Source organism: Neorhizobium sp. T7_12 (genome assembly GCF_002968535.1).
GTDB classification, from domain to species: Bacteria; Pseudomonadota; Alphaproteobacteria; order Rhizobiales; family Rhizobiaceae; genus Neorhizobium; species Neorhizobium tomejilense.
In genome coordinates, this window is record NZ_PVBK01000001.1 from 1 (window position 1) to 225,045 (window position 225,045).

Annotated in this window: 214 protein-coding genes and 1 pseudogene (1 of these 215 only partly in view); 133 read left to right on the top strand and 82 right to left on the bottom strand. The window is 62.4% G+C overall.

All coding sequences use genetic code 11. The features are described 5' to 3' along the window. The first annotated feature begins 130 nt into the window (after positions 1 to 130). From C5J26_RS00005 to C5J26_RS00020, 4 genes are all read left to right on the top strand, one after another. Entirely contained in the window at positions 131 to 1,501 is a 1,371-nt protein-coding gene (locus C5J26_RS00005; protein WP_105399992.1) for a sigma-54 dependent transcriptional regulator, read from the top strand. 209 nt (positions 1,502 to 1,710) lie between these two features. Next, a complete protein-coding gene (locus tag C5J26_RS00010) occupies positions 1,711 to 2,694 on the top strand; it encodes a tripartite tricarboxylate transporter substrate-binding protein (protein WP_105399993.1) in 984 nt (327 codons plus the stop codon). Between the two features lie 118 nt (positions 2,695 to 2,812). Next, positions 2,813 to 3,274: a tripartite tricarboxylate transporter TctB family protein gene (locus C5J26_RS00015; RefSeq protein WP_105399994.1), complete on the top strand. Its 462-nt coding sequence runs from the start codon at positions 2,813 to 2,815 to the stop codon at positions 3,272 to 3,274. Between the two features lie 10 nt (positions 3,275 to 3,284). After that, positions 3,285 to 4,790, top strand: a complete 1,506-nt coding sequence (locus C5J26_RS00020) for a tripartite tricarboxylate transporter permease (RefSeq protein ID WP_046666458.1) — start codon at positions 3,285 to 3,287, stop codon at positions 4,788 to 4,790. A gap of 26 nt (positions 4,791 to 4,816) precedes the next feature. Here C5J26_RS00020 and C5J26_RS00025 read toward each other — a convergent pair whose 3' ends face one another. Then, the gene (locus tag C5J26_RS00025; RefSeq protein WP_105399995.1) at positions 4,817 to 5,869 is read right to left on the bottom strand and encodes a LacI family transcriptional regulator; all 1,053 of its coding nucleotides are present in this window, start codon (positions 5,867 to 5,869) and stop codon (positions 4,817 to 4,819) included. 266 nt (positions 5,870 to 6,135) lie between these two features. Between C5J26_RS00025 and C5J26_RS00030 the strand changes: the two genes are divergently transcribed. The 8 genes from C5J26_RS00030 (at position 6,136) to C5J26_RS00065 (ending at position 14,800) form a co-directional block, all read left to right on the top strand. Beyond that, positions 6,136 to 7,386, top strand: coding sequence for an ABC transporter substrate-binding protein (locus tag C5J26_RS00030; RefSeq protein ID WP_206051158.1), 1,251 nt, complete (start codon positions 6,136 to 6,138; stop codon positions 7,384 to 7,386). Between the two features lie 107 nt (positions 7,387 to 7,493). Further along, positions 7,494 to 8,423 (top strand): carbohydrate ABC transporter permease, encoded by a 930-nt coding sequence (locus C5J26_RS00035; RefSeq protein ID WP_371412647.1) that lies wholly within the window; start codon positions 7,494 to 7,496, stop codon positions 8,421 to 8,423. After that, positions 8,420 to 9,301, top strand: a complete 882-nt coding sequence (locus C5J26_RS00040) for a carbohydrate ABC transporter permease (protein ID WP_105399997.1) — start codon at positions 8,420 to 8,422, stop codon at positions 9,299 to 9,301. The genes C5J26_RS00035 and C5J26_RS00040 overlap by 4 nt, the downstream gene beginning before the upstream one ends. Positions 9,302 to 9,307: 6 nt before the next feature. After that, positions 9,308 to 10,414, top strand: a complete 1,107-nt coding sequence (locus C5J26_RS00045) for an ABC transporter ATP-binding protein (RefSeq protein WP_105399998.1) — start codon at positions 9,308 to 9,310, stop codon at positions 10,412 to 10,414. A 329-nt stretch (positions 10,415 to 10,743) separates the two neighbouring features. Next, on the top strand, positions 10,744 to 11,544 hold the full coding sequence (locus C5J26_RS00050; protein WP_245441010.1) for a BON domain-containing protein: 801 nt from the start codon (positions 10,744 to 10,746) through the stop codon (positions 11,542 to 11,544). A gap of 64 nt (positions 11,545 to 11,608) precedes the next feature. Next, positions 11,609 to 11,830: a hypothetical protein gene (locus tag C5J26_RS00055; protein ID WP_105400000.1), complete on the top strand. Its 222-nt coding sequence runs from the start codon at positions 11,609 to 11,611 to the stop codon at positions 11,828 to 11,830. 170 nt (positions 11,831 to 12,000) lie between these two features. Further along, positions 12,001 to 13,701 (top strand): sensor histidine kinase, encoded by a 1,701-nt coding sequence (locus C5J26_RS00060; RefSeq protein ID WP_105400001.1) that lies wholly within the window; start codon positions 12,001 to 12,003, stop codon positions 13,699 to 13,701. Between the two features lie 82 nt (positions 13,702 to 13,783). Beyond that, a complete protein-coding gene (locus tag C5J26_RS00065) occupies positions 13,784 to 14,800 on the top strand; it encodes a DNA topoisomerase IB (RefSeq protein WP_172745756.1) in 1,017 nt (338 codons plus the stop codon). Between the two features lie 59 nt (positions 14,801 to 14,859). Here C5J26_RS00065 and C5J26_RS00070 read toward each other — a convergent pair whose 3' ends face one another. Both C5J26_RS00070 and C5J26_RS00075 read right to left on the bottom strand, forming a co-directional pair. Beyond that, positions 14,860 to 15,420 carry a type 1 glutamine amidotransferase domain-containing protein gene (locus tag C5J26_RS00070; RefSeq protein ID WP_046634345.1) on the bottom strand — a complete coding sequence of 187 codons (561 nt, stop codon included), beginning with the start codon at positions 15,418 to 15,420 and terminating at the stop codon, positions 14,860 to 14,862. Between the two features lie 50 nt (positions 15,421 to 15,470). Next, on the bottom strand, positions 15,471 to 15,668 hold the full coding sequence (locus tag C5J26_RS00075; RefSeq protein WP_105419837.1) for a hypothetical protein: 198 nt from the start codon (positions 15,666 to 15,668) through the stop codon (positions 15,471 to 15,473). A 339-nt stretch (positions 15,669 to 16,007) separates the two neighbouring features. Here C5J26_RS00075 and C5J26_RS00080 point away from each other — a divergent pair, with 339 nt between their 5' ends. Next, positions 16,008 to 17,072: a c-type cytochrome gene (locus tag C5J26_RS00080; protein WP_105400002.1), complete on the top strand. Its 1,065-nt coding sequence runs from the start codon at positions 16,008 to 16,010 to the stop codon at positions 17,070 to 17,072. Between the two features lie 34 nt (positions 17,073 to 17,106). Here C5J26_RS00080 and C5J26_RS33500 read toward each other — a convergent pair whose 3' ends face one another. Together C5J26_RS33500 and C5J26_RS00085 are read right to left on the bottom strand one after the other, a co-directional pair. Beyond that, a complete protein-coding gene (locus tag C5J26_RS33500; RefSeq protein ID WP_007751416.1) occupies positions 17,107 to 17,229 on the bottom strand; it encodes a hypothetical protein in 123 nt (40 codons plus the stop codon). A 71-nt stretch (positions 17,230 to 17,300) separates the two neighbouring features. Then, a complete protein-coding gene (locus C5J26_RS00085; protein ID WP_105400003.1) occupies positions 17,301 to 17,567 on the bottom strand; it encodes a hypothetical protein in 267 nt (88 codons plus the stop codon). A 114-nt stretch (positions 17,568 to 17,681) separates the two neighbouring features. On the opposite strand from C5J26_RS00085, the gene C5J26_RS00090 reads away from it, so the two are divergent. From C5J26_RS00090 to glgX (C5J26_RS00100), 3 genes are all read left to right on the top strand, one after another. After that, complete coding sequence (locus C5J26_RS00090; protein WP_105400004.1) at positions 17,682 to 17,969, top strand: hypothetical protein; 288 nt, start codon at positions 17,682 to 17,684, stop codon at positions 17,967 to 17,969. Next, a complete protein-coding gene (locus tag C5J26_RS00095) occupies positions 17,966 to 18,208 on the top strand; it encodes a hypothetical protein (protein WP_105400005.1) in 243 nt (80 codons plus the stop codon). Before C5J26_RS00090 ends, C5J26_RS00095 begins: the two co-directional genes overlap by 4 nt. Before the next feature lie 72 nt (positions 18,209 to 18,280). Further along, positions 18,281 to 20,359 (top strand): glycogen debranching protein GlgX, encoded by a 2,079-nt coding sequence (gene glgX, locus C5J26_RS00100; RefSeq protein WP_105400006.1) that lies wholly within the window; start codon positions 18,281 to 18,283, stop codon positions 20,357 to 20,359. Between the two features lie 78 nt (positions 20,360 to 20,437). On the opposite strand, the gene glgA (C5J26_RS00105) is transcribed toward glgX (C5J26_RS00100), so the two are convergent. After that, the gene (gene glgA / locus C5J26_RS00105; RefSeq protein WP_172745724.1) at positions 20,438 to 21,922 is read right to left on the bottom strand and encodes a glycogen synthase GlgA; all 1,485 of its coding nucleotides are present in this window, start codon (positions 21,920 to 21,922) and stop codon (positions 20,438 to 20,440) included. A 299-nt stretch (positions 21,923 to 22,221) separates the two neighbouring features. Beyond that, positions 22,222 to 22,572 (bottom strand): DUF2934 domain-containing protein, encoded by a 351-nt coding sequence (locus C5J26_RS00110; RefSeq protein ID WP_105400007.1) that lies wholly within the window; start codon positions 22,570 to 22,572, stop codon positions 22,222 to 22,224. A 176-nt stretch (positions 22,573 to 22,748) separates the two neighbouring features. On the opposite strand from C5J26_RS00110, the gene C5J26_RS00115 reads away from it, so the two are divergent. Further along, complete coding sequence (locus C5J26_RS00115; protein ID WP_105419827.1) at positions 22,749 to 22,997, top strand: hypothetical protein; 249 nt, start codon at positions 22,749 to 22,751, stop codon at positions 22,995 to 22,997. A gap of 108 nt (positions 22,998 to 23,105) precedes the next feature. Here the strand turns inward: C5J26_RS00115 and C5J26_RS00120 are convergent, their stop codons facing one another. Further along, entirely contained in the window at positions 23,106 to 23,603 is a 498-nt protein-coding gene (locus C5J26_RS00120) for a ferritin-like domain-containing protein (RefSeq protein WP_105400009.1), read from the bottom strand. An 85-nt stretch (positions 23,604 to 23,688) separates the two neighbouring features. Further along, entirely contained in the window at positions 23,689 to 24,081 is a 393-nt protein-coding gene (locus C5J26_RS00125) for a BON domain-containing protein (RefSeq protein WP_172745725.1), read from the bottom strand. Between the two features lie 144 nt (positions 24,082 to 24,225). Here C5J26_RS00125 and C5J26_RS00130 point away from each other — a divergent pair, with 144 nt between their 5' ends. After that, positions 24,226 to 24,555, top strand: coding sequence for a hypothetical protein (locus C5J26_RS00130; RefSeq protein ID WP_046666476.1), 330 nt, complete (start codon positions 24,226 to 24,228; stop codon positions 24,553 to 24,555). A gap of 34 nt (positions 24,556 to 24,589) precedes the next feature. On the opposite strand, the gene C5J26_RS32475 is transcribed toward C5J26_RS00130, so the two are convergent. Next, positions 24,590 to 24,727, bottom strand: a complete 138-nt coding sequence (locus C5J26_RS32475; protein ID WP_172745726.1) for a hypothetical protein — start codon at positions 24,725 to 24,727, stop codon at positions 24,590 to 24,592. Positions 24,728 to 24,960: 233 nt separating this feature from the next. Further along, positions 24,961 to 25,161: a hypothetical protein gene (locus C5J26_RS00140; RefSeq protein ID WP_105400012.1), complete on the bottom strand. Its 201-nt coding sequence runs from the start codon at positions 25,159 to 25,161 to the stop codon at positions 24,961 to 24,963. Positions 25,162 to 25,267: 106 nt separating this feature from the next. Here C5J26_RS00140 and C5J26_RS00145 point away from each other — a divergent pair, with 106 nt between their 5' ends. Next, a complete protein-coding gene (locus C5J26_RS00145) occupies positions 25,268 to 26,074 on the top strand; it encodes a Ku protein (protein WP_105400869.1) in 807 nt (268 codons plus the stop codon). 15 nt (positions 26,075 to 26,089) lie between these two features. Here C5J26_RS00145 and ligD read toward each other — a convergent pair whose 3' ends face one another. After that, positions 26,090 to 28,618: a DNA ligase D gene (gene ligD, locus C5J26_RS00150; RefSeq protein WP_105400013.1), complete on the bottom strand. Its 2,529-nt coding sequence runs from the start codon at positions 28,616 to 28,618 to the stop codon at positions 26,090 to 26,092. Between the two features lie 2 nt (positions 28,619 to 28,620). Continuing rightward, a complete protein-coding gene (locus C5J26_RS00155; protein ID WP_105400014.1) occupies positions 28,621 to 29,472 on the bottom strand; it encodes a Ku protein in 852 nt (283 codons plus the stop codon). A 203-nt stretch (positions 29,473 to 29,675) separates the two neighbouring features. Between C5J26_RS00155 and C5J26_RS00160 the strand changes: the two genes are divergently transcribed. After that, complete coding sequence (locus C5J26_RS00160; protein ID WP_245440483.1) at positions 29,676 to 30,167, top strand: sigma-70 family RNA polymerase sigma factor; 492 nt, start codon at positions 29,676 to 29,678, stop codon at positions 30,165 to 30,167. A gap of 111 nt (positions 30,168 to 30,278) precedes the next feature. Here C5J26_RS00160 and C5J26_RS00165 read toward each other — a convergent pair whose 3' ends face one another. Together C5J26_RS00165 and C5J26_RS00170 are read right to left on the bottom strand one after the other, a co-directional pair. Next, entirely contained in the window at positions 30,279 to 31,004 is a 726-nt protein-coding gene (locus tag C5J26_RS00165) for a glutathione S-transferase (protein ID WP_105400870.1), read from the bottom strand. 2 nt (positions 31,005 to 31,006) lie between these two features. Then, positions 31,007 to 31,642 (bottom strand): UdgX family uracil-DNA binding protein, encoded by a 636-nt coding sequence (locus C5J26_RS00170; RefSeq protein ID WP_105400016.1) that lies wholly within the window; start codon positions 31,640 to 31,642, stop codon positions 31,007 to 31,009. Positions 31,643 to 31,814: 172 nt separating this feature from the next. Here C5J26_RS00170 and C5J26_RS00175 point away from each other — a divergent pair, with 172 nt between their 5' ends. Next, on the top strand, positions 31,815 to 34,157 hold the full coding sequence (locus tag C5J26_RS00175) for a glucose/quinate/shikimate family membrane-bound PQQ-dependent dehydrogenase (RefSeq protein WP_105400017.1): 2,343 nt from the start codon (positions 31,815 to 31,817) through the stop codon (positions 34,155 to 34,157). Between the two features lie 65 nt (positions 34,158 to 34,222). Here C5J26_RS00175 and C5J26_RS00180 read toward each other — a convergent pair whose 3' ends face one another. Continuing rightward, positions 34,223 to 34,498 carry a BON domain-containing protein gene (locus tag C5J26_RS00180; RefSeq protein WP_105400018.1) on the bottom strand — a complete coding sequence of 92 codons (276 nt, stop codon included), beginning with the start codon at positions 34,496 to 34,498 and terminating at the stop codon, positions 34,223 to 34,225. 52 nt (positions 34,499 to 34,550) lie between these two features. Beyond that, entirely contained in the window at positions 34,551 to 36,494 is a 1,944-nt protein-coding gene (locus C5J26_RS00185; RefSeq protein WP_105400019.1) for a PAS domain-containing sensor histidine kinase, read from the bottom strand. A 274-nt stretch (positions 36,495 to 36,768) separates the two neighbouring features. On the opposite strand from C5J26_RS00185, the gene C5J26_RS00190 reads away from it, so the two are divergent. From C5J26_RS00190 to C5J26_RS00200, 3 genes are all read left to right on the top strand, one after another. Next, the gene (locus tag C5J26_RS00190) at positions 36,769 to 37,371 is read left to right on the top strand and encodes a TetR family transcriptional regulator (RefSeq protein ID WP_105400020.1); all 603 of its coding nucleotides are present in this window, start codon (positions 36,769 to 36,771) and stop codon (positions 37,369 to 37,371) included. 71 nt (positions 37,372 to 37,442) lie between these two features. Further along, a complete protein-coding gene (locus C5J26_RS00195) occupies positions 37,443 to 38,600 on the top strand; it encodes an efflux RND transporter periplasmic adaptor subunit (RefSeq protein ID WP_105400021.1) in 1,158 nt (385 codons plus the stop codon). A 26-nt stretch (positions 38,601 to 38,626) separates the two neighbouring features. Continuing rightward, on the top strand, positions 38,627 to 41,782 hold the full coding sequence (locus tag C5J26_RS00200) for an efflux RND transporter permease subunit (protein ID WP_105400022.1): 3,156 nt from the start codon (positions 38,627 to 38,629) through the stop codon (positions 41,780 to 41,782). On the opposite strand, the gene C5J26_RS00205 is transcribed toward C5J26_RS00200, so the two are convergent. Further along, positions 41,731 to 42,717, bottom strand: a complete 987-nt coding sequence (locus C5J26_RS00205; protein WP_105400023.1) for a LysR family transcriptional regulator — start codon at positions 42,715 to 42,717, stop codon at positions 41,731 to 41,733. The two genes, C5J26_RS00200 and C5J26_RS00205, sit on opposite strands and share 52 nt — an antisense overlap. Before the next feature lie 196 nt (positions 42,718 to 42,913). On the opposite strand from C5J26_RS00205, the gene C5J26_RS00210 reads away from it, so the two are divergent. From C5J26_RS00210 to C5J26_RS00270, 13 genes are all read left to right on the top strand, one after another. Further along, positions 42,914 to 44,113 carry an ABC transporter substrate-binding protein gene (locus C5J26_RS00210; protein WP_371681889.1) on the top strand — a complete coding sequence of 400 codons (1,200 nt, stop codon included), beginning with the start codon at positions 42,914 to 42,916 and terminating at the stop codon, positions 44,111 to 44,113. Further along, positions 44,113 to 44,895, top strand: coding sequence for an ABC transporter ATP-binding protein (locus C5J26_RS00215; RefSeq protein ID WP_105400025.1), 783 nt, complete (start codon positions 44,113 to 44,115; stop codon positions 44,893 to 44,895). The genes C5J26_RS00210 and C5J26_RS00215 overlap by 1 nt, the downstream gene beginning before the upstream one ends. Next, on the top strand, positions 44,895 to 45,596 hold the full coding sequence (locus C5J26_RS00220) for an ABC transporter ATP-binding protein (protein WP_105400026.1): 702 nt from the start codon (positions 44,895 to 44,897) through the stop codon (positions 45,594 to 45,596). The genes C5J26_RS00215 and C5J26_RS00220 overlap by 1 nt, the downstream gene beginning before the upstream one ends. 4 nt (positions 45,597 to 45,600) lie before the next feature. Next, a complete protein-coding gene (locus C5J26_RS00225) occupies positions 45,601 to 46,488 on the top strand; it encodes a branched-chain amino acid ABC transporter permease (protein ID WP_105400027.1) in 888 nt (295 codons plus the stop codon). A gap of 1 nt (position 46,489) precedes the next feature. Further along, complete coding sequence (locus C5J26_RS00230; RefSeq protein ID WP_046666493.1) at positions 46,490 to 47,488, top strand: branched-chain amino acid ABC transporter permease; 999 nt, start codon at positions 46,490 to 46,492, stop codon at positions 47,486 to 47,488. A 69-nt stretch (positions 47,489 to 47,557) separates the two neighbouring features. Then, a complete protein-coding gene (locus C5J26_RS00235) occupies positions 47,558 to 49,153 on the top strand; it encodes a GMC family oxidoreductase (protein ID WP_105400028.1) in 1,596 nt (531 codons plus the stop codon). Positions 49,154 to 49,166: 13 nt separating this feature from the next. After that, complete coding sequence (locus C5J26_RS00240; protein WP_105400029.1) at positions 49,167 to 50,246, top strand: enoyl-CoA hydratase/isomerase family protein; 1,080 nt, start codon at positions 49,167 to 49,169, stop codon at positions 50,244 to 50,246. Between the two features lie 26 nt (positions 50,247 to 50,272). Then, on the top strand, positions 50,273 to 51,166 hold the full coding sequence (gene mmsB, locus C5J26_RS00245) for a 3-hydroxyisobutyrate dehydrogenase (protein ID WP_105400030.1): 894 nt from the start codon (positions 50,273 to 50,275) through the stop codon (positions 51,164 to 51,166). Between the two features lie 98 nt (positions 51,167 to 51,264). Next, positions 51,265 to 51,468, top strand: a complete 204-nt coding sequence (locus C5J26_RS00250) for a DUF1059 domain-containing protein (RefSeq protein ID WP_105400031.1) — start codon at positions 51,265 to 51,267, stop codon at positions 51,466 to 51,468. Positions 51,469 to 51,678: 210 nt separating this feature from the next. Further along, a complete protein-coding gene (cysP, locus tag C5J26_RS00255) occupies positions 51,679 to 52,677 on the top strand; it encodes a thiosulfate ABC transporter substrate-binding protein CysP (protein WP_105400032.1) in 999 nt (332 codons plus the stop codon). A gap of 80 nt (positions 52,678 to 52,757) precedes the next feature. Further along, positions 52,758 to 53,579: a sulfate ABC transporter permease subunit CysT gene (cysT, locus tag C5J26_RS00260; RefSeq protein WP_046666499.1), complete on the top strand. Its 822-nt coding sequence runs from the start codon at positions 52,758 to 52,760 to the stop codon at positions 53,577 to 53,579. 2 nt (positions 53,580 to 53,581) lie between these two features. Further along, entirely contained in the window at positions 53,582 to 54,469 is an 888-nt protein-coding gene (gene cysW / locus C5J26_RS00265; protein WP_105400033.1) for a sulfate ABC transporter permease subunit CysW, read from the top strand. Continuing rightward, positions 54,466 to 55,485 (top strand): sulfate/molybdate ABC transporter ATP-binding protein, encoded by a 1,020-nt coding sequence (locus tag C5J26_RS00270; RefSeq protein WP_105400034.1) that lies wholly within the window; start codon positions 54,466 to 54,468, stop codon positions 55,483 to 55,485. The genes cysW and C5J26_RS00270 overlap by 4 nt, the downstream gene beginning before the upstream one ends. A 246-nt stretch (positions 55,486 to 55,731) precedes the next feature. Here C5J26_RS00270 and C5J26_RS00275 read toward each other — a convergent pair whose 3' ends face one another. The 3 genes from C5J26_RS00275 to C5J26_RS00285 all read right to left on the bottom strand — a co-directional run bounded on the left by C5J26_RS00275 (position 55,732) and on the right by C5J26_RS00285 (position 59,095). Next, the gene (locus C5J26_RS00275) at positions 55,732 to 56,832 is read right to left on the bottom strand and encodes a DNA alkylation repair protein (RefSeq protein WP_105400035.1); all 1,101 of its coding nucleotides are present in this window, start codon (positions 56,830 to 56,832) and stop codon (positions 55,732 to 55,734) included. Positions 56,833 to 56,962: 130 nt separating this feature from the next. Beyond that, positions 56,963 to 58,399 (bottom strand): NAD-dependent succinate-semialdehyde dehydrogenase, encoded by a 1,437-nt coding sequence (locus C5J26_RS00280; protein ID WP_038549634.1) that lies wholly within the window; start codon positions 58,397 to 58,399, stop codon positions 56,963 to 56,965. A gap of 114 nt (positions 58,400 to 58,513) precedes the next feature. Then, positions 58,514 to 59,095 (bottom strand): cupin domain-containing protein, encoded by a 582-nt coding sequence (locus tag C5J26_RS00285; RefSeq protein ID WP_105400036.1) that lies wholly within the window; start codon positions 59,093 to 59,095, stop codon positions 58,514 to 58,516. Positions 59,096 to 59,313: 218 nt separating this feature from the next. Here C5J26_RS00285 and C5J26_RS00290 point away from each other — a divergent pair, with 218 nt between their 5' ends. Together C5J26_RS00290 and C5J26_RS00295 are read left to right on the top strand one after the other, a co-directional pair. Then, positions 59,314 to 59,787: a VOC family protein gene (locus C5J26_RS00290; protein WP_105400037.1), complete on the top strand. Its 474-nt coding sequence runs from the start codon at positions 59,314 to 59,316 to the stop codon at positions 59,785 to 59,787. A gap of 15 nt (positions 59,788 to 59,802) precedes the next feature. After that, positions 59,803 to 60,285, top strand: a complete 483-nt coding sequence (locus tag C5J26_RS00295) for an SRPBCC family protein (protein ID WP_105400038.1) — start codon at positions 59,803 to 59,805, stop codon at positions 60,283 to 60,285. Between the two features lie 95 nt (positions 60,286 to 60,380). On the opposite strand, the gene C5J26_RS00300 is transcribed toward C5J26_RS00295, so the two are convergent. Continuing rightward, positions 60,381 to 61,556, bottom strand: coding sequence for an acyl-CoA dehydrogenase (locus C5J26_RS00300; RefSeq protein WP_105400039.1), 1,176 nt, complete (start codon positions 61,554 to 61,556; stop codon positions 60,381 to 60,383). Positions 61,557 to 61,670: 114 nt separating this feature from the next. On the opposite strand from C5J26_RS00300, the gene C5J26_RS00305 reads away from it, so the two are divergent. After that, complete coding sequence (locus C5J26_RS00305; RefSeq protein ID WP_105400040.1) at positions 61,671 to 62,603, top strand: LysR family transcriptional regulator; 933 nt, start codon at positions 61,671 to 61,673, stop codon at positions 62,601 to 62,603. A gap of 259 nt (positions 62,604 to 62,862) precedes the next feature. Then, the gene (locus C5J26_RS00310) at positions 62,863 to 63,804 is read left to right on the top strand and encodes an IS110 family transposase (RefSeq protein WP_105400041.1); all 942 of its coding nucleotides are present in this window, start codon (positions 62,863 to 62,865) and stop codon (positions 63,802 to 63,804) included. Positions 63,805 to 63,879: 75 nt separating this feature from the next. Here C5J26_RS00310 and C5J26_RS00315 read toward each other — a convergent pair whose 3' ends face one another. Further along, on the bottom strand, positions 63,880 to 65,307 hold the full coding sequence (locus tag C5J26_RS00315) for an amidase (RefSeq protein ID WP_105400042.1): 1,428 nt from the start codon (positions 65,305 to 65,307) through the stop codon (positions 63,880 to 63,882). Between the two features lie 152 nt (positions 65,308 to 65,459). Between C5J26_RS00315 and C5J26_RS00320 the strand changes: the two genes are divergently transcribed. From C5J26_RS00320 to C5J26_RS00430, 22 genes are all read left to right on the top strand, one after another. Beyond that, positions 65,460 to 66,557 (top strand): LacI family DNA-binding transcriptional regulator, encoded by a 1,098-nt coding sequence (locus C5J26_RS00320; RefSeq protein ID WP_105400043.1) that lies wholly within the window; start codon positions 65,460 to 65,462, stop codon positions 66,555 to 66,557. After that, positions 66,554 to 67,588: a PotD/PotF family extracellular solute-binding protein gene (locus C5J26_RS00325; protein WP_105400044.1), complete on the top strand. Its 1,035-nt coding sequence runs from the start codon at positions 66,554 to 66,556 to the stop codon at positions 67,586 to 67,588. The genes C5J26_RS00320 and C5J26_RS00325 overlap by 4 nt, the downstream gene beginning before the upstream one ends. Positions 67,589 to 67,688: 100 nt before the next feature. Then, the gene (locus C5J26_RS00330; protein ID WP_105400045.1) at positions 67,689 to 68,531 is read left to right on the top strand and encodes an ABC transporter permease; all 843 of its coding nucleotides are present in this window, start codon (positions 67,689 to 67,691) and stop codon (positions 68,529 to 68,531) included. Continuing rightward, complete coding sequence (locus C5J26_RS00335; RefSeq protein ID WP_105400046.1) at positions 68,528 to 69,310, top strand: ABC transporter permease; 783 nt, start codon at positions 68,528 to 68,530, stop codon at positions 69,308 to 69,310. The genes C5J26_RS00330 and C5J26_RS00335 overlap by 4 nt, the downstream gene beginning before the upstream one ends. Beyond that, on the top strand, positions 69,303 to 70,340 hold the full coding sequence (locus C5J26_RS00340) for an ABC transporter ATP-binding protein (RefSeq protein ID WP_105400047.1): 1,038 nt from the start codon (positions 69,303 to 69,305) through the stop codon (positions 70,338 to 70,340). Before C5J26_RS00335 ends, C5J26_RS00340 begins: the two co-directional genes overlap by 8 nt. Before the next feature lie 11 nt (positions 70,341 to 70,351). Continuing rightward, a complete protein-coding gene (locus C5J26_RS00345; protein WP_105400048.1) occupies positions 70,352 to 71,293 on the top strand; it encodes a nucleoside hydrolase in 942 nt (313 codons plus the stop codon). Next, positions 71,290 to 73,077 (top strand): adenine deaminase, encoded by a 1,788-nt coding sequence (locus C5J26_RS00350; RefSeq protein ID WP_245441011.1) that lies wholly within the window; start codon positions 71,290 to 71,292, stop codon positions 73,075 to 73,077. The genes C5J26_RS00345 and C5J26_RS00350 overlap by 4 nt, the downstream gene beginning before the upstream one ends. A gap of 9 nt (positions 73,078 to 73,086) precedes the next feature. After that, on the top strand, positions 73,087 to 73,764 hold the full coding sequence (locus C5J26_RS00355; protein ID WP_105400049.1) for a phosphoribosyltransferase: 678 nt from the start codon (positions 73,087 to 73,089) through the stop codon (positions 73,762 to 73,764). A gap of 92 nt (positions 73,765 to 73,856) precedes the next feature. Beyond that, positions 73,857 to 74,906 (top strand): dipeptidase, encoded by a 1,050-nt coding sequence (locus C5J26_RS00360; RefSeq protein ID WP_105400050.1) that lies wholly within the window; start codon positions 73,857 to 73,859, stop codon positions 74,904 to 74,906. A gap of 46 nt (positions 74,907 to 74,952) precedes the next feature. After that, entirely contained in the window at positions 74,953 to 76,596 is a 1,644-nt protein-coding gene (locus C5J26_RS00365) for an ABC transporter substrate-binding protein (protein WP_105400051.1), read from the top strand. Positions 76,597 to 76,676: 80 nt separating this feature from the next. Beyond that, positions 76,677 to 77,681 (top strand): ABC transporter permease, encoded by a 1,005-nt coding sequence (locus C5J26_RS00370; protein WP_371681890.1) that lies wholly within the window; start codon positions 76,677 to 76,679, stop codon positions 77,679 to 77,681. Next, the gene (locus C5J26_RS00375) at positions 77,678 to 78,622 is read left to right on the top strand and encodes an ABC transporter permease (RefSeq protein ID WP_046634445.1); all 945 of its coding nucleotides are present in this window, start codon (positions 77,678 to 77,680) and stop codon (positions 78,620 to 78,622) included. Before C5J26_RS00370 ends, C5J26_RS00375 begins: the two co-directional genes overlap by 4 nt. Continuing rightward, positions 78,619 to 79,464, top strand: a complete 846-nt coding sequence (locus C5J26_RS00380) for an ABC transporter ATP-binding protein (protein ID WP_046668352.1) — start codon at positions 78,619 to 78,621, stop codon at positions 79,462 to 79,464. Before C5J26_RS00375 ends, C5J26_RS00380 begins: the two co-directional genes overlap by 4 nt. Further along, a complete protein-coding gene (locus C5J26_RS00385) occupies positions 79,461 to 80,210 on the top strand; it encodes an ABC transporter ATP-binding protein (RefSeq protein ID WP_105400053.1) in 750 nt (249 codons plus the stop codon). The genes C5J26_RS00380 and C5J26_RS00385 overlap by 4 nt, the downstream gene beginning before the upstream one ends. A gap of 81 nt (positions 80,211 to 80,291) precedes the next feature. After that, the gene (locus C5J26_RS00390) at positions 80,292 to 81,221 is read left to right on the top strand and encodes a LysR family transcriptional regulator (protein WP_046634449.1); all 930 of its coding nucleotides are present in this window, start codon (positions 80,292 to 80,294) and stop codon (positions 81,219 to 81,221) included. Between the two features lie 144 nt (positions 81,222 to 81,365). Continuing rightward, a complete protein-coding gene (locus tag C5J26_RS00395) occupies positions 81,366 to 82,895 on the top strand; it encodes an ABC transporter substrate-binding protein (RefSeq protein ID WP_105400054.1) in 1,530 nt (509 codons plus the stop codon). A 232-nt stretch (positions 82,896 to 83,127) separates the two neighbouring features. After that, on the top strand, positions 83,128 to 84,078 hold the full coding sequence (locus tag C5J26_RS00400) for an ABC transporter permease (protein WP_105400055.1): 951 nt from the start codon (positions 83,128 to 83,130) through the stop codon (positions 84,076 to 84,078). Continuing rightward, positions 84,075 to 84,893: an ABC transporter permease gene (locus C5J26_RS00405; protein WP_105400056.1), complete on the top strand. Its 819-nt coding sequence runs from the start codon at positions 84,075 to 84,077 to the stop codon at positions 84,891 to 84,893. Before C5J26_RS00400 ends, C5J26_RS00405 begins: the two co-directional genes overlap by 4 nt. 23 nt (positions 84,894 to 84,916) lie before the next feature. Beyond that, complete coding sequence (locus C5J26_RS00410; RefSeq protein WP_105400057.1) at positions 84,917 to 86,311, top strand: amidase; 1,395 nt, start codon at positions 84,917 to 84,919, stop codon at positions 86,309 to 86,311. A 222-nt stretch (positions 86,312 to 86,533) separates the two neighbouring features. Continuing rightward, entirely contained in the window at positions 86,534 to 86,881 is a 348-nt protein-coding gene (locus tag C5J26_RS00420) for a YqjD family protein (RefSeq protein WP_105400059.1), read from the top strand. Continuing rightward, complete coding sequence (locus C5J26_RS00425) at positions 86,881 to 87,336, top strand: hypothetical protein (protein WP_172745728.1); 456 nt, start codon at positions 86,881 to 86,883, stop codon at positions 87,334 to 87,336. The genes C5J26_RS00420 and C5J26_RS00425 overlap by 1 nt, the downstream gene beginning before the upstream one ends. A 211-nt stretch (positions 87,337 to 87,547) precedes the next feature. Then, positions 87,548 to 87,892 (top strand): hypothetical protein, encoded by a 345-nt coding sequence (locus C5J26_RS00430; RefSeq protein ID WP_172745729.1) that lies wholly within the window; start codon positions 87,548 to 87,550, stop codon positions 87,890 to 87,892. A 25-nt stretch (positions 87,893 to 87,917) separates the two neighbouring features. Here C5J26_RS00430 and C5J26_RS00435 read toward each other — a convergent pair whose 3' ends face one another. Next, positions 87,918 to 88,484, bottom strand: a complete 567-nt coding sequence (locus C5J26_RS00435; protein WP_037077490.1) for an RNA polymerase sigma factor — start codon at positions 88,482 to 88,484, stop codon at positions 87,918 to 87,920. Further along, complete coding sequence (locus tag C5J26_RS00440; RefSeq protein WP_105400872.1) at positions 88,481 to 88,663, bottom strand: NepR family anti-sigma factor; 183 nt, start codon at positions 88,661 to 88,663, stop codon at positions 88,481 to 88,483. Before C5J26_RS00440 ends, C5J26_RS00435 begins: the two co-directional genes overlap by 4 nt. A gap of 171 nt (positions 88,664 to 88,834) precedes the next feature. On the opposite strand from C5J26_RS00440, the gene C5J26_RS00445 reads away from it, so the two are divergent. The 3 genes from C5J26_RS00445 to C5J26_RS00455 all read left to right on the top strand — a co-directional run bounded on the left by C5J26_RS00445 (position 88,835) and on the right by C5J26_RS00455 (position 90,980). Continuing rightward, on the top strand, positions 88,835 to 89,629 hold the full coding sequence (locus tag C5J26_RS00445; protein ID WP_105400062.1) for a response regulator: 795 nt from the start codon (positions 88,835 to 88,837) through the stop codon (positions 89,627 to 89,629). Positions 89,630 to 89,710: 81 nt separating this feature from the next. Continuing rightward, complete coding sequence (locus C5J26_RS00450; protein ID WP_105400063.1) at positions 89,711 to 89,875, top strand: DUF1328 domain-containing protein; 165 nt, start codon at positions 89,711 to 89,713, stop codon at positions 89,873 to 89,875. 163 nt (positions 89,876 to 90,038) lie between these two features. After that, positions 90,039 to 90,980, top strand: coding sequence for a sensor histidine kinase (locus C5J26_RS00455; RefSeq protein WP_245437366.1), 942 nt, complete (start codon positions 90,039 to 90,041; stop codon positions 90,978 to 90,980). A 378-nt stretch (positions 90,981 to 91,358) separates the two neighbouring features. Here C5J26_RS00455 and C5J26_RS00460 read toward each other — a convergent pair whose 3' ends face one another. The 3 genes from C5J26_RS00460 to C5J26_RS00470 form a co-directional block, all read right to left on the bottom strand. Beyond that, positions 91,359 to 92,285, bottom strand: coding sequence for an ABC transporter permease (locus C5J26_RS00460; RefSeq protein ID WP_046628988.1), 927 nt, complete (start codon positions 92,283 to 92,285; stop codon positions 91,359 to 91,361). After that, entirely contained in the window at positions 92,278 to 93,288 is a 1,011-nt protein-coding gene (locus C5J26_RS00465; protein WP_046604447.1) for an ABC transporter permease, read from the bottom strand. Before C5J26_RS00465 ends, C5J26_RS00460 begins: the two co-directional genes overlap by 8 nt. A gap of 77 nt (positions 93,289 to 93,365) precedes the next feature. Further along, the gene (locus C5J26_RS00470; RefSeq protein WP_105400065.1) at positions 93,366 to 95,075 is read right to left on the bottom strand and encodes a peptide ABC transporter substrate-binding protein; all 1,710 of its coding nucleotides are present in this window, start codon (positions 95,073 to 95,075) and stop codon (positions 93,366 to 93,368) included. A 325-nt stretch (positions 95,076 to 95,400) separates the two neighbouring features. Here C5J26_RS00470 and C5J26_RS00475 point away from each other — a divergent pair, with 325 nt between their 5' ends. The 12 genes from C5J26_RS00475 to C5J26_RS00530 all read left to right on the top strand — a co-directional run bounded on the left by C5J26_RS00475 (position 95,401) and on the right by C5J26_RS00530 (position 108,664). Beyond that, positions 95,401 to 96,564, top strand: coding sequence for a M20 aminoacylase family protein (locus C5J26_RS00475; RefSeq protein WP_105400066.1), 1,164 nt, complete (start codon positions 95,401 to 95,403; stop codon positions 96,562 to 96,564). A gap of 16 nt (positions 96,565 to 96,580) precedes the next feature. Continuing rightward, positions 96,581 to 98,428, top strand: a complete 1,848-nt coding sequence (locus C5J26_RS00480; RefSeq protein ID WP_105400067.1) for an ABC transporter ATP-binding protein — start codon at positions 96,581 to 96,583, stop codon at positions 98,426 to 98,428. Between the two features lie 115 nt (positions 98,429 to 98,543). Next, positions 98,544 to 98,738 (top strand): hypothetical protein, encoded by a 195-nt coding sequence (locus C5J26_RS00485; protein WP_105400068.1) that lies wholly within the window; start codon positions 98,544 to 98,546, stop codon positions 98,736 to 98,738. Next, entirely contained in the window at positions 98,735 to 99,304 is a 570-nt protein-coding gene (locus tag C5J26_RS00490) for a Fic family protein (protein ID WP_105400069.1), read from the top strand. The genes C5J26_RS00485 and C5J26_RS00490 overlap by 4 nt, the downstream gene beginning before the upstream one ends. Before the next feature lie 127 nt (positions 99,305 to 99,431). Continuing rightward, a complete protein-coding gene (locus tag C5J26_RS00495; protein WP_105400070.1) occupies positions 99,432 to 100,385 on the top strand; it encodes a sugar-binding transcriptional regulator in 954 nt (317 codons plus the stop codon). Between the two features lie 146 nt (positions 100,386 to 100,531). Beyond that, on the top strand, positions 100,532 to 101,857 hold the full coding sequence (locus C5J26_RS00500) for a sugar ABC transporter substrate-binding protein (RefSeq protein ID WP_046634479.1): 1,326 nt from the start codon (positions 100,532 to 100,534) through the stop codon (positions 101,855 to 101,857). A gap of 215 nt (positions 101,858 to 102,072) precedes the next feature. After that, positions 102,073 to 102,945 (top strand): carbohydrate ABC transporter permease, encoded by an 873-nt coding sequence (locus tag C5J26_RS00505; protein WP_105400071.1) that lies wholly within the window; start codon positions 102,073 to 102,075, stop codon positions 102,943 to 102,945. Between the two features lie 9 nt (positions 102,946 to 102,954). Further along, positions 102,955 to 103,779 carry a carbohydrate ABC transporter permease gene (locus tag C5J26_RS00510; RefSeq protein WP_105400072.1) on the top strand — a complete coding sequence of 275 codons (825 nt, stop codon included), beginning with the start codon at positions 102,955 to 102,957 and terminating at the stop codon, positions 103,777 to 103,779. Positions 103,780 to 103,790: 11 nt separating this feature from the next. Continuing rightward, positions 103,791 to 104,795: an ABC transporter ATP-binding protein gene (locus tag C5J26_RS00515; protein WP_046634483.1), complete on the top strand. Its 1,005-nt coding sequence runs from the start codon at positions 103,791 to 103,793 to the stop codon at positions 104,793 to 104,795. Between the two features lie 23 nt (positions 104,796 to 104,818). Beyond that, a complete protein-coding gene (locus C5J26_RS00520) occupies positions 104,819 to 106,300 on the top strand; it encodes a mannitol dehydrogenase family protein (protein WP_105400073.1) in 1,482 nt (493 codons plus the stop codon). Positions 106,301 to 106,312: 12 nt separating this feature from the next. Next, the gene (locus C5J26_RS00525; RefSeq protein ID WP_371681875.1) at positions 106,313 to 107,023 is read left to right on the top strand and encodes an HAD family hydrolase; all 711 of its coding nucleotides are present in this window, start codon (positions 106,313 to 106,315) and stop codon (positions 107,021 to 107,023) included. A 48-nt stretch (positions 107,024 to 107,071) separates the two neighbouring features. Beyond that, a complete protein-coding gene (locus C5J26_RS00530) occupies positions 107,072 to 108,664 on the top strand; it encodes an FGGY-family carbohydrate kinase (RefSeq protein WP_105400075.1) in 1,593 nt (530 codons plus the stop codon). 72 nt (positions 108,665 to 108,736) lie between these two features. Here C5J26_RS00530 and C5J26_RS00535 read toward each other — a convergent pair whose 3' ends face one another. The 3 genes from C5J26_RS00535 to C5J26_RS00545 form a co-directional block, all read right to left on the bottom strand. Then, positions 108,737 to 110,491 (bottom strand): penicillin-binding protein 2, encoded by a 1,755-nt coding sequence (locus C5J26_RS00535; protein ID WP_105400873.1) that lies wholly within the window; start codon positions 110,489 to 110,491, stop codon positions 108,737 to 108,739. Positions 110,492 to 110,838: 347 nt separating this feature from the next. Continuing rightward, on the bottom strand, positions 110,839 to 111,696 hold the full coding sequence (locus C5J26_RS00540) for a sigma-70 family RNA polymerase sigma factor (protein WP_105400076.1): 858 nt from the start codon (positions 111,694 to 111,696) through the stop codon (positions 110,839 to 110,841). Further along, positions 111,696 to 112,163 (bottom strand): carboxymuconolactone decarboxylase family protein, encoded by a 468-nt coding sequence (locus tag C5J26_RS00545; protein ID WP_046668331.1) that lies wholly within the window; start codon positions 112,161 to 112,163, stop codon positions 111,696 to 111,698. Before C5J26_RS00545 ends, C5J26_RS00540 begins: the two co-directional genes overlap by 1 nt. A gap of 192 nt (positions 112,164 to 112,355) precedes the next feature. Between C5J26_RS00545 and C5J26_RS00550 the strand changes: the two genes are divergently transcribed. Continuing rightward, positions 112,356 to 113,069 carry a sulfate transporter family protein gene (locus tag C5J26_RS00550; RefSeq protein WP_105400077.1) on the top strand — a complete coding sequence of 238 codons (714 nt, stop codon included), beginning with the start codon at positions 112,356 to 112,358 and terminating at the stop codon, positions 113,067 to 113,069. Positions 113,070 to 113,103: 34 nt separating this feature from the next. Here the strand turns inward: C5J26_RS00550 and nth are convergent, their stop codons facing one another. Continuing rightward, on the bottom strand, positions 113,104 to 113,895 hold the full coding sequence (nth, locus tag C5J26_RS00555; RefSeq protein ID WP_105400078.1) for an endonuclease III: 792 nt from the start codon (positions 113,893 to 113,895) through the stop codon (positions 113,104 to 113,106). Between the two features lie 36 nt (positions 113,896 to 113,931). Between nth and C5J26_RS00560 the strand changes: the two genes are divergently transcribed. The 3 genes from C5J26_RS00560 to C5J26_RS00570 all read left to right on the top strand — a co-directional run bounded on the left by C5J26_RS00560 (position 113,932) and on the right by C5J26_RS00570 (position 115,855). Next, complete coding sequence (locus C5J26_RS00560) at positions 113,932 to 114,414, top strand: DUF2244 domain-containing protein (RefSeq protein WP_105400079.1); 483 nt, start codon at positions 113,932 to 113,934, stop codon at positions 114,412 to 114,414. A 148-nt stretch (positions 114,415 to 114,562) separates the two neighbouring features. Then, the gene (locus C5J26_RS00565) at positions 114,563 to 115,444 is read left to right on the top strand and encodes a bifunctional helix-turn-helix domain-containing protein/methylated-DNA--[protein]-cysteine S-methyltransferase (protein ID WP_105400080.1); all 882 of its coding nucleotides are present in this window, start codon (positions 114,563 to 114,565) and stop codon (positions 115,442 to 115,444) included. 162 nt (positions 115,445 to 115,606) lie between these two features. Beyond that, a complete protein-coding gene (locus tag C5J26_RS00570) occupies positions 115,607 to 115,855 on the top strand; it encodes a PilZ domain-containing protein (RefSeq protein WP_105400081.1) in 249 nt (82 codons plus the stop codon). A 41-nt stretch (positions 115,856 to 115,896) separates the two neighbouring features. On the opposite strand, the gene C5J26_RS00575 is transcribed toward C5J26_RS00570, so the two are convergent. Continuing rightward, positions 115,897 to 116,850 (bottom strand): sugar-binding transcriptional regulator, encoded by a 954-nt coding sequence (locus tag C5J26_RS00575; RefSeq protein ID WP_371681891.1) that lies wholly within the window; start codon positions 116,848 to 116,850, stop codon positions 115,897 to 115,899. Positions 116,851 to 117,084: 234 nt separating this feature from the next. Here C5J26_RS00575 and tal point away from each other — a divergent pair, with 234 nt between their 5' ends. Further along, the gene (gene tal, locus C5J26_RS00580; RefSeq protein WP_105400083.1) at positions 117,085 to 118,050 is read left to right on the top strand and encodes a transaldolase; all 966 of its coding nucleotides are present in this window, start codon (positions 117,085 to 117,087) and stop codon (positions 118,048 to 118,050) included. 86 nt (positions 118,051 to 118,136) lie between these two features. Here tal and C5J26_RS00585 read toward each other — a convergent pair whose 3' ends face one another. From C5J26_RS00585 to C5J26_RS00595, 3 genes are all read right to left on the bottom strand, one after another. Next, the gene (locus tag C5J26_RS00585; protein WP_105400084.1) at positions 118,137 to 118,934 is read right to left on the bottom strand and encodes a class I SAM-dependent methyltransferase; all 798 of its coding nucleotides are present in this window, start codon (positions 118,932 to 118,934) and stop codon (positions 118,137 to 118,139) included. A 123-nt stretch (positions 118,935 to 119,057) separates the two neighbouring features. Further along, entirely contained in the window at positions 119,058 to 120,353 is a 1,296-nt protein-coding gene (locus C5J26_RS00590) for an MFS transporter (RefSeq protein WP_105400085.1), read from the bottom strand. Positions 120,354 to 120,427: 74 nt separating this feature from the next. Then, positions 120,428 to 120,829, bottom strand: a complete 402-nt coding sequence (locus C5J26_RS00595) for a MarR family winged helix-turn-helix transcriptional regulator (RefSeq protein ID WP_105400086.1) — start codon at positions 120,827 to 120,829, stop codon at positions 120,428 to 120,430. Positions 120,830 to 121,047: 218 nt separating this feature from the next. Here C5J26_RS00595 and C5J26_RS33070 point away from each other — a divergent pair, with 218 nt between their 5' ends. Further along, positions 121,048 to 122,427 carry a hypothetical protein gene (locus C5J26_RS33070; RefSeq protein ID WP_206051144.1) on the top strand — a complete coding sequence of 460 codons (1,380 nt, stop codon included), beginning with the start codon at positions 121,048 to 121,050 and terminating at the stop codon, positions 122,425 to 122,427. A gap of 140 nt (positions 122,428 to 122,567) precedes the next feature. Here the strand turns inward: C5J26_RS33070 and lysS are convergent, their stop codons facing one another. The 3 genes from lysS to C5J26_RS00615 all read right to left on the bottom strand — a co-directional run bounded on the left by lysS (position 122,568) and on the right by C5J26_RS00615 (position 127,527). Continuing rightward, positions 122,568 to 124,067, bottom strand: a complete 1,500-nt coding sequence (lysS, locus tag C5J26_RS00605; RefSeq protein WP_105400087.1) for a lysine--tRNA ligase — start codon at positions 124,065 to 124,067, stop codon at positions 122,568 to 122,570. Positions 124,068 to 124,167: 100 nt separating this feature from the next. Then, positions 124,168 to 125,625 (bottom strand): glutamate--tRNA ligase, encoded by a 1,458-nt coding sequence (gene gltX / locus C5J26_RS00610; RefSeq protein WP_105400088.1) that lies wholly within the window; start codon positions 125,623 to 125,625, stop codon positions 124,168 to 124,170. 129 nt (positions 125,626 to 125,754) lie between these two features. Further along, positions 125,755 to 127,527, bottom strand: a complete 1,773-nt coding sequence (locus C5J26_RS00615; protein ID WP_105400089.1) for an SLC13 family permease — start codon at positions 127,525 to 127,527, stop codon at positions 125,755 to 125,757. 205 nt (positions 127,528 to 127,732) lie between these two features. On the opposite strand from C5J26_RS00615, the gene C5J26_RS00620 reads away from it, so the two are divergent. Next, positions 127,733 to 128,275 (top strand): glutathione peroxidase, encoded by a 543-nt coding sequence (locus C5J26_RS00620; RefSeq protein WP_105400090.1) that lies wholly within the window; start codon positions 127,733 to 127,735, stop codon positions 128,273 to 128,275. Positions 128,276 to 128,313: 38 nt separating this feature from the next. On the opposite strand, the gene C5J26_RS00625 is transcribed toward C5J26_RS00620, so the two are convergent. The 5 genes and pseudogenes from C5J26_RS00625 to C5J26_RS00640 form a co-directional block, all read right to left on the bottom strand. Beyond that, positions 128,314 to 128,676 carry a hypothetical protein gene (locus C5J26_RS00625; protein ID WP_105400091.1) on the bottom strand — a complete coding sequence of 121 codons (363 nt, stop codon included), beginning with the start codon at positions 128,674 to 128,676 and terminating at the stop codon, positions 128,314 to 128,316. After that, positions 128,673 to 128,807, bottom strand: coding sequence for a hypothetical protein (locus C5J26_RS33505; protein WP_256386070.1), 135 nt, complete (start codon positions 128,805 to 128,807; stop codon positions 128,673 to 128,675). The genes C5J26_RS00625 and C5J26_RS33505 overlap by 4 nt, the downstream gene beginning before the upstream one ends. Continuing rightward, a pseudogene (locus C5J26_RS33620) lies at positions 128,797 to 129,036 on the bottom strand (DUF6516 family protein); the annotation flags it as partial. The pseudogene C5J26_RS33620 and the gene C5J26_RS33505, both read right to left, overlap by 11 nt. Continuing rightward, complete coding sequence (locus C5J26_RS00635; protein ID WP_046608509.1) at positions 129,036 to 129,800, bottom strand: TerC family protein; 765 nt, start codon at positions 129,798 to 129,800, stop codon at positions 129,036 to 129,038. The gene C5J26_RS00635 and the pseudogene C5J26_RS33620, both read right to left, overlap by 1 nt. 98 nt (positions 129,801 to 129,898) lie before the next feature. Beyond that, the gene (locus tag C5J26_RS00640) at positions 129,899 to 130,600 is read right to left on the bottom strand and encodes a TetR/AcrR family transcriptional regulator (protein WP_105400092.1); all 702 of its coding nucleotides are present in this window, start codon (positions 130,598 to 130,600) and stop codon (positions 129,899 to 129,901) included. A 135-nt stretch (positions 130,601 to 130,735) separates the two neighbouring features. On the opposite strand from C5J26_RS00640, the gene C5J26_RS00645 reads away from it, so the two are divergent. The 18 genes from C5J26_RS00645 to C5J26_RS33075 all read left to right on the top strand — a co-directional run bounded on the left by C5J26_RS00645 (position 130,736) and on the right by C5J26_RS33075 (position 152,295). After that, positions 130,736 to 131,950, top strand: a complete 1,215-nt coding sequence (locus C5J26_RS00645) for an HlyD family secretion protein (RefSeq protein ID WP_105400093.1) — start codon at positions 130,736 to 130,738, stop codon at positions 131,948 to 131,950. A gap of 21 nt (positions 131,951 to 131,971) precedes the next feature. Further along, a complete protein-coding gene (locus C5J26_RS00650) occupies positions 131,972 to 133,564 on the top strand; it encodes a DHA2 family efflux MFS transporter permease subunit (protein WP_172745730.1) in 1,593 nt (530 codons plus the stop codon). Between the two features lie 144 nt (positions 133,565 to 133,708). Next, a complete protein-coding gene (locus C5J26_RS00655; protein ID WP_105400095.1) occupies positions 133,709 to 134,749 on the top strand; it encodes a LacI family DNA-binding transcriptional regulator in 1,041 nt (346 codons plus the stop codon). Between the two features lie 25 nt (positions 134,750 to 134,774). Beyond that, positions 134,775 to 136,229, top strand: coding sequence for a xylulokinase (gene xylB, locus C5J26_RS00660; protein ID WP_105400096.1), 1,455 nt, complete (start codon positions 134,775 to 134,777; stop codon positions 136,227 to 136,229). 170 nt (positions 136,230 to 136,399) lie between these two features. Then, complete coding sequence (gene xylA / locus C5J26_RS00665) at positions 136,400 to 137,710, top strand: xylose isomerase (RefSeq protein WP_105400097.1); 1,311 nt, start codon at positions 136,400 to 136,402, stop codon at positions 137,708 to 137,710. Positions 137,711 to 137,971: 261 nt separating this feature from the next. Continuing rightward, positions 137,972 to 139,495: a sugar ABC transporter ATP-binding protein gene (locus C5J26_RS00670; protein ID WP_105400098.1), complete on the top strand. Its 1,524-nt coding sequence runs from the start codon at positions 137,972 to 137,974 to the stop codon at positions 139,493 to 139,495. Further along, entirely contained in the window at positions 139,495 to 140,496 is a 1,002-nt protein-coding gene (locus C5J26_RS00675) for an ABC transporter permease (protein WP_105400099.1), read from the top strand. The genes C5J26_RS00670 and C5J26_RS00675 overlap by 1 nt, the downstream gene beginning before the upstream one ends. A gap of 112 nt (positions 140,497 to 140,608) precedes the next feature. Further along, the gene (locus C5J26_RS00680; protein WP_105400100.1) at positions 140,609 to 141,559 is read left to right on the top strand and encodes a substrate-binding domain-containing protein; all 951 of its coding nucleotides are present in this window, start codon (positions 140,609 to 140,611) and stop codon (positions 141,557 to 141,559) included. Between the two features lie 139 nt (positions 141,560 to 141,698). After that, positions 141,699 to 142,751, top strand: a complete 1,053-nt coding sequence (locus C5J26_RS00685) for a sugar phosphate isomerase/epimerase (protein WP_105400101.1) — start codon at positions 141,699 to 141,701, stop codon at positions 142,749 to 142,751. Between the two features lie 222 nt (positions 142,752 to 142,973). Further along, entirely contained in the window at positions 142,974 to 143,201 is a 228-nt protein-coding gene (locus C5J26_RS00690; protein ID WP_105400102.1) for a DUF4160 domain-containing protein, read from the top strand. Then, positions 143,194 to 143,607 carry a DUF2442 domain-containing protein gene (locus C5J26_RS00695; protein WP_105400103.1) on the top strand — a complete coding sequence of 138 codons (414 nt, stop codon included), beginning with the start codon at positions 143,194 to 143,196 and terminating at the stop codon, positions 143,605 to 143,607. The genes C5J26_RS00690 and C5J26_RS00695 overlap by 8 nt, the downstream gene beginning before the upstream one ends. Positions 143,608 to 143,655: 48 nt before the next feature. Continuing rightward, positions 143,656 to 144,828, top strand: coding sequence for a Gfo/Idh/MocA family protein (locus tag C5J26_RS00700; RefSeq protein WP_105400104.1), 1,173 nt, complete (start codon positions 143,656 to 143,658; stop codon positions 144,826 to 144,828). A gap of 335 nt (positions 144,829 to 145,163) precedes the next feature. Beyond that, complete coding sequence (locus tag C5J26_RS00705; RefSeq protein ID WP_105400874.1) at positions 145,164 to 146,567, top strand: GH1 family beta-glucosidase; 1,404 nt, start codon at positions 145,164 to 145,166, stop codon at positions 146,565 to 146,567. A gap of 313 nt (positions 146,568 to 146,880) precedes the next feature. Beyond that, positions 146,881 to 147,921 (top strand): methionine ABC transporter ATP-binding protein, encoded by a 1,041-nt coding sequence (locus C5J26_RS00710; RefSeq protein WP_105400875.1) that lies wholly within the window; start codon positions 146,881 to 146,883, stop codon positions 147,919 to 147,921. After that, positions 147,911 to 148,579 carry a methionine ABC transporter permease gene (locus tag C5J26_RS00715; RefSeq protein WP_046634549.1) on the top strand — a complete coding sequence of 223 codons (669 nt, stop codon included), beginning with the start codon at positions 147,911 to 147,913 and terminating at the stop codon, positions 148,577 to 148,579. The genes C5J26_RS00710 and C5J26_RS00715 overlap by 11 nt, the downstream gene beginning before the upstream one ends. A 75-nt stretch (positions 148,580 to 148,654) precedes the next feature. Next, complete coding sequence (locus C5J26_RS00720; RefSeq protein ID WP_105400105.1) at positions 148,655 to 149,431, top strand: MetQ/NlpA family ABC transporter substrate-binding protein; 777 nt, start codon at positions 148,655 to 148,657, stop codon at positions 149,429 to 149,431. 119 nt (positions 149,432 to 149,550) lie between these two features. Then, positions 149,551 to 151,749: an EAL domain-containing protein gene (locus C5J26_RS00725; protein ID WP_105400106.1), complete on the top strand. Its 2,199-nt coding sequence runs from the start codon at positions 149,551 to 149,553 to the stop codon at positions 151,747 to 151,749. Between the two features lie 18 nt (positions 151,750 to 151,767). Further along, entirely contained in the window at positions 151,768 to 152,295 is a 528-nt protein-coding gene (locus C5J26_RS33075) for a hypothetical protein (protein ID WP_206051145.1), read from the top strand. A gap of 17 nt (positions 152,296 to 152,312) precedes the next feature. On the opposite strand, the gene C5J26_RS00735 is transcribed toward C5J26_RS33075, so the two are convergent. From C5J26_RS00735 to C5J26_RS00745, 3 genes are read right to left on the bottom strand one after another with little or no spacing between them, the layout of a single operon-like run. Further along, positions 152,313 to 153,254, bottom strand: a complete 942-nt coding sequence (locus C5J26_RS00735; protein ID WP_371681876.1) for a rhodanese-related sulfurtransferase — start codon at positions 153,252 to 153,254, stop codon at positions 152,313 to 152,315. 39 nt (positions 153,255 to 153,293) lie between these two features. Beyond that, entirely contained in the window at positions 153,294 to 154,280 is a 987-nt protein-coding gene (locus C5J26_RS00740) for a CHAD domain-containing protein (protein WP_105400108.1), read from the bottom strand. After that, positions 154,255 to 154,752, bottom strand: coding sequence for a CYTH domain-containing protein (locus C5J26_RS00745; protein WP_105400109.1), 498 nt, complete (start codon positions 154,750 to 154,752; stop codon positions 154,255 to 154,257). The genes C5J26_RS00740 and C5J26_RS00745 overlap by 26 nt, the downstream gene beginning before the upstream one ends. A gap of 164 nt (positions 154,753 to 154,916) precedes the next feature. Between C5J26_RS00745 and C5J26_RS00750 the strand changes: the two genes are divergently transcribed. The 5 genes from C5J26_RS00750 (at position 154,917) to C5J26_RS00770 (ending at position 157,816) form a co-directional block, all read left to right on the top strand. Beyond that, on the top strand, positions 154,917 to 155,555 hold the full coding sequence (locus C5J26_RS00750) for a 2-dehydro-3-deoxy-phosphogluconate aldolase (RefSeq protein WP_105400110.1): 639 nt from the start codon (positions 154,917 to 154,919) through the stop codon (positions 155,553 to 155,555). A gap of 76 nt (positions 155,556 to 155,631) precedes the next feature. Then, the gene (locus C5J26_RS00755; protein WP_105400111.1) at positions 155,632 to 156,348 is read left to right on the top strand and encodes a tellurite resistance TerB family protein; all 717 of its coding nucleotides are present in this window, start codon (positions 155,632 to 155,634) and stop codon (positions 156,346 to 156,348) included. Between the two features lie 11 nt (positions 156,349 to 156,359). Continuing rightward, a complete protein-coding gene (locus C5J26_RS00760; protein ID WP_105400112.1) occupies positions 156,360 to 156,788 on the top strand; it encodes a VOC family protein in 429 nt (142 codons plus the stop codon). A 135-nt stretch (positions 156,789 to 156,923) separates the two neighbouring features. Then, positions 156,924 to 157,619 (top strand): GNAT family N-acetyltransferase, encoded by a 696-nt coding sequence (locus tag C5J26_RS00765; RefSeq protein WP_105400113.1) that lies wholly within the window; start codon positions 156,924 to 156,926, stop codon positions 157,617 to 157,619. Continuing rightward, positions 157,616 to 157,816 carry a hypothetical protein gene (locus C5J26_RS00770; RefSeq protein WP_105400114.1) on the top strand — a complete coding sequence of 67 codons (201 nt, stop codon included), beginning with the start codon at positions 157,616 to 157,618 and terminating at the stop codon, positions 157,814 to 157,816. The genes C5J26_RS00765 and C5J26_RS00770 overlap by 4 nt, the downstream gene beginning before the upstream one ends. Positions 157,817 to 157,821: 5 nt before the next feature. Here C5J26_RS00770 and C5J26_RS00775 read toward each other — a convergent pair whose 3' ends face one another. Further along, the gene (locus C5J26_RS00775; RefSeq protein WP_105400115.1) at positions 157,822 to 158,721 is read right to left on the bottom strand and encodes a LysR family transcriptional regulator; all 900 of its coding nucleotides are present in this window, start codon (positions 158,719 to 158,721) and stop codon (positions 157,822 to 157,824) included. A 104-nt stretch (positions 158,722 to 158,825) separates the two neighbouring features. Between C5J26_RS00775 and C5J26_RS00780 the strand changes: the two genes are divergently transcribed. Next, the gene (locus C5J26_RS00780; RefSeq protein ID WP_105400116.1) at positions 158,826 to 159,815 is read left to right on the top strand and encodes a zinc-dependent alcohol dehydrogenase family protein; all 990 of its coding nucleotides are present in this window, start codon (positions 158,826 to 158,828) and stop codon (positions 159,813 to 159,815) included. Between the two features lie 6 nt (positions 159,816 to 159,821). On the opposite strand, the gene C5J26_RS00785 is transcribed toward C5J26_RS00780, so the two are convergent. From C5J26_RS00785 to C5J26_RS00800, 4 genes are all read right to left on the bottom strand, one after another. After that, positions 159,822 to 160,892 carry a nickel/cobalt transporter gene (locus tag C5J26_RS00785; protein ID WP_371681877.1) on the bottom strand — a complete coding sequence of 357 codons (1,071 nt, stop codon included), beginning with the start codon at positions 160,890 to 160,892 and terminating at the stop codon, positions 159,822 to 159,824. Continuing rightward, positions 160,886 to 161,530, bottom strand: a complete 645-nt coding sequence (locus tag C5J26_RS00790; protein ID WP_105400117.1) for a DUF1007 family protein — start codon at positions 161,528 to 161,530, stop codon at positions 160,886 to 160,888. Before C5J26_RS00790 ends, C5J26_RS00785 begins: the two co-directional genes overlap by 7 nt. A 92-nt stretch (positions 161,531 to 161,622) precedes the next feature. Continuing rightward, entirely contained in the window at positions 161,623 to 162,798 is a 1,176-nt protein-coding gene (locus C5J26_RS00795; RefSeq protein ID WP_105400118.1) for a glycosyltransferase, read from the bottom strand. Between the two features lie 156 nt (positions 162,799 to 162,954). Continuing rightward, positions 162,955 to 163,848 (bottom strand): LysR family transcriptional regulator, encoded by an 894-nt coding sequence (locus C5J26_RS00800; RefSeq protein ID WP_105400119.1) that lies wholly within the window; start codon positions 163,846 to 163,848, stop codon positions 162,955 to 162,957. Between the two features lie 530 nt (positions 163,849 to 164,378). Here C5J26_RS00800 and odc2 point away from each other — a divergent pair. The 3 genes from odc2 to C5J26_RS00815 all read left to right on the top strand — a co-directional run bounded on the left by odc2 (position 164,379) and on the right by C5J26_RS00815 (position 167,148). Then, on the top strand, positions 164,379 to 165,512 hold the full coding sequence (odc2, locus tag C5J26_RS00805) for an ornithine/lysine decarboxylase (RefSeq protein WP_046604509.1): 1,134 nt from the start codon (positions 164,379 to 164,381) through the stop codon (positions 165,510 to 165,512). A gap of 120 nt (positions 165,513 to 165,632) precedes the next feature. Beyond that, positions 165,633 to 166,202 (top strand): GNAT family N-acetyltransferase, encoded by a 570-nt coding sequence (locus tag C5J26_RS00810; protein WP_105400120.1) that lies wholly within the window; start codon positions 165,633 to 165,635, stop codon positions 166,200 to 166,202. Positions 166,203 to 166,458: 256 nt separating this feature from the next. Continuing rightward, positions 166,459 to 167,148: an OmpW family protein gene (locus C5J26_RS00815; RefSeq protein WP_105400121.1), complete on the top strand. Its 690-nt coding sequence runs from the start codon at positions 166,459 to 166,461 to the stop codon at positions 167,146 to 167,148. Between the two features lie 173 nt (positions 167,149 to 167,321). Here the strand turns inward: C5J26_RS00815 and C5J26_RS00820 are convergent, their stop codons facing one another. After that, entirely contained in the window at positions 167,322 to 167,540 is a 219-nt protein-coding gene (locus tag C5J26_RS00820; RefSeq protein WP_105400122.1) for a 4-oxalocrotonate tautomerase family protein, read from the bottom strand. A 25-nt stretch (positions 167,541 to 167,565) separates the two neighbouring features. Continuing rightward, complete coding sequence (locus tag C5J26_RS00825) at positions 167,566 to 168,306, bottom strand: SDR family oxidoreductase (protein ID WP_105400123.1); 741 nt, start codon at positions 168,304 to 168,306, stop codon at positions 167,566 to 167,568. Between the two features lie 100 nt (positions 168,307 to 168,406). On the opposite strand from C5J26_RS00825, the gene C5J26_RS00830 reads away from it, so the two are divergent. Continuing rightward, on the top strand, positions 168,407 to 169,300 hold the full coding sequence (locus C5J26_RS00830) for a LysR family transcriptional regulator (protein WP_105400877.1): 894 nt from the start codon (positions 168,407 to 168,409) through the stop codon (positions 169,298 to 169,300). 6 nt (positions 169,301 to 169,306) lie between these two features. Here C5J26_RS00830 and C5J26_RS00835 read toward each other — a convergent pair whose 3' ends face one another. Both C5J26_RS00835 and C5J26_RS00840 read right to left on the bottom strand, forming a co-directional pair. After that, positions 169,307 to 169,546 carry a hypothetical protein gene (locus C5J26_RS00835; protein WP_046668285.1) on the bottom strand — a complete coding sequence of 80 codons (240 nt, stop codon included), beginning with the start codon at positions 169,544 to 169,546 and terminating at the stop codon, positions 169,307 to 169,309. Next, positions 169,546 to 169,812 carry a hypothetical protein gene (locus C5J26_RS00840; protein WP_037077316.1) on the bottom strand — a complete coding sequence of 89 codons (267 nt, stop codon included), beginning with the start codon at positions 169,810 to 169,812 and terminating at the stop codon, positions 169,546 to 169,548. Before C5J26_RS00840 ends, C5J26_RS00835 begins: the two co-directional genes overlap by 1 nt. A gap of 271 nt (positions 169,813 to 170,083) precedes the next feature. Between C5J26_RS00840 and C5J26_RS00845 the strand changes: the two genes are divergently transcribed. Beyond that, complete coding sequence (locus C5J26_RS00845; RefSeq protein WP_105400124.1) at positions 170,084 to 171,115, top strand: serine hydrolase; 1,032 nt, start codon at positions 170,084 to 170,086, stop codon at positions 171,113 to 171,115. A gap of 89 nt (positions 171,116 to 171,204) precedes the next feature. Then, complete coding sequence (locus C5J26_RS00850; RefSeq protein ID WP_105400125.1) at positions 171,205 to 172,362, top strand: GGDEF domain-containing protein; 1,158 nt, start codon at positions 171,205 to 171,207, stop codon at positions 172,360 to 172,362. A gap of 401 nt (positions 172,363 to 172,763) precedes the next feature. Here the strand turns inward: C5J26_RS00850 and C5J26_RS00855 are convergent, their stop codons facing one another. From C5J26_RS00855 to C5J26_RS00875, 5 genes are all read right to left on the bottom strand, one after another. Beyond that, positions 172,764 to 173,750 carry a WD40 repeat domain-containing protein gene (locus C5J26_RS00855; RefSeq protein WP_105400126.1) on the bottom strand — a complete coding sequence of 329 codons (987 nt, stop codon included), beginning with the start codon at positions 173,748 to 173,750 and terminating at the stop codon, positions 172,764 to 172,766. A 58-nt stretch (positions 173,751 to 173,808) separates the two neighbouring features. Continuing rightward, positions 173,809 to 174,927 carry a GTP-binding protein gene (locus C5J26_RS00860; protein ID WP_105400127.1) on the bottom strand — a complete coding sequence of 373 codons (1,119 nt, stop codon included), beginning with the start codon at positions 174,925 to 174,927 and terminating at the stop codon, positions 173,809 to 173,811. Between the two features lie 142 nt (positions 174,928 to 175,069). After that, positions 175,070 to 175,468, bottom strand: a complete 399-nt coding sequence (locus tag C5J26_RS00865) for a type II toxin-antitoxin system VapC family toxin (protein WP_105400128.1) — start codon at positions 175,466 to 175,468, stop codon at positions 175,070 to 175,072. Continuing rightward, on the bottom strand, positions 175,465 to 175,722 hold the full coding sequence (locus C5J26_RS00870; protein ID WP_105400129.1) for a type II toxin-antitoxin system Phd/YefM family antitoxin: 258 nt from the start codon (positions 175,720 to 175,722) through the stop codon (positions 175,465 to 175,467). Before C5J26_RS00870 ends, C5J26_RS00865 begins: the two co-directional genes overlap by 4 nt. Before the next feature lie 56 nt (positions 175,723 to 175,778). Continuing rightward, entirely contained in the window at positions 175,779 to 176,576 is a 798-nt protein-coding gene (locus C5J26_RS00875) for a creatininase family protein (RefSeq protein WP_105400130.1), read from the bottom strand. A gap of 83 nt (positions 176,577 to 176,659) precedes the next feature. Here C5J26_RS00875 and C5J26_RS00880 point away from each other — a divergent pair, with 83 nt between their 5' ends. Continuing rightward, on the top strand, positions 176,660 to 177,160 hold the full coding sequence (locus C5J26_RS00880) for a MarR family winged helix-turn-helix transcriptional regulator (RefSeq protein WP_046668276.1): 501 nt from the start codon (positions 176,660 to 176,662) through the stop codon (positions 177,158 to 177,160). Between the two features lie 109 nt (positions 177,161 to 177,269). Then, the gene (locus tag C5J26_RS00885) at positions 177,270 to 178,292 is read left to right on the top strand and encodes a LacI family DNA-binding transcriptional regulator (protein WP_046668275.1); all 1,023 of its coding nucleotides are present in this window, start codon (positions 177,270 to 177,272) and stop codon (positions 178,290 to 178,292) included. A gap of 20 nt (positions 178,293 to 178,312) precedes the next feature. On the opposite strand, the gene C5J26_RS00890 is transcribed toward C5J26_RS00885, so the two are convergent. Continuing rightward, positions 178,313 to 179,086 carry a gamma-glutamyl-gamma-aminobutyrate hydrolase family protein gene (locus tag C5J26_RS00890; RefSeq protein WP_105400131.1) on the bottom strand — a complete coding sequence of 258 codons (774 nt, stop codon included), beginning with the start codon at positions 179,084 to 179,086 and terminating at the stop codon, positions 178,313 to 178,315. A gap of 306 nt (positions 179,087 to 179,392) precedes the next feature. On the opposite strand from C5J26_RS00890, the gene C5J26_RS00895 reads away from it, so the two are divergent. Further along, positions 179,393 to 180,499, top strand: coding sequence for a TRAP transporter substrate-binding protein (locus tag C5J26_RS00895; RefSeq protein ID WP_105400132.1), 1,107 nt, complete (start codon positions 179,393 to 179,395; stop codon positions 180,497 to 180,499). 83 nt (positions 180,500 to 180,582) lie between these two features. Here C5J26_RS00895 and C5J26_RS00900 read toward each other — a convergent pair whose 3' ends face one another. The 3 genes from C5J26_RS00900 to C5J26_RS00910 form a co-directional block, all read right to left on the bottom strand. Further along, positions 180,583 to 181,518 (bottom strand): FkbM family methyltransferase, encoded by a 936-nt coding sequence (locus C5J26_RS00900; protein WP_172745731.1) that lies wholly within the window; start codon positions 181,516 to 181,518, stop codon positions 180,583 to 180,585. Between the two features lie 320 nt (positions 181,519 to 181,838). After that, on the bottom strand, positions 181,839 to 183,341 hold the full coding sequence (locus C5J26_RS00905) for a TRAP transporter large permease subunit (protein WP_105400134.1): 1,503 nt from the start codon (positions 183,339 to 183,341) through the stop codon (positions 181,839 to 181,841). Positions 183,342 to 183,367: 26 nt separating this feature from the next. Further along, a complete protein-coding gene (locus C5J26_RS00910) occupies positions 183,368 to 183,907 on the bottom strand; it encodes a TRAP transporter small permease subunit (RefSeq protein WP_105400135.1) in 540 nt (179 codons plus the stop codon). Positions 183,908 to 184,221: 314 nt separating this feature from the next. On the opposite strand from C5J26_RS00910, the gene C5J26_RS00915 reads away from it, so the two are divergent. The 10 genes from C5J26_RS00915 (at position 184,222) to C5J26_RS00960 (ending at position 193,429) form a co-directional block, all read left to right on the top strand. Continuing rightward, positions 184,222 to 186,543, top strand: a complete 2,322-nt coding sequence (locus tag C5J26_RS00915; RefSeq protein WP_245441015.1) for a bifunctional diguanylate cyclase/phosphodiesterase — start codon at positions 184,222 to 184,224, stop codon at positions 186,541 to 186,543. Between the two features lie 169 nt (positions 186,544 to 186,712). Beyond that, positions 186,713 to 187,471 carry a hypothetical protein gene (locus C5J26_RS00920; RefSeq protein ID WP_046668270.1) on the top strand — a complete coding sequence of 253 codons (759 nt, stop codon included), beginning with the start codon at positions 186,713 to 186,715 and terminating at the stop codon, positions 187,469 to 187,471. Between the two features lie 190 nt (positions 187,472 to 187,661). Next, entirely contained in the window at positions 187,662 to 187,886 is a 225-nt protein-coding gene (locus C5J26_RS00925; protein WP_046668269.1) for an aa3-type cytochrome c oxidase subunit IV, read from the top strand. Positions 187,887 to 187,972: 86 nt separating this feature from the next. Continuing rightward, positions 187,973 to 189,256 (top strand): Re/Si-specific NAD(P)(+) transhydrogenase subunit alpha, encoded by a 1,284-nt coding sequence (locus tag C5J26_RS00930; RefSeq protein ID WP_105400137.1) that lies wholly within the window; start codon positions 187,973 to 187,975, stop codon positions 189,254 to 189,256. Beyond that, the gene (locus C5J26_RS00935) at positions 189,256 to 189,654 is read left to right on the top strand and encodes a proton-translocating transhydrogenase family protein (RefSeq protein WP_105400138.1); all 399 of its coding nucleotides are present in this window, start codon (positions 189,256 to 189,258) and stop codon (positions 189,652 to 189,654) included. Before C5J26_RS00930 ends, C5J26_RS00935 begins: the two co-directional genes overlap by 1 nt. Positions 189,655 to 189,667: 13 nt before the next feature. Continuing rightward, positions 189,668 to 191,068 (top strand): NAD(P)(+) transhydrogenase (Re/Si-specific) subunit beta, encoded by a 1,401-nt coding sequence (locus C5J26_RS00940; RefSeq protein ID WP_046604530.1) that lies wholly within the window; start codon positions 189,668 to 189,670, stop codon positions 191,066 to 191,068. Positions 191,069 to 191,087: 19 nt separating this feature from the next. After that, positions 191,088 to 191,426, top strand: a complete 339-nt coding sequence (locus C5J26_RS00945) for a type II toxin-antitoxin system ParD family antitoxin (protein ID WP_105400139.1) — start codon at positions 191,088 to 191,090, stop codon at positions 191,424 to 191,426. Further along, positions 191,419 to 191,712: a type II toxin-antitoxin system RelE/ParE family toxin gene (locus C5J26_RS00950; RefSeq protein ID WP_046668267.1), complete on the top strand. Its 294-nt coding sequence runs from the start codon at positions 191,419 to 191,421 to the stop codon at positions 191,710 to 191,712. The genes C5J26_RS00945 and C5J26_RS00950 overlap by 8 nt, the downstream gene beginning before the upstream one ends. 26 nt (positions 191,713 to 191,738) lie before the next feature. Then, positions 191,739 to 192,704 (top strand): acetylxylan esterase, encoded by a 966-nt coding sequence (locus C5J26_RS00955; protein ID WP_105400140.1) that lies wholly within the window; start codon positions 191,739 to 191,741, stop codon positions 192,702 to 192,704. Beyond that, complete coding sequence (locus tag C5J26_RS00960) at positions 192,701 to 193,429, top strand: esterase family protein (RefSeq protein ID WP_046604533.1); 729 nt, start codon at positions 192,701 to 192,703, stop codon at positions 193,427 to 193,429. The genes C5J26_RS00955 and C5J26_RS00960 overlap by 4 nt, the downstream gene beginning before the upstream one ends. 38 nt (positions 193,430 to 193,467) lie before the next feature. Here C5J26_RS00960 and C5J26_RS00965 read toward each other — a convergent pair whose 3' ends face one another. Both C5J26_RS00965 and rpsU read right to left on the bottom strand, forming a co-directional pair. Beyond that, positions 193,468 to 194,355, bottom strand: coding sequence for a tetratricopeptide repeat protein (locus C5J26_RS00965; RefSeq protein WP_245441017.1), 888 nt, complete (start codon positions 194,353 to 194,355; stop codon positions 193,468 to 193,470). A 120-nt stretch (positions 194,356 to 194,475) separates the two neighbouring features. Beyond that, positions 194,476 to 194,721 carry a 30S ribosomal protein S21 gene (rpsU, locus tag C5J26_RS00970; RefSeq protein ID WP_037077280.1) on the bottom strand — a complete coding sequence of 82 codons (246 nt, stop codon included), beginning with the start codon at positions 194,719 to 194,721 and terminating at the stop codon, positions 194,476 to 194,478. 466 nt (positions 194,722 to 195,187) lie between these two features. Here rpsU and C5J26_RS00975 point away from each other — a divergent pair, with 466 nt between their 5' ends. The 5 genes from C5J26_RS00975 (at position 195,188) to C5J26_RS00995 (ending at position 200,927) form a co-directional block, all read left to right on the top strand. Then, complete coding sequence (locus C5J26_RS00975) at positions 195,188 to 196,441, top strand: sarcosine oxidase subunit beta family protein (RefSeq protein ID WP_105400142.1); 1,254 nt, start codon at positions 195,188 to 195,190, stop codon at positions 196,439 to 196,441. A 244-nt stretch (positions 196,442 to 196,685) separates the two neighbouring features. Beyond that, positions 196,686 to 197,027: a sarcosine oxidase subunit delta gene (locus C5J26_RS00980; RefSeq protein ID WP_105400878.1), complete on the top strand. Its 342-nt coding sequence runs from the start codon at positions 196,686 to 196,688 to the stop codon at positions 197,025 to 197,027. Further along, on the top strand, positions 197,024 to 199,999 hold the full coding sequence (locus tag C5J26_RS00985) for a sarcosine oxidase subunit alpha (protein WP_105400143.1): 2,976 nt from the start codon (positions 197,024 to 197,026) through the stop codon (positions 199,997 to 199,999). Before C5J26_RS00980 ends, C5J26_RS00985 begins: the two co-directional genes overlap by 4 nt. After that, on the top strand, positions 199,992 to 200,552 hold the full coding sequence (locus C5J26_RS00990) for a sarcosine oxidase subunit gamma (protein ID WP_105400879.1): 561 nt from the start codon (positions 199,992 to 199,994) through the stop codon (positions 200,550 to 200,552). Before C5J26_RS00985 ends, C5J26_RS00990 begins: the two co-directional genes overlap by 8 nt. A gap of 66 nt (positions 200,553 to 200,618) precedes the next feature. Beyond that, on the top strand, positions 200,619 to 200,927 hold the full coding sequence (locus C5J26_RS00995; protein WP_046668262.1) for a hypothetical protein: 309 nt from the start codon (positions 200,619 to 200,621) through the stop codon (positions 200,925 to 200,927). A gap of 12 nt (positions 200,928 to 200,939) precedes the next feature. Here the strand turns inward: C5J26_RS00995 and C5J26_RS01000 are convergent, their stop codons facing one another. The 15 genes from C5J26_RS01000 to C5J26_RS01070 all read right to left on the bottom strand — a co-directional run. Continuing rightward, the gene (locus tag C5J26_RS01000) at positions 200,940 to 202,181 is read right to left on the bottom strand and encodes a cyclopropane-fatty-acyl-phospholipid synthase family protein (protein ID WP_105400880.1); all 1,242 of its coding nucleotides are present in this window, start codon (positions 202,179 to 202,181) and stop codon (positions 200,940 to 200,942) included. An 84-nt stretch (positions 202,182 to 202,265) separates the two neighbouring features. After that, complete coding sequence (locus tag C5J26_RS01005) at positions 202,266 to 203,324, bottom strand: DUF2332 domain-containing protein (RefSeq protein WP_105400144.1); 1,059 nt, start codon at positions 203,322 to 203,324, stop codon at positions 202,266 to 202,268. A gap of 5 nt (positions 203,325 to 203,329) precedes the next feature. Beyond that, entirely contained in the window at positions 203,330 to 203,815 is a 486-nt protein-coding gene (locus tag C5J26_RS01010; RefSeq protein WP_105400145.1) for a MaoC family dehydratase, read from the bottom strand. 135 nt (positions 203,816 to 203,950) lie between these two features. After that, positions 203,951 to 205,897 carry a glycogen debranching protein GlgX gene (gene glgX / locus C5J26_RS01015; RefSeq protein WP_105400146.1) on the bottom strand — a complete coding sequence of 649 codons (1,947 nt, stop codon included), beginning with the start codon at positions 205,895 to 205,897 and terminating at the stop codon, positions 203,951 to 203,953. A gap of 4 nt (positions 205,898 to 205,901) precedes the next feature. Beyond that, positions 205,902 to 207,530: an alpha-D-glucose phosphate-specific phosphoglucomutase gene (locus C5J26_RS01020; protein WP_105400881.1), complete on the bottom strand. Its 1,629-nt coding sequence runs from the start codon at positions 207,528 to 207,530 to the stop codon at positions 205,902 to 205,904. 2 nt (positions 207,531 to 207,532) lie between these two features. Then, the gene (glgA, locus tag C5J26_RS01025) at positions 207,533 to 208,990 is read right to left on the bottom strand and encodes a glycogen synthase GlgA (protein WP_105400147.1); all 1,458 of its coding nucleotides are present in this window, start codon (positions 208,988 to 208,990) and stop codon (positions 207,533 to 207,535) included. 6 nt (positions 208,991 to 208,996) lie between these two features. Continuing rightward, positions 208,997 to 210,259, bottom strand: coding sequence for a glucose-1-phosphate adenylyltransferase (gene glgC / locus C5J26_RS01030; RefSeq protein WP_105400148.1), 1,263 nt, complete (start codon positions 210,257 to 210,259; stop codon positions 208,997 to 208,999). Between the two features lie 19 nt (positions 210,260 to 210,278). Further along, on the bottom strand, positions 210,279 to 212,489 hold the full coding sequence (gene glgB / locus C5J26_RS01035; protein ID WP_105400149.1) for a 1,4-alpha-glucan branching protein GlgB: 2,211 nt from the start codon (positions 212,487 to 212,489) through the stop codon (positions 210,279 to 210,281). Further along, complete coding sequence (locus C5J26_RS01040; protein WP_105400150.1) at positions 212,489 to 214,951, bottom strand: glycogen/starch/alpha-glucan phosphorylase; 2,463 nt, start codon at positions 214,949 to 214,951, stop codon at positions 212,489 to 212,491. Before C5J26_RS01040 ends, glgB begins: the two co-directional genes overlap by 1 nt. A 200-nt stretch (positions 214,952 to 215,151) precedes the next feature. After that, positions 215,152 to 216,453: a TadE/TadG family type IV pilus assembly protein gene (locus tag C5J26_RS01045; protein WP_105400151.1), complete on the bottom strand. Its 1,302-nt coding sequence runs from the start codon at positions 216,451 to 216,453 to the stop codon at positions 215,152 to 215,154. A gap of 122 nt (positions 216,454 to 216,575) precedes the next feature. Beyond that, positions 216,576 to 217,457: a transglutaminase family protein gene (locus tag C5J26_RS01050; RefSeq protein WP_105400152.1), complete on the bottom strand. Its 882-nt coding sequence runs from the start codon at positions 217,455 to 217,457 to the stop codon at positions 216,576 to 216,578. Further along, positions 217,457 to 219,868 (bottom strand): circularly permuted type 2 ATP-grasp protein, encoded by a 2,412-nt coding sequence (locus C5J26_RS01055; protein ID WP_105400153.1) that lies wholly within the window; start codon positions 219,866 to 219,868, stop codon positions 217,457 to 217,459. The genes C5J26_RS01050 and C5J26_RS01055 overlap by 1 nt, the downstream gene beginning before the upstream one ends. 8 nt (positions 219,869 to 219,876) lie before the next feature. Continuing rightward, positions 219,877 to 223,215: a DUF2126 domain-containing protein gene (locus C5J26_RS01060; RefSeq protein WP_105400154.1), complete on the bottom strand. Its 3,339-nt coding sequence runs from the start codon at positions 223,213 to 223,215 to the stop codon at positions 219,877 to 219,879. A gap of 128 nt (positions 223,216 to 223,343) precedes the next feature. Next, complete coding sequence (locus C5J26_RS01065; protein WP_105400155.1) at positions 223,344 to 224,498, bottom strand: ABC transporter permease; 1,155 nt, start codon at positions 224,496 to 224,498, stop codon at positions 223,344 to 223,346. Then, positions 224,495 to 225,045 carry the 3' portion of an ABC transporter ATP-binding protein gene (locus tag C5J26_RS01070; protein WP_105400156.1) on the bottom strand. It continues 403 nt past the right edge of the window, so the window shows 551 of its 954 coding nt (coding positions 404–954); the start codon falls outside the window, past its right edge — the gene reads right to left on this strand; it ends in the stop codon at positions 224,495 to 224,497. The genes C5J26_RS01065 and C5J26_RS01070 overlap by 4 nt, the downstream gene beginning before the upstream one ends.

Sequence of the window (225,045 nt, forward strand, 5' to 3'; positions counted from 1 at the left end):
CCAGGTCGGTGAAGCGGGCGGCTCAGCAGCCGGAGCCATCAAGGACAGCCAGAATGACAACCATACCCGCATCACCTGCGCCCAAGCAGCTTCGCACCGCAGTAGGCACTATGAAAAGAGGTAAGGCCGAGTGAGCGAGCAAAGGGTTCTGCTGGTCGACGACGAGGAGGAACTGCGCCGTTCGACGGCGCAGGCGCTGGAGCTCTTCGGCCTGGCGGTCCTGACCTTTTCCAATGCCGACCATGTGCTGGAACTGACGGGCTTCGGGTTCGACGGCGTCGTCGTCAGCGATATCCGCATGCCGGGAACCGACGGCATGACGCTGCTCCAGAAGATCCGCGAGCTCGATGCGGAAATCCCGGTTATCCTGGTCACCGGTCATGGCGACGTGCAGCTGGCGGTCAAGGCCATGCGGGAAGGCGCCTACGATTTTCTGGAAAAGCCGTTCACGCCGCAGCATCTCGCCGGCATCATCCGGCGCGCGCTCGACCGGCGCAGCCTGGTGCTGGAAAACCGCCGCCTGAGGGCCGTTGCCGGCAAGCGCGACGATGTCGAAGCCCGGCTCCCCGGCCGCACCCAGGTCATGGTCGATCTGCGCTATCGGATCCGCGCTATCGGCGCCACGGATGCCGATACGCTGATCATCGGCGAAACCGGCGCCGGCAAGGAAGTGGTGGCGCGGGGCCTCCACGACATCAGTTCGCGCGCCAACCGGCCCTTCATCGCCATCAATTGCGCAGCTCTTCCCGACAACCTGATCGAGAGCGAGCTTTTCGGCCATGAGGCCGGCGCCTTTCCAGGCGCGCTGAGGCCCCGTTACGGCAAGTTCGAACATGGCCGCGGCGGCACGATCCTGCTCGACGAGATCGGTTCGATGCCGGTCGACCTGCAGGCGAAGTTCCTGCGCGTACTGCAGGAGCGGGTCATCACCCGGCTCGGCTCCAACGAAACCGTGCCGCTCGACGTGCGCTTCATCGCCACCAGCAAGGTGGATCTGGAAGCGGAAGTGGCGGCGGGCCGGTTCCGCGCCGACCTCCTTTACCGGCTCAACGTTGCTACCATCCATGTGCCGTCGCTGGCGCAGAGGCGATCGGATATTCCGCTTCTCTTTCTCCAGTTGGTGCGGGAGGCAGCGGCGCGCTATGGCCGCGATGACATGGAAGTGCCGGCCGACGTGATTTCGGCGATTGCCCAGCGCGACTGGCCGGGCAATGTCCGGGAACTGCGCAACGCCGCCGACCGGCTGGTGCTCGGTCTCGATCCCAAGCCGGGCGAAACCGGCGGCGCAAAGGATGGGGCAGGGCGGCTTGCAGACAAGGTTGCAGCCTTCGAGCGCAACCTGATCGCCGGCGAGATCGCAGCGCATGGCGGCGCGCTGAGACCAGTCTACGAATCCCTCGGCATCTCCCGCAAGACACTGTACGAAAAGATGCAGAAATACGGGCTCGACAAGAAGCTGCTCGGTCCGGAGCAGATGCTGCAGGATGACCGGGACGGTTGATAACGGCGACATGTGTGGATTTCCACCCATGCTTTTTGCCGATTGTTCCCGAATCCACCCATGTTGCGCCGCGGTATTTACGGAAATGCTGTTTTAAGGCCTCCGCAACGATTGCGCGTGCTGCGCGCCCTGCCACAGATGGTCCTCAGGTTGGCGCGGGAGGAAATTTGCGCGCCGGCTGTGCCACATTTCATCCTGGAGGAGCCCCGATGAAAATTCTGAACGCCCTTATCGGCGCGACCGCTCTTGCGGCGCTTTCCCTTTTCTCCGCTTCGGCGAATGCGCAGGGATATCCCGAGCGCCAGATCACAATGATCGTGCCGTTTTCGGCCGGCGGCCCGACCGACACCGTCGCGCGCCTCGTCGCTGAATCGATGTCGAAGGATCTCGGCAAGCAGATCGTCGTTGAAAACGTCGGCGGCGCCGGCGGCACGCTCGGCGCTGCCCGCGTCGCGAATGCCGAAGCGGACGGCTACACCGTTCTCCTGCACCATATCGGCATGGCGACCAGCGCTTCGCTCTATCGCAAGCTGCCCTACGACACCTTGAACGCCTTCGACTATGTCGGCCTCGTTACCGACGTCCCGATGACGCTTCTCGCCCGCAAGGACATGCCGGCGACCGACCTCAAGGGTCTCATCGAATATGCCAAGGCCAACAGCGACAAGGTGACCGTTGCAAACGCCGGCATCGGCGCCGCTTCGCATCTGTGCGGCATGCTGTTCATGAGCTCGATCAAGACGTCGCTCGTCACCGTTCCCTACAAGGGGACCGGTCCTGCCATGACCGATCTTCTCGGCGGCCAGGTCGACATCATGTGCGACCAGACCACCAACACCACCAAGCAGATCCAGGGCGGCACGGTAAAGGCCTATGCGGTCACGTCCCCGGCACGTCTCGGCGTCCTGAAGGACATCCCGACCGTCAAGGAAGCCGGTCTGCCGGACATGCAGGTCGGCATCTGGCATGGTCTTTACACGCCGAAAGGCACCCCGAAGGACGCGATCGACAAGCTCAACAAGGCCCTCAAGTCTGCCTTGAAGAACCCGAACGTGACCGCTCGCTTCGCCGAACTCGGTACCGAGCCGTCGTCGGACAGCGACGCCACCCCGGCAGCCCTGAAGGCCAAGCTCGAAGGCGAAATCGCCCGCTGGAAGCCGGTCATCAATGCCGCCGGCCAGTACGCGGACTAAGGTTTCCGCGGTCAGTCTGCCCTAACTCCGATCCTCTCCCCGCCCTGCGGGGAGGGGATGCCTGGCAAGCGGATGAAGGGTACCTCCGGCAAAGCATCTCCCACTTCACGGAGACACCATGAATTCGCTGAAATTCGACACTGCCAATCTGATCTGCGGGCTGCTGCTGATCGCGACAGGCCTGTTCTTTGCCTACCAGTCGTTCGAACTGGAGCTCGGTACGGCGTTTCGCATGGGACCTGGCTATTTTCCGTTCATCCTCGCCTGCGCGCTTATCCTGTTCGGCGCGATCATCCTCATCCAGTCGATGCGGGTGGACGGAGGGCCGATCGGGGCGCTCGCATTGCGGGGCATGGTATTCATCCTGCCGGCGCCGATCTTCTTCGGCCTCACCGTTCGCGGGCTGGGCTTCGTGCCGTCGATCTTCGTCACCGCACTGATAGCCTCCTTCGCCTCGGGCCGCATGAAACCGCTCACCGCACTCGTCCTGTCGGCGGCGCTGACGGTCTTCTCGGTCGCCGTCTTCAGCTATGGCCTCGGCCTTCCGTTCCGCCGTTTCGGGCCCTGGCTCGGTTATTGAGGTTTGAGTGATGGATCTTTTCAATAATCTCGCGCTTGGTTTTGCGACGGCGACATCGCTGGAAAACCTGTTCTTCTGCCTGATCGGGGTGCTGCTCGGCACGCTGATCGGCGTGCTGCCCGGCATCGGGGCCACGGCGACGATCGCCATGCTTTTGCCGATCACCTTCCAGCTTGAACCGGTCTCGTCGCTGATCATGCTCGCCGGCATCTATTACGGTGCACAATATGGCGGTTCAACCACGGCAATCCTGATCAACATGCCGGGCGAGTCCTCGTCTGCCGTCACCGCCATCGACGGTTACCAGATGGCCCGCAAGGGCCGGGCGGGAGCAGCTCTAGCGATCGCCGCGATCGGCTCGTTCTTTGCAGGCACCGTGTCGACCTTCCTCGTCGCGATCTTTGCGCCGCCGCTTACCCAGATCGCGCTGCAGTTCGGCGCGGCCGAATATTTCTCGCTGATGGTGGTCGGTCTCGTCTCCTCGATCGCGCTCGCCCACGGTTCGATCGTCAAGGCGCTCGCGATGGTGGCTCTCGGCCTGCTGCTCGGTCTCGTCGGCACCGATATCTACACCGGCACACCGCGCTTCACGCTCGGGATCCGCGAATATGCGGACGGGCTGAACTTTGTGGCGGTCGCGGTCGGCGTCTTCGGCATCGCGGAAATCCTGCGCAATCTCGAGAACGAAAAAACCCGCTCCGTGCTGATGGCGAAGGTCAGCGAGCTCATGCCCTCGCGGGAGGATTTCAAGGCGATGGTCGGACCGGTCCTGCGCGGCACGGCCATCGGCTCGATCCTCGGTATCCTGCCGGGCGGCGGTGCCATCCTTGCGGCGTTTGCGTCCTACACGGTCGAGAAGAAGGTTTCGAAACATCCGGAAGAATTCGGCCACGGCGCGGTTGCCGGCGTTGCCGGTCCGGAATCGGCCAACAATGCCGGTGCGCAGACCTCGTTCATCCCGCTGCTCACCCTCGGCATTCCGGCCAACCCGGTCATGGCGCTGATGATCGGTGCGATGATCATCCAGGGCATCGTTCCGGGCCCGAACGTGGCGACCGAACAGCCGGCACTTTTCTGGGGCATCATCGCCTCGATGTGGATCGGCAACCTGATGCTCGTCATCCTCAACCTGCCGCTCATCGGGCTGTGGGTGAAGCTGCTCACCATCCCCTACTACGTGCTGTTCCCGATCATCATGGCTTTCTGCTCGATCGGGGTCTACAGCGTCAACTCGAACGTCTACGACCTCTATGCCGTCGCCTTCTTCGGCCTCATCGGCTACGCGCTGTTGAAGCTGCGCTGCGAACCGGCGCCACTGCTGCTCGGCTTCGTGCTCGGTCCGCTGCTGGAGGAGAATCTCAGACGGGCGATGATCCTTTCGCGGGGCGACCCTGCGACATTCGTCACGCGTCCGATCAGCGCGGCCCTTCTCTTCCTCGCGGCCCTCGTCCTCGTCATCGTCTTCTTGCCGAGTGTGAAGAAGAAGCGCGAGCAGGTCTTCGTCGAAGAGGACTGAGAAGCCGCGGACGGCGCTCCGGGCGGTCAAACCGTCTGGAGCGCCTGCAATTCCTGGATAGGGGCGGGACCGGCGATCCGCTTCAACAGCAGCTTGCCCATCAGAAAACCTGCTTCCGTCAGGTCTTCGTAGATCGTCTCCACGCGGGGGCGGATCTGGTCGAACAGGCCCGACGTCTGCTTGGCCACCAGCCTAATATCCCTGCCGAGTTCGAGATGATGGTCGTAGGCGGATGCCATGACCGCTAGCGCCGATACCTCGCCGCCGCAGATATATCCGTCCGGGCGCTCCGGCTCGCCCATTCTCTGGAACAGATAGTCGCGGATGTCGTCCGACTTGCTGTCGAGCGTGACGCCCCTGGCGATTTCGAAGCCGATGCCTTCCTCGCGCACTGCCGTCATGAAGCCGTGCCTGAGGTGATGGGCGAAGGTGAAGCGCTCCGGCGGCAGGATGATCGAGAGCTTGCTGGCGCCTGCGGCGATCAGCTTTTTGGCGGCCTGATACGCGAAACTGTAATTGTCGTAGTCGACATAGGGATGGGCGGTGGCAAGCTCGGTCCGACCGTGACAGATGAACGGAAAATTGTTCTCCATCAATAGCTTGACGCGCTCGTCCGCCGGTTCGGTGCGGGTGAAGACAATGCCGTCGGCCATGCGGTTGCGCATGATATGGCGCACCGGTTCGATCTGCGGCGTATCGGAAAAATGCGGCGTTATGACCAGATGATAAGCCGTGCCTCGCAACGCTTCGGTTAGGCCGTTGATCATCGAGGTGGCATAGCCGAGGATTTCCTCGTGCGGATCGAGAACGAGGCTGATGACATTGGTGCGGCCAGTGCGCAGGCGCTGCGCCGCCCGGTCCGGCAGGTAGCCGATATCGGCTGCGACCTTGCGGACACGCTGCCGGGTTTCGAGCGCGATCTGCGGCGCATCGGCAAGCGCGTGCGATACGGTCGTGACCGCAAGCCCGGTCAGTTCGGCGATCGTCTTAAGGGTGGGCTTCGCGCCGACGCCGGATTTTGCGGCTGCCCGCTCCGACTTCGCCCGCCGACCCTTGTCCCCCAGGTCTTCCAGCGACATATCCTCTTCTCCTCCGCTCCCGCCCCGGAAACCGGAGCGAGCCTCATCTATATCGTTACAAATTTTTCGAAAGTCGCCAGGAATTTTCTCGATTCCTGAGTAAAAATTCGCCGATTGTCAATTTTGCCAGTTTTTTCCTCATGTTATGCAGGTTGGCCTATGATCTAAAAAATCCCCTGAGCGGGTTGACACTGACTGTAATTATATCGTTATAAATCGCCATATCCGGAGAGGAGCCCGGATACAAAGGGAGATTCTCAATGAATATTCGAATGATTGCCAAACTCGCCGCAGGTGCGGCACTGATCGCCATGACCGCCGGTGCCGCCAAGGCCGCGGAACAGGTCGAAGTCCTGCATTGGTGGACTTCGGGTGGTGAAGCCGCAGCGCTCAACGTGCTGAAGGAAAACCTCCAGAAGCAGGGCGTTGCCTGGAAGGACATGCCGGTTGCCGGTGGTGCAGGCTCTGCCGCCATGACCGCGCTTCGCGCCCGCGTCACGGCCGGCGACCCGCCGACCGCCGTTCAGCTTCTCGGCTTCGACCTGAAGGACTGGGCCGAAATGGGCGTCGCCGCAAACCTTGACGACCTCGCCAAGAAGGAAGGCTGGGACAAAGTCATCCCCGCCGCTCTCCAGAACTTCTCGAAATATGACGGCCACTGGATCGCTGCGCCGGTGAACATCCACTCCACCAACTGGCTGTGGATCAACAAAGCGGCGCTCGACAAGGCCGGCGGCAAGGTTCCGACCAATATCGCCGAACTCATCACGCTGCTCGACGCCTTCAAGGGCCAGGGCCTCACCGCTCTCGCTCATGGCGGCGTTCCGTGGCAGGACGGCACGCTCTGGGAAGCCGTCGTGCTTTCGACCGGCGGTCCGGAATTCTACAAGAAGGCCGTTCTCGATCTCGATCCGGCGGCACTTTCCGGTGACACGATGAAGAAGGTCTTCGACACCATGTCGAAGCTGCGCACCTATTTCGACCCGAACTTCTCGGGCCGCGAATGGAACCTGTCGACCGCCCTCGTCATCGAAGGCAAGGCCGGCGCCCAGGAAATGGGCGACTGGTCCAAGGGCGAATGGCTGCGCGCCAACAAGAAGCCGGGCACCGACTTCGTCTGCATCCGCTTCCCCGGCACGCAGGGCTCGGTCCTCTTCAACGCTGACCAGTTCATGATGTTCAACGTTGGCGGCGACGCCGAAAAGGCTCAGTTCAAGATGGCGTCGGCCGTCGAAGATCCGGCCTTCCAGATCGCCTTCAACACCGTCAAGGGTTCCGTTCCTGCCCGTACCGACGTCTCGAACGAAAAGTTCGACGATTGCGGCAAGAAGGGCATGGCGGATCTCACGGAAGCCTCTTCCAAGGGCACGCTGATGGGCTCGCTCGCCCACGGTTACGCTCAGCCGGCTGCCATCAAGGAAGCCATGCTGGACGTCATCACCCAGCACCTCAACGGCCAGCTCACCACCGATGCAGCGCTGAAGCGCCTGCCGGAAGCGGTGAAGGCTGCCAAGTGATCGCGCTTCCGCAAAAGTTCTGACATCGAGTGGCCGGGATAGTCTCCCGGCCACTTTTCAAATTCCGGCTCGCCGGTATCTCCTAATTCTGGTGTCTGCCGGAGGTCATGATGACGACAATCGAACCGGTTCCCGTGCTTGAGCCGCAGAGAGAGCGCCGCTCGTTTGCGGACGGATTGCGCAACGCGCTGCCGAAGATTGTGCTGGCGCCGTCGTTCGCCGTGATCCTCGTCTTCGTCTACGGCTTCATCCTCTGGACGGTCTACCTTTCGTTCACGACCTCACGCATCCTGCCGGTCTACAAATGGGGCGGTTTCGACGCCTATTTCCGCCTCTGGTCGCAGCCGAACTGGTATGTGGCGATGCAGAACCTGGCGATCTTCGGGGTCCTTTATATCGGCATCTGCATCATCCTCGGCCTGGGCATCGCGATCCTCATGGACCAGCGGATCCGCGCCGAAGGCTTGCTCAGGCCGATCTTCCTCTACCCGATGGCGCTCTCCTTCGTCGTCACGGGTACCGCGTGGAAATGGTTCCTCAATCCCGGTCTTGGGCTTGAGAACACCATGCACAATCTCGGCTGGACGAGCTTCAAGTTCGACTGGCTGGTCAATCCCAAGATGGCGATCTACACGGTCGTCATTGCCGGGGTCTGGCAGGCGTCAGGCTTCGTCATGGCGATGTTCCTGGCCGGGCTTCGCGGCATCGACGGCGAGATCATCAAGGCGGCCCAGATCGACGGTGCCTCGACGGTGTCCATCTATCGACGCATCATCATTCCGTTGCTGCGGCCCGTCTTCCTTTCCGCTTTCATCGTGCTCGCGCATATGGCGATCAAGTCCTACGACCTGGTCATCGCGCTGACCGGCGGCGGACCGGGCAATGCGACCGAGCTGCCGTCGACCTTCATGTATTCCTACACGTTCACCCGTAACCAGATGAATGTCGGATCGGCGAGCGCCGTGATGATGCTGATGGGCATTACCGCGATCATCGTGCCCTATCTCTATTCGGAACTGCGGGAGAGAAAGCAATGAGCGCGACACAAGAAACCGTCAGCGCCGGCGGAGCCCGCACCGCACGCTATTTCATCTATGCCGCGCTGGTCATCCTGGCACTCGTCTATCTGCTGCCGCTTTACGTCATGCTGTCGACGTCGCTGAAGTCGCTCGATGAAATCCGCGGCGGCGACATGCTGGCGTTGCCGCGCAATCCCTCGGTCTCCGCGTGGGTTCGTGCCTGGGGCGAGGCCTGCATCGGGGTCAGCTGCGTCGGCATCAAGGGCTATTTCTGGAATTCCATCAAGATGGTGGTTCCGGCGGTTCTGATCTCGACCCTGCTCGGCGCGCTCAACGGCTATGTGCTGACCAAGTGGCGTTTCCCGGGCCACAGGCTGGTCTTCGGCATGATGCTGTTTGCCTGCTTCATCCCGTTCCAGGCCGTCCTGATCCCGATGGCACGCGTGCTCGGCACGTTCGGGCTCTCGAATTCCACCACGGGCCTCGTCATCGTCCACGTGATCTACGGCCTCGGCTTCACGACGCTGTTCTTCCGCAACTACTACGAAGCCTTTCCGGATGAACTCGTGAAGGCCGCGATGATCGACGGCGCAGGGTTCTTCCGGATCTTCTGGCGCATCCTGCTGCCGAGTTCCGGACCGATCATCGTCGTGACGATCATCTACCAGTTCACCAACATCTGGAACGACTTCCTGTTCGGCGTGTCCTTCTCGTCCGGCACGTCCTCGCCGATGACGGTGGCGCTCAACAACCTCGTTGCCTCCTCCACCGGCGTCAAGGAATACAACGTCGATATGGCGGCTGCGGTGTTCGCAGCGCTTCCGACGCTGTTCGTCTATGTCGTCGCCGGACGCTATTTCGTGCGTGGCCTGATGGCCGGCGCAGTCAAGGGATAACCGCACATGAGCTTTCTTGAAATCAAGGATATTCGCAAGAAGATCGGCAATAACGAGATCTTGAAGGGCATCAATATCGAGCTCGAAAAGGGCGGCTTCCTGGTTCTCGTCGGCCCGTCCGGCTGCGGCAAGTCCACCCTGCTCAACGCGATCGCCGGCCTGCTGCCGCCGTCCTCGGGCGACATCGTCATCGACGGCCAGGTGGTCAACGACCTGCATCCCTCGCGGCGCGATATCGCCATGGTCTTCCAGTCCTATGCGCTCTATCCGAACATGACGGTGGAACAGAACATCGCGTTCGCGCTTGAAATGCGGGGCGTCGAGAAGGCGCAGCGCGAGGCGGCGGTCAAGCAGGTCGCCAAGACCCTGCAGATCGAGCATCTCCTGAAGCGCCGTCCGAGCCAGCTTTCCGGCGGCCAGCGCCAGCGTGTCGCCATGGGCCGGGCGCTGGTGCGCCAGCCGCGCGTCTTCCTGTTCGACGAGCCGCTCTCCAACCTCGACGCCAAGCTGCGCGTCGAAGTGCGCGCCGAAATCAAGGCGCTGCACCAGAATACCCACGCCACGATCGTCTACGTCACCCATGACCAGATCGAGGCGATGACGCTTGCCACCAAGATCGTCGTGCTGAAAGAAGGCATGGTGCAGCAGGTCGGCACGCCGGCGGAAATCTATGGCCGCCCGGCCAATCTCTTCGTTGCCGATTTCATGGGCTCGCCGGCGATGAACATGCTGAAGGGCAAGGTCTCCGGCGCCGATGGCCAGCAGGGCATCGCACTGTTCGGAAATGACGGCGTCAGGGTCGCCATGCCGCCTTCCGTGACCACCAGTCTTCCGGATGGCAAGGACGTCATTCTGGGCCTGCGTCCCGAAACGATCACCGACGCGGGCCTCGTCGATCCGCGGGCCCGCGCCACCGCCCGGATCGAGGCGGAAGTGACGATGATCGAGCCGACCGGTTCCGATACCTTCGTCACCGGCAAGCTGGACGGCGCGACCTTCACCGCCCGTACCCGCTCCGACGTGCATGTCGAGCTCGGCCAGAAGTTCCCGTTCGCCTTCAATCTCGACAAGGCCGTGGTCTTCGATCCGCAGACGACCAGCCGCATCGAATAAGCGGGCAGACGCCTTTGACCTCCGCTGCTTTGCCTTTTTCTGTAGACGGCGTGATTGCCGTCGATTGGCGGGCTGGCGGACCGCCTGCTGCAGCTTCGTGCCAATCTGACGGCGAGGGGGCAGGCGGCACCGCCCGTTTCCTGCACCGTCGTCCATGTCGAACCGGCGGAAATCGCTGCCGGTGAAACTCTTCCGGGCCTCTCCATGGTCGTGGCCGTTTCTCCCGATCGACCTCCAGCATTCCTCCCAAAGGGGGAACAATCCCGGGGAGGCGGGGTTGAGTCTGTGTCCCGTCGAAACGGGACCAAACCAGACCGAGGAGACAGACAATGGCTAGTGGAAATCATTCCCAATCGGGTGGGTATCGAAACGACCGGATGCGCGACGAGCGTGATTTCGCGCGCGAGTCGTCCAGCGAATACCGCCCGGGCGATACGGGTTATGTGCGCGGTTCCAGCGACGATCCGCGCAGCCGTGATGCAAACCGGGAGGACGGCGATCCTTCACGGTTTCCCCGCTACGGCCGCAGCGAACAATGGGCATCCGACGATGGCGGGTTCGAGGCCGGTTATGGCGATTCGGAGCGGTCGCAGGCCTGGGCCCGCGAGTCCTATCGCGGCCGACCTTCGTCTTTCAGCTACGAGCCGGGTCGCAACCGCGTCAACCAGGCCTATGGCGACCGATACGGCTCGGACTACCGTTTCGTGGGTGAAGACCGTTCCGGTTCTGACAGCCGCTTCCGCGGTGCGGACGACTATGGCCGCAGGCGCGGCTTCATGGAGCGCGCCGGTGATGAAGTCGCCTCCTGGTTCGGTGACGAAGGTGCCGAACATCGCCGGAAGATGGATGAGCATCGCGGCAAGGGTCCCAAGGGCTATCAGCGCTCCGACGCCCGTATCGAGGAGGACGTCAATGATCGCCTCAGCGACGACCCGGTGCTCGACGCATCGAACATTACCGTGACGGTCCAGGGGTCCGAAGTGACGCTCGACGGTTTCGTGTCAAGCCGCTGGGACAAGCGCAGAGCCGAGGACCTGGTCGAAGACGTTTCGGGTGTCCGGCACGTCCAGAACAACCTGCGCGTCAACAATAGTTCGACCGATACGCTGGCGGGCTCGACCACGGTCTGAAACCGGCGTGTGCCACGCGTCAGGCCGCTGTTGGTGGCCTGACCTCATTCGGGAAGGAGACGTCATGACCGAGAACAGCGAGAGCGCCAAAATTCACAAGGATGCCGAGGGGCAGTACGCCAAGTCCAAGGCCGACGGCAAGGCAAACGGCGTCGCAAGCGCCAAACCGACCGTGATCACCGGTTCCGACGACGCGACCAAACATCGTAACCCGCCCGGCGAAAAAGAGCCGGAAAAGGACTGGGACGTAAATTTCGACGTGTCGGAGCGGCCTCGGCACACCTGAGCCGTCCGTTTGGAAAACCATATCGCCGGCAATCAATCCTTGGCCCGGCCTTTAAAACCGGTTAGATAAGACCGGCTGGAATATTAGCGGATGGCGGGACACGGAAAATGAATAATGCCGGCAGGTGGCACAGGCACCTCCAGCTTTTTTCCATAAGGTAAAGACGCGGAATGTTTAGAGTTTCGCGGTTTTTTCCCACGGCACCGATCGGCGCCTATCTGGTCGCTCTGGCGGCTGGCCTCGCTTTGCCATTGCTGATTTTCGTCGGTTACCTGATGATAGAGCTGGAGGCGAACGAGCGGGAAATCCTTGCAAGCGAGACCGCGGAAGATGCTCAGCTGATCGCCCGCTCGATCGACCGTGAACTGCAGGACATGGCAACGACGCTTCGGCTGCTTGTCACTTCGCCGGAGCTTGAGGCCGGTGACCTCCGTGCCTTCCACAACCGAACCCAGAACAGCCTGCGGTCCGACTCGCTCTATATTCTCGTCGTCAATGCGGATGGGCAGCAGCGGCTCAACACCCGCGTGCCGTTCGACGCGCCGCTTGGCAAGATCTCCAGCATGCAGGCGCTCCAATCGGCTGTGAACAGCGGCGTGACAGAGGTCTCCAACGTGTTTTTCGGCGCCACCAGCGGCAAGCATGTCTTCAACGTCACGATGCCGCTGCCCAAGGAGATTTCCCATTCCGGCGCCGCGATGATCATGACGCAGAATGCCGAGGACCTGCAGACGCTGATCTCGACGGAGGGGCTTCCTACCGGCTGGTCGGTGGCGGTCGTGGACGGGGCCGGAAAGGTGGTGACCTCCCTCGGCGCCCGTGCGCTCGCTTCCGGCACGGCGTTTCCCTCCGACATGCTCAAGCTGATGACAGGCTTCAAGGGTACGATCGAGGACGTCGACGGCAACCGCCGGCAAATGTACGGCTACGCCCAGATCACCGGCTGGACGTGGAAGGCAGTCGTCTGGGGGCCGATCGATGCGGCGCAGGCGAGTATCCTGACAACGTGGCGGCAGCTGATCGCCGGCGGTGCCATCTTCCTCGCTGTCGGCATGCTGATCGCCTGGCTCGTCGGTCGCCAGCTTCGCATCCCGATCCGGCAGATCGCCGAAATGGCCGAGCGGATCGGCAAGGGCGAGATCGTCTCTCCGGTGGAGACGAAGATCCGCGAGGCCAACCAGGTGGCGATCGCCCTTTCGAATGCCTCCTTCGACCGCAGCGAGGCGGAGGATCGGATTCACCTCATCCTGCATGAGCTGGTTCACCGGACCAAGAACATCCTGACGCTGATCCAGGCGATGATGCGCCAGCTGGCACGCCAGGACACCACGATGGAGGAATTCCAGAAGGCGATCAGCACCCGGCTGCAGGGCCTCGGCAAATCCATCGAGGCGCTGGCGAAGGAACAGTGGGCCGGGGTCTCGATCCGCCGCGTCATCGAAATCCACATGAGCACGTTCGCGGACGCCGCCGACCGGGTCGAGCTGCAGGGCACGGATTTTATCCTCAAGGCCGAAGCGGTCCAGAACCTTGGCCTCATCCTCCACGAGCTTGCGACCAACTCGGTGAAATACGGCGCACTCTCCGTGCCGCAGGGTAGAGTGCGCATCGCCTGGAAGGACACGGTCGATGAAGATGACGGCGAAAGCCGGCTGGAGCTCGTCTGGGAAGAGAGGGACGGCCCTGCGGTCCACGAGCCTTCCCGCACCGGGTTCGGCACGACGATCATCAGGCGCCATGCGGCGGCGGCTTTCGCCGGCCAGGTCGAGGTCGACTTCCGCACCGAAGGGCTTCGCTGGTCCTTGAACGCGCCGCGCCTGGCCTTTGAACGAGGCGAGGGCGTCGAAACCCTCAAGGACATAGCCATCTAGCGGTAATCTCCGTCAGCGCCGGAACGAAGGTACTGTCCTCGCCGTTTGGTCGGCCATGGACGCCATGCTCACCACGATCGACATCGATCAGAATTCCCTCGAGACCATCGGCCTTACCTATGTCAACGATACGGAGCCTGGCATCCGTCGGCTCAGACGCGGCAAGGGGTTTACCTACCGCCTGCCGGACGGCACCTTGCTCTCGGATCCGGAGCATCGCCTGCGGATCGCCTCGCTCGGACTGCCGCCTGCCTATGAGAACGTCTGGATCTGCCTCGATCCGCGCGGGCATCTGCAGGCGACCGGTTACGATTCACGCGGCCGCAAGCAGTATCGTTATCATCCCGACTGGCAGAACTTTCGCAGCGAACGCAAGTTCGATCAGCTCGTCCGGTTCGGTGAGGCTCTGCCGCGGATCCGCCGCAAGGCGAAACGCGACCTGGAGCTTGGCCTCGACAAGTCTGATGCGGTGATCGCCGCATTGGTGGCCCTGATGGACGCGACCCATCTGCGGGTCGGCAACCGTCTTTACGCCAAGGAGAACAAGACTTACGGCGCGACCACACTGCTGAAGCGCCACATGACGCTGTCCGGAGAAGCCGTCACGTTGCGCTTCGTCGCCAAGGGCGGCCGGCGCGTGCAGCACACGCTGAAACACCCCCGTCTGCAGCGCATCCTGGAAGAGATCGCCGACCTGCCGGGCCGGCAGCTATTTTCCTGGCCGGACGAGCAGGGTGTGCCGCGTCCGATCGATTCGGGCCGGCTCAACACCTATCTTGCCAAGGCCGCGGGGTTTGCCGTCTCGGCCAAGACGTTCCGCACCTGGGGCGGCAGTCTTGCCGCGCTGATGGCGGCCTGGGAAGTGGTGGAGGAGGAGGGCCGGCGCCCGAAGATCAAGGCGATGTGCAAGGCGGCTGCGGAAGCCCTGCACAACACGCCGGCAGTCTGTCGCTCAAGCTATATCCACCCGAGCATTCTGGCACTCTCGGAGGACGTCTCGCCGCTGGAAAATGTCATGCAGGACAAGATGGCGCTGACACGGCCAAAGGAGTTACGCGCCAACGAACGGCGACTTCTGGCTTTTCTGAAGCAGGTCTAGACTTCCGTGTCGGCCGCCCGCGAGGAGGGTGCGGACGGCCGGAGCCGAGCTACGTCGAGTTACGCTGCCCGGCGATTGTGGCGCCCTTCCTGGACTTCCTCGACGATCTTCGCCACGAATTGCGGCAGATCTTCGGGCGAGCGCGAGGTGATAATGCCGTTGTCGACCACGACGGCCTCATCCTTCCAGGATGCGCCGGCATTGCGGATGTCGGTGCGGATCGAATGATAGGAGGTTGCCTTGCGACCGCGAAGGGCATCGGCCTCCACCAGCAACCATGGGCCATGGCAGATCGCTGCGACAGGCTTGCCGCTTTTCACGAAGTCCCGCACGACCTTCATGGCATCTTCGTTGTCACGCAGGATATCGGGGTTGATCTGGCCGCCCGGCAACACCAAAGCATCGAAGTCCTCCGCGTTGACGTTCCTGGCCTCCAGATCGACCGGGACGGTGTCGCCCCAGTCCTTCTTGTCCCAGCTTTTGATCTCGCCCGGCTTGATGGACGCGATCTTGACGCCGGCTCCACGTTTTTTCAGTTCCTCCAGCGGGACGCGCAGTTCCGATCGCTCATAGCCGTCGGCCGCGAGGATCAGGATGTTGGCGGACTCGATGGTGGTCATGCTGGTCTCCTTTTTGGAAAGCTCTGTTGTTCGCAAAGTCTCGGCCGGCCTCAAAGCCGGCCGGTGGAGAGGTCCCGGCCATTGATGGAGGCGGGGACGCTGATTTCCTCACGGGGCGACTTGGGCAATGGAAGGACCACGGCATCAGGTACGACGACCTGCAGTTCTTCCGGATGGGCCACGGCGAAAGTCTTCTTTTGGTGAGTGCCGGTGAGCCTGTTTCTGAGCATTGTTAAAAAGTGTCTCATGATTTTCTCCCGTCGCGAATGCCGGGCGATTGCCCGTTCACAGGGGAGCAAACCCATCGTCGGGGGATTCGTTCCATCTTTTTCACAGTCGGTTACACAAAGTTATCGGTCGTCTGGAACAAAATTCCCGATGGTACGTTCGGTGTCGAATTTTCCCGGCTCTCTTGCTGAAGCCCCGACCTTCGGCCTTTGGCGTGCTGCTTTCCCTTTCTCTCCATCCGCTTTACGGTGAAAGGCCGAGACACCTGCCGTCGCAGCGACGCTCCGCCGTTGGGGACTGCGGGCAGGGGGCGTTGCTTGCACAGCGCGCTAGGCCGGGGCTTTGGGAGGAGTAGCCGGATGACGATCCGCTGGAAATATCTCGCGATCCTGGTGATCGTAGCGCCGCTGCTGGGGCTCGGGTTCGCCTGGTCCGGACTGATGAGCGTCAAGGCGAGCACCGGTCATTGGGGAATGACCGACTGGTTTCTGCACTGGGTGATGCGCAATTCGATCCGGACTGCGGCTCTTTCCATCGAAGTGCCGCCGCTCGGCAACCCGGCGCTGCTGCCAGCGGCGGCCGGGCATTTCGAGACCGGCTGCGCCATCTGTCATGGCTCGCCGGCGCAAAAGGCTTCAGGCGCCGCGCTCGCCATGCTGCCGCCGCCGCCGGATCTGAAGACGGTGGTTCCGAGCTGGAGCGATGCGGAACTCTTCGAGATCGTCAAGCACGGCGTGCGTTTCACCGGCATGCCGGCCTGGCCGACGCAGGTGCGCGACGACGAGATCTGGGACATGGTGGCGTTCCTGCGAAAGCTGCCGGACATGGACGGCAATGCCTATCTGCAGGCGTCCGGGCTGCATGGTATCGGCACCGCGGGCGAAGTGTCGCCGCTGCCGATCACCTGCGAAAGCTGCCATGCGGAAAAGCGACTCAACGGCAACAGCGTCATCCCGCGGCTTGCCGGGCAGTCGGAAGCCTACCTGCTCAACAGCCTGCGTGCCTATGCGCATGGTGAGCGGGCGAGCGGCGTCATGAAAGTCGCGGTCGGGACTTTGGCGGAGGAAAGTCTGCCGGAACTTGCAGCCTATTATGCCAAGCAGGCGAGACCGCAAAGGCCTTCGGTGCCGGTTGACTTGCAGCTCGTGGAAAGGGGCCGCGAGATCGCGGAAAGGGGAAGAGCGGCAGACAAAATTCCCGCCTGCCTCAGTTGCCACGAAAAGCCCGGCGGCAATCCTGCCTATCCGCGCATCTCGGGTCAAAACGCCCCTTATCTGGAGCGCCAGCTCCGCCTCCTCCATGCAGGTGTGCGAGGCGGGTCTTCCTTCAGCCACCTGATGACCGAGGTGGCAAAAAAATTGAATGAAGAAGATTTTGCCGCTCTCGCGGCCTTCTTTGCCAGCCGCGAGAGCAGTGGGCCTTAGATCAAGGCCTCTCTCCTCCCCAGGAGCTTGAAACTCAGACGGGGATGACCATCATGTAGCAGGCGGCGATCACCAGAACAAAGCCTGCTGCTTCTACCCATTCTCTGACCATCGTCGCCTCCATCGCTTCGGTCGTGAATGAACGAGAAAGTCGCATTGTAGTTCCACGAAATGGCCATAAACGTGGCGGGATCGCCTTAAATGTGACTTGGCACGGTTAACGACACCTCAATTCTCGTCGGCTGCAGCCCTCGCACGTGCCGCGTCGAGGATCGACCGCACCTCGCGCGCCGCGGAATTCTCGATTGCGAATGCGCCTTCCGGCAACACGCCCGGATCCTCCTCGTTGTCCTTGAACGTCGCGTCGTCGCGCAGCCGTCTGAGGAGTGACGTGATGGTCACTTCGCCCCCGATCATCGCGGACAAGAGCTCGATCAGCAATTCTCGGTGGGCATTCAGGCGCCCCTCCAGTTCATGTGATGTCAGCGTCGACATGGTTTCCTCCTTGTCCCGTGCTTCGCCTCTTCAAGGAGATAGAGGAGGTTCTGGCCGAGGGAACAATCGCCGGGACCGAAAGTTGACCCTTCAGCAGGAACATGGAGGAAGACCATGGCAGAATTCGCCAGATCAAAAGGCCGTCAGGGTCAGCGCGATGCGCGCGACCGGCTGATCCTCGCCCTTTACGCCCAGTTGAAGGCCGAACGGCAGACCCGCGAGGCGCTGGAATACGTCATTCGCAACGGCGCGCTGGCGCCTGAAGTGCTGGAAGCCATCGCCAGCGACCCGATCCCGGCCGCCACCGCCGAGGATGTCGCCGCGGTCGAGAAGGTGATCGCGCTCGATGCGCATCGCCGGCAGGCCGCGTTTCGCAAGTCCCACGGAGAAGATGAGACATGAAGAGTTTTCTTGTTGCGCTGTCGACCGTCGTGCTTCTGAGCGCCTGTAGCGACAGTGGCGAAAAACAGAGCGATCCGATCAACAACACGCCGCAGCAGTCCGGCAATACGGCGCCTGCGGATCGCAACCCGTCGCCGCAGACGGGAACGGGTGGCCAAAGCCCGGCGACATCGCCATCTGGGACCACCAATACGACGCCGGGTAATCCGCCGCCGGCGACCGGATCGGGCAATCCATAGTTTTCCTCGAGGCGCAGGGAACGAAATGTTGTGCCGCACCATTATGACGCCAGTCTTTCAATTGGGTGCCGCATGGATACGAAATCAAACCACTTTGTCATCGAGCCCGGCTCCTGGCTTCAGCTTGGAGCCAATTTTGACGGCGAGGGTGTCAATTTCGCGATTTTCTCGGCCCATGCGGAACGGGTGGAGCTTTGCCTCTACGATCCGAGCGGCAAGATAGAGATCGCCAGACTCGAGCTTCCGGAATACACCCATGAAATCTGGCATGGCTATGTGCCGGGACTGAAGCCTGGCGCCCTCTATGGCTTCCGCGTCCACGGCCCATACGACCCTGAAAATGGTCATCGCTTCAACCCGAACAAGCTGCTGATCGACCCATACGCCCGAGAATTTTACGGCGAAGTCGACTGGAACGAGGCACATTTCGCCTACGATCTTCTGCACGAGGACAAGGATCTGACCTTCGACGAGCGCGATAGCGCGCCGTTCATGCCAAAATGCCGGGTCATCGATCCGAACGAATTCGACTGGCAGGACCAGAACCGGCCGAACATTCCCTGGCCGGCGACGATCGTCTACGAGACCCATGTGAAGGGTTTTACCCAGCTCAATCCGGGCATTCCGAAGGAGTTGCGCGGCACATTCGACGGCATGGGCCACAAGGCGTCGGTGGAATACATCAAGAGCCTCGGCATCACCTCCGTCGAGCTGATGCCGGTCCATTATTTCCCCGACGATCAGCACCTGCTCGACAAGGGCCTGCATAATTTCTGGGGTTACAACACGCTCGGTTTCTTCGCGCCTGCCTCCCGCTACTATGGACCACGAGGGATCCAAGGCTTTCGCGACATGGTGCGGTCGTTCCACGATGCCGGGATCGAGGTCATTCTCGATGTGGTCTACAACCACACGGCGGAGGGCAACGAGCTCGGGCCGACGTTGTCGTTCAAGGGCATCGACAACTTTTCCTACTATCGGACCATGCCCGACCAGCACCGCTATTACATCAACGACACGGGAACCGGGAACACCGTCAACACGTCGCATCCGCGCGTGCTGCAGCTGATCATGGATTCGCTGCGCTACTGGACCGAGAGCATGCATGTCGACGGGTTCCGTTTCGACCTCGGCACCATCCTCGGCCGCGAGCCGGAGGGTTTCGACCAGCGCGGCGGGTTCTTCGACGCAATCAGCCAGGATCCGGTGCTTTCGAGGGTAAAGCTGATCGGCGAGCCGTGGGATATCGGTCCCGGCGGTTACCAGGTCGGCGGTTTCCCTCCCGGTTGGGCGGAGTGGAACGACAAGTATCGCGACACGGTGCGCGAATACTGGAAGGGCACCAATGTCTCCACGGACTTCGCCGCCCGCCTGCTCGGTTCCGGCGATCTCTACGATCAGCGCGGCCGCCGCCCTTGGGCGAGCGTCAACTTCATCGCCGCCCATGATGGTTTCACCCTGAACGATCTCGTTTCCTACAACGACAAACACAACGAGGCGAATGGCGAGGACAATAACGACGGCCACAACGACAATCGCAGCTACAATTACGGCGCGGAAGGGCCAACCGAGGACGAGGGCATCAATGCGGTGCGCGATCGCCAGAAGCGCAATTTCCTCGCCACCCTGTTCTTCTCGCACGGCACGCCGATGCTGCTTGCCGGCGACGAGTTCGGCCGCAGTCAGATGGGCAACAACAACGGCTATTGCCAGGACAGCGACATTTCCTGGGTTCATTGGGAGAACCTGCCCGAGGGCTGCGAGGAGCTGCGCGAGTTCACCCGCCAGATCATCAAGCTGCGACGCGAACAGCCGCTGCTGCGTCGTGAGAACTGGCGCGACGGCCTGGAGATCAAATGGTTCAACGCCGGCGGCGGTTTTCAGACACCGGAGCAGTGGGACGAAGGCTCCACGCTCGGCCTCCATATCGGCCGGACCGATCTTCGGGAAGAGGAGGGCATCTGGCATGACGTCCTGCTGCTCTTCAACCCGTTCGAGGGCAATGTGCCGTTCCGCATCCCGCAGTTCGGCGAGGGCGGCTGGGTGCTTGAACTCACCACCTCCGACCTTTCCAAGCGCGGCCTGGTGATTACCAAGGAAAAGGATTTCGAGCTTGAAGCGCGCAGCCTGGCACTCTTCCGTAGGCCGTAAGGCCCTCGAATTTCTTCCCTTTGCTCCATAAAAAAACCGGCCTTCGAGCCGGTTTCTTTTTGTCCGCTGATGGGAAGGCTAGAGCGTCGCGCGACGGATATCCGAGCTTGTCGAGACAATATGGCCGGACTTCAGCACAAGATTGGCATAAACGGCGGCATATTGCTGGGCGCTGCGTTCCCAGGAGAATTTCGCCTTCATGCCCTGGTTCTGCAGCCGCGCCCACATTTTCGGGTCGGCATAGGCGTGCAGTGCGCGGCGAAGTGCGAGCCTCAGTCCGTCCGTGGTCACAGGATGGAACTGAAAACCGGTTGCGACGCGCGCCGACATGGCTGCGTCATTGGCATCGATGATCGTTTCCGAAAGTCCGCCGGTGCGGGAGACGACGGGGACGCAGCCGTAGCGCAGCGCGTAGAGCTGAGTCAGCCCGCAGGGTTCGAAGCGGGAGGGCTGCACGATGGCGTCAGACCCGCCATGGACCAGATGCGCCGTCGGTTCGTCGTAGCCGTAATGCACCGCCATCCGGCCCGGAAAACGCGCGGCGGTATCCGACAGAGCCCGCTCGATCTCGCGGTCGCCCTGCCCGAAGACGATCACATGGCCGCCGTGGCGGATGATCTCGTCCGCCGTATCGGCGAACATGTCGAAACCTTTCTGCCAGGTCAGCCGGCTGACGGCGGAAAACACCGGACCTTCGTTTGCCGGGTTCAGCCCGAATTTTCGAAGCAGCACGGCGCGGTTCTCGCGCTTGCGGCGCAGCGTGCCGACATCGTAATTGCGGGGCAGGTGCGGATCCGTCGACGGGTCCCAGATATCGAGATCGATGCCGTTGACGATGCCGCGCAGGACGGAGACGCGAGCATTCAGAACCCCGTCCATGCCCATGCCGAAGCGCGGGGTGAGGATTTCGCGAGCATAGGTCGGGCTGACGGTGGTGATCGCATCGACCGTCTGCAGGCCGCCCTTCAGAAAACTGATATCGCCGAAATATTCCATGCGGTTCATGGAATAGGCCTCTGGCGGCAGGCCGATGCTCATCAGCACGCCGGCAGGGTATTGGCCCTGGAAGGCGAGGTTGTGGATGGTTAGAACCACGGGCGTTTTGCAGCCGCGTTCGCGCATGTAGACCGAGGTCAGTGCAGACTGCCAGTCATGGGTGTGAACCAGGTCCGGAACCCAGCCCGGCAGCAATCCATCGGCGATTTCCGCCGCAGCGAGGGAAAGTGCGGCGAACCGCCTCCAGTTGTCGGGATGATCGATGCCCTCTTCGTCGACATAAGGGCCGCCGGGCCGGTCGTAGAGGGCGGGCGCGTCGAGGATGAAAAGGCTGAGGCCTTCGACGCGGGTATGGAGGAGTGCTGCTTTTTCGCCGAGCAGGTTTTCGAAAGTGACCAGCGGCATGGCGCTCTTCAGCTGCTGCATGACCTGGGGATAACCGGGGATCAGGGAGGTGGTCTCGATGCCGAGGGGGCTGAGCGCCTTGGGCAGAGACCCGGTCACGTCTGCAAGGCCACCCGTCTTCACAAGGGGGAAGATTTCGGAGGTGACCGAAAGAATTCTCATGCCGGGAAGCCCCCGCTTTCCATAACCAGTATTGATCCCCTGTCCGCCCGCGCTCCGCTCATCTCGACGGGGTTCGCCGATCGGGACGTAAGCGTTCATCATGCGTGCCTCCGCCATCTGCCAGTCTCACCCTCCAGAACGTTTTCGCCTTGGCCAACGTTCCTCCGTCAAGGCGGAAACGAGACCAAGTTCAGACGCAAAAGCCATTTCGATTTTCCAGGATAAACGAACCCGCGGCCGCAATGATGTCAGTCGCCGCGACCAGTAACGATGGTGATGAAGATGGGTGGCAGGCGGCGTCAGGCGCCAGCTGGAACCTTCTTGGAACGCTTCTTGGCCGGCTGGACGGCTTCCGGCATGGCAGCGGCCGGTGCCTTGGAAGTTGTCTTTGCCGGAGAAGCCTTGGCTGCAGCGGTTTTCGCTGCCGGTTTGGGAGTTGCAGCCTTCGACGCCGCCTTTGGCGGCTTCACGGCGGTCGCGGACTTGCCGCCCGATCCTGCCGCAGGCTTTTTCGAAGCGGTCGGCCCAAGCGTCGCATATTCGAGCTTGGCTCTTTCCCAATGCTCCCTATCCTTGCCCGAGGGATAGCCTTCTTCTTCCCACAACGTGTAGGCCCGCTTTCTGATCCAGATTTCTTCGGATTCCGCCATTCTTGTCTCCATTCGCCCAAGCGCCCCAAACGTGTGCGGCGCGGAAAAGTTCCCTGGTCAAAACGAAAAATCGCAACCCGGCCGAGACGCGGCCAACACTCGAAAAAAAACTTCCCCGGAGGCGGAACTTTTGGCTGTCGAATGTACTTATGGCCGCCGGGAAGGAGACACATCCAATGGGAAAGTACTGCGATATCGTTCCACACGCAACCGGCTGGGTCTATGTCATAGACGGCGTGCAGTCTGCGTCTTATTACCACACCTATGAACTCGCCATGGAGGCCGCCAAGGCCCATGTGGCGCGCGACCGAAGCGGTCGGGTGGAGATTTTCCGGCGACAGGCGCCGAACGGCGAGATGTTGCCGATTCCGACCATGCACGGACACCCCGATGCTTCGGTTCTGAGGCGATCTTTCCCGGCTTGAGGAGGCCGGAAGGGAGGAAAAACCCGGCGGAAGCCGGGTTTTTTTGTATGTACGGGTCGCGAAAAAGGCGCGGCCGAGGCCGCGCCTTTCTTCCGATCGCTCGAAATGTCACGCAGCCTTCTGGGCCGCTGTGTTGACGGCAGTCTTGGCAAGGGCCGTCAGAGCCTCGTCGGTCTTGCTTTCCTCGGCGAGCGTCTGTTCGAGAAGCGTTACCGCATCCCGGTGGCCGAGCTGCTGAGCCCAGGCGCGCAGGGTGCCATAACGGCTGATCTCGTAGTGTTCGACCGCCTGCGCCGCGGCGAGCAGGCCGGCGTCGAGGGCCGGAGTGCCCTTGAACTCGTCGAGGATTTCCTCGGCTTCCTCGATGATGCCGTCGATGGCCGGGCAAGTCTTGCCCTGGGCCCGTTTGCCGATGATCTCAAAGACCTGCTTCAGGCGATCGATCTGGCCTTCGGTTTCTTCCCTGTGCTTTTCGAATGCCGCCTTCAGCTTCGGATCCTGGGCGCCCCGCGCCATCTTCGGCAGCGCCTTCACGATCTGGCGTTCCGCGTAATAGATGTCCTTCAGGGTTTCATGGAAAAGGTCGTCGAGGGTCTTATTGGCCATGGGTGTCTCTCCTTGTTGATGAGTATTCTTGAGGCAGGGATTGCGAGGCATCTAACGACTGACCGCCTCACAGGTTCCAGGCAGATCAGTGCCTTTCGGGGGCTATTCGAAGATTGTTGCGGCAGGCGGTGATACCCTGGATGTCGAGGACGACGTCCTGGGCGCGCTCCTTGTCCGCAAGGTGGGCCACGTACCCCTCCAATGTCACTTCGCCGTTCTCCACCGAGACCGTCATGTTGGTCGGGTCGAGAAAGGCATCCTGCGTCAGTTGTTCATTCACGTCCTGTGCGATCAGATCGTCGGGGCGTTCGTAACCGTCCGGTCCCTTGCCGATCTGCTTTTCCTGCTCCGGTCCCTCGGCAAAGATATTGGCTTCGCCCTGAAGATAACCGCTTGGGCGGCTTTCCGCCGGGCCCTCCCATCGAGGCCATTGCGAGGTCTCGCCGGGACGGCCAGCTTTCGGCTGCTCATTCTTCATCGGCTTTCTCCTTATCAGGGGCATGATCGCCCGCAGCGGAGGAACCCATGGTTGCCGGAAAAGTTCCATGCGACTTGATGGAACCGGAACGCTCGGACGGCGTTTGATCGTCAACTAGAAAAATGCTTACGACGGGAGAGAGACATGCAGGACAGGCTGAAGATCTATCGGCTGGTGCCGACAGCTGCGCCAAAGGATCCGAACTGGCAGAACTCGCCACCGCATGGCGAAGTGGTGGTCCGGGCAAAGACCGCCGGCGATGCGCGGCTCGTGGCGAGCCAGGCGGAACTGGATTTCATGGAAATCGATGCTTCGCCCTGCGAGGGCAATTCGACCGAGATGGCGAGCGCCTTCCGCAGCGACAAGCTCTATACGGTGATCGAGGACAGTAGCGGCCGGTTCGCACCGAACGGGCCGCGGTGCGTGATCGGCGGGCGTGTGCGCGTCGACAACCTGATTTCGACCCAGCTCTGATGGCTTGAGGCGGGCCTATCCAGGACGGACAGCCTCAATCGGTGCGGCCGTCGCTCTTTTCGTTGAGTGCCCTCTGCAGCTCGCGCGCCAGGTCGAGCAGCCGATCAGGGACCTCTTCCTTCTCGATTTCGGTCAGAAGGACCGAGACCTTGCGGTTAACCCGCCGTCCCATTCTGACGTCCTGTTCCGCAACCGGAGTGTCTTGTTTCGTCATCCCGACCTCTGACGTAATCACCGCCGGCATATCCGTTGCCGAACAATGTCCGCCCGCCATAACCCTACATTAGCTTTCCATACATCATTACGGCTAACTTCGGATATCCCGAAAAAGTCACAGAGGACAAATGAATAAAGCGACTCCCTATCCGGGAGCCGCTGCATTTGTTCCAGAGGTTTTTGGGAAAATCAGTGCCTGGGCGGTTTCGGCGTGCCCGATGGGATGGATGTCACCGTGCTCGAGACGGGATCGCTCGCCGGAAAGGTATCTTCCAGCCCCTCGTTGAGCTGCTCGTCCAGCTCCTTCTTTTCGCCGCGCTCGCGAGCCGACTGCTCGGCTTTTTTGGGCGAACCCTTCTGCACGGAGTTGGGAGTGCTGTTGGTGCTCATCTGATTTCTCCTGGCCTGTTTCATCACGAAAACGGTTTGGATCGAACGTTTGTTCCGGAACCAAGCGGAGGCGGCGCGGGTTATCGGGCAAACGAAGGAGTTTTCCGTGGCGCCGCGCGTATTCTGGAAAGGTTATCTCAAGCTCTCGCTGGTCACCTGCCGCGTGACGATGACGCCGGCCATCTCCGAAGGTGCCAAGGTGCGGTTCCACAATATCAACCGCAAGACCAACAATCGCGTCCTCAGCCAGTATGTCGATGCCGAAACAGGTGAGGCGGTCGAGGACGACGATCAGGTCAAAGGCTATCCGAAGGGCGAGGACGACTACGTTCTTCTCGAAGACGAAGAGATCGAGGATGTCGGGCTCGAAAGCACCCGTACGATCGATATCGAGACTTTCGTGCCGGCGGACTCGATCGGCTGGATCTGGTACGACCGACCGCACTACCTGGCGCCGGACGACGAGGTGAGCGCCGAGGCGTTTGCGGTGATCCGCGAGGCCATGGCAAAGACCGGGACCGGCGGCATTGCCCGGCTCGTCATGTATCGTCGAGAGCGCGCTGTTCTGCTGCTGCCCAAGGACAAGGGGATCGTGGTCTGGACCTTGCGTTACGGCGACGAAGTACGCGACGCCGACGAATACGCTGTGGAGAAACCGAAGGAGAAGGCTGATGCCGAGCATCTGTCGATGATGAAGAAGATCATCGACGAGCGCACCGAAGCCTGGAAGCCTTCGATGGCCGACGATCCGGTCCAGGACCGGCTGCTCGAAATCATCGCCGAGCGCAAGAAGAGCCGGAAGACCAGGAAGAAGGTCGAGGAGAAGGCGCCCGAGCGCAGCAGCAACGTGATCGATATCACCGCCGCGCTGAAGAAGAGCCTGGAGGCGGAACGAAAGGCGCCGAGGAAGTGAGCCTCCCCCGGGTTTCTACCGTTTCTTCTTTCCCTTGAACTCGATCGGGGCTTCTGCCTTGCGAAAATCTCCCCAGGGATCGTTCGTCTGCTGGGCGATGCGGGCCGGGGCGTTGTTGACGGTGAAGTAGTTGGGGCCGATCGCTCCCCCGAGTTCGTCCCACGTAATCGGCATGGAGACCGGCGCGCCGGCGCGGGCACGGGTGGAGTAGGGCGCCACGGCGGTATTGCCGCGCCCGTTGCGCAGGTAGTCGATGAGGATCTTGCCACTTCGCTTCGACTTGGTGATCGTCGAGACATATTTGTCGGGATCGTCGCCGGCCATGCCGTCGGCCAGCGCCTTCATCGCCGCCTTCACCTCCGGCCATTCCGCCTTCTGCTTGACGGGGGCGACGACATGCAGGCCCTTGCCGCCCGAGGTCTTGACGAAAGCCACCAGTCCCATGTCCTCGAAACGACGCTTCACCTCGTGGGCCGCGGCGATGATCTCGGTCCACGACACACCTTCGCCGGGGTCGAGGTCGATATTGACCATGTCCGGCTTTTCCCAGTCCTCGAGGTTGGAGCCCCAGGGATGAATTTCGAGGGTCGCGCCCTGAACCAGGCCGAGCAGCCCGTCGAGGTCGCGGATGGTGATGTCCTCTTCCGCCGGATCGGTCGGGTCCTTCACGAGTACGGCATTCTTGGTCATGCCCTTCCAGCCGTGTTTCTGGAAGAAAAGCTGTTTGCCGATGCCGTCGGGTCCACGCACCAGCGCCAGCGGGCGGTTGACGACGAAGGGCGCCATCAGCCGCCAGACTTCGGTGTAATAGTCGGCAAGCCCGGCCTTGGTCACCCCGGCATCCGGCCAGTAGACCCGGTCGGGATGGGTGAGATTGACCGTCCGTTTCGGCGGCTTCGGTTGTTCCGCTGCGTTCACAGGTCCGCCCTCCCGGACGATATCCTTCGGGTCCTTGTCTTCGCGCAAGCCCCGGAAGGCCGCATGGCGGATATGCGCATCCGCCGTCCAGCCGCGGAATTCCACTTCCGCCACCAGCTCGGGCCGCACGAAAACGACATCCTTCTTTTCCACCGCCGCGAGCTTTTCGTCAAACGGGCTTTCGCCGGCCTGGATCTCCTGGAGGCTCTTGAAAAGCGATTGCGCCACGGCATTCGAATAACCGGTGCCGACGCGACCGGCATGCCGCAGCTTCCCCTTGTCGTAATATCCCATGACCAGCGATCCGATCGCCGTCCTCGAAACGGAGGAGGGGACAAATCCGGCGACCACGAATTCCTGCCGTGCCGAACATTTCGACTTCACCCAATCGCGGCCGCGGCCCGGACGGTATGGCGCGTCCGAGATCTTGGAGATGATACCTTCGAGGCTAAGCCGGCAGGCATGTTTCAGGACCAGACCGCCTTCCTCCCCGAAATGCTCGCTGTAGCGCAGGGCCGGGCCGCTGCCGGTCAGCAGGGTTTCCAGCGCCTCCTTGCGCTTCAGCAGCGTCGCGCCGGTCAGGTCGTAACCGTCCAAGTGAAGAATGTCGAAAGCGTAGAAGGTGAAGCGGTCGTCCCGGCCTTCGCTGAGGTCCTGCTGGAGCAGCGAGAAATCCGTGGCGCCGGAACCGGCCTCGACCGCCACTTCCCCGTCGATGATCGCATCGGTCGCGCTAAGCTTTGCGAATTCCGCGAGAATCTCGTCTCCGAACTTGTGCGTCCAATCCAGCCCGGTGCGCGTCAACAGCTTTACCTTGCCATTTTCGACACGGGCCTGCAGGCGATAGCCGTCGAGCTTGATTTCGTGGACCCAGCGTTTGCCGGAGGGCGCGCTCTTCACCAGCGTCGCAAGCTGCGGCTCGACGAAATCCGGAAGTTCGGCTTTCCGGGCGCCCTTGATCTTCGACGCTGCGATGTCGGATTTTTCCGGTTCTGGATCGGATTTCGCCTTTGCTTTCGGTTTGGCCGTACTCTTTGCCGCCGGTGCCTTGCGGCCCCAGATTTCATCCAGCGTCCTGCCTGATTTCACCGAAAGCGGCATTTCGTCGAGAATGTCTTTGTCGCCCTCGGCGCGGGCGAATTCGTCCTCGCCCTTGACCAGCAGCCAGTTCTCTCGCTTTTCTCCCTCTCTGGGGGCCATGCGGATCAGGTGCCAGCGGCCTTCCAGCTTCTCGCCCTTCAGCTCGAATTCCATATGGCCTTTCCTATAGGCCTTGTGGGGATCGCCGATGGGTTCCCAGGTGCCGCGATCCCAGAGCAGCACGGCGCCGGCGCCGTAATTGCCTTTCGGGATCATGCCTTCGAAACCGCCATAGTCGAGCGGATGGTCTTCCACATGCACCGCAAGCCGCTTTTCGCCCGGCACGAAGCTCGGGCCGCGGGTGACGGCCCAGCTTTTCAGCACGCCGTCCATTTCCAGCCGGAAATCGTAGTGCAGCCGGGTAGCATCATGTTTCTGGATCACGAAACTGTTGCCGGATGCCTTGGCCTTGCGGCCGGAGACTTTCCCCTGGGGCTCGGGGGAAGCCTTGAAGTTGCGCTTCTGATTGTAGGTTTCGAGCGCCATGATCAGCTCGCCTTTCTCTGCGGGGCGGCAGTCTTACGAGATACGGTTTTCTTGGCGGATTTCTTCGGCGCGGTCTTCTTGCTGCCGCCGGCGCTCTGACGCAGTGCGTCGAGCAGGCTGGAGACCTTCTTCGGTTCCGGCTTCGGCTGCTTCCTGAGCTTGCGGCCTTCGATCTTCGCCTTGATCAGCTCGGCAAGTGCTGCCTCGTAACGGTCGTCGAACTCGCTCGGGTCGAATTCGCCGCGTTTGGTGTCGATGATGTGCTGGGCGAGATCGAGCATCTCGCCCTCGATCTTGAAGTTCTTGATGTCGGAGAAGATTTCCTTGGCCGACCGGACCTCGTAGTCGTAGTTCAGCGTGTTGGCGATCAGCCCCTTCTCGCTCGGTCGGATCAGCAGCGTGCGCAGCCGCCGGAAGAGCACGGTGCGGGCGAGTGCGACGACATTCTTCTCCTTCAGCCCTTTTCGGATCAGGTCGAAGACCTCTGCGGAGGGTTTGTCGGCAGGCGCGAGATAATAGGGCCGGTCAATAAAGATGGTATCGACGCCGTTACATGGGATGAAGATCTCGAGCTCCAGTGCCTTGTCGCTCTCAGGTACCGCGGCCTTCACCTCGTCAGGTTCGAGGAAGACGTATTGACCGCTCGAAACTTCGTAACCCTTGACGATGTCCTCGCTTTCGACCGGCTTGCCGGTGTCGGCGTCGGCCATCTGGCGGTGGACGCGGTTGCCGGTCTCGCGATTGATGATGTGAAAGCTGACGCGGTCGGACGTCGATGCAGCCGTATAAAGCGCCACCGGGCAGCTCAGCTCTCCGACCTTCAGATATCCTTTCCAGTTTGCACGCGGTGCCATATCCGAACTCCCGGCAGAACTCCGTGAAAGTCCTATCAACAGGCCTGCTGACCTGTTTGTTCCCTCGAGCGAGGCGCGCTTTCCGTCACGAAGATGAACAGGGCATTCATCTTGGGGGAACCAAATACGCAAGGCGTGCGTTTGCCCCCGTCATTCCAGCCATGAAGACTTCGGAGAGGTAGGCAACGGTGTCTGAATCACAGTTGAATGGTGATCCTGCACGTGCAGACATAGTGAGGCTTATTCCGGCTCTCCGCGCATTTGCCCGTACTTTCTGCCGCAATCCCAGCGATGCAGACGACTTGGTGCAGGAGACGCTGATGAAGGCGCTCGCCAATCTCGACAAGTTCGAGCCAGGCACCAAGCTGAAAAGCTGGCTTTTCACCATCATGCGCAACACCTTTTATACGCGTGCGAAGGTGCTCGGCCGCGAGGCGCCGGGGATCGAGGAGAACATCTCCGGGGATACGCCGGTAGCGGCGAGCCAGGAGATGGCGGCAAGAGCCCAGGAGGTCCAGCGTGCGCTCCAGAAACTGCCGCCGCATTATCGTGAAGTGCTGACGCTGGTCGCGATCCTCGGGGAAAGTTACGAGGCGACGGCGGAGATCTGCGATTGCGCGGTGGGCACGGTGAAAAGCCGCCTCAACCGGGCGCGGCATCAAATTCTGCAGGAATTGGGAGAAGAAACCAACTGAGCTGCCGCATCGCGACAGCTTTTTCTTTGGAGGTCGTCATGAAGTTCATATTGATCGCGGTGGCGATCGTCCTGGTGACGATCGCCCCGGTTTTCGCGTTTATCTAGCCGGTCAGACCGGATCCTGGTCGAGGTCCGGGTAATGCCGGAATATGCCCGACTCGTTGAAGGCGAGCCGGCGCTTCGACTTGAGATAGGCTTCGATATTCGGACGTCCGGCGACCGCGTCGCGCAGCTTGGCGACGTTCGGATAATCGCTGTCGAAGTTTTTCAGGGCGCGCGGGAAGGCGTAGTGGAGGCCCTCGGCGAGCTGGAAGAGCGACAGGTCGACATAACTCAGGGCGTCACCCACCGCATGGCCGCTCTTTGTGGGGTTTGCGGTGATGACGCGATCGAAATAGCCGATAAATTTCGGCACCCGGTGCTTCAGAAAGGCTCCGGTGCGAGCCTTGGCCTCCTGCCGCTGATCCTCGTAATAATCGGCGGTGCTGATCGGGTGGTGCGTGTCGTGCACTTCCGTGATGAAATCGGTGATCGTCAGCTGCAGCCCGTGGGCGAAGAGGCGGGATTTTTCGTCTTCCGGCACCAGATCCAGCTTCGGCCCGAGATAGTGGAGAATGTTGGCGACATGCGAGACGATCAGGTCGCCATCTTTAAGGAAGGGTGGTGCGAAGGGCATATCGTAGCCGTGCTTGCCGTGGATATAGTCCATCATCTTTCCTGTGCCGCGATCGGTACGGGCGACATCCACATAGTCAGCTCCGGCCTCTTCCAGCGCCAGCCGCACAAATTCGCCGCGACCCTGAAGGCCGTCCCAATAATAAAGTTCGTAGGTCATCATCACTCCAGAAATTCTGCGATCTTTTTCAAATCTTCGACGAAACGGGCCCGGTTGAGCTCCGCATCCGGCTGATCCAGCGTCCTCAGCAGTGCCGAAGGGTGGATGGTCACCAGCACCGGCAGGCCATCCGGCGATCTCAGGACCGTACCGCGGTCGCGTGTCACTTTCGCCTGCTTTCCCAGCAAGGCATAAAGCGCCGTCGCGCCGAGCGCTACGGCGAGTTTCGGATGGACAAGGCGCAGCTCAGCCGCCAGCCACCAGGCACAGGCCCGGACTTCGCCGGCATTGGGCTTGGCGTGGATGCGGCGCTTGCCGCGCGGGGTGAACTTGAAATGTTTCACTGCATTGGTGACGTAGCAGATGTCGCGCTCGATACCGGCCTCCTCCAGACAGCGGTCGAGGAGCTTTCCCGCCGGCCCGACGAATGGCTTGCCCGCCTGATCCTCCTTGTCTCCCGGCTGCTCGCCGACAAACAGCACTTTCGCCTTCGGCGGTCCCTCGCCGAACACAAGATGCGTGGCGTTCTTGTAGAGGTCGCAACGGGTGCAGTTTTCCGCATCCTGCCTGACGTCCGGCACCCTGCCGCCATCCGCGCCCGGCGTCTCGAAGGCTGGTCCCTTGGCCGATGTCAGCATCCTTCCAACTCCTTGTAGCGATGTCAGAACCTGCTTGGTCGCGGGAGAGTTCCTTTAAATTTGCATCGCGGGAACACGAGCTGGAACTTTTGCACAGAGCTTGTGTTGATGGCTCGGGGTACCGCGAGGTTTTCGCGCCCGGGGATTTTCCAGTTCGGATAGGGTTTTGATTATGGCTATCAGGATTACGGCGGTCGTTTTCATTTTGATCGGCTTGGCTCTGGCCGTCGGCGGCGGGCAACTGCTGCTGCTTGGAGGCAGCGCCTATTACATCATCTGCGGTCTTGGCTTCGTGCTGACCGGCATCCTGCTTTTCCTGAGGAGCGCCATGGCACTCAGGGTCTATGCCGTGATCGTGCTGGCTTCGCTCGCCTGGGCGATCTGGGAAGTCGGGCTCGACTGGTGGCAGCTCGGCCCGCGCGGCGGCTTGATCATCGTGCTGGGCCTCTGGCTTCTGACCCCTTGGGTCCGCACCCCGCTCGGCTTTTCAAGCCCGACCGGCATGCGCTACGGCGCCAGTGCCCTGCCGCTCGGAATTGCGCTGATGATCGCGGTCGTCGTCGCCGTCGTCTCGATGTTCCTTGATCCGCTGGACCAGAGCGGCGAGCTTCCCGAACAGTCCGTCGCGGCCGCTCCGCCGATGGGCGCCAACGTGCCGCCCGGCGAATGGCACCAGTACGGACGAACTCCTTATGGGCAGCGTTATTCGCCGCTCGACCAGATCAAGGTCGACAACGTCGCCAGCCTCACGGAAGTGTGGCGCTACCAGACCGGGGACGTGAAGCGCCCTGACGACGTGGGCGAGACGACCTATCAGGTGACGCCGCTCAAGGTCGGCAATTCGCTCTATCTCTGCACGCCGCACAATCTTGCGATCGCGCTCGATGCGACGACCGGCAAGGAGAAATGGAAATACGACCCGAATTCCGGAATGAACCCGGATCGCCAGCACCAGACCTGCCGCGGTGTCAGCTATTACAAGGACGCAGCCGCCGCTGCCGGCAGTCCGTGTGCGGAACGGGTCTATCTGCCGACGTCGGACGCGCGGCTGATTGCGCTCGATGCCGCGAACGGCCAGGTCTGCACCTCTTTCGCTGACAACGGAACGCTGCAGCTCACCAGCGGCATGCGGTACAATCCGGCCGGTTACTACTACTCGACCTCGCCACCGGCGATCGTCGGCAACAAGATAATCATCGGCGGGGCGGTCAACGACAACTATTCCACCCAGTCGCAGTCCGGCGTCATCCGCGCGTTCGACGTCAATACCGGGCAGCTGATCTGGAACTGGGATTCGGGGAACCCGTTCCAGACGCAGCCGCTGCAGCCCGGCCAGACGTACACGACGAACTCCCCGAACAGCTGGTCGGTGTTCAGCGTCGACGAGGAACTGGGCCTCGTTTATATACCGCTCGGCAACCAGGTGCCGGACCAGCTCGGCATGGGCCGCAGCGAGAATGTCGAGAAATATTCCTCCTCGATTGTCGCGCTCGATCTCAATACCGGCGCCGATCGATGGGTGCGCCAGACGGTGCATCACGATCTATGGGACATGGACGTCCCCGCTCAGCCGGTTCTCCTCAACATCACCAAGCCGGACAATACGGTGGTGCCGGCGCTGGTCGGTCCGACCAAGCAGGGCGACATCTACGTGCTCGACCGGCGCAGCGGAGAACCGATCATCCCGATCACCGAGGAACCGGCGCCCGGAGGTGCCATCCCGGAAGATCGTACCGCGCCGACGCAGCCGACCTCGGCCTTGTCGTTCAAGCCGAGGCCGCTCGAGGAACGGGACATGTGGGGCATCACGATGTTCGACCAGATGGTTTGCCGCATCTGGTACCACCAGTACAACTATCTCGGCCGATACACCCCGCCGTCGCTGAAAGGCTCGATCATCTATCCGGGCAATTTCGGCACGTTCAACTGGGGCAGCGTCGCGGTCGATCCGGAACGGCAGGTGATGTTCGGCATGCCCACCTACCTCGCCTTCACCTCAAGGCTGGTGCCGCGTGCGGACATTCCGCCAAAAGGCCAGGGGGAGAAGGGCAGCGAGCAGGGCCTCAACCGCAACGAGGGCGCGCCCTACGGCGTCTTCATGGGTCCGTTCCTCGGACCGCTGCAGATCCCCTGCCAGGCGCCGCCATGGGGCTACGTCTCGGGCGTCGACCTCAGGACCGGCCAGATCGCCTACAAGCATCGCAACGGCACGGTCTACGACATGACGCCGCTGCCGCTGCCCTTCAAGGTCGGGGTGCCCGGCATCGGTGGGCCGATGATCACCAAGGGTGGCGTGGCGTTCCTCGGCGCTGCGGTCGACAACTACCTGCGCGCCTATAACCTCACCAACGGCCGCGAACTCTGGAAGGCGCGGCTGCCGGCCGGCGGGCAGGCGACGCCGATGACCTATGCGGTCGACGACGGGCGCCAGTTCGTGGTGATGGTGGCCGGCGGACACGGCTCGGTCGGCACCAAGCCCGGCGACTACGTGATCGCCTATGCGCTACCGCGATAGGCGGAGCCAAACGAAAGGCCCGGCCGTCCGACGCCCGAGCCTTTCCGTACACCATTTATCGGGGGTTACATCGGGCGGGTAAAACGGAGTTCGTTGCGCACGGTGGCCACTCCGCCGACGCCGAGCGCCACCTCCTCGGCTCGTGCAATCTCGCTTTCCAGCTGGACCGTGCCGCTCAACGTGACCTCGGAGCCGCGGGCGATGACGGCGACGTCGCTTGCATCGATACCGCCGGCAGACGCCAGCGCATCGGAGACCGCCCCTTCGAGCGTCGCGCCTGGCGGAAATTCCGCCTCCACCTCAGGGGGCGTCTCGTGAAAATGCTGATGCTTGAAGACCATTGTCGTACTCCGTTCTGACACGGCACGACAACGCGCGGCGAGGGCGATTGGTTCAGCGCCCGCCGGCGAGAACCGTGGCGATGATCTCCTCAAGCTGGTTCTGCGAGAAGGGTTTTGGCAATCGCGGCAGCCGATCGTCGCCGCCGGTGGGCAATTCCGCGTAGCCGGTTGCCAGCACCACCGGAAGGCCCGGTCTTTCTTCGCGGATGACGGCGGCAAGTTCCGAGCCGGTCATGCGCGGCATCGAGTGATCGGTGATGACGAGATCGATGTCATGGGCGCCGCTTCTCAGCTCCTTCAGGGCATCGGTGCCGCTATAGGCTTCGATCACGGTGTGGCCGAGATCCTCCAGCATCAGCGTGGTGTTCATCAGGACCAGCGCGTCGTCATCGACGGCGAGAATGGTCAGGCGTCCTCGGGGAGTTGCAATTGGTGAAGGCATGTTCTTCTCCGAAGACTGCGGACAATCGTTTGCATCTACCGCAGGCAGGTAGAGCGAAACAGTGGTGCCCTTGCCCTTTTGGCTTTCAATATCGAGTTTGCCGCCCGACTGCTCGGTCAGGCCCTGCACCATGGAAAGTCCGAGCCCCGTTCCCTTGCCGACACCCTTGGTCGTGAAGAAAGGCGTCGTCGCGCGGATCAGGGTCTCCTCGTCCATGCCTTCGCCGCTATCGGCGACCGAGAGCCGGACATATCGGCCGGGCTTCAGCCTACCGGTCGTCTCGTCGGCCGAATATTCCTCGGCGCTGATGACGATCGTGCCGCCGCCGGCCATCGCGTCGCGGGCATTGACGACAAGGTTCAGAAGCGCGGTCTCGAGCTGAACCGGGTCGCTCGCGACGTGCGGCAGGTTCTTGGCAAAGCGGGTTTCCACGGAGGCGGAGGCGCTGAGCGAGCGCTGAACGAAATCCATCATGCCGCCGACAAGTGCCGCCACGTCGATGGCCTGCATGTTCAATTCCTGTCGCCGGGAGAATGCCAGCATGCGCTGGGTGAGGGCAGCACCCCGCTCGGCACCCTGAATGGCATTATCCAGCAGCGGCATCAGCGCCGGATCGTCGGGTAGGCGTTTCTTCAGGATTTCCAGGCTGCCCAGCACGGCCATCAGCAGATTGTTGAAATCGTGGGCGACGCCCCCTGTCAGCTGGCCGATCGCCTCCATCTTCTGGGATTGGAAAAGTTCCTCGCGCGCCTGGGTGAGGGCCTTCTGCGCCTCGACTTTTTCAGTGATGTCGCGCGTGATCTTGGCGAAGCCGAGAAGCGTGCCTTCCTCGTTGCGGATCACGTCGATGATCACATGCGCCCAGAAGCGCGTGCCATCCTTGCGCTGCCGCCAGGCTTCCCTCTCGAATCGCCCCTCGCGCCGTGCGGTCTCCAGGCTACGGGTGGGTTCGCCGCGCTCGCGATCCTCCGGCGTGTAGAATTTTGAAAAATGCTGGCCGACGATTTCGTCCGCAGTATAGCCCTTGATGCGCGCGGCACCCGCGTTCCAGTTGCTGACGCAACCGTCCGGGTCGAGCATGTAGAGAGCATAGTCGGTGACTCCCTGGACGAGGAGCTGGAATTTCTCCTCGCTCAATCGGAGTTCCGTTTCGGCTTTTTTCCGTTCGGTCAGGTCACGGGTCACCTTGGCGAAGCCGAGAAGCTCGCCGGAACGGCCCCAGATCGGGTCGATGATGACATGGGCCCAGAAGCGGCCGCCGTCCTTGCGGACCCGCCAGCCTTCCTTTTCGAAGCGGCCTTCTGTCGCAGCGGTCCGCAAAGCGTGCTCGGGCGCCCGCGCCAACCGGTCTTCCGGGGTATAGAAGCGGGAAAAGTGCTCGCCGAGGATTTCCCATGCCTCGTATCCCTTGAAACGCTGGGCGCCGGGATTCCAGCTGACGATCTTGCCCTCAGGGTCAATCATGTAGATCGCATAGTCGGTGATGGCGTCTACGAGAAGACGATAGCGTTCCTCGTCAAGCAACGAAACGTCGTAACTTTGCGGCACACTCATCAATAGTCCCCGGCCCACGACGTTAGTGCTCTAACGCTCTGCAACAACGAAAAGTTGTGACTATGCAACAGGATCATTACTCTTCCCCGGCCCACGAAGCCCGTGGTCTAACGCGACATAATGTCCAAGTCCCATTTTGGTTCCCTGTTTCCCAAACTTTTTATCTTGCGCTCCCCACGACGACGAGCCGACACGGGTTGACGGATGACGGATTTTTCTTTACGACTGACGAAAGATGAAAATCGTCACACGTAAAACGAAAGACTTCAGCGGTATGGATACCAGCGAAAATACCCTGGACACCTCGCGGCAGGAAAATGTCAGCCGCATCCTTGATGCGGCGGAGCGGCTGTTCAAACATTACGGCTACACGAAGACGAACGTGGCGGATATCGCGCGGGATCTCGGCATGTCGCCCGCCAATATCTACCGTTTCTTCTCGTCCAAGGCCGACATCCATCAGGCCCTGGCGCACCGTATGCTCGACGGCAGCTATCAGGCGGCACTCGCCAACGCGAAGCGGCCGGTGAGCGCCGCCGAACGGCTGCGTAATCACGTCCTACAGCAGCACCGCTTCACGCTCGAGACCATGCTCGACGAGAAGAAGGTGCATGAGATGGTGGTGATCGCCATCGAGCAGCAATGGCCGGTCATCGAGCAGCATCTCGAACGCATCCGCCTCGTCATTGCTGACCTTATCAAGGACGGCATCGAAGCCGGCGAGTTCCGCGAGCAGGATCACCAGCTCGCGGCCGAATGCTTCATGTCGTCCGTGGTCATCCTCTGTCATCCGCAGCTCATTGCGGATTGCCTTCTGGAGACCCGGATCGGCAAGCCCGAGGATCTCGTGGAATTCGGCCTCAGGGCCCTCAGATAATTCGCCTGAAATAATTCCGGGGCGCCAAGGGGGCGTCTTGATCGAAAACCCGCCACCAGGAGTGCGGAACAATGTTTTTCGTAAAGACCAGACATAATGTCTCGTTTCTCATCAAAGGCCTTCTAGTCGCGACCGCGTTCGGCGCACTGACGGCCTGCTCGGAAGAGAAAAAAGCCGAAGCCCCGGAAGTCGTCCGCCCGGTCAAGGTGACTGAGGTTGCCGCCGCCGATCACGGCCGCAAACTTCAATATTCCGGCTCCGTCAAGGCGCGCACCGAGATGAACCTCGGCTTCCGCGTCGCCGGCAAGATCACCGAACGGCTCGTCGATGTCGGCCAGCGCGTTCGCCCCGGCGACGTGCTCGCAAAGCTTGACGCCGTCGATTACCAGCTCGCTGTGCGCCGTGCCGAGGCCGATCTCGCCTCCGCCCAGAAGCAGGTCGAAATCTCCGGCCTCGCCCGCCGACGGGCCGAGACGCTTGCCGAAAAGAGCATTTCCTCCCAATCACAGTTCGAACAGGCGCAACTTGCCAACGACCAGGCCATCTCGCAGAGGGAATCGGCTCAGTCGGCGCTCGACCAGGCCCGCAACCAGGTCGCCTATACGGAATTGAAGTCGGACCAGAACGGCATCGTCACGACGGTCAGCGCCGATATCGGCCAGGTGGTCGCGTCCGGTACCCCGGTCCTCTCCGTCGCGGTCGAGGGCAGCAAGGAAGTGCAGATCGCCGTCCCGGAAATGGACGTCGCTCAGTTCAAGCCGGGCAAGACGGTGAAGGCTCGCTTCTGGTCGGCTACCGATCTCGTCCTCGACGGCAAGGTCCGCGAAGTGGCCGGTAGTGCCGATGCGCAATCGCGCACTTTTGCAGTTCGCGTCAGCCTGCCGGACGACCCGCGGGTCCTGCTCGGCATGACCGCGACGATCGAGGCGGACGAAGACAATGCCATCGCCACCTATGCCGTTCCGCTTGCAGCGCTTTCCAAGAAGGACGGCCAGTCCGTCGTCTGGATCGTCGACCGCGGCAAGGGCACCGTCAGTTCGCGCGCCGTCAAGGTCGCCGACTTCTCCGACGACGGCGTTCGCGTCGCCGAAGGCATTGCCAAGGGCGACCTCGTCGTCTCGGCCGGCACCCAGTTCATGAAAGAAGACATGAAGGTCAAGCTGCCGGAAGCCATCGCCTCCCGCTTCGGCAGCGTCAGCAGCCTTACCACCGCATCGCTCGCGCCCTGATCGCCAGGCTTAAAGGACCCAAGACCATGAGCTCCTCTCATCAGGCCAATCCCCCGGAAAAGGGCGGGTTCAACCTGTCCCGCTGGGCGATCGCCCATCCGAGCATCGCCCGCTTCCTCTTCGGCCTCATCATCGTCATGGGCGCGCTTGGCGTCATGAACATGGGCCAGAAGGAAGATCCCGACTTCACCTTCCGCGTCATGGTCGTGCAGACCGTCTGGCCCGGCGCCTCCATCCAGGAGATGCAGGACCAGGTGGTCAACAAGGTCGAGCGCAAGCTGCAGGAAACCCCGCATCTCGACTGGGTCAAGTCCTATACCCGCGCCGGCGTGGCGATCACCACGGTACAGATCAAGGGCGACACCAACACCGCCGAGGTCAACGACGCCTTCTACCAGGTCCGCAAGAAGATCGGGGACATCACCCAGGATCTGCCGGCCGGCCTGCTCGGTCCTTATTTCAACGACGAGTTCGGTGATACCTACATCACCCTCAATTCGATCAGCGGCGAAGGCTACAGCTATCCTGAGCTGAAGCAGTTCGCGATCCAGGCCCGCGACATGCTGCTCGCCACGCCCGGCGTCGAAAAGGCGGTCATTCTCGGCGACCAGCCGCAGAAGATCTTCATCGACGTATCGTCCAAGGCGCTCGCCGAGCGCGGCCTCACGGTCCTCAACATCCGCGACGCGCTCTCCGGCCAGAACAATATCGATCCCGCCGGGAACATTGAGACTGCCGAGCGCTCGGTACGAATTGCGGTCGAAGGCGGCGTCACGACGCCTGAAGATATCCGCGAGCTGCGCCTTCGCGCCGGCGACCAAGTGATCCGGCTCGGCGATATCGCCACCGTCACCAACGGTCTCGAAAACCCCTATCAGCGCAAGTTTCGCTTCAATGGCCACGACAGCGTCCAGCTTGGCGTCGTCATGGCGAAGGGCTTCAAGGTAACCGACGTCGGGCACGAGGTCGAAGCCACCTATGAGCGCTTCGAACAGACGTTGCCGGTCGGCGTTTCCGTCGAGCAGGTCTCCAACCAACCGGAAGTCGTCACCGAAGCGGTCGGCGAGTTCACCCAGGCCCTGCTGGAGGCTCTCGTCATTGTCCTCATCGTCTCGCTGATCTCGATCGGCTGGCGTTCGGGCATCGTCATCGCCATCACCATTCCGCTGGTTCTGTCAGCTACGTTCGCGATCATGTTCTACATGGGCATCGAGCTGCAGCGCATCTCGCTCGGCGCGCTGATCATCGCGCTCGGCCTGCTCGTCGACGATGCGATGATCGTCGTCGAGATGATGGAACGGAAGCTGGAGGAGGGGCTCGCACGCCTCGATGCCGCCACCTTCGCCTATTCATCCACCGCCTTTCCGATGCTGACCGGCACGTTGATCACCACTGCCGGCTTCATCCCTGTCGGTTTCGCCGATTCCACCGCCGGCGAATACGTGCGCTCGCTGTTTTACGTGGTGGGCATCGCGCTCGTCGTGTCGTGGTTCGTGGCCGTCTACTTTACTCCCTGGCTCGGCTACATGATCCTGAAGCAGCGGGCGCACGCAGGCACCCATCACGATGCCTATGACACCCGGATGTATCGCGGCGTCCGGCATGCGGTCGGCTGGTCCGTGCGTCACAAGGCTATCGTGCTGCTTCTCACTCTCGGCGCCTTCGTCGGCAGCCTGTGGTCATTCCAGTTCATCCCGCAGAGCTTCTTCCCACAGTCCTCGCGGCCGGAAATCCTGGTCGACATGTGGCTGCCGGAAGGCACGGCGATCGAGGAAGTCGAACGTCAGGCGAAAGCCCTTGAAGACAAGATCCTGCCCGACGCGGACAAGACCTTCGTCGCGACCTATATCGGCGAGGGCGCGCCGCGCTTCTTCCTGCCGCTCGACCAGCAGCTCCGTAACCCCAACTACGCGCAGCTCCTGATCATGTCGAAGGACGTCGATGCCCGCGAGCGTCTGATCGTCAAGCTGCGCGCCATCCTCGCGCAGGACTTCCCGACCGTGCGCGGCAAGGTCGACCGCCTGTTCCTCGGCCCGCCGGTCGGCTGGCCTGTCCAGATGCGCGTCACCGGCCCGGACCCGGCGGAAGTGCGCCGCATCGCCGACCAGGTCAAGGAACGTTACCAGCAGCAGCCGCTGTTCGGCGCGATCCATGACGACTGGATGGAACCGGTCACAGCCATGAAACTGGTCATCGACCAGGATCGTGCCCGGGCGCTGGGGGTCACCTCGCAGCGTGTCCGCCAGATGCTGCAGACAGCAGTCTCCGGCGCTCCGGTCAGCGACTTCCGCGATGGCGAGGAAACCGTCTCGATCGTCGTCCGCGAACCGGATGCCACCCGCAACCTGCTCTCGGCGGTCCAGTCGGTCTATGTGCCGACGGATTTCGGCGGCTTCGTCCCGGTCTCGCAGATTGCCAAGGTCGTGCCTGTCCTCGAACAGGGCATCGAATGGCGCCGCGACCGCCTGCCGACGATCACCGTCAAGGCAACGCTGCCGGATGGCATCGAACCGACCCAGGTGTCGATGAACCTCTACAGCAGCATGGCCGACCTGCGTGCCAGCCTGCCTGCCGGTTATCATGTCGAGATCCAGGGCGGTGCGGAAGATGCAGCCGAAAGCCAGAACTCGATCGCTGCCAAGGCGCCGATCATGCTCCTGGTCATCCTCGTGCTGCTGATGATCCAGCTGCAGCATTTCGGCAAGGCGATGCTGGTACTGGCGACCGGTCCGCTCGGTATCATCGGCGCTGCCATGGCGCTGCTCATGACCGGTGCGCCGTTCGGCTTCGTGGCGATCCTCGGCGTCATCGCGTTGCTCGGCATCATCATCCGCAACTCGATCATCCTTGTCGACCAGATCGACCAGGACATCGCGGCGGGGATGGAGCGGATGGAGGCGATCGTCGGTGCAGCCGTACGCCGTTTCCGGCCGATCATGCTGACGGCGCTGACAGCCGTGCTGGCGCTCTACCCGATCTCGCGCGGCGTGTTCTGGGGGCCGCTCGCCTATGCGATGATGGGCGGTATCCTGGTCGCAACGGTGCTGACGATCCTCGTCCTGCCAGCCGCCTACGCCCTCTTCTTCGGCCGCGAACCCAAGAAGAACAAGGACGACCGGTCGCCCGCCAATCAGGGCGACCTCTTCGAAAGCCGTGACGACCTGCCGATGGCAGCGGAGTAACGGCGAGCGCCTTCCTCGGGAGCCTGGTAACTCCTGAGGAAGGCGTCCTGATTGGCCTTGACGGACTGGAAGATATAATCCCTCACCATCCGCACCCGGGGGATCTGGCTCAGGTCACGATGGCACATCAGCCAGTAGCCGCGTCTCAGTTCCACCTCTTCCGGCAGCACGATTTCGAGATCCGGCCGCGTGCGGGTGATGAAGTTCGGCAGCACGCAAAGACCGAGACCGTTCAGCGTCGCGGTCAGCTGCGCAAAGATGCTGGAGCTCTGGAAACGCGCCTTGATGCCCGGATGGACGTCGCCAAGATAGTCGAGCCCGGGCGCGAAGATCATATCCTCGATATAGCCGATGAAGGGATGCGACAGCAGATCCTGCCGGCAGCGGATCGGACCGGCCTTGGCGAGGTACGACTTCGCGCCGTAGACGTTGAGACTGTAGTCGGTAAGCTTTTCCGTCAGATAAGGCCCGTCCTTCGGTGGATCGAGCGAGACGGCGATATCCGCTTCCTTGCGCGACAGCGACATGATCTGCTGGATCGTCACCAGTTCCAGCGAGATGTTCGGATGGCTGTCGCAGAAGCTGCGGATCTTGTCGGCGAAGAAGAAATTCGCAAACCCTTCCGGCGTGCTTAAGCGAACCACGCCGCGCTGCGCCGTGGTGCCGGAGGCGACATCGGCCTGCAGCCGGTCGGCCTCGGTCTCGATGCGCTCCGCCGTCTCGATGAAGCGCTGGCCCATGCCGGTCAGGACATACCCACGTGGATTGCGCTCGAACAGTTTGACCTTGAGGGCGAATTCCAGCCGGTCGATGCGCCGGGACACGGTCGCGTGGCTGGTGCGCAATTGACGTGCCGCGGTGGACAGCTGTCCACTGCGCGCCACGGCCAGGAAATATTGCAGATCGTCCCAGGTGAAGTTCTGATTGTTGCTCAATTCGTTCCCGTCTGTTCAAAAATGCACAGATGCTGTTTGCAATTAATTACAGCGGCCTGCTTGCGTCAACGGCCGTTTTCCTGAACCATGCAATCCGGAGCAGCCGCTTTGAGGAGAACGGCTCACCAATTTTGAACAGACCCTTCAAATTTTCTGGGCCTATTCTCTGGGAGGAGAAATTATGCGCAAGACAATTATGACGTCACTTGTAACGTCCCTGGCCGTCGTTCTCGCAAGCAGCGCGGCATTCGCGCAGAGTGCGTCCGACAACAAGGTCAAGATCGGCATCCTGAACGACCAGTCGGGCGTCTATTCCGAGTTCGGCGGCAAGTCGTCGGTCGAGGCGGCCAAGATGGCGGTCGAGGATTTCGGCGGCAAGGTTCTCGGGGCTTCGATCGAGATCGTCGATGCCGACCATCAGAACAAGGCGGACATCGCCTCCAACATCGCCCGCCAGTGGTACGATACCCAGCAGGTCGATGCGATCATGGAGCTGACGACCTCGTCTGTGGCGCTCGCCGTGCAGGCAATCGGCAAGGAAAAGAAGAAGATCGACATCGTCACAGGCGCGGCGACCACCGATCTGACCGGCAAGGCCTGCAGCCCCTACGGCTTTCACTGGGCTTATGATACGCATGCACTGGCGGTCGGTACCGGCGGCGCGCTCGTCAAGCAGGGCGGCGACAGCTGGTTCTTCCTCACCGCCGACTATGCCTTCGGTTATTCGCTCGAGCAGCAGACCGGCGACTTCGTGAAGTCCTCCGGCGGCAAGATCGTCGGCGCGGTCCGCCATCCGCTCGCCACCACCGATTTCTCGTCCTTCCTGCTGCAGGCACAGTCCTCCGGCGCCAAGGTCGTCGGCCTTGCCAATGCCGGCCTCGACACGGCGAACGCCATCAAGCAGGCCGCGGAGTTCGGTATCACCGCCGGCGGTCAGCGCCTCGCAGCACTGCTCTTCACGCTCGCCGAAGTGCACGGCCTCGGCCTGCAGGCGGCCCAGGGCCTGACCCTGACCGAGGGGTATTACTGGAACCTCGACGACAAGAGCCGCGAGTTCGCGAAGAAGTTCTTCGCACGCACCAAAAAGATGCCGAACATGGTCCATAGCGGCACCTATTCGGCGGTTACCCAGTATCTGAAGGCAATCCAGAAGGCCGGCAGCGACGATGCGGATGCCGTCTCCAAGGCACTGCACGAAATGCCGGTAGACGATTTCTTCGCCCGCGGCGGCAAGGTCGCCAAGAATGGCCGGATGATCCACGACATGTACCTGCTGCAGGTCAAGAAGCCGGGTGAAAGCAAGGAACCCTGGGATTATTTCACCGTACTCGCCACCATCCCGGGCAAGGACGCCTACATGGATCCCGCCAAGAGCGGCTGCGATCTGGTGAAATAATGGCGGTCGCCGCGACAGCAAAACAAGAAGAGTCGCGGGTGGTATTGTCCGCCCGCGGCCTCTCGAAAAGCTTCGGCGCCTTCATGGCGGTGAAAAACGTCGATCTCGACGTCCACCATGCGCGCGTCCATGCGCTGATCGGCCCGAACGGCGCAGGCAAGACGACCGTCTTCAACCTGCTCACCAAGTTCCTGCAGCCGACGGCGGGTTCGATCACGCTTCTGGGCACGGACATCACCAAAACGCCGCCGGACAGGATCGCCCGTATGGGGCTGGTCCGCTCCTTCCAGATTTCGGCGGTCTTTCCGCATCTGACGGTGCTCGACAACGTGCGCGTCGCGCTGCAGCGGACGAACGGGCTTTCGACGCAGTTCTGGCTTCCGGTCTCCTCGCTCGATCGCCTGAATGCGCGGGCCGACGAATTGATCGAGTCGGTCGGCCTGAAGCGCGAGCGCAATGCGCTCGCAGCCGACCTTTCCTATGGCCGCAAGCGCGTGCTTGAGATCGCCACGACGCTGGCGCTCGATCCCAAGGTGCTGCTGCTCGACGAGCCGATGGCCGGCATGGGCCAGGAGGATATCGGTACCGTTTCCAACATCATTCGCGAGGTGGCAAAGACCCGTGCGGTGCTGATGGTCGAGCACAATCTCTCCGTCGTCGCCGACATCTGCCACCATGTGACGGTGCTCCAGCGCGGCGAAATCCTCGCCGAGGGCGACTATGCCACCGTCAGCCAGGACCCGCGCGTCCGCACCGCCTACATGGGCACGGAGGAGGCTTGATGGCACCCTTGTTGCAAGTTTCCAACCTCAATGCCTGGTACGGCGAAAGCCACGTCCTGCACGGCGTCGACATGACGGTCGGCGAGGGCGAGACGATCACCATTCTCGGTCGCAACGGCGTCGGCAAGACAACGACGCTCAGAACCATCGTCGGCATCATCCGTGAGCGGAAAGGCGAAATCCGTTTCGCGGGCAAGGATATGCTCGGCGTGCCGTTGCATCGCACGGCGCATAACGGCATCGGCTTCGTGCCGGAGGAGCGCGGCATCTTTTCGACGCTGACCGTCGAGGAAAACCTGCTGTTGCCGCCGGTCGTGGCCGAAGGCGGCATGTCGCTCGCTGAGATCTACGAGCTCTTCCCCAACCTTGAGGAGCGCCGCTCCAGCCCCGGCACGAAACTCTCCGGGGGCGAGCAGCAGATGCTGGCGATCGCCCGCATCCTGCGCACCGGCGTCAAGCTTTTGATATTGGACGAGCCGACCGAAGGCCTGGCGCCGGTTATCGTGCAGCGGATCGGCGAGGTGCTGAAGACGCTGAAGGAGCGTGGCATGACGGTGCTCCTGGTGGAGCAGAATTTCCGCTTCGCGAGCCGCGTCGCCGATCGGTTCTACCTGATGGACCATGGGCGGATGGTCGCGAATTTCCCGGTGGCTGAGCTGCCGGGCAAGATGGACATGCTGCATAAAGTGCTGGGAGTGTAACGTTATGACGATGATTTTCGGCATACCGCTTCAGGCCTTTCTCGGGCAGCTCCTGATCGGCCTGATCAACGGGTCCTTCTACGCGCTTCTGAGCCTCGGCCTGGCGGTCATCTTCGGCCTTCTGCGCGTCATCAACTTTGCACATGGCGCGCAGTACATGCTCGGCGCCTTTGCGGCGATGCTGATGCTGGAGTATTTCGGCATCAACTACTGGGTTGCGTTGATCCTCGGGCCGATCGTCGTCGGCCTGTTCGGAGCCATCATCGAACGGACGATGCTGTCGCGACTCTACGATCTCGATCCGCTCTATGGCCTGCTCTTCACGTTCGGCCTGGCACTGACCATCGAGGGCACGTTCCGCTATCTCTACGGCGCGGCCGGCCAACCCTATTCGGTGCCGACGCAGCTTGCCGGCGGCACCAATCTCGGTTTCATGTTCCTGCCGATCTATCGCGGCTGGGTGGTCGTCGTCTCGCTGGTCGCCTGCATCGGTACATGGCTGCTGATCGAGAAGACCAAGCTCGGCGCCTATCTTCGCGCCGCGACCGAAAATCCGGTGCTCGTGCAGGCCTTCGGCGTCAACGTGCCGGTGCTCCTGACGCTCACCTACGGGCTCGGTGCGGCGCTCGCCGCCTTTGCGGGCGTGCTGGCCGCGCCGATCTACCAGGTCTCGCCGCTGATGGGCTCGAACATCATCATCGTCGTTTTCGCGGTGGTCGTGGTCGGCGGCATGGGCTCGATCATGGGCGCCATCGTCACCGGCTACATGCTCGGTATTGCAGAGGGCCTCACCAAGGTGTTCTATCCGGAAGCATCCAACATCGTGATCTTCGTGATCATGGCAATCGTGCTTCTACTCCGGCCAGCCGGCCTTTTCGGACGGGATGCGTGAGATGAGCGAGATGACCCAAACCGCTGCCAAGCCGCGTATCGAGCGCTCGGCCACCGCTTCCAGGACCTACACGATCTTCGTGATCATCGGGCTCGCGGCTCTGATCCTCGCGCCGATGTTCTTCTACCCGATCTTCCTGATGAAGCTCCTGTGCTTCGCGCTGTTTGCATGCGCCTTCAACCTGCTGCTCGGTTATACCGGGCTGCTCTCCTTCGGCCACGCGACCTTCTTCGGCGGCGCGGCCTATTTCACCGCCCATGTGGTCAAGGAATGGGGCTTTCCGCCGGAACTCGGTATCCTGACAGGCGTCGTCGGCGCAGCATTGCTCGGCCTGGTCATGGGGTTCTTCGCGATCCGCCGGCAGGGCATCTATTTCGCGATGATCACGCTCGCGCTGTCGCAGATGTTCTTCTTCTTCTGCCTGCAGGCGGAGTTCACCCAGGGCGAGGACGGCATCCAGTCGGTGCCGCGCGGCCATCTGTTCGGTTTCATCGATCTCAACAGCTCGACCAACATGTATTATTTCGTGCTGGCCGTGTTCCTGATCGGCATGGTGATCATCTGGCGGTTCATCAACTCGCCCTTCGGCATGATCCTCAGGTCGATCCGCGAGAACGAGCCGCGGGCGATTTCGCTCGGCTACTCCGTCGCCCGCTACAAGCTCGGCGCCTTCGTGATGTCGGCGGCCTTGGCAGGCCTTGCGGGCGGGCTGAAGTCGCTGGTCTTCCAGTTCGCGACGCTGACGGATGTCGCCTGGCAGATGTCGGGCGAAGTGATCCTGATGACGCTGCTCGGCGGCATCGGCACGCTGATCGGGCCGATCTTCGGCGCTGGCCTGGTGGTCACGCTGCAAAACTATCTGGCGACCTCGCAATTCCCGGTGACGATCGTCACCGGCGTGATCTTCATGGTCTGCGTCCTCGTTTTCCGGCGCGGCATTATCGGGGAATTCTACGCCTCCCGGCTCGGCCGGAAGCTCGGTTTCGAGCACAGACGATAAGATAGAGGGAGGGCGCAGGGATGCGGCTTGCGGGCATGGCTCGCGGGCGCTTCTCCCTGGAGCATAAGCATGGAAAATTACGACTACATCGTCATCGGGGCGGGCAGCGCCGGCTGCGTATTGGCCAATCGGCTATCGAAGGACCCAGGCAACCGGGTGCTGATCCTCGAAGCGGGCGGCAATGACAATTATCATTGGGTGCATATTCCTGTCGGTTACCTCTATTGCATCAACAATCCGCGCACGGACTGGTGTTTTACCACCGAGAAGGAAGAGGGGCTGAACGGCCGTTCGCTTTCCTACCCGCGTGGCAAGATCCTCGGCGGCTGCTCGTCGATCAACGGCATGATCTACATGCGCGGCCAGGCTTACGACTACGACATGTGGCGGCAGATGGGGTGCACCGGCTGGGGCTGGGACGATGTCCTGCCGATCTTCAAGAGATCCCAGGATTTCTACAAGGGCGCCGACGAGATGCACGGCGCCGGCGGCGAATGGCGCATCGAAAAGCAGCGTCTTCGCTGGGCGGTGCTCGACAGTTTCCAGAAGGCAGCGGAAGAGGCCGGAATCCCGATCGTCGACGACTTCAATCGCGGCAGCAACGAGGGCTCCAGCTATTTCGACGTCAACCAGCGCTCCGGGATCCGCTGGAACACGTCCAAGGCCTTCCTGCGCCCGGCGATGAAGCGGCCGAACCTCACGGTGCTCACCAAGGCGCATGTTCGAAAGCTGATCATCGAAAACGGCGAGGTGAAGGGCGTAGAGTTCCAGCACGACGGGGTGGCGAAGAAGGCCTATGCGAGACGCGAAACCGTGCTCAGCGCCGGCGCGATCGGCACGCCGCATATCCTCGAACTCTCCGGCATCGGTCGCGGCGACGTCCTGCAAGAGGCGGGTGTCGAAGTGGTCAAGGAGGTCAAGGCTATCGGTGAGAACCTGCAGGACCACCTGCAGCTCCGCCTCGTCTACAAGGTGACCGGCGTTCCGACCCTCAACGAAAAGGCGTCGAGCCTGATCGGCAAGGCCTCGATCGGGCTGGAATACGCCTTCCGGCGCTCCGGGCCGATGTCGATGGCGCCGAGCCAGCTCGGCATCTTCACCAAATCCGGCCCCGACAAGGAGACGCCGGATCTCGAATATCACGTCCAACCGGTGTCGCTCGACAAGTTCGGCGAACCGGTCCACTCGTTCCCGGCAATGACCGCGAGCGTCTGCAATCTTCGTCCAGAGAGCCGCGGGTCGGTGCATCTGAAATGCCCGGATTTTGCCGCGGCACCGGGCATCCATCCGAATTACCTGTCGACCGCCGCCGACCGCGACGTCGCCGTCAAGTCGATCCGGATCACCCGCGAGATCGTCAAGAAACCAGCCTTTGCGCGCTATCACCCTGAGGAATACAGGCCCGGCCCCTCCTACGAGACCGATGCGGACCTCGAAAGGGCGGCCGGCGACATCGGCACGACGATCTTCCATCCGGTCGGCACCGCGCGTATGGGATCCGATCCGGACAGCGTCGTCGATCCCCGCCTGAAAATGCGCGCAGTCGGAAGGCTGCGTATCGCCGATGCCTCGATCATGCCCAATATAGTCTCCGGCAACACCAACTCGCCGACGATCATGATCGCCGAAAAGGCGGCCGAGATGATCCTGGCGGACAATCGGTAGACCGGAGAAACGCATGTCCGACACACCTGCCCAGAGCGACGAAGTCCTCATCGACCGTATCGGTTCGGCCGCCGTCATCCGGCTCAACCGGCCGAGGGCGCTGAACAGCCTGAACTTCGCCATGGTGCGGGCGATGAAGCAGGCGCTGGAGCAGTTTGCGCGCGATCCGGAAGTCTCCTGTGTCATCCTGAAAGGCGAGGGAGAGCGCGGCCTTTGCGCCGGAGGAGATATCCGGGTCATCTACGAAAGCGGCAAGTCGGACGATCCTGACGTCACGCGATTCTGGCGCGAGGAATTCCCGGTCAACTACATGATCTCCCGCTACGAGAAGCCGTATGTGGCGCTGATGGACGGCATCGTCATGGGCGGCGGCGTCGGCGTCGCCTCGCACGGAAAACACCGGATCGTCACGGAACGCACCCGTCTTGCCATGCCCGAGACCGGCATCGGCTACGTCCCGGATGTCGGTGCAACTTGGCTGCTCCCGCGCGCGCCCGGCGAGACCGGCACCTGGATGGGGCTGACGGGCGAGGTGATCGGCGCGGCAGACGCCATCTATACCAATCTTGCCGACGTGAACGTGCCCTCGGAGCGGCTCGGCCTGCTTGTCGAGGCGCTGGGGGAACTGAAAGGCGGTGCGTCCGACGAGCAGGTGAGGGCGGTGATCGATCGTTTCGCCGTTACGCCGGGTGAAAGCCCGCTCGAAGCCCATCGCGACCTGATCGACCGGGTTTTCCGCTTCGACACGGTCGAGGAGGTTGTGGAAGCCCTGAATAGAGAGGATGATGAATTCTCCATCAGGACGCGCGACATCATCGCCAAGCGCTCGCCGACCAGCCTCAAGCTCGCGCTTCGGCTCATCAGGCGCGGCCGCGAAAGTTCGAGCCTCGTCGAATGCCTGGAGCGGGAATTCACCGCCGGCGCCGAAATCTTGCGCAACCACGATTTCTACGAGGGCGTGCGCGCCGCGATCATCGACAAGGACCGCAATCCGAAATGGTCTCCGGCGACGCTGGAGGAGGTCGGGGATGCGGATCTCGATCGCTATTTCGCTGCGCGGCATCCGGTTCTGTTTCCGGATCACAGACTTTAAAACAACAACGACGACGGGAGGAAGACATGACCAAGATCGCTTTCGTGGGCCTTGGCAATATGGGTGGGCCGATGGCCGCCAATCTTGTGAAAGCCGGTCATGAGGTGCGCGGTTTCGACCTGTCGGAAGCGTCGGTGAAGGCGGCCGCCGAGACGGGCGTGAAGGCCGCCGGTGCGCTGGCGGAGGCGGTGCGCGATGCGGAATGCGTCATCACCATGCTTCCGAAGGGGCAGCACGTCACGGCCGTGTGGACCGATCTCTCCACGCTCATCCCCGAGGGCACTCTCGTCATCGACTGCTCGACCATCGACGTGGAAAGCGCCCGCAAGGCACATGAACTGGCGGATGTCATGAACTGCATCTCGCTCGATGCACCCGTCTCCGGCGGCACCGGCGGGGCGGCGGCCGGCACGCTCACCTTCATGGTCGGCGGTTCGGAAAAGGCGTTCGCCCTGGGCAAGCCGATCCTCGAGGCGATGGGAAAGAAGATCGTCCACTGCGGCGACGCCGGCGCCGGCCAGGCGGCAAAAATCTGCAACAACATGATATTGGGCATCTCGATGATCGGCGTCTGCGAAGCATTTGGCCTCGCGGAAAAGCTCGGCCTTTCGCATCAGGCGCTGTTCGACGTCGCCTCCACCTCGTCAGGCCAGTGCTGGTCGCTCACCACCTATTGCCCGGTGCCCGGTCCGGTGCCCACCTCGCCGGCGAATAACGACTACAGACCGGGCTTTGCCGCGGCGCTGATGCTGAAGGACCTGACGCTGTCGCAGGAGGCCGCAAGACAGTCTGGTGCCGCCACGCCGCTCGGTGCCCACGCGGCCGAGCTTTATGCCGAGTTTGAAAGGACGGGGCACGGCGCGGACGATTTCTCCGCCATCATCCAGATGCTGCGAGAGAAGGCGGGCAGGACGAGCTAGGCCGATTGATCAGGCCGGCGGCGTTTGTTTCCTCTGCGCAAAGGGAGTAAATTCCTGTCCTCTGAGCAATCGGTTCAGGGCTTGTGATGGAGGCAGACATGGGACGCCAATACATCGATTGCCGCGAATTTCCGAGCGAGATGAAATGCACCGTTGCGATCTCGGCGGACAACGCGGATGAACTCGTCAATGCAGCCGTGCAGCATGCCATTTCCGTGCATGGTCACCACGATACTCCGGAATTCCGCACGGAGATCAGGAAGGCTATCCACGAGATGGATGTCCCGCACGCCACCGCCTGACGATGCCGCGACAGGGCTTAGCCGAGACTCCCCGGTGCTGCCTCTTCCAACGAAGCAGCGCCGGTCTGGATGGCGCGCGAAAAGCTCCGCCGTTTATGGCGAATAATGGACAAAATTTCTAACCCCGTCACAAAGGAAAGTCCGCGGTTCCTCGCCGTTTGCTGGGCGTACCGGTAGTTTCACCGGCACAATCCAACACCGGAGACTTGCATGAACCGCCTCCTGATCCTCGGCACCGCGCTTATTGCTCCCTTGGCCGCGCTTTTTGTTACCCCCGCGCTGGCCCAGTCTCCGACGAAGCTGCTCAACGCCTCCTACGACGTTTCGCGCGAGCTGTTCGTCGCCGAGAACGAGGCCTTCATCAAGAGCCATCCGGGCGTCGCCATCGACCAGTCGCATGCCGGCACCTCGAAGCAGGCCCGTTCGATCGCCGAAGGCCTTGAAGCCGACGTCGTGACCTTCAACCAGTCGACCGACATCGATTTCCTCGCCAAACAGGGTTTTGTTGCCAAGGACTGGACCAAGGCATTCCCGAACAATGCCTCGCCCTTCTATTCCTTCCCGTCGTTCCTGGTGCGCGCCGGCAATCCGAAGAACATCAAGGATTGGGCCGACCTCGCTCGCGCTGACGTGCACGCCGTTTTCCCGAATCCGAAGACCTCCGGTAACGCCCGCTACACCTATCTCGCCGCTTACGCCTGGGCCAAGGAAGCCTATAAGGGCGACGAAGAGAAGATCGATGCCTATATCACCAAGATCTTCGACAACGTGCCGGTCTTCGATACCGGCGGCCGCGCCTCCACCACCACCTTCGTGGAGCGCGAAACCGGCGACGTGCTGATCACCTTCGAGGCCGAGACCCGGGGCATCGTCAAGCAGTACGGCGCCGACAAGGTGCAGAGCGTCATCCCGTCGGTCAGCCTTCTCGCCGAGTTCCCGGTCGCGGTGGTCGACAAGGTCGCCAAGAAGCACGGCACCGAAGCCCTTGCGAAATCCTATCTCGACTTCCTCTACACGGAAGAAGGCCAGCGGATAGCCGCCCAGTTCGGCCATCGCGTCCAGAACGAAAAGGTCGCGGGCGAATTCAAGGACCAGTTCCCGGCAATCCGCCTCGTCAAGGTCGATGACGTCTTCGGCGGCTGGGACAAGATCCAGAAGGACCACTTCGCCTCCGGCGGCACTCTCGACAAGCTGTACGGCAGCCGCTAAGCGCAGATTGAACTTCAACCAAGCCTCGCCCGGCGAACGAAAGTTCGCCGGGCTTTGCCGTGCAAAGAGGAAACGACCGCTTGAGACGCAATGTCCTGCCCGGGTTACGCCTGTCGCTGGGGGTGACGCTGTTCTATGTCGGGCTGATCGTGGTCCTGCCTTTGGCAGCTCTGGTCTTCAAGGCCGCGAGCCTTGGGCCCGAGGACTATTGGCGGATCGTCTCCTCGTCCCGGGCGCTCGCGAGCTACCGCGTCACCGTGCTCTCCGCGCTCGGTGCCACCGTCTTCAACCTGTTCTTCGGCCTGGCGCTCGCATGGGTGCTGACGCGCTATCGGTTCCCGGGCTGGCGGATCGTCGATGCCATGGTCGATCTGCCCTTCGCGCTGCCGACGGCGGTGGCCGGCATTGCCCTGACGGCACTTTTCACCACCAACGGCTGGTTCGGTTCCATCCTTGCCGACCTCGGCATCAAGGTCGCCTATACGCCGCTCGGCATCATGATCGCGATGTGCTTCACCTCGCTGCCGTTCATCGTGCGCACCGTGCAGCCGGTGCTGGAAGATCTCGATCCGGCGCTGGAAGAGGCGGCGCAGTCGCTTGGCGGCTCGGATTGGCAAATCTTCCGCAAGGTTATCCTGCCGCTTCTGACCCCGGCGCTGCTTGCCGGCGTGTCGCTGTCCTTCGCCCGCTCGCTCGGTGAGTTTGGTGCGATCATCTTCATCGCCGGCAACCAGCCGATGTCGACGGAGATCACCGCACTTCTCGTCTTCATCCGGCTGGAGGAATACGATTACCAGGCCGCAGCCGCCATTGCCTCGGTGCTGCTGATCGCGGCCTTCGTCATGCTCGCGCTCACCAACTGGATGCAGTCGCGGGCGCTTCGCTACACGGTGAGGGGGTGACCATGGGCGCGATCCGTACCGGCAGAAAGCCGCCGCGCGTCGGCGACCAGCCGCTCTTCCGCCGGATGCTGATCGGCATCGTTCTGGTGATCGTCGCCCTGCTGATCGTTGCGCCGCTGGTGGTCATCGGCGTCGAGGCCTTTTCAAAGGGCTGGGCTGTCTATCGAGACACGATCATTCATCCGGATACGCTGCATGCGATCGGGCTCACGGTGTTTGCGGCAATCGTCGCCGTGCCGGTCAACACAACTTTCGGTGTCGCAGCCGCCTGGTCGATTACCAAGTTCGACTTCTGGGGCAGGCGTTTCCTGCTGGTCGTCATCGAGATCCCGTTTTCGGTCTCGCCGATCGTCGCGGGTGTTGCCTATCTCTTCGTCTACGGCCTGCAGGGCGTCTTCGGTCCGACGCTGGACGAATACGGGGTCAAGATCCTGTTTGCGATCCCCGGCATCATTCTCGCCTCGATGTTCGTCACAGCCCCCTTCGTTGCCCGCGAGTTGATCCCGCTGATGCAGGCGCAGGGCCGCGATCTTGAGGAAGCTGCCACCTCACTCGGCGCGTCCGGCTGGCGGACCTTCTTCTCGGTGACGCTGCCGAACATCAAATGGGCGCTGCTTTACGGCGTCGTGCTCTGCAACGCCCGCGTCATGGGCGAGTTCGGCGCGGTCTCGGTCGTCTCGGGCAATATCCGCGGGCAGACCAATACGCTGCCGTTGCATATCGAGCTGCTCTATCACGACTACCAGGCGGCCGGCGCCTTTGCCGCGGCCTCCATCCTGGCGCTCATCGCCGTCTTCACCATCATCGCCAAGGTGGCGCTTGAGCGCCAGGGAGCCGGCCGCGTCCGTCGCCCGGCTCTGGTCGCCAATTCCGCGGAGAAAACCCAATGAAAATCCGCCTCGAAAACGTCGTCAAAACCTTCGAAACCTTTCGCGCCGTGCGGGATATCTCGCTTGAGATCGAAAGCGGCGAACTCGTCGCTCTGCTCGGTCCGTCCGGTTCCGGCAAGACGACCATCCTGCGCATGGTCGCCGGCCTCGAATATGCCGACGGCGGCCACATCTATTTCGGCGACCAGGACGCTACCGACATTCCGGTGCGCGACCGCGGCGTCGGTTTCGTCTTCCAGCATTACGCGCTGTTTCCGCATATGACGGTGGCGGAAAACATCGCCTTCGGCATGAAGGTCTCGAAGGTGAAGCGCGAGAAGGCGGCGATCGACGCGCGCGTCGTAGAACTGCTGAGATTGGTGCGCCTGGACGGTCTCGGCGACCGGTTCCCGGCGCAGATTTCCGGCGGCCAGCGGCAGCGCGTGGCGCTGGCCCGGGCGCTGTCGGTCGATCCCAAGGTTCTGCTGCTCGACGAGCCGTTCGGCGCACTCGACGCCAATGTGCGCCATGACCTGCGCCGCTGGCTGCGCGAGATCCACCGCGAGCTCGGCATCACCACGATCTTCGTCACCCACGACCAGGAAGAGGCGCTGGATCTCGCAGATCGCGTCGTCATCCTGAAAGACGGCCACATCATCCAGCAGGGCACGGCGGAAGAGGTCTGCCGCAATCCGCAGTCCGCCTTCGTGATGAAGTTCCTCGGCGACGCCAACGTGCTCGCCGCCGAAGTGCGCGACGGCAAGGCCTATGCAAGCGGTGCTGCGATCGACGTTTCCGGCATGGCGGACGGCAAGGCGGAACTTTATGCCCGTCCCGCCGATCTCGACTGGTCAGCACAGGGGCCGGGCATTCCGGCGAGCATCACCCGCGTGCTCGACCGCCCGGACGGGCGGCGGGTGCTGGCGACCACCGAGACCGGCGAACAGCTGGAATTCGACGTCGAGCCGGAACGAGCAGTCAAGGCGGGCGAGGGCGGTTTTGTGACGCTGCGGCGGGCGAAGGTGTTTGCGGTCTAGGCGGTTCTCGTTGGGTGACTTCGCCAGGAAGAGATCCTGACACTATAGGCCTGCGCCAGTGCCACCCCCTCATCCGACCCTTCGGGCCACCTTCTCCCCGCTGGGGAGAAGAGGTTATGCAGCACGGTCTTCGTTGCCTTCTTTACCGAAGAGGGAAAAGGCTATCCTCTCCCCTCGGGGAGAGGATAGCCGAGCGTAGCGGAGGCGAGGTGAGGGGGCCGCACCCGCCAGCCTGGCCGAAAAAACTTAAGTCATCAGTTCAAACGCACCCTCAGCCAGCACCTCGCCGTTGACCACCAGCTCGACCGGATGCCGGCCGGCATAATGGATCCGGGTGGTGAAGTCGCGGATGGCGCGGCTGATCGTGAGTTCGCTGCTCTCACCGGCACCCAGCGTGATCTCCTTCCACTTGAAGACCTTCTTCGAGGTGCCGCCGGCCTTCTTCACGTAGTGGACCGCGTAGTCGATGACGAGCTTCTGCGGCGCCGACGCGGTCGACACCATCCTGGCCGATATCTTCACCGCGCCGCCAAGTTTCAGCGACGACGGCGTCACCATGAAACTGTCGACCTTTACCTCCGCCTTTTCGCCGGCGCCGAGCTGGTGCAGCGCTCTCGCATCGCCCTTCTTGATCAGCGTGCGCAGCGCCTGTTTGATAATCCAAACGGTGCGCGGGTCGTCCTTTGGCCAGTCAGTGATCCTGTTGAACACCCAGGCAGGGTGGTCCTTGGTGATGTCGTTCAGATGGTTGGCGACGGATTTGCGCACGTAAAGGCTCGGGTCGCTCTTCAGGTTTTCGAGGATCGGCGCGACAGGGGAGGGGTCGGCAATCAGTTCTTTCAGCTGGAACGACCAGGGCAGGCGCGGCCGGCAGCCTTCGCTCGAAAGTCGGCGCACGTGTTCGTTGTCGTCCCGCGACCAGCGCTCCATCACTTTCAGTGTCCGGGCGAGGTCCTTCAGGAGGAAATGCCGGACGGCGAATTCCGACGAGCCGAAGCGGGTGAAGAAGGCGAGCGCATCCATCGACAGATCGAAATGCTCATGGCCGTGGAGCGCCACATATTCCGGCAGCACGATGGAGGCGAAGCCGTGGTTGATGCGGGGTGCCAGTGCCCGCAGGATGTCGATATTCTTTTCGAAGCCGCCGGGCAGGACTGCGTGGTAGGCGATGGCGATCTGACGCAGGCGCTGCATGATGCTCAGATCGTCAAGACCGGCGGAAGTCAGCGTCAGAAAGCGCTCCCCATCGAAGCCGGTATGGATGGCCTTGGTCTCCGCCGCAAAATGCCGGAGGCGATCGCGGTTGAAGATTTCCTTCAGGAGCGGTGCTGCTTCAGTCTCGGCCATGGCGCTTCATCCGGTGTTCACTGTTTGTTTTGGTATTTGACTCGAATGATGCGAGCAAGCGCAAAAGAAAACGCCGGTCGGTGCAGGGCACCGACCGGCGTCGAGAGCTCGGTTCAAAAAAACCTTCAGGTCAGCTCATCTGGCTGACGAAGCGGGTTTCGAGATAGGCTTCTGTGGCTTCCGAGCCGCCTTCCGTGCCGTAGCCAGAGTCCTTGATGCCGCCGAACGGTACTTCCGGCAAGGCCAGACCATTGTGGTTGATGGTCAGCATGCCGGCTTCCACCTGGCGGCTGAGCGCGTGAGCGGTCTTGACCGAGCCGGTAAAGGCATAGGAAGCGAGGCCGAAGGGGAGGCGGTTGGCTTCCGCGATCGCATCGTCGTAATGCGAGAAGCGGTTGATGATCGCGATCGGGCCGAAGGGCTCGTCGTTCATGATCTTTGCCGAGGTCGGCACTTCGGAGAGCACCGTCGGCTCGAAGAAGTGGCCCTTGTTGCCGATGCGGTGGCCGCCGGTCTTCAGCTCGCCGCCATGGGTGATGGCGTCCTGAATGAGCGCTTCCATGGCCGGGATGCGGCGCTCGTTGGCGAGCGGCCCCATGGTCACGCCGTCTTCCAGGCCGTTGCCGACCTTGATCGCCTGTGCCGCCTTGACGAAACCGGCGGTGAACTTGTCGGCGATACCGTCCTGCACGAGGAAGCGGGTCGGGGCGACGCAGACCTGGCCGGCATTGCGGAATTTCGACATGGCGGTCACTTCGATCGCCTTTTCGAGATCGGCATCGTCGAAGATCATCACCGGCGCATGGCCGCCGAGTTCCATGGTGGCGCGCTTCATGTGCTTGCCGGCAAGGGCGGCCAGATGCTTGCCGATCGGGGTGGAGCCCGTGAACGAGATCTTGCGGATGACCGGATGCGGGATCAGGTATTCGGAAATCTCGGCCGGAATGCCGTAGACGAGGTTGACGACGCCCGCGGGCACACCGGCATCGATGAAGGCGCGGATCAGTTCGGCCGGCGAAGCGGGCGTTTCCTCAGGCGCCTTGACGATGATCGAGCAACCGGTCGCAAGGGCTGCGGAGAGCTTGCGGACCACCTGGTTGAGCGGGAAATTCCAGGGCGTGAAGGCGGCGACAGGGCCGACCGGCAGCTTGATCGCCATCTGCGAGACGCCGCTCATGCGGGCCGGGATGATCTGGCCATAGGTGCGGCGGGCTTCTTCGGCGAACCAGTCGATCGTGTCGGCGGCGCCCATGACTTCCATCTTCGACTGGGCGAGCGGCTTGCCCTGTTCGCGGGTCATGTAATAGGCGATCTGGTCGACGCGCTGGCGCAACAGGTCGGCAGCCTTGCGCATCAGCTTTGAGCGGTCGAAGGGCGAGGTGTCGCGCCAGATCCTGAAACCCTTTTCGGCGGCTTCCAGCGCCAGGTCCAGGTCCGCCTTGCGGGCATGGGCTATTTTCCCGATCACTTCTTCCGTCGCGGGATCGGAAACATCGATGGTTTCGCCGCCGATGGCATCGCGCCATTCGCCGTTGATGAAAAGCTTGACGTCGGGATAGCTGTGCATGGTGTCCACTTTCATTTCAAGGCTGGATACGCCGTTTTAAGGCGTTGGGAGAGGGTCCGGGAATATCGGGTTCTGACCTAAAATAATTGACAGCAACAATCAACGTTGCTCTTCTTAAAGATAGGGTGGCGTGCAGGCACTTACCACCTCGCAGCGCTCGGTTCCGACGTTGCGATATCGGTGCGGCTGACGGCTGTCGAAGAGGAAAGCGTCACCCTTTTTGAGGATACGCGTCTGGCTGCCGACGGTCAGTTCCAGTTCGCCGGCGACGACCACCCCACCTTCTTCCGCCTCATGCTGCAGCATGGTCTCGCCGGTATCGGCGCCGGGCTCATAGAATTCGTGGAAAATCTGGATGCTGTGGGATTTGGCGTCGCCGACCTGCAGCAGCGTCAAAGCGCCGGTCGAAAGCGGCGTCAGTTCATCGGCGCGGTAAAATACCTGGTCGACCGGCGGCAGCGTCAGCGCGAAAAAGTCGGTCAGCGGATAGTTGATTGCTTCGAGGATCTTCTTCAGCGAGGCGACCGAAGGGCTCACCTTGTTTTTCTCGATCAATGAGACGAGGGAATGGGTGACGCCCGCCTTGACCGCCAGCGCCCGCTGCGACAGGCCGTGCTGCTTGCGCACCAGACAAAGACGCTCGCCGACATTGAAACCGCCACCGGCTCCTTCCGCCGAATTCTCCATGGCGTGCATTCTTCACAACGACCTTTGTTTCATTTCCTCGCCGCCGATCACGGCAGCGTTTCACTGATACACCGAAGGCGGGAATTTCTCCAATGACGAAAAACGGCGCGGTTGGTGAGTGGATGCAAATTTTTTCCGCGGGATGTCGGATTAGCGAAAGCCCGTGCGTCTTTAAGATATGGTCGCCATCGGCGATCGCGCAACCAGATTGAAAAGGGAGAAATGCAATGGCGAAGAACACGATCTGCTTATGGTTCGACAAGGACGCCGAGGAGGCCGCCCGCTTCTATGCTGAGACTTTTCCGGATAGCGCGGTCGGCGCCGTAATGCGCGCGCCCGGCGATTACCCGGACGGCAAGCAGGGGGATGTGCTGGTGGTGGAATTCACCGTTGCCGGAGTGGCATGCATCGGCCTGAACGGCGGCCCGACCTTCAAGCACAACGAAGCGTTTTCCTTCCAGATCTCGACCGAAGACCAGGAAGAGACCGATCGCTACTGGAACGCCATCGTCGGTAACGGCGGTCAGGAAAGCGAATGCAGCTGGTGCAAGGATAGATGGGGTATCTCCTGGCAGATCACGCCACGTGTCCTCATTGAAGCCCTGGCTGTCGGCGGCGGAGAGGCGAAACGTGCCTTCGAGGCGATGATGACCATGAAGAAGATCGACGTCGCGGCAATCGAAGCTGCCCGGCGTGGCTAGGGGAGGCAACCAAACGTGAGCAATGGCAGCACGGCGGTCGAACGGAAATCGGAGCGCGAAGTCGTCGTGACGCGCAGTTTCAACGCCCCGGTCCGCCTCGTATTCGACGCATGGACCAAGCCCGAATTGTTCAAGCTGTGGTGGGCGCCCAAGTCCAGCGGCGTCCCGCTTCTCGCCTGCGAGATGGATGCCCGCGCCGGAAGGGGCTATAGCGTCACGTTCGGACATGACGCCGCAAGCTCCATGACCTTCTTCGGAAAATATCTTGAAGTATCGCCGCCCTCGCGCCTCGTCTGGACCAATGACGAAAGCGAAAACGGCTCCGTCACCACGGTCACCTTCGAGGAGGAGGAAGGCGGCAGGACGCTGCTGGTCCTGCATGAACTTTATCCTTCCAAGGAAGCGGCCGACGAATCCTGCGCCGGCATGGAAGGTGCGATGCCCGAACAGTTCGGACAGCTGGATGAACTTCTCGTCACCCTGGGCGCGCGCGTGTGAACCCGCGACCGCCATTCGGCTGAAATGCCAAGATATAAAAGCCCGGCGCGCTGGAAGCGGCCGGGCTTTTATCGGATAAGCCTATTCGCCTGGGGTCAGAAGAATGCCTGGATACCGGTCTGAGCTCGGCCCAGGATCAGCGCGTGGACGTCATGCGTGCCTTCATAGGTGTTGACCGTCTCCAGGTTCTGCGAATGGCGCATGACGTGATACTCGATCTGGATGCCGTTGCCGCCGTGCATGTCGCGGGCTTGCCTCGCGATATCCAGCGCCTTGCCGCAATTGTTACGCTTGACGATAGAGATCATTTCAGGGGCCATCTTGTGCTGGTCCATCAACTGGCCAACGCGGAGCGAAGCCTGCAGGCCAAGGGTGATTTCGGTCTGCATGTCGGCGAGCTTCTTCTGGTAGAGCTGCATGCCGGCAAGCGGCTTGCCGAACTGTTTTCTGTCGAGACCGTACTGGCGGGCACGGAACCAGCAGTCTTCCGCCGCACCCATGACGCCCCAGGAGATGCCGTAGCGGGCGCGGTTGAGGCAGCCGAAGGGACCCTTGAGGCCAGAAACGTTCGGCAGGATCGCATCCTCGCCGACTTCGACGCCGTCCATGACGATCTCGCCGGTGATCGAGGCGCGCAGCGACAGCTTGCCGCCGATCTTCGGCGCCGAGAGGCCCTTCATGCCCTTTTCGAGCACGAAGCCGCGGATCTCGTTGTTATGGGCTTCCGATTTTGCCCAGACGACGAAGACGTCGGCGATCGGTGCGTTGGAAATCCACATCTTCGAACCGCGCAGGCGGTAACCGCCTTCGATCTTTTCGGCGCGGGTCTTCATGCCGCCCGGATCTGAGCCGGCATCCGGCTCGGTCAGGCCGAAACAGCCGATCAGTTCGCCGGAGACGAGGCCGGGCAGATACTTCTTTTTCTGCTCGTCGGAGCCGTAGGCGAAGATCGGATAGATGACCAGCGAGGACTGCACGCTCATCATCGAGCGGTAGCCGCTGTCGATACGTTCGATCTCGCGGGCGACGAGGCCGTAGGCCACGTAGGAGGCGTTGGCTGCGCCATATTCTTCCGGCAGGGTCACACCGAGCAGGCCGGTCTGGCCCATCAGCTTGAAGAGGCCCTTGTCGGTCGTCTCGTCGAGATAGGCCTCCTGGACGCGCGGCAGGAGTTCGGCCTTGGCGAAGGCGGCAGCCGCGTCACGGATCATCCGCTCCTCGTCGGTCAGCTGCTCTTCGAGAAGAAAGGGATCGTTCCAGGAAAAAGCCAAGGGTCTGCCTCCGGTTTGAAATCTGGCAAATTGAAGTTTAAAGAATTATCGCCAGCACGGCGCCCGAGAGCAAGCACCGTTTACTCATCAAGCCATGATCTATAGTAATAGGCAATGGTCAGCCTCTCGCGAAAACTGCTCCCCTCCACCTCCGCGCTCGCGGCCTTCGATTCCGTCGCCCGGCTCGGCAGTTTCTCAGGCGCGGCGGAAGAGCTGTCGCTGACGCAAGGGGCGATCAGCCGGCAGGTTTCCGGCCTGGAGGAGCAGTTGGGGATCCAGCTTTTCGACCGCACCAGCCGCGGCGTCAGCCTCACTTCGGCGGGGGCGGAATACGCCAAGGTGGTTGCGAACGCACTGTCGCAGATCCGTTCAGCTTCATTGCAGGTCATGACCAAACGGCATAGCGATCAGCTCAACCTCGCGATCCTGCCGACTTTCGGTACCCGTTGGCTGATGCCGCGCATCCCGCAATTCGTCGCAAGGCATCCGGAGATCACGCTCAATTTCGCCACCCGCATCGGGGTCTTCGATTTCGATCGCGACGGCATCGACATGGCGATCCACATAGGGCCCAGGGGTGAAAAGGGGCCGGACTGGCCGGGCGCGGAATGCACCTTCCTGATGGAGGAAATGGTGGCGCCGGTCTCATCGCCGGCATTCCTCGCTTTGCACCCGATCAAAAAGGCCGAGGACCTGATGCGCCTGCCGCTGCTTCACATGGCCTCGCGGCCGGGCGCCTGGAACCACTGGTTCGAAAGCCTCGGCATCAGCGGAACGCCGTCACAGGGCATGCGCTTCGAACAGTTCGGCAACGTCGCCCAGGCCTGCATCGCGGGCCTCGGCGTTGCGTTGATGCCGCTTTTCCTGATCGACTCGGAACTGGCGAGCGGCCAGCTCGTCGAGGCCTTTCCGCATCAGGTGACGAGCCCCAGCGCCTATTATGCGGTGGCGCCGCTCAGCAAGGTCGATTTTCGGCCGGTGGTGGCTTTTCGGGCGTGGCTGATCGAGGAGGTCGGGCGGTATCGGGAAGAGGTTGTGGGCTGGTAGAGCGGGTGCGTGAAGCCCCTCCCCCTTGTGGGGAGGGGTTGGGGAGGGGACTTCATCCAGCATTAAAACCCCTTGTAACTTTCCCTCATCCGCTTTTGACGATTTACTGCCAGATGCGGTGGCGGATGGAAGATCGTTTCCCCTCAGGGACATCAAGCCCGTGCGGGAGCCTGGGTCTCCATCCGTCGTTCCATCGAACCCAAACAGTCGCCAGGGCCGCTTGCGAAGGCAAAGCCCGTTTAGGCAAGGATGGGAAAAGATGGATATCATCGTTGGCATCGACGTTTCGAAGGAGCGACTGGACATCTCGATCGCGCCGCTCGGCACGGCATTCTTCGTCGAGAACAGCCATGCCGGCCTCGACGACCTGATCGGGCGCCTGAAGGCGACGCATGGCGCGGAGGCAAGCTGCGTGGTGGCGCTGGAGGCAACCGGCGGCTTCGAGATGCTGGCGGCGGCAGGGCTGTCGTCTGCCGGGTTTGCGGTCATCGTGGTCAATCCGGCACAGGTGCGCGCATACGCCAACGCGATCGGCCGCCGTGCCAAGACCGATCCGATCGATGCTGAAGTCATTGCGGCCTTCGTGGCTGCGACGCGGCCGGAAATCCGCCCCCTGCGGGATGCCGAAACCCAGGCGCTTTCGGCGCTTGTCGATCGCCGGCGGCAGATCGTGCAGATGATCGTGGCCGAACAAAACCGGTTGCGCATGGTTGTGGAGACGCAGGCGCAGAAGAGCATCAAGCGGCTGCTGGCGGCCCTGCGGCGCGAGCTGGACAGCCTGGATGCCGATCTCGTCGAGCATATCCGCAAGTCGCCTTTATGGCGGGTGGGCGAGAGGCTGCTGGTCTCGGTCCCGGGCGTGGGACCGGCGACGGCCCGCACGCTTCTGGCCGAGATGCCGGAACTCGGAGGCCTGGACCGACGGCAGATCGCCGCGCTGGCGGGGCTTGCGCCCTGGACGCGGCAATCGGGCCAATGGAAGGGCAAGAGCTTCATCGGCGGCGGCAGAGGCAAGGTGCGGGCGGCACTGTTCATGGCGGCTCTCGTCGCCAGCCGCCACAACCCGATACTCAAGGCATTCCGCGACCGTCTGGTCGCCGCCGGCAAACCCAGGATCGTCGCCATCGTCGCGACCATGCGAAAGCTCCTCACAATCCTCAACGCCATCATCCGGGACAATAAACCATGGCAAAACGCTTGACCGGCAAGACAGTCGCTCCCGCCTGCCGGCCACCCTCCCCACAAGGGGGAGGGTTAAAAACGCCGCGCACCCTCGTTAAAGCCTCGGCCGCATGTCCAACCAATCGGTCGCAGCCTCATAAGCCAGCGCAATCTCCAGCACCGCCTTGTCGGCGCGCGGCCGGCCGATGATCTGGATGCCGGCGGGCAGGCCGTTGGCGCCAAAGCCGGCGGGCATGGCGGCGACCGGCAGGCCGGCCATCGAGGCGGGGACCACCACTTCCATCCAGCGGTGATAGGTGTCCATCGTCCGGCCGCCGATCTCCTTCGGCCAATGGGTTTCGGCATCGAAGGGGAAGACCTGGGCGGACGGCAGGATCAGGTAGTCGTACCGGTCGAACACGGTCAGCAGGTATTGATACCAGGCGCTGCGGCGTTTCGAGGCGAAATGCACCTCGCGCGCCGTCATGTCGAGCCCGCGCTCGATTTCCCAGATGATCTCGGGCTTCATCTTGGCGCGCTTTTCCGGATCGTCGTAGTTGTCGCGCATGCCGCTTGCGGTCAGCCAGCTGCGCAGCGTCGTCCAGGAGAGCCAGAGGTCGTCCATGTCGAAGTCCGGAGCAAACCTGTCCACCGTGCAGCCGATCCGTTCGAAAACCGGAAGCGTCGCGCGGCAGAGCTCCAGCACGCCGGGTTCGAACGGCAGGTAACCGCCGAGGTCGCCGAGCCAGGCGATGCGGGCGCCTGAAAAGTCGCGGCCGTCCTGCGGCGTCAGGTCCTCGGTCGGCAGGGATAGCGGATCGCGCGGATCGTAACCGGCCTGGGTCGAAAGCAGGGCGGCAATATCGCGCACCGTGCGGCCCATCGGTCCAAGGACGGAGAGCTGGCCCATGAAGTTCTCGAGCTTCAGGGAGGAGGGGACACGGCCGAAACTCGGGCGAAAACCGACGACATTGTTGAAGGCCGCGGGGTTGCGCAGCGAGCCCATCATGTCTCCGCCATCCGCGACCGGCAGGAGGTGTGCCGAAAGGGCCGCCGCCGCGCCGCCGCTCGAACCGCCGACCGTCTTGGTCAGGTCGTAGGGGTTCCTGGTGACACCGTGCACCGGATTGTAGCTCTGCGAGCCGAGCCCCTGTTCCGGTGTGTTGGTCTTGCCGATGATGATCGCGCCGGCCGCGCGAATGCGCTCGACTATCACCTCGTCCTTCTCAGGCACGAAATCGGCAAAGATCGGCGAGCCATAGGTGCAGCGGATGCCCTTCACTTCGCAGAGATCCTTGATGGCGATCGGCATTCCCTGCATCCAGCCGTGCGATTTGCCAGAGGCAAGCTCTGCGTCGCGTTCCGTGGCTTCGGTCAGAAGCTCTTCCCGGCTGCGCAGGCTGACGATCGCGTTGATTGCGGGATTGAGCCTGTCGATCCGTTCGAGATAGGCCGTCATCACTCCGGCGCAGGAGGCCCGGCCATCGTGGATCGCTTGCGAAAGTGCTGTCGCGGAAAGGCCGGTTATCTCGTCGCCCTGCATCACTGTTTCCTCATGGATATCCGAGGATTTCCACAGGTCGGGGCGGGGAAGTCAAGCCCGCATGTGGGGATATCCGGACTGGCATTTACAAACGACTCGACAAAGGTCGTTGATCAAAGTATTCGTGCTTAAACGTTTAATCAGAGCATGATATGGCTTCACCCCGTCCCGGACCGAACATGAGCGCCATCGCTGCCGCCCTTGGCGTGTCGGCGGCGACCGTGTCGAATGCGCTTTCCGGCAAGGGACGGGTGTCTCCGGAGCTTATCGAGAAGGTTCGGGCCAAGGCAAGCGAGCTCGGTTATGTGCCGAGCCTGACCGCCCGGGCGCTGCGCACCGGCCGCACCGGCGTGCTCGGCCTTGTCCTCCCGGATATCGCCAACCCGCTCTTCCCGCAGATTGCCCAGGCGATCGAGAACGCCGCCGCGAATGCCGGCTACGGCGTGCTCATCGCCGACTCCCGCGGCGATATCGCGGCGCAGACCGAGGCGATCGGGCGGCTTCTGGAACGCGGCGTCGACGGCATGGTCATCGTTCCCCGGCGCGGCACGCGGATCGCCGATGTCGGCTGTCCCGTTGCCGTCATCGATACGCCCTCAACGCCCGGCAATACCGTTTCGGCCGACCATTGGGACGGCGGCAGCCAGATGGGCCGCCATCTTGCGGAGCTCGGCCATCGCAAGGTGCTGCTGATCGGCACCAGCGCCTCCTCGAACGTGCAGAACGACCGTATCGGCGGGCTGAAAGCCGGCCTCGGTGCGCAGGTCGAATGCGATACGATGTGGATCGAGAAAGTCGAGGCGGTTTCGGGCGAAGGCTGCCCGCTCGGTCTGGCGGACAAGGCCAGGGCGGGTTTTACGGCCTTTGCAGCCGTCTCCGACCTTTCGGCGCTTCGGGCGCTGACGGAGCTGCAGCGCGCCGGCATCGGCGTGCCGGAAACGGTCAGCGTCACCGGTTTCGACGACCTCATCTGGTCGGCGGTGGTCACGCCGGCGCTCACCACGGTACGCATGGACATGGCGACGATCGCCGATCTGGCGATTGCCGCGCTGATCCGCGCGATCGAGCCCGAGGGAGAGACCGAGAACGGAGCCGAGGAGGTTTCGACCGGCAACGTTACCTCCGAGACGGATCGCGTCCCGATGCAGCTCATCGTGCGCCAGTCGACGGCCGCCCCGCAGACCGGTCGCACTCCGAATTTGCATGCCCCAACCCCCAACAAGCCGACAGCAGGAGAAATCACATCATGAACAAGGTCATTCTTGCGTCGGGCACCGCCCTGATGCTCACCATGGGTGCCGCGCAGACCCCGGCCTTCGCCCAGGAAAAGACGCTGACGATTTCCGTCTATGCGTTGGCCCAGGACGAATACAAGCAGATCGTCTACGATCCCTTCCAGAAGATCTGCGGCTGCAAGCTGGTCGTCGAGACCGGCAACAGCGTCGAGCGCCTCGCCAAGATGGAGGCCAACAAGGCTAACCCGGTCGTCGACATGGCCGTCATCTCGATGGCGGATGCGCTCGCCGCCTCGCGCGCCGGCCTGACCGACAAGATCGATACCTCCAAGCTCTCGAACTTCAGCAAGCTCTATGACGTTGCCAAAAATCCGAACGGCGACGGCATGAGCGTCGGCTACACGTTCTATGCAACCTCGATCGCCTACCGTTCGGACAAGATGAAGATCGACAGCTGGGCCGATCTGCTGAAGCCGGAATATGCAAGCCACGTCGCATGGCCGAACGTCACCACCAACCAGGGCCCGCCGGCGCTCTACATGCTGGGCCTGGCGCTCGCCAAGGATACGCCGGACCTGAAGGCCCCGATCGAAGCGGTCGGCGCCAAGAAGGGCGAGATCGTCACCTTCTATGAGAAGTCGTCGCAGCTGGTGCAGCTGATGCAGCAGGAAGAAATCTGGGCAGCGCCGATCGGCCGCTTCACCTGGGCGCCCTTCACCAAGCTCGGCTTCCCGATCGCCTGGGCCACACCGAAGGAAGGCCAGACGGGCGGCATGAACGTCATGACGGTCACCAAGGGCTCCAAGAACCGCGACCTCGCGCTGCAGTTCATGGATTTCTGGCTCTCGACCGAAGTCCAGACCAAGCTCGCCGAAAAGCTGATCGACAGCCCGTCCAACAAGGACGTCAAGCTTCCCGAAGCGATTGCCAATAACCTCACCTATGGCGAGGAAACGGCAAAGAGCCTGAAGCTGATCCCGTCCGCCGTCGCACTCGACAACCGTGCCGGCTGGATCAAGACCTGGAACGAGAAGGTCGGCCAGTAAGGGCCAACGCAACCACGGAATAGCCTCCCAAGGCTGAGGGATGCGGGCAGCGCGCGAATGCCTGCCCGCATCCCGACTCATTGAACAGGATCGAACCACCATGTTCCAGAACAGGGCTGAAGCGCTGGCACTTGCGCTGCCGGCCGCGATCTTCGCGGCGGCGGTGTTTCTCGTGCCTGTGGTGATCCTGCTATCGGATGGATTTCGCGTGCCGACCGGCGGCTGGACGATTTCCGCCTATACGGATTTCTTCTCCAACTCGCTGAACCAGACGGTCTTCCTGCGCACGCTCCGGCTCGGTGCCCTCGTTACCATCGCCTCGGCGGTGATCGGTTATGCGGCGGCGTTCGCGATCGTCAGCCTGGAACCCGGCGCCAAAGGCAAGGTCACAGGCCTCGTGGTGCTGCCGCTGATGATCTCGCCGGTCGCCCGCACCTATGCCTGGATCGTCATCCTCGGCCGCACCGGCATCGTCAATCAGGCTTTCCAGGCGCTCGGCATCACCGAAGCGCCGCTGCGTATCCTGTTCTCGGAGACGGCTATTTTCATCGGCCTCTTACAGCTCTTCCTGCCGCTGATGATCATCTCGCTGATCTCGGCGCTCGAAAACATGCCGAAAGATGCCATTCCGGCTGCGCGCGTACTCGGCGCCAACTGGTTCCAGGTGTTCTGGAAGGTCGTGCTGCCGCTCACCAAGGAAGGCCTGGTCGTCGGCGGCACGCTGGTCTTCACCGGCTCGCTGACCGCCTATATCACCCCCGCCATCCTCGGCGGCTCAAAGGTGCTGATGCTGGAAACGCTGCTCTACCAGCAGGTCGCGGTCTCCAACAATTTCGTCGCTGCGAGCGTCATTGCCTTTATCCTGATCGTCATGAGCTTTGCCGCCAACATCCTTCTCAAGCGGGTCGCCACGGCGCGCAACAAGCAGAGGAGCCAGGCATGACGCTGCGCAGCCTCTTCATTCCGATCACGCTCCTCCTGGTGATCGCCTTCCTGATCGGGCCGTTCCTGATCATCGTCGCGGCATCCTTCTCGGCGGGCGAGACGCTTGCCTTCCCGCCGCAGGGATTTTCGCTGCGCTGGATCGCCAAGGTCTTCACGGTCGAGAGTTTCCGCGCCTCGTTCGGCATGTCGCTGTTTTTGGCGATCGGCGGCACGGCGGCGGCGCTTGTCCTCGGCATTCCGGCCTCCTATGCGCTGTCGCGCTACAAGCTGCCGGGAGCGGAGATCGTCCGCACCGTCGTCTCGGCGCCGATCATCGTGCCGGGCATCATCGTCGGCCTGGCGCTGCTGCGCTACATCGTCGTGCCGTTCCAGGTCGGCATCACGCTGGCGCTGTTCCTCGCCCATACGGCGCTGGTCCTGCCCTATGCGGTCCGGGTCGTCTCCGCCAGCCTCGACAACCTGCGCTCCGATATCGAGGAAGCGGCGGTGCTGCTCGGTTCCTCGCGGCTCGGCGCTTTCTTCCGGGTGGTGATGCCGAACATCCGCGGCGGCATCATGTCGGCCTTCATCCTCGGCTTCGTCACCAGCTTCAACCAGGTGCCGGTATCGCTGTTCCTCTCGGGGCCAGGCGTGCGCACCCTGCCGGTCGACATGATCGCCTATATGGAAATCGTCTTCGATCCCTCCGTCGCAGCGCTTTCGTCGCTGCTCGCCTTCCTCTCCATCGGCATCGTTTTTATTGCCGAACGTTTCCTGGGGTTCTCCCGCTATGTCTGATGCGTCCTATCTCTCGCTCGAAAAGCTGACGCTCGCCTATGGCGATTCCGTTGCCGTCGCGAACCTCGATCTCGATATCCGCAAGGGCGAGCTGATCGCTTTGCTCGGCCCTTCCGGCTGCGGCAAGACCACGACGATGCGGGCGATCGCCGGTCTGCTGGCGGTGAAGAGCGGCCATGTGCGCCTCGACGGCGCCGACATTACGCGGGTGCCGGCCAACAAACGCGCCGTCGGCCTGATGTTCCAGTCCTACGCGCTCTTCCCGCATCTCTCGGTCTACGAGAACGTCGCCTTCGGGCTGAAGCTCAAGGGCATGCGCGGCACCGAACTCGATACCAAGGTCCAGTCCGGCTTGAAATCCGTCGGACTGTCGGCCTTCGCCAACCGCAAGCCGGCCGAACTTTCCGGCGGCCAGCAGCAGCGCGTGGCGCTCGCCCGTTCGATGGTGATGGAACCGAAGGTGCTGCTGCTCGACGAGCCGCTGTCGAACCTCGACGCCCGCCTGCGGCTGGAAATGCGCACCGAGCTGCAGCGGGTGCAGAAGGAAACCGGCGTGACGATGATCTTCGTCACCCACGACCAGGCCGAAGCTTTGGCGCTCGCCGACCGCATTGTGGTCATGAAGAGCGGTAAGATAGAGCAGATCGGTTCGCCGGAAGACATCTACAATCGCCCGTCATCGTCCTTCGTCGCGGACTTCGTCGGGTTCGAAAACATTTTCCCGCTCGAAAACGGAAAGATGAAGACCAGTGCTGGTCTCATCGACCTTTCAGGCGACGTTTCCAGCGGGGCCCCTTCAGCGGCGGGCCTTGCCTGGCGGCCGCGTATGGTGACCCTGGGGACAGGTCCTTTCCAGGGCACCGTGCGCGGTACATCCTTTGCCGGCGATGCACGGGAATACCTGCTCGACAGCTCCTTCGGTCCGATCAAGGCCGAGGTGGAGGCGAGCCAGCCGGCGCATGCGCTGGGCGATGCTCTTGCCTTCGATCTGCCGGTCGAAAAGGCCGCGCCGCTCTCGCGATTCGTGTAGGATCCGCCGACATGGGTATCTGGATCGACACGGACATGGGTTTCGACGACATCGCTGCGATCATGGTCGCAGCGCATGCGGGGCTCGGCGTCGACGGCGTTTCGCTGGTCTTCGGCAACGCGGCTATCGAGCATGTCCGCCGCAATGCAGCCGGCGCAGCCTCCGCTTTTGTCTGGCCCTTCCCGGTCCATTCGGGACGCGCCGCACCGGTGCTCGCAAAAATGGAGACCGCGACCGGTATCCTGGGCCAGACCGGCATCCCGACCGCCGGCCGGGCCTTGCCCGAAGCACCGGATGTGTTTCATGCCGACGCCTTCGAAGCGCTCTGTTCCTGGCTCGAAAAGGGCAAAGGTGATGGTGAAGAGGGGGGTGAGCGCCGCATCATGGCGCTTGGACCGCTCACCAATATCGCGGCAGTGGCGCTCGCCCGGCCGGATCTTGCAGCCAGAATCACCGATCTCACCTGGATGGGCGGCGGGGTCACCACCGGCAATCATACCGCATCCGCGGAGTTCAACGCCTTTGCCGATCCGGAAGCGTTGGCGATCGTGCTCGCTCACAAGATCCCGTTGCGGATGGTCGATCTCGATCTCTGCCGCAAGGTGCTCTGCGCGCCGGACGACGTCGCGCCGATCCGGGCTGCCGGCGGGCGCAATGCCGAACTGGTTGCCGATCTGCTCGCCGGGTTCGTGGCGATCGCCACCAGCCGCGGCCGGCCGGCCATGGCGCTCTACGATGCGGTCGCGGCCGTCGCCTTGGCCTTTCCAGAACATGTCACCTGGCGCGAAGCGCGCATCGATGTCGAGCTGTCCGGCACGCTGACGCGCGGCCGCACCGTTGTCGAGACGCGCACCGGCAGGGGCGAATTCAATGCGGCCTATGGCGTCGATATCGACGTCGGGAAAGCGAGAGCCATCATTCTTGAAACACTGCGGGCAGAGGCAAGCTGGTGAAGAGTATCATCTCGAGCGTACAGGAATTCACCGAACCGGGCTTACGTGACCGTGCCGTCACCGCGGCACGCGGAGATGCTCCGTTCGACATCCTGATATCCGGCGGCACGCTGGTTGACATGGTGACGGGCGAGCTGCGCCCGGCCGATATCGGCCTCGTCGGGCCGGTAATCGCCAGCGTCCATGAGACCGGCTCCCGCTCGGATGCGGCCGAGATCATCGACGCGACGGGCACGTTCGTCTCGCCCGGCCTCATCGACACGCATATGCATATCGAAAGTTCGATGGTGACGCCGGCGACCTATGCAGGCGCCGTGCTGCCGCGCGGTGTGACGACCGTCGTCTGGGACCCGCATGAATTCGGCAATGTGCACGGGACCGAAGGTGTGGCCTGGGCGCTCGAAGCGGTGAAGCCGCTGCCGCTGCGTGCCGTCGTTCTGGCGCCGTCCTGCGTGCCGTCGGCGCCCGGCCTCGAAATGGCCGGCGCCGATTTCGACGCGGGGACGATCGAGGAAATGCTGTTCTGGCCGAAGATCGGTGGGCTTGCCGAAGTCATGAACATGCGCGGCGTCATCGACCGCGATCCGCGCATGAGCGGCATCGTGCAGGCCGCGCTGGTGTCCGAAAAGCTGGTCTGCGGCCATGCCCGCAGCCTCGTAGGGCCGGATCTCGCAGCCTTCATGGCGTCGGGCATCACCTCCGACCACGAGCTCGTCTCCGCCACCGACCTGATGGCCAAGCTGCGTGCGGGCCTGACCATCGAGATGCGCGGATCCCATGATCATCTGCTGCCGGAATTCGTCGAGGCACTCAATGCGCTCGGACGTTTGCCGCAGACGGTGACGCTCTGCACCGACGACGTCTTTCCGGACGATCTCGTTCAGGGCGGCGGCCTCGACGACGTGGTGCGTCGGCTGGTGCGTTATGGCATGAAACCGGAATGGGCGCTGCAGGCGGCGACGCTCAATGCTTCTGTCCGCATCGGCCGCGCCGATCTCGGCCTGATCGCCGCCGGTCGGCGAGGCGATATCGTCCTCTTCGAGGATCTCACGGATTTCCGCGCCCGCCATGTCTTTGCCAGCGGCACGCTGATCGCGCGTGACGGCGTCATGACGGTCGAACTCCATGCGACCGACCCCTGCGTTCTGCAGGATTCGGTCAAGCTCAAGCCGCTTCAGGCGGAAGATTTCAAACTGCCCGCAAAGGGCCGCAAAGTCAGGCTCGCGACGATCGACCGTCCGCGCTTCACGAACTGGGGGCAGACGGATGCGGATGTCGTTGATGGTTACGTGGTACCCCCGGAGGGCACGACGTTAATCGCCGTGACCCACCGCCACGGCCGGGCCGACAGCCGCACCCGTCTTGGGTTCTTGACCGGCTGGGGCACGTGGAAGGGCGCATTCGCCACCACGCTTGCCCATGACAGCCATAACCTCACCGTCTTCGGGTCCGACCCGGCCGACATGGCGGCTGCCGCAAATGCGGTGATCGAGGCCGGCGGCGGCATGGCGGTGGCAACCGGCGGCAAGATCGAAACCCTGTTGCCGCTGCCGCTTTCCGGCCTCGTCTCGGAGGCGCCGATGGCGGAGGTGGCCGAAGGTTTCCGGAAAATCCGCACTGCCATGGATGGTCTTGTCGACTGGCAGCCGCCTTATCTCGTGTTCAAGGCCTGTTTCGGCGCGACCCTTGCCTGCAATCCCGGCCCGCATCAGACCGATCGCGGCATTGCCGACGTTGCCACCGGCACGCTATTGGAATCGCCGATCCTCGAAATTCTCGAATAGGAAAAGCGAATGCAGCCGCATGATTTCTGGCAGGACGTCCATCCGGCAGGATCGTTCGATCGGGCGGGGCCGTTTTCCGGCTTCTTCCCGGCCACGCTCGATGACGGCAGCCAGATCAGGCTGCCGATCCGGCCGCTTGCAGGCGGGGAGCACGCGCTCGCCTCCCTGATCATCAACCAGGCAAGTTTCGATGTGCAGGACGCGCTGGCCGCCGACCTTGCGCCGAAGATCGCGGCCTTTCGCCCGGAAGTCATCGTCGGCCTGCCGACTTTGGGCCTGACGCTTGCGGCTGCCGTCGCCCGCGCGCTCGGCCACCTGCGTTATGTGCCGCTCGGGACCTCACGAAAATTCTGGTACGACGAGAGCCTGTCGGTGCCGCTCTCCTCGATCACCACGCCCGAACAGCAGAAGCGCCTCTATGCCGATCCGCGGATGCTGCCGCTGATAAAGGGCAGGCGCGTGGCGCTTATCGACGACGTGATTTCCAGCGGCACCTCGATCGTCTCTGGGTTGACGCTGATGGCTTCGCTTAGCATCGAGCCGGTGGTCATCGGTGCGGCCATGCTGCAATCGGAGCGCTGGCACGACAAGCTCGATGTGTTCGGCACCGAATGGCGGCCGCGTGTGACAGGCGTTTTCAGGACCCCGATGCTGACGAAGGCGGGCGAGGGGAACTGGACGGCCTGACGCGTTTTCCGGCTTGCGAAAGAGGAGCGGCGGGCTAGGATCGCCGCATTGCTCACCTTGGAACTTTCACACGACAATCGGGAATAAACTTCATGGAACTGGTGTTCGACGGCCATAACGACGTGCTCCTGCGGCTCTGGCGGAACATGAAGGCGGGCGGCGATCCGGTTGCGGAATTTGCCAAGGGTACGCCAGGCGGCCATATCGACGGGCCGCGCGCCAAAGCCGGCGGTCTCGCAGGCGGTCTCTGCGCCATCTATATCCCGTCCGGCGAACTGGTTCTGAAGGAACCCGATCAGAACGGCCATTACGTCACGCCGCTATCCGTCCCGCTCGATCATCTTCCGTCGCTGACGACCGCGCTCGAAATGGCGTCGATTGCGCTGCGCCTCGACCGCGCCGGCGCGTGGCAGCTCTGCCGTTCGACCGCCGACATCCGCAAGGCGATTGACGCCGGCCGTTTCGCCGCCGTCATGCACATGGAAGGCTGCGAGGCGATCGATGCGGATCTCGACAATCTCGAAGTCTTCCATGCCGCCGGCCTGCGTTCGCTTGGGCCGGTCTGGAGCCGCCACAACATCTTCGGCCACGGCGTGCCCTTCGCCTATCCGATGTCGCCCGACACCGGACCGGGCCTCACAGACCATGGCTTCGAGCTGGTCAGGGCCTGCAACACGCTCGGCATCCTGATCGATCTCGCCCACATCACCGAGAAGGGGTTCTGGGATGTCGCCAGGACTTCCGACCAGCCGCTGATCGCCAGCCATTCGAACGCGCATGCGCTGACGCCGGTCGCCCGCAACCTCACCGACCGCCAGCTCGACGCGGTCAGGGAGAGCGGCGGTCTCGTCGGTCTCAACTATGCGGTGACCATGCTGCGTCCCGACGGGCGCGACAATGTCGCCACGCCGCTTTCGGACATGGTGCGCCATATCGACCACATGGTGCAACGCATGGGCATCGATCACGTGGCGCTCGGATCGGACTTCGACGGCGCCTCGATTCCCGAAGAAATACATGATGCTGCGGGCAATCAAAATCTGGTTGCGGCGCTCAAGGGAGCGGGCTACGCTGACGCAGAGCTGAAAAAGCTATGCCGGGAAAACTGGCTCAGAGTTTTGGGGAAGGCCTGGCACGAATAGGCTTCTTTCCAAAGGTCCAACAAACAAAAACAGGGGTACGCAGACCATGATCCATTCGCTCAACAAGAGCCTTCGAGTGCTGTCCACCAGCGCCGCACTCGGGCTGCTGCTGTCGGCGGCACCGCAGGCCTTTGCCGCGACGCCGGCCGATACGCTCGTCGAAGGCTTCGCGATCGACGACATCATCACGATCGACCCGGGCGAAGCGTTCGAGCTGTCGACCGCCGAGATCACCGCCAATTGCTACAGCAAGCTCGTCATGCTGGACCCGGCCGATACATCCAAGGTAATCGGCGACCTGGCCGACAGCTGGACGACGTCCGGCGACGGCCTCACCTACACGTTCAAGCTGAAATCCGGCCTGAAATTCGCGTCCGGCAATCCGATCACTGCCGCCGATGTTGCCTACTCCTTCGAGCGCGCGGTCAAGCTCGACAAGTCGCCAGCCTTCCTGCTCACCCAGTTCGGCCTGACGGGCGACAATGTCACAGAAAAGGCGAAGGCCACCGACGATACGACCTTCGTGTTCACGGTGGACAAGCCTTATGCCCCGAGCTTCGTGCTGAACGTGCTGACCGCCACGGTCGCTTCCGTCGTCGACAAGAAGGTCGTGATGGAACATGCCAAGAAGGTAACGCCGAACGCCGACTACAAATACGACACGGATTTCGGCAATGAATGGATGAAGACCGGCTATGCCGGCTCCGGCCCTTACAAGACGATGGCCTGGCGCGCAAACGAAGCCGTCATCATGGAGGCCAACCCCAACTACTACGGCGAAAAGCCGAAGCTGAAGCGGGTTATCTACCGTCACATGAAGGAAAGCTCGGGCCAGCGTCTGGCGCTTGAAAATGGCGATATCGACGTTGCCCGCAACCTGGAGCCGGGCGATCTCGATGCGGTTCAGAAGAAGAACGGCATCCGGCTCACGTCGGCACCCAAGGGCACGGTTTATTACTTCAGCCTCAACCAAAAGAACAAGAACCTGGCCAAGCCGGAAGTGGTTGAAGCCTTCAAGTATCTTGTCGACTACGAGGCAATCGGTGCGACGCTGATCAAGGGCATCGGCGAGATTCACCAGACTTTCCTTCCCAAGGGCCAACTCGGCGCGCTCAACGAAAATCCCTACAAGCTGGACGTGGCGAAGGCCAAGGAGTTGCTGGCAAAGGCAGGCTTCAAGGACGGCTTCACAGTGAGCATGGATGTGCGCAATACGCAGCCGGTGACCGGCATTGCCGAAAGCGTGCAGCAGACGCTGGCGCAAGCCGGCATCAAGCTCGAGATCATTCCTGGCGACGGTAAGCAGACGCTGACCAAGTTCCGTGCCCGCACGCATGACATCTATATCGGCCAGTGGGGCTCGGATTATTTCGATCCGAACTCGAACGCCGAGACCTTCACGATCAACCCCGACAATTCGGACGGGGGCAAGACCAAGACGCTTGCCTGGCGCAACGCCTGGGAGGTTCCGAAGGAACTCTCGGACGCCGCCAAGGGTGCGCTGCTCGAAAAGGATGCCGGCAAGCGCGCCACCATCTACGAAGACCTGCAGCGGAAGGTTCTGGCGCAGAGCCCGTTCGTCCTCATCTTCCAGCAGACGGAAGTGGCCGGCTATTCGCCCAAGCTCAAGAACTTCAAGCTTGGCCCGAGCTTCGATACGAACTTCGTCTATACGGTGTCGAAGGAATAGCCTGAAAGGCCGCTTCCTTGACCTTGATCGATACGACAGTAGCGACACGGCGCAGACGGCGCCGTGCATCCTCTTCCACAATGGCGGTGCTGCGGTTCATCGTGACCGCGGCCACCACATTCCTCGGCCTGCTTGCCGTCACCTTCTTTATCGGCCGCGTCGTGCCGATCGATCCGGCGCTCGCTATCGTGGGCGACCGGGCGCCGGCGCATGTCGTAGAAAGGGTGCGCGAAGAGCTCGGCCTTAACCTGCCGCTCTACCAGCAGTTCTGGATCTATCTCAAGCAGGCCGTGACCGGTGATTTCGGTACCTCCGTGCTGACGACCAATCCTGTCATGGCCGATATTGCCCGGGTGTTCCCGGCGACGATCGAGCTTGCCACGATTGGCACGCTCATCGGGGCGCTGATCGGCGTGCCGCTCGGGGTGCTGGCGGCGGTCAAGCGGGGCAGCATCGCCGACCAGATCGTTCGCGTGATCGGCCTGATCGGTTATTCCGTGCCGATCTTCTGGCTGGGCCTTCTGTCGCTCGTGCTCTTTTATGCGCGTCTCAACTGGGTTGCCTATCCGGGCCGCATCGACATCGTCTACGAATACACGTTCACGCCAATTACCGGATTCTATCTTCTGGACGCCATCTGGCAGGGCCAGTGGGACGTGACCTGGGACCTGTTCCGTCACATCATCCTGCCGGGGTCGCTGCTCGGTTATTTCTCGCTCGCCTATATCAGCCGCATGACTCGTTCCTTCATGCTGAACGAACTGGCGCAGGAATATGTGGTCGCCGGGCGGGCCAAAGGGCTGTCGGAGACGCGGATCATCTGGTTCCACGCGTTGCGCAATGCGGCGGTGCCGCTGGTGACGGTCATCGCGCTGTCCTATGCGGGTCTGCTCGAGGGGTCGGTGCTGACGGAAACCATCTTCTCCTGGCCCGGGCTCGGTCTCTATATCACCAATTCGCTGCAGAATGCCGATATGAATGCCGTGCTCGGCGGAACGATCGCCATCGGCGTCGTTTTCGTCAGCATCAATCTCTTCTCCGATCTTCTGTATCGGACGCTTGATCCCAGGACACGAAACCGATGAGCCGGCCCTCAATAGCCCTGGACGAGACCCCAAAGCCCTATAGCCGCGAATGGCTGCTGTCCGACCGACCCGCCTCGCGCCGCCAGGCCCAACTTGGTCGCGCCTACGTGATCTGGCGCCGGTTCGCCGAGAACCGGCTTGCGCTGCTGGGCCTCGCCATCATCGTGCTGCTGCTGGTGGTGGCTGCGTTCGCCGACGTCCTGGCGCCGCATAACCCGGTGCAGGGCGACCTGCGCAATTCCCGCCTCCTGCCGCTCGGCTCGCCAGGTTATCTGCTCGGCACCGACGACCAGGGCCGCGATATTCTCTCGCGGCTGCTCTACGGTTCGCGGCTGACGCTGCTGGTGGTGGTGTTGGTGGCGATCATCGCCGCCCCGATCGGGCTGATCGTCGGCACTGTCTCCGGTTATGCCGGCGGCTGGGTCGATGCGGTGCTGATGCGGATCACGGACATTTTCCTCGCCTTCCCGAAACTCGTGCTGGCGCTGGCGCTGGTCGCAGCTCTCGGTCCCGGTATCGAGAACGCGATCCTCGCCATCGCCGTCACCTCCTGGCCGCCCTATGCCCGTATCGCACGGGCCGAGACGATGACCTTCCGCAATTCGGAATTCATTTCTGCGGTGAAGTTGATGGGCGCTTCGCCTTTCCGCATTGTGCTGCGCCATGTCATGCCGCTCTGTCTTTCGTCGCTGATCGTGCGCGTCACGCTCGACATGGCAGGCATCATCCTCACCGCCGCCGGCCTCGGTTTCCTCGGGCTCGGCGCCCAGCCGCCGCTTCCCGAATGGGGCGCGATGATCGCCTCGGGCCGCCGCTTCATCCTCGATCAATGGTGGGTCGCCGCCATGCCGGGTTTTGCGATCCTGATCGTCAGCCTCGGCTTCAACCTGCTCGGCGACGGCCTGCGCGATGCGCTCGATCCCAAGGAGGCAGGCCAATGACGGTGCCGGTCAAGCCGCTCCTGACGGTCGAGGATCTGCGCGTCACCTTCCCGACCCGTACCGGCGACGTGCAGGCGGTCCGCGGCGTCTCCTTCGCGCTCGGCCGCGAACGGCTCGGCATCGTCGGCGAATCCGGCTCCGGCAAGTCGCAGACCGGGCGCGCGATCATGGGCCTGACCCCTGGCCACGCCAAGATCAGCGCGCGGAAGCTGGCTTTCGGCGACCGGGATCTCCTGGCCATGCCGGCCCGCGAGCGGCGCGACCTGCGCGGCAAAAAGGTTGCGATGATCCTGCAGGACCCGAAATATTCGCTGAACCCGGTGATGACCATCGGCCGGCAGATCGTCGAGACGCTGAAGACGCACGAGAAGATCTCGACCTCGGCGGCCAAGGCGCGGGCGCTCGCCATGCTGGAGGCGGTGCAGATCAACGATCCGGAACGGGTCTTTTCGCTCTATCCGCACGAGGTTTCCGGGGGCATGGGGCAGCGGGCGATGATTGCCATGATGCTGATCTGCGGCCCGGAACTGCTGATCGCCGACGAGCCGACATCGGCGCTCGACGTCACAGTGCAGCTCGAAGTGCTGGATATCCTCGACAAGCTCGTGGCCGACCGAGGCATGGGGCTGATCTTCATCTCCCACGATCTCAGGCTCGTCTCTTCCTTCTGCGACCGCGTCATCGTCATGTATGCGGGCCGGATCGTCGAGGAACTGCCGGCTGCCAATCTAGCCGATGCGCAGCATCCCTATACGCGCGGGTTGCTCAACTGCCTGCCGACCATTGGTTCCGACCGGCATCCGCTGCCCGTGCTCGACCGCAAGCCGGAGTGGGCGCTATGACATCGGCTCTCTCCATCCGCGACATGGTCGTCACATACGATGAGTTTGCAGCACTCGATCATGTGAATTTCGATATCGGCACGGGCGAATCCTTCGGCATCGTCGGCGAATCCGGTTCCGGTAAATCGACACTCCTGCGTGCAGTCTCGGGCCTTGCCTCCTTCGACCAGGGCACGCTCAGCGTCAACGGCCGTCCCTATTCCGGCCGCAAGCGCGACAAGGAGTTCTACCGCACCGTCCAGACGGTGTTCCAGGACCCCTATGGCTCGCTGCATCCGCGCCAGACGGTCGACCGCTTGCTGCTGGAACCGCTGGTCATCCACGGTTTCACCGATATCGAGACGCGCATCAACCGTGCGCTGGACGAGGTGGGTCTCGGGTCGGGCTTCCGGTTCCGTTATTCACACCAGCTTTCCGGCGGCCAGCGGCAGCGTATCGCGATTGCCCGGGCGCTGATCCTGGAACCGAAGATCCTGCTGCTCGACGAGCCGACCTCGGCGCTGGATGCCTCGATCCAGGCGGAAATTTTGAACCTGCTCGAACAGGCGCGCCGCGACCGTAACCTCACCTTCGTGATGGTCAGCCACGATCTCGGCGTCATCAGCCATATGTGCGAGCGGCTGGCCGTGATGAAAAACGGCAAGGTGGTCGAGACGGTGCCGCGGAAAGCGCTGGAAAACCGCGAGTTTTCCGCCGATTATACCCGCCAGCTGCTCGTCGCCAGCGAGGGTTTTCGCCGCGGCTGACGGGCGTCTCGATTTTATCTATGTCGCTATCCCGAAACCGGTCCCCGCTTTCGGGCGACATGTTTCAGCCGGCAGGATCGCATGCAGCTTCGGGCGCTTATGTATTTCGACGAACTGGTCCGCACCAATTCGATGCGGGCGGCGGCCGAGAATCTCAACGTTGCTGCCACCGCCGTCTCGCGCCAGATCGAGAACCTCGAACACTATTTCGGCACGCCGCTCGTCGAGCGCAGCAATCGCGGCATCAAGCTGACCGCCGCTGGTGAGCTGCTGGCGGCGAGGGCAGGGCGGACGCTGCGCGAACTCGAACATGTCCACCAGCTGATCGACGACCTGCAGGGCCTGCAGCGCGGCAAGGTGGTGATCTATGCGAACGGCGCGACGGTCGCCAACCTGATCGCCCCGGTGCTTGCGGAATTCAGCCTGCGCTACCCGAAGCTGCGGTTCGAGGTGGCGATCACCAGTGCGCGCGAGGCGGTCGAGGCGCTCGCCGCCGCCGAGGCCGATCTGGTCGTGACGCTGTTCGCACCAAAGATTTCCGGGGTGAAGGTGCGGCTGCGCTCCGAGATCACCTATGACGTCATCATGGCCGCTGATCATCCGTCCGCCGGTGCCAGGGAACTGACACTGCGTGACCTCGTCCGGATGCCGCTCGCTCTTCCCGACAAGAATTTCGGCGCGCGACAGGCCTTCGAGGAACTGTTCGCCAAGGACGGGCTGGAACTCGATCCGGTTTTCGTCACCGGTTCCCTGGAGATGCTGAAGGAACTGGTGTTGCGCCGCGCGGCGGTTACGCTGCTGCCAGCGCTTGCGGTGCAGCGCGAAATCGATGCCGGCCAGCTTGCGGCGGTGCCGATCGCCGCCGGCAAGGCGGTGCGCACGCCGATTGATCTGTGCGTCGCGCCGGACCGCCAACTGTCGTTCGCGGCGGGCAAGCTCGTCGATTTCATCGAGCGCTTCATGCGCGGCGCCGATGCGCGCAAATCGGCGCCTAAAAGGGCAAGCGCTTAATTACATTCGGTGTAGCGTTTTCGGCTACACAGAGAACACAAAATTCTGCATTGTGTGTGCACCTGCGAAATGACACACTTTTGGCAATCGACGATCCCGCAGGTGCCGATCAGGCGGGTCTCGTTCCAAAAAAGGGGATGACGGATGGGCAGGATGACGCTTTTGGGCTCTGCGACCATATTGAAGAGTGCAGCTTTTGGCCTTGCGATCAGCGCGGGCCTGCTTTTAGGGCAAACCGGCGCGGAGGCGGCAGCAAAAACCGCGATCACCGTCGGCATGGCGATCGAGCCGGCCGGGCTCGATCCGACGGTCGCCGCACCGGTGGCGATCGGCCAGGTGACCTGGCAGAACATCTTCGAAGGCCTGACGACCATCGACAGGGACGGAAAGATCAAGCCGCAGCTTGCCGAGAGCTGGCAGATCTCGCCGGATGGCCTGACCTACACGTTCAAGCTCCGCCAGGGCGTCAAGTTCCACAACGGCGTCGCCTTCGACAGCGCGGTTGCCAAGTTCTCGATCGACCGCGCCCGCGGCGCAGACTCAGTCAATCCCCAGAAGCGCTATTTCGCCTCGATCGACACGGTCGAGACGCCGAATGCTTCGACGCTCGTTCTGAAACTCAAGCAGCCGGCTGGCAGCCTGCTTTACTGGCTCGGCTGGCCGTCCTCGACCATCGTCGAACCGAAATCGGCCGCCGACAACAAGACGACCCCGATCGGCACCGGCCCGTTCAAGTTCGTCAGCTGGTCGAAGGGCTCCAAGGTCGATCTCGCCAGGAATGCGGACTACTGGAACAAGGCCGTTTCCCTGAAGCTCGATACCGCAGCCTTCCGTTTTATCAGCGATCCGCAGGCCCAGGCCGCGGCGCTGAAGGCCGGCGACGTCGATGCCTTCCCGGAATTCGGGGCGCCCGAACTGATCAAGTCCTTCGAGGGCGACAAGCGGCTGACGACCGTTATCGGCAATACCGAACTCAAGGTCGTCGCCGGCATGAACAACACCCGCAAGCCGTTCAGCGACAAAAAGGTACGTCAGGCGCTGATGATGGCGGTCGACCGCGCTACCGTCGTGGAAGGCGCCTGGTCCGGTTTCGGCACGCCGATCGGCAGCCACTACACGCCGAACGACCGCGGCTACAAGGACCTGACCGGCGTCTATCCCTATGATGTCGCCAAGGCGAAGGCGCTGCTTGCCGAGGCCGGCTTTCCGAACGGCTTCACCTTCACCATCAAGGCGCCGCAGATGGCCTATGCGCAGCGCACCTCGCAGGTGCTGCAGGCGATGTTTGCGGAAATCGGCGTGACGATGAACATCGAGACCACCGAGTTCCCGGCGAAATGGGTGGCCGACGTGCTGAAGGCCGCCGATTACGACATGACCATCGTCGCGCATGCGGAGCCGATGGACATCGACATCTATTCCCGCGATCCCTACTACTTCAACTACAAGAACCCGGCCTTCAACGACGTGCTGAAAAAGGTCGAGATGACCTCCGATGCCGCCGGACAGGAAAAGCTCTACGGCGAGGCTCAGACCATTCTCGCCAACGACGTGCCGGCGCTCTTCCTGTTCGTCATGCCGAAACTCGGTGTATGGGACGGCAAGGTGAAGGGCCTGTGGGAAAACGAACCGATCCCTTCGAACGTCCTGACGGATGTTCATTGGGTAGAGTGAAGCAGGCTTATGAGCTGGAATAGAGTGGTAACCGCGAGCTCCCTCTTCTCCCCAGCCGGGAGAAGGTGGCCCGAAGGGTCGGATGAGGGGGGCGCGGCTAACACTTCGCCTTCCACTTCAGTTGCTGCAATCGATCCACTGGATCGATTGGCCCGGCTCCGCCGGCCCCCTCATCGCCTCGCGTCCGCTCGGCACTTCTCCCCGTGGGGGAGAAGAGGGAGGTGATGAACCCATGATCTCCATCGTCATCCGCCGAACCTTGAGCCTTGCCGTGACGCTGCTCATCGTCTCGTTGCTGATCTTCACCGTCATGGACCTGCTGCCCGGCGATCCGGCGGCGATCATGCTCGGCACCTCGGCGAGCCCGGAAACGCTCGCGGCGCTGCAGAAACAGCTGGGTCTCGACCAGCCGCTCCCCGTGCGCTATCTCGCCTGGCTCGCCGGGGTCTTTCGGGGCGATCTCGGGCAGTCCTATACCTATGGCGTGCCGGTTGCGGGGCTGATCGGCGAACGGCTTGCGGTCACTCTGCCGCTGGCGCTGATCGCCATCGTGCTCTCGGTGGCGATCGCCATTCCGCTTGGCGTTCAGGCGGCGCGCAAGCACAATGGGCTCTTTGATTTCGTCGCCGGATTGTTCTCCTATATCAGCATCGCGGTGCCGGCCTTCTGGGTCGGGCTGCTGCTGATCATCCTGTTCTCCACCATGCTCGGCTGGATGCCGGCGGGCGGGTTTCCCGGCTGGGATGCCGGGCTGTTTGAAGGCCTCAAGGCGCTCCTCCTGCCGGCCGTGGCGCTCGCCCTGCCGCAGGCCGGCGTGCTGACGCGCGTGGCGCGGGCCGCGGTTCTGGAGGTGATGAACGAGGATTTCGTGCGCACCGCCCGCGCCAAGGGCCTGAGCGAGGGTATTGCCATCTGGCGGCACGCCGTCCCGAACGCGCTGGTGCCGGTGTTCACCATGCTCGGCCTGCAATTCACCTTCCTGATCGCCGGCGCGGTGCTGGTCGAGAACGTCTTCAACCTGCCGGGCCTCGGGCGGCTTGCCTATCAGGCGCTCTCCCAGCGGGACATCATCGTCATGCAGGATGTCGTGCTGTTCTTCTCGGCCCTGGTGATCCTGATGAATTTCCTGGTCGATCTCGCCTATCTGGTTGTCGATCCGCGCCTCAGGGCCGGTGCGCAATGAGGAAACTGCTTCGCCGCCCTGTCTTCCTCATCGGGCTCGTCATCACGCTGGTGCTGTTTGCCGTGGCGCTGCTGTCGCTTGTCTGGACGCCGTTCCCGCCGACGAAAATGAACATCGTCCACAAACTCAAGGCTCCCCTCGATTTCGGCCTCCTCGGCACCGACCAGTTCGGCCGCGACGTCGCCTCGATGCTGATGGTCGGAGCCTGGAATTCGCTGTCGACCTCCATTCTCGCGGTGCTTCTCGGCGCAAGCGTCGGCACGGCCATCGGCGTCGTCGTCGCCATGCGGCGGGGCTGGCTGGAACTCGTCGTCATGCGTGGCTGCGACATCATCTTCGCCGTTCCGCCAATCCTCTCGGCGATGATGCTCGGCGCCTTCATCGGCTCGGGCCGGTTCACGGCGATCATCGCCATCGGCGTGTTCATGGTGCCGGTCTTTGCGCGGCTTGCGCTCGGCGCTGCCCTGCAGATCTGGACGCGGGATTATGTCACCGCCGCCGTCAGCATGGGCCGCCCGAAAGCCAAGATCACGCTCGTGCACGTGCTGCCGAACATCTCCAACCAGATCATCGTGCAGGTGACGATCCAGCTCGGCCTCGCGATCCTCACCGAAGCCGGCCTCTCCTTTCTCGGTCTCGGCATGCCGCCGCCGACGCCCACCTGGGGGCGGATGCTGGCCGACGCGCAGACTTTCCTCGGCCAGGCACCGTGGCTGGCGCTGATGCCGGGGCTTGCCATCGCGCTCGCCGTGCTCGGCCTCAACATGCTCGGCGACGGCCTGCGCGACCTCCTCGATCCCCGCGACAATTCCTGATTTCGAAAAACGAAGATATTGCGATGAATGACCTCTTGAAATTGACGATCCGTGAGTTGCTCGATCTCTATTCGGCCAGGAAGCTCTCGCCCTCGGAATACTGGCTGGCGGTCGAGGACCGCATCGCCGCCTTCGAGCCACATGTGCAGGCGCTCTATCTCTACGATCCGGACAGCGCCAGGGCGCAGGCCGCAGCCTCCACCGATCGCTGGATGAAGGGCACGAGGCTTGGGCCGCTCGACGGCATTCCGGTGACGCTGAAGGAACTGATCGCCACCAAGGGGCAGCCGGTGCCACTCGGGACCGCCGCGGTCGAACTGGTGCCGGCCACGGAAGACGCGCCCATTGCCGCGCGGATGAGAGAGGACGGCGCGGTGATCTTTGCCAAGACCACCTGCCCGGACTACGGCATGCTCTCCTCCGGCCTGTCGAGCTTCCATCACCTCAGCCGCAATCCTTGGGATCTCACCCAGAACCCCGGCGGATCGAGCGCCGGCGCGTCGGCCGCCGGTGCCGCCGGTTTCGGCCCTCTGCATATAGGCACGGATATCGGCGGCTCGGTGCGCCTGCCGGCCGGCTGGACAGGGCTGTTCGGCTTCAAGCCGAGCCAGGGCCGTATTCCGGTCGATCCCTATTATGTCGGCCGCTGCGCGGGGCCGATGACCCGCACCGTCGAAGATGCCGCCTTCTCCATGGCGACGCTGTCGCGTCCCGACTGGCGCGACGGCACCTCGCTGCCGCCCAACGATTTCGACTGGCTGGATTTCGACGTCGACGTCAAGGGTCTGAAGATCGGCCTGATGCTCGACGCCGGCATCGGCCTTGCCGTCGAGGACGAGGTCCGCGATGCGGTCGTGGCCGCCGCCAAACGCTTCGAAGAGGCAGGGGCGATCGTCATGCCGGTCGAACCGGTCATGAACCGCATCATGCTCGACGGGCTAGACAGTTTCTGGCGCTCGCGCTTCTGGGGCGATATCGAGAAAATGCCGGAAGAGCGCCGGGCGCTGATCCTTCCCTATATCTACCAGTGGGCGGAAGGCGGGACTTACATTTCCGGCGTCGAGGCAGTGCGCGGTTTCAACCAGACGATCGAGATGCGCAAGGCCTGCGGAAGGCTGTTCACAACCGTCGATGCGGTGATTTCGCCGACCAATCCGATCGTTTCCTATCCGGCGGAATGGGCCTCGCCGACCAACGATCCCTCGAAACCTTTCGAGCATATCGGCTTTACGGTGCCGTGGAACATGTCGGAACAGCCGGCCTCGTCGATCAACTGCGGTTTTTCGAAATCCGGCATGCCGATCGGCCTGCAGATCGTCGGCCCGCGCTACGACGACCTGCTCGTGCTGAAGCTCTCCAGGGCCTTCGAACAATGGACCGGGGGCGTTTCCGCCTGGCCCGAGCCGCCGGCCCCTTAAGTTTTCCAAACCTTCCGGGTGATTTCCGCTTCGGCGCAACCGTGCCGGGGAACAATCGCGCCTTTGCAGCGTTCAACGGCGGCGACAAGAACCGTGAAGTGAGTGGCGTGCGCCGCTCGCTTGGGGGGACCGATCCCGTTCCACGTTTCCGACGCCGTTTGATTCTGCGCAAAGCCTTCCGCGGCGCGCATCCTCTAAGGTCCGCAAAACAGGAGATCCGATATGCCCGCAGCCAACCCCACGACCGACTTCGCCCGCAACGGCACCGGCCAGAATTCGTCAGCCAGCAAGGATGTCGAAGCCCAGATTCAGCAGCTCCGTGACGATATCGCAGCGCTTACCCGCAGCGTTGCCGCGGTTGGCACCGAGAAGGCCAGCGAATACAAGGGCAAGGCTCGCCGCGTCGCCGGCGATGCCGCCGACGCCTCGATGCACATGGTGGAAGCTGCGCGCGATCAGGCACTGTCTATGGAAAGGGACCTGGAGCGTCAGATCCGCTCCAACCCTATCCAGGCCGTCGCTATCGCCGCCGGCGTCGGCTTCCTGTTCGCGCTGCTGACGCGCCGCTGATGATGGCAGGACTTGGTCCCCTGTTGGCTTCGCTCGCCGCGATGGATGTCGCGGCGTTCACGCGCAGGCTCAAAAGAAACGCGGCCCTTTACGCGCTGGTGCTGCTTTTCCTGCTGACCGCTTATGGGCTGCTGGTGGCGGCGCTCGCCGTCTATCTCGCCGGCATATGGGGGGCGCCGATAGCGTTGCTGGCAGTCGCCGGCGGCGCGCTTGTGCTGGCACTCGCCGTCTATCTGTGGGTCGTGATCGCCAACAGTGTCGAACAGCGTCGTAAACGGGAAGCCGCAACCTCCAACAGTTCCAAGGCGCTGATGATGACGGCGGCTCTGACGGCATTGCCGTTGCTCGTCAAATCCCGCCCGCTGCTGCTCGTCGCGGTGGTCGGCGGTCTAGGCTTCCTCGCAGCGAAAACCATGGGTGCTTCGAGCCGCCGAGATCCCGAGCCGGCCGAGTAGCGGATTTTTCGGCCGCCCGATCGTCTACGGCTGCCTGCCTCGCGCAGGCGGCCGTATTTCGCGTTGTGCTGGGGGGCTGCTCTCGACGAAAGAGGGCCTCCCAGAACAATAGCAGGCGGTTTGTGATCGCCCTGTGTCTTTTGTAAATGACTGGGCGTTCTTTCGGTGGTCTAGCCGATTTTCGTTGTCGAATCTCGGGCGGACTTAATTGTTGCGAATCCTCGTTGTCGATCGGGAGTTCCTGGTGGCCATGGAAGTGGAAACCGTTCTTACCGAGGCGCTTGCCTGCGAGGTTAAGATCGCTACGCCGCGCACCTATGCAATGGATCTGGAGCAAGGCCTGTTTGACGTCGTCGTCATCGACTCCGCCCTGGTTCGAGGGGAGAGCGAGGATGCCGCGCTTCGGTTGAGAGCCTGCGGGGCCGGATTGGTTTTCACGACGCTCAGTGTCGACGACATGGACGGTCTGAAGGGTTGGGACGGAATAGCCGTCGTCGCAAAACCGTTCGACGACCACCACCTCGTCGACGCCGTCAAAAACGCCGCCCGGATGTGAGCGGCGTCTTCTCAAGTGTGGAAGATCAGCTGCCGAAGGCGCGGGAGGTGATCGCCGCGTCGCCTGCGTCCGGGCCGTAATCGCCCTCGCCGGATACGCCTAGCAGCTCCTGGAGGCGAGTGCGGGCGCGGCTGACGCGGCTCTTGATCGTGCCGACGGCGCAGCCGCAGATGGCAGCCGCCTCCTCATAGGCGAAACCGGCAGCGCCCACGAGGATGATCGCTTCGCGCTGATCGTCGGGCAGTTTGTCGAGGGCCTTGCGGAAATCCTGGAGGTCGAGCCGGCCGTACTGTTCCGGATGGACCGAAAACCGCTCGCTGAACAGGCCATCGCTATCCTGCACCTCGCGTCCGCGCTTTCGCATCTGGCTGTAGAATTCGTTGCGCAGGATGGTGAACAGCCAGGCCCGCATGTTGGTGCCGGCGGTGAAGCTGGTCTGGTTCGCCCAGGCCTTCATGATCGTATCCTGCACGAGGTCGTCCGCCTTGTCGTGCCGGCCGGTCAGGGATACAGCGAAAGCGCGCAGATTGGGCAGCGACGCGAGGAGGTCGCGTTTGAAGCCGCGATCGTCGATCTCGTCTTCCTTACTCATTTTGCGTTCACCGGCTTAGCGTTCTTCTCTGCCTGTTCCAGGCGTTCGAGAAGATCGAGGAAACGATCCGGAATACCTTCTTCCTGTACTGCGTCGTAGAAGTCCCGTAACTTGCGGGATATGGATGCATTCGGCGGCACCGCTCCGGGTCGGACTTCATGGGGCTGGATTGCTGTCATCTCTTCTTTTTTTCTATTGTCGTCGTCACTCATCACGCGGGCAGCCTGTTGCGATATCGTCGGGCAGAAGAATTCCTGGCGGCAAAAAAAGTTCCACTCTTGCGGAACTTTTTTTCCAGGCCCACGTTCATAACAGGTCAATTGCCCACTGGGCACCGAGGGAGATTTTGTATGTCACTCACCACACGCGTTGCGTCTCACCTTCCATATCTGCGTCGGTATGCTCGCGCCGTCACCGGATCACAGACCTCGGGAGACGCCTATGTTGCCGCGGTCCTGGAAGCGTTGATCGCAGACGTTTCGATATTCCCCGAAACGTCCAAGGACCGTGTCTCGCTCTATAAACTCTTTGTTACAATTTTTGGTTCCACGAACATTGAGATTCGCCCCATCGAATCGCCGTTCGCCTGGGAGCAGCGCGCGGCAGCCAATCTCTCGATGCTTCCCTCTCAGTCGCGGCATGCCTTTCTGCTGGTCTCGGTCGAAGGTTTCAGCATCGAGGAAGCCGCCGAAGTCCTCGAAGTCAGCACTGCCGAGGTGAACCGCCTGCTCGAAGACGCGACCCGCGAAATCTCTCGGCAGGTGGCAACCGACATCATGATCATCGAGGACGAGCCGCTGATCGCGCTCGACATCGAGCAGATGGTGCAGGATCTCGGCCACCGCGTCACGGGTATCGCCCGCACCCACAAGGAAGCGGTATCGCTCTTCCAGTCTTCGCACCCGAAAATGGTGCTGGCCGACATCCAGCTTGCTGACGGCAGCTCCGGGATCGACGCGGTCAACGAAATCCTGAAGTCTTCGAGCGTGCCGGTGATCTTCATCACCGCCTTTCCGGAACGGCTTCTAACCGGCGAACGCCCGGAACCGGCCTTCCTGGTCACCAAGCCGTTCAATCCGGACATGGTGAAGGCCTTGATCAGCCAGGCGCTGTTCTTCAACGAAGCCGTCAGGGCCGCTGCTTGATCCCATCGGCGGCAGTCGGGCCGGCAGGCCGGAACAATATACAACAGGTGGGCGTTCTGGCGCATCCGAAGAGGAAAACCCATGTTGTATTATGCTCTTGTCTGCCTGCTCGTGGCGATTGTCACCGGTGCGCTCGGCTTCAGCGGCATAGCGGGAACGGCAACGGGTCTCGCCCAGCTCCTGTTTTTCCTCTTTCTCGCACTGCTGCTGATATCGCTGGTCGTCGGGTTGTTCCGGCGCGTTTGACGTCCTATAAAAGGCGGATAATCATGCTCATAAATGCGGGTATCCATGCGTTCGGCAGGCGCCCAGTTTTCCCAGCTAGCCCGCGGACGGAGTGAGGAATTTGGTGCATCCCCTGACATGGCAGCAGGCTGGTCAGAGTGATGACAAGTTACGTGAATTTTTCATGCCGGCGCTGGTGGATCTCGGCGCCAGCATCATGATCCAGGACGCCGGCCGGAATTACCTCTTCGTCACGCATCTTCCGGAGGTCTGGGCTGTCGAGCATGTCAGGACACCCACCGATGTCAGCCTGTTCGGCGAGGAGGTCGGGGCAAAGCTCGCGACCCTCAAGGACGGCATGACGGAAGCCGGGCGCAAGGGCCATATCGAGATTACCATAGGCACCGAGCAGATCTACGAGTTCCGGGTCCAGACAGTGGAATTCTCCAATGGCGGCCTGCATTTCGTCACCACGATCATCGACCGCTCCGAGGAGCGTCACCGCGAGCGGCTGTTGCGCGCGCTGCTGCGGGAAGTCAGCCACCGTTCCAAGAACCTGCTCGCCATCATCCAGAGCATCGCGCTGCAAACGGCCCGATATTCGGGTTCGCTGGAGCTGTTTCTGCACAAGTTCCGGGGGCGGCTCTATTCCCTTTCGCAGAGCCAGGACCTGATCACCGATTCCAGCTGGCGCGGCGCCTACTTTTTCGAGTTGGTGCAGCAGCAGACGGAAAAATACCTGCCAGAGAACAAGCATCTGGTGCGCGTCCACGGCGACAATATTCTTCTGACGCCGAACGCCTCGCTGCATATCGGACTGGCGCTGCATGAGCTGATCGTCAACGCTGTCAGCCACGGCTCGCTTTTGCGCAGCGGCAGGGTGATCAACGTCACCTGCACCCGCATGCATCTCAACGGCCATGACTCGCTCGAAATGATCTGGGACGAGGTGCTGGACGCCAGCCGCAGTCCCGAAGATACCGAGGACTCGCTGAAAGCGCATTTCGGCAGCACCGTGCTGGAACGTGTCGTTCCGGCCTCCGTCAACGGCAAGGCGCAATACGTCATCTCCAGCGACCGCATCAGCTATCGGCTGGTCTTCCCGCTGGAGAGTGGCGGGGACTGAAAGAGAGTCGGTAGTGATTGGTCGTAGTGAGTAGTTTTCGAGGTCGGCCTGACGTCTCGCGACGAAGGTATTTGCTGAAATCCCGCGCTCTGTCGTAGCGATCATCACCCACTACCCACAAAACTGAGCTGGCTCGGTTCCGATTGACGGAGCCGAGCCAGTTCGTCTCTTCGAGGGGGATTGAAGAGTATGTCCGAAGGCTTTGTAGGGCGGGGACGGGGGGTCGCCTTCGAACATTCATATAACGAGCGCCCCGGAAATAGGTTCCGGCAGTTCGAAACTTTTTTCAAAATTTTTTCAGGGCTGTTTTTGGGGCTGGGCCGAATGAAAAATGGCGGCTTTGCAGCCGCCATTCGGATCGAGCCGGTGTCCGTAAGATCAGTGCTTGAGTGCCCTTGGGTCGAGCGCGTCGCGGATAGCGTCTCCCATGTAGTTGACGCTGAGCACCGTGGCGGAGATTGCCAGTCCCGGCCACAAAACGCGCGAAGGCGTGAGTTGCAGGAAGTTTGCCCCATCGAACAACAGCCGTCCCCAGGTCGGGAAATCCGAGGGAAAGCCGAGGCCGAGGAAGCTGAGCGCTGATTCCGTGATGATCGCCGAGGCGATGCCCAATGTCGCGGAAACCATGATCGAGCTCAGCACGTTCGGCAGGATGTGCTTGAGGATGATCCGATATTCCCGCATGCCGCTCGATTTCGCTGCCAGGATGAATTCCTGGCTTTTGACGGCCAGCACGTCGCCGCGCACGATGCGGGCGGTGTGCATCCAGCTGGTGATCCCGATCACGAAGACGATCAGGATGAAGATGCCGGTTTCGGGCCCGAATGCAGCCCGCAGGGTATCGCGGAACAGCATCAGGATGACGAGCAGCAGCGGCAGCAGCGGCAAGGCCAGGAACAGGTCGGTGATGCGCATCAGCGGCCCGTCGAGCCTGCGTATATATCCGGAAACCACTCCGACCAGCGTTCCGAGGAAGAGCGCCAGCAGCATGGCCGTGATGCCGACCGCAAGCGAGATGCGGCCGCCGGCAAGCACCTGGGCAAGCATGTCCTTGCCCAGGTTGTCGGTACCGAACGGATGAGCCAGAGACGGCCATTGGTTCTTGTCGCGGATGTTGATGGCGTTCGGGGCCACGCGGTGGATATACGGGCCGACGAAGACCGCCAGGACTATGAAGGTAAAGACGATAAGCCCGACGACGCCGCCTCTATGGGCACGGAACTGGCGCCAGATGTCTGCAAGGGCCGATCGGGTGGGAGTTGCCGCCTTGGCGGGCGGCGCGGTTGCGACGGTCGCATCAGTCATAACGGATCCTCGGGTCAAGAATGCCGTAGAGCACATCGGCGATGAGGTTGAAGAGCACGATCAGCACCGCGAAGATGAAGGTCAGGGTCTGAACGAGGGGGATATCGGCACCCTGGACGGCGATGATCAGAAGTTGGCCTAGGCCATTCACGCGAAAGATCTGCTCGGTAATGATGGCGCCCGAGAAGATCGTCGGCACGCCGAGCGCGATCACGGTGACGACCGGGATCAGGCTGTTGCGCAAAACGTGGATCAGCAGAACCGACTTTTCCTTGACGCCCTTGGCCCGCGCCGTGCGCACGTAGTCCTGGTGCAGGTTGTCCAGCATCGAGGCCCGCACGAAGCGGGTGATCTGCGACGCGTTGAAGAGCGACAGCACCGCCACCGGCAAGGCCATCTGCTTGATCTGCTGGACGAAGCTCGAGAAGTCGGTGACGACAAGGTTGGTGTCATAGACCGACGGGAACCATTGCAGATAGGAGGAGAAGATCACCACCAGCAGCACGCCGGTGAAGAAGGTCGGTACCGAATAACCGACCATCGACACGAACGTGCCGATCTGGTCGAAGATCGAATACTGCTTGTAGGCGGAGATGACGCCAATCGGAACGGCGATCAACACTCCGAACACATAGGCGAGACCGACGACCCACAGCGTCTGGGGCAGGCGCTGGACGATCAGGTCGACCACCGGGCTTCTGGTCGCCCAGGAAAGCACCCGCATGCGGTTTCCATCGCCGAACTGCCAACCGGTCATGCGTTCGAGGATGTTGAGGGGTTCGTTGATGAAGAATTGCTGCAGCCAATAGAGGTAGCGGAAGAAGAACGGCTGATCGAGGCCGAGCGATGCGCGGATCTGTTCGCGGACCTCTGGCGGGATCGTCAACGGCAGGTCGCCGGTGGGATCGTTGGGTGCAAGATCAAGCAGCGCGAAAATGACGAAGCTGATGATCAGCAACGTCGGGATTGCGAAGAGCAATCGCCGCAAAGTGTATGTGAACATCCATTAGTCTCCAGACTAGCACGGAGAAGAAAATGCGGGCGCCGGGCCTGCCCCTGGGGCAGGCCCGGCGATCGGCATTACTTCGCGCGCGACCAGTCGGCGACGTTCCACAGTTCGCTGTCCCACGCATTCATCTTCACGCCGGCGAGCTTGAGAGAATGCGAGGAGACGCTGCCGCGATGGACGAGCGGGATATGCGCGCCTTCCTCGGTCAGCATGTCGTTGAGCTGTTTGGCAAGCGCGGCGCGCTTGTCGAGTTCGGCGGTCTTGGAGAGTTCGCCGACCAGCTTGTCATAGGCCGGGTTGCAGTAACGCGGGATGTTCTGGCCCTGCCAGCCGTTCGCCGGGCTAGGCACCTTGTCGCACAGCCATTCTGCGAGATACTTTTCCGGGTCGGTGCCGTCGAAGTTGTTGGTGTACATTTCGACGTCGGCATAGAACTTTTGGAAGGTGTCCGGGCTTGCCGGATCGCCGCCGAAGAAGACCGAGGCGCTGGCATTGCGCAATTCGGCACCAACGCCGATCTGTGACCACATGTCCTTCACCAGTTCCTGGGTCGCCTGGCGAACCGAGTTGGTGGAGGTCGCGTAGAGGTAGGAGAGCTTCACGCCGTTCTTGGCGCGGATGCCATCCGGACCCTTCTTCCAGCCGGCATCGTCAAGCAGCTTGTTGGCTGCCACGAGATCCTGCTTCAGGCACCAGCTGTCGTTCTTGGTGGAAGCGACTGCTGCCGGTGCGGGCACGATGTTGCAGGTCGCCTTGCCGGCTGCGCCATAACCGGCCTCGACGATGATGTCGCGGTCGATGGCAAGCGAAAGCGCGCGGCGGACTGCCGGGTCGGAGAGCGACGGATGCGGGCCAGCGTCCTTGGTTGAGCGCTTTGCGCCAAGCGACGGATCGGCATTGTAGTGGTTGAGGTTGATACGTTCGACCTGCGTGCCGAAGGACGTCACCAACTTGCCCTTGCCGGCGGCAACCATCTTGGCGAGGATTTCCGGCTCTACCTGCATGTTCCAGGCATAGTCGTATTCGCCGGTTTCGAGAACGGCGCGCGCGGCCGACGCAGCATCACCGCCACCCTTGAGGGTGACCGACGCGAAGGCCGGCTTTGCCGTATCGCGGTAGTTCGTGTTGGCGGTCAGCGTGATGACGTCGTTCGGCTTGAATTCCTTGACGACGAAAGGACCGGTGCCGATCGGGCCGAAATTGGCCGAGGTGCAGCCCGGGGCCTTGGCGCCGACGCAGTTTTCGAACTGCTTCTTCTGGATGACCGGCGACTGCGCGCCGACGAAGGCGCTGTAGGGATAGGGCTTCGGTTCGGTGAATGTGATCTTGACCGTCTGCGGATCGGGCGCCTCGACGCTCTTGACGCCCTCGTACTGGGCGGCCTGGGCGCAACCGCCGTCCGGCGCGATGCAGTATTTCCAGGTGAAGATGACGTCGTCAGCGGTAAAAGGCGTGCCGTCCGACCACTTGACCCCTGGCTTGATCTTCCAGGTCATGCTCATCAGGTCCTTGGCGACGCCGCCGTTTTCGACGGTCGGAATCTCGGTGACCAGCGTCGGCACGAGCCCGCCCTTTTCGTCGTAGCGGGCGAGCGGTTCGATCACCATCGAGGACGCGTAGACTTCCTTGGTGCCGCCGGAGAGGTAGGGGTTCATCGTTGAAACGGCCTGCCAGAACAGGATCTTCAGATCCCCGTCAGTGCCGGGGGCCGCGTAGGCGGCCGAGCCTGCGAAGGCCAGGGCGGCTACGGTGCCGGCCAGAAGAAGTTTGAGGTTTTTCATGCTGCTATTCCCCTTATCGTTCTCTTATGAGTTGTGGTTGGGCATGCCGGTCAAGCCGGCTTTTTATGCCTCGGGACTGCGAAGTCGCCTTCCTCAACTTATTGACTTCGCAGCGTATTTCTTGTCCGTTCCTCCTCCGAAACTACTTCAAGAACAAGTTTCATCCTGCCGCTTTTGGCGAGCATGATCAAATTTTGAGCCATCTAAGCATAGGCCTATTTTCCGTTCAAGCCGGAAAATTGAAGCTTGCAAAATCGTGTCTTCGCGTCGCAATATCCGCTCCGACCAGAGTGGGAAACAGCAAGAAAACAATGAGGTCTGCGTAATGCCAGTCATCAATCGCGTCGCGGAAATGCAGGATCAGGTCGCCGAATGGCGGCGCCATCTTCACGAGAATCCGGAGCTGCTCTACGACGTTCACGAGACCTCGAAATTCGTCGCCGAGAAGCTGAAGGCATTCGGTTGCGACGTCGTCGAGACCGGCATCGGCAGGACCGGCGTCGTGGCAATCATCAAGGGCAGCCAGGGCGATGGTCCGGTGATCGGTTTCCGCGCCGACATGGACGCGCTGCCGATCCTCGAAACCTCCGGCAAACCCTGGGCTTCCAAGACGCCCGGCAAGGCGCATTCCTGCGGCCATGACGGCCATACCGCCATGCTGCTCGGCGCGGCTCAATACCTTGCCGAGACCCGCAATTTCAAAGGTTCGGTCGCGGTGATTTTCCAGCCGGCGGAAGAGGGTGGCGCGGGCGCGCTGGCGATGATCAACGACGGCATGATGGAGAAGTTCGGCATCAAGGAAGTCTACGGCATGCATAACGAGCCGAAGCTTCCGGTCGGCAGTTTCGCCACCCGCAAGGGCGGTATCATGGCGGCGGCCGACACGTTCGAGATCACTGTCCACGGCCGCGGCAGCCATGCCGCGCAGCCGCACAATTCGATCGACCCGATCCTGATCTCCTCGCATATCGTGCTGGCGCTGCAGTCGATCGTCTCGCGCGAGACCGACCCCCTGAAGTCGCTCGTCGTCACCGTCGCCTCGATCCACGGCGGCGAGGCGAGCAACGTCATCCCCGGCTATGTCAAGATGGCCGGAACGGTGCGCACGCTGCTGCCGGAAACCCGCGATTTTGCCGAGAAGCGCCTGAGCGAAGTGGCTCAATCGACCGCGATCGCCCATGGTGCGACGGCCGATATCATGTATCGCCGCGGTTATCCGGTCACCTTCAACCACGATAACGAGACGGATTTCGCCGTCGAGGTCGCGGCCAAGGTTGCCGGCCCCAAGGCCGTGCAGACCGGCATGGCACCGCATATGGGCGCCGAAGATTTTTCGTACATGCTGGAGAAGCGCCCGGGCGCCTTCATCTTCATCGGCAATGGCGATACCGCCAGCCTCCACAACGCAGCCTACGATTTCAACGACGAGGCAATTCCCTTTGGCGTCAGCTACTGGGTCACGCTCGCCGAAACCGCGCTCGCCGCCTGATCCGAAGGAGATTTCCATGCTGCTTTCCGGCACTTCCATGGAACAGGGCGGCGGTTCGGTGACCCCCGTCCTGTCGGTCCGCAATCTTTCCACCTCGTTCCGGGTGAACGACGAATGGCGCACCGTGGTGCGCAATATCTCGTTTGACGTTGCACCGCGCGAGACGGTGGCGATCGTCGGCGAATCGGGCTCGGGCAAGAGCGTCACCTCGCTGTCGATCATGCGGCTGCTGCCGAAGAATTCGAGCAGGATCGAAGGCCAGGTCTTCCTCAACGGCCGCGAACTGCTGTCGCTGCAGGAAGAGCAGATGCGCCGCGTCCGCGGCAAAGACATCTCGATGATCTTCCAGGAGCCGATGACCTCGCTCAACCCGATCTTCCCGATCGGCAAGCAGATCGCCGAGGCGCTGACGGTCCATACCGACATCAGTAATGCCGATGCGAAAAAGGAAGTCATCCGCCTGCTCGAAAAGGTGCGTATCCCTAACGCCTCGTCGCGTTTTGACGAATATCCGCACCAGTTTTCCGGCGGCATGCGCCAGCGCGTTATGATCGCCATGGCACTGGCGGCGAGACCTAAGTTGCTGATCGCCGACGAGCCGACCACTGCGCTCGACGTGACGATCCAAGGCCAGATCCTCGACCTCATCAAGGTGCTGCAGGAAGAGGAGGGCATGTCGGTCCTCTTCATCACCCATGACATGGGCGTGGTGGCCGAAGTCGCCGACCGCACCATCGTCATGTATCGCGGCGATGCGGTGGAGACGGGCGAGACCGGCGACATCTTCCACCGCGGCCAGCATCCCTATACCCGCGCACTTCTGTCCGCCGTGCCGCGTCTCGGCTCGATGGGCGAGCGCAAGCTGCCGTTGCGTTTCCCGATCGTCGATATCAAGACCGGCGAACAGATGCTGCTTGCCGACGTCACCGACACGGTCGGCAAAGGCAAGACGCCGATCCTGGACGTCAAGGACCTGACCACCCGGTTCGACATCCATTCCGGCCTGTTCGGCCGCAAGTCCGGCGCGGTCCATGCGGTAGAAAAGGTCTCCTTCGATCTGTTCCCGGGCGAGACGCTGTCACTCGTCGGCGAATCAGGCTGCGGCAAGTCGACCACCGGCCGCTCCGTCACTCGCCTGATCACGCCGACCAGCGGTGAGGTCACCCTCGACGGCTATGAGGTTATGAAGCTTGACCAGCCGACGCTGCGCCAGATGCGCCGGTCGATCCAGATGGTGTTCCAGGATCCGTTCGCCTCGTTGAACCCGCGCATGAGCGTCGGTTCGGCGGTCATGGAACCCTATATCGAGCACGGCCTCGGAACCAAACAGCAGGCCCGCGACAAGGCGGCGAGCCTGATGGAGAAGGTCGGCCTTTCTGCCGACATGATGAAGCGCTTCCCGCACGAGTTTTCCGGCGGCCAGCGCCAGCGCGTCGCGATCGCTCGCGCCCTGATGCTCGACCCGAAGATCATCGTGGCGGACGAAGCGGTCTCGGCGCTCGACGTGTCCATCAAGGCGCAGGTCTGCAACCTTCTCCTTGACCTGCAGCAGAGCCTCAATCTTGCCTTCCTGTTCATCAGCCACGACATGGCGGTGGTCGAACGGGTCAGCCACCGGGTGGCGGTCATGTATCTCGGCGAGATCGTCGAGATCGGCCCTCGTGCGGCAGTGTTCGAGAACCCGCAGCATCCTTATACGCGGAAGCTGATGTCCGCCGTGCCGATTCCGGACCCGTCCCGCCGGCGGATCAAGCGCAACATGTCGACCGACGAAATCAAGAGCCCGATCCGCCCGGTCAACTACGTGCCGCCGAAGCGGGAGTACCGCGAGGTGAGTGCGGGGCATGTGGTGCAGGTGGCGTGAGGGTTTTCCGCGCCGTGATTGATCGCTGAATTTGCCGGTCACCCGGATTTCTGGTATCTTTGTGGTGTCAGAAATCCGGGCGGTTTGCCGTCTTGATATGAGGATACTTTCTCACATGAGCGACAAGGACACGATCCGGCAACGCACGCTTGAAGCGGCGCACCTCCAAATGATCGAGGGCAATCCCCTCGATGCGGAGCAGATCGCGATGTTCGAAATGTTCGACCGCGAGGGTTGGTCGCCGGAACGCCAGAGGGCTTACATTCTTGAGCGAGCCCGTGCCGCCGCTGCACAGCAAGCGGCGGAATGAGCGACGATCCTTACGTCTATCCAGGGACTGGTGTTCTCCGAAACAAGCTCGGCCTAGCCGACGCTGACAAGTTCGACTATTACGAGCGCGAAATCGCGACCATGCGAGCCCGCGAAGGTATCCCGCAAGGCGACTTCGATCTCAAGCACCTGAAGTCAATCCACCGCCATCTCTTCCAGGATATCTATGAATGGGCGGGACAGATCCGCACCGTCGAAATTTCCAAGGGCGAGAGCCAATTCCAGTTCCGGCAATATATCGAAACCGGTATGGCAGATGTTCACCGCCGCATCGTGAAGTCCGATTTTCTGCAAGACCTGGAGCGATCGGTGTTCGCGGCGGAGGTAGCCCGGATCATCGGTGATGTGAACTACGTCCATCCTTTTCGCGAGGGGAACGGCCGCACCCAGCTGCAATACTTGAAACAGCTTTCTGAGCGGGCAGGCCATTTGCTCGACCTGACCAAGATCGATGCGGCCGGATGGCTGGAGGCGTCGAAAGAGGCTCATCGCGCCCGATACGATCTCATGGGGCAGGTGATAGACAATGCGCTGCGCATGGCGTGAGGGAGTGGCCGTCACGAGGTGCCCCTCAGGCTATATTATACAGGTTGCGTTGCTCCGCCCCGTTCTTCCAACCGTTTGACAGACCATCCGAAACCATGGCAGCAACAGGTGGAGGAGAATTTCTGCCATGGCAAAACGGTCTGATACGCAAGGGCGGCTCGACGATGCGGCGCGGGCCGGCTGGCTCTACTACGTCGCGGGGCGAACCCAGGACGAGATCGCCGCGGCCATGAGCATTTCGCGGCAGTCGGCCCAGCGGCTGGTGTCGCTCGCGGTTGCCGAACGGCTGATCAAGGTGCGCCTCGACCACCCAATTGCAGCCTGCCTGGAACTCGCCGAGGCCTTGCGCAAGAAATATGACCTCAAGCATGTCGAAGTGGTGCCGAGCGATCCGGTGGGGGGCTCCAGCACCGTCGGGATCGCCGAAGCCGGTGCCGCCGAGATCGAACGCTGGCTGAAGCGCCCGGACCCGATCGTCATCGCGGTCGGCACGGGCCGGACGCTGAAGGCTGCCGTCGACCAGCTGCCGCCGATGGAGTGCCCGCAGCACCGTATCGTGTCCTTGACCGGCAATATCGGGCCGGACGGATCGGCCGCCTTCTACAACGTCATCTTCTCGATGGCGGACGCCATCAAGGCGCGGCATTTTCCTATGCCGCTGCCGGTTCTCTGTTCCTCCGCCGAGGAGCGCGAGACCCTGCACGACCAGGCGCTGGTGCGCTCGACGCTCGAACTCGGGGCGCAGGCGGACGTTACCTTCGTGGGCATCGGCGAACTTGGGGCCGACGGGCCACTCTGCGTCGACGGCTTTCTCGGCAAGGAGGAAATGCAAAAGCTCGTCCGGGAAGGCGCGGCCGGCGAGATCTGCGGCTGGGTCTATGACAATCAGGGCCGGCTTCTCGCCAATTCCATCAACGATCGCGTCGCCAGCGTGCCGATCCCCTCGCGGGAGACCTCCTCCGTCATCGGTCTGGCGCAGGGACGCAGAAAGTTCCAGGCGATTTCCGCCGCGCTCAAGGGCAATATCATCAACGGTGTGATCACCGACGAGGCGACTGCGGAGCAATTGCTCGGTCGGTGAGCAAAAATTACAGCTAGCAAAATCAATCAGATAACCGATGTCTGCTGCATTGCAGCGACGATTGGTGATTGACTTTCTCCGCCATTATGTGGGTAATTGCCCATGAGCAAAGCGAATGCTCGTTACTCATCTTCTGGGAGGAAGATATGACATTGAAGACGATTTTGCTGGGCGCCTGCTCGGCGCTGGCGCTTGCCGGCCTTTTCTCCACCGCAGCTTCGGCTGAAACCCTCACCATCGCGACGGTCAACAACGGTGATATGGTCCGCATGCAAGGCCTGACTTCCGAGTTCACCAAGGCGAACCCGGATATCCAGATCAACTGGGTCACGCTGGAAGAAAACGTGCTGCGCGAGCGTGTCACCACCGACATCGCCACCAAGGGCGGCCAGTACGACATCCTGACGATCGGCAATTACGAAGTTCCGATCTGGGCCAAGCAGGGCTGGCTGCTCGAGCTGAACAAGCTCGGCGACAAGTACGACACCAACGACATCCTGCCGGCGATCAAGGGCGGTCTGACCGTCAACGGCAAGCTCTATGCCGCGCCGTTCTACGGCGAGTCGGCGATGATCATGTATCGCAAGGACCTGTTCGAGAAGGCCGGCCTCAAGATGCCGGAAAACCCGACCTGGGAATTCATCGGCGATGCGGCTCGCAAGATCACCGACCGCAAGACCGACGTGAACGGCATCTGCCTGCGCGGCAAGGCCGGCTGGGGCGAGAACATGGCGTTCATCACGGCGCTCACCAACTCGTTTGGCGGCCGCTGGTTCGACGAAAAGTGGACCCCGCAGTTCGACCAGCCGGAATGGAAGGCAGCGCTGCAGTTCTACGTGGACCTGATGAAGGATGCCGGCCCGTCCGGCGCATCCTCGAACGGCTTCAACGAAAACCTGACGCTGTTCCAGCAGGGCAAATGCGGCATGTGGATGGACGCCACCGTGGCCGCCTCCTTCGTTTCCAACCCGAAGGATTCCAAGGTTGCCGACAAGGTGGGTTACGCGCTCTTCCCGGTGAAGGGCGAGATGAAGAACCATGGCAACTGGCTGTGGTCGTGGAACCTCGCGGTTCCGAACTCTTCGAAGAAGGCTGACTCGGCGCAGAAGTTCATCTCCTGGGCAACCAGCAAGGAATATACCCAGCTCGTCGCCGCCAAGGAAGGTTGGGCCAACGTTCCTCCGGGCACCCGCACCTCGCTCTACAACAACGCCGACTATCAGAAGGCCGCCGCCTTCGCAGCCCCGACCCTTGCTGCGATGGGCGCTGCCGATATCACCAAGCCGACCGTCAAGCCGGTGCCCTATACCGGTGGCCAGTTCGTGGCGATCCCTGAATTCCAGGCGATCGGCACGAATGTCGGCCAGTTGTTCTCGGCAGTCGTCGCCGGCCAGTCCACGGTCGCCGATGCGCTTGCCCAGGCCCAGACGGCTACGACGCGCGAAATGAAGCGCGCTGGTTATCCGAAGTAAGCTCCAGAGCCACGGCTGTCCGGCAATCCTGCGCCGGACAGCCGGATCTTGGCCGAGATCATCCGCCTTGAGATTTGAGGCGGCCGGCGATTAGGCAAGGCAATCCGGCAACAACCAGACAACAACAAAAACCTGCATCCTGCGTCGGTCTCCTTCCCCAAAAGAAAAAGGCGCGGGATAACTGGAACGACCACGTTCCATGGGAGGGCGTCGATATGGCAACGCAAAACACCAAGACGTTGGCGCGCCTGATGATGGCGCCCTCCGTTCTGCTTCTTCTCGTCTGGATGATCGTACCGCTGGCGATGACGCTGTGGTTCTCGTTCCAGAACTACAATCTGCTCGATCCGTCCAATGTCAGCTTTACGGGTCTGTTCAACTACGAGTTCTTCTATACCGACCCCGCCTTCTTCCAGTCGATCTGGAACACGCTGGTCATCGTCGGCGGGGTGCTGCTGATCACCGTCATCGGCGGTATCGCCATCGCACTCCTCCTCGACCAGCCGATCTTCGGGCAGGGTATCGTCCGCATCCTGATCATATCGCCTTTCTTCGTGATGCCGCCGGTGGCCGCGCTCGTCTGGAAGAACATGATCATGAATCCGAGCTACGGGGTATTTGCCGATATCTCGAGGTTCTTCGGGCTCCGGCCGGTCGACTGGTTCGCGCAATATCCGCTGTTTTCGATCGTCGTCATCGTCGCCTGGCAGTGGCTGCCGTTCGCAACGCTCATCCTGCTGACCGCGCTGCAGTCGCTCGACGGCGAGCAGAAGGAAGCGGCGGAGATGGACGGGGCCAATTTCCTCAACCGGTTCGTCTATCTCGTGCTGCCGCATCTCGCTCGGTCGATCACCGTCGTCATCCTCATCCAGACGATCTTCCTGCTCGGCGTCTATGCGGAAATCCTGGTCACCACCAATGGCGGCCCCGGTTACGCCTCCACCAACCTCGCCTTCCTGATCTATCGCACGGCGCTCCTCGGCTACGATGTCGGCGGTGCCTCGGCAGGCGGCATTATCGCAGTCGTGCTCGCCAACATCGTCGCCTTCTTCCTGATGCGCGCCGTCGGCAAGAACCTGGACCGGTAGGAGAAGATCATGGCACGCAACGTTACGACAAGACACAAGGTCACCGCCACCGCCGCCGCCTGGATCGTCGCGCTGATCATCTTCTTCCCGATCCTCTATACGATCATCACCAGCATCAAGACCGAGCCGGAAGCGATCGCGGGCTTCAGCCTTTGGCCGTCCGGCACGTTCGAGAACTACATCACCGTGCAGACGCAGCGTGATTACCTGAAGCCGTTCATGAACTCGGTGATCCTGTCGGTCGGCTCCACCATCCTGGCGCTGATCATCGCGATCCCATCAGCCTGGGCCATGGCCTTCTCGCCGACCAAGCGGACCAAGGACATCCTGATGTGGATGCTTTCCACCAAGATGATGCCGGCGGTCGCGGTTCTGGTGCCGATCTACCTTCTGTTTCGCGATTTCGGCCTGCTCGACAGCCGCATCGGCCTGACCGTCATGCTGACGCTGATCAACCTGCCGATCGTGGTGTGGATGCTCTACACCTACTTCCGCGAAATCCCGGGCGAAATCCTGGAAGCGGCGCGGATGGATGGGGCGGGGCTCTGGCAGGAGATCGTCTACGTGCTGACGCCGATGGCGGTGCCGGGCATTGCCTCGACGCTGCTCCTCAACATCATCCTCGCCTGGAACGAGTCGTTCTGGACGATCCGGCTGTCGACCACCAATGCGGCGCCGCTGACGGCCTTCATCGCCTCGTTCTCCAGCCCGCAAGGCCTGTTCTGGGCGAAGCTTTCGGCCGCGTCCACCATGGCGATCGCGCCGATCCTCATCCTCGGATGGTTCTCACAGAAACAACTCGTTCGCGGCCTCACGTTTGGCGCGGTTAAGTAAGGAAAACGGACATGGGCAGCATCACGCTCCAAAAAGTGTCGAAAGTGTTCGGCGAGGCCAAGGTCATTCCGTCGATCGATCTCGAAATCACTGACGGCGAATTCGTCGTCTTCGTCGGCCCATCCGGTTGCGGCAAGTCCACGCTGCTGCGCCTGATTGCAGGGCTGGAAGATGTCAGCGGCGGACATATCCTGATCGACGGCAAGGACGTCACCCAGTCTGCCCCCGCTGAACGCGGCCTGGCGATGGTGTTCCAGTCCTATGCGCTCTATCCGCATATGAGCGTGCGCAACAACATCGCCTTCCCGCTGAAGATGGCGAAGATGGAAAAATCCGCGATCGACAAGAAGGTGACGGATGCGGCCCGCGTGCTGAACCTCACCGACTATCTCGAACGGCGCCCCTCGCAGCTCTCCGGCGGCCAGCGCCAGCGCGTCGCGATCGGTCGGGCGATCGTCCGTGAACCCTCGGCCTTCCTGTTCGACGAGCCGCTTTCCAACCTCGATGCCGCATTGCGCGGAACGATGCGGCTGGAGATCAGCGACCTGCACCATCAGCTCAAGACGACGATGGTCTACGTCACCCACGACCAGGTCGAAGCGATGACCATGGCCGACAAGATCGTGGTGCTGAACCGAGGCAATATCGAGCAGGTCGGTTCGCCGCTCGATCTTTACAGGAGCCCGCGCAACCTGTTCGTTGCCGGCTTCATCGGCTCCCCGCACATGAACTTCGTCGACGGTGCCTATGCGCAGTCGAAAAATGCCAAGACCGCCGGCATCCGGCCGGAACACTTGAACCTTTCCAAGGACAGCGGCATCTGGCGCGGCACGGTGAAGGTCGCCGAACATCTCGGCGCCGACACGTTCCTGCATCTCGATGTCGAGGGCATCGGCCAGATCACCGCGCGATGCGACGGGGAGTTCGGCGCCTATCACGGTGACACGGTCTACATGACGCCCGATGAGGCCAAGCTGCATCGGTTCGACGACAAGGGCCTCGCCCTGAAGGCCTGACCGGCCATATCGGAGTAAAGACAATGACTGTGAAGCTTTCGCTGGCGAGCTTGAAGGACGCTGCGGCCACCGCCGCGGTGCCGGCCTATGATCCCAAGGGCCTGACTGCCGGCATCGTGCATTTCGGCGTCGGCAATTTCCACCGCGCCCACCAGGCGATCTATCTCGACGACCTGTTCAACACCGGCAAGGCGCATGACTGGGCAATCATCGGCGCCGGCGTCATGCCGTCCGACGGTGCCATGCGCGACAAGCTGAAGGCGCAGGATTTCCTGACCACCGTCGTCGAGCAGGACAACAACAGAACCGCCGCCCGCATCACCGCGCCGATGATCGACATCATTGCCCCCGGCGACGTCGCGACCCTGATCGAGACGCTGGCCGACCCGAAAATCCGTATCGTTTCGATGACGATCACCGAAGGCGGGTATTTCATCGACGCTTCCGGCCGGTTCAATCCCGCCCACCCGGCAATCGCCGAGGACGGCCGGAACCCTTCGAGCCCGAAGACCGTCTTCGGCCTGATCCTCGCCGGCCTGAAGGAGCGCAAGGCACGCGGCGTCACACCCTTCACCATCATGTCCTGCGACAACATTCCCGGAAACGGCGAGGTGACGGAGAACGCGATTATCGGGCTTGCCCGGCTTTCCGATCCGGACTTCGCCCATTGGATTCACGAGAACGTCGCCTTTCCCAGCTCGATGGTCGACCGCATCACGCCGGCGACCGGCCAGCGCGAGATCGACATCCTCAAGAACGATTTCGGCATCGACGACAACTGGCCGGTGTTCTGCGAGGAATTCAAGCAGTGGGTGATGGAGGACAAGTTCCCCGCCGGCCGGCCGCGGCTGGAAGAGGTCGGCGTCCAGTTCGTGCCGGACGTGGCACCCTATGAGTTGATGAAGATACGCATCCTCAACGGCGGGCATGCAGCCATTGCCTATCCGGCCGCCCTTCTCGACATCCATTTCGTGCACGAGGCGATGGAGCACAGGCTGATCCGCGGCTTTCTGGAAAAGCTGGAGAAGGACGAGATCATTCCGGTCATCCCGCCGGTGCCGGATACCAACCTCGTCGACTACTACAAGCTGATCGAGCGGCGGTTCTCCAACCCGAAGATCGGCGATACCATCCCCAGGCTGGCGCAGGACGGCTCCAACCGCCAACCGAAATTCATCCTGCCCTCGACGGCCGACCGGCTCGCCAAGGGCCAGGACATCATCGGCCTGTCGCTGGTCTCGGCACTGTGGTGCCGCTACTTCGCCGGCACCTCCGACAGCGGCAAGGAGATCGTCTTCAACGACGCCAGCGCCGACCGCCTGAACGCCGCGGCGCTGAAAGCCAAGGATAACCCGGACGCCTTCCTTGCGCTTGGCGATATCTTCGGCGACGTTGCGAAATCCGAGCTGTTCCGCACCCGCTTTGCGCATGCGCTGAAGACGCTCTGGGAGCAAGGGACGGCAAAGACGCTCGAGCTCTATCTCGACGGCAAGCTCGTCAAATAGCGGGTGATGGACGTGCAACAGGCGGCGGGACCACTGGTGATCTTCGATTGCGACGGGGTTCTCGTCGACAGCGAGCCGGTTTCCGTGCGCGTGCTGGTCGATGCGCTGCGCCGCAAGGGGGTCGAGATGGACGCGGAGGAAGCCTATCGCCGTTTTCTCGGCCGCAGCCTCGGCACCGTCACCAAGACGATGCGCGAGGAATTCGGTGTCGAGGCGGACGATACCTTTCTCGAAGACATGCGCCACGATCTTTACGCCCGCTTCCGCGCCGAACTGCAGCCGATGCCGGGCATAACCGAGGCGCTGGATGCCTTGAATTTCCGCCGTTGCGTCGCCTCGTCCAGCCAGCCGGAACGTATCCGTCTGTCGCTGACGCTGACCGGGCTGATCGACAAGCTGGAGCCGAACATATTTTCCGCCACGATGGTGGAAAAGGGCAAGCCGGCGCCGGATCTCTTCCTGCATGCGGCCAGCGAAATGAGCGCCGATCCCAAAAACTGCATCGTCATCGAGGACAGTCCCGCCGGTATTCAGGCGGGCCACAGCGCCGGCATGTCGGTCTTTGCCTTCGTCGGCGGTTCGCATGCCAGCGTTCCCGGCTACCGGGAGCAGATCGACGCGCTTTCGCCGGAAGTCGTGTTTGACGCCATGCCGGATTTGATCCACCTTGTCCAAAAACATATAGAGGGTCGCAGCGGCTCCGTTTCTTCGACCGTGCTTTAGTGCGATCCTTGGAACTGCAGGGCGACAAGGGACAGGAAACGAATCCGGATGCGTGATCATCTCGTTGCGGTCGATATCGGCACGGGCAGCGCCCGCGCCGGCGTCTTTGATCGCAGCGGGCGCCTGCTTGCCAAGGCCAAGCACCCGATCGCGATGTTCCGCCCCAGGCAAAACCACGCCGAGCACGATTCCGAGGATATCTGGGCGGCCACCTGCCGCGCCGTCAGGGAGGCTATGGCGGAGGCAGGCATCGCTGCCGACCGTATCGCCGCGATCGGCTTCGATGCCACCTGCTCGCTCGTCGCCCGCGACCGGGAGGGCAGGCCGCTCACGGTTTCCACGACCGGCAAGGCCAACCAGGACACCATCGTCTGGCTCGACCATCGGGCGATCAAACAAGCCGACCAGCTTTCCGCCACCGGCCACAAGGTGCTCGAATTTTCCGGCGGCTCGCTGTCGCCGGAGATGGAAATGCCGAAGCTGATGTGGCTGAAACAGCATCTGCCGCAAAGCTGGGCGAAGGCAGGCTATCTCTTCGATCTCGCCGATTTCCTCACCTGGAAGGCGACCGGCTCGCCCGCACGTTCCCGCTGCACGCTGACTGCCAAGTGGAACTATCTCGCCCACGAAAACCCCGGCTGGAGTGCCGATTACCTGTCGCTTGCCGGCCTCGAAGACCTGCTCGAAAAGGGCGGTCTGCCGGACGAAACGATCGGCGTCGGGACAAGTCTGGGAAGCCTGAGCAGGCAGGCGGCCGATGGGCTCGGCCTCGACACGAAGGTGCAGGTGGCCCCCGGCATGATCGACGCCTATGCCGGCGCCTTCGGCGTGCTCGGCGGGGTGTCGGGTGGTGCCTCGGGTGGCTCGACGCTCGAGACCAGCGTGGCGTTGATCGGCGGCACGTCGAGCTGCATCGTCGCCTTCACGAAAGATTCCAAGCCCGGCCGCAGCCTCTGGGGTCCCTATTACGAGGCGATCCTGCCCGGCCACTGGCTGGTCGAGGGCGGACAATCGGCCGCGGGCGCGCTGCTCGATCATATCGTGATGATGCACGCGGCCGGTGGCGAACCGACGGCGGAACTGCATGGCCGCATCATCGCCCGCGTCGGAGAGTTGCGCAGCGAGACCGAGGGCGATATCGCCCCGAACCTCCACGTCCTGCCGGATTTCCACGGCAACCGCTCGCCGCTTGCCGACCCGCACGCGACCGGCGTCATCAGCGGCCTGACGCTCGACACCTCCTTCGACGGCCTCTGCCGGCTCTACTGGCGCACCTGCGTCTCGATCGCGCTCGGCATCAGGCACATTCTTGATGCGCTTTCGGGTTACGGCTACCGCTTCGAAACCCTCCACGTCACCGGCGGCCACGTCAACAACCCGCTGCTGGTCGAACTCTACGCCGACGTCACCGGCCGCAAGGTGGTGATCCCGGAGAACCGGGACGCAGTGCTGCTCGGCACGGCGATGGCGGCCGCGGTTGCCGGGGGCGTATTCGGCTCGCTGTTCGAAGCAGGGCAGGCGATGGACGGCGGGGGGACGGAGTTGCTGCCGGACCCGGCGCGGGCCGAGCAGTACGGGCTGGATTACCGCCGGTTCCTGGCGATGGTCCGTCACCGGGAGGAATTACGGGGGATGTCGTAGGCCCTGCGCGGCTTTGCAAGACCGGGCGCTTCAGCGCATTTGCAGCCACCGCAACCGTCGAGACACCGCAGTCTAATAGTTCATCAGCAGGTTCGGAGCGCCCGAAGATCCGAAACGGGGCTGCACGCCGAGCAACGGCGCTGATCGACCGATAATCTCCTTGATCATCGGGGCGGCGGTGGATGCCGCCGTGCGTCCGCCGTGTTCGCCTGTCTGCGGAGCATCGATGATCGAAAGCACGATGTATTTGGGCCTGTCCATCGGGAAGGCTGCGACGAAGGCATTGAAATTGATGTCCTTGGCATAACGTCCGTTGATCACCTTGTCGGCCGTGCCCGTCTTGCCGCCGACCTGGAAACCTTCGACCTGGGCGCCGCGTCCGGAGCCTTTCACGCCGTTCCAGGTGAACAGGTAGCGCATATCGGCGCTGGTGCCCTGCTTTATCACCGGGCGAGAAACCTGTTCGGCCTCTTGTCGGGAGCGGGGAAGAAACGTGGGAGGAACAAGAGTACCTCCATTGATCAGAGCGGCGGCGGCAACCGCCGTCTGCAGCGGCGTGGTTGCCACACCATGGCCGAACGAGATGGTGACCGAGTTGATCTTCTTCCACGTCCTCGGCTGGGTTGGCGTTGCCACCCCCGGCATCTCGGTCTCCATCCTGGAGAGAAGCCCGAGCTTCGTGAGGAACTGCTGATGGCCGTCGATCCCGACCCTATCCGCAACCGCCGCGGTGCCGATATTCGATGAATACTGGAAGACTTCGGAGATCGTCAGCGGCCGGTTCTTTCCGCGGAAGTCCTTGATGGTGAAACCGCCCATGCGGATCGGCCGGGACGCATCAACGACGGAATTCAGGGTGATCTTGCCTTCGTCCAGCCCCATCGCCAGCGTGAAGCTCTTGAACGTCGAGCCCATCTCGAACGTGGCATTGCTTATCCGGTTGAACCAGCCCTTTTCGTAGTCCTTGTCGACACTGCCGTCAGGCAACATCCGCGACGGTTCGTTCGGGTCGTAGTCGGGCACCGATGCCATCGCCCTCACCTCGCCGGTATCGACATCAAGAACCACGGCGCCCGCAGCCTCGGCCCTATAGGCGGTCATCGCGTTGGCGACGACCTGGCGTACGATATTCTGGACGCGGAGATCGATGGAGAGCCTCACGGGTTCGAGCGGGACCCCGCCGGTGAGCCCGGCCAGGCGAAGGTCGCCAAGGCCCTGCTGATCCAGATATCGCTCCATCCCGGCGAGGCCCTGGTTGTCGACATTCACATGGCCGACGATGTGAGAGGCGGTGACGCCGCCTGGATAGAACCGACGTTTCTCCGGTCTGAATCCGATGCCTGGAATGCCGAGCGCCAGTATATCCGCCTGCTGTTTCGGGGTGAGTTGCCGCTTCAGCCACTGGAATGCGGTCTGCGATCTCAGCTTCTTGTGAGTTTCGCTCCAGTCGAGGTTGGGGATGACGAAGGCAAGCTTTTCGACGACCTCGTCCGCATCGACGATCCGGCGCGGGTCGGCGTAGAGCGAGGTCATGTTGAGGTCGGTGGCCAGCAGCGCTCCGTTGCGGTCGACGATGTCCGGCCTGGATGCGACGGGACTACTGAAAATTGCTCCCGTCGCGGCCGGTTCGGCAAGACCGTATTGGACAAGGCGCGCGCCGACGATGAAATAGATCGCAAGGAAGCCGGCGATCAGGATCCCAAGCCTCTGCCGTGCTTCTTTCTTCCGGCGCGCGCTTGCGCCCATGAAGGTCGCATTTTTCGCACCGACATTGCTCCTAACGATGAAATGTGCACGGCTTCTCAGCCGGACGACAAAAGAGATCATTCCGAACAAATCCAAAAAACATATCAGTCGAAGGCAAAAATCGAGCGGTTCGTCAGCCGCTGGATTGCAGCCTGCACGCGGTTGAACCGGAAGCCAACAGGAGAGTTCCTGGCGTGGCGGAGATGTTTAAAGTTGTATTAATATACAATTAAAGTTGTATTCGAGTGCGCGCGGAAGATTAACCGACGCTTGTCGGGATTGGACGTGCCATCGCCATCTCTCTCGTCTGCGCCGATTGTGGTGGAGTACTCGGCAACCTGTTCGAAGCAGGGAAGGCGATGGATACCGCCGGGATGAGTTGCGTGGGATGGAGCCGGGCTCGGCGCCCGGGAGCCTCCTCGCAGGGGCTAATGCAGATGCCTCAACTTGTCGGGATTGCGCACGATATAGATGGCCGTGATCTTCCCGTCCTCGATATCGAGCGCGGTTGTCTGCAACTCACCGTCGGCCTCCATCGTGACGAAGCCCGGCAATCCGTTGACGAACCCGGCGCGAACGAGTGTGGAGCCGTTCTTCTGAAACTGATCCGCGAGATAGGCGTGCACTTTCATTACCGCCTCGAAGCCGAGAACGGGCTCCGTGGCCGCAGGGCGCTTGCCGCCACCGTCGGCATGAACGCTGACGTCTGCCGCCAACATGGCACCCAGCGCTGTCATGTCACCGCTGCGCGAGGCGGCGAAGAAGGCCTCGGCAAGCTCGACGCCCCGTTTTTTGTCGACCTGGAAACGAGTTCTCGCCTCGCGAACATGGGTGCGCGCGCGGGCAGCAAGCTGGCGGCAGGCGGCCATGTCACGCTCGATGGTGGTTGCGACTTCCTCGAATCCCAGCCCGAAAACGTCGTGCAGCAGGAAGGCCGCGCGTTCCAGCGGTGAAAGGCGTTCGAGCGCCAGCATCAGCGGCAAGGTGACGTCTTCTTCCTTTTCCTCTTCCATGACCGGATCGGGAAGCCAGGGGCCGATATAGGTCTCGCGCTGTCGCCGCGCCGATTTCAGCTGATCGAGGCAGAGCCGCGTTACGGTGCGGCGCAGGAATGCCTCCGGTTCGCGTATCTCTTGGCGATCGGCCTTCATCCAGCGGATGAAGGCCTCCTGCACCATGTCCTCGGCGTCGGATACGGATCCGAGCATGCGGTAGGCGACGCGCATGAGCTTCGGACGCAGCGGGTCGAAGCTGGCTGCCGCGTCCGAATGGTCGAGACCCTGCATCAGGCCGCTGCCTGAGCGGTCTTGGCACCCGCGGCGTTGTTCCACAGGCCAAAGCCTACCGCCAGGCGGTTCCAGCCGTTGATGACATTGATCATCAAAGTCAGTTTCACCTGTTCCTCCTCCGTGAATTCGGCTTTCAGAGCCTCGTAGCTGCTTCCGGATGAATGACCTTCGGACAGCCGGGTCAGGGCTTCGGTCCAGCCTAGCGCAGCGCGCTCGCGATCGGAATAGCATGGAGCTTCACGCCAGGCGGACAGCAGGTAGATGCGCTGCTCGCTCTCGCCCCGCGCCCGCGCTTCGATCGTGTGCATATTGATGCAGTTGGCGCAGCCGTTGATCTGCGAGGAGCGGATTTTTACGAGTTCGATGAGGCTGGGCTCGAGGCTCGCATCAACATCGGTCGAGACGCCCATCCAGGCCTTCATCAGCGAGGGAGCGGCGGCGAAAGGGTTAAGTCTGGCACTCATGGTTCGTTTCCTTCTGTTGGTTACGACACCATGACGAGACAGGATCCGCCCATGTGACATGTCCGCAAGATTTTTCCTGAATATCTGAGCGGGGAGCCGGCTGCGGTCGCTTCTCCTATATCCGCCATCTCACTGCTCCTTGCTCCGCCGCTCCCTCCCACCTACATCTCACCCGCCAACCTGGAGACGCCGATGATCCTCGACGCCGCACGCCTTTCGCTCGCCAACCTTTTCGCACCCGAAACCCGTTCCGTGTTCTGGAAGACGCTGGGTCTCACCGCCCTTGTACTGATCGGTCTCTGGTTCGCCCTGCGCGAAGTCTTCATTTTTTATGCCTGGCCGTGGTTCGCGGCCTTTTTCCCGGACCTGCCGGATTGGGCGGGTTGGCTCACCTTGTTTGCGGCGATTGCTGCAGGCATCGGACTGGCGCTGGCGCTCGCTCTGCTGATCGCGCCGATCACGGCGCTGATCGCCGGCCTGTTCCTTGACGACGTCGCCGAAGTGGTCGAGAAGCGCGATTATCCGATCGATGCGCCCGGCAAGGCGATGCCGCTCGCCCAGGCGATCATCGGCTCGATCCAGTTTCTGGGCGTCGTCATCGTCGGCAATATCGTGGCCCTTTTCCTGCTGTTCATCCCCGGCATCAACCTGATCGCCTTCTTCATGGTGAACGGCTATCTGCTCGGCCGGGAATTTTTCGAGTTCGCGGCGATGCGGTTCCGCACGCCTGCGGAAGCACGGGCCTTCCGTTCGAAACATTCCTCCACCGTGTTCCTGGCTGGCCTTCTGATCGCGTGTTTCCTGGCGGTCCCGATCGTCAACCTGCTGACGCCGCTGTTTGCCGCGGGCCTGATGGTGCATCTCCACAAGGCGGTCTCAAAGCGCGATCCCGGTTTCAAGCTTTAGGCGGGGAGGGCTCAGGGAGGCCGCAATCGCCGCCTTACTCGACGGGCTCGCCGATTAGCTGCTGCGGCAATTCCACAAGCGGCGCCGGCACGTCGACGGTCTTTTCCGGCGAGCGGCAGAGATCGGCGATCACGCAGCGCTCGCATTCCGGTTTTCGCGCCTTGCAGCAGTAGCGGCCGTGCAGGATCAGCCAGTGGTGGGCGTGGAAGAGATACTGGTCTGGGATCACCTTCAGGAGGTTTTCCTCGACCTCGTCGGGCGTCTTGCCCGGCGCCATCAAGAGCCGGTTGGCGATGCGGAAGACATGCGTGTCGACCGCCAGTGTCGGCACGCCGAAGGCCATCGACATCACCACATTCGCCGTCTTGCGGCCGACGCCCGGCAGGCGGATCAGCTCTTCGCGCGTTTTCGGCACTTGCGAGCCGAACTCGTCGATCAGCATGCGACAGAGTGCGATGACGTTCTTCGCCTTGTTGCGATAGAGCCCGATCGTCTTGATATACTGGGTGACGCCCTCTTCGCCGAGCGCCAGCATCTTTTCGGGCGTATCGGCGACCTTGAACAGCGCCCGCGTCGCCTTGTTGACGCCCGCATCGGTCGCCTGGGCGGACAGTGCCACCGCCACCACCAGCGTGAACGGGTTTACGTGCTCCAGCTCGCCCTTCGGCTCCGGCCGCTGCACCGAAAAGCGGCGAAAAATCTCCTCCATCTCCGCTTTCGAATAGGCGGATTTGAAGCGCGTGGGTTTGGGTGCGGCCTTGCGCTCGGGCGCGTGATTTGACTTTTGCGGGGTGCTGGTTTTGGATTTGATCTTTGGAGTCGCCATATGCCTGTATAGGCATCCCGCAGGAGGGAAATCAACGTGGACGTTTCCGAGGAACAGCCCGTTTTTGCAGCCGAACTGACGCCCTACCGTTCGCTCGGCAGAACGGGCTTTCGTATCGTTCTGGTTCTGACGGGCGGCATCTGCCTCCTCTATGGCGGCTTTTTCCTGATTACCGGCGCCTATCCGATCGGTTTCTTCTTCGGGCTGGATTTCCTCGGCCTCTACATCGCCCTGAAGATGAGCTACCGCTCGGGCCGCGCGCGCGAGGAAGTGACTGTCTCGCGCAGCAACCTGTCGATCCGGAAATTCTCGCCGGCGGGGCGTGTGGTGGAGCACCGTTTCAATCCGTTCTGGGCGCGCTTCAATGTCCGCCGCCATGAGGAATTCGGCATCACGTCCATGTCTGTGACGGGCGAGGGGCGCGGCACCGATATCGGCTCCTTCCTCAATCCGGACGATCGGGAAAGTTTCGCCAAGGCCTTCAGAGGAGCCCTGGCAACCGTCAAGCAGCGCGTCTAAGTGGGTTGGAAAACCTGCAATAGGGGCAAGAAACGGGTGGTTTCGGTCAAGCCGAAGGCGCATCTAAGCAGCATACCAGTTGCACAGCGATTTTTGCGCGCCCAAGGTCCAGGTTGGCCGGTGCGCGGCGCTGCAGAGGAGATAGATCATGAACGCTCTCGCCCAGATCGATTCGCCGCCTATCGACGTGACGCCCGATGGTTCCGACTACGAAACCGTCCGCCGCGTCATCGAGATGATCACGCTCGATTACCGCGACCAGCCGTCGCTGGAGGCGATTGCCTCCGAGCTCGGCCAATCGCCGACCCAGCTCCAGAAAGTATTCACCCGTTGGGCCGGGCTGTCGCCCAAGGCTTTCCTTCAGGCCGTGACCCTCGATCATGCCAAGCGCCTGCTCGGCAAGGAGGAACTGCCGCTGCTCGAAGCCTCCTACGAGCTCGGCTTGTCCGGTCCCGGCCGCCTCCACGACCTGTTCGTCACCCATGAGGCGATGTCGCCCGGCGAATGGAAGGCGCGCGGCGGCGGCCTGACGATCCGCTACGGTTTCCACCCGTCGCCCTTCGGCGAGGCACTGGTCATGGCCACGGATCGCGGTCTCTCGGGCCTTGCCTTTGCCGATCTCGGCCATGAACAGGCGGCGCTCGACGACATGATGCGCCGCTGGCCGAATGCCGAATACGTTGCCGACCAGGAGATGACGGCGCCTTATGTCGGCCGCGTCTTCGACCGTGCGAACTGGTCCTGCGATCGGCCGCTGAAGGTCGTGCTGATTGGCACCGATTTCCAGGTGCGCGTCTGGCAGAGCCTCTTGAAGATCCCGTTCGGCAAGGCCGTCACCTATTCCGACGTCGCCAACGACATCGGCCAGCCGACCGCCAGCCGCGCGGTGGGTGCGGCTGTTGGAGCCAACCCGATCTCGTTCGTGGTGCCCTGCCACCGGGCACTCGGCAAGAGCGGCGCGCTGACCGGATATCACTGGGGGCTGACGCGCAAGCGGGCGATCCTGGGCTGGGAAGCGGGAAATGCGTAAGGGGCCGAACGCTTGAGTTCAGCGTTCAGGTTCCATTGCCGGCCCGCGAGCAGGCAGATACCAAGTCGCCAGCAAAAGTCATGGATGGCCTCTGAGGATTGCGGGATTGCCAATTGGGGAATATAAGCGATTACTGAAGTAATCGTCGAAGGACGCGGTCGGGTGCATGAGCGCAAATACCAGAGATCGAAAAGCTTTCTAGGCGCCAAGATCATCTTCAATGGCGATCATTCGGCCTTCGACTGCATCGTCAAGGAAATCTCGGCCGGCGGCGCGTTGATCAAGATCGAGAATGCCTTGTCCGTGCCGGAGAGCTTCGGCCTCGCCCTGTCGGATGGCCGACGTTTCGAATGCGAAGTCCGCTGGCGGCGGATCAATTCCCTCGGAGTAGAGTTCCTGACGGCTGCCTGATTGCCCGTTCGTTCACGCGCGGCCGGTGGTGCAGCCAAGGGTCAGGCCGCCCCCTGTGCGCTCTCGGAGGGTTCGTTCAGCCGCAACAATTCCCTGGCCGCAGTCTCATCGGTGATCAGCGTGTGGCACCCGATCCTGCGGATCGTTGCGCGGATCGCGACCGCCCGGTGCGCGCCACCCGATGACAGCACGATGTGCCGGGCCTTTTTCAGCGTATCGAGATCCACCGACATCACCCGCTCGTTCAGCTTGTGATCCACGGAGCGGCCTTCCTCGTCGAGAAAGTTGAACATCGTGTCGCAGACGCAGCCGGCTGCGATCAGCCGGTCGAGCTCCGCCTTGGAAATGAACCCTTCCGACAGCGAGGTGGAATGCGGGCCGATGTCGCCGCAGCTCACCACCGCGAGATCGAGATTTTCGGCAAGGTCGTAGATCGTCTTCAGCCCGCATTCCTCGATCAGCGCCCTTTTGGTCTTGACCGAGTCGACCAGAAGCGGGGCGAGGAACATGTAACATTCGGCACCGAGCTGGCCCGCGAAACGCCAGGTGTAATCGATCGGATTGGTCTGGTGTACGGCGACGATGCCGCCGAGCAGCGACACGACCTTGCAGTTCTTCCGCCGCGGCGGGCGAAAGCTGCCGAGCGAGGCGGTCATCGTGCGGCCCCAGCCGACGCCGATGGTCATGTCGTCCTGCACCACTTCGGAGAGGAATTGCCCCAGCGCCAGCCCGACCGAGCTGGCGAGCGCCGCAGCGCTGTTGTCGCGCGGGGCGGGCACGACCACGGCCTCGTCGAGGCCGTAAGCCTTTTCCAGCCGGATCGCCAGCTCGACGCAGGTATCGATGCCCTCGCTGATCCAGATCTGCACCTCGGAGCGCTTCATAGCCTCGTCGAGCAGGCGGATCACAGTCGAGCGGCTCAAGCCCAGCCGTTCGGCGACATCTTTCTGCGTCAATCCCTGGTTATAATAAAGCCATGCCGCCCGCAGCCTCATGGAGGCGGCTTCGGAATAGGCGGTGTGGGTCTCGCGTCTGAGCCTAGCCAACGGGCCTCCGGGACGATGATGGACAAGCGAGATGATACTTGTTCCAACTGACACATATGTCAATTCCGAAGGACAAATGTCTTGACTTTTTAACCGCGGGCGGGGGATAGTTCTTACCAACGCGCCGGAGGAGCCAAATCGCGCAACAGGCGTTTAGTTCTCCATATATCGAGGAATATTCGGATGACGTCTAAACTAGAGCAGCTTCGTTCCATGACCACGGTCGTTGCCGATACCGGCGACATCGAGGCGGTCGCCCGCCTGAAGCCCGTGGATTGCACCACCAACCCGACCATCGTCCTGAAGGCGCTCGGCACGCCCATCTTCGCCGACAAGGTCCGGGAAGCGATCGCCTGGGGCCGCAAGCAGTCCGGCAATCCGGACGCAGTCGTGTCCGCCGTCGCCGACCGCCTGGCGATCACCGTCGGTGCCGCCCTGTCCGAGCTGGTTCCGGGCCGCGTTTCGACCGAAGTCGATGCCGACCTTTCCTTCGACACCGAAGCGTCGATCGCCAAGGCCCGCCAGATCATCGCCTCCTACAAGGAGCGCGGCATCGAGCGTGACCGCATCCTGATCAAGCTCGCCTCCACCTGGGAAGGCATCCGCGCCGCGGAAGTGCTGCAGAAGGAAGGCATCGACTGCAACCTGACGCTTCTGTTCTCCCAGGCCCAGGCAATCGCCTGCGCCGAAGCCAAAGTGTTCTTGATCTCGCCCTTCGTCGGCCGCATTCTCGACTGGTACAAGAAGTCGACCGGCCAGGACTACACCGCCGAGACCGATCCGGGCGTCGTGTCGGTGCGTGCCATCTACAATTACTACAAGGCGAACGGCATCAAGACGATCGTCATGGGCGCCTCCTTCCGCAATGCCGGTGAAATCGAAGCGCTGGCCGGTTGCGACCGCCTGACGATCAGCCCGGCTCTGCTCGACGAGCTCGACAAGGACACCGGCAAGCTGGAGCGCAAGCTCGTGCCGGAAACCTTCAACGCGGAGCCGTTGCAGTCGCTCGACGAGAAGTCCTTCCGCTGGATGATGAACGAGGACGCCATGGCGACCGAAAAGCTCTCCGAAGGTATTCGTGCCTTCGCCAAGGACCTCACGTCGCTGCGCCAGATGGTCAAGAAGGAACTGACCCTCGCGGCCGCCTGATACCCGCTTCCACCGCCGGCATGAAGAAAGGCCCGTCTCGCGACGGGCCTTTCTGTATTTGGCGAAGGCTCAGGTCCGCGCCGCGATCAGTCCGGCTTTCTGCTGACGAACAGGCCTGTTTCCTTCTCCACCTCGAGCACGCCGTTGCCGCGCTCGAATGCGGCGGCGATTGCTTGCCGGAACGCGTCCAATTGAGCCTCGTCCGCGCCGTCGCCGGGTGGGTAGGAAGTCAATGCCAGAAACACGTCCTCCGGATCTGTAATCCGCATTCTTGCCGGGTGCTGGGAGAAGGTCACATCGCCGAACCTCGCGCGCATCAACTCCTCGGCCTTGTCGTATCCGAAAACGGCCGCGCTCGGATCGAATGGCTCGCTGCCGAACACGGTGGTGAGTTCGTAGATGCCGCGCATGTTGCCCATGCCGTTGGTGGTGACCGCCAGCGAACCACTGGGCTTCAACACGCGGAACATTTCGGCGATTCCGGCTGCCGGATCGGGCAGGTGGTAGAGCATGTGCATGGCGATGACGACATCGAAGCTATCGTCGTCGAAGGGCAGGGTGGCAGCTTCCGCCTGACGGCCCGTGACCGACCCGAAGGGCAGGGGCGTGCAGCGTGCGAGCGCCTCTTCCACCATTCCGGAAGACTGATCGGCAAGCGTGAGATCGATATTTTCAGGTATATCGTTGATGACGGAGGCCCAGAACCAGGCCGGGCCGCAGCCGATATCCAGGACGCAGTCCCCCTCCCGCAGGGGCAGTTTCCGCGCAACCCACGGAAACCAGCCGGTTTCGGCGATCGTATATTCCCTGTTGAGGCGTCCGCGAGCAGCGAGCTTGCTGCTGTCGGCATATTGAACGGCGTTGCCCGAGGTGATCGACGACATGATGCCTCCCGCGGCGGCTCGCTTTGCGCACCAAATATCATATCTGGCGAGTTTGCAATTTTGCAACGGCAGGTAATCTCCGGCGGCGAATGACGGCCGCCGGAGAGGTCTGGTGTGGCGTCATCAGGCCGGCTGCGGCACCAGCTTGGCGGTACCCGGCTTGCGCAGCAGCAGGACGGAAACCGCGGCGATCATGCACATCACGCCGGCGATCTGCAGGGCCGGCATATAGGTGTTGAAGTCGCTCTTGAGGAATCCGGCACCGAAGGCAGCGGTGGCCGCACCGATCTGATGGCCGGCAAACACCCAGCCGAAGATCAGTCCGGCCCGTTCGCGGCCGAATTCGGCGGCGGCAAGCTTTACGGTCGGCGGCACGGTCGCCACCCAGTCGAGGCCGTAGAAGATCGCGAAGACCGACAGCTCGACGAAGCTGAAGCCGGAGAGGGACAGGTAGACCAGCGACAGGCCGCGCAGGCCGTAGAACCAGAACAGCAGCCAACGATTGTCATAGCGGTCCGACAGCCAGCCGGCGAAGATGGTGCCGAAGAAGTCGAAGATGCCGATCACCGCAAGCGTGCTGGCGGCGGTGACCGCTGCCATGCCGAAGTCGCCGCAGATCGAGATCCAGTGGGTCTGGATAAGCCCGTTTGTCGAGAGGCCGCAGACGAAGAACGTGCCGAACAGGACCCAGAAGGTGCCGCTCTTCGAGGCGTGGCGAAGCGCGCCGATCGGCGAATAGAGCGTCGCCAGGAACTTGTGGTCCTGCTTCGGCGCCGGCGTCACCGCGGTCTCGCCATAGGCCGGCAGGCCGACATCGGACGGATAGTCGCGCATCAAAAGTAGCACCAGCAGCATCGCGGCGGAGATGACGACGACCGTAAAGGTGAGCGCGGTGCGCCAGCCATAGGCTTCCGTCATGGCGGCGAGCAGCGGCAGGAAGACGAGCTGGCCGGTGGCGTTGCTGGCGGTCATGAGGCCGACGACGAGACCGCGGCTCTTGGAAAACCAGCGGGTCGCGACCGTTGCGCCGAGGACCAGCGCCGTCATGCCGGTGCCGACGCCGATCACCACGCCCCAGAGCGCCACGAGCTGCCAGACCTGGGTCATGAACAACGACAGGACAATGCCGCCCATGATCAGCGCCAGGGCAAAGGTGACGACCTGGCGGACGCCGAAATGGTTCATGAAGGCGGCGGCGAACGGTCCGAGCAGGCCAAAAAGTACCAGGCGGACGGCCATGGCCGAGGAGATGTCGGCGATATCCCAGCCGAACTCCTGATGCAGCGGCTGGATCATCACACCGGCCGACCCCATGGCGCCGGCGGTCGCCAGCATGGTCAGGAATGTGGTGATGGCGACCACCCATCCATAATGCAGATTTCTGGCCGCCATCCATTGGGCGGCGCGATTGGAGATCATGGTCTGTCCCTTTCCTGGTCGTTGCCGCACCGGCAGCTGATAAAATCGGGTATATACCCGCTTCTGGTTAAAAATCAGAGGGCTGCAAGCAGTTCCTGCAGTTGTCTGGTTTTCTCGGCCCCGAGCCGGGCCTCGATATCGTCCTGGACGCCGTCCCACAGCGGCGCGCCCTGTTTCAAGATCGCATGGCCCTGCGGTGCGACGGTCAGCATCGCTTCCCGCTGATCTTCGCCATGGCCGATCGCCACCAGACCCATGCGCTCCAGCACCTTGGCATTGCGGCCGACCGTCGACCTATCCAGTTCCACCTGGACGGCGAGATCGGTCAGCGAGATCGGCGCCAGCCGGTTGATGTTGCGCAGCAGGCTGAACTGCCCGATGTTGACGCCGAGCGGTGCCAGGGCCTCGTCGTAATAGGACGAGACCTTTCGGGAGGCCTTGCGCAACAGAATGCAATGGCAGGTATCGTTCGGCATAGAGCGGGTATATACCCGCGGTTCGATTTGTGCAAGAGGGATGCATCAAAAGCAGGGCCGTTCCGGAATGAAGCACGCCGTCTGCGAGAAAGACCTCCGGAGGGCGAAAAGAACCCTGCGGCTTAAAGCTTCCTCAACAAGAATAGGCGACTATCCCGGCACTATTCCATCCTGTTGTTCTGCGTAAAAATGGAGTTGACCATGCCGGAGTTCGGCAAGTGAAGGGTCTGAAGTTCCGGTTTTCCAAGAAGCTCGTCTTCATCCTCATGGGCAGTATCGTCGTTCTCGGCGGTGGCAGCGGCGCGGCGGCTGTGCTCATCGGCGCAGACAAGATCCTCGGCCCCTCCTATCTGGAGATCAACGGGCTGGAATGTACCGCGCTCGAAACGGTCAAGATCAAGCGGGACCAGCGTTACTGGATCCGCAAATATGTGGTGAGCGACGAGGCCGGTGACGGACTGGCGCGCATCCGCACGGCCTTGCGTGTCGCCAAGGCGGTCCAGGAGAGGGAAAAGGCCGATCTCGTCCAGGTGGCGATGATCGACAAGGCAGGCCCCCGCGACCGTGCCCAGATGCGCGGCCGCGCGATCGGCGCCCAGGTCGTCTATATCCCGGACCCCAAGAAGGCGCCCGAAGGCACCGACGCCCAGCCCTATTCAGCATACTACCTCGACGGTACCGCCAATTCGAACGGCGAATATTACGGCATGCGCATCGACCTGCCGCTCGAGGATGTCGAGGCGCTTACCGCCCGGCTGACCGACCACGCCGATTGCGTCGGCCCGGTTGTCGCCACGCCGGAAGGCGAACACGGCCAGAAGCCGAAGGCTGACGGTCACGGCGCGCCGAGCGCACCCGCCGGCCATGGTGAACCGGTCGCGAACGGTCATGGCGCTCCGGCGGACGCTCACGGCGCTCCGGCCGAGGGGCATGGCGGCGAGGTCGCTGCCAAGGAGAGCGGCGACTTCTTCAGTTCCGTCACCGGCATGATCTTCGGCTCTGGGCAGGAAGCCCCTGCGCAAGACCATGCACCCGCTGGCAATCCTGCCGCTTCTGAAACCCATGCCGCTGCCCAGGCAGCCACCACCCATGCTGCTCCGGCAGCCGACGCGCATCCGGCGCCCGCAGCACCGAACAAGTCCATTGCCTATCAGGCCCCCAATCAGGGCCAGGGCAACCAGAAGCCGGCCGCGGCTGCCCAGGTCGCATCTGCCGAACCGAAAAAGGAAGAGGGAGGTTTTCTCGCCTCGATAATGGGCATGTTCTCCGGCAGCGGCGAGCAGGAGAAACCCGGCGCAGCCCCGGCCGTCGCCAAGGCATCGGAACCCGCGCCCGCGCCCCGCACGTCTGCGGAAGGCGGCAAGCGCTGGTCGAAGCAGACCGATGGCGATGCCGTTCGTTCCGACGCGAAGCCGCCGGAAACGGCGCATGCCGAACCGGCTCCGGCCAAGACCGCCGGCGCCACGGACGCGGACGCCGCCGGCGCCGAATGGCTCGCAAAGCTCAGGGGCCAACCGGCGCCAGTTGCACCCGCGAAACCCGCCCGGGCGGTGTCGGCTTCGGATGCGAAGGATCCGGCTCAGAAGGTCGTGCATTGAGGGGGGAGTAAACCGGGCTCTCCGTCGTCATCCTCGGGCTCGACCCGAGGATCGAGCATCCGCAGTGCCCAGCCGGTGGATCCTCGGGTCGAGCCCGAGGATGACGACCGTGGTGGCCGTGGTGGCGGAGGCGAACCCTATCAATCCGCCTTGGCGCGTCTCGCCGGGAACAGGATCACATCGCGGATCGACGGTGAGTCCGTCAGCAGCATGACGAGACGGTCGACGCCAATGCCGAGGCCGCCGGCGGGCGGCATGCCCTGGTCGATGGCGTCGAGGAACTCGTCATCGAGCTGCTTGTCTTTTTCGCCGCGGGCATGGGCCTGTTCGAGCTGTTCGACCATGCGCTTGCGCTGCTCTTCCGGGTCGTTGAGTTCGGAGAAGGCGTTGCCCAGTTCCCAGGCGTTGCAATAGGTCTCGAAGCGTTCGACGAGGCGCGGTTCGCCCGGGACTTCCTTGGCGAAGGGCGAGATGTCCTTCGGGAAATGCGTCACGTGGCTCGGCTGGATCAGCGTGCCCTCGACCTTTTCCTCGAAGATGAAGGCGAGGCATTCGCCCCAGGTCCAGTCCTTCTCGACCGCAAAGCCGGCGGCCTTGGCGGCGGCGCGGGCTTCCTCGTCGGTCTTCATGGCAAGGAAGTCGATACCGGTCGCTTCCTTCACCGCATCGGGCATCGGCACGCGCTTGAACGGGCCCTTGAAGGACAGTTCCTTGTCGCCGAACTTCACTTCGGTCGTGCCGTGGATGGTCATGGCGAGCGTCGAGAACATGCGCTCGACGAGGTCCATCATGTCCTCGTAGTCGGCATAGGCCCAGTAGCACTCCATCATCGTGAATTCAGGATTGTGCCGGGTGGAGACGCCTTCGTTGCGGAAGTTGCGGTTGATCTCGAACACCTTGTCGGTGAGGCCCGAGACCAGCGTGCGCTTCAGGAACAGTTCCGGCGCAATGCGCAGGTACATGTCGAGCTTCAGCGTGTTGTGGTGGGTCTTGAACGGCTCTGCGGTGGCGCCGCCGTAGATCGCCTGCAGCATCGGGGTCTCGACTTCCATGAAGCCGTCGTTTTCCATGAAGCGACGGATGCCCGAGACGATGCGGCTGCGCTGCTGGAAGCGGAGCTTGGACTCTTCGTTGGTCATGATGTCGAGATGGCGCTTGCGGTAGCGTAGCTCGATGTCCGACAGGCCGTGCCACTTTTCCGGCATGGGGAGCAGCGACTTGGTGAGCATGGTGATGTTCTGGGCGTTGATGGTCAACTCGCCGCGCTTGGTGCGGCGCACGACGCCTGTCACGCCGATGATGTCGCCGATATCGACCATCGGCAAAAGGTCACGCGCTTCCTGCGGCGTGGTGTCCTTGTGGGAGAAGATCTGAACCTTGCCGGATGCATCGTGGATGTCCATGAACATGCCGGAATTGCGCGAGGAATAGACCCGGCCGGCGACGGTGACGATATCCTGCGTCTCGACGTCCGCTTCCAGGTTCTTGTATTTCTCGGCCAGTTCCGCATTGGTCATCGTCCGGTGGAAATGCGCCGGATAGACGTCGCCGATCTTTTCGCGAAGCAAAGCGAGTTTCTGGGCGCGCACCTGGGTGGCGTCGGAGGAGAGGGCGGTTTCGGTCGTCGTGTTGTCGGTCATCGTGTTTCGCCTTCTTCGGGCAGGTTTATGTTGTTTCGCCGGTGCGGCTGGCTCGGCGTAATCCTCCCCACAATGGGGAGGGGACCCGTCGCGTATGCCTTTACTTTCCGTCGCCTACCATCGAGGCCACCACCGTCGCCGCGACCTTCAGCCGCTGGCGAACCACCGAGCGGCCGAGCAGGGCCATCGAGTCGAACAACGGCAGCGAACGGGACGAACCCGACATGGCCACGAACAGCGGCGGGGTGACGACGCGCAGTTTCTTGCCGAGACGGTCGGAAATGGCGCGCAGCTCGGCGTCGATCGTTTCGGTGTTGAACTCGAGCATCTTTTCGAAATCCGCCTGCACCGTATTGATGATCTCCAGCGTTTCCGCCGGGCTCGTCTTCAGGCCAGCAAACGAAGCAGGCGTCAGGCCGACATCGTTGGACAGGAGGAAGCCGGCAAGGTTCGGCAGCTCGCCGAGCCTGGAAATTCGGCTCTGCGACAGTTTCAACCCTTCGGTCAGGCGCTGGTTTTCCATCGCCCATTCGAGCGTCCGCGCGATGAACTCTTCCGGAGACAGCTTTTCGCGCAGCCAGCGGCCGTTCAGCCAGTCGAGCTTCTGGATGTCGAAGATCGCGCCGGCCTTGGAGAGGTTGTCCGGGTCGAACTTTTCGATGAGCTCGTCCATGGTCAGCATCTCTTCGCCTTCGGCGATCTGGATGAAGAACAGGCCCAAAAAGTTCATCAGCGCTTCCGGCAGGTACCCGAGCGCGGAATAATAGGAGATCGAGGTCGGATTCTTGCGCTTCGACAGTTTCGACTTGTCGGCGTTGCGCATCAGGGAGAGGTGCATGAACACCGGCTGTTCCCACTCGAAATAGCGGTAGAGCAGGATGTGCTTCGGCACCGAGGCCAGCCATTCCTCGCCGCGCGCCACGTGGGTGATCTTCATCAGGTGGTCGTCGATGACGTTGGCCATGTGATAGGTCGGCATGCCGTCGCCCTTGATCAGCACCTGCATGTCGACCGAATCCCACGGGATCGACACGTCGCCGTAAACGCCGTCATGGAAGTCGCAGGAGCCCTCTGTCGGGATCTTCATGCGGATGACCGAGCCTTCGCCCGCCGCCATCTTGGAGGTCACTTCCTCGGCCGTCAGGTTCAGGCAAAGACCGTCGTATTTCGGCGGCTTGCCGGCGGCGCGCTGGCCTTCGCGCATCTGCTCCAGACGTTCCGGCGTGCAGAAGCAGCGGAAGGCATGGCCCTTGTCGAGCAGCTGCTGGGCATAGGGCTGGTACATGTCCTTGCGGTCGGACTGGCGGTAAGGACCGTAGGGTCCGCCGACATCCGGGCCTTCGGCCCAGGTCAGGCCCGTCCAGCGCAGCGCGTCCAGAACCTTCTGCTCGAATTCTTGCGTCGAGCGCGTCGCGTCGGTATCCTCGATGCGCAGGATGAATTCGCCGCCATGTTTCTTGGCGAAGAGATAGTTGAAGAGCGCGATATAGGCGGTGCCGACATGCGGCTCGCCGGTCGGTGAGGGGGCGATGCGGACGCGGGGCTTCGTGGCGATCATGAAGAATGCTCTATCTGTGGCGGCCGGGAAGGCGCCAAGCCTGTTTTTGAAATGCGGATTGGCGCAGGCTTAGGCCATATTCAGCCGCGAGCGTCAAGGTTTTTGGCGTCAAGGTACTCGGCCGCAGCCCTACCTCACCGGCCAGACATAGAGTAGCGCCGGCACGCTGACGAGGATGATCAGGAAAGAAAGAGGCAGGCCGAGCCTCGGGTAGTCGGAGAACTTGTAGCCGCCGGGGCCGAAGACCAGCGTGTTGCATTGGTGGCCGACCGGGGTGAGGAAGTCGCAGCCGGCGCCGATCGCCACCGCCATCAGAAACGCCTCCGGCCGAAAGCCGAGACTGGTGGCGAAGCTCGCGGCGATCGGCCCCATGACGAGCACCGTCGCGGCATTGTTGAGGAATGGCGTCACCGCCATGGCAGTGACAAGGATCAGCCCCAGGGCACCCCAGGCCGGAAGCGTCGCGGCCACCTGGCCGAGCCAGCCCGCGATCAGTTCGCTGCCACCGGTGGTCCTCAACGAATCCGAAACCGGGATCAGCGCCGCCAGCATGACGAGGATCGGCCCGTCGACAGACTTGTAAAAGTCGTTGAGCGGGATCGCCCGGAAGACGACCATGCCGAGGGCGGCGGTGAAGAAGGCGACGGGGACCGGGGCGACGCCAACTGCGGTCGCAGCCATGGCAAGCGCCAGGATGACCAGCGGAATGAAGGCGCGCCGCTGTGTCCCGAGCAGGATTTCGCGCTGGGCGAGCGGCAGCAGGGAAAAATCCTGCAGCACGGCGGGCAGGTTCTTGCGGCTGCCCTGCAGCACCAGCACGTCGCCGGCCATCAGCGTCAGCTCGCCCAGCCGCTGCTTCAGCCGTTCGCCGCGCCGGCTGATCGCCAGAAGATTGATGCCGCGCGTATAGGAGAGCGCCAGTTCCTTGGCGGACAGGCCTTTAAGCGACGATTCCTGGGTGATGATCGCCTCGACCGAGATCACGTCCGTCTGTGCCTGGCCTTTTTCCTTCAGCGGCTTGCCGGACAGTTTCAGCCTGCCGCCGGAGACGATCCGGTCGAGCGCCTTCGAAGGGCCTTCCAGCATCACCACGTCGCCTTCGCGCAACGTCAGGTCCGGAAAGGGCGACATGCGGGACGTCCCGCGCAAAACGGCAGTGGCCAGCACTTCGCCGTCGGCATGCTTCAGAAGGTCGCTGAGCGGCTTTTCCAGCATCGTCGAGCCGGCGGTCAGGGAGACCTCTGACGTGTAATCGGTGATCTCCACCGCCTCTTCGATCGAGCTGTTCTCCCGCGTGCGGCTCGGCACCAGCCAGTGAAAGAAGAGCAGGAAGGTGATGCCGACGACGGTGAGGATCGCTCCCATCGGCGTGAAGTCGAACATCGTGAAAGACCTGCCGGTCAGCTCTTCGCGCAGCCGCGAGACGACGATATTGGGCGAAGTGCCGATCTGGGTCATCAGCCCGCCGAGCAGGGCGGCGAAAGCCATCGGCATCAGGTATTTCGATGGCGAGGCGCCCGATTTCCTGGCGAACTGGAAGGCGACCGGCATCATGATCGCCAGAGCACCAATATTCTTGATGAAGGCGGAAAGCACCGCCACGACGATCATCAGCAGCGCGAGCTGGGTGTGCAGCGTGTTGAGGTTCGGGAAGAATTTCTTGATGGCAGTATCGACGATGCCCGAGCGCGCCACGCCTGCGCTGACCACCAGGGCGCTGCCGACGATGATGACGATGTCGTCCGAGAAGCCGGAAAACGCCCTGTCGACCGGCACGACGCCGAGCGCAACGGCCAGCACCAGCGCGCAGCAGGCGACCACATCATAACGGAACCGATCCCAGATAAAGACCGCCATCATGATGGCGATGACGGAAAACGCGAGGATCTGCTGAGTGGTCATGCCGCCCTTGACGTCGAGAGGTCCAGCGGGAGAATCACCGCTGGCAGAAGGATGGAGATGGTGCGGTCGCGCAGCCGATCAATGTGGTGAGGCTTAAAGTTCCAGCGCAGTGGGCGCAAGAGGGACCTATCCACTGGACAACGCAGGTCGCTTCGCTAGGGTATGGCCGTGGGGCTATTGAATTGTTTTGAATGGAGATTTGTCGATGACTGATGTTTTGAACGTGCCGGTGAAGCTGGCCGATGGCCGCGAGACGACGCTTGCCGAATACAAGGGCAAGGTGATGCTGGTCGTCAACGTCGCCTCGAAATGCGGCCTGACCAAGCAGTACGAAGGCCTCGAAAAACTCCACGAAGACAAGCGCGGCGATGGTTTCGTGATCACCGCCTTCCCGGCCAACAACTTCAAGGGCCAGGAGCCCGGCACGGATTCCGAGATCGTCGAATTCTGCCAGCTCACCTATGACGTCAAGTTCCCGATCTTCTCGAAGATCTCCGTGAAGGGCGAAGACAAGCATCCGCTCTACCAGGGCCTCACCGGCTCCGGCGTACCGACCACCGGCGACGGCCCGATGAAGGAAAAGCTGCGGGGTTTCGGCATCGAGGTCGAAGACGGCGAGATCGTCTGGAACTTCGAAAAATTCCTGATCGGCCGCGACGGCGAGATCAAGGCCCGCTTCGCGCCCGACGTCGATGCGCAGGACAGCCGCCTAGTCGACGCGGTCGAACGGGAACTGGCGAAGAACTGAGCGGCCCCGCAAAGCCGGAGCAATTCCTTGCATTCCAACTAGGCCGCTTCAGTGATCGCCATTTCTGCCGTGATGCGATCCCAGGGAACCTTGACCAGACCCTCCGCGGTCTTTTCGATTAGACCGACCTCGGCCAGAGCGACCACGTCGGCATGGACCCCGCGATAATCCCGCTTCAGGGAATGAGCGAGCTGGCGGATCGAGGAGGTGCCAGCCGCTTTCAGGGCGCGCAGAAGCCGCCAGCGATTGGCGGTCAGCACCTTTAAGAGAAGATCCATGCTTTCGAAGGCGATCTCGCCCGGCTGCAGGCTGAAATCGCCGGCGTCGATCCGTGCTCCATCCCTTGTCGCGTTTTCGAAAAACGCGTCCATATTGGAAACGTGGATCCGAACTTCGCTCATACCTTCAACTCCCGGCGGACATCGTCTTCGAAATCCCCGATCATCCGTTCGAGGCTCTCGAAACGATAGGGCTTCCTCATGATCGCGATAATGGCGATGATCGCCTTTGCCAGCTTCGTTGTCGTAGCCAATAATTCGCTCTCCCGGGCGTCCGAAGAAAAGCGAATATTTCAATCCATGTGGACGTTCCACGTTGGGATCGGGAAGCTGCCAGACCTTCATCTGGATGATCCTTCCATCATCCAGATGAAATTTCCGATCCATAATTAGGGTCGCTCGCGCCATTTGATGCTTTATCTGGCATATGCTGAATATGGCATCAAGGTGATGCTCGACTTGATGGAAGGGAAACGCCACCATCAATGCAGCGTCGTTCCGCCGCCCTTCTTCTTGCGGGCGTTCTTGGCGAACATGTTGAGCGCTTCTACCGCCGCGGAGAAGGCCATGGCGGCGTAGATGTAGCCCTTGGGCACGTGCACGCCAAAACCTTCGACAATCAGGGTGCCGCCGATCATCAGCAGGAAGGCGAGCGCCAGCATGACGATGGTCGGGTTTTTCTCGATGAAGTTTGCAAGCGGGGTGGCGGCGATCAGCATGACGGTGACGGCGGCGAGGACGGCGACCACCATGATCGGCAGATGCGGGGTCATGCCGACGGCGGTGATGATGCTGTCGATCGAGAAGACGAGGTCGAGCAGCAGGATCTGGCCGATCGCAGACGCAAAGCTCATCTTCAGTACGTCCTTGCCGGCGCCGACCAGGTCTTCCTTGTGGTCGTCGACATCGACGGAGTGATGGATTTCCTTGGTCGCCTTCCAGACGAGGAAAAGGCCGCCGGCGATCAGGATCAGATCCTTCCACGAGAAGCCGTGGCCGAAGGCCTCGAAGATCGGGTTGGTAAGCTGGACGATCCAGGCGACGGTGCCGAGCAGGGCGAGACGCATGACGAGCGCCAGGCCGATGCCGATCTTGCGGGCACGCTCACGGTTTTCGGGCGGCAGCTTGTTGGTGAGGATGGAGATGAAGATGAGGTTGTCGATGCCGAGCACGACTTCCATGACGACGAGGGTGACAAGCGCCACCCAGGCGGCCGGATCCTGAACCAGCACGACGATATCCTGCATCAACATTCCCTTCTTTCAATCTCAAGGCGTAATTGCCTGACCGATTTAAGGATTGATGAGCGGAAGACAAGAGGAGGTTGCGCTACAACCTCCTGAAATCAGGCATGTTCTTTCGTTTTTGCGGTCACGGAATTGTCATGGACGCCATAGGCTGCCATGAAAACCCGGATCGCTCCGGTAACGACGTGGTCGATCTCGTTGAACGGCGGGACGTCGTCGAGATCGCCGAAAAGGCGAAGCTTGAAGAAGGTGCCGCTTACCATGTCGACGAATTGACGGGCTGCGAGATCGGTATCCTCTACCTTGAGATTGCCGAGCTCCACGTGGCGTCTGATGAAATCCTCGAGCACGGTGCGGACGTTCTGGGTCGGCGAATTGAAAAAATGCCGACAGAGGCTCGGCAGGCGATCGACGACGCCGATCACGGTACGCATCGCCTCGATCACCTGCGATGCGGTGATGTGCGTCGCAAAACCCATGCCGAAGCGGTAGAGGCCGTCCTCGACCTCCTCGCTGCCGGCGAGAATATCACGCATGCGCAGCGTGATCCGTTCGCGCTCACGGGCAATGATCGCGCCGAAAAGGTCTTCCTTGTTCTGGAAGTAGACGTAGATCGTCCCTTTCGAAACACCGGCCTCGCGGGTGATGTCGTTCATGCTTGCCGCGTCGAAGCCGAGCTTCATGAAGACGCTTTTTGCCCCGTCGATAATCTGCTCCCGTTTCGCCGGGTCCTCGCCCGCTGCGAAACGTCCGGCGGGAACCGGATCACACCTTTCCAGTTTCCTTGTCTGCCTGGCCATTTCGATGCCCTTTTTTAACCTTTTCGAACCGAGCGGTTCGATTGCCCTTGATATGTGTCATCGATGGGTCTATGTCAAGCTCGCTGAACCGATCGGTTCGATGGAATACGACGCTCCCAAGACGGTAGATACAAGATGACGTCCTCTCAGAATTCCGGCGCACTGCGCGCCGTGACGATGGAAAACGCTGGCCTTGCCAAGGTTGAGGCCCTTAAGGACTCGCCGGCTGCGGAACAGCCCGCGACGGCCGAGGCGATTGCGGTTCCCGCGGTCGCCAAGGCGCCTGAAAAGAAGAAACGCCGCAGTCTGCTGTTGCCTGTCATCGCGCTTGCCCTCCTCGGTGGCGCTGGCTGGTATGGTTACAACTGGTGGATCGATGGTCGGTTCCTGGTTTCCACCGACGACGCGTATGTCGAAGGCGATATCGCGGTGATCTCGCCAAAGGTGTCCGGTTATGTCGCCAAGGTCAATGTCGTCGAGAACCAGGCCGTCAAGGCGGGCGAACCGCTCGTCACGCTCGACGACGGCGATTATCAGCTTGCACTTCGCAAGGCACAGACGGCTATCCAATCCGCCAATCTCGCCGTCTCCCGCATCGACGCGCAGATCGTCGGCGGCGAAGCGGCGCTGAAGCAGGCCCAGGCCCAGCAGGGCGCTCTCGAAGCCGCGGTTCGCGGTGCCGAAATCACCCAGAAGCGCGCGACGAGCCTGCAGGCAAGTGCGGTCGGCACCGCCGCCGCGCTCGACAATGCGGAGATCGCGCTTGAACAGGCCCGCGCCAATCTCGTTGCCGGCCAGGCGGCAGTCGCGTCGGCCCAGGCCAATATCGGCCTCCTGCGTGCCCAGCGCGACGAGGCGGTCAATACGATCCATACCCAGGAACTCGCCCGGGACCAGGCCCAGCGCGACCTGAACTTCACGGTCCTGAAGGCACCCTATGACGGCGTCATCGGCAACCTCTCCGTCCAGACAGGCGATCTCGTCTCGACCGGCAAGCGGCTCGCGTCGCTGGTGCCGCTGACCGAGCTCTATATCGAGGCGAATTTCAAGGAAACCCAGCTCGGCAACCTGCAGCCGGGTTCCAAGGTCCGCGTGCACGTGGATGCTTATGAGGATCACAACATCACAGGCACTGTGGTGTCGATCGCGCCGGCTTCCGGCGCCGTCTTCTCGATGCTGCCGCCGGAAAATGCGACCGGCAACTTCACCAAGGTCGTGCAGCGCGTTCCGGTTCGCATCTCGATCCCGAAGGAAGACCTCGAACGCCAGCGCCTTCGTGCCGGCTTGAGCGTCGTCGTCGACGTCGATACCCGGACCGCGCCCGGCATCAGCGCCGTCGCTGCCAAGTAAAGAGAACCAAGGAGAGCGGCCATGGCAGGAGCAACGGCCACGGCGGGTCCGCCCCCTATGGCGATGCCGGCCGATCAGCCGATGGACAGACGCAAGCTCATCGCCTTCTTCGCGATGGTCTTCGGCATGTTCATGTCGATCCTCGACATTCAGATCGTCTCGGCCTCGCTCGCGGAAATCCAGGCCGGCCTTTCCGCCGGCTCGGATGAAATCGCCTGGGTGCAGACCTCCTACCTGATCGCCGAAGTGATCATGATCCCGCTGTCGGGCACGCTTGCCCGCATCATGTCGACGCGCATCCTGTTTTCCATGTGCGCGGCGGGTTTCACGCTGGCCAGCATCCTTTGCGCCACTGCCACGAATATCGACGAGATGATTGTCTATCGCGCCATCCAGGGCTTCATCGGCGGCGGCATGATCCCGTCCGTCTTCGCGGCGGCCTTCACCATTTTCCCGCCGTCGAAGCGCAGCATCGTGTCGCCGATCATCGGCCTCGTCGCGACGCTCGCCCCGACGATCGGCCCGACGGTCGGCGGTTACCTTTCCAATTCCTTCTCCTGGCACTGGCTGTTCCTGGTCAATGTCATCCCCGGTATCATCGTCACCGTCGTCACCTTCACGCTGATCGACTTCGACAAGCCGCAGCTTAAGCTGATGAAGAAGTTCGACTGGTGGGGGCTCGCCTCCATGGCGGTCTTCCTCGGCGCGCTGGAATACGTTCTGGAAGAAGGCAACAACAAGGACTGGTTCAGCGACGACAAGATCGTCATAGGCACAGTCTTCATCGTCAGCGGCGCAGTAGTGTTCTTCTGGCGTGCCTTCAAGGTCGAGTTCCCGATCGTCGATCTGAGGGCATTCGGCAACGCCAATTTCGCCTTCGGTTCGCTGTTCTCGTTCATCATGGGCGTCGGGCTTTATGGGCTCACTTATCTCTATCCGCTCTATCTCGGTCGCGTCCGTCACTACGATTCGCTGATGATCGGGGAGACGATGTTCGTTTCGGGCATCGCCATGTTCGTCTCGGCGCCGCTCGTCGGACGGCTGTCGAACAGTGTCGACCTGCGCATCCTGATGGCCGTCGGTTTCGGCTCGTTTGCGGCTGGTACCTGGCTGATGACCGGCATCACCGCCGATTGGGATTTCTACGAGCTGCTGCTGCCGCAGATCCTGCGCGGGTTCGGGATGATGATGTGCATGGTGCCGATCAGCAATATCGCGCTCGGGACGCTCGCGCCGCAGCGCATCCAGGGCGCGTCCGGCCTTTTCAACCTGACCCGCAACCTCGGCGGTGCGGTCGGCCTTGCGGTCATCAACACGGCGCTGACCCAGCGTTCAGACGAGCACTACGCCCGGCTTTCCGAGCACGTCAACTACGGCAATCCGGCAGCGCTCAACTGGCTGGACAGCGTCGGCGCCAACTACAATTCCTTCGGCCTCGACGGCAGCGCCGTGGCGCTCCAGAGGCTCTCCGGCATCATCACCCAGCAGGCTCTGCTGCTTTCCTTCATGGATGTCTTCTTCATCCTGACGGGGCTGTTCGGCAGCCTGATCTTCTTCGTCTTCCTGATCGCCAAGCCGGCCCGCCCCGCGGGCGCCGGTGGCGGCGGGCATTGATTGCAGCATTCCACCGCCGGGAGAGGGGCCGCCACGCGAGTGACGGCCTTTTTCTTTGGGTGTTCGAGCTTGCGTGAAACACGTACCTCAAATTTTGATTTACGTACCTCAGAATTTCCGCTAACACGGTCGGCGGAGGAATTCATGAAGCCCACAGTCCACGACATCGCGAAGATCGCCGGCGTCAGCCTTGCGACTGTCGACCGGGTTCTCAACGGCCGGCCGGGCGTGCGTTCCGTCACCCGCGGCAAGGTCGAGGATGCGATCATTTCGCTCGGGTACGTGCGCGATCTCGCCGCCGCCAATCTTGCGAAAAGCCGGACCTATTCCTTCGTCTTCATTTTGCCGGCCAACGACAACTCCTTCATGATCGGTCTCACCGAGGAAGTCCGCGGCGCCGTTGCCCGCTCCAGCTCGGAGCGCACCGACATCCGCATCGTCGACGTGCCGCCCTTCGATCCGGGCGCGCTGGTCGCATCGCTCGAGGCGGTCCTTGCCGAAAAGCCGGCCGGGGTCGCCTTCGTCGCTATCGACGCGCCGGAAGTTCGCGCGGCCGCCCGACGCCTCAGCGAGGCCGGCATCCCGATGGTGACGCTCGTGTCGGACCTGCCGGAGTCCTCCCGCGATCATTATGCGGGCATCGACAATATCGCCGCCGGGCGCACCGCAGGCAGCCTGATGGGGCGGTTCCTCAGCGGCCCGCTCATGGATGAACGGGGGGCGACCGTTGCGGTGCTTGCCGGCTCCATGCTGGTGCGCGACCACCGCGAGCGGCTGGAAGGATTTTCGACCGTCATCGCAAACGCCTATCCGAACGTCCATATCCTGCCCGTCCTTGAAGGCCGTGACGATCCGGCGCTCTCCGAGACGATGGTCGCGGAGGCGCTGCGCCGCAATGCGGACATTGCCGGCATCTACAGTCTCGGTGCCGGCAACCGCGGCCTGATCCGCGCGCTGCAGACGGCGCACGGCCCCCGCCGGCCGCTCGTCATCGCCCACGAACTCACCGCCTCGACCCGCGCAGCACTTTCAAACGGTGTCATCGACGCGGTTCTGAACCAGGACGCGGGCCACGAGGTCAGAAGCGCGATCCGCGTGCTGAAGGCCAAGGCGGACGGCCTGCCGGTGCTCGCCGCCCAGGAACGCATCCGTATCGACATATTCTTGAAAGACAATCTGCCCTGAAGGGCGGAGCATTAGGAGAACCACCATGTATCTCGGTCTCGATCTCGGCACTTCGGGCGTCAAGGCGATGCTGATCGACGGCGATCAGAAGATCATCGGTTCGGCGAGCGGATCACTCGACGTCTCGCGTCCGCATTCCGGCTGGTCGGAGCAGGATCCCGCCCACTGGATCCGCGCCACCGAAGAAGCGGTCGCCGGCCTCAAGGCAAAATTCCCGAAGGAGCTGGCGGCGGTGAAGGGTATCGGCCTTTCCGGCCAGATGCACGGCGCGACGCTGCTGGATAGCGAAGACAAGGTGCTGCGCCCCTGCATTCTCTGGAACGACACCCGTTCGCATCAGGAAGCCGCAGCCCTCGATGCCAACCCGATCTTCCGCAAGCTCACCGGCAATATCGTCTTCCCCGGTTTTACCGCCCCGAAGCTCGTCTGGGTCGCCAAAAACGAGCCTGACATCTTCGCCAAGGTCGCCAAGGTCCTGCTGCCGAAGGATTACCTGCGCCTCTTGCTGACCGGCGAGCATATGTCCGAAATGTCGGATTCGGCCGGCACGTCCTGGCTCGATACCGGCGCCCGCAAGTGGTCGTCCGAACTGCTCGCCGCGACGGGCCTTGACGAAAAGCAGATGCCGTCGCTGGTCGAGGGCACCGAACAGGCCGGCAAGCTGCGCGGCGAACTTTCCTACAAGTGGGGCATGGCGGAAGGCGTCGTGATTGCCGGCGGGGCAGGGGATAATGCGGCGTCGGCCTGCGGCATGGGCACGGTCGCGGAGGGCCATGCCTTCGTGTCGCTCGGCACGTCCGGCGTGCTGTTCGCGGCCAACGCTTCCTATCTGCCGAAGCCGGAAAGCGCGGTACATGCCTTCTGCCACGCACTGCCGAAAACCTGGCACCAGATGGGCGTCATCCTGTCGGCGACAGACGCGCTCAATTGGTATTCGCAGATCACCGGAAAAACGGCCGCCGAACTCACCCAGGAACTCGGCGATACGCTGAAGGCTCCCTCCAGCGTCACCTTCCTGCCCTATCTTTCAGGTGAACGCACCCCGCATAATGATGCGGCTATCCGCGGCGCCTTCATCGGCCTTGAACACGAAAGCAGCCGGTCGGTACTGACCCAGGCGGTCCTGGAAGGCGTGACCTTCGCGATCAGGGACAATCTCGAAGCCCTGAAATCCGCCGGCACCTCGATTTCCCGCGTTACCGCCATCGGCGGCGGTTCGCGCTCGCGCTACTGGCTGCAGTCGATCGCCACGTCTCTCGGCGTGCCGGTGGATATTCCGGCCGACGGCGATTTCGGAGCTGCCTTCGGCGCCGCACGCCTCGGCCTCATCGCCGCCACCGGCGCCGACCCGCTTTCCGTCTGCTCTGCACCGAAAACCGACGAGACCATCGAGCCGGTCTCCGGGCTGTCGGAGGCATACGACACCGCATACGCCCGCTACCGGGCGCTCTATCCGGCGATCAGATCGCTGGCGCATTGAATATGAGGCGCCCCCTCATCCACCTGCCGGCACCTTCTCCCCGAGGGGAGAAGAGGTTCGCGGCGGTGCCTCAGTTCCCCTCTCCCCTCGGGGAGAAGGTGGCCCGAAGGGTCGGATGAGGGGGCGACCCACCCGCCAGACAACAATTCGAACCCAAGGAGAAACACCCCATGAGCACAGGCTTTTTCGGAGACATCCAGAAGATCAAATACGAAGGCCCGGACAGCACCAATCCGCTCGCCTTCCGCCACTACAACCCCGAAGAGATCGTCGCCGGCAAGCGCATGGAGGATCACCTCCGCTTTGCCGTCGCCTACTGGCACACCTTCACCTGGCCGGGCGGTGACCCCTTCGGCGGCCAGACCTTCCAGCGCCCGTGGTTCTCCGACACGATGGAAGCGGCGAAGATGAAGGCCGATGTCGCCTTCGAATTCTTCCAGCTGCTCGGTTCGCCCTTCTATTGCTTCCACGATGCCGACGTGCGTCCGGAAGGCAATAACTTCGCCGAGAACACCAGGAACCTCAACGAGATCGTCGACTATTTCGAGAAGAAGCAGGCCGAAACCGGCGTCAAGCTTCTCTGGGGCACGGCCAACCTCTTCTCCAACCGCCGCTACATGTCGGGTGCCGCCACCAATCCGGATCCGGACGTCTTTGCGTTTGCCGCGGCGACTGTAAAGACCTGCCTCGACGCCACCAAGCGCCTCGGCGGTTCCAACTACGTGCTCTGGGGCGGCCGCGAAGGTTACGAAACGCTGCTGAACACGGACCTGTCGCGCGAGCTCGACCAGATGGGCCGCTTCCTCAATCTGGTGGTCGAATACAAGTACAAGATCGGCTTTAAAGGCACGATCCTGATCGAGCCGAAGCCGCAGGAGCCGACCAAGCATCAGTACGACTACGACGTCGCGACCGTCTACGCGTTCCTGCAGAAGCATGGGCTGGACAAGGAAGTGAAGGTCAATATCGAGCAGGGTCATGCGATCCTTGCCGGGCATTCCTTCGAACACGAGATCGCCATGGCCAACGCCTTCGGCATTTTCGGTTCGATCGACATGAACCGCAACGACATGCAGTCAGGCTGGGATACCGACCAGTTCCCGAACAACGTGCCGGAAATGGCGCTGGCCTATTACCATGTGCTCGCCGGCGGCGGCTTCCAGAACGGCGGCACCAATTTCGACGCAAAACTGCGCCGGCAGTCGCTCGACCCTGAGGACCTGCTGATCGGCCATATCGGCGGCATGGACTGCTGCGCCCGCGGCATCAAGGCTGCGGCGAAGATGCTCGACGATGGTGCGCTGAAGGCGCCGCTCGATGCCCGCTACGAGAAGTGGGACAGCCCCGAATACAGCAAGATGCTGCGCGGCGAATACAAGCTCGACGACATCGCCTCCTGGGTAGAAAAGCAGGACATCAACCCGGAACCGAAGTCCGGCCGCCAAGAATACCTGGAAAACGTCGTCAATCGTTACGTTTGACGAAGACAGAGGGTGAGGCGACGCCTCACCCTCACCAAGCTTGCGCCAGACGAGGTGGCGCCGCGGTCGCCAACCGGAAGATGATTTGCACGAACCTTTCCCGCTTGGTTTACGGCAAATCTGCTTTACGTACCTCAGAATCTGGGCTAGCGTTCTCATGGGAGGAGCTTGGGTGCAGATTATCATATACAGGCGTGCTGTCGGTAACGCAGCGGTTCGCTGTCGGGCCGTGCGTTGCCCTATGGTCATGGGTGCTGCGTGATGAGTTCTGTGGAGGCGAGCCCCGCCGTGACGCTCTTCGAAGCGACCGGCCTTTCCAAGACATTCGGCATTGTCGAGGTCCTCAAGGACATCAATATCAACGTCCGCGCCGGCGAGGTCCACGCGATCATCGGCGAGAACGGCGCCGGCAAGTCGACCTTGATGAAGATCATCGCCGGCAATTTGGCCCCGACCCGCGGCGAGATGAGGATAGATGGCGAGGCCGTCACCTTTTCCGGCCCGGTCGATGCGGAACATCGCGGCATCGTGCTGGTGCACCAGGAAATCCTGCTGGCGCCGGACCTGACCGTCGCCCAGAACATCTATCTCGGCCGGGAGCTGCACAAGGGCGTCTTCATCGACGACCGCGCCATGAACGAAGGTGCAGCCAAGGCTGTCCGCGGGCTCGGCAGCGATATCGATCCGAACACCATCGTCAGCCGCCTGTCGATCGCCCAGCGCCAGCTGGTACAGATAGCCCGCGTGCTGCTTGTGCCGCACCGGATCGTCATCTTTGACGAGCCGACGGCGTCGCTGACGCCGCACGAGACCGATGCGCTGCTGAAGGTCATCCGGCAGATCCGCGCCAAGGGCGTCGGCGTCCTCTACATTTCCCACCGCCTGCCGGAGGTGAAGGAGATTGCCGACCGGGTGACGGTGTTGCGCGACGGAAGGCTCGTCGCCAGCCATGACGTCAGCGAACTGCAGCCGGCCGACATGGCGCGGCTGATGGTCGGTCGCGACGTCGCAAAACTCTATCCGGACCGTCACGCGGCGGAGGCGCGCGAGACGGTGCTCGAGGTCGAGCATCTCAACGTTCCCGGATATGCGCAGGATGCCTCGTTCCAGCTGAAAAAGGGCGAGATCCTCGGTTTTGCCGGCCTCGTCGGCGCCGGCCGCACCGAACTGATGGAGGGCATGGTCGGCCTTCGTACCAGCCGCGGCGTGGTCCGCCATCTCGGCAAGCCCGTCAATTTCAAGGACGTGCATGCAAGCCTCAAGGCCGGCATCGTCTACCTGTCCGAAGACCGCAAGGGCAAGGGCCTGCTGCTCACCAAGGACCTGATCGTCAACCTGACGCTCGCCTCGCTCGGCAAGTTCATTGGCGCGCTGCAGATCGATCGCAAGCGCGAAAGCGACGCGCTCGACAAGGCGATCCGCGATTTCGACATTCGTACCGGCCGGAAGGACATCCTCGCCGGCCAGCTTTCCGGCGGCAATCAGCAGAAACTGCTGCTCGCCAAGATGATGCTGCTCGATCCGTCGATCGTCATCATCGACGAGCCGACGCGCGGCATCGATATCGGCAACAAGGAACAGATCTACAAATTTATCGCCAAACTGGCAGAGGAGGGGCGTTCGATCATCGTCGTCTCTTCCGAAATGCCGGAACTGATCGGTATCTGCGACCGCATCCTCGTCATGCGCTCCGGCCGGATCGTCGGCGAGGTGACGGGGGACCATATGAACGAAAACGAGATCGTCGTGCTGGCGACAGGCGTCAATAAAGAGGAGGCCGCGTGATGGCGAATGTCGCAACCGAACCGGCCAAGGCACCGAAGACCTCCAAGGACTGGGACATGGCGGCGGTCGCGCCGTTCATCGCGCTCGCCCTTCTCCTGGTGCTCGGCTACTTCGCCAACCCGAACTTCATGACGTCCGCCAACCTCTTGAACGTCGTGACGCGCAGTTCCTTCATCGCCGTCATCGCTCTCGGCGCGACCTATGTGATCACGTCGGGCGGGCTCGATCTTTCGGTCGGTGCGATGCTCGCCTTCGTGGCCAGCCTGATGATCCTGTTCCTGAACTCGGGAACGGTCGCCGACCCGGCGCTGGCGCTGGTTTCCGGGATGGCGCTGGCGATCGCGATCGGCGCCGTCTGCGGGCTCGCCAACGGCCTGATCACCACGGTCGGCCGGATCGAACCCTTCATCGCCACGCTCGGCACGATGGGCATCTATCGCGGCCTCACCACCTGGCTCAGCCAGGGCGGTGCCATCACCGTGCGCGACCGCGATATTCTGGCGCTCTACCGGCCGGTCTATTCCGGCTCGTTCGTCGGCGTGCCGATCCCGATCATCGTCATCTTCGTCACCGCCGCCATCGCCGCCTTCGTGCTTTACCGCACCCGTTACGGCCGGCATGTCACCGCGGTCGGCTCGAACGAGGACGTCGCGCGTTATTCCGGCATTTCGATCAACCGGGTGCGCACCGTCACCTATGTGATCCAGGGGCTCTGCGTCGCTGTCGCCGTGCTGCTCTACGTGCCGCGCCTCGGCTCGACGTCCGCCACGACCGGCAGCTTCTGGGAACTGCAGGCGATTACCGCCGTCGTCGTCGGCGGCACCGCGCTCCGCGGTGGGGTCGGCCGCATCTGGGGCACGATCTGCGGCGCCTTCATTCTGGAAATCGTCGGCAACATCATGCTGTTGTCCAACTTCGTCAGCGAATACCTGATCGGCGCCATTCAGGGAGCGATCATCATCATCGCCATGCTGGTCCAGAGGTCGCTGATGCGGAGGTAGGCCGCTGAAGCGGATTAGCCCGCAGAAGCGGGCCAACGAGAACTGACCGAGCTGATGGGTCGCGCCCGGTCCTGAAATATTAAAGACCCTGATATTGTGGGAGAGAGAAACAATGCGCAGACAAATTTTGGGACTGGCCATGGCGTCGCTGGCGCTTCTCGCCGGCACCGCCTTCGCACAGGACAAGAAGGTGACGATCGGCGTTTCCATTCCGGCCGCCGACCATGGCTGGACTGCCGGCGTCGTGTTCCATGCCGAACGCGTCGCCAAGCTCCTGATGAAGGAGCATCCGGGCCTCAACGTCATCGTCAAGACCTCGCCGGATGCGGCAAGCCAGGCGAACGCCGTGCAGGATCTCGCGGTCCAGGGTCTCGACGCGCTGGTCATCCTGCCGTCCGATCCGGATCCGCTCGTCAACGCCATCCAGCAGGTCAAGGACAAGGGTACGTTCGTCGCGCTCGTCGACCGCGCGCCCTCCGTCAACGACAGCACCATCCGTGACCTCTACGTTGCCGGCAACAACCCGGCGCTCGGCCAGGTCGCCGGCGAATACATCAAGAAGACCACGCCGGACGCCCAGGTCGTCGTCATCCGCGGCCTGCCGATCCCGATCGACCAGCAGCGCCAGGACGGTTTCGACAAGGGCATTGCCGGTTCCAAGGTGAAGGTGCTCGATCGCCAGTTCGGCAACTGGAGCCGCGACGACGCGTTCAAGGTCATGCAGGACTTCCTGACAAAGCACCCGAAGATCGACGTGGTCTGGTGTCAGGACGACGACATGGCCGTCGGCGTTCTCGAAGCCATCGCTCAGTCCAAGCGCACGGACATCAAGTATGTGGTCGGCGGCGCGGGCTCCAAGGATATGGTGAAGAAGGTCATGGACGGCGACAAGATGATCCCGGTCGACGTGCTCTATCCGCCGGCAATGGTGGCGACCGCCATGGAACTCACCGCCGGCAATTTCTATGACAAGGTCCCGGTCAGCGGCACCTACATCCTCGACGCCACGCTGGTGACGAAGGACAATGCCAAGAACTTCTATTTCCCGGATTCGCCGTTCTGATAACGGCTTCCTGACGAAGATCGGCGGCGCCTGCTCGTGTGGGCGCCGCTCCTCCCAACCCCGATTCCTGTGAGCAGCACAGGAATCGGGGATTGAGGCTGCCATTTGCAGGCCATCCAATTTCGGAAGAGGAAACATCATGAAGACGATCAAGGGCCCGGCCATCTTTCTCGGCCAGTTCGCGGGCGATGCGGCACCGTTCAATAGCTGGGACGGGATCACCAAATGGGCGGCGGACAAGGGATATGTCGGCGTGCAGGTGCCGACCTGGGCCGGCCAACTCATCGACCTCAAAAAGGCTGCCTCCTCCAAGGATTATTGCGACGAATTTGCCGGCGTGGCGCGGGCGAACGGCGTCGAGGTGACGGAGCTTTCCACCCATCTCCAGGGCCAGCTCGTCGCCGTGCATCCGGCCTATGACGAAGCCTTCGACGGGTTTGCCGCACCCGAAGTGCGCGGCAATCCGAAGGCACGCCAGGCCTGGGCAGTCGAGCAGGTGAAAATGGCGCTGACGGCGTCGAAACATCTCGGCATCAAGGCGCATGCGACCTTTTCCGGCGCGCTCGCCTGGCCGTTCATCTACCCGTGGCCGCAACGCCCGGCCGGCCTGGTCGAGACCGCCTTCGACGAACTCGCCAAGCGCTGGACGCCGATCCTCGACCATGCCGATTCCTGCGGCGTCGACGTATGTTACGAAATCCATCCCGGCGAGGACCTGCATGACGGCGTCACCTTCGAGATGTTCCTGGAGCGGGTCAAGAACCATCCGCGCGCCAACATGCTCTACGACCCGTCGCATTACGTGCTGCAATGCCTCGACTATCTCGACAACATCGACATCTACAAGGACCGAATCAAGATGTTCCACGTCAAGGACGCGGAATTCAACCCGACCGGCCGGCAGGGTGTTTACGGCGGCTACCAGGGCTGGGTCGGCCGCGCCGGCCGCTTCCGCTCGCCCGGCGACGGCCAGGTGGACTTCGGTTCGATCTTCTCGAAAATGGCCGCCAACGATTTCGACGGCTGGGCCGTGGTCGAATGGGAATGCGCGCTGAAGAACTCCGAGGACGGAGCCCGCGAAGGCGCCGAATTCGTAAAGGCGCACATCATCGGTGTCACGGAAAAGGCATTCGACGATTTTGCCAGTGGCGGCACGGACGAGGCGGCAAATAGGCGGATGCTCGGGCTTTGAGCGATAACGCGCGCCGGGGCATTGCCCCTCACCCTCACCCTCACCCTCTCCCCGTCAAAACGGGGAGAGGGGACGTGCCCCACGAGGCCGTTGAGGGACCGGGAGGCGGCGTCTTGCGTCCTTCTCCCCGCAAGCGGGGAGAAGGTGCCCGGCAGGGCGGATGAGGGGCAATCTTCTTCGGGAGGCGAACTTGAGATACCTAACAAGTTGGGTTATTGATCTATGGTCACCGTCCTGCGGCAGCACGGCCTGCGGTTCGTCATCTACACGGCGGACCACGAGCCGCCTCACGTGCATGTCTATGGTGACGGCGAAGCGCGGATCGACATTGAGACACTGAAAGTCCTGACCCAGGGCGGGATGTCCGACAGGGACGTCCGCCGAGCGGCCGAAATCATCGAGGCCAACCGGCAGTTATTCCTGGAGACGTGGAGAAAGTACCATGGTTGAGATCACGGATGCCGAACTCACCCAGGCAAAAAGACGGTGGGAAACGGAGCGGGCACAAAGGCCCATTCCAGTCTCCGTTCGGTTCGATGCTGCTTCCGGCCGGATCGTCGTGGAGTTCGCCAACGGGGCCGCTTTCATGGTCCCCGCCCGTTCTCTCGAAGGCTTGGCGGAGGCAACGGATGAACAACTGGCCGAAGTCGAGTTTCTCGGGGAAACCGGCCTGCATTGGGAAAGCCTCGATATAGATTATTCGATTTCCAGCCTCATGAACGGCGTCTTCGGCAGCCGGACCTTCATGGAGGCACAACGCCGCGGTGGACAATCCAAGTCGCCATTAAAAATCGCCGCAAGCCGCGCTAACGGCGCCAAGGGCGGCAGGCCCCGCAAGGCTGCAAAGAACTCCTGACTGCCCGGCAGTCGCCACACATTTTCAATCTTTTCGAGGAGAATCATCATGGCAATCGAAGGCAAGGACGAACAGGCGCGGGAGCCGCGCATCCGGCTTGGCATGGTCGGCGGCGGGGCGGGGGCGTTCATCGGGGCGGTGCACCGAATGGCTGCAAGGCTGGACGACCAGTTCGATCTCGTCGCCGGCGCGTTGTCGTCGACGCCGGAAAAGGCGATCGCCTCGGGCCGCGACCTCGGACTCGATCCGTCGCGCACCTACGGTTCCTACAAGGAGATGGCGATCCGCGAGGCGCGGCTGAAGGACGGCATCGAGGCGGTGTCGATCGTCACGCCGAACCACGTGCATTTCGAGGCCGCCAAGGAGTTTTTGAAGCGTGGCATCCACGTCATCTGCGACAAGCCGCTGACGTCCAATCTTGCTGACGCCAAGAAGATGAAGAAGGCGGCCGACGAGAGCGGTGCGCTGTTTATCCTCACCCACAATTACACCGGCTATCCGATGGTGCGGCAGGCCCGCGAAATGGTCGCGAACGGCGAACTCGGAAAGATCCGCGTCGTGCAGGTCGAATATCCGCAGGACTGGCTGACCGAGGCGGTCGAGCAGACGGGTGCCAAGCAGGCCGTCTGGCGCACCGATCCGGCCCAGTCGGGTGCCGGCGGTTCGACCGGCGATATCGGGACGCATGCCTATAACCTCGCCGCCTTCATCACCGGCCTGACGCTCGAAAGTCTCGCCGCCGATCTCGACAGTTTCGTCGAGGGCCGCAGGCTCGACGACAACGCCCATGTGATGCTGCGCTACGAGGGCGGCGCCAAGGGCATGCTCTGGTGCAGTCAGGTGGCACCCGGCCACGAGAACGGCCTGAAGATCCGCGTCTACGGAACCAAGGGCGGCATCGAATGGGTGCAGGCGGATCCGAACTATCTGTGGTTCACGCCGTTCGGCGAACCGAAGCGCCTGATCACCCGCAACGGCGCCGGCTCCGGTGCCGCAGCAGGACGCGTCAGCCGCATCCCGTCCGGCCACCCGGAAGGTTATCTCGAAGCCTTTGCGACCATCTACACGGAAGCCGCCCGCGCCATCAACGCGGCCAGACAAGGCGTCGCGGTCGACAAGGCGGTGGTCTACCCGACCGTCGACGACGGCGTGAAGGGCGTGGCGTTCGTCGAGGCGTGCGTGGCTTCTTCGAAGAAGAACGGGGCGTGGATGAAGCTTTAGGCGCCTAGAAATTAAACAAAGTCATGATTTGGCTGTGATAAATCACCACTCTGTAACCCTCCCGCCAAGGGAGAGGTAGCCCGAGGTGCGTGAGGCATATCTAACCCTCCCCTTGTGAGGGAGGGTGGCCTGCAGGCGGGAGGGTTTTCCTGTAGAAGATCCTCACGAAAAAGAAGATCCCTCCCCACAAGGGGGAGGGAGCAGACAGCGATCCTGCAACGTTTCAGAATTCTCATCTGTACAACTGCGCCTCCCTTGGTTAAACCGCCGCGAAAGGTGGTCCGGCAGGCCCCTCGCGCAACAGATATGGCGGCATCCTCATGACCGATCCCAAGATGAGCAATCCCCAGCCTCGCAATCTCAAAACGCCCGACGCCGAAAAATTCGCGGCCGGGTTTCCCGGTGATTTCCTCTGGGGCGTCGCGACAGCCTCCTACCAGATCGAAGGGGCCACCAAGGTGGATGGCCGCAAGCCCTCGATCTGGGATGCGTTCTCGAAGATGCCGGGCCGGGTCTATCAGGGGCACAACGGCGATATCGCCTGCGAGCATTACAATCGCTGGGAAGAGGATCTCGATCTCATCAAGGAGATGGGCGTCGAAGCCTACCGGTTCTCGATCGCCTGGCCGCGGATCATCCCGGACGGCACCGGGCGGATCAACGAGAAGGGGCTGGATTTCTACGATCGCCTCATCGACGGCTGCAAGGCGCGCGGCATCAAGACCTATGCGACGCTCTATCATTGGGACCTGCCGCTTTCGCTGATGGGCGAGGGTGGCTGGGCGGCACGTTCGACGGCCTATGCCTTCCAGCGTTACGCCAAGGTGGTGATGGCGCGGCTTGGCGACCGGCTGGATGCGGTTGCCACCTTCAACGAGCCTTGGTGCATCGTCTGGCTCAGCCACCTCTACGGCATCCATGCCCCGGGCGAAAAGAACATGCAGGCGGCGCTCGCCGCCATGCACCACGTCAACCTCGCGCACGGCCTTGGCGTCGAGGCGATCCGGCATGTGACCCCGGACGTGCCGGTCGGCACCGTCATCAACGCCGCGTCGATCATCGCCGGCTCCGAGAGCCCGGCCGATCTCGCAGCTGCCGAGCGCGCCCACCAGTTCCACAACGGCGCCTTCTTCGATCCGGTTTTCAAGGGCGAATATCCGCAGCAATTCCTGGAAGCGCTCGGAGACCGCATGCCGGTCGTCGAAGACGGCGACCTGAAGGTCATCAACCAGAAACTCGACTGGTGGGGCCTCAACTACTACAAGCCGGACCGCGTCCATGACGAGCCTACGCGCAGCGGCGATTTCCCCTGGACGATAGAGGCCAAGCCCGCCAGCGACGTCAAGACCGATATCGGCTGGGAAGTCTATGCGCCGGGGCTGAAGCTGCTGGTCGAGGATCTCTACCGCCGCTACGACCTGCCGGACTGCTACATCACCGAGAACGGCGCCTGCTACAACATGGAACCCGTCGAAGGCGAGGTGGATGACCAGCCGCGTCTGGATTATTATGTCCAGCACCTCTCGGTCGTCGCCGACCTCATCAGGGACGGCTACCCGATGAAGGGTTATTTCGCCTGGAGCCTGATGGACAATTTCGAATGGGCGGAAGGCTACCGCATGCGGTTCGGCCTCGTGCATGTAAATTACGAGACCCAGGAACGGACGATCAAGAACAGCGGCAAGTGGTATCGCGAGCTCGCGTCGTTATTCCCGAAGGGCAACCATAAACAGGGCTGATTTCGCAAATGCTGGAAGATTTTTTCTGCCTTGTGAGATAATTGAAAAAACATCCCTGTCAAACGCAGGCGCGTCCGGGCATTTATGCGGCATCGAAAAGGCCGCCGGCCTTAGATATTGCCCTCTGGGAAAACGACCAAGATGCTCCGGAAAGTCACCTGTCATCGAATGTGCCGCCTCGTCCGATAGCTGGACAGCGATAAATATCCGGTGTCGGTCGCCGGGATGATCCGACTTAAATCTGAGAGCTGAAATGACAATCCTTCATACTGCGGTCGAAACCGCGCCGTCTCCCTTGGTTGCCGAAAGGCCGATGGTGGCGTTCGAGGCGGCAACCAAGCGGTTCGGCGGTGCCGACGACAAGAGCCAGTTCACCGCGCTCGACGGCATCGACCTTTCCGTGGCGCGTGGCGCGATCACCGGCATCATCGGTCGTTCGGGCGCCGGCAAGTCGACGTTGATCCGCCTCGTCAACGGGCTGGAAAAAGCGACCTCCGGCCGCGTCGTCGTCGACGGTGTCGAGGTGGGCGGCCTGTCGGAAAACGGGCTTCGGGATCTGCGCCGCCAGGTCGGCATGATCTTCCAGCATTTCAACCTTCTCTCGTCGCGCACGGCGTTCGAGAATGTCGCGCTGCCGCTCGAGATCGCTGGGCTTTCCGCCACGGCGATCCGCGACAAGGTGGTGCCGTTGATCGATCTCGTCGGCCTTGGCGACAAATCGGACCGCTACCCGGCCGAGCTTTCCGGCGGCCAGAAGCAGCGCATCGGCATTGCCCGGGCGCTCGCCACCTCACCGAAACTGCTGCTTTCGGACGAGGCGACCTCGGCGCTCGACCCGGAAACCACGCAGTCGATCCTGGCGCTGCTGAAGCGCATTAATGCAGAGCTTGGCCTCACCGTGCTGCTGATCACCCACGAGATGGAGGTGGTGAAGACCATCGCCTCCGACGTCGCGGTGATCGATCGCGGCAAGATCGTCGAGGCGGGCCGCACCTTCGACGTCTTTACCGGCGCCAAGCACGAGACGACCCGCTCGCTCCTGTCGGCAGCGCTCGGAACCAACCTGCCGGAATGGATCCGCTCGAACCTGAAGCCGCAGCCGTCTGTCGGCGACCGGGTGCTGGTGCGGCTGATCTTCTTCGGCTCGACGGCCTTCCAGCCGCTGACCGCCCGGCTGGTCACCGAACTCGGCGCCGACGTCAACATCCTCGCCGGCACGATAGAGGAAATCGCCGGCGAACCCTACGGCTCGCTGGTCGTCGCCTATCCGGCCGATCCTGCCGTCACGGAACGCGCCGAGCGCTTCTATGCCGCAACCGGTCTTTCCACGGAGGTGCTCGGTTATGTCGCCTGACATGCTCTTCAACCTGCTCCTGAAAGCGCTCGGCCAGACGCTGCAGATGGTCGCGGTCGCCGGCCTGATCGGCGCACTGATCGGCCTGCCGATCGGCGTGTTCCTGGCAACCAGCGGCAAGGGCGAGCTTTTCCCCGCACCGGCCTTGAACCGCATCATCGGGGCGATCGTCAATGCGGCGCGCTCGACGCCGTTCATCATCCTGGTCGTGGCGATCATCCCATTCACGCGCCTCGTCACCGGTACCTCGATCGGTACCTATGCGGCGATCGTGCCGCTGACGGTCGCGACCATTCCCTTCGTCGCGCGCCTTGCCGAAGCGGCGATCCGCGAGGTCGACAAGGGCCTGATCGAGGCAGCGCGCGCCATGGGGGCGACGCCGCTGCAGATCGTCTTCAAGGTGCTGCTCGCCGAGGCGAAACCTGGCCTGACGCTGGCGCTGACGCTCACCCTCGTCAGCCTGGTCGGTTATTCGGCCATGGTCGGCGCGGTCGGGGGCGGAGGCCTTGGCGATCTCGGCATCCGCTACGGCTACCAGCGCTTCATGCCGGACGTGATGCTCGCCGTCGTCGTCGTGCTGATCGTGCTTGTCCAGGCGATCCAGAGCCTGGGCGACGCGCTGGCCCGCCGCTTCGACAAGCGCAACCGCAAGACCTGAAATTATTCCGAAAACCAGCCTCCCAAGACATACCCAAGAAGACTGGCGCGTATAAGCAAACCCAAGGAGACACTTATGAAGAAGCTCATCATCGCTGCGGCGCTCGCCGCCTTCGCTGCCGGCCCGGCGCTTGCCGAAGACATCAAGATCGGCGTCACCCCCGGCCCGCATGCCCAGATCATGGAAAAGGTGAAGGAAGTCGCGGCCACCAAGGGCCTCAACATCCAGATCCTCGAATTCTCCGACTACGTCGTGCCGAACCAGGCGCTGGCCGATGGCGAACTCAACGCCAATTCCTTCCAGCACCAGCCCTATCTTGACAACCAGGTCAGGGATCGCAAGTTCGACATCGTCGGCGTCGCGCAGACCGTCAACTTCCCGATGGGCGTTTATTCCAAGAAGGTGAAGAGCCTCGCCGACCTGAAGCAGGGCGCCACCGTTGCCATCCCGAACGATCCGACCAATGGCGGTCGCGCGTTGCTCATCCTCGCCGACCAGGGCCTGATTAAGGTCGACGCCGCCAAGGGCCTGAAGATCGGCCCCGCCGACGTCACCGAAAACGCCAAGAAGATCGAGTTCGCCGAACTCGACGCCGCCCAGCTGCCGCGTTCGCTCGACGACGTCGATGCGTCGGTGATCAACACCAACTACGCATTGGAAGCAGGCCTCAACCCGAAGACCGATCCGATCGCCAAGGAAGGCGAAAAGGCCCCTTACATCAACATCATCGCCGTCAAGTCCAAGGACAAGGATGCGGCCTGGGTCAAGACGCTCGTGGAAGCCTATCACAGCGCTCCGGTGAAGGACTTCGTCAACACCCAGTTCAAGGGCGCCGTCATCGCCGCCTGGTAATAATATAGAATTTTCGAAAATACTTGGTGGGCCGGCTCTCATGCGTGGGGGCCGGCCTTTTCCTTTAACGCTATCTGAAGGAATACCCGCGAAAGATGTAGGGCTTCACGAGGTCTTAGATGCGGCTTCTTCCGTCCCGCTTTCGCCGCTCCGCTACACTTGGCCGTCGCTCCGCCGTGACGTCGATGCTACTTGCCTTCGCCGTGGTCGTGGTGCTGGTGACGATCTTCATCCTGACCGCGCTCGACCGCATCACCGACTATGCCAATCGCCTCGACGACGAGCGCTCGCGCGAGACGACCTCCGGCGCGATCCAGACGTTCCAGGAGCAGCTGCATGCGACGCTCAATGACTACGCGGCGTGGGACGACGCTGCCCAGTTCGTCTATGCCGGCGATGATGCCTGGGTCGTCGGCAACTACGGCGACATGACCGCGAACAGCGATCTTTTCGACGTGGCGCTCATCATGGATACGGACCGCAATGTTCTGATGGCCTATCAGGACGGCGCCCCCGTCACCTGGTCGCCGCAGAATTATTTCGACACCTCGCTCTGGACGCTGTTCGACAAGGCAAGCAGTGCCGGTGCCGGAACCGTGCCGGAGGCGGTGGGTTTCGTGGGGACCAAAAACGGCGTCGCGGCCGTCGGCGTGGCGCTCATCCGCCCGAAATCCGGTGAACTCGCCCAACCCGTCGAGGGGCGCCGGTTCCTGATCTTTGGCCGCCATCTCGACGAGAAGAAGATCCTGAAGCTCTCCGAAACCTATGTCATCGGGGGGCTTCGTTTTGCCGGTGCCGGCGATACGGTTCCCAACATGGTGGAGATCCGCAATATCCACGGCAAGGCGCTGCAGCGGCTCGTCTGGAATTCGCGCATGCCCGGCAATACCGCCTATCTGCAGGTCCGGCCGCTCGTCTATTGCGCGCTGGCGATGGTCGGCCTGTTTTTCCTCCTCCTCTTCGCCAGCGGCAGCAATACGCTCAATCGCCTCAAGGCGGACGAGGCGGCGGCACGGCATCTGGCCATGAGCGACCGGCTGAGCGGGCTTCTCAATCGCGCCGGCTTTTTTGCAGCACTCGACGCGCTGGTGCTCCAGAGCCGCCGCAGCAACGAGGACGTGGCGCTGCTCTATCTCGATCTCGACGGGTTCAAGGAAGTCAACGACGCCTATGGCCATGGCACCGGAGACAAGCTGATCCGCGGCGTCGCGGCCGGCCTCAAGACGCTGGTCGGCGATACGGCGACCCTTGCCCGCGTCGGCGGCGACGAATTCGCCATCGCGCTCGCCGCCACGGATATCGGAAGGGTCGTCGATACGCTGAGCGACCGCATTCTCGGTTTCTTCGACGAACCCTTCGTGATCGGCGAAAGGGTGGCGACGATCGGCACCTGCATCGGCGTTGCCATTTCGCCGCGCGGCAAGGTCTCCGGCGAGGAACTGGTGCGGCGTTCCGACATGGCGATGTATCACGCCAAGGAAACCGGCCGCGGCCGGACCGAATATTATCGGCCGGAAATGGATGCCGAGCGCGAAGAGCGCAACATGCTGGAGATCGACCTCAGGATCGCCATCGAGCGCCGCGAGATCAACGTCGTCTACCAGCCGGTCGTCGATGCCAGGACATGGCGCATCATCGGCGTCGAGGCGCTGGCGCGCTGGCACCGTACGGGGTACGGCCCCGTATCTCCCGACGTCTTCATCCCGATCGCCGAATCGACCGGCCTCATCGACCAACTCGGCCTGTTCGTGCTGCACCGCGCCTGCGAGACGCTGACGCTGTGGCCGGAGCTCAAGCTCGCGGTCAATATCTCCCCCGGCCAGTTCCGCGATCCGGCGTTTGCCCTGCACGTCGCTTCGGTGTTCCGCAAGACCGGTGCCGATCCTTCCCGCATCACGCTCGAAATGACCGAGGGCTATTTCATCCAGAACCCCGAACGTGCTCGCGCTGCGCTTGCCAAGCTGAAGCAGCTCGGGGTGAAGATCGCCCTCGACGATTTCGGCGCCGGCTTTTCGAGCGTCGGGTACCTGCGCCAGTTCGGCTTCGACCGGATGAAGATCGACAAGTCGCTGGTGCACGCGCTGGAAGAGGGCGGCCGCGCCGTCGATCTTCTGCAGGCGACCGTGGCGCTCGCCCGCTCGCTGGAAATCCCGGTTACGGCCGAGGGCGTCGAAACCGATGCGCAGGCCATACAACTGCGCCTGACCGGCTGCGACGAGTTGCAGGGCTACCTGTTCGGCAAGCCGATGTCGTCGCAGGAGATCGACATCATCTACCGCGGCAACCGCCTGCCGGGCGGGATGAGCGGAGCGGCGTAAGCGGCGAGGGGATGCTCCATGCGTTTTTTCATCTGTTTCGTTCTTTTAATGGCGTTAAGTCCGGGCCGGGTTTTCGCTTGTGCGCTTGACGATGTTCTCAAGCTCTGTATTGCGAATGGCGGAAGCCTGGCAGCCTTGAGAAGCGGTGCAGAAAGAGGCGATTGGAAGGAGGCAAAATCTTCTTCGCAGGCCGCATCGGCACCGAGCCCGATTTATGGTCACGAGCATTATACGATGCCAAGTGGATCCAGATTTTTCGTAACGTTCCAGAATTATCACAGGCTTTTTTCTTCAACCTGCTCGCTGGACCTCGTGCATGCCTTGACCATGAAAGAAAGCCGGGAATGCTCGCCAAAGCGATTGCAAGCGTTCGAGACGGCGCTGAAAGAGGCTGCATTGGGGACGGTCAGCAAGCAGGTTACGGAGACCGGCGTTATCTATCTTGTTGAAGGCGAGAGGCAATGGCTGACCGTGGTTACCCAGAGCAATGCTGAAGGCAGCCCCACCAATGTATGGGTGGAAATGTCGGTCCTTCAGGACTACTAATCAAAAACGACGCCCTATTACCCGCCGATATGCCTCACGCCACGCTTCCTGGCGAGCGCGATCTGCAATTGGCGCTGGCGGTAACGATCGCGGTCTTCCTCGGTGCGGGTCGGGTAGCAGGTGGAGCAGGAGACGCCTTCCTCGTAATGGGGCGAGGTCACCTCTTCCGCGGTGATCGGGCTGCGGCAGGCGTGGCAGAGCTTGTGGTTGCCCTCCTTCAGGCCGTGCTCCACGGAAACGCGCTCGTCGAAGACGAAGCAGGCGCCCTCCCAGAGGCTTTCCTCTGCGGGCACCTCTTCGAGATATTTGAGGATGCCGCCCTTCAGGTGGAAAACCTCGTCGAAGCCCTGTTCCTTCATGAAGGCGGTCGCCTTCTCGCAGCGGATGCCGCCGGTGCAGTACATGGCGATCTTCGGCTTGTTGTGGAGGCCGGGATTGTTCTTCACCCAGTCCGGAAACTCGCGAAACGTCTTGGTCTGCGGATCGACCGCGCCCTTGAAGATGCCGATCGCCGTTTCGTAATCGTTGCGGGTGTCGATGACGATCGTTTCCGGATCGGAAATCAGCGCGTTCCAGTCCTTCGGCTCGACATAGGTGCCGACGATGCGCTTGGGGTCGATATCCTCGACGCCCATGGTGACGATTTCCTTCTTCGGCCGCACCTTCATGCGCAGGAAGGGCATCTTCGACGCGCGGCTTTCCTTGTGCTCGAGGCGTGCGAATTCCGGCTGGGCGCGCAGATAGGCGAGAAGGCCTGATATCGCCGCGTCGGAACCGGCAACCGTGCCGTTGATCCCCTCGCGGGCGATCAGCAGCGTGCCCTTGATGCCGTTCTCGTCGCAGAAGGCCTGCAGCGGCTCGCGGAAGCTCTCATAGCGGTCGAAACGCGCAAAATGATAGAGCGCGGCGACGAGCCAGGCGCCCGTCGCTTCCGGTTGGGCCTCCGGGCGGGTTTGCATGATGTTTTCGGTCATGGGCGCTGAAATACAGTCTCCGGACTATCCGCGCAACGCGGTTTCTTTCTCGTGCGCCGCGACGGCCCTGTGCACCTTTGCCGCACGTCGTTCCTTGCGGGGTGCGGTGGCCGCCTTTTCCCACAGCAGCGCAATCAGGCCGCTTTCCGTCTCGGCGCTGTCGGCAAACACCTCGTGAGCCGCTTCCAGCGCGGCGTGCCGCAGCGCCTGCTGGCGGGCGATGATGGCGCCGAGTACCCGGGCCAGCGTGTCGCTGTCGCCGAACAGTTCCGGGTTTTCGTTGACGAGCCCAGTCAGCACCGAAAGATCGTGTTCGTGGCCGAGCAGATCGACCAGGGCCTTCGCCTGTTGCTGCTTGGCGAGCATGGCGGAAGGCCAGATCCCGCCGAGCAGCGACAGGTGCATCCAGTAGGTCTGGCCGCATTTGCGCAACTCGTGATAGGTCTCCGCATCGCCGTGTTCCTCGCAGCCGGCGAGTGCGCCGAGCGCCTTCTCGCGCTGGTCCTTCCAGCCCTTGGCGAGCCGTTTGGCCGACTTGTGCGGATCGTCGTCGAGGTCGAGGTCGTCGAGGGCAGCGATCGCCGCGCGGCAGGTGTCGGCGGCGGCCGCCATCTTGGCCGGCAGGTCGTGTTCCTCCGAAGCGATCCGGTCGCGACGTTCGCTGAGCGCCTTGGAGGCCGCGGTGAGGGCGGCAAGCTCTTCGGGAGAACCTGCATGACCGGCGAGATAATCGACCGTCTCGACCAGCGCGGTGGCGTCGCGCACGGCCGACAGCGTCTGCGCCATGTCGCGGATACGGGTGTTTTCCTGCCGGCGGAAGGTTTTTGCATCCGGCTGGATCAGCCGGTATAGGGCGCGCACCCGCTTGAAGCGTTTTCGCGCGTCGTGCACCGCTTCGTGCGGCCCGTCCGGCTGTTCTTCCAGCAGCCGGATCGCGTGGGAAAGCTGGCTTTCCGCAACCGAACGGAACTCGTCGGTGAAGGATTTAGCGGGCCGCAGACGGTACGCCATGACACAATTCTCCGCTCAAATCTTCAGTCGCCATCACCATGTTGGAATACCGCCGGTCGCCGGTGATCTCCTCGCCGATCCAGCCCGGAATGTCGGGCAGCGCGCCCTCGTCCTCCACCTCGACCTCGGCGACGACCAGTCCCTTGTAGGCTCCGTCATAGACGTCCACCTCCCAGGTATAACCCTCGTGCCGGACCTCGTGGCGGGTCTTTTGGAGCACCACGCCGACGGCGGCGTTTGCCATCTCCTCGGCGTCGCCAAGCGGAATTTCGTATTCGAACTCGTCGCGGGCAAGCAGTTCCCTGCCGATCTTGATGGTTAGCTTGGCGCGCTTGCCGTCCATGATCCGCACCCGCACCGAACGGTCGTCGCCAGATGCGACATAGGCCTGCAGGAAATCGGAGGACGATGAGACCTCCGAGCGCCAGCCGTCGCTCTTCACCAGAAATTTCCGTTCGATTTCCTTGGCCATGCTCCACCCGCCGCCTCGGGAACTTCCACAATTGTTGCAACCCTAGTGCAAACTCCGCGTCCCGCAAACCCGTTCGACGTGGGAGGCCTGTTTTTTCTCGACAATGGCGGGCTTGAGGGGTATCTCGACCTCAAAGTTTCAATCGTTTCAGCGGAGACCTTACCATGACCGGCAAGACGGAAAAGCTGCTTTCCATCCTGAAACTGCAGCCGGTGGTACCGGTGCTGATCGTCGATGACGCGAAATCTGCTGTGGGCCTGGCGCGGGCGCTGGTCGCCGGCGGTCTGAGGGCCATCGAGATCACCATGCGCACGCCTGCCGCCCTCGACGCGGTCAAGGCGGTGGCCGCCGAGGTCGAAGGCGCCAATGTCGGCGCCGGCACCATCCTCAACGCCCGCGACTATGAAGCGGCCGTCAAGGCGGGCTCGACCTTCATCGTCTCGCCCGGCGTGACGCCCGGCGTGCTTTCGGCTGCCAAGGACTCTCCCGTGCCGCTTCTGCCGGGTGCTGCGACCGCCAGCGAAGTGATGACGCTGCGCGAAGCCGGCTACGAGGTGCTGAAATTTTTCCCCGCCGAACAGGCCGGCGGCGCCGCTTACCTGAAGGCCCTGTCTTCGCCGCTCGCCGGCACGCTGTTCTGCCCGACCGGTGGCATTTCGCTGAAGAACGCCAACGACTACCTGTCGCTGCCGAACGTCATCTGCGTCGGCGGCTCCTGGGTCGCGCCGAAAGAGCTGGTCTCGGCCGGCGACTGGGCCGGCATCACCAAGCTCGCTTTCGAAGCGGCGGCGCTGAAGGCGTAGAACCCGGCAGTCCGTCTTTGTAATTTCACAATCGCATCCCTATCTTTCCCCCGGAAACACAACAGGGAGATGTGCGATGTTCGACGCAAAGAAGCTTCTCGACCAATTTCTGGGGTCACAGATTCCGGGCATGTCGGGAGGAAGTGTGAGGGACCGGGCAGGGCAGGCGACCCAGCTTGCCAAGAACAACCCGCTCGCCACCGGCGCCATCCTCGCGGCCGTCCTCGGCACCAAGACCGGCCGCAACATTGCCGGCAATGTCGCAGCGGTCGGCGGCATCGCTGCGATCGCCGGCCTCGGTTATCTCGCCTACAAGAACTATCAGTCCGGCAAGTCTCCCGAAGCCGTGCCTCAGCCGGCGCCTCAGGCCGACAAGCCGCTCCTGACGCCGCCGGCCGATTCCCCCTTCCATCCGCAGTCTCCCGCTCTCACCAACGATTTCGCGCTGACGCTCGTGCGGGCGATGATCGCCGCCGCCAAGGCCGACGGGCATATCGATGCCGGCGAGCGCGCCAACATCATGGACAAGGTGCATGCGGTCGATCTCGGCGCCGAGGCGGAAGCCTTCATCGAGAACGAGCTCGCCAATCCGGTGGATATCGACGACCTCGTCGCCGCTGCCCGCACTGAAGAGCAGAAGGTCGAGATCTACGCCGCCTCGCGCCTGACCATCGATCCAGACACCCGCGCCGAACGCGGCTACCTCGATCTGCTCGCCGGCCGCCTCGGCTTGGACGATGCGCTGATCGCCCATATCGACGCGACGGTATCGGCCGCGAAGGTCAAGGCGTAAGGCGACCCGTCATGGCAATCCCTTTTTCTCCTGTCGGCATCGATCATGTTGTCCTTCTGATCGACGACATGGAGCGTGCGCTTGATTTCTATTGCGGCGTCCTGGGTTGCCGGCCGGGTTATTCCTACCCGGCCCTTGGGATGGAACAGGTCTGGTGCGGGTCGTCGCTGATCGTTTTGTGGGACATAACGCATCCGGGCGGCAAAAAGGCTGCTCCTCCGGTCACCGGTGGCCGCAACGTGGATCACATCTGCATCGCCACGAGCCCTTTCGATCACGACGAACTGCGCCTGCATTTGCAAAGCCACGGTATCGAGATTGCTCAGGAGGCTTTCCACGGCGGGGCTCGCGGCATGGGGCACTCGTTTTACATTCATGATCCGTTCGGCAACAAGATCGAGATCAAAGGGCCGGCGGAATATCCGGATGGGCGATCTTGACGGCGAAGACGCGGTATTCAATCTGCCTCCGTGCATCTTCGCGAAGTCTTGTCGCCTGACCGGCGTGCGGGCGTCGCCCCCGTTGCCTTTCCCCCGTCGCTGGCCTAAGCCTCAGCCACGATGCAAGAGGCTGACATGCGCGATCTGAAGAACTACAAAGTTGCCGCCCCGGCTCCGGTCACCCTCAAGGGCCGGTTCGTGACGCTCGAACCCTATGACAGGGGCACCCACCTCCAGGCGCTGTGGGACGGGCTCGGCGGCGCCGAGGGCATCAATCCGCTTCTCAAATATTTCCCCAACGACGATTTTGCCGATGTCGGCGCCTTCGGCGACTGGCTGGAAAACGCTCGCGTCCATTCGAATTTCGTGACGCTCGTGTCGCGCGACAACGCCACCGGCAAGGTGGTCGGCATGGCAAGCTACATGCGGCCGGACCCGAAGAACGGCGTCATCGAGGTCGGCTCCGTCGCGCACGGCGCCGCCATGAAGCGTTCGCCGCTATCGACCGAAGTGCACTACCTGATGGCCAGGCACGTGTTCGAAGGGCTCGACTACCGCCGCTACGAATGGAAATGCCACAACGAGAACGAGCCAAGCAAGGCATCCGCCCGTCGCTACGGCTTCACCTTCGAAGGCGTGTTCCGCCAGCATGTCATCTCCAAGGGCGCCAATCGCGATACTGCCTGGTTTTCGATGATCGATGTGGAATGGCCGCTCCTGAAGGCCGCTTTCGAAGCATGGCTTTCGCCCGAGAATTTCGAGGCGGATGGCACCCAGAAGCGGCGGCTCGAAGATATCCGCGCCGAGCTTGCCAAGGGAGTGGCGGCATGACGCCCGAGGCAAAATCGCAGGCGATCGCCGCGGCGGTGATCCTCGCAGGCGTCGGACTGGTGATCTATTTCCTGCCGACGATCGTCATGTGGATCGCCCAGTTTTCCCCGGTGCTGGCCGTGGTCGTCGGCTCGGTGCTGCTGCTCGGCTTCTTCGCGATCTTCTGGCTGCGGGCACGCTACCAGCGCCGTAGATAAACGCCTCAAGTCATCAGCCGGGGTAGCGCGGCGGCCAAGGCGTCGACCGTCAGGCGGACCTTGAGTGGCAGATGCGGCGTCTGCAGCCACAGCGCATGACAATCATACAGAAATGGTGGCTCTTCCGGCAGCAGCCGCACCAGTGCGCGCTGGCGGATACGTTCGCGCACCAGCCAGGAGGGCAGCCAGGCAAGCCCCATTCCCATCGCCGCCGCATCGGCAACCGCGTCGAGATCGTCAAGCCGAAAACGATTGGGCGGCAACACTTCGACGGGCGGGGCGCCATCGCGCGGAAACAGCCAGGGCGGAACGGGGCCGGTCCGGCGATAGACAACCGCCCGGTGGGACATCAGATCCTCAATCGCGCGCGGTTGTCCGGCTTCCGCGATATAGGCCGGCGAGGCGCAGACGATCATCTGCTGGCGGGCCACTTTGCGGGCGATCACACCGCTCCGGTCGCCGAGCTCACCGGTCCTGATCGCCAGATCATAGCCGTCTTCCGCAAGATCGACGAGGCGGTCTGCAAAGGAGAGGTCCAGCTCCAGCGCCGGATACCCGCGGGCAAATTCCATCAGCACGGGAAGCACGCAATGCCGGCCGAAATGGACGGGCATGGTGATGCGCAGCCTGCCGCGCGGTTCGGAGTGATGATCTGCGGCGAGCGCATCGGCGGCAGCAGCCTCCGACAGGATCAGCCGGCAGCGGTCGTAATAATCCCGCCCGAAATCCGTCAGGCTCTGGCGGCGCGTCGTGCGATGGAGAAGTCGCACGCCGAGCCGCTCTTCCAGAAACTGGACATGCTTGCCGACCATCGGCGCCGACATGTCGAGCGCTGCGGCAGCGGCCGCGAAGGAGCCGAGATCCACCGCCCTGACGAAGACGGCCATGCTGGTCAGCCGATCCATATTCAAAACACCTGGTTTCTTCTGAAATACCGAAAGGCTGATTTATCGCCGATCTGGAGATCGGCATAGCTCATTCCATTCGATTATTTTGGAGTCTGGAAGAAATGGCACGTGTCGTCCGCTTTCATGAACATGGTGGGCCGGAGGTTCTGCGCATCGAGACTTTCGAACCTCAGCCGCCCGGCAGGGAGGAGGTCCGCATCCGGGTCAAGGCGCTCGGTCTCAACCGCGCCGAAGCGCTGCTTCGCGCCGGCACCTATATCGAGACGCCGGTGTTTCCATCTGGCCTCGGGCTCGAAGCGGCCGGTATCGTCGATGCGCTCGGTGAAGGGGTGAGAAATTTCGTCGTGGGCGATGTCGTCAGCATCATACCGCCGATCTCGATGGTCCGCTGGCCGACCTATGGCGATCTCGTCACCTTTCCCGAATCGATGGTCGTCAAACATCCGGCAAGGCTCGACTTCGTCGGCGCCGCGGCGCTCTGGATGGCCTATCTGACCGCCTATGGCGCGCTTATCGGCATTGCGGGGCTAAAACGCGGTGATTTCATTGTCATCACCGCGGCATCCAGCAGTGTCGGACTGGCGGCGATCCAGATGGCCAAGCTCGTGGGTGCCGTCCCGATTGCCGTAACGCGCAACTCGGTCAAGAAGCAGGCACTGCTGGATGCGGGAGCGGCCGAGGTGATCGCTTCTTCGGAGGAGGACCTGCAGGCGAGGCTTGAGGAGATCGCCGGGAAGGACGGTGTCCGGGTGGTGTTCGATGCGATCGGCGGGCCGATTTTCCAGCCGCTGACCGCCGCGATGTCGCAGGGCGGAATCCTCATCGAGTACGGTGGCCTGAGTGGAGAGCCGACGCCGTTTCCCCTCTTCGAGGTGCTTGCGAAACGCCTGACCTTACGGGGCTATCTTGTCCACGAAATCACCGGCGATCCGGCTCGACTGGCGGAGGCCAGGTCCTTCATTGCCGATGGTGTGGAGAGAGGGCTGCTGAAGCCGGTCGTCGCCAGGACGTTTCCGTTCGAGGAGATCGCCGCAGCGCATCGCTTTCTGGAATCAAATGCGCAGTTCGGCAAGATCGTCGTCACGGTCTGATCGGCGTCAGCCGCCGGAGCCGGAGGCCTGCAGCGCGGCGCCGAGCAGAGACAGGCCGACCAGCAGCACGAACAAGGCGCCGCCGATCTCGATCGCATGGGTGACACGCCGCCCAGCGCGCGAGCCCGGGCCGGCAAAGCGGACGGCGAGGTCCTTGGCGGTGACCGCGAGCGTCGCAAGGATGGTGACGGTGATTGCAGTGCCGATCGACATGGCGAGAACCGAAAGCACGCCGCCGAGATAGAGGCTGTTCAAAAGCGCGAAACTCATCACCAGGATCGCGCCCGAGCAGGGGCGCAGGCCGACAGCAATGATCGCCGACCAGGCCTCGTGCAGGCTGAAATCCCTGGACTTCAGCAGGGCGGGATCGGGCATGTGGCTGACGCCGCAGGTTTCGCAATAGTCGCCGGTGCCCTGGTAGTCGTGATCGTCGATCTCGACGGCCTGGAAATTGAGCCCGGTGGAGCCGCGTCCGTTACCGGCGGGGGCTGCCATGGGCATGTTGACGACGCGCATCCGGAGCGCCCGGATCTTCTTCACCAGCAGCCAGGCGCCGAAAAGGGCGACCATGGCGAAGCTGGCGATCTCCATCGCCTGGGTCGCCGCCGTCATGGTGATGCCCGAGCCGCGCAGTACCAGATAGGCCGCGCCGACGAGCAGCACGGCCACCACGCCCTGCAGCAGCGCGGAGATGAAGGAGATGACAATGCCGCGCCGGAGTTCGATCTCGTTGGCGATCATGTAGGAGGAGATCACCGCCTTGCCGTGGCCGGGGCCGGCGGCATGAAAGACGCCATAGGCGAACGACAGCCCGATCAGGCCGGAAAGCGCCCAGGGGTCCTCGCGCATCGCCTTCAGCGAACCGGTCAGCGCCCGGTAGAAGGACTGCTGGTAAAAATTGATCCAGGCGAAAAACGGACCGAGCGGCCCGCCGACCGAGAAGGAGGGTTCGGCCGAACCGACGCCGAGAGGCGATTGCGCATGCGCCGAACCCGCCATCAGGATGCCTGCCGCCGCTACAACGAGAAGGGCAGGGATCATGGCCGAAGGGGAGAGGGCGCGGCGGATCGTCAGCATGTCAGTTCCAGTCGGGTGGCGAAGAGTTTCGACATGTCGGTGCCCGTCGGATCGTTGAAGAAGGCGTCCGTCAGCGACTTGCTGTTCTGCGAGATCACCTCATCGGGGTCGGGGCGCACCACCTTGTGCTGGCAATGCGAAAAACCGTCGCCCTTGACGTTCAGGTCGCCATCGGTCGGGAAGTCGATCGAGGTGTACATCGAGGGGTCGTAGACGCCGAAGGTCAGCCGGCCCTTGAGCGGCACCGGCTTTTCGGGCTTGACCGCAAACAGGACAAGGAGCTGGTTGCCGTCGAGCGAGACGTGGATCACGTCCGGCTTCTGCACCCCGACGGTCGCGCCGTTCAGGGTGATCGTCGTGAAATAGTGGTAGTCGCCGAGCGATTTGCGCATCACCTCGCCGAGGGCCGCAAGTTCCTTCGCGTCGAGCTTCAGGTCGGTGTTCTTGTCGAAATCCAGCAGCACGCTCGACGAGAACACCTCGTCGAACCGCCAGACATTGTGCAGTTCCGCGATATTGCCGTCGGTGCCGGCTACCACTTCGAGCCGCGCCTCGGCGAAGATGTGTGGATGGGCGATAGCGGGCAGCGGAAGACAGGCTGCCGCCAGCGCGGCAATGGTCATGACTCGATATCGCATTCGCCCTGTGGCTCCCGGTTCGTCCGCCCCTTGCAGTGCAGCGTAAATGAGACGGAATTTCGACTCGAACCGGTCACATGTCCAGCCCCGGTCTAGTGCCGGGTGAGATTTTCCAGATGCTCCATGCGCTTGCGGAACTGGCTTTCGAAATCCCAGCCCTGGGCGAACCGAAGCGCATTCTCGGCGCACTCCAGGATGGACGAGCGGTCCTTGTCGAGGGCGGTCAACCGGTCGGCCACCGCCCTGATGTCGCCAAGCGGGGCGATCCAGCCGGCTTTCGACTCGGCCATCAGCGCCGACCACATCCTGTTGTCGTAACCGACGATCGGAACGCCACAGCCCATCGTCTCTATATAGGTGCAGGAGGGATCCGACTGCCTGTGGCAGCTGAGAAAGATATCGGCCCGGTTGCGGGTCAGCGGCACGAGCTCCTGCTCGAAATCGACCGGATCCTTGAGGAAGACGCAGTCGTGCAGCCAGTGCCTGCGGATATCGGCGGCGATCGCATCGGAAAGGCTTCCCTCGCCGTAGATCGTCAGCGTGAAATCGACGCCCCGTTCGCCAAGCAGTCTGGCGATCGGAACGAGGTCCTGCACGCCCTTCATCGGTTCGAGCCGCCCGGAATGGATGAGCCGTAACGGCTCGCCGCTCAGGAGATGCCGTTTTCGGGCGGTCATCTCCTGCGGCGTCGCGAACATCGCCGGTTTCATGCGGTTGTCGAGATAGAGGAGCTGGCTGCCGCCCATGTCGCGGTAGGCCGTGTGGGCCGGGTAGCCGTTTGCCTGAATGCCGCGGGCGGCGCGGAACGCGCGCTTGCGCTTGTATTCCTGCATCACCGTCCAGGCCATGCCGTAGATTTTCCGCGGCAGGCTGCGCGTATCGTCGAGCGAGATGATCTGCAGCCGGGTCTGGTGGGTGTATTCGATCGAGTAGACCACGGCGCTCCGGGCTTTCCGAATCGCCTCGGGGGGTAAGAGGTCGAGGTAGGAATCTCCCGACAGCAGCGCGAGGTCGAAATCGGCGAGATGGTCCACCGATACCCGTTCCTCCGGCTCCAGGATACGCACCCGGAAATCGAGCTCGCCGATGTCGTAGCGGCCGCCGAACGGTATGTCGGTCGCGCCGCGCCGGATGAAACAGGTGACCGGCCCCGACCAATGCCGCACATGCAGGGCCATGCCGGAAACGAACTTCTTGTCGAGCACCAGCTTGCCGTTCGCGGCCTCGATCACCGGTGCCGACACGAACATCGCCAGGCTTTTCTGCATGGACGTCGATCCTCCGCGATGCCAGATTTTCGCACGCTGAGCCGTACTATGCTGATCGAGGCCAGACTCGAGCAAGCCGGCCAATAGGTCGACTTGCCGCGGAGGCGTTACCTCATTCGCCGTAGGGACCGGTGAGGCGCCGGGCGCCCGGATCGGTCAATGCTGGCGGCGGAACCAGGTGGAGAGGAAGTCGACGAAGCTCCTGACCTTGGCGGGCAGGTAGCGGCGATGCGGATAGACCGCGTAGATACCTCGGTCCTTGGCAATATAATCGTCGAACAGCGTCACCAGTTCGCCCGACTGGATCGAGGCGTTGGCGATGAAATCCGGGATGATCGCGACGCCGAGGCCCGCGCGGGCGGCACGCAACGTCGCCTGCGGGCTGTTGATCTCGACCGGGCCGCTGACGGCGACCGAGATGGTCGAGCCGTCCTTGTCGGTGAAGCGGACATTGTTGTGCCAGCGGGAATTGGTGTCGATGATGAAGGGGACGCGGTTCAGGTCCTGCGGGTGTTCGAGCGGACCGTATTTGGCGACGAAATCGGCGGTCGCTACCGTATAGACCCGGAAGTCGGAGAGCTTTCGGGCGATCAGCCCGGAATCCTCGAGCTTGGTGATTCGGATCGCGAGGTCGAAATTTTCCTCGATCAGGTCGACGAACCGGTCCTCGGCGACGATTTCCAGCGACACTTCCGTGTGGCTCTTGGCGAAATCGATCAGCGACTGGCCGACCTCGGCATCGATGAAGGTCCGCGGCACGGAAACCCGCAGGCGTCCCTTCAGGTCGGCATTGTTCTCGCGCACCAGGTCGGCGAGATTGTCGATCTCCTTGAGGATGTCGGCAGCGGTCCGGTAGTAGGTGTGGCCGGCCTCGGTCATCGAGAACTGGCGGGTGGTGCGATTGAGCAGCAGCGCGCCGAGATCGTCTTCCAGTTCGCGCACGTATTTGGAAAGCAGAGCCTTCGACCGACCGGTCCGCCGGGCTGCGGCTGAAAAGCCTTCTGCTTCAACCACATCGATGAAGGCCCGCATGCGCGTTAGAGTGTCCAAATGTCGCCCCTTTTGGTCTGGTCGATCGTAGTTGGGATTTAGCATGGAATTGTGCAATGCGAAATTTCGGTGATGGGCAAAAAAACTCTTGATTATGACTGCGAATATTCTTATCTCCCCGGTCAGCCCAAAGTCGCACGTGCCCGTGGGTGTCCGCCGACCCTCTATTTGGTGAGGTCATCGGTAAGGTACCTGGAACTAACCCCTCCAGTCGCTATTCCGGCCATCCGGGAAATGCGAGGACATCTGAAGCAACGACGGTGCGGGCCTTTTTGTTCTCTCCCTGCTTTCCATCAGCGGGGGTTACTGAAGAGGCACACCATCATTGCCGGAAGTGCGGTAGGGACCTCCCTCCAATCCATGGCAGACAAAGCCGGATCATTGTTCGTGGCAGAGCGTTGATCCACTTATCGCGCGTTTGAGCGTGTTCACGGTACCGGTGTCTCCACCAACCGGGCTGAACGCATTCTCATCCGTCCTTTGTCCTCCGGTTCACAGCCGGAGCTTTGAGATTTTGAAGGGACTGACCGATGACCACTGCTCGCATCCTTGACTTCATCAAGACCCAGCGTCCCGAAGGACCGTATCTTGTTGTCGATCTCGACGTCGTGCGCGACAATTTCACCGCCTTCCGTCATGCACTGCCGGACAGCGCGATCTATTACGCGGTCAAGGCCAACCCGGAACCGGCAATCCTGAAGCTGCTCGCTTCGATGGGTTCCAACTTCGACTGCGCCTCGGTCGCCGAAATCCAGATGGCGCTCGACGCCGGTGCGTCCGCCGACCGCATCTCCTTCGGCAACACGATCAAGAAGGAACGCGATATCGCTCGCGCTTTCGCGCTCGGCGTCGGCCTCTATGCCGTCGACAGCCATGAGGAAGTCGAGAAGATCTCCCGTGCGGCTCCCGGCGCAAAGGTATTTTGCCGCGTGCTGACCGATGGCGAAGGCGCCGAATGGCCGCTGTCGCGCAAGTTCGGCTGCGTGCCGCAGATGGCCGTCGACGTGCTCGTCTACGCGCACCAGATGGGCCTGGAGTCCTACGGCGTGTCCTTCCATGTCGGCTCGCAGATGACCAAGGTCGATGCCTGGGATGCGGCTCTTGCCGATGCCAAGCGCGTCTTCGGTTCGCTTGCAAAGCAGGGCATCGTTCTGCAGATGGTCAACATGGGCGGCGGTTTCCCGACCAAGTACCTGCGCGACGTGCCGAAGGCCGAGGAATACGGCAAGGCGATCTTCGCTTCGCTGCGCAAGTATTTCGGCAACAATCTGCCGAAGACGATCATCGAGCCGGGGCGCGGCATGGTCGGCAATGCGGGCGTCATCAAGGCTGAAGTCGTCCTCGTGTCGAAGAAGTCGGACAACGACAATCACCGATGGGTCTTCCTCGACATCGGCAAGTTCGGCGGTCTGGCCGAAACCATGGACGAGGCCATCCGTTACCCGATCCGCACCGAGCGGGACGGCGACGAGATGGAACCCTGCGTTCTCGCCGGCCCGACCTGCGACAGCGCCGACGTGATGTACGAGAAGAACATGTATCCGCTACCCGTCACCTTGACGATCGGCGACGAGGTTCTGATCGAAGGCACCGGCGCCTATACGACGACCTACTCGGCCGTCGCCTTCAACGGTTTCGACCCCCTGAAGGCCTACGTCATCTAAGGGGCGGCTTGCCGCTCCCCAAGACGTGTCACTTCCGCCGGCCCCGTAACCAGTCGGGGCGGCAAATTCACAATTCCTCTTCATCGCCGCTCATAACGGTATTGGGTACGGGAGGCCACGATGGCCGCTGTTCTTGATTCTGTACGCGCATTCTTTGCGCCTAACTCCACTTTCACCATCGACGCCGAAACGCCGGCCGACGTGGTCGCCCGCGAAACCCTGCTCGACCGCGCCATGGGCCCGGATCGTCGCCGGAAGTCGTCGGAAAAGATCCGCCGCAACCGCGTGCCGGCCGAAGGGCTCGCCATCGTTGCGCGCGACGGCGCCGGCCACGTGATCGGCACCGTGCGTCTTTGGAACGTAGAGGCCGGCATTTCGTCCGAAGGCCAGGCCATCGATGCGCTGCTGCTCGGCCCGCTTGCGGTCGATTGCGTTCATGAAGGCAAGGGCATCGGGGCGGCGCTGATGCGTGCAGCGATCACCGAGGCCCACAAGCGCGGCCACGGTGCTGTCCTGCTGGTCGGCGATGCGGCCTATTACGAACGGTTCGGCTTCTTCGCCGACAAGACCCGGCATCTCGTCATGCCCGGCCCCTTCGAGCGCTCTCGTTTCCTGGCGCTCGAACTCAAGGCCGGCTGGCTTGAAGGTGCCGCTGGCATGATCGTCGCCAACGGGCGCAAGCTGGCCTGACAAAGGTCGAGTTTTCGGCCCAAGGCATTCAGCACTCAAGGCCTCGCGCCCCGACGATCTGCCCAGACCCCGCCTCTCCGGTGGAGCGTTCCTGTTGGAGCGCCCGCGGGGAGGCGGGGTTTTTCGTGCGACAAATTCTCCGTTTCGGGCCGCCGCCGCGCATCCGCTGGCAGCGGTTGATCCTGATCAATCCGACTCTCGTCGCCCGCGCCTAAGCCTCTCCCTGCAAGATCAAAACGCAAGCAGGAGAGCTTACATGGACACGAGCGCGGCACGGCATCTGAGATGGATCGCGGGCGCGGGTGCGGCTTTTTTCGCATTCGGGGCAGCGGCGGCGGATCTGACGCCCGTTTCCGTTGCCCCTCCGGCGGAGGAACCCGTGGCGGCATCGAGCCCCTGGCAGATCCGCGTGCGCGGCTTGGGCGTCATCACTGAGAACCGCGGTTCGGTCAACGGCGTGCCGGGTTCGGACCTCTCCTTTTCCGACTCGGTCATCCCCGAACTCGATATCAGCTACTTCTTCACCGACAATATTGCGGCCGAACTGGTCCTCGGGACGACCTATGCAAATATCAGGGAAGACGGTGCCGTCGGCGTGCCGGTCGGCCGCGCCTGGCTTCTGCCGCCGACGCTGACGCTGCAATACCACTTCACCGATTTCGGCGCCTTCAAGCCCTATGTCGGTGCCGGCGTCAATTATTCGCTCTTCTACAACCAGTCCGAAAAGCCTGGCTTCCACAATCTGGACGTCGAGAACAATGTCGGCGCGGCCCTGCAGGTCGGTTTCGATTACATGATCGACCAGCACTGGGGCGTGAACTTCGACGTGAAGAAGATTTTTCTCGAAACCAAATGGAAAGCCGACCACGACGTGCTCGGGCCGCTGAGCGGCAAGGCGAAAATCAATCCCTGGCTGATCGGGGCAGGCGTCACCTACCGCTTCTAGAAAAACAAAAAAATCGGTGGGGGACAGGGCCGGCGCCAGACAGGTGGCGCCGGCCTTGTTTTTTCAGCTTTCAACGCATGCAGAACGGCGGTGCCGCCGTCGACGACGAATATATGCCGCCGGTCACTCCCGCCCGGTGGGAGCGCCAGGCGAGAGCGTGAGCGCCCGATCTTTCAGTCGCTGTCCTTGGCCCGATAGGCGTCCGGGGTGACGTAGATCTCGTCGGCGCGGCCGTATCCGCCGTCCTTCACCTCTTCGATCAGCACCATGGTGTGAGGCCGTGCGGCCTCGCTCAGGTATTCGACCAGCATCTCGGTGGTGCGGTGGACGATCTCCTGCTTCTGGGCCTTGCTGAGCGCGGCTTCGGGCGTCTTGATGTTCACGAATGGCATTGTTCTATCCTTTGGTTTTGGTGTTTCAGATCATGCCGCCATTGGCGCGCAGCACCTGGCCGTTGACCCAGCCGCCGTCCGGGCCGGCGAGGAAGGAGACGACGGTGGCGATCTCCTGCGGCTGGCCGAGACGGCTGAGCGGGATTGTCTTGACGATGTTCCGGACCAGTTCGTCGGACTTGCCGGTCATGAACATCTCGGTTTCGACAGGACCCGGCGCGACCGCGTTGACGGTGATCCCGCGCCGGCCGAGTTCCTTGGAGGCAACGTGGGTCATCGCTTCGACGGCCGCCTTGGTGGCGGCATAACCGCCATAGGCCGGCCCGTAGACGCCGACGACGCTCGACGAGAAATTGATGATGCGGCCGCCGTCACGCAGCCGCTTGCCTGCTTCGCGGATACCGCGGAACGTTCCCATCAGGTTCGTGGCAAGCTGGAATTCGAAAGTCTCGTCGTCCATCTCGGCGAGCGGCGCAAGCCGCATCACGCCTGCATTGTTGACGAGGATGTCGGCACCGCCGAAGCTTTGTTCGGCGGCGTCGAACAGGGTTGCGGCAGCGGTCGGGCTGCCGACATCCGCCTGCACCGCGACCGCCTTGCCGCCGCCCGCTTCGATCTGTGCAACGACCTCGTCGGCGGCCTGCCGGCTGGTCGCATAGTTGACGACGACGGCGATGCCGTCTTCAGCGAGGCGGAGCGCAATGGCTCTGCCGATGCCCTTCGAAGCGCCGGTAACGATCGCGACGCGTTGTCCGTTGGTGGTCATGGGATCTCTCCTTGGTTGGTGGGCAGGAGATATTGCTGACACGGCTCAAGAACAATTGGCGGCGAATTGACATCAGAATTCGCCTGTGGTGAACAAGGTCATGGATCGCCTCGACCGCATGCAGCTCTTTGTCCGGGTTGTCGAACGGCGCAGTTTTTCCGCTGCGGCCGCGGATCTCGGCCTTGCCCGTTCGACCGTCACCGAAGCGGTCAAACAGCTCGAGGAGGGGATCGGCACGCGACTTCTGGAGCGGACGACGCGCTACGTCACCCCGACGCTCGACGGCCGGGCCTTCTACGAGCGTTGCCTCGCGATCCTCGCGGAGGTGGACGAGGCGGAGAACATCTTTCGTGACGCGCAGCCGCGCGGCCTGCTGCGGGTCGACGCGCACGGGTTTCTGACCCGCACCGTCCTCTTGCCGCGCCTTCATGAATTCCTCGACCGTTATCCGCTCCTGGAACTGCAGATCGGCCAGGGCGACCGGCTGGTGGATCTCGTTCGTGAAGGCGTGGACTGCGTCATCCGCGCAGGCGAGATCGACGACAGCGGGCTGATCATGCGCAGGCTCGGAACCATCACCGAAATCACCTGCGCCAGCCGCACCTATGTCGAGAAACACGGGCTTCCGAAATCACCCGATGCGCTGGAAGGGCATATCGCCATCGGCTTCATCTCGTCGCGCACCGGCCAGATCATGCCGCTCGAATTCGTCGTCAGTGACGAGGTGCGCTACGTCACCCTTCCAAGCCGGCTGACGGTCAACAATTCCGATACGATGGTCGATCTCGCCCGCCGCGGCTTCGGGCTCATACAGGCGCCCCGTTATCGCCTGCAGCGGGATATCGACGAGGGCGTGCTCGTCGAAGTGCTGGCCGATTTCCCGCCGCCGCCGACACTGCTTTCGGCGCTTTATCCGCAGAACCGCCAGCTTTCGCCGCGGGTGCGCGTTTTCCTCGACTGGATCGTCAAGGTGTTCGCCGAAGCCGGGCTTTGAGGTGTCTTACGGCCGATAGATCGCCTGCAGCTTGGCAAGGTCGGCGATCTTCAGTTCCACGGGGTCCAGGTCGTCGCGGGAAGGCTTGAACCAGGAGGCCGCCTCCTGGATATGCCGGCCGTAGGGCTCCGGATACATGCTCAGACCCAACACCCACTGGCGAACGATTTCCCGGTCCATGCGCCCCGAGGCATAACGGTCGTGCATGGTCTTGGCGGATGTGGTCAGGTCTTCGACATTCTTCATCAATGCACCGCTGGATTGGGTTCGGGTTCGCCGAAGAAGGAGCGGATGCCGTCGCGCTCGACGGTCGCCAGGAACTCGTCGAAGGCTTCGCGGTCGGTCGGAAACGGCTCTTCCCAGGTGGTGACGTCATCCTCTTCGGTGATGACTTCGAGCGTCCAGTCGCCCTGGGTGCCGGCGGGGCGGTAGATATCGACCAGCACGGTAATGCCGTCGTCGGTGAATTCGCCGGCGAGTTCGGAATGTTCAGTCTTGGGTGCCTTGGCCATGTCGTATCCGATCGTATAAACGGCTGTCCCGGCGCTGCGGGTCCGGTCCAGTGAGGGAATCGGCTACGCAACGATCAAGACGGTCGGGATGGTCCAATACACTGCTTTCCGTTTTTGCTCCACCGTGGATGATCCTTGAAGGTGTTCGTTGCTGGAGGAATCGGAACGGGGCCTCGCATATGCGGGGAAGTGGCTTCACACTCCATCATCTCTGCGTGAATCCACCCTTTCCGCCATAGTCTCGGCCGCCTGGCCGTCCTAGCTTCGCTGCATGATCACACGCCGCGCAACTCTCCTGTCCCTCCCTTTCGCCTTGACTGCGGCCCGCAGCCTTGCCCAGGGCGCGCCCCAGGCACCTGTGCCGCAGCCGCCCGTGACGCTCGATACCGTGCTCGGCGGTGCGGCGGAGCTGGAGCCCTTGAAGGTCGTTCTGGTCGCCCGTAGTGGCGAGATGCTGGCCGAGCGGGCGTTCAACGGTCATTCGCTGGACGCCTCCACCAACATCAAGTCAGCCTCGAAATCGATCATCTCGGCTTTGACAGGCATCGCCATCGACCGCCGGCTGCTCGAAGGTCCGGACCAGAAGATCGCGCCGATCCTGAAGGCCGACCTGCCGGCCAATCCGGATTCGCGCATCCACACGATCACCGTCGGCAATCTGCTCTCGATGCAGGCGGGGCTCGGAAGGTTGTCCGGGCCGAACTATGGCCGCTGGATCGCGAGCCGCAACTGGGTGCGGTTCGCACTCGCCCAGCCGTTCGACGACGATCCCGGCGGTTCGATGCTCTATTCGACCGCCTCCAGTCACCTGCTTTCGGCGGTCCTCACCAAGGTCGGCGGGAAGTCGACGCTGGCGCTGGCGCGCGAATGGCTGGATCCGGTCGACGGGTTCCGGATCGGCTCCTGGGAGCGTGACCGCCAGGGCATCTATCTCGGCGGCAACCAGATGGCGATGACCGCCCGCTCGCTTCTGGCGTTCGGGGAACTCTACCGCAACGGCGGCAAGACGAAAGACGGCCGCCAGGTCGTCTCGAAGGATTGGATCGACCAGTCCTGGACGCCGCGCACCAATTCGCGTTTTTCCGGCGACGGTTACGGATACGGCTGGTTCCTGCGCAATATCGGCGGCGAAGAGGTCAAGTTCGGCTGGGGTTATGGCGGGCAGATGCTCTATATCGTCCCCTCGCTCGGCCTCACCGTGGTGATGACGTCAGACGAGAGCGGTCCCTCGGCCCGCAGCGGCTATCGCGACGACCTGCACAACCTGCTCGCCGAGATCATCGGAGCCGTCCGCATCGTTTGAAGCCAGTTCGTATAAACTTGAATGGCCGGGCACACCAAATCGTAACCGCCTGACGCTAACATGCCCCGCGTCGCCATTGGGGGTGCTTCATGCTGGATCTGCGGACGATCTATATCGTCTCGGCTATGACCTGCTCGATCCTGGGCATCGTCCAGATGATCGCCTATTCCAGCGGCCGGTTTGAACGCTGGCTGTTCTGGTGGAGCGCCAGCGGCATCGTCATCGGAGCCGGCTTGTTCAGCGTCGGCCTGCGGAACGTGTTCCCGGATGTCGTCTCGGTCCTGATCGGCAACAACCTGATCCTGGTCGGCTATCTGTTGCTGATCGTCTCTGTCCGGCTTTTCGGCGGCCGTCCGGCCCGCTGGGGCCTGAGTTGGCTGATCCTTGCCGTTCTTTCGGCGCCGCTCATCCTCTTGTGGCGGGACGATGCCAGTACCGCGCCGCGTATCGCCATCTTCTCGCTCGTCTGCGCCCTCGGCGACCTCCTGGTGATGCTGGAGGGTATTCGCCTCGCACGGCAGGAGAGGCTGCGGTCGGCATGGCTGGTCGCTGCGATCTACCTGCCGACTGCCGCCATCTTTGCAGCGCGCACCGTCCTTGCGGTGACGGGCTGGATCGGAGAGGGCGGCCTCTTTGCCGCCGGCAACGGCGCCGATGCCTGGCTGGGGCTCTGGGCGGCGCCCTTCCTGGCATTGCGAAGCATCGTCATCAATCTGATGGCGGCCGAACGGGCGGGAAACAAGCTCACCTACCTGGCGGATCGCGACGCCCTGACCGGGGTGCTCAACCGCGGCGGCCTGATGCGTTCCTATGCTGGTCTCGAGCCAGGGCCGGTCGCCCTGATGCTTATCGATGTCGACCGTTTCAAGCAGCTCAACGATACGCATGGTCATGGGGTTGGCGACGAGGTCTTGCGGCGGTTCGCCTCCTCTGCATCCCTGCACCTGCGCAGCCACGATCTCTTCGCTCGGCAGGGCGGCGACGAGTTTGTGATCGTCCTCAAGGGATGCCCGGTCGAAAAGGCAGTCGAGACGGCCCAGAAGATCCGCGCCGCCTTTGCCGCTTCCCTCGCCGAAATGGAGGGCCTTGTCGTGCAGCCGACACTCAGCATCGGCGTGGCGACCGAGATATGCGGTCCTGGCGACCTGGAAACCCTGCTGCAGCGGGCCGACCTGGCGCTTTATGCCCGCAAGCGCAATGGCCGCGACGGTATCGATACGTTCGAGGAAGACCGCCAAGCGGCGTGAAGGCGGGGACGCTTTCGCCGCGGCGAACAGAAATTCCCTTTTTCGTTTGAAGCATTTTTCCGTCGAAAGAATTCCGCGGCATCCTCGCCTGCGCCGGCGCGGTTATAGTGGTCGCGTCACAGGGCAGGGGCCGGGTCGCGAACCGGGTCGCATCCTACGGAGAGCATCCGGCGTCCGGTGATGGTCGTAAAGGTGAGGACGGTGCCGTCAGGGCGCCGACCGTCGAAAGGTTCAAGTTTCGGATCCAGACCATCCGTTACCCACCTTTCGAAAAAGCCGGAGCGATCGGGCAGGCAGCACGGCCTGACACCCATACCACTTCATACACGCTGCCTGCCCATCCCGCATGGACCAGGCCGCGGCGGAGATTTTTCCGCCGCGGTTATTCGTGCTGCAAGCTTTCAGGCTGCGATATCGATGACGCCGCAATCGCCGGCATCGGACGCGAAGGCAACGAGCTTGCCGTTGGCGCTCCAGCTCAATCCGGTAATGCCGCCCTTGCCGGGCCGGCGTAGAAGCGCTTCCTTTGCGTCGGCGAGCCTGACGCCAAGGATCATGCCGTCAATGAAACCGATGGCGAGCACTTCCTCGGCCGGATGGAAGGCCACCGATGTGACCATGATATTGGCGCGGGTGCCGAGTTCCTGCGGCGCCTTGCCCATGGGCCCGTCCTTTGCCGAAAACGGCCAGACGATCGCCGCCGGAGCACCCGACGAGGCGAGCCACTTGCCCTTTGGCGACCAGGAGAGAGATTTCACCTTGGCCGGATAACCGGTCATCCGCATATGGCGGTTTTCGCCCGGCTTGCCGTCGAGCTTCCAGCCGTGCAGGGCGTTTTCCTGCATGGTCGTCACCAGGAAACGTCCGTCGGGCGAGAAAGTGACGGCGTTATGGGCGCCCTTCCATTCGAGATCGACCGGCGGGGCATTGGTGCCGACCCAGTGCAACGACACGCCGTTGTAACGGGCAGCAGCGATCCTGAGACCCTTGCCGGCGAAGGCGAGGCCTTCGACGCTGCGCTCTTCGGGAAATTCCTTCAGCGTGCCGTCGCTCTGCTTCACGAAGCTGGACTTGCCATGCGCATAGGCAACCGCATTCTGCGGGCCGCCGGCGACGACGCTGATCCACTTGCGCGGCGCTTCGGCGATCAGGGTCGCCTCGCCATTGCTTCCGATGCGCATCACCTTGCCGTCCTCGCCGCCGGTCAGCAGCGTGGCGCTGAAGGGATCGCGGATGCAGGTCAGCAGACCCTGATGGGCCTCCGTGACTTTCTCGCCGCCATCCAGGCGGTGGATCGTGCCGGCGGCGGTAGCGAAGAATGGGACGTCGCCAAGGAAATGCGCGGCGACGACATGGCCTTCGAGATCAAGCGGTGCAACAGTCGGCATTACGCAGCATTGCTCCCGGGCATGACGTGGTCCGAAAACCGCTTCACACTTTTCGGCGTCATGCCGCTACCTCACAAGCCCTGAAGCTCTTCTCGATCTTGTCGACATCGAGATCGCGGCCGATGAAGACGAGGCGCGATTCGCGCTTCTCGCCATCCTTCCACGGACGCTGGTGATCGCCCTCGACGATCATGTGGACGCCCTGAACGACATAACGTTCCTCGTCGCCCTTGAAGGCGATGATGCCCTTTAGGCGCAGGATGCTCGGGCCGTCCGTCTGGGTGATCTTCTGGATCCAGGGGAAGAACCGTTCCGGGTTCATCTCGCCGCCGCGCAGCGAGATCGACTTCACGGTCACGTCATGGATCGGCGACATTTCGCCGTGGTGATGGTGGTGGTGATCATGGCCGTGATGATCGTGATCATGGTCATGCGCATGATGGTCGTGATCATGATGATGGTGGTCATGCCCATGGTCATGGTCGCAGTCCGGGCCACAGACGTGGTCGTCATGGCCGTGGTCGAGGAAATGCGGATCGTTTTCGAGCGCGCGTTCAAGGTTGAAGGCGCCCTGGTCGAGCACGCGGGCGAGATCGACGCCGGAACGAGTGGTCTTGTAGACGCGGGCAGTCGGGTTTATGGCGCGGACGACGTCTTCGATGATCGCCAGCTCTTCCGGGGTGACGAGATCGGTCTTGTTGATGACGACGACGTCGGCAAAGGCGATCTGATCTTCGGCCTCGCGGCTGTCCTTGAGGCGCAACGGCAGGTGTTTTGCATCGACGAGGGCGACGACCGCATCGAGCTCGGTCTTGGCGCGCACGTCGTCATCCATGAAGAAGGTCTGGGCGACAGGCACCGGATCGGCAAGGCCGGTGGTCTCGACGATGATGCCGTCGAAGCGGCCCGGGCGGCGCATCAGGCCCTCGACGACGCGGATTAGGTCGCCGCGCACGGTGCAGCAGACGCAGCCATTGTTCATTTCGTAGATCTCTTCGTCCGACTCGACGATCAGGTCGTTGTCGATGCCGATCTCGCCGAACTCGTTGACGATGACCGCGTATTTCTTGCCATGGCTTTCGGAGAGAATGCGGTTGAGGAGCGTCGTCTTGCCGGCGCCGAGATAACCGGTGAGCACGGTGACGGGAACGGGCTTGACGGGGGCTGTTTCGGTCATGGAAACCTCGAGGACTTGAGAGCGCCCGATCGGCGCGGAAGCTTTGTTCGTCTCATATAAGGGCAAGCCGGGGCGAGTTCAAAGGGTTTGTATGTTATAAGATCACATCGGAATTGCAGCTGACGCCAAGTGATCTTGTTACTCACGCTGACGGCGAAACGATTGCGGAAACCACGTCTGTTCTTGCGAAATCGTCACCAACATAGAGAAGCGGACAGTCGAATTCCTTCGCTGTCGCATAAGCGAAGCAATCGCCGAAGTTGAGCGAAGCCTTGTGAAAGCCTTTGCCGAACAGAGCGTAAGCGGCCGCAGCCCGTTCTGCTCTTACAGCATCCAGTTCGATGATGGTGATGGGAAGCCGGTCAATCAGGTTGGTAAGACCAGCCAGACATTTCTTTCCACGAGCCACAATCAGTGCTTCGGTGAGAGTAGCGGCGTTGAGGAGTACCTTCGATTCCCCTGTGAGCACCTCTTGGCAGTCAAGGGCACCAATTTCATTCTTGACGATGGCGATCAACGCTGACGTGTCGACCACAATCATGCCGGCAGGCCATCGTCACCATAGAGATAATCCTGGCTTCGCTCCGCGGGTACGTCGTTGCCATCAGGTGCAGGCGCCATTGCTCTGATCTCTTCGATCAGCGCTCTGCGTTGATCGCGCGTCAGTTCCGGCTCAATGGGTACAAGCCTTGCGATCTTATGACCTCTTCGCGTGAGAACAACATCTTCTCCAGCCTCCGCGCGATGAAGGAGTTCAGTCAGACTTGCTTTGGCCTCGCTCACTGAAATTTCCATTACGTGCTCCGTGGTCCAATTAGATGGTCCAAATATACGCTTATCATGCCGTCGATTCAACTATGCTCTAGTGTCCCGACATCAAACCGCGCCACATCCTCCAGCAGTTCGATAATCCCCTTCACAGCATGCGCGACCAGCATCTCGCCCCGTTCCGCCGTCGCCGCCGCCGCGTTTCCGGCGACGCCCTTGGGGTTGAGGTCGGACATCTTCCAGCCGAAAGCATGTGGGCCGTAGGCGCGCAGATGTCTGAAGTCGCGGGAAAAGTCCGATTGGCGGGACGGGAAGTTTTCGGCCCTGGTCATGTTGACCCTATCCGGATGGAGCGCCAGCATGACCGAAGTCTCTATGTCTCCGCCGTGGATGTCTACTGCCTTGTCCTCCGGGGCGATCCAGCCGGCGGGCTGGCCGAAGCGGGTCCAGCTTGTGGCGACCACCAGCATGCTGAACCGCACCCGCGCCTCGGTCGCCACGATGGTCGTGAGCGGCGAATTGCCGCCATGGGCGTTGAGCAGCACCAGCTTGTTGATGCCCCGGCCATGAAGGTCGCCGGCAATGCCGAGCCAGCGGTAAACGGCTTCGTCGAAGGCAAGTGTCTTCGTACCGGCGACATCCATATGTTCTATCGAATAACCGACGGGCTCCACGGCCAGAAACGTCACCGGCAGGTGGGCAGGCAGGGCAGGGATCAAGCGGGCGACGAGGCCCTCGGCGATCAGCGTATCGGTCTCGAACGGCAGGTGCGGTCCGTGCTGCTCATGGGCGCCGAGCGGCAGGACGGCGACCCAGTTTCGCCTTTCTGTGGACGCAAGTGTCGTATCATTGTCATGATAGCGTGGCGAAGGGTGCGACATCTGGCGGTGGTTTCCCGGTTTCGATATGGATAGCGCGCCACAGATATAACGGCTACTTCTTTAGGGCAAAACGGGCGGAGCGAATGAGCAAGAAGAAGGGCGATAAAAAAGCCAAGTCCGGCAAAAAGAAGGAACTGGAAGGCCTTTCGGCCACCGACCTTGCGCCGGCAATCACCCAGGCCGCCCGCTCCATGCGCACGGCGCTCAGCCGCAGCCTCGGCGAAAGCGGGCTTTATGCCGGCCAGGACGGTGTCATCCTGATCCTCGCGGAAGAAGACGGCATGACCCCCGGCCAGCTCGCCATACGGCTCGGCGTCAAGGCTCCGACCATGACCCGCACGATCGGCCGCATGGAGGCTCAGGGTTTTCTGGAACGTCGCGCTGACGGCACAGACGGGCGCCTCACCAAGGTGCATCTGACCGAAGCCGGATTGCAGACCGTCGAACAGATCGGCCGCTCGGTCTCCGAGTGCGGCTCGATCGCCGCAAAAGGCCTCTCCGACAAGGAGATCCGCACTCTCCTCAAGCTCCTCAAAACCATCGAGCAGAATCTCCAGTCCGAGCCCTCGGACGACAGAGGTTGATTTCCCTCCAGATTTTCGCGGTCACAGGATTGTCGCACGGAATTAAATTGTTTATTTAAAGTTTAATTCGAGCATCGGATAGCGATGCCGGCCATTGCGGGTGGGGGAAATGGCGCAAAAGATCAAGTTGTCGACGATTGGCGAGAGCCTTGGTCTTTCAACTGCCACGATATCGCTTGCGCTGCGCGACAGCCCGCTCGTGGCGGCCGATACCCGGGAAAAAATCAAGGAACAGGCAAGAGCGCTCGGTTATATCTACAACCGCCGGGCTGCCAGCCTGCGTACCTCGCGTTCCGGCATTATCGGCGTCGTGGTGCACGACATCATGAACCCGTTCTACGGGGAAATCCTCAAAGCGATCGAAAGCGAGCTCGACCGCAGCCGCCATACCTTCATCCTTTCCAACCATTACGATTCGGTCGAGAAACAGCGTACCTTTATCGAAACGCTGCTGCAGCTCGGTGGTGACGGGGTGATCATGTCGCCGGCGATCGGCACGCCGATCGAGGATATGAGGCTGGCCGAAGAGAACGGCATGCCGGCCATCCTCGTTGCCCGTTCGATGGAAGGCGTCGAACTGCCGACCTATCGCGGAGACGACAGCTACGGCATTTCACTTGCCACCAACCATCTGATCGGCCTCGGTCATCGGGTGATCGCCATGATCGGCGGTACGGACCAGACATCGACCGGCCGCGACCGTTACCAGGGTTATGTCAACGCGCTGCGCAAGGCGGGCATCGAGGTCGATCCGAACCTCCGCCTGCCCGGTCCGCGTTCGAAGCAGGGCGGGTTCGAGGCGGCGGTGCATTTTCTCTCCCTGCCGCAGAAGCCGACAGCAGCGGTCTGCTGGAACGATCTGGTGGCGATCGGCCTGATGAACGGCATTGCCCGTGCCGGGCTGATGCCCGGCCATGACATCTCCGTCACCGGTTACGACGATCTCGAGGAAGCTTCGATCGCGACACCGGCGCTGACGACCGTGTGGAATGGGCAGACAGAAGTCGGCCGGCTTGCGGCGCGCGCCCTGCTCGACCGCCTCGCCGGCAGTCACGAGCCGGACGGCATCCATCTGATCAAGCCGGAAATGCGCATCCGCCAATCGACCGGCGTGCACCGGCCGAGGGCCTGAGGTTCAACACACTAGTCGCGTCAGGCCGCCACGTTGGTCAGCGTCTTGCGGGCCGCATAGGCGCGGACAGCCTCGCCGAAGGCTTGGAACAGCGCCCGTGACGGCGCATCGGTTTCCGCCCAGTATTCCGGGTGCCATTGCACCCCGACGGCGAAGTTTTTCGCGTCGATGACCGAAACCGCCTCGATCGTGCCGTCTTCGGCCGTCGCTTCGACCTTCAGCCGAGGAGCGGTTTCGGCGATCGCCTGGCGGTGCAGCGAGTTAACCTGGACTTCGCCTGTCAGCCCGAGATAGTTGGCGATGCAGGAGCCTTCCTCGATGAAGACCGGCTGGCGGATCGCATACATGCTGTCGCGCTCCTTCACATCGGGTTTGCGGTGGTCCCAGATGCCCGGCTGGTTTTGGATTTCGCTTGCCAGCGTGCCGCCCAGTGCCACGTTCAGTTCCTGGATGCCGCGGCAGATGGCGAGCAGCGGAATGCCGCGGTCGATCGCCCGGCGGATGAGGGGCAGGGAGGTCGCGTCGCGGGCCGGGTCGAAGGGACCGTCGCCGGCCGTTGCTTCTCTGCCATAGAGCGACGGGTGAACATTGGTCGCCGAACCGGAAACCAGCACGCCATCGACCCGGTCGAGGATGGCGTCGGTCTCGTTACCTTCTTCGAAAGCCGGAATGATGAAGGTCATCACATCCGCCACTTTCAATGCCGCCTGGACATACTGGTTCGGCGAGGCATGCCAGATCGCTCCATCCAGTTGGCGGATATCGGCAGGCAGGGCGACGATCGGTTTCGGCATCAGGCTCTCCAACGAGGCTCGCTATCGCGTCTCCTTTCGTTGTGCCGCGTCACCGCGCTTCAAGTCAAGATCGAGGGCCGCTTCGGGGGAGAGCGCTGCCCAAAGAATAAGCATTGGCGCTTTGAAATATCTTGTGAATCCAGTTTCGGCGGGACGCTACGAAAGTCTAAGGACAAAAGGCGTTCCCGCATTAAGGAATATTAGCTCCGGCGCTTGCAACCCATAGGCCAAAATGTTTACCTCGCCGCAGGATCGGGGGAGTGGGAACAGATAATCCCTCCGGTTTGTCTTACTGGGAGGTATTTCATGGATCGTCGTTCATTCTTTAAAAAGGCCGCCGTCACCGGCGCCGGCGCAGCTGCCGCTACGGTGCTCGCCGCACCGGCCATCGCGCAGTCGAGCCCGAAAATCACCTGGCGTCTGACGTCTTCATTTCCGAAGTCGCTGGACACCATCTATGGCGGCGCGGAAGACATCGCCAAGCATGTCGCCGCAGCAACCGACGGCAATTTCACCATTCAGCCGTTTGCGGCCGGTGAAGTCGTGCCCGCCGGTCAGGCTTTGGATGCCGTCAGTAACGCGACGGTCGAAATGTGTCATACTTGCTCCTACTATTTCGTAGGCAAGGACCCAACGTTTGCCATCGGCACTGCAATTCCTTTCGGCCTCAACGCACGACTGAGCAATGCATGGTTCTACGAAGGCAACGGCAACAAGTTCCTGAACGAATTTTACGCCAAGCACAATGTCTACGGGCTTCCCGCGGGTAATACGGGCGCCCAGATGGGTGGTTGGTTCCGGAAGGAAATCAATACCGTAGACGATTTCAAGGGCGTCAAGATGCGCATCGCCGGGCTTGCCGGCCGGGTGGTCGAGAAGCTCGGTGTCGTGCCGCAGCAGATACCTGGCGGCGACATCTATCCGGCGCTCGAAAAAGGCACGATCGATGCGGCGGAATGGGTCGGCCCCTATGACGACCACAAGCTCGGCTTCTACAAGGTGACCAAATACTACTACTATCCGGCCTTCTGGGAAGGTGGCCCGGTCATCCACGCCTTTATGAATTTGGACAAGTGGAACGCCCTGCCGAAGAGTTACCAGGCGGCACTGACCGACGCCTGCGCGTTTGCCAATACCAGCATGATGGCGAAATACGACACGAAGAACCCGACGGCGATCAAGCAGATCGTCTCGCAGGGCACCACCCTTCGCCCGTTCAGCCAGGAAATCCTCGAAGCCTGCTACAAGGCGTCTCTTGAGGTCTACAAGGAAATCTCGGCTTCGAACGAGACGTTCAAGAAGATCTACGAAGACCAGGTCGCCTTCAAGAAGGAAGCCTATCTCTGGATGCAGCTGTCGGAATATACCTACGACACGTTCATGATGATCCAGCAGCGCAGCGGCAAGCTCTGATCCCAGATCAGGCAAGTGTCATTTCAGGAACCCCGGATCGAAAGGTCCGGGGTTTTTGTCTGTGCTGATGCCGCCGGGACGCATCAAGCCGAGGAACGGGAGGCCGAAGGGCGGTTCGTGAAGCGGCTGAAGACTTCCGGGGAAGGAAAGGCCAGTATGTTTTCATAGGTCCGCGCCTCGGGGCGATCGAACCGTTTGAGAACCGGCGCACCGCCATGGCGGAAATTCCATCTCAGCTTTTCCAGCGTTGAAGCCGATGCCGGCGCATATTCCAGGTCGTAGAGTTGATAATCCGGCAGGCAGGCGGTGAGCTTGCCGAAGTCGTCAGGCCCTGCGAGATGGCCGTGGAACTCGAAGGACACGATAGGCCGGTTGAAGGCGATGGTTTCGCGCAGTCCTTTCAGAACCCGCTGCTCGAACCCCTCGACATCGATCTTGATGAAATCGACCCTGGTTATTCCGAGCTGCCTGACGAGTTTGTCGGCTTGGAAAACCGGCAGGCGCAGGATGCGGCTATGCCCCGATGGCCGGTCATCGTGCACAAAGCCGCTGGCGCCCAGGTTGCCTTCGAGATTTTCGCGGAACATGAGCGTGTCGTCGCAATCGCCGAGAGCCGCTTGATGCAGTCGGATGTTGGTGAGCCGGTTCGAGCGAATGTTGTCGGTCAACCGCCTGAAGACTTCGGGGTTCGGCTCGAAGCAATGGATCTCGGTGAAGTCTCGATTGAGGTGAATGGCGTGGTTGCCGATATTGGCGCCGACATCGAGTGCCACGGCGCCGGGCTCGAATCGGCCCTGCAGGAATTCCAGAAACCGTCCTTCAAAGCAGCCTTCGACGAAGATGGCCTCGTCGATGCTTTGCGCGGGATCGAGTTTGAAGATGTATCCCCGGTTGGTGCAGTGAATGAAGACGTCGCTCTCTTTCGCAAACCGCCTGCGCCGCAACGGCTCGACGATGGTGCGACCGATCGACCTTCGCACAACGTACATAGCATTCGGCAATACGTGGCTTATCTGCATGTCAGGCCCCGAGCGCTTCAGCCAAACTGATTTGGGGACGACCGACTTCAGCATCATGCCGTCTGTCAAACTTTATAGGCTCGACGGGCCGGTTAGTATGGCTACCTAAGTGTTAGCTGCGCCGGGATCTGGCACCGGACCTCGATCGGCATACGACTATTGCGGTAGAGGAACGGCCAAAAGACGAGTTTGACGTAGGGGCTCCGGGCTGGCCGGACTTCGCTGGGCTCCGTTGCTTGGCGGGAATAGCGATGGAGGACAGAGCGTCAACTCTGTCCTCCTAAGATATGGTCCCTGTCCAGGGTGGACGGGTGCTGCCCTTACGGGTTGATCTTCGGTGGCTCGCCGAAGTTCGGCATGCCGGGCAGGCCCTGCTGGCCCGGCTGAGCCGGGGCGCCGTCCATCGGGGGCAGGCCGAAATTCGGCATCTGGTTGCCGCCGCCGTTGCCGAAGCCGGGGATCTCGATCTTGATCGTGTTGAGATCGACGTCAGGCGCCTTGTCCAGCCAGTAGGTGACGGACTCGGGCCAGAAGATCACGATGGCGACGAGAACCAGCTGCATGCAGAGCCACGGGATGGCGCCGAGATAGATATCCTTCGTCTTCACCGATTTCGGCGCGATCGAGCGCAGGTAAAAGAGCGCAAAGCCGAAGGGCGGGTGCATGAAGCTGGTCTGCATGTTGATGCAGAGCAGCACGCCGAACCAGATCAGGTCGATGCCGAGAGCGCTCGCGACCGGCGCCAGCATCGGGATGACGATGAAGGCGATCTCGAAGAAATCGAGGAAGAAGGCGAGGAAGAAGATGAAGATGTTGACGAAGATCAGGAAGCCGAGCGCTCCGCCGGGAACGTGCGACAGAAGATGCTCGATCCACAGGCCGCCATCCATGCCCTGGAAGACGAGGCTGAAGCAGGTGGCGCCGACCAGGATGAAGACGACCATGGAGGTGATCGTCATCGTCGAATGCATGCCCTGACGCAGCAGATCCCAGGTGAGGCGGCGATGCATCGCGGCGATCACCATGGCGCCGACGACACCGAGTGCGCCTGCTTCCGTCGGGGTCGCGAGGCCCATGAAAATGGTGCCGAGTACCAGGAAGATCAGCACGATCGACGGGACCATGCCCCAGAGGACCTTGATGACCAGGGCCATGTTCATCTCGCCCCGCGCTTCCGGCGGCAGCGGCGGAACGTCCTTCGGCCGGAAGATCGACAGGCCGAGGATGAACAGCATAAAGATCGTCACCTGCAGGATCGAGGGTCCGATCGCGCCGAGATACATGTCGCCGACGGAACGGCCAAGCTGGTCGGCCAGAACGATCAGCACGAGCGAGGGCGGGATGACCTGGGTGATCGTGCCCGAGGCGGCGATGACGCCGGTCGCAAGCCGCGGATTGTAGCCGTATTTCAGCATGATCGGCAGCGAGATCACGCCCATGGTGATGACTGACGCGGCGACCGTGCCGGTGATCGCGCCGAGGATGGCGCCGACGATGATAACCGCATAGGCGAGGCCGCCGGGAACGGCGCCGAACAGCTTGCCGGTTCCTTCGAGCAGATCTTCGGCCAGGCCGCAGCGCTCGAGGATCGCTCCCATGAAGGTGAAGAAGGGAATGGCAAGCAACAGGTCGTTGGAGACGATGCCGAAGATGCGGAACGGCAGCGCCTGCATGAAGGCGAATTCGAAATGGCCGGTGGCGATGCCGAGAAGACCGAAGAAGAGGCCGACGGCCGAGAGCGAAAAGGCGACCGGGAAGCCGTAAAGCATGAAGATGATCATGCCGATGAACATTGCCGGCGGCATTATACCGTATTGGAACATGAGCGGTTATCCCCCCGAAAATGGTGTTATTGCAGCGGCTTTTCGTAGGTCGTATCGACCCGGAGGACGCCCAAAAGACCGGCGATGCGCTTCACCAGTTCGGAAAACCCCTGCAGCGCCAGGAGGCTGAAACCCGCGACGATGATGAGTTTCACCGGCCAGCGGATGAGGCCGCCGGCGTTCGAGGACACTTCGCCCTGCGCGTAGGAGAGCGCGAAGAACGGCCAGGCAAGCCATGCGAGATAGATGCAGGCCGGAATGAGGAAGACGATCAGGCCGATCGTATCGATCCACAGGCGGGCACGGTCGGAAACGGCGCCGTAGATGAGATCGACGCGCACATGCTCATTCAGCCTCAGAGTGTGGGAAGCGCCCAGAAGCACGACGAAGCCGAAGAGATACCACTGGATTTCAAGCCAGCCGTTGGAGCTGTAGTTGAAGAGGTAGCGGATGAGCGCATTGCCGGCGCTGATGAGGGTGCAGGCGAGAACGAGATAGCCGGAAAATTTGCCAATAATTTCGCTGAGGCGGTCGATGAGACCGCTGATCTTCAACAATGCAGCCATGGTTTCCCCAATTCAACGGGTCTCTCTTATCCCGCCCGCCCTGGCATGGCGATGTAAACCAAGGTCTAATAAAAGGAAAGTCCTAAAAGCCTGGGTTTTCGTCTACAAAAAGCAGGGATCGAAAGGCGTTGCGCAAGCCGGGAAGAGGTTGCGTCTCTGCCGAAGGTTGCGTGGTCGAAATTTTAGCTATCCTGTTGTCAATTTATTCAGCAAACTCTCAAGAACCCCCCAATGAAAGGGGGGCTGCGGCCCGCGGACAAGCAATTTTTAAAGGGTTTCCCGCAGTGTCGACCGGAAGACAAGGGATGAACCCGATGAAAGAGACAGAAGCGAAGACGCTGTCGACGGATGTGTATCTGTCGTTCGTCACGTCGCTATTTGGAAATCGCGGCACACTATGGACCGGCGTGGTTGTTCACGTCCTGTGGTGCCTGCTCGTTTTCCATTACAGTGGTGCGCAATTCTATCTCCTGTTCGCCTGCGGCTTCGCGGCGGTCTTTGCCTATCGCATGTACTGGTTCCAGCGGTTCGACAAGGTGGACAAGGGGGCGCTGACCTATGACGGCATCGCCGCCTGGGAGCAGCAATATGTGATCGGCGCGTTCCTCGCGGCCTTCCTGCTCGGCATCGCCAGCGGCTATGCCCTGCTGGTGCTGGAAAACCCGTTCGTCGGCTTCACCTGCATCGCCATGACGCTCGGCTCGATGATGTCGATCGTCGGCCGCAACTATGGCTCGCGCATCGCCGTCGATCTCCAGACGCTCGGCTGCTGCGGTCCGATCCTGATCGCCTGCCTCTTTACCGAGGATCTGCATCTGGCGCTGATGTCGCTGCTGCTCATCCCCTTCGGCCTTACCACCAGGTCGATGGCCAACGGGGTGCGCGAATTCCTTTATGAAAACGTCATCGCGTCGCGGAAGATGGCGATCATCGCCGGCCGCTTCGATATCGCCTTGAAGACCATTTCCCACGGCCTGGTGATGCTCGACGGCGAAGGCAAGATTCAGGTGATCAACCGCCGCGCCCGCGATCTGCTCGGCCTCGACAAGAAGAGCGATCTCAAGGACCGCGATTTCGCCGCCGTGCTCTGCGAGGATGCGGAGAATGCGCCCGAGACCATCCTGCGCCAGCTTTCCAAACTTGCCGACGGCTCGCTCGAACGCGCGCTCTTCAAGTTCAAGGACGACCGTCATCTCGAATTCTCGGTCAGCCCGCGCACCGACGGCGGTGTCGTGCTGATCTTCGAAGATGTCACCGCCCGTCTCGCAGCCGAGGAAAAGGTGCTGCACATGGTGCGGTTCGACGCCTTGACCGGCCTGCCGAACCGCGGCCACTTCGCGGATCTTGCCACAAAGAAGCTGAAACGGCGGGGCGAAGCCCTGGCGGCGCTCGCGATGTTCGACGTGGACGGGTTCAAGCATGTCAACGACCTGCGCGGCCACGTGGTCGGCGACCGATTGCTTGCGGCGATCGCGGCAAGGCTTGCAGCACTGAAGAGCGACGGACTGCTGGCGGGCCGCCTGGTCGGTGACGAGTTCGTCGTGTTGCTGACCGGCGGCGACGACGATTGCGAGCTGGAGCGTCAGATCCGCCGCATCCACGCCGAGATCCAGGGCGACTATTACGTCGACGGGCTTCGTCTTCCCGTTTCGATGAACAGCGGCTGCGTCATCCTGCCGTCGCAGGACTTCGACATGGAAAACTGGCAGATCAAGGCGGACCTTGCACTCAACCACGCGAAATCCACCGGCAACGGCACGCTGACAGTGTTCCTTTCGGAAATGGACGCCCAGTATATCGACGAGCAGAAGCTCCGCGTCGACCTTCGCCAGGCGATCGAGAACCACGGCCTGCATGTCGTCTATCAGCCGATGTATCGTCCCGACGGTTCCGGCATCGAATGCAGCGAGGCGCTGGTGCGCTGGCGCCACCCGGAGCGCGGCATGGTGGGGCCGAACGTCTTCATCCCCATGGCCGAGGACATGGGGCTCGTCTCGCACATCACTCACCTCGTGCTCGACCAGGCCTGCCGCGACTGCGCGACCTGGCCGGAGCCAATGGCCGTTTCCGTCAACCTCTCGATCCAGGACCTGCGCAACGACGACATCGTCGGTTATGTGGCGGACGTGCTGAAGCGCTATTCGCTCGATCCGTCGCGGCTGCATCTCGAGGTCACCGAAAGCTGCTTCATGGACGAGCCGGTGGCGGTCAGCGCCATTCTCAACCAGTTCCGGGTGACCGGGGTGACGATCGCGATCGACGATTTCGGCACCGGCTTCTCGAGCCTCAGCTATCTCGACTCCCTGCCGCTCGACGTGGTCAAGATCGACCGGGCGTTCATCCGCAATATCGCCGAGGACCAGCGCAAGCTGAAGCTCCTGCGCGGCATCGTGCATTTGTCTCGCGAACTCGGTCTCAAGATCGTCGTCGAAGGCGTGGAGACCAAGGAACAGCTCGCGCTGATCAACCGCCATCGGTTCTCCGATCTGGTCCAGGGTTACGTGTTTTCCGTGCCGGTCGCTTCCGAAAAGATCATCGAACTGGCGGCCGAGGCTGCTCCTGGCCCCAAGCTTTCGTCCATCCGGCGTGGTGCCAAAAATGCACAGACCTCGCCTCTTCGGGCCGCCGCGCGCTAAATCCCGCCTGAAACTGGAACAGTGTTAACGGTTTTGGGACGCCGGCGAGCGGTCGTTAACAGTTTGTTAACCATAACATTTAGAATTTTATTCAATTCGATGCCCATTCATTGCGGGCTATGGGTCTTTTAGGGTTAATCCATGGTTAAAGCTCATGGAACAAATCCCAATGCCCTTAGGCCAATCATTTTCTGACGGAAACTTTTCAGCAAAACTTCTCTCCACGCTCGACCATGTCGAATATCGGCGTATCGAGAGCAACGAAGATTTCGAGGATATCGCCCGGCTGCGATACAGGGCCTACAAGACCCACAACGTGCTGCCGGTCGCTGCGACCAAGCTCATCGATGAGATCGACTTCGACAAGAATGCGCATGTCTTCGGCGTCTATTACGACGAGGAACTGGTCAGCACGATCCGCCTCCACCACGTCACGCCGGAACACAGGGTCTGCCAGTCGATCAGCATTTTCCCCGAGGCCGTGAATGGCCTTCTGGACGCCGGGATGACATTGATCGACTCGGCGCGTTTCGCCATTGCTCCGGAATATGCCAGCGAACTTTCGGCCATGCCTTACCTGACGGTGCGGCTGACGCCGGTCGCGGCGATCTATTTCGACGCGGACCGCGTGCTGCAGCCGATCCGTCCGGCGCATGCGGCATTTTATCGCCGGTTCTTCTATGCCCAGCCGGTGGTGCCGCCGCGGCGGATCCCGCAATACGATTTCGATCTGATGCTGCTCGCATCGCAGACCCGCGAATTGCGCTCCAAGATGATGAAGCGCTTCCCGGCGTTTCAGTCGGAGGCCTATGAACGCCGCCTGCTGTTTGCGCGCTCCTCGAATTTCGACACCGCGCCGCTCACCATCCTGCCGACGGCCCGCATCGCCGGCCGGCCGAACTCCCCCGAAATGTCCTACCTGACCTGAAGCGCCGACGCCTGGGCGTACCGGAAGCCATTGTGGCGGCATTGCGCTTTCCCATGGCTTTGTGTAAGGCCTGAAGTGACCTCCATCGTGCCGAACGAGGCATGATTCCGGATGTCGACAAGGGTTTTCCCCGCAGGCGCCGACGCTTCGATCGAGCGGGCGCGTGCGGCTGATGAAGGAGACGGGACTGATGGACAATCACCATAGCGGGCCGGTGGAAACGGGTGCTTCGATGGATTATGCGGAACACGACAGGACCTACAACGCCTTCATCGCGGGTGCGAAATGGGGCACGATGGTCATCGTCGTTCTGATGATCGCCATGGCTGCCGGTTTCTTCGGCGGAGCGGGCTTCATCGGCAGCCTTCTCGTCTTCATCATTCTCAATATAGCCGGCGTTTTCCTGCTGCGTTGATCCGGTTCGGCCAGCCCGGCCACCGGCTTTGAGGAAGGGCGAAGCTTTTCGCCCGCCTTGCGATATCGACTGGGAGGAGACAGTCTTTGCCGAAGATCGTATTTGTATGCCGTGAAGGTTCCGACGAACCGCGCGTCGCCGCCTCGCCCGAGAGCGTCAAGCGGCTGACAGGGCTAGGGCTCTCGGTCGTGATCGAGAGCGGCGCCGGCCTTGCCTCCGGTGTTCGCGATGCGGATTTCGAAGCCACCGGTGCCCGCATTGCCGGTGCCGGGGAGGTCGGCTCGGCCGATATCATCCTGAGGGTCAATCGGCCGACGGCGGCGGAGATGACGTCCTACAAGCCGGGCGCCGTGGTGTTTGCTGTCATGGACCCCTACGGCAACGAGGCCGCCCTTGCCGGGATGGCGAAAGCCGGGCTCACCACGTTTGCCATGGAACTGATGCCGCGCATCACCCGCGCCCAGTCGATGGACGTGCTGTCCTCCCAGGCGAACCTTGCCGGATATCGCGCCGTCATCGACGCATCCCATGAATACGGCCGCGCCATGCCGATGATGATGACTGCCGCCGGCACCGTGCCCGCCGCAAAAGTCTTCGTCATGGGCGCCGGTGTTGCCGGCCTGCAGGCGATCGCCACGGCCCGCCGTCTCGGCGCCGTGGTATCGGCAACCGACGTACGCCCCGCGGCCAAGGAACAGGTCGCCTCGCTCGGCGCGAAGTTCATCGCGGTCGAGGACGAGGAATTCAAGGCGGCCGAAACCGCCGCCGGTTACGCCAAGCCGATGTCGGAAGCCTATCAGGCAAAGCAGGCGGCATTGGTTGCCGAGCATATCGCCAAGCAGGACATCGTCATCACCACGGCTCTCATTCCCGGCCGTCCGGCCCCGAGGCTGGTGACGCGCGCCATGCTGGCGTCGATGAAGCCGGGTTCGGTGGCGGTCGACCTCGCCGTCGAACGCGGCGGCAATATCGAAGGATCGGAAAAGGGCAAGGTCGCCGATGTCGAGGGTGTCGCCGTGATCGGCTACGCCAATGTCGCCGGCCGCATCGCCGCCTCCGCTTCGGCGCTTTATGCCCGCAACCTGTTCGCCTTCATCGAGACCATGGTTGACAAGGGCACCAAGGAATTTGCCGTCAATCTTGAGGACGAGCTCGTCAAGGCGACCATGCTGACCCATGGCGGCCAAGTCGTGCATCCGAATTTTGCGGCGGCCGCGGCTGCGCTTGCCGGTGGCGAGACGCCGGTTGCTGCCTCAGCCGCGACATCCGCTCCAGCCGTAATCTCCATAGAGGAGCCGGCGGCTGCCAAGCCGGTGCGCGCCCGCAAAAAGCCGGTCGCAGATGAAGCCGCAAGCAATGGAGATCTGTGATGGCCGGTGAAGCAATGAACAAGGCGCTGGAGCAGCTCGACCAGGCCGTGACCGCCGTGATGAGCGCCGCCGCCCAGGCACCGGAAGCGGCGAGCGCCGCAACCGGCGGGGCGATCGATCCCTTCGTGTTTCGGCTGGCGATCTTCGTGCTGTCGATCTTCGTCGGTTATTATGTCGTCTGGTCGGTGACGCCGGCGCTGCACACGCCGTTGATGGCGGTTACCAACGCGATCTCCTCGGTCATCGTCGTCGGCGCGCTGCTTGCGGTCGGCGTATCGGCGAGCGGCTTTGCGACTGGCTTCGGTTTTATCGCGCTGGTGCTCGTTTCGGTGAACATCTTCGGCGGCTTCCTGGTGACCAGCCGAATGCTCGCCATGTACAAGAAAAAAGATCGCTGAGGGTTCGGATACCATGTCGCAGAGCCTCGCAGCTTTCCTTTACCTCGTCTCCGGTGTGCTGTTCATCATGGCCCTCCGGGGCCTTTCCCACCCGACGACCAGCCGCAAGGGCAATGTCTACGGCATGGTCGGCATGGGTATCGCCATCGTCACCACCCTGTTGCTCGCCACGCCCACCTTCGGCGGCTTTATCCTGATCGTGCTGGCGCTCAGCCTCGGCGGCGGGGCAGGGGCCTATATCGCCCGCACCATTCCGATGACGGCGATGCCGCAGCTCGTCGCCGGCTTCCATTCGCTGGTCGGTTTTGCCGCGGTGATGGTTGCGGCGGCGGCACTTTACGCGCCCGATTCCTTCGGCATCGGCGCGGTCGGCCATATCCACGGTCAGGCGCTGATCGAACTGGCGCTCGGCGCGGCGATCGGAGCGATCACCTTTACCGGCTCGGTCATCGCTTTCCTGAAGCTCGACGGGCGGATGTCCGGCAAGCCGATCATGCTGCCCTACCGGCACTTCATCAATATCGGCCTGCTGGTGCTGGTCGTCGTCTTCGTCTTCGGCCTGGTGCAGACCGAAAGCCATTTCGACTTCTGGCTGGTCGTGGTGCTGGCCTTGGCACTCGGCGTGCTGCTGATCGTGCCGATCGGCGGCGCCGACATGCCGGTCGTCGTGTCGATGCTGAACTCCTATTCCGGCTGGGCGGCCGCCGGCATCGGGTTCACGCTCGGCAACCTCGCGCTGATCATCACCGGCGCGCTGGTCGGCTCCTCGGGTGCGATCCTCTCCTACATCATGTGCAAGGGGATGAACCGGTCCTTCATCTCGGTCATCCTGGGCGGCTTTGGCGGCGAGACGGCATCTGCTGCCGGCGACGACGGCGTGCAGCGGACGGTGAAACAGGGCTCGGCCGACGACGCGGCCTTCCTGATGCAGAACGCCGAGAAGGTGATCATCGTGCCGGGTTACGGCATGGCCGTCGCCCAGGCCCAGCATGCGCTGCGAGAACTCGCCGATACGCTGAAAAGCCACGGCGTCGAGGTCAAGTACGCGATCCATCCGGTCGCCGGCCGCATGCCCGGCCATATGAACGTGCTGCTCGCCGAAGCCAACGTGCCCTATGACGAGGTATTCGAGCTGGAAGACATCAATGCGGAGTTCGCGCAAGCCGACGTCGCTTACGTCATCGGCGCCAACGACGTCACCAACCCGGCGGCCCGCGACGACAAGACCTCGCCGATCTACGGCATGCCGATCCTCGACGTCGACAAGGCGAAGACCTGCCTGTTCGTCAAGCGCTCGCTCGGTTCTGGCTATGCCGGCATCGACAACACGCTGTTCTATAAGGACGGGACGATGATGCTGCTCGGCGACGCCAAGAAGATGACCGAGGACATCGTCAAGGCGATGAAGCACTGAGGCCAGTTGAACGGTGAACATGAAGCCCGGCATCGCCGGGCTTTTTTGTGAAGACGGATCGTGCGACATTGGAAGTGAGCAGGAGGCTAAGATGGCGAGCATAACTATATCACTTCCGGACGCTGCCAAGGATTGGATCGATGAACAAGTCCGCAGCGGCGGATATGCTAATGCCGCTGAGTATGTGAGCGAACTGGTTACACAGGAGCGAGTTCGGCAATGCGAAGAGCTTTCGCTTGAAGAGGTGCGCCACCTGATCAAAGCCTCTAAGGCGAGCGGCATTGGGACGAGGAGTATGGACGAGTTGTTTGCCGAGGCAGAGCGGCTCGTAGAGGCGAAGAAGGCTAGACGTGCCTGAGTATCGGCTTACGCCCAGAGCCGAATCAGAAATTGTCGATATCATTCGCTACGGGATTGAGACATTTGGAGTGTTGCAGGCGCAGCACTACGTTGATGAACTGACGCATTGCTTCGAACTCCTTGCAGAGAATCCGCGCATGGGGAAGGCCGTTCCCGATTTTGGCGAATCAGTGCGCCGCCACATTCACGCGCGTCATATCGTTCTCTATGAAATTAACGCTCCTGGCATCCTGATCCTTGCAGTGGTTCACGTTCGCAGCGTGGTTCGACTCATCAAGTCGTAACAATATTCGGATCTTACAGACGCCCCATGACCATCCCCACCAGTCACCCTTTCGATTTCGATCCCACCTACGGCATGGGGCTGAAGCAGCTTCAGGCCGTGGTGCCGCCGCAAGCGCCGGAGGGTTTCGATACGTTCTGGAGGGATCGGTACCGGCGGGCGATGACAATCGATCCGGAGCCGGGCCTGCGCAAGAGCGGGCTCGACCATCCGAAATGGCATGTCTTCGACATCGCCTATATGTCGACCGGTCGGTTTCCGATCGGCGGCTGGCTTCTTTTGCCGCGGCAGGGAGAGATCAGGCGCGGGCTTGTCGTCGGCCACGGATATGGCGGGCGCGACGCGCCGGATCTCGATATTCCGGTGGAGGAGACCGCCGTCCTGTTTCCCTGCTTCCGCGGCATGTCGCGCAGTACCCGGCCGCCGATCTCGCCGGACTCCCACTGGCATGTGCTGCACGATATCGACAAGCCGGACCGCTACATCATCGGAGGCTGCGTCGACGACCTTTGGGTCGCGGCGAGCATGCTGATCGCCCTTTACCCCTGGCTTTCCGGCCATATCGGCTATAGCGGCATCAGCTTCGGCGGGGGCATTGGCGGGCTTGCCATCCCCTTCGACAACCGGATCGATAGAGGGCATCTGTCGCTGCCGACCTTCGGGCATCAGGAGCTGCGGCTGAAGCTGAAAAGCATCGGCAGTGCTGCCTCCGTCCAGGCCTATCAGGCGAAATACGGCAACGCGTTGAAGACGCTGCGCCTGCATGATTCGGCGGTGGCGGCGAGCCGCATCACGGTGCCGATGCTGACGAGCGTCGCGCTGTTCGATCCGGCGGTTGCGCCGCCCTGCCAGTTCGCCGTCGCCAACGCAATTCCGAAATCAAAATTTAATGAAATCTTCATCCTGGACGCCGGACATTTCGACTATCCTGGTAGCATGTTGCAAGAGGCGGCCCTTCGCGAGAGGGTCGGACAGTTTTTCAAGGTGTCATGAACCGCGAATATCTGCGCTGGTACAGCCAGCGGCTCCATCGAGACATGGAACTCCTGGTGTTCGGTCATGCCGGCGCCAAGGTGCTGATGTTCCCGACCCGCGAGGGGCGTTTCTGGGAATATGAAGAGCTCGGCATCGTCGGAAGCCTCGCCGACAAGGTGCGCGCCGGCCAGTTGCAGCTCTATTGCGTCGACGGGCTGGCGGCTGAGACCTTTTACGACGCACACCAGCATCCCTCGGTGCGGATCCGCAGGCATGCGGCATTCGAGGATTACATCCTCAACGAGGTTCTGCCGCTGATGGCGACCCGAAACGGACATGACTGCACGATCGTGCAGGGCTGCAGCCTTGGTGCCTTCCAGGCGGCCAGCATCGCCTTTCGCCATCCGCACCTGTTCCGCAAGCTCGTCGCGTTTTCGGGGCGGTACGACCTGACGCTGAAGGTCGAAGCGTTCGGCGACCTGCTGGACGGCTATTACGACGATACCGTCTATTTCCACACCCCGTCGCATTTCCTGCCCGGCATCAGCAGCGGATGGCAGCTCGAAAGGCTGCGGCAGGTGGAGATCGTGCTGACGATCGGTGACGCCGATCCTTTCCTCGACAACAACCAGCATCTCAGCCAGGTTCTGTCCGAAAAGGGTGTCGGGCATCGCATGCATGTCTGGGATGGCCGCGCGCACCGGGCCGGTGCCTGGCGCAAGATGGCGGCACTTTATATCTGAGGCAGGACGGAAATCAGCTCGGCCGAAAGGCGGGGATATCAGGTGCTGGCGCGGGTGCGAGTCGCGCCGTCCTGGGCCGGCTTGTAGTTCGGATCGAGACGCATGGCGTGCGAATAGGACTTGTAGGCGCGCGCCTTGTCGCCGCGGCGCTCATAGACCAGTGCCTGGTTCGCCCAGGATTCGGCGAGCTTGTCGTTGAGCTCGATCGCGCGGTTGAAGTCGGCAAACGCGTTGTCGTCGTCGTTCAGGGCGACATAGGAAATGCCGCGGCCGTTATAGGGCTCCGGCGAATTCGCCGACAGCGAGATGGCTTTGGAGAAATCGTCGATCGCCTGGGCGTGCTGGCCGCGCCCCTGGTAGATCAGGCCGCGATTGTGCCAGGCGCGGCCATCGGTGGTTTCCAGCTGGATCGCCTTGTTGAAGTCGTTGAAGGCTTCGTTGGTACGGCCGGCCTGGCGATAGATATTGCCGCGGCCGATATAGGCGACGTCGTAGTTCGGGTTGATCTGCAGCGAGCGGTTGTAGTCGTTGGCCGCTTCGACGGGCTTGCCCATGTTGCGATAGACCAGCGCCCGGTTGGCATAGGCCTGGTAGAACTGCGGATTGAGCTGGATGGCGCGGTTGAAGTCCTCCAGCGCCTTCGAAAACTCGCCGGCGCGTCCATAGGCCGTACCACGGACATTGTAGGCTTCCGGATCCTGCGGACTGGAACTGATGACGGAAGAGAGCGAGGCGATGTTCTCTTGGGACCCCTGGGCGCGATCGACGGTGATCATGTCGGTCGAGGTCGTGGTCGAGCAGCCGGCGAGTGCCAGAAGGGCGATCAGCGCGGCAGGCAATGCTGTCTTGCGGCGGACGGGAGAAACATGGTTCAAGAGGCCGGAAATTTCGGTTCCACGAGAGAGAACGGGATTTTTGGCGGCCATCAGGCGCATTTCCTCATGTCGGGGCAAAGGCATTGTAAGTCTCGGACCAAATCAAAAGAGCGGCGGCGCCCATGTCGCCACCGCCCTGAAAGCACATGAAAACGTCCAAAAAACGGCCGATCAACGAGCCGGGCGTGCTGGAACCGTGCGAGCCGGAGCTGCAATCAGGCCTTCGCGCTGCATGCGCTTACGGGCCAGCTTGCGAACGCGACGAACAGCCTCTGCCTTTTCACGGGCGCGCTTCTGCGACGGCTTCTCGTAATAATCGCGCATCTTCATTTCACGGAAAATGCCTTCGCGCTGCATCTTCTTCTTGAGAGCGCGGAGCGCCTGGTCGACGTTGTTGTCGCGGACTAGTACCTGCACGTGAATCCCGTTCCTTTGGTTTGTTGCTCGCCTGGATCGGTACGATTCGAGGCGAAAGAATAACGTCCGCTCGGCCTGGAGCCGTGCGATTGATGACGGCAGATAGCAGAAGAGATGTGCGAAGTCCAGACGCATTAAGGTTGATTGCGCCAATTCTGCGGCCTTTTGCGGGGCGGCAGGAATGGGAAGAGCCTGTCGCCGCCGATGATCCGAATGCGACCCCGGCCGGAAGCGATCGATCCGATGGTTATCTGGCCCGGTTTCGCAAGATCTCGGCCGGGTGTCGGAGCGTCCGGCACCTCGGTCGGATATCGTCCAATCGGCGGACGATCTTGCCCGTGTCGATGGAGAAGGCGAATGCGTCGCAATAGAGCCATTGCGACGCATATTGATTTGCGATGGGTATGGCACTACCCAAATGCCGGCCCTGCGATGAGGGCTGACGATCCGAGGAGTTCGAGGCGAGATGCGCAGATATTCGGTTTTCGCCGTGGCCCGCGAGGCGATGCGTGCCCACAAGGGCTGGGAAGCGCAGTGGGCCTCTCCGGAGCCGCGCAGCGCATACGACGTGATCATCGTCGGCGCCGGCGGGCACGGCCTGGGTGCTGCCTATTACCTGGCCAAGGAACACGGCATCACCAATGTCGCGGTGATCGAAAAGGGCTGGCTCGGCGGCGGCAATACGGGCCGCAACACGACGATCATCCGCTCCAACTATCTCTATGAAGAGAGCATGGACATCTACGAGCATTCGCTGAAGCTCTGGGAGGGGCTGAGCCAGGATCTCAACTACAATGTCATGTATTCGCCGCGCGGCGTGATGATGCTGTCGCACAACACCCATGACATGCAGAGTTTCAAGCGGCATATCAATGCCAACCGGCTCTACGGCATCGACAACGAATGGCTGACGCCGGAGCAGGCCAAGGCCTTCGTGCCGCCGCTCGATATTTCCAAGACGGCGCGTTACCCGATCAACGGCGCCGCCCTGCAGCGGCGCGGCGGCACGGCCCGCCACGATGCGGTCGCCTGGGGTTATGCGCGTGCAGCGTCCGACCGCGGCGTGCACATCATCCAGAATTGCGAAGTGACCGGCATCCGGCGCGGCCCGAACGGCGACGTCCTGGGCGTAGAGACGAGCAAGGGTTTCATCGGGGCAAAGAAGATCGGCGTCTCGGCCGCCGGGCATTCGTCCGTCGTGATGGAGATGGCGGGCGTCAGGGTGCCGCTCCATTCAACTCCGCTGCAGGCGCTGGTCTCCGAGCCGCTGAAGCCGATCTTCCCCTGCGTCGTCATGTCGAACACGGTGCATGCCTATATCTCGCAGTCGGACAAGGGCGAACTCGTCATCGGCGCCGGCACCGACCAGTACAATTCCTATTCCCAGACCGGCGGGCTGCAGATCATCACCCACACGCTCGACGCCATCTGCGAACTCTTCCCGATGTTCCGGCGGGTGAAGATGATGCGCCAGTGGGGCGGCATCACCGACAACACGCCGGACCGCTCGCCGATCCAGGGCGTCACGCCGGTGCCGGGCCTGTTCGTCAATTGCGGCTGGGGAACCGGCGGCTTCAAGGCGACGCCGGGTTCGGCCAATCTCTTCGCGCATCTGATTGCCAAGGGCGAGCCGCACCGGTTGGCGGCGGGGCTGAACCTCGACAGGTTCCGCACCGGCCGGCTGATCGACGAGGCGGCCGCCGCGGCGGTGGCGCATTGATGTTGGCGGTTTTGGACATGTTTGCGAGTGGTGGATGGGGTCCACCTTCTCCCCAGCGGGGAGAAGGTGGCGGCTGCCGGATGAGGGGGGCTTCAAGGCAGGCTCGTCCTTCGCTTGTCGCTCGGACGCTCGCGCCTTTCGTCGCTCGCCCCCTCATCCGCCCTTCGGGCACCTTCTCCCCGCTGGGGAGAAGAAGGAATGCGAGGCTGGCCTTTACACCGACCCCATGTGCCGGGAGACTTTCATGCTGCTGATCCATTGCCCCTATTGCGAAGAAGATCGCTCGGAACTGGAATTCCGGTGGGCCGGCGAGGCGCATATTGCGCGGCCGGAGAATATCTCGGCGATTTCGGACGAGGAATTCGCGGAATATTTCTTCCTGCGCAACAACGAAAAAGGCCTCACCTATGAACGCTGGCGGCATATCCACGGCTGCGGCCGGTTCTTCAACGCGGCGCGCGACACGGTGAGCGACAGGTTCCTGATGACCTACAAGGCGGGAATGCCGAAGCAGCCGCTCCCGGAAACCGGAGCCTCGGAAAAGACCGTCGAGACCTATGAAGCGACCGAAGGAGACGCACGATGAGCGCCTCCTCCAACTCCGGCACTTTCCGCATCAAGGGGGCAGGGCGGCTGACGCCTGCCCGCACGGCGCGCTTCACCTTCGACGGCAAGAGTTATACGGCGCTGGAAGGCGATACCGTCGCCTCGGCGCTCTTGGCGCATGGCGTGCATCTGCTTGGCCGCTCGTTCAAATATCATCGGCCGCGCGGCATACTGTCTGCCGGTCCGGAAGAGCCGAACGCGCTGATCGACGTGTCACGCGACGCGGCGCGGCGCCAGCCGAACGTACGCGCCACCGTGCAGGAAGTCTTCGACGGCGCCAAGATTGCCTCGCAGAACCGCTGGCCGTCGCTCAAGTTCGATGTCGGAGCGGTCAACAATCTGTTTTCGCCGTTCTTTGCGGCCGGCTTTTACTACAAGACCTTCATGTGGCCGCGCGAGGCCTGGGTGAAGATCTACGAACCCTTCATCCGCCGTGCGGCCGGCCTCGGCGTTGCGCCGACCGAAGAAGATCCGGATCATTATGCCAACCGCTACGCCCATTGCGACGTGCTGGTTGCCGGCGCCGGCGTTGCCGGCCTGACGGCGGCGCTTTCGGCGGCTGCGACGGGGCAAAGCGTTTTCCTCGTCGACGAACAGCCGGAGGTCGGCGGCGCCCTCCACTACGACGCGGCGACCACGATCGACGGACAGAACGGTTACGACTGGGCGCAGGCGACGGCGGCAAAGCTGAAGGCCATGCCGAACGTGACGGTGCTGACCCGCACGACGGTGTTCGGTTATTACAATCACGGTTTCCTCGGCCTCGTGGAGCGGGTGACCGACCATGTCGCGAAGCCCGGCAAGGACCTGCCCCGCGAACGGCTGTGGCAGGTGCGGGCGAAAAAGGTGGTGCTGGCGACCGGTTCGATCGAGCGGCACATGGTGTTTGCCAATAACGACCGGCCGGGCATCATGCTGGCGTCTGCGGCACGCACCTTCCTCAACCATCACGGCGTCGCTGTCGGAAGACAGGTCGGCGTCTACACGGCGCATGATTCGGCTTATGAAACCGCTTTCGACCTGAAGCGGGCGGGCGTCTCGATCGTTGCGATCGTCGATTGCCGTGCCGATCCCGGCGAGACGCTGCTGGCGGAAGCCCGTGCGCTCGGCATCTCCGTGCTAAGCGGCCATTCGGTGACCGATACCGGCGGCCGGCTGCGGATCTCCTCGATGACCGTGGCGCGCAACGGTGGCGGCGATGCCCGCAAAATTTCGGTCGACGCGCTGATCGTTTCGGCCGGCTGGACGCCTTCGGTGCACCTGTTTTCGCAGTCGCGCGGAAAACTGCGGTTCGACGACGTCAACCAGCGCTTCCTGCCGAATATCTATGCGCAGGATTGCGTTTCCGTTGGCTCCTGCAACGGCACGGACGACCTTGCCGAACTGATAGACGAGGCGATTGCGGCCGGCGGCGGTTCGGTGGCGCTTGCGGGCGAGAACCGGTTCGAATGGACCGGCGGCATGATCGGTGCGGCTGAAGGTGCGGGGCCGGATACGACGGTGAAGGCCTTCGTCGATTTCCAGCACGACGTGACCGCCAAGGACATCCGCCTTGCGGTGCGCGAGGGCATGCATTCGATCGAGCATATCAAGCGCTTCACCACCAACGGCATGGCCTCCGACCAGGGCAAGCTATCCAACATGCACGGCCTCGCCATCGCCGCCGAAATGCTCGACCGGCCGATCCCCCAGGTGGGGCTGACGACATTCCGCGCGCCCTATACGCCGGTCACCTACGGCACGCTGGTCGGCCATTCGCGCGGAGAACTCTTCGATCCGGCGCGCAAGACGCCAATGCACGCGCTCGAAACGGCCGAAGGCGCCGAGTTCGAGGATGTCGGCAACTGGAAACGCGCCTGGTATTACCCGAAGCGCGGCGAGGACATGCTGGCTGCCGTCAACCGCGAATGCCGGACGGTGCGCGAGGTAGCGGGCGTGTTCAATGGTTCGACGCTCGGCAAGATCGAGGTCGTCGGCCCCGATGCGGCGCAGTTCCTTGACCTCCTCTATACGAATGCCTGGGGCAGCCTGAAGCCGGGCAAGAGCCGCTACGGGATCATGACCCGCGAGGACGGTTTCGTTTATGACGACGGCGTTGTCGGTCGGCTTGCCGAGGACCGTTTCCATGTGACGACCACGACCGGCGGGGCGCCGCGCGTGTTGCATCATATGGAAGACTATCTGCAGACGGAGTTCCCGCATCTCAGGGTCTGGCTCACCTCGACCACCGAGCAATGGGCGGTCATCGCCGTGCAGGGGCCGAAGGCGCGCGAGATCATCCAGCCGTTCGTCGAAGGCGTCGATATTTCCAACGAGGCCTTTCCGCATATGAGCGTGGCGGAATGCAGCGTGATGGGCGTTCCGGCGCGGCTGTTCCGCGTCTCGTTTACCGGCGAACTCGGCTACGAAATCAACGTGCCGGCCGACTACGGTCCGGCCGTCTGGAAGGCGATCTGGGAGCGGGCGGAGCCGATGGGCGCCTGCCTCTACGGCACTGAGACCATGCACGTGCTGCGCGCCGAAAAGGGCTATATCATCGTCGGCCAGGATACGGACGGCACCGTGACGCCGCACGATGCGGGGCTCGGCTGGGCTGTCTCCTCCAAGAAGCCGGATTTCGTCGGCATTCGGGGGCTGAAGCGTCCGGACCTTGTGCGCGAAAACCGCAAGCAGCTTGTCGGGCTGCTGACCAAGGACCCGGCTGTGGTGCTGGAGGAGGGCGGCCAGATCGTCGCCGATCCCAACCAGGCCAAGCCGATGACCATGCTCGGCCACGTGACATCGGCCTACTGGTCGGAGAATTGCGGCCGCTCGATCGCGCTGGCACTGGTTGCCGGCGGAAGGGCGCGGATTGGCGAGACGCTTCATGTGCCGCTCAAAGACAGGACGATCGAGGTGGAAGTGACCGACATGGTGTTCTTCGACAAGGATGGAGGCCGCATCCATGGCTGATTCTGGGGCTGATCTGGCAAACCGCACTTCGCCTCTTTCCGGTTTCCACGGCGGTTCATCGACCGTCCGCCTCGAAGCCGCACCGCCCGCCGAGCGCATTTCGCTGCGCGCCAGGGCCGAGGATGTCGCAGCACTCTCCTCAGCGCTTGGCGTCGATCTGCCCGTCAGGCCGAAAACCTCGGCTTCCGCCAATGGCCGCTCCGCGCTGTGGCTCGGGCCGGATGAATGGTTGGTGATCGCGGACGGGAACGGCGGGCTGATGCAGGCCGCGAAGAATTCCGGCGCGCTCCATTCGGCGACGGATGTTTCCCACCGCAATACGGCGATCCTGGTGTCGGGGCCGGGGGCCGCGGCGGCGATCAATGCCGGCTGCCCGCAGGACCTGTCACTGAAGGTCTTCCCGGTCGGCGCCTGCTCGCGGACCGTTTTCGGCAAGGTGGAAATCGTGCTTCTGCGAACCGGCGACGATGCCTTCCGGATGGAGGTGTGGCGGTCGTTCTCGGACTACGCCTTCGGTCTGCTGGCGGAAGGCGCACAGGACGCGGCCGTCTAAGACAATCGCCTGGCTTGACTTCATCCTGCAGAACCTCACTCTCCTCATGAGAACGGGGAGGATGTCATGGGACAATTCACACTGATGGCAATTGCCGTCGTTGCGGCGGTGATCGGCGGGGCGATTGCCGCAAAGCTTGCCGGAATCGAGATCTGGAAGGGTGCGCTGATCGGCGCCTGCGCGTCGGTCGCCGGGGCGATCGCCTTCTTGGTGCCGGGAATCGACCGGGGCCTCTCGATCCCGATTGCCGGCTTGATCGGGGCCGGCATTTCCGGCGCGGCCGTCGGCCTGACGCCGACCCGCACCGCCCACCTCGCGATCGGCGCGGCGCTGCTGCCGCTCATCGGTTTCGTGCTGATGGAAATGGGGGCTTAGAAGGCTGCGGGGTCACAGCGACAGATCGAGGGCGGCTTCGCGCTCGATATAGGCGCGCTGCTGGTCGGTGATGTAGTCGCGCACGATCGGCGCTGCATCGCGCGAGCGCGAGAGCTGCATGTGGAAGACCAGCTGGCTGCCGGTGCGGAACATCATCTCGGCGCTGATCAGGTAGAATTCCCACATGCGGGCGAATCGCTCGTCATAAAGGGCGATGACGGCATCGCGGTTTTTCTCGAACCGCTCGCTCCAGTGGGCGAGCGTGGTGGCGTAATGCACGCGCAGGAATTCGAGATCGCTCACCCACAGGCTGTTGCGCTCGACCACCTCGAAGACCTCCGACAGGGCCGGCGAATAGGCGCCCGGGAAAATGTACTTGCGCAGCCACGGGCTTGCCATGCCGGGCGGGCTCATATGGCCGATCGAGTGCAGCACCGCCAGGCCATCGTCCGGCATCAGGCTGTTCAGCTTGGCGAAGAACTCGTCGTAATGATGCACGCCGACGTGCTCGAACATGCCGACCGAAACGATGCGGTCGAATTTTTCCGTCACGTCACGATAATCCTTGAGCTCGAAGCGGACACGGTTGTCGAGCCCGGCCGCCTGCGCCCGTGAGGAGGCGAGCGCCTGCTGTTCCTTCGACAGGGTGACGCCGAGAACCTCGACGTCTTCGAGCCTGGCGAGGTAGAGCGCGAGGTCGCCCCAGCCGCAGCCGATATCGAGCACTTTCATGCCAGGCTTGAGGCCGAGCTTGGCAGCCAGCAGCCGCAGCTTGTTGCGCTGCGCCTGTTCCAGCGTCTCGGTCTGCTCGCGGAAATAGGCGCAGGAATAGAGCATGTTGTCGTCGAGGAAGAGTTTGTAGAAGTCGTTGCCGAGATCGTAATGGTGCGCGACGTTCTGCTGCGCCTGGCCCTTGCGGTTGGATTGCTGCCGCTTGCGGAAGCGCATCTTGATGCTGCGCAGAACCTTCTGGAGCGGATAGGAGCCGAGCGACAGCCGGTTGACCGAAAACAGCGTCAGGAAATCGCGCAGCGTCGAGCCGTCCTCGAACCGCATCGTGCCGTCCATATAGGCTTCGCCGGCCGCCAATTCCGGATTGAACACGAGGGTCCGGTAGAGCCGTTTGTCGGTGAGGCGCATGGTCACCGAGGGGCCGGGCGTGCCGGCAAACACATGGCGGTTGCCCTCTGCATCAATGACCGTCAATCGGCCGCGGCGAATGAAGGATTTCATCATATGCGACAGCGGAAACATCAGCATCCCCCGGAACCATTAGCACCCGAGGGACAGGCTAACATCAAGTTTCGGGAATGGCGATCAACAGTTCGCGCACGGGTTCTAGGCTTGCCAGCCCTTCCATTTCACCCAGCGGCCGTGGGGATCGATGCGGCCGAGCTCCCGGATCTCGCCGGTCGGCCAGATCTGCAGGCTGAGCGCCGCGCTGTTCGGATCGTCGTCCATTTCCATCTGCAACCGGGCGAGCGGGGCTGCTTCCGTCGCCCGGCTGCCGGCCTCGGCGATGATCGCCTCGCCTGCCGAGCGGGCTTCCGGCGGCAGGTATTGCCAGGCGATTGAATGGTAGATGACATGGACCGTGCCGGGCACCAGGTTGTTCAGGCGCTTTTCCTTGAGCCAGGCGAGCGCGTCGTCCTTTTCGACCAGGACCTTGTTGACGCGGGCGATTTCAAGTGCGGACCGGGTGCGTTCCACCCGGTCCGTCTGGTCGGCCCAGATGTAGGACAGCAGGCGCAGGCTGTCCTGCGGTGAGTTCGGGTCGAGCGGGTTGAGGTCGCAGCCGGCGCGGTCGGTTATGGTGATCTCGACATTCGGCGGCTGCGGACCTTGCCAATCGGGCTCCAGCCTAACCGGAGATGACGGGTCGCCCCAGAGCAAACCGCCGAGATCGTGATGATAGCGGTCCCAATTGAGATTGAGGCCCATGCTGGCACCGAATTCCGACAGGATCAACGGCCGACGGAACAGATCGGCAATGGTGAGGAAGCCCGCGAGCAAGCCGCTCGACCGACGCACCTCGTTTGTTTGCGGGGCGAAATTCAGCCGTTCGAGGATGAAGGCTTCATGGGTTTGGAAGGCGCTGGCGATCGCCGTCCAAAGCACGTCGTCGCTTACGTCGTTCGGCGGGTAGGCGGCCTTCAGGCGATCGTCCTTGCCGTCGATGATCAGCGCATGCAGGGCGCCGGCGAGGCGGGTGGGCACTAGGTCGCCCCTTGTGCGGGGATCGCCTTCCCAGCTCAAAATCCGCCTGCCCACTTCGGTCGAACGGTCGAGATGTTCGAGCATCAACTTGCCGAGGCGCGGGGTAAAAGGTGATCCGAGGATCTGGCCGGCGACGATCTGTTCCCGGAACGCCTGCCTGATTTCCTCTTCGGACGCCATGGCGCTCACACTCCTTCGGGCCGGTCCTTCGGGTCGAACTGGATGATGGTGATCCAGATGGCCGTCAGCGCCGGTTTCCTCTCGTTCTCGATCTCGATCGAGATGTCGTAGGTGGTCATTAGCATGCCGGCGCCGCGGAAGCGGATTTCGGCCAGCGTGAAATGGCCGCGGATGCGGCTGCCGCTTTTGACCGGCGACATGAAGCGGATGCGGTCGAAACCGTAGTTGATACCCATCGTCTGTTCGCGGATCCTCGGCACGCAGTCGAAGTTCATGGCAGACAGCAGCGACAGCGTCAGGAAGCCGTGGGCGATGGTGCCGCCGAAGGGGCTCTCTGTCAGCGCCCGTTCCGGATCGACATGGATGAACTGGTGGTCGTGGGTGGCCTTGGCGAAGAGGTCGATCATCGGCTGATCCACCGTGAGCCAATCCGATACGCCGACTTCCGTGCCAACCAGACCCTCGACCTCGGTTAGCGAAATTTCACGCATGCGACCTCACTGATTTCTTCCAGAAAGCTGACGCAATTCCGGACGGAATACCGCTTGATACTTTCCCGGAACTGCTCTGATGGCTGGCGGACTTTACAGGGTTTGCCCTGGTTGGCGAGTGATTTTTGCGGCGCATCATTCCTCGATGCAGAAACGGACCGAACGGGCGGGGAGCACCTGATTCCACAGTTCGCGGGAGGCGAAATGTTTCCATCCCCAGCCGGGAAGCGCGAAGCTTGCCTGCTCGTGGCCGCGGTTGAAGAGGATGGCGATGCGGGTGTCTTTGTCGGTCTGCCGGTCGAGCGTCTTCAGCAGCATGCCGAGCACCGGGTTGCCGGGATTTTCCCAGTCGCCGACTTCCATGGGCTTTCCGGAGGCGGACAGCCATTCGACATCGCCGTTGCCGGTGAAGAAGGACGTCTCCGTAAAGACCGCGAAGCGCTTTCGAAGCGCGGCGAGCATGGAGGTGTGTTCGATGAGCACCTTGTCGATCTTGCTCCAATCGAACCAGGTGATGGCATTGTCCTGGCAATAGGCATTGTTGTTGCCGCGCTGGCTGCGTCCGGCTTCGTCGCCCATGGTCAACATGACGGTGCCGCGGCTGGCAAACAGGGTGGAGAGCAAGGCAGCGACATCGCGGCGGCGGTTCTCAAGGATAGTCACATCGTCGGTCTCGCCTTCGACGCCGTTGTTCCAGGAAAAATTCTCGCCATGGCCGTCGCGGTTCTGTTCGCCGTTCGCCTCGTTGTGCTTGTGCTCGTTGGAGACGAGGTCCATCAGGGTGAAGCCGTCATGGGCGGCGAGGAAATTGACGGTGCGGCTGCGGCCGGACTTTTCGAAGATATCCGATGACCCGGAGAGCCTTGTTGCGAGCGCGCCGGTCGTCCACTGGTCCCCACGCCAGTAGCGACGCATGTCGTCGCGGGCGCGGTCGTTCCATTCGAGGAAGGGTTCCGGGAAATTGCCGAGCTGGTAACCGCCACGGCCGATATCCCAGGGTTCGGCGATCAGGATGCGGTCCTTCAGCGCCTCGTCGGAGATCATCGCCTTCAGCGTCTCGCCCTTGGCGTCGAAACCGCTTTCTGTGCGGCCGATGATCGGGGCGAGGTCGAAGCGGAAACCGTCTATGCCGGCATGCACGACGAAATGGCGAAGCGTATCGATGATCAGCCGGCGGACGTAAGGGTGGTCGCAGGCGACCGTGTTGCCGGTGCCGGTATCGTTGACCAGATGGCCGGGCTCGCCATGGACATGGCGGTAATAGGAGCGGTTGTCGATGCCGCGCATGGAGAGCGTCGCGCCAAAGCGGTCGCTCTCGCCGGTATGGTTGAAGACGAGGTCGAGGATGGTGCCGATGCCGGCCTGGTGCAGCGTTGCGACCGTCTCGCGCAGTTCCCTGATGCCGCCCGGGCAGAGCCGCGGGTCGAGCGCCATGAAGGCGACCGGATTGTAGCCCCAGCCGTTGGTGAGACCGAGCGGAGGCAGGTGGCGTTCGTCGATCCAGGCGGTGATCGGCATCAGCTCGATCGCATCGACGCCGATTTTCTTCAGGTGGGCGACGATCGAGGGATGGGCAAGCGCTGCGACCGTGCCGCGCTGTTTTTCGGGGATCGCCGGGTGGAGCATGGTGAAGGGTTTGACCGCGACCTCGTAGACGAAGCCGCCCGGCGGCAGGATCGGCCGGCCGATCTTGGCGAGCGGGTCGCGGGTAATGACCGTCTTCGGCACCAGATCGGCGGTGTCGACGCCGAACATCGAGAGCCGGGCGTCGTGGCGGAAGAGGCGGTCCAGTTCGCGGGCATAAGGGTCGACGAGCAGTTTCGATGAATCGAACCAGGAGCCGTTGTCGGGATCGTAGGCACCCCAGGCACGGTAGCCGTAACGGGTGCCCGCACCGAGCGCCGGCACCGAGATGCGATGAATGTCGTCGCGGCCGCGCACCAGCCGGTGGCGGGCGGTTTCCTTCTTTCCCTCGGCGTCGAAGAGGCAGAGCTCGATCCGCTCGGCATGGTGCGACCAGACGGCGAAATCCGCGCCGTCTGCGGTTAGAGTCACGCCGCCCTGGATCGCCGTTTTTGCCATAGGCTCAGGTAATCACAGTGGGCTTGTCGCGGCCTGTCCTCTTGCGGAGATCGGAAATCTGGTCGGCCACAGTGATGAGGTCGGCGAGCGCCTCCTGGGTGTCGATCGCGTGGCGCGACGGATCGGGCTCGTAGCGCTCGACGTAGACGCGGATGGTGGCGCCCGAGGTGCCGGTGCCGGAGAGGCGGAAGACGACGCGGGAGCCGCCTTCGAAGAGGATGCGGATGCCCTGGTTCTTGGAGACGGAACCGTCGATCAGGTCGTGATAGGCGAAGTCGTCGGCGGTTGCGACCTTCAGCGCACCGAACGATTGGCCGGGGAGGGTCGCCAGCTTGTCGCGGAGCGCGGTGATCAGCAGGTTGGCGGCGTCCGAATCGACTTCTTCGTAGTCGTGCCGGGAATAGTAGTTGCGGCCGTATTCGGCCCAGTGCTTCCTGACGACCTCTTCGACGCTTTCGTTGCGGGCGGCCATGATGTTCAGCCAGAAGAGCACCGCCCAGAGGCCGTCCTTTTCGCGCACATGGTCGGAGCCGGTGCCGAAGCTTTCTTCGCCGCAGACGGTTGCCTTGCCGGCGTCGAGCAGGTTGCCGAAGAACTTCCAACCGGTCGGGGTCTCGTACATGCCGAGCCCGAGCTTTTCGGCAACGCGGTCGGCGGCAGCGCTGGTCGGCATGGAGCGGGCGATGCCGGCGATGCCGCGGGCGTAACCCGGAGCGACGGTGGCGTTGGCGGCGATGATCGCCAGGCTGTCGGACGGGGTGACGAACATGCCCTTGCCGACGATCATGTTGCGGTCGCCGTCGCCGTCTGACGCCGCACCGAAATGCGGTCCGTCGGGGCTCATCACGTCGTCATAGAGTTCCTTGGCGTGGACGAGGTTGGGGTCCGGATGGTGACCGCCGAAATCCGGCAGGGGCACCGCGTTGCGCACCGAACCCTCCGGAGCGCCGAGCCGGTTTTCGAGGATATATCGCGCATAGGGGCCGGTGACGGCGCCCATCGAATCGATGACGACATTGACGCCGCTGGCGATCAGCGCCCGGATCGACGGGAAGTCGAACAGCTGTTCCATCAGCTCGGCATAGTCGGCGACCGGGTCGATCACCTCGACCGCCATGCCGGCGACGTCGAAAGAGCCGATCGCGTCGAGATCGAGATCAGCGACATCGGCGATCTTGTAGATATCGATGACCTTGGAGCGGGCGAAGATCGCGTCGGTGATCTTTTCAGGGGCCGGGCCGCCATTGCCGATATTGTACTTGATGCCGAAATCCTCGGTCGGACCGCCGGGATTGTGGCTGGCCGAGAGGATGATGCCGCCGAAGGCCTTGTATTTGCGGATGATGTTGGAGGCGGCGGGCGTCGAGAGGATGCCGCCCTGGCCGACCATGACCTTGCCGAAGCCGCTGGCTGCGGCCATCTTGATCGCCTTCTGGATGACCTCGCGGTTGTAATAGCGGCCGTCGCCGCCGATCACCAGCGTCTGGCCCTCGAAGCCTTCGAGGCTGTCGAAGATCGACTGGATGAAGTTCTCCGCATAGTTCACTTGCGCAAAGACGGGGACCTTCTTGCGCAGGCCGGATGTGCCTGGCTTCTGATCCTGATAGGGGGCGGTGGTGACGGTCTTGATCATGGTCATGATCCTTTTTTGGCAATAAGGCTGGCATAGAGGCCGGCGTAAAGTCCGGCGCTCCTTTCCCAGGATACATCGGATTTCATGCCCTGCTTCTGCATCCCCGTCCAGACCTTCGGCTGATGGTAGAGGCGAACGGTGCGGCGGAGTGCCCGGCGCAGGTTGTCGGTGGTGACCGGGCTGAAGGATACGCCGGTGGCTGCCTTGGCGGCGATCGCGGCGTGGCTGGCATCGATGACGGTGTCGTTCAAGCCGCCGGTTCGGGCGACGACGGGAATGCAGCCGTATCTGAGGCCGTAGAGCTGGGTGAGGCCGCAGGGCTCGAAGCGCGAGGGGATGACGATCGCATCGCAGCCCGCCTGCATCAGGTGGGAGAGCGGCTCGTCATAGATCGAGAGGACGCTGACCTTGCCGGGATGGCGCTTGGCCGCGGCATGGAAGGCGTTTTCGAGCGCCCGGTCGCCGGAGCCGAGCACGGCGAGCCGCCCGCCCATGTCTATGAGATCGTCGAGCGTGTCGGCCAGCAGGTCCATGCCCTTCTGCCAGGTGAGGCGCGAGATGACGCAGAAGAGCGGTCCGGCCTCTTGGTCGAGGCCGAAGCGCTCAGTAACGGCCCGCGTGTTCTCGGCCCGGGTCTTCAGCGTCGTGGCGTTATAGTGGGTTTTCACGGCGGGGTCGGTCGCCGGGTCCCAGATCTCGGCGTCGATGCCGTTGACGATGCCATGCAGGTCGCCCTGGCGGATCGTCAGCAGGCCTTCGAGACCCATGCCAAATTCGGGGGTAAGGATTTCCTCGGCGTAGGAGGGGCTGACGGTCGAGATCGCCCAACTCGTCTGCAGGCCTGCCTTCAGGTAACCGACGCCGCCGAAATATTCGACGCCCTCGATGCTGAAGGCATGCGCCGGGAGCTCGAGATAGGGGAAGATGTCGGCGCCGTACTGGCCCTGGAAGGCGATGTTGTGGATGGTGATGAGCGTCGGCACTTCCGGCTTATCGGAATAGCGCATGTAGGCTGGCACCATCGCCGCCTGCCAGTCATGCACGTGGACGATGTCAGGCCGCCAGCCCTCAATGCCGTCCGCCATGGCCCCTTGCGCGATCATCGCGCCGGCCTGGGAGAGGGCCGCGAAACGACGCCAGTTGTCGAAATGGTCCTTGCCGGTGGCATCGACATAAGGGCCGCCGGGGCGGTCGAAAAAGGTCGGGGAATCGAGGATCAGGAGATCGAGCCCCTGGTGCTCGACTTCGAGGACATCCGCTCTGGCGCCGAGCAGGTTGTCGAAGCTGACAACGACTTTCGCGTCCTTGACGGCCCGCATCACCGCCGGATAACCGGGCATCAGCGTCTTGACCGAAACGCCATGGCCCTTCAGCGCCAGCGGCAGCGCCCCGGCCACATCGGCAAGTCCGCCGGTCTTGACCAGCGGATAGACTTCGGACGCAACCGAAAGCACTTCCATAACGCGTTACAGGTCCAGTTTGTCGATCATCGTCTGGGTGATCAGGCAGATGCCGTTTTCGGTGCGGCGGAAACGCTTCGCATCGACTTCGGGATCCTCGCCGACCACCAGGCCTTCCGGAATGGTTACACCGTGATCGATGACGACATTGCGAAGCTGCGCGCGTCTTCCGATCCGGACATTCGGCAGCACGACCGCCCCCTCCAGGCGGGAATAGGAGTTGGCGCGCACCCCGGTGAAGAGCAGGCTGCGATTGAGCGACGAACCGGAGATGATGCAGTCGCCCGACACGACCGACGAGGTCGCCGAACCGCGGCGGTTTTCGTCGTCGTGAACGAATTTCGCCGGCGGGGTGATTTCCGCATAGGTCCAGATCGGCCATGACTTGTCGTAGATATCAAGCCCCGGAACGATTTCCGTCAGGTCGATATTGGCCTGCCAATAGGCGTCGACCGTGCCGGCGTCGCGCCAGTAGGGTTCGCGCTCGAAATCGGACCGGACGCAGCTATCGGCGAAACGGTGGGCGACGGCTTTGCCGTGCTCGACGATATAGGGGATGATGTCCTTGCCGAAATCGCGGCTGGAGCCGGGCGTTTCGGCGTCGCGCTTCAGCACGTCCATCAAGAACTTGGTGTGGAAAACGTAGATGCCCATCGAGGCGAGCGCAAAACCGGGATTGCCGGGAATGCCGGGCGGATCGGCGGGCTTCTCGACGAAGGCGATGATCTCGTCCTTCTCGTTGACGTGCATGACGCCGAAGCCGGTGGCTTCCATGCGCGGCACTTCCAGGCAGCCGACGGTGACCTGCGCGCCGGAATCCACATGCTGCTGGAGCATGTATTCGTAGTCCATCTTGTAGACGTGGTCGCCGGCGAGGATGACCATGTATTCAGGCGCGTAGGCCTCGATGATGTCGATGTTCTGGAAGACGGCGTCGGCGGTGCCTTCGTACCATTGCGTCTCGGAGACGCGCTGGGAGGCGGGCAGGATGTCGAAGCTCTCGTTGCGCTCGGGGCGGAAGAAGTTCCAGCCGCGCTGCATGTGGCGGATCAGCGAATGGGCCTTGTACTGCGTCGCCACGCCGATGCGGCGGATGCCGGAGTTCAGGGCGTTGGAGAGCGCGAAATCGATGATGCGCGCCTTGCCGCCGAAATAGACTGCCGGCTTGGCGCGGCGGTCGGTGAGTTCCTTCAATCGGCTGCCGCGGCCGCCGGCAAGCACATAGGCCATGGCATCGCGCGACAGAGGCTGAATTCTTTTCTCGTTCATCGTTCCCTCCCAAGGTCCCTTATGCTTGTTCCAGTTCGAGCATGATCGTCGCCAGCGGCGGCAGCGTGACTTCGGCCTGAACGGTTCCTCCCGCGTTCACAGCCTGAACGCGACCGCCATTGCCTTTGCCGCTACCGCCGTAGATCTCGGCGTCGGTATTCAAGATTTCCCGCCATCTGCCTTCGATTGGCAAGGGGATGCGGAAATTTTCACGGTAGACGGGCGTAAAATTGCTGATCACCGCCACCGGCTTTTCTCCCGGCGACATGCGCAGCCATGCATAAACGGAATTTTCCGCGTCGTCGGCGATCAGCCACTGGAAACCTTCGCCCTCGCAGTCGCGCGCATGCAGCGCGGGTTTGGAGCGGTAACAGAAGTTGAGATCGCGGACCAAGCGGCGCATGCCCTCGTGCGGATGGTACTGGAGCAGGTTCCAATCGAGCGAGCGGGTTTCGCTCCATTCGCTCCACTGGGCAAATTCCTGGCCCATGAACAGCAGCTTCTTGCCGGGATAACCCCACATGAAACCGTAATAGGCCCGCAGGTTTGCGAATTTCTGCCAGTCGTCGCCGGCCATCTTGGCGATCAGCGAACCTTTGCCGTGCACCACTTCGTCGTGGGACAGCGGCAGGACGAAGTTTTCGGAATAGGCGTAGATGAGGCCGAAGGTGAGTTCGTTGTGGTGGTGTTTGCGGTGGATCGGTTCGCGTTGCATGTAGCTCAGCGTGTCGTGCATCCAACCCATGTTCCACTTGAAGCCGAAGCCGAGGCCCCCCTCGTGGACGGGATGCGAGACCTTTGGCCAGGAGGTCGATTCCTCGGCGATCGTCATCACGCCCGGATGGGCGTTGTAGGAAAGCGAGTTCATCTTCTGCAGGAAGCGCACCGCCTCGAGGTTCTCGCGCCCGCCATATTCGTTCGGCACCCATTCGCCCTCTTTGCGCGAATAGTCGAGATAGAGCATGGAGGCGACGGCATCGACGCGCAGGCCGTCGAGATGGAATTTCTCCGACCAGTAGAGCGCATTGTTGACGAGGTAGGAAAGCACTTCCAGCCGGCCGAAATTGTAGATCGCGGTGTTCCAGTCCGGGTGGAAACCCTGGCGCGGATCGGCATGTTCGTAGAGTGCCGTACCGTCGAAGAAACGCAGGCCGTGGGCATCGGTCGGGAAATGCGCCGGTACCCAATCGAGGATGACGCCGATGCCGACCTTGTGGCAGCCGTTGACGAAGCGGGCAAATCCTTCCGGCTCGCCGAAGCGGGCGGTCGGGGCGAAAAGCCCGGTCGTCTGGTATCCCCAGGACGGATCGAAGGGATGTTCGGTGATCGGCAGGAATTCGATATGGGTGAAGCCCATGTCGGTGCAATAGGGGATCAGTTCCGAGGCGAGCTCGTCCCAGGAGAGGAAGGAGCCGTCCGGCTTTTTGCGCCAGGAGCCGGCGTGTACCTCGTAGATCGAGATCGGCTGGCGGCGGTGGTCCGCCTTTTCCCAGAATTCCCGGTGGGCGGCATCGTCCCATGCCTGGGAGAGTTCCGGTGCAGTGACCGAGGCGGTGTCGGGGCGCAGTTCGGCCCGCCGGGCGTAAGGGTCGGCTTTCAGTGGCAGGACGGTGCCGTTCTTGCCGACGATTTCGAATTTGTAGGCGGCGCCCGGCCTGATGTCGGGGGCGAAGATCTCCCAGATGCCGGTGTCCACCCGCAGCCGCATGACGTGCCGCCGGCCGTCCCAGCCGTTGAAATCGCCGACGACGGAAACGCGCTTGGCGTTCGGCGCCCAGACGGCGAAGTGGAAACCTTCGACGCCCTCGTGTTTCAGGGCATGGGCGCCCATCTTGTCGAACAGGCGCAGATGCGAGCCCTCGCGGACGAAATAGTCGTCCATCGGGCCGAGCACCGGGCCGAACGTATAAGGGTCGGTGACCGCCCATTCGTCATCGCCACGGCGGGCGCGGTAGCGGATGGGCTGCAGGTGGGTGGCGTTAACGAGGCCTTCGAAATATCCGGCATCGTGGCGGCGCGTCAGTTCGCCGAGTTCGGTGCCGCCGAGCGACAGTGCGGTGACGGCCTCGGCACCCGGAACGAAGCAACGGACCCTGAACGCGTCCCCGAGCTTGTGAAGCCCGAGGACGGCAAAGGGATTGGTATGCCTGCCTTCCAAAATCGCCTCGATCTCGGATAACGGAATCTCCCCAGGGACTCTCCCGTCATCGACGCGCGGCGATTTTTTCATCAGGCTCTCCAGATTTCAGACGCATACTGACGAATAGTTCTGTCCGAGGAGAACCATCCCATCCGGGCGGTATTGCGAATTGTCTTCGAATACCAGGATTTAGGGTCGGACCAGATTTGGTCAACGTTACGCTGGGCTTCCGCGTAGGCGTCGAAATCGGCGGCGACCATGAACCAGTCGTGATTGTAGATGCCGTCGGTGAGGGTCGTGAAGCGGGAACGGTCGTCCGGCGAGAAAACGCCCGTGGCGATGGCGTTGAGCGCCTGTGCAAGTTCCCGTGACTTCTCGATGATGGCGCGAGGCTGGTAGGTCTCGGAACGGACCTTGGCGACCTCGTCGGCAGTCATGCCGAAGATGACGATATTCTCCTCGCCGACATGGTCGCGCATCTCGACGTTGGCACCGTCGAGCGTGCCGATGGTCAGCGCGCCGTTCAGCGCGAACTTCATGTTGCCGGTGCCGGATGCTTCCATGCCGGCGGTCGAAATTTGCTCGGAGAGATCGGCGGCCGGAACGATGATCTCGGCGAGCGAGACGTTGTAGTTCGGCACGAAGACGACCTTGAGCAGGCCGCGGACGGCCGGGTCGTTGTTGATGACGCGCGCCACGTCATTGGCGAGCTTGATGATCAGCTTGGCGTTGTGATAGCTCGGCGCCGCCTTGCCCGCGAACAGTTTTACGCGCGGGACCCAGTCCATCTCGGGATGCGAGCGGATCTGGTCGTAGAGGGCGACGGCTTCGATGATGTTGAGCAGCTGGCGCTTGTATTCGTGGATGCGCTTGATCTGGATGTCGAACATCGCTGACGGATCGATGCGGATGCCCATGCGGCTGCCGACGAGATTGGCGAGCTGCACCTTGTTGGCCCGCTTCACGGCGGCGAATTTCTCCTGGAAGGAGCTGTCGTCGGCATGGGCGTTGAGCCCCTGCAAGGCGTCCGTATTGTCGAGGAACTCGTCGCCGATCGCTTCCTGGATCAGTGAGGTGAGGCCCTGGTTGCACTGCATCAGCCAGCGGCGCGGGGTGATGCCGTTGGTCTTGTTGTTGATGCGGGCCGGATACATCGTGTGCAGGTCGGCGAACACCGTGACTTTCATCAGGTCCGTATGCAGGGCCGAGACGCCATTGACCGAATGCGAGCCGACAAAGGCAAGGTTGCCCATGCGGACGCGACGGTCGCCGCTTTCGTCGATCAGCGAGATCGAGCGGATCTGGGTATCGGAGAAGCTCTTCTGCTTGCGTGCCTCGATCAGGATCAGGGCGTTGATCGCATAGACGATCTGCATGTGACGCGGCAGAAGGCGCTCGAACAGCGGTACCGGCCAGGTTTCCAGCGCTTCCGGCAGCAGCGTGTGGTTGGTGTAGGAGAAGGTCTGGCGGGTGACCGACCAGGCCTGCTCGAAATCCATGCCGTGGATGTCGGTCAGGAGGCGCATCAGCTCGGCGATCGACACGGCCGGGTGGGTGTCGTTGAGCTGGATCGCGACCTTTTCGTGCAGGTTCGTGAAGTCCGGATATTGCTGCAGGTGGCGGCGCAGGATGTCCTGAAGCGAAGCCGACGAGAAGAAGAATTCCTGGCGCAGGCGCAGTTCCTGCCCGGCCGGGTTGGCGTCGGCCGGATAAAGGACGCGGGTCAGGCTTTCGGCCTTGTTGCTTTCGCGCAGGGCGCCGATGTGGTCGCCGGCGTTGAAGGCGTCCAATAGAATCGGGTCGATCGGCTGGGCCGACCAGAGGCGCAGCGTGTTGACGCGTTTTCCGCGCCAGCCGACTGCCGGCGTGTCGTAGGCCATGGCGATGACGCGTTCGGCCGGCTTCCAGACGTAGCGCGGCGTCTCGTCGTACCCGCCGACTGTTTCGACCGTGCCGCCGTAACCGATTTCGTAGGAGCTTTCGCGACGTTCGAATTCCCAGGGATTGCCGTGGGCAAGCCAGCTTTCCGGAAGCTCGACCTGCCAGCCGTCGGCCATCTGCTGGCGGAACAGGCCGTGGACGTAGCGGATGCCGTAACCGTAGGCCGGGATGTCGACGGTCGCCATGCTCTCCATGAAACAGGCGGCAAGCCGGCCGAGACCGCCATTGCCGAGTGCGGCATCCGGTTCCAGAACCGCAATCACGTCGATATCCACGCCGAGCGAAGACAACGCGTCGCGGATTTCCTGCATCAGCCCCATGTTGCTGACGGCATCGCGCATCAGGCGGCCGATCAGGAATTCGAGCGACAGGTAATAGACGCGCTTGCCGCCGGTCCGATAGACCTTGCGGGTGGATTCCATCCAGGTGTCGATGATGCGGTCGCGCACCACCAGGATGGTGGCGGTCAGCCAGTCGTGGGGCTTGGCCACCTTCGCGTCCTTGCCGATACGGTAGGTCAGGCGCTCGATGATCTCTTCCGCCATGATTTCGGGACGGGAGCTGCGGGGGGCCGGCTGAGGAATTTCGACCGGAGAAGACGTGTTGTTCATATGTCGCCAACTTTCTGGGGGAGCGGGAGGAAGGGCGTCCGATTCAGTCCATCTGGCAAGATGTATAAGGACAGTTTATGCACCGTTATGACACTGCGCAATGACCGATTTATCTTTGCGTGTATCGCTCGGACAAGACCAACGAAAAACGCCCCGCCGGTGAGGGCGGGGCGTTTTTGCAGCCTTTCTGAAAGGCAAGTTCAGTTGGTCAGGCGAGTGCCGGTCTGGGCAGCCTTGCGGGCGATCTCGCCGAAGGTTTGCACCAGCGTCGTCATGTTGGTCGGCTCGTAATAATAGCCGGGGCCGCTGGAGCAGTAGTTCAGCAGGCTCTTGCCCCTGTCCGGCGCCATGAAGGCGATCGTGTAGATCCTGATGCCCTTCCCCATCTCCTCTTCCGTGAGCTGCTTCCCTTCCGTCAGCTTCAGCTTTGCGGCATCCGTGAGACCGTCGCTTTTCGCGTTAAAGCAGATGTCGCGGACCCTGGCGTCGATCGTCGAGTTCCAGGTCCCGCTGTAGCCGGTCATCTCGCCGTCGGTCATGAAGACTATGTAGCGATCGAAATTGGTGTTGCCCTTGCCGTCATGGGCGGTCTTTTCGGTGGCGTTGGCATTCTTCAGCGCATTCAGCGCATTGGTCAGCGCGCCGCTGGCGTCGGTGCCGCCCGACGGCGGTTCCGGCAGCTTGTTGACATAACTGTCCACGAGGGAAGTACCCCACTGGATGCTCTGCTCGGCCTTCGTCTGGTCGTCGTAGGAATCGGCGCCGACACGGATCAGTTCATGGTTCGGATCGGCTATTTCCAGCTCCTCAAACATCACCCCTGCAGCCGCCTTGAGAGATTCCATTTTTGTCAGATAGTTGGGGACATCCCTATAGCAGATCTGTTTGTTGTTTTTGCCGCACGAATAGGGTTGCTGTATGGTCGGCTGGGCGGAATTGATCGTCGTCGTGTCCTCTTTCATCGAGCCCGATTCATCGAGCGCCAGGTACATGGAGAGGGCGTTGCCTTCGCGGCCGCTGGCGGCGACGCTTTCGACGCTGACGCGCACGGTCGGGAAACCGAGGAACGAGGTCAGGCCGCTGAGCGGTACGTCGTAGCTCGACTTCATGCGGACCTCGTAGCTGGCAGCCGTCGTGGAGCTGCCCGAGGAGGTTGCCAATGTCTGGGTGTTCGCTCTGAGCTTGGCCTCTTCCGCAGCCAGCGTCTCAGCGGAAGCACCGGAATTCTTGAGCTCCTCCATCTTCTGGGCGATATACATATCGGCGCCAAGCTTCTGGGCTTCCGCCGTCGTCATCGTGCCCTTGGCGGCCATGGCGGACGCCGCAGCGAGAGTGGCGCTGTCCGCCAGCGCCTGGAGCTGGTTCTTTTGATCCATCGCCTGTGTCAGGTCGACTGCGACGCCGCCGACCGCCAGCAGGACGGGAAGCAGTGCAGCCGTCATGATACCGAAATTACCGGCGCGGTCCTTCGCCAGCCGCGCAAAAATTGTGTGCTTCATCATGGCCCCCAGAGTTCAATTCATTTGAACACCCGTGGTGTATTCCTGGCGGGTATAGGAAGGCCTAAACCATTCGTTGCAATTTTACGGAATGCCAAGAATCAGCGCCAAAACGGAGCGGGATTTCAGGATTTCAGCGGAATGACGTCCACCGCCTGCACCGCATTCTGGTTTCCGTAACCCTTGAGCATGCCGATGACCGGGGCGACGTCGGAATAGTCGCGGCCGTATCCGACGACGATATGGTCGCTGCCGGCCGGAATGTTGTTGGTCGGATCGAGTTCGACATAACCCATGGTCTCGCCGCACCAGACCCGCACCCAGGCATGCATGGCATCGGCGCCTTCGAGGCGCTCCTTGCCCGGCGGCGGAATGGTGCGCAGAAAGCCGCTGACATAACCGGCCGGGATGCCGAGGCTGCGGAGCGCCACGATCATGATATGGGTGAAATCCTGGCAGACGCCGCGCTTCAGCCGGAAAGCCTCCTTCGGGGTCGTATCGACCTCGGTCGCCTTGGCGTCGTAGGTGAAGTCCTTGTGGATACGGGCGCAGATGCCAAGCGCGATCTCCAGCACGGTCTGGCCTGGCTTGACGATCTCGCGGGCATAGGCGGCGATCAGCGGTTCCTCGGCAAGGCGCGGGCTTGCGCCGGTCAGGTGATGCGGGGAGGCGGCATTGACCGACCAGAAATCCGCCAGTTCGTCGGCGAGCGTCGCCAGTTCCGGCGACAGGTCCGCCGTCATCGAGGTGGTTTCCACCATGACGCGGGCCTGCATGCGGATGTCGAGTTTTTCGTGCGGCGCACGCAGCAGCACGGATGTCGCCTGCTGGCCGAAGAAATCGATGAACGTGGTCCGCTCGTCGGCATGCGGGCCGACGGTGATCGAGCCGGCAATCAGCCGCTGCCGGTCGGGCAGGGACAGCGGCAGGAGGCGGATCACATGGCGGGCGCCCGAGGCCGGCACGTCGTAGGTATAACCCATGTGGAGGGAGAGATCGTAAAGCATCAGCTGAAATAAGTCTGGCCGAGGATATCGGACAGCTTCTCCATCTCCAGTTCGATCTTCTGGTAGGTGTCGTCGTTCATGCCCTCCGGGGTCATCACCGCAAGGCCGGAATGCAACCGCATCGCCTCGCGGTAGAAGGGCGACATCTGGCCGTTGACGAAGGCGTTCGGCAATTGCTCCACCTCGGTGCGGATTTCGTTCAGCTGGAACAGGATCGAGCGCGGGTTCAGGGGATCGAGCGCCAGGAGGTCAGCGACCGTCAGCCTTGCCGTGGCGACGTTGTAACGGCGGCGGTGGGTCATGACGCTGTCGCCGATCTCGAGCAGCATGTCGAGCGAGCCATCCGGCGCGTCGGGGCCTGACATGTGGCCGAGCAGCCGGGTCATGTGCATGCCGCGCTCCAGGTGGCGGCCGATCGACAGGAAACGCCAGCCGGTGAAACGGTACATGTTTTCATGCACCAGACCGGCAAAACCCGCGAGCTTGCGCAGGAGCACCGTCATTGCATGCGAGGCGTCGTCGCCCGCATGCACGGTGTCGTGGAAGCGGCGGGCGGTCTTGGCAAGGTCGGTCAGCGCCAGCCAGCCGTCCGGCGAGAAACGGTCGCGAATGTTGCTCGCCGAATAGATGGCGCTGTCGATGTTGCGCAGAAGCGACGCCGGCACCGCCTTGGTCATCTCGACATCGATGCCCTTCAGGTAGCGGGTGACGTCGGCCAGAAGCGGTGCCTTCGGATCGGCAGACTCCGCATAGCGCAGGTGCCAGGCGCGCAGAATGCGCAGGGCGCCTTCGGCCCGCTCGATATAACGGCCGAGCCAGTAGAGATTGTCGGCCGCGCGGCTCGGCAGGCTGCCGGGCATGTTGCGGGTGAAACTTTCCTCGGGCGGCAGGAGCGTCGCCTTCGCGACCGGCTTGTCGCTGACGATCCAGACGTCGGCGGCGGCCCCGCCCGACTGCATGGCGATCGCCGCCACGTCGTCGCCGGCGCCGATACGGGCAAAACCGCCCGGCATGATCTGCCAGCCGTGTTCGGTGCGGGCGGCAAAGACGCGCAGCGACATCGGCCGCGGCGTGAGCTTGCCGTTGACGTAGGCCGGCGTGGTCGAAAGCGTCACGACCTCCTGGCCGACCAGCTTGGCGCCTTCGGTCGCAAGCCAGTCGCCGACCGTGTCCCTCGCCGTCTTGCGCAGCGACGAGCCGAGCACCGATTGGCCGTTGTCGTCGAAGAAGGGCAGCCGCGAATAGGCCGGCCCGATGACCATGCGCTCGATATTCTTGGCGACGTGCTCGCGTTCCTTTTTCTGCCCGCACCACCAGGTGGCAATCGAGGGCATGATCAGGTCCTCGCCGATCAGCCGCCGACAGACGGTCGGGGCGAATGCCAGCAGCGCGCGGGTCTCGAGAATGCCGGAGCCGAGCGCGTTGACGAAGGTGAGCGCGCCGGAGCGTAGCGCCTGCACCATGCCGGGGGTGCCGATATGGGAGTGCTGGTTGAGTTCGAGCGGATCGGCATAAGCGGCGTCGAGGCGGCGCCAGAGTACGCCCACGGGCTTCAGGCCAGCCACGGTGCGGACCATGACGCGGTCGCCGACGACCGTCAGGTCCTCGCCTTCGAGAAGCATGAAGCCGAGATAGCGGGCGATATAGGCGTGCTCGAAATAGGTCTCGTTGGCAGGACCCGGCGACAGGACCGCGATGCGGTCCTCCGGGTTCTGCTTGTGGGATTGCAGCGCGTCGCGGAAGGCGCCGAAGAAGGAGGCGAGGCGGTGGACATGCGATTCGGCATAGATGTCCGAAAAGGCGCGGGTGGTGGCGACGCGGTTTTCAAGCGCGAAACCGGCGCCGGACGGCGCCTGGGTGCGGTCGGCAAGCACCCACCAGTTGCCGTCCGGTCCGCGGCCGATCTCGAATGAGCAGAAATGCAGGTAGTGGCCGCCGACCGGCTTGACGCCCACCAGCGGGCGGAGAAATTCGGCGTTTCCGGCAATCAGCGCCGGCGGCAGGAAACCCTCCTGCACCAGCTTATTGTCGCCGTAGATGTCGGCGATCAGCGCTTCCAGAAGATCGGCGCGCTGGGTCAGGCCCTTGCAGACCGTCTCCCATTCCTTGCCGTCGATGAGGACCGGCACGTGGCTGATCGGCCAGTTACGCTCGCCGCTCCCCTGAGCGCCGTAAGTGCGGTAGAAGACGCCGGCATCGCGCAGGTAGCGGTCGGCACGGGCGAAACGCTCGCGGCGCTCGTGCTCGGTCATGCGGCCGAGATGGGAGAGCAGGTTGCGCCAGACCGGCCGGATCTGGCCGTTCGCATCGAGCATCTCGTCGGCAACGCCGGGCAATGCGGCATAACCGAGAAGGGGATCGCCAGCGATCCCCCCTTTTGCCTTGCGTTCGGTTGCCGGTGCCTTGGACATCGGGCGTTTCAGACTCCTTGCGGCCGGCGCAGATCGAGCGTCAGCGGAAATTCAGGCGAGGGCGTTTCGGCCAGAAGCGTATAGCCGCCCGCCGTATGCCCCCACGGCTCGAACCGGGCGAGGCGGCGTGCTTCCGCCTCGTTGCCGTTGACCGGGAAGGTGTCATAACTACGCCCGCCCGGATGGGCAACGTGATAGATGCAGCCGCCGATCGAACGGCCGGACCATGTATCATATATGTCGAATGTGAGCGGCGTGTTAACCGGCAGGACCGGGTGCAGGCCGGCGGATGGTTGCCAGGCCTTGAAACGGACGCCGGCCACCGAGACGCCGGAGGTGCCGGTGCCTTTCAGCGGTACGGCACGGCCGTTGCAGGCGACGGTATAGCGGGACGGATTGGTGGTTTCGAGCCGGACCTGGAGGCGCTCCACCGACGAATCGACGTAACGCACGGTGCCGCCGATCGCACCCTGCTCGCCCATCACATGCCAGGGTTCGAGCGCCTGGCGCAGTTCGAGCTTGGAGCCTTCGTATTCGACCTCGCCGAAGAAGGGGAAGCGGAATTCGAGCTGGGCCTCGAACCATTCGGGACGCAGGTCGAAGCCGTTTTCGCGAAGGTCCTGGAGGACGTCCATGAAATCGGCCCAGACATATTGCGGCAGCATGAAGCGGTCGGCGAGCGCCGTTCCCCAGCGCACGAACCGGCCCTGAAGCGGGTTTTTCCAGAAGCGGGCGATCAGTGCCCGGACCAGCAATTGCTGGGCAAGCGACATGCGCGCGTTCGGCGGCATCTCGAAACCGCGGAACTCGACGAGGCCCAAGCGGCCGGTCGGGCCGTCGGGCGAGAACAGCTTGTCGATGCAGATTTCGGAGCGATGGGTATTGCCGGTGACGTCGGTTAGCAAGTTGCGGAACAGGCGGTCGACCAGCCATGGCAGCGGGGGAGCGCCCTGGCCGGGCACCGGCACCTGGGCAAGCGCGATTTCCAGCTCGTACATCGAATCGTGGCGGGCCTCGTCGATGCGCGGCGCCTGGGAGGTCGGGCCGATGAACAGGCCGGAGAACAGGTAGGAGAGCGACGGATGGCGCTGCCAGTGGAGCACCAGGCTCTTCAACAGGTCGGGGCGGCGCAGGAACGGGCTGTCGTTCGGATTGGCGCCGCCGACCACGACGTGGTTGCCGCCGCCGGTGCCCGTGTGGCGGCCGTCGATCATGAACTTGTCGGCGCCGAGGCGGCTCTGGCGGGCTTCCTCGTAGATCGCGGTGGTGGTCGCAACCGTCTCCTTCCAGCTTGCGGCCGGATGGATGTTGACCTCGATGACGCCCGGATCGGGCGCGACGCGGATGACGTTGATGCGCTCGTCATGGGGCGGGGCATAACCTTCGATATGGATGGGAAGGCCGATTGCGGTCGCAGCGTTCTCGGCAGCGGCGATCAGTTCGAGATAATCCTCGATCTTTTCGACCGGCGGCATGAAGACGCAAAGCCTTCCGTCGCGCGGCTCGACGGAGATCGCGGTGCGCACCGCACCGCCGATCTCGCCGAGGGTCTGTTCCACGCGACCGGGATTGGCGGCGTCGCCTGCCTTGAAGGAGGATTCCGGCATGGCGCGGCCGGCCGGGACGATCGCCTCTGGCAGCGGCTGGCGCGGTATCGAGGGGTCGGCCTCGTGGATATAGGGAAACTGCGACGGCGGCACATAGGGCAGGGTGCCCAATGGCAGGCGATAACCGACCGGGCTGTCGCCGGGCACGAGGAAGATCTTGCCGCGGCGGGTGCTCCATTTCTCGCTGACCCAGCGCTTTCCGCCGGAGCTTCCCCTGGCCTGGGCATTCCAGGCCTGGACGGGCAGAACATAACCGCTCGGCCGTGTCAGGCCGCGTTCGAAAACCCGGGCGATGCGGTTGCGTTCTTCCGGATCCTTGAGCTTCGAATTGGAAGGGTCGACGTTTTCCGGCAGACTGCCTTCGCGGATGATCCACTCCGCAGGATCCTCGTAGGCCGGGACGACCATTTCGGGCGCGATGGCGAGTTCGGTGGCAAGCGCCGTCAGGAGTTTCTCCGCATCGTCGTCGCCGACGCCGTAGCTCTGGCCTTCCTCAGCCACCAGGTCGGGATTGCTCCAGATCGGCCGGCCGTCCTTGCGCCAGTAAAGGGAGAAGGTCCAGCGCGGCAAGGTCTCGCCGGGATACCACTTGCCCTGGCCGTAATGGAGGAAACCGCCGGGCGCGAAATGTTCGCGCAGCTTGCGGATCAGGATGTCGGCCTTTTCGCGCTTGGTGGGGCCGACGGCATCGGTGTTCCATTCGCCCGATTCGAAATCGTCGATCGACACGAAGGTCGGTTCGCCGCCCATGGTCAGGCGAACGTCCTGCGCCTGCAGCACGCGGTCGACCTGGTCGCCGAGCTTGTCGAGCGCCTCCCAGGATTCGTCCGAAAACGGCTTGGTGATGCGCGGATGTTCGGCGACGCGATTGACCTTCATGTCGAAGGCGAAGGAGGTCTCCGCTTCGCCGAAATAACCGCCGGAAATCGGGGCGGCGTTGCGGAAATGCGGGGTCGCGGCAAGCGGGATATGGCTTTCGCCGGTCAGAAGCCCGGAAGTCGGGTCGAGGCCGACCCAGCCGGCGCCGGGGAGGTAGACTTCGCACCAGGCGTGCAGGTCGGTGAAATCGACCTCGGTGCCGGAGGGGCCGTCGAGCGCCTTCAGGTCCGGCGTCAGCTGGATCAGGTAACCGGAGACGAAACGCGCGGCGAGGCCGAGATGGCGGAGGATCTGGACGAGCAGCCAGCTGGTGTCACGGCAGGAGCCCATGGCCGAGGTCAGCGTCTGCTCCGGCGTCTGCACGCCCGGCTCCATGCGGATGACGTAACCGATCGCCTGCTGCAGGCGGGCATTGATGCCGACGATCATGTCGACCGTCGGCTGGTCCGGAGACATGTCGAAGGTTTTCATGTAGTCGGCCAGCGCGGGTTCCGGCGGCTCCGGCACCATGTAGATCGACAGGTCCTCGACCAGTTCGGGCGGGTAGCTGAACGGCCATTTCATCGCTTCCTCTTCGACGAAGAAGTCGAAGGGATTGTAGACCGTCATGTCGGCGACGAGATCGACCTCGATCTTGAACTCGGTGACCGGGTCCGGAAAAACGAAGCGGGCGAGGTAGTTGCCGTAGGGATCCTGCTGCAGGTTCACGAAATGATTGGAGGGCGTCACCTTCAGCGAATGGCTGAGCACCTTGGTGCGCGAATGGGCAGCCGGTTTGAGGCGGATGATCTGCGGTCCGAGACGGACAGGCTTGTCGTACATGTAGTGGGTAAGGTGGTAGACACTTGCCTTGATCGACATACTTCCCCTTGCCGGCCGCTTTACCGGGCCGATCGATGATCGTTGCAAGGATTTTGTGCAATGCACGAGAATAAAGCAAGGCGGAATCCAAGCTTATACCGCAGACGCGAGATAAGCGGCTTTATTCCTCAATCCAGCGTGCGGCGGAAACGGCGGACCGCGATCAGCATGGCGACGGCCATCAGGGCGGCGAGCGCTGCCGTATCGTAGCCGAGGCCGCCGATATCGGCGCCCTTCAGCATCACCGCCCGGACGATGCGGATATAGTGGGTGAGCGGCAGGGCCTCGCCGATCCACTGCGCCCAACCAGGCATGCCGGCGAAGGGGAACATGAAGCCGGAAAGGAGGATGTTCGGCAGGAAGAACATCATCGCCATCTGCATCGCCTGCAACTGGTTCGCCGCGATCGTCGAGAACGTGTAGCCGATCGACAGGTTGGTTATGACAAAGAGGGCGGTGGCGGCGGTCAGCGACAGGGGATCGCCGAGGATCGGCACCCGGAAGACGAGGATGCCGACGCCGATGATCACCAGCGCCTGGATGAGGCCGATCAGCACGTAGGGGGCGATCTTGCCGAGCATGATTTCCAGCGGTTTGATCGGCATGGAGAGCAGGTTCTCCATCGTGCCGCGCTCCACCTCCCGGGTGACGGAGAGGGCGGTGAAGATCAGCAGCGTCATCGTCAGGATCGTGCCGAGCAGGCCGGGAACGATGTTCAAGGTCGAAGAGCCGGCCGGATTGTAGCGGCGGTGCTGGACGATCTGGAAGGCGGGTTTCACGGGCTCGGCAAAGGTGACCTGGCGGTCGTTTTCCAGCGCCGTCGAAATGATGCCGGAGAGCGCGCCGAGCGCGGAACTTGCGGCGACCGGGTCGGTGGCGTCGGCGGCGACCAGCAGCGAGGGAGAATCGCCGCGCCGCAGCGACCGTTCGAAACCTTCGGGGATTTCGACGACGAACAGGGCCTCGCCGGACTGCAGCAGGGCATCCATGTCCTCGGCGCGGGTGACGACCGATTTGACCTCGAAGAAATCCGTGTTTTTCAGCGCGGCGAGGATGGAGCGGCCGACATCGCTGTTTTCGCGCATCAGCACGGCGGTCGGCAGGTTGTGCGGAGTGGTGTTGATGGCAAAGCCGAACAGGAAAAGCTGCATGATCGGCAGCATGACCATGGTCGCGAGCGTGATGCGGTCGCGGGTCATCTGGATGAATTCCTTGACCGTCATCGCCCAGAAGCGGCCGAAGGAGCTGCCATTGCCGTTGGTGTTGCCGGGCGCCGGGGTCATTTGAAATTGTCCTCCGAGCGGCGCATCAGGTCGATGAAGGCGTCTTCCAGCGTCGGTTCGCCCTTTTCCCATTTGAGGCCCGGCCTGTCGCGATAGGGAGCGATCGCCTGTTCAAGGGTCGCGGCATCGCGGCCGGCGACATGCAGGCTGGTGCCGAAGGGGGCAATCATGTCGATGCCGGGTTGGTTTTCGAGTTCGGACTGCAGACGGTCGGCGCCTGGGCCGGAGACGGTGAAGGTGACGAGGCCGGTGCCGGCGATCACCTCGTCCACAGTGCCTTCGGCGAGCAGTTTTCCGTAGGCGATATAGGCGATCTCGTGGCAGCGCTCCGCTTCGTCCATGTAATGAGTGGAGACCAGCACCGAGAGGCCGTTGGCGGCAAGCGCATGGATCTCGTTCCAGAAGTCGCGGCGGGCCTTCGGGTCGACGCCGGCGGTCGGTTCGTCGAGGAGGAGAAGTGCCGGTTCCGGCAGGATGCAGGCGCCGAGCGCGAGGCGCTGTTTCCAGCCGCCGGAAAGTTCGCCGGCCAATTGTTTTTCGCGGCCTT

What these genes read in the sequence shown, in the direction of transcription:
- C5J26_RS00680 (WP_105400100.1), top strand. Translation starts at nt 140,609, where the DNA reads ATGCGCAGACAAATTTTGGGACTGGCCATGGCGTCGCTGGCGCTTCTC.
- C5J26_RS00885 (WP_046668275.1), top strand. Translation starts at nt 177,270, where the DNA reads ATGGCGCAAAAGATCAAGTTGTCGACGATTGGCGAGAGCCTTGGTCTT.
- C5J26_RS00045 (WP_105399998.1), top strand. Translation starts at nt 9,308, where the DNA reads ATGAGCTTTCTTGAAATCAAGGATATTCGCAAGAAGATCGGCAATAAC.
- C5J26_RS00175 (WP_105400017.1), top strand. Translation starts at nt 31,815, where the DNA reads ATGGCTATCAGGATTACGGCGGTCGTTTTCATTTTGATCGGCTTGGCT.
- C5J26_RS00460 (WP_046628988.1), bottom strand. Translation starts at nt 92,285, where the DNA reads ATGACTGATGCGACCGTCGCAACCGCGCCGCCCGCCAAGGCGGCAACT.
- C5J26_RS00715 (WP_046634549.1), top strand. Translation starts at nt 147,911, where the DNA reads ATGTCGCCTGACATGCTCTTCAACCTGCTCCTGAAAGCGCTCGGCCAG.
- C5J26_RS00095 (WP_105400005.1), top strand. Translation starts at nt 17,966, where the DNA reads ATGAAGAGTTTTCTTGTTGCGCTGTCGACCGTCGTGCTTCTGAGCGCC.
- C5J26_RS00080 (WP_105400002.1), top strand. Translation starts at nt 16,008, where the DNA reads ATGACGATCCGCTGGAAATATCTCGCGATCCTGGTGATCGTAGCGCCG.
- C5J26_RS00050 (WP_245441010.1), top strand. Translation starts at nt 10,744, where the DNA reads ATGGCTAGTGGAAATCATTCCCAATCGGGTGGGTATCGAAACGACCGG.
- C5J26_RS00485 (WP_105400068.1), top strand. Translation starts at nt 98,544, where the DNA reads ATGAGCGACAAGGACACGATCCGGCAACGCACGCTTGAAGCGGCGCAC.
- C5J26_RS00330 (WP_105400045.1), top strand. Translation starts at nt 67,689, where the DNA reads ATGTTCCAGAACAGGGCTGAAGCGCTGGCACTTGCGCTGCCGGCCGCG.
- C5J26_RS01040 (WP_105400150.1), bottom strand. Translation starts at nt 214,951, where the DNA reads ATGAACAACACGTCTTCTCCGGTCGAAATTCCTCAGCCGGCCCCCCGC.
- xylA (WP_105400097.1), top strand. Translation starts at nt 136,400, where the DNA reads ATGAGCACAGGCTTTTTCGGAGACATCCAGAAGATCAAATACGAAGGC.
- C5J26_RS00215 (WP_105400025.1), top strand. Translation starts at nt 44,113, where the DNA reads ATGGCGGTCGCCGCGACAGCAAAACAAGAAGAGTCGCGGGTGGTATTG.
- C5J26_RS00220 (WP_105400026.1), top strand. Translation starts at nt 44,895, where the DNA reads ATGGCACCCTTGTTGCAAGTTTCCAACCTCAATGCCTGGTACGGCGAA.
- C5J26_RS00060 (WP_105400001.1), top strand. Translation starts at nt 12,001, where the DNA reads ATGTTTAGAGTTTCGCGGTTTTTTCCCACGGCACCGATCGGCGCCTAT.
- C5J26_RS00720 (WP_105400105.1), top strand. Translation starts at nt 148,655, where the DNA reads ATGAAGAAGCTCATCATCGCTGCGGCGCTCGCCGCCTTCGCTGCCGGC.
- C5J26_RS00125 (WP_172745725.1), bottom strand. Translation starts at nt 24,081, where the DNA reads ATGAAGAATGAGCAGCCGAAAGCTGGCCGTCCCGGCGAGACCTCGCAA.
- C5J26_RS00420 (WP_105400059.1), top strand. Translation starts at nt 86,534, where the DNA reads ATGCCCGCAGCCAACCCCACGACCGACTTCGCCCGCAACGGCACCGGC.
- C5J26_RS00185 (WP_105400019.1), bottom strand. Translation starts at nt 36,494, where the DNA reads ATGAGTGTGCCGCAAAGTTACGACGTTTCGTTGCTTGACGAGGAACGC.
- C5J26_RS00385 (WP_105400053.1), top strand. Translation starts at nt 79,461, where the DNA reads ATGACATCGGCTCTCTCCATCCGCGACATGGTCGTCACATACGATGAG.
- glgC (WP_105400148.1), bottom strand. Translation starts at nt 210,259, where the DNA reads ATGAACGAGAAAAGAATTCAGCCTCTGTCGCGCGATGCCATGGCCTAT.
- C5J26_RS00770 (WP_105400114.1), top strand. Translation starts at nt 157,616, where the DNA reads ATGACGCCCGAGGCAAAATCGCAGGCGATCGCCGCGGCGGTGATCCTC.
- C5J26_RS00870 (WP_105400129.1), bottom strand. Translation starts at nt 175,722, where the DNA reads ATGGAAATTTCAGTGAGCGAGGCCAAAGCAAGTCTGACTGAACTCCTT.
- C5J26_RS00790 (WP_105400117.1), bottom strand. Translation starts at nt 161,530, where the DNA reads ATGCGATATCGAGTCATGACCATTGCCGCGCTGGCGGCAGCCTGTCTT.
- C5J26_RS00900 (WP_172745731.1), bottom strand. Translation starts at nt 181,518, where the DNA reads ATGCAGATAAGCCACGTATTGCCGAATGCTATGTACGTTGTGCGAAGG.
- C5J26_RS00540 (WP_105400076.1), bottom strand. Translation starts at nt 111,696, where the DNA reads ATGCAGGGTCTCGACCATTCGGACGCGGCAGCCAGCTTCGACCCGCTG.
- C5J26_RS01005 (WP_105400144.1), bottom strand. Translation starts at nt 203,324, where the DNA reads ATGGCGTCCGAAGAGGAAATCAGGCAGGCGTTCCGGGAACAGATCGTC.
- C5J26_RS01000 (WP_105400880.1), bottom strand. Translation starts at nt 202,181, where the DNA reads ATGTTTCCGCTGTCGCATATGATGAAATCCTTCATTCGCCGCGGCCGA.
- C5J26_RS00810 (WP_105400120.1), top strand. Translation starts at nt 165,633, where the DNA reads ATGGCCGCTGTTCTTGATTCTGTACGCGCATTCTTTGCGCCTAACTCC.
- gltX (WP_105400088.1), bottom strand. Translation starts at nt 125,625, where the DNA reads ATGATCGCCACGAAGCCCCGCGTCCGCATCGCCCCCTCACCGACCGGC.
- C5J26_RS01050 (WP_105400152.1), bottom strand. Translation starts at nt 217,457, where the DNA reads ATGCTTTACGATCTCTCCCTCCACATGGGTTATACCTACGACGTGCCG.
- C5J26_RS00075 (WP_105419837.1), bottom strand. Translation starts at nt 15,668, where the DNA reads ATGAGACACTTTTTAACAATGCTCAGAAACAGGCTCACCGGCACTCAC.
- C5J26_RS00995 (WP_046668262.1), top strand. Translation starts at nt 200,619, where the DNA reads ATGGGACAATTCACACTGATGGCAATTGCCGTCGTTGCGGCGGTGATC.
- C5J26_RS00965 (WP_245441017.1), bottom strand. Translation starts at nt 194,355, where the DNA reads ATGGCCGCCAAAAATCCCGTTCTCTCTCGTGGAACCGAAATTTCCGGC.
- C5J26_RS00725 (WP_105400106.1), top strand. Translation starts at nt 149,551, where the DNA reads ATGCGGCTTCTTCCGTCCCGCTTTCGCCGCTCCGCTACACTTGGCCGT.
- C5J26_RS01020 (WP_105400881.1), bottom strand. Translation starts at nt 207,530, where the DNA reads ATGATCAAGACCGTCACCACCGCCCCCTATCAGGATCAGAAGCCAGGC.
- C5J26_RS00830 (WP_105400877.1), top strand. Translation starts at nt 168,407, where the DNA reads ATGGATCGCCTCGACCGCATGCAGCTCTTTGTCCGGGTTGTCGAACGG.
- C5J26_RS00285 (WP_105400036.1), bottom strand. Translation starts at nt 59,095, where the DNA reads ATGCACGCCATGGAGAATTCGGCGGAAGGAGCCGGTGGCGGTTTCAAT.
- C5J26_RS00890 (WP_105400131.1), bottom strand. Translation starts at nt 179,086, where the DNA reads ATGCCGAAACCGATCGTCGCCCTGCCTGCCGATATCCGCCAACTGGAT.
- C5J26_RS00925 (WP_046668269.1), top strand. Translation starts at nt 187,662, where the DNA reads ATGGACAATCACCATAGCGGGCCGGTGGAAACGGGTGCTTCGATGGAT.
- C5J26_RS00200 (WP_105400022.1), top strand. Translation starts at nt 38,627, where the DNA reads ATGAGCTCCTCTCATCAGGCCAATCCCCCGGAAAAGGGCGGGTTCAAC.
- C5J26_RS00130 (WP_046666476.1), top strand. Translation starts at nt 24,226, where the DNA reads ATGCAGGACAGGCTGAAGATCTATCGGCTGGTGCCGACAGCTGCGCCA.
- C5J26_RS00110 (WP_105400007.1), bottom strand. Translation starts at nt 22,572, where the DNA reads ATGGCGGAATCCGAAGAAATCTGGATCAGAAAGCGGGCCTACACGTTG.
- C5J26_RS00735 (WP_371681876.1), bottom strand. Translation starts at nt 153,254, where the DNA reads ATGCAAACCCGCCCGGAGGCCCAACCGGAAGCGACGGGCGCCTGGCTC.
- mmsB (WP_105400030.1), top strand. Translation starts at nt 50,273, where the DNA reads ATGACCAAGATCGCTTTCGTGGGCCTTGGCAATATGGGTGGGCCGATG.
- C5J26_RS00625 (WP_105400091.1), bottom strand. Translation starts at nt 128,676, where the DNA reads ATGAGCGAAGTTCGGATCCACGTTTCCAATATGGACGCGTTTTTCGAA.
- C5J26_RS00210 (WP_371681889.1), top strand. Translation starts at nt 42,914, where the DNA reads ATGACGTCACTTGTAACGTCCCTGGCCGTCGTTCTCGCAAGCAGCGCG.
- C5J26_RS00325 (WP_105400044.1), top strand. Translation starts at nt 66,554, where the DNA reads ATGAACAAGGTCATTCTTGCGTCGGGCACCGCCCTGATGCTCACCATG.
- C5J26_RS00235 (WP_105400028.1), top strand. Translation starts at nt 47,558, where the DNA reads ATGGAAAATTACGACTACATCGTCATCGGGGCGGGCAGCGCCGGCTGC.
- C5J26_RS00875 (WP_105400130.1), bottom strand. Translation starts at nt 176,576, where the DNA reads ATGTCGCACCCTTCGCCACGCTATCATGACAATGATACGACACTTGCG.
- C5J26_RS00090 (WP_105400004.1), top strand. Translation starts at nt 17,682, where the DNA reads ATGGCAGAATTCGCCAGATCAAAAGGCCGTCAGGGTCAGCGCGATGCG.
- C5J26_RS00955 (WP_105400140.1), top strand. Translation starts at nt 191,739, where the DNA reads ATGACCATCCCCACCAGTCACCCTTTCGATTTCGATCCCACCTACGGC.
- C5J26_RS00750 (WP_105400110.1), top strand. Translation starts at nt 154,917, where the DNA reads ATGACCGGCAAGACGGAAAAGCTGCTTTCCATCCTGAAACTGCAGCCG.
- C5J26_RS00195 (WP_105400021.1), top strand. Translation starts at nt 37,443, where the DNA reads ATGTTTTTCGTAAAGACCAGACATAATGTCTCGTTTCTCATCAAAGGC.
- C5J26_RS00960 (WP_046604533.1), top strand. Translation starts at nt 192,701, where the DNA reads ATGAACCGCGAATATCTGCGCTGGTACAGCCAGCGGCTCCATCGAGAC.
- C5J26_RS00895 (WP_105400132.1), top strand. Translation starts at nt 179,393, where the DNA reads ATGGATCGTCGTTCATTCTTTAAAAAGGCCGCCGTCACCGGCGCCGGC.
- C5J26_RS00825 (WP_105400123.1), bottom strand. Translation starts at nt 168,306, where the DNA reads ATGACCACCAACGGACAACGCGTCGCGATCGTTACCGGCGCTTCGAAG.
- glgA (WP_172745724.1), bottom strand. Translation starts at nt 21,922, where the DNA reads ATGAGAATTCTTTCGGTCACCTCCGAAATCTTCCCCCTTGTGAAGACG.
- C5J26_RS00575 (WP_371681891.1), bottom strand. Translation starts at nt 116,850, where the DNA reads ATGAGGCTGCGGGCGGCATGGCTTTATTATAACCAGGGATTGACGCAG.
- C5J26_RS00475 (WP_105400066.1), top strand. Translation starts at nt 95,401, where the DNA reads ATGCCAGTCATCAATCGCGTCGCGGAAATGCAGGATCAGGTCGCCGAA.
- xylB (WP_105400096.1), top strand. Translation starts at nt 134,775, where the DNA reads ATGTATCTCGGTCTCGATCTCGGCACTTCGGGCGTCAAGGCGATGCTG.
- C5J26_RS00565 (WP_105400080.1), top strand. Translation starts at nt 114,563, where the DNA reads ATGAACGCTCTCGCCCAGATCGATTCGCCGCCTATCGACGTGACGCCC.
- C5J26_RS00650 (WP_172745730.1), top strand. Translation starts at nt 131,972, where the DNA reads ATGGCAGGAGCAACGGCCACGGCGGGTCCGCCCCCTATGGCGATGCCG.
- C5J26_RS00795 (WP_105400118.1), bottom strand. Translation starts at nt 162,798, where the DNA reads ATGCAGAAAAGCCTGGCGATGTTCGTGTCGGCACCGGTGATCGAGGCC.
- C5J26_RS00775 (WP_105400115.1), bottom strand. Translation starts at nt 158,721, where the DNA reads ATGGATCGGCTGACCAGCATGGCCGTCTTCGTCAGGGCGGTGGATCTC.
- C5J26_RS00985 (WP_105400143.1), top strand. Translation starts at nt 197,024, where the DNA reads ATGAGCGCCTCCTCCAACTCCGGCACTTTCCGCATCAAGGGGGCAGGG.
- C5J26_RS00920 (WP_046668270.1), top strand. Translation starts at nt 186,713, where the DNA reads ATGCCCTTAGGCCAATCATTTTCTGACGGAAACTTTTCAGCAAAACTT.
- C5J26_RS00445 (WP_105400062.1), top strand. Translation starts at nt 88,835, where the DNA reads ATGTCACTCACCACACGCGTTGCGTCTCACCTTCCATATCTGCGTCGG.
- C5J26_RS00435 (WP_037077490.1), bottom strand. Translation starts at nt 88,484, where the DNA reads ATGAGTAAGGAAGACGAGATCGACGATCGCGGCTTCAAACGCGACCTC.
- C5J26_RS00980 (WP_105400878.1), top strand. Translation starts at nt 196,686, where the DNA reads ATGCTGCTGATCCATTGCCCCTATTGCGAAGAAGATCGCTCGGAACTG.
- C5J26_RS00470 (WP_105400065.1), bottom strand. Translation starts at nt 95,075, where the DNA reads ATGAAAAACCTCAAACTTCTTCTGGCCGGCACCGTAGCCGCCCTGGCC.
- C5J26_RS00685 (WP_105400101.1), top strand. Translation starts at nt 141,699, where the DNA reads ATGAAGACGATCAAGGGCCCGGCCATCTTTCTCGGCCAGTTCGCGGGC.
- C5J26_RS00765 (WP_105400113.1), top strand. Translation starts at nt 156,924, where the DNA reads ATGCGCGATCTGAAGAACTACAAAGTTGCCGCCCCGGCTCCGGTCACC.
- C5J26_RS00500 (WP_046634479.1), top strand. Translation starts at nt 100,532, where the DNA reads ATGACATTGAAGACGATTTTGCTGGGCGCCTGCTCGGCGCTGGCGCTT.
- C5J26_RS00070 (WP_046634345.1), bottom strand. Translation starts at nt 15,420, where the DNA reads ATGACCACCATCGAGTCCGCCAACATCCTGATCCTCGCGGCCGACGGC.
- C5J26_RS00270 (WP_105400034.1), top strand. Translation starts at nt 54,466, where the DNA reads ATGAAAATCCGCCTCGAAAACGTCGTCAAAACCTTCGAAACCTTTCGC.
- C5J26_RS00170 (WP_105400016.1), bottom strand. Translation starts at nt 31,642, where the DNA reads ATGCTGACATCGGCCAAGGGACCAGCCTTCGAGACGCCGGGCGCGGAT.
- C5J26_RS00365 (WP_105400051.1), top strand. Translation starts at nt 74,953, where the DNA reads ATGATCCATTCGCTCAACAAGAGCCTTCGAGTGCTGTCCACCAGCGCC.
- C5J26_RS32475 (WP_172745726.1), bottom strand. Translation starts at nt 24,727, where the DNA reads ATGGGACGGCGGGTTAACCGCAAGGTCTCGGTCCTTCTGACCGAAATC.
- C5J26_RS00395 (WP_105400054.1), top strand. Translation starts at nt 81,366, where the DNA reads ATGGGCAGGATGACGCTTTTGGGCTCTGCGACCATATTGAAGAGTGCA.
- C5J26_RS00155 (WP_105400014.1), bottom strand. Translation starts at nt 29,472, where the DNA reads ATGGCACCGCGTGCAAACTGGAAAGGATATCTGAAGGTCGGAGAGCTG.
- C5J26_RS00440 (WP_105400872.1), bottom strand. Translation starts at nt 88,663, where the DNA reads ATGACAGCAATCCAGCCCCATGAAGTCCGACCCGGAGCGGTGCCGCCG.
- C5J26_RS00010 (WP_105399993.1), top strand. Translation starts at nt 1,711, where the DNA reads ATGAAAATTCTGAACGCCCTTATCGGCGCGACCGCTCTTGCGGCGCTT.
- C5J26_RS00450 (WP_105400063.1), top strand. Translation starts at nt 89,711, where the DNA reads ATGTTGTATTATGCTCTTGTCTGCCTGCTCGTGGCGATTGTCACCGGT.
- C5J26_RS00035 (WP_371412647.1), top strand. Translation starts at nt 7,494, where the DNA reads ATGATGACGACAATCGAACCGGTTCCCGTGCTTGAGCCGCAGAGAGAG.
- glgB (WP_105400149.1), bottom strand. Translation starts at nt 212,489, where the DNA reads ATGAAAAAATCGCCGCGCGTCGATGACGGGAGAGTCCCTGGGGAGATT.
- C5J26_RS00585 (WP_105400084.1), bottom strand. Translation starts at nt 118,934, where the DNA reads ATGTCGTCGATCACCTCGGGCAACGCCGTTCAATATGCCGACAGCAGC.
- C5J26_RS00835 (WP_046668285.1), bottom strand. Translation starts at nt 169,546, where the DNA reads ATGAAGAATGTCGAAGACCTGACCACATCCGCCAAGACCATGCACGAC.
- C5J26_RS00410 (WP_105400057.1), top strand. Translation starts at nt 84,917, where the DNA reads ATGAATGACCTCTTGAAATTGACGATCCGTGAGTTGCTCGATCTCTAT.
- C5J26_RS00425 (WP_172745728.1), top strand. Translation starts at nt 86,881, where the DNA reads ATGATGGCAGGACTTGGTCCCCTGTTGGCTTCGCTCGCCGCGATGGAT.
- C5J26_RS00515 (WP_046634483.1), top strand. Translation starts at nt 103,791, where the DNA reads ATGGGCAGCATCACGCTCCAAAAAGTGTCGAAAGTGTTCGGCGAGGCC.
- C5J26_RS00280 (WP_038549634.1), bottom strand. Translation starts at nt 58,399, where the DNA reads ATGCACAGCTATCCCGACGTCAAGCTTTTCATCAACGGCGAATGGCGC.
- glgX (WP_105400146.1), bottom strand. Translation starts at nt 205,897, where the DNA reads ATGGCAAAAACGGCGATCCAGGGCGGCGTGACTCTAACCGCAGACGGC.
- C5J26_RS00785 (WP_371681877.1), bottom strand. Translation starts at nt 160,892, where the DNA reads ATGCTGACGATCCGCCGCGCCCTCTCCCCTTCGGCCATGATCCCTGCC.
- C5J26_RS00305 (WP_105400040.1), top strand. Translation starts at nt 61,671, where the DNA reads ATGGTCAGCCTCTCGCGAAAACTGCTCCCCTCCACCTCCGCGCTCGCG.
- cysW (WP_105400033.1), top strand. Translation starts at nt 53,582, where the DNA reads ATGGGCGCGATCCGTACCGGCAGAAAGCCGCCGCGCGTCGGCGACCAG.
- C5J26_RS00860 (WP_105400127.1), bottom strand. Translation starts at nt 174,927, where the DNA reads ATGACCGAAACAGCCCCCGTCAAGCCCGTTCCCGTCACCGTGCTCACC.
- C5J26_RS00865 (WP_105400128.1), bottom strand. Translation starts at nt 175,468, where the DNA reads ATGATTGTGGTCGACACGTCAGCGTTGATCGCCATCGTCAAGAATGAA.
- C5J26_RS00705 (WP_105400874.1), top strand. Translation starts at nt 145,164, where the DNA reads ATGAGCAATCCCCAGCCTCGCAATCTCAAAACGCCCGACGCCGAAAAA.
- cysP (WP_105400032.1), top strand. Translation starts at nt 51,679, where the DNA reads ATGAACCGCCTCCTGATCCTCGGCACCGCGCTTATTGCTCCCTTGGCC.
- C5J26_RS00740 (WP_105400108.1), bottom strand. Translation starts at nt 154,280, where the DNA reads ATGGCGTACCGTCTGCGGCCCGCTAAATCCTTCACCGACGAGTTCCGT.
- C5J26_RS00530 (WP_105400075.1), top strand. Translation starts at nt 107,072, where the DNA reads ATGCGTGATCATCTCGTTGCGGTCGATATCGGCACGGGCAGCGCCCGC.
- lysS (WP_105400087.1), bottom strand. Translation starts at nt 124,067, where the DNA reads ATGACCGACAACACGACGACCGAAACCGCCCTCTCCTCCGACGCCACC.
- C5J26_RS00845 (WP_105400124.1), top strand. Translation starts at nt 170,084, where the DNA reads ATGATCACACGCCGCGCAACTCTCCTGTCCCTCCCTTTCGCCTTGACT.
- C5J26_RS00945 (WP_105400139.1), top strand. Translation starts at nt 191,088, where the DNA reads ATGAAGCCCGGCATCGCCGGGCTTTTTTGTGAAGACGGATCGTGCGAC.
- C5J26_RS00180 (WP_105400018.1), bottom strand. Translation starts at nt 34,498, where the DNA reads ATGGTCTTCAAGCATCAGCATTTTCACGAGACGCCCCCTGAGGTGGAG.
- C5J26_RS00690 (WP_105400102.1), top strand. Translation starts at nt 142,974, where the DNA reads ATGGTCACCGTCCTGCGGCAGCACGGCCTGCGGTTCGTCATCTACACG.
- C5J26_RS00345 (WP_105400048.1), top strand. Translation starts at nt 70,352, where the DNA reads ATGGGTATCTGGATCGACACGGACATGGGTTTCGACGACATCGCTGCG.
- C5J26_RS00190 (WP_105400020.1), top strand. Translation starts at nt 36,769, where the DNA reads ATGGATACCAGCGAAAATACCCTGGACACCTCGCGGCAGGAAAATGTC.
- C5J26_RS00815 (WP_105400121.1), top strand. Translation starts at nt 166,459, where the DNA reads ATGGACACGAGCGCGGCACGGCATCTGAGATGGATCGCGGGCGCGGGT.
- glgA (WP_105400147.1), bottom strand. Translation starts at nt 208,990, where the DNA reads ATGGAAGTGCTTTCGGTTGCGTCCGAAGTCTATCCGCTGGTCAAGACC.
- C5J26_RS00755 (WP_105400111.1), top strand. Translation starts at nt 155,632, where the DNA reads ATGTTCGACGCAAAGAAGCTTCTCGACCAATTTCTGGGGTCACAGATT.
- C5J26_RS00670 (WP_105400098.1), top strand. Translation starts at nt 137,972, where the DNA reads ATGAGTTCTGTGGAGGCGAGCCCCGCCGTGACGCTCTTCGAAGCGACC.
- C5J26_RS00700 (WP_105400104.1), top strand. Translation starts at nt 143,656, where the DNA reads ATGGCAATCGAAGGCAAGGACGAACAGGCGCGGGAGCCGCGCATCCGG.
- C5J26_RS00335 (WP_105400046.1), top strand. Translation starts at nt 68,528, where the DNA reads ATGACGCTGCGCAGCCTCTTCATTCCGATCACGCTCCTCCTGGTGATC.
- ligD (WP_105400013.1), bottom strand. Translation starts at nt 28,618, where the DNA reads ATGGCGCTCGAAACCTACAATCAGAAGCGCAACTTCAAGGCTTCCCCC.
- C5J26_RS00015 (WP_105399994.1), top strand. Translation starts at nt 2,813, where the DNA reads ATGAATTCGCTGAAATTCGACACTGCCAATCTGATCTGCGGGCTGCTG.
- C5J26_RS33075 (WP_206051145.1), top strand. Translation starts at nt 151,768, where the DNA reads ATGCGTTTTTTCATCTGTTTCGTTCTTTTAATGGCGTTAAGTCCGGGC.
- C5J26_RS00240 (WP_105400029.1), top strand. Translation starts at nt 49,167, where the DNA reads ATGTCCGACACACCTGCCCAGAGCGACGAAGTCCTCATCGACCGTATC.
- C5J26_RS00545 (WP_046668331.1), bottom strand. Translation starts at nt 112,163, where the DNA reads ATGAGTGCCAGACTTAACCCTTTCGCCGCCGCTCCCTCGCTGATGAAG.
- C5J26_RS00655 (WP_105400095.1), top strand. Translation starts at nt 133,709, where the DNA reads ATGAAGCCCACAGTCCACGACATCGCGAAGATCGCCGGCGTCAGCCTT.
- C5J26_RS00355 (WP_105400049.1), top strand. Translation starts at nt 73,087, where the DNA reads ATGCAGCCGCATGATTTCTGGCAGGACGTCCATCCGGCAGGATCGTTC.
- C5J26_RS00250 (WP_105400031.1), top strand. Translation starts at nt 51,265, where the DNA reads ATGGGACGCCAATACATCGATTGCCGCGAATTTCCGAGCGAGATGAAA.
- C5J26_RS00910 (WP_105400135.1), bottom strand. Translation starts at nt 183,907, where the DNA reads ATGGCTGCATTGTTGAAGATCAGCGGTCTCATCGACCGCCTCAGCGAA.
- C5J26_RS00085 (WP_105400003.1), bottom strand. Translation starts at nt 17,567, where the DNA reads ATGTCGACGCTGACATCACATGAACTGGAGGGGCGCCTGAATGCCCAC.
- C5J26_RS00505 (WP_105400071.1), top strand. Translation starts at nt 102,073, where the DNA reads ATGGCAACGCAAAACACCAAGACGTTGGCGCGCCTGATGATGGCGCCC.
- C5J26_RS00780 (WP_105400116.1), top strand. Translation starts at nt 158,826, where the DNA reads ATGGCACGTGTCGTCCGCTTTCATGAACATGGTGGGCCGGAGGTTCTG.
- C5J26_RS00840 (WP_037077316.1), bottom strand. Translation starts at nt 169,812, where the DNA reads ATGGCCAAGGCACCCAAGACTGAACATTCCGAACTCGCCGGCGAATTC.
- C5J26_RS00975 (WP_105400142.1), top strand. Translation starts at nt 195,188, where the DNA reads ATGCGCAGATATTCGGTTTTCGCCGTGGCCCGCGAGGCGATGCGTGCC.
- C5J26_RS00230 (WP_046666493.1), top strand. Translation starts at nt 46,490, where the DNA reads ATGAGCGAGATGACCCAAACCGCTGCCAAGCCGCGTATCGAGCGCTCG.
- C5J26_RS00915 (WP_245441015.1), top strand. Translation starts at nt 184,222, where the DNA reads ATGAAAGAGACAGAAGCGAAGACGCTGTCGACGGATGTGTATCTGTCG.
- C5J26_RS00120 (WP_105400009.1), bottom strand. Translation starts at nt 23,603, where the DNA reads ATGGCCAATAAGACCCTCGACGACCTTTTCCATGAAACCCTGAAGGAC.
- C5J26_RS00140 (WP_105400012.1), bottom strand. Translation starts at nt 25,161, where the DNA reads ATGAGCACCAACAGCACTCCCAACTCCGTGCAGAAGGGTTCGCCCAAA.
- C5J26_RS00480 (WP_105400067.1), top strand. Translation starts at nt 96,581, where the DNA reads ATGCTGCTTTCCGGCACTTCCATGGAACAGGGCGGCGGTTCGGTGACC.
- C5J26_RS00990 (WP_105400879.1), top strand. Translation starts at nt 199,992, where the DNA reads ATGGCTGATTCTGGGGCTGATCTGGCAAACCGCACTTCGCCTCTTTCC.
- C5J26_RS00760 (WP_105400112.1), top strand. Translation starts at nt 156,360, where the DNA reads ATGGCAATCCCTTTTTCTCCTGTCGGCATCGATCATGTTGTCCTTCTG.
- C5J26_RS00535 (WP_105400873.1), bottom strand. Translation starts at nt 110,491, where the DNA reads ATGATCTCTTTTGTCGTCCGGCTGAGAAGCCGTGCACATTTCATCGTT.
- C5J26_RS00495 (WP_105400070.1), top strand. Translation starts at nt 99,432, where the DNA reads ATGGCAAAACGGTCTGATACGCAAGGGCGGCTCGACGATGCGGCGCGG.
- C5J26_RS00370 (WP_371681890.1), top strand. Translation starts at nt 76,677, where the DNA reads ATGGCGGTGCTGCGGTTCATCGTGACCGCGGCCACCACATTCCTCGGC.
- C5J26_RS00455 (WP_245437366.1), top strand. Translation starts at nt 90,039, where the DNA reads ATGCCGGCGCTGGTGGATCTCGGCGCCAGCATCATGATCCAGGACGCC.
- C5J26_RS00390 (WP_046634449.1), top strand. Translation starts at nt 80,292, where the DNA reads ATGCAGCTTCGGGCGCTTATGTATTTCGACGAACTGGTCCGCACCAAT.
- tal (WP_105400083.1), top strand. Translation starts at nt 117,085, where the DNA reads ATGACGTCTAAACTAGAGCAGCTTCGTTCCATGACCACGGTCGTTGCC.
- C5J26_RS00850 (WP_105400125.1), top strand. Translation starts at nt 171,205, where the DNA reads ATGCTGGATCTGCGGACGATCTATATCGTCTCGGCTATGACCTGCTCG.
- C5J26_RS00055 (WP_105400000.1), top strand. Translation starts at nt 11,609, where the DNA reads ATGACCGAGAACAGCGAGAGCGCCAAAATTCACAAGGATGCCGAGGGG.
- C5J26_RS00040 (WP_105399997.1), top strand. Translation starts at nt 8,420, where the DNA reads ATGAGCGCGACACAAGAAACCGTCAGCGCCGGCGGAGCCCGCACCGCA.
- C5J26_RS00940 (WP_046604530.1), top strand. Translation starts at nt 189,668, where the DNA reads ATGTCGCAGAGCCTCGCAGCTTTCCTTTACCTCGTCTCCGGTGTGCTG.
- C5J26_RS01010 (WP_105400145.1), bottom strand. Translation starts at nt 203,815, where the DNA reads ATGCGTGAAATTTCGCTAACCGAGGTCGAGGGTCTGGTTGGCACGGAA.
- glgX (WP_105400006.1), top strand. Translation starts at nt 18,281, where the DNA reads ATGGATACGAAATCAAACCACTTTGTCATCGAGCCCGGCTCCTGGCTT.
- C5J26_RS01065 (WP_105400155.1), bottom strand. Translation starts at nt 224,498, where the DNA reads ATGACCCCGGCGCCCGGCAACACCAACGGCAATGGCAGCTCCTTCGGC.
- C5J26_RS00615 (WP_105400089.1), bottom strand. Translation starts at nt 127,527, where the DNA reads ATGACCACTCAGCAGATCCTCGCGTTTTCCGTCATCGCCATCATGATG.
- C5J26_RS00225 (WP_105400027.1), top strand. Translation starts at nt 45,601, where the DNA reads ATGACGATGATTTTCGGCATACCGCTTCAGGCCTTTCTCGGGCAGCTC.
- C5J26_RS00520 (WP_105400073.1), top strand. Translation starts at nt 104,819, where the DNA reads ATGACTGTGAAGCTTTCGCTGGCGAGCTTGAAGGACGCTGCGGCCACC.
- C5J26_RS00935 (WP_105400138.1), top strand. Translation starts at nt 189,256, where the DNA reads ATGGCCGGTGAAGCAATGAACAAGGCGCTGGAGCAGCTCGACCAGGCC.
- C5J26_RS01060 (WP_105400154.1), bottom strand. Translation starts at nt 223,215, where the DNA reads ATGTCGATCAAGGCAAGTGTCTACCACCTTACCCACTACATGTACGAC.
- C5J26_RS00880 (WP_046668276.1), top strand. Translation starts at nt 176,660, where the DNA reads ATGAGCAAGAAGAAGGGCGATAAAAAAGCCAAGTCCGGCAAAAAGAAG.
- C5J26_RS00310 (WP_105400041.1), top strand. Translation starts at nt 62,863, where the DNA reads ATGGATATCATCGTTGGCATCGACGTTTCGAAGGAGCGACTGGACATC.
- odc2 (WP_046604509.1), top strand. Translation starts at nt 164,379, where the DNA reads ATGACCACTGCTCGCATCCTTGACTTCATCAAGACCCAGCGTCCCGAA.
- C5J26_RS00745 (WP_105400109.1), bottom strand. Translation starts at nt 154,752, where the DNA reads ATGGCCAAGGAAATCGAACGGAAATTTCTGGTGAAGAGCGACGGCTGG.
- C5J26_RS00905 (WP_105400134.1), bottom strand. Translation starts at nt 183,341, where the DNA reads ATGTTCCAATACGGTATAATGCCGCCGGCAATGTTCATCGGCATGATC.
- C5J26_RS00510 (WP_105400072.1), top strand. Translation starts at nt 102,955, where the DNA reads ATGGCACGCAACGTTACGACAAGACACAAGGTCACCGCCACCGCCGCC.
- C5J26_RS00710 (WP_105400875.1), top strand. Translation starts at nt 146,881, where the DNA reads ATGGTGGCGTTCGAGGCGGCAACCAAGCGGTTCGGCGGTGCCGACGAC.
- C5J26_RS00595 (WP_105400086.1), bottom strand. Translation starts at nt 120,829, where the DNA reads ATGCCGAACGATACCTGCCATTGCATTCTGTTGCGCAAGGCCTCCCGA.
- C5J26_RS00855 (WP_105400126.1), bottom strand. Translation starts at nt 173,750, where the DNA reads ATGCCGACTGTTGCACCGCTTGATCTCGAAGGCCATGTCGTCGCCGCG.
- C5J26_RS00405 (WP_105400056.1), top strand. Translation starts at nt 84,075, where the DNA reads ATGAGGAAACTGCTTCGCCGCCCTGTCTTCCTCATCGGGCTCGTCATC.
- C5J26_RS00550 (WP_105400077.1), top strand. Translation starts at nt 112,356, where the DNA reads ATGATCCTCGACGCCGCACGCCTTTCGCTCGCCAACCTTTTCGCACCC.
- C5J26_RS00320 (WP_105400043.1), top strand. Translation starts at nt 65,460, where the DNA reads ATGGCTTCACCCCGTCCCGGACCGAACATGAGCGCCATCGCTGCCGCC.
- C5J26_RS00675 (WP_105400099.1), top strand. Translation starts at nt 139,495, where the DNA reads ATGGCGAATGTCGCAACCGAACCGGCCAAGGCACCGAAGACCTCCAAG.
- C5J26_RS00315 (WP_105400042.1), bottom strand. Translation starts at nt 65,307, where the DNA reads ATGCAGGGCGACGAGATAACCGGCCTTTCCGCGACAGCACTTTCGCAA.
- C5J26_RS00645 (WP_105400093.1), top strand. Translation starts at nt 130,736, where the DNA reads ATGACGTCCTCTCAGAATTCCGGCGCACTGCGCGCCGTGACGATGGAA.
- C5J26_RS00375 (WP_046634445.1), top strand. Translation starts at nt 77,678, where the DNA reads ATGAGCCGGCCCTCAATAGCCCTGGACGAGACCCCAAAGCCCTATAGC.
- C5J26_RS00380 (WP_046668352.1), top strand. Translation starts at nt 78,619, where the DNA reads ATGACGGTGCCGGTCAAGCCGCTCCTGACGGTCGAGGATCTGCGCGTC.
- C5J26_RS00820 (WP_105400122.1), bottom strand. Translation starts at nt 167,540, where the DNA reads ATGCCATTCGTGAACATCAAGACGCCCGAAGCCGCGCTCAGCAAGGCC.
- C5J26_RS00590 (WP_105400085.1), bottom strand. Translation starts at nt 120,353, where the DNA reads ATGATCTCCAATCGCGCCGCCCAATGGATGGCGGCCAGAAATCTGCAT.
- C5J26_RS00340 (WP_105400047.1), top strand. Translation starts at nt 69,303, where the DNA reads ATGTCTGATGCGTCCTATCTCTCGCTCGAAAAGCTGACGCTCGCCTAT.
- C5J26_RS00490 (WP_105400069.1), top strand. Translation starts at nt 98,735, where the DNA reads ATGAGCGACGATCCTTACGTCTATCCAGGGACTGGTGTTCTCCGAAAC.
- C5J26_RS00635 (WP_046608509.1), bottom strand. Translation starts at nt 129,800, where the DNA reads ATGCAGGATATCGTCGTGCTGGTTCAGGATCCGGCCGCCTGGGTGGCG.
- C5J26_RS01055 (WP_105400153.1), bottom strand. Translation starts at nt 219,868, where the DNA reads ATGTCCAAGGCACCGGCAACCGAACGCAAGGCAAAAGGGGGGATCGCT.
- C5J26_RS00620 (WP_105400090.1), top strand. Translation starts at nt 127,733, where the DNA reads ATGACTGATGTTTTGAACGTGCCGGTGAAGCTGGCCGATGGCCGCGAG.
- C5J26_RS00025 (WP_105399995.1), bottom strand. Translation starts at nt 5,869, where the DNA reads ATGTCGCTGGAAGACCTGGGGGACAAGGGTCGGCGGGCGAAGTCGGAG.
- C5J26_RS00465 (WP_046604447.1), bottom strand. Translation starts at nt 93,288, where the DNA reads ATGTTCACATACACTTTGCGGCGATTGCTCTTCGCAATCCCGACGTTG.
- C5J26_RS00640 (WP_105400092.1), bottom strand. Translation starts at nt 130,600, where the DNA reads ATGGCCAGGCAGACAAGGAAACTGGAAAGGTGTGATCCGGTTCCCGCC.
- C5J26_RS01045 (WP_105400151.1), bottom strand. Translation starts at nt 216,453, where the DNA reads ATGATGAAGCACACAATTTTTGCGCGGCTGGCGAAGGACCGCGCCGGT.
- C5J26_RS00290 (WP_105400037.1), top strand. Translation starts at nt 59,314, where the DNA reads ATGGCGAAGAACACGATCTGCTTATGGTTCGACAAGGACGCCGAGGAG.
- C5J26_RS00165 (WP_105400870.1), bottom strand. Translation starts at nt 31,004, where the DNA reads ATGACCTACGAACTTTATTATTGGGACGGCCTTCAGGGTCGCGGCGAA.
- C5J26_RS00275 (WP_105400035.1), bottom strand. Translation starts at nt 56,832, where the DNA reads ATGGCCGAGACTGAAGCAGCACCGCTCCTGAAGGAAATCTTCAACCGC.
- nth (WP_105400078.1), bottom strand. Translation starts at nt 113,895, where the DNA reads ATGGCGACTCCAAAGATCAAATCCAAAACCAGCACCCCGCAAAAGTCA.
- C5J26_RS00360 (WP_105400050.1), top strand. Translation starts at nt 73,857, where the DNA reads ATGGAACTGGTGTTCGACGGCCATAACGACGTGCTCCTGCGGCTCTGG.
- C5J26_RS00020 (WP_046666458.1), top strand. Translation starts at nt 3,285, where the DNA reads ATGGATCTTTTCAATAATCTCGCGCTTGGTTTTGCGACGGCGACATCG.
- C5J26_RS33500 (WP_007751416.1), bottom strand. Translation starts at nt 17,229, where the DNA reads ATGCGACTTTCTCGTTCATTCACGACCGAAGCGATGGAGGCGACGATG.
- C5J26_RS00115 (WP_105419827.1), top strand. Translation starts at nt 22,749, where the DNA reads ATGGGAAAGTACTGCGATATCGTTCCACACGCAACCGGCTGGGTCTAT.
- C5J26_RS00695 (WP_105400103.1), top strand. Translation starts at nt 143,194, where the DNA reads ATGGTTGAGATCACGGATGCCGAACTCACCCAGGCAAAAAGACGGTGG.
- C5J26_RS00400 (WP_105400055.1), top strand. Translation starts at nt 83,128, where the DNA reads ATGATCTCCATCGTCATCCGCCGAACCTTGAGCCTTGCCGTGACGCTG.